223 protein-coding genes, 2 tRNA genes and 2 pseudogenes (2 of these 227 cut by a window edge) are annotated in these 225,369 nt (G+C 72.9%); 119 read left to right on the top strand and 108 right to left on the bottom strand.

Annotation, left to right across the window (positions count from 1 at the left end; all coding sequences use genetic code 11):
* Positions 1-619, bottom strand: the 5' portion of a protein-coding gene (locus tag BTM25_RS19835) for a TetR/AcrR family transcriptional regulator (protein ID WP_103564330.1). 29 nt of this gene lie to the left of the window's left edge; 619 of the gene's 648 nt are visible here — the first part of the coding sequence; it begins with the start codon at positions 617-619; its stop codon lies off the left edge, out of view.
* Between the two features lie 263 nt (positions 620-882).
* On the opposite strand from BTM25_RS19835, the gene BTM25_RS19830 reads away from it, so the two are divergent.
* Positions 883-2,463, top strand: a complete 1,581-nt coding sequence (locus tag BTM25_RS19830; protein WP_103564329.1) for a succinic semialdehyde dehydrogenase — start codon at positions 883-885, stop codon at positions 2,461-2,463.
* Positions 2,464-2,468: 5 nt separating this feature from the next.
* Positions 2,469-4,214 carry an FAD-dependent oxidoreductase gene (locus BTM25_RS19825; protein WP_103564328.1) on the top strand — a complete coding sequence of 582 codons (1,746 nt, stop codon included), beginning with the start codon at positions 2,469-2,471 and terminating at the stop codon, positions 4,212-4,214.
* A gap of 57 nt (positions 4,215-4,271) precedes the next feature.
* On the opposite strand, the gene BTM25_RS19820 is transcribed toward BTM25_RS19825, so the two are convergent.
* The gene (locus BTM25_RS19820; protein WP_235828497.1) at positions 4,272-5,171 is read right to left on the bottom strand and encodes a zinc metalloprotease; all 900 of its coding nucleotides are present in this window, start codon (positions 5,169-5,171) and stop codon (positions 4,272-4,274) included.
* 201 nt (positions 5,172-5,372) lie between these two features.
* Here BTM25_RS19820 and guaA point away from each other — a divergent pair, with 201 nt between their 5' ends.
* On the top strand, positions 5,373-6,944 hold the full coding sequence (gene guaA / locus BTM25_RS19815; RefSeq protein WP_103564327.1) for a glutamine-hydrolyzing GMP synthase: 1,572 nt from the start codon (positions 5,373-5,375) through the stop codon (positions 6,942-6,944).
* 3 nt (positions 6,945-6,947) lie between these two features.
* On the opposite strand, the gene BTM25_RS19810 is transcribed toward guaA, so the two are convergent.
* The 5 genes from BTM25_RS19810 to BTM25_RS19785 all read right to left on the bottom strand — a co-directional run bounded on the left by BTM25_RS19810 (position 6,948) and on the right by BTM25_RS19785 (position 11,292).
* Positions 6,948-8,075, bottom strand: a complete 1,128-nt coding sequence (locus tag BTM25_RS19810; RefSeq protein WP_103564326.1) for a glycosyltransferase family 4 protein — start codon at positions 8,073-8,075, stop codon at positions 6,948-6,950.
* Positions 8,072-8,575 carry a hypothetical protein gene (locus BTM25_RS19805; RefSeq protein ID WP_103564325.1) on the bottom strand — a complete coding sequence of 168 codons (504 nt, stop codon included), beginning with the start codon at positions 8,573-8,575 and terminating at the stop codon, positions 8,072-8,074. The genes BTM25_RS19810 and BTM25_RS19805 overlap by 4 nt, the downstream gene beginning before the upstream one ends.
* 129 nt (positions 8,576-8,704) lie before the next feature.
* The gene (locus tag BTM25_RS19800; RefSeq protein WP_103564324.1) at positions 8,705-9,247 is read right to left on the bottom strand and encodes a carboxymuconolactone decarboxylase family protein; all 543 of its coding nucleotides are present in this window, start codon (positions 9,245-9,247) and stop codon (positions 8,705-8,707) included.
* Between the two features lie 74 nt (positions 9,248-9,321).
* On the bottom strand, positions 9,322-9,876 hold the full coding sequence (locus BTM25_RS19795; RefSeq protein WP_103564323.1) for a peroxiredoxin: 555 nt from the start codon (positions 9,874-9,876) through the stop codon (positions 9,322-9,324).
* Positions 9,877-10,482: 606 nt separating this feature from the next.
* Positions 10,483-11,292, bottom strand: a complete 810-nt coding sequence (locus BTM25_RS19785; RefSeq protein ID WP_205648158.1) for a MerR family transcriptional regulator — start codon at positions 11,290-11,292, stop codon at positions 10,483-10,485.
* A gap of 108 nt (positions 11,293-11,400) precedes the next feature.
* Here BTM25_RS19785 and BTM25_RS19780 point away from each other — a divergent pair, with 108 nt between their 5' ends.
* Complete coding sequence (locus tag BTM25_RS19780) at positions 11,401-11,724, top strand: nuclear transport factor 2 family protein (protein WP_103564322.1); 324 nt, start codon at positions 11,401-11,403, stop codon at positions 11,722-11,724.
* Positions 11,725-11,859: 135 nt separating this feature from the next.
* Here the strand turns inward: BTM25_RS19780 and BTM25_RS19775 are convergent, their stop codons facing one another.
* Together BTM25_RS19775 and BTM25_RS19770 are read right to left on the bottom strand one after the other, a co-directional pair.
* The gene (locus BTM25_RS19775; RefSeq protein ID WP_103564321.1) at positions 11,860-12,159 is read right to left on the bottom strand and encodes a LysR substrate-binding domain-containing protein; all 300 of its coding nucleotides are present in this window, start codon (positions 12,157-12,159) and stop codon (positions 11,860-11,862) included.
* A gap of 176 nt (positions 12,160-12,335) precedes the next feature.
* On the bottom strand, positions 12,336-13,367 hold the full coding sequence (locus BTM25_RS19770) for an aldo/keto reductase (RefSeq protein ID WP_103564320.1): 1,032 nt from the start codon (positions 13,365-13,367) through the stop codon (positions 12,336-12,338).
* Between the two features lie 156 nt (positions 13,368-13,523).
* Here BTM25_RS19770 and BTM25_RS19765 point away from each other — a divergent pair, with 156 nt between their 5' ends.
* Complete coding sequence (locus tag BTM25_RS19765; RefSeq protein ID WP_103564319.1) at positions 13,524-14,393, top strand: helix-turn-helix domain-containing protein; 870 nt, start codon at positions 13,524-13,526, stop codon at positions 14,391-14,393.
* Here the strand turns inward: BTM25_RS19765 and BTM25_RS19760 are convergent.
* Complete coding sequence (locus BTM25_RS19760; protein WP_103564318.1) at positions 14,390-15,229, bottom strand: SDR family NAD(P)-dependent oxidoreductase; 840 nt, start codon at positions 15,227-15,229, stop codon at positions 14,390-14,392. The genes BTM25_RS19765 and BTM25_RS19760 overlap by 4 nt on opposite strands.
* Positions 15,230-15,584: 355 nt before the next feature.
* Between BTM25_RS19760 and BTM25_RS19755 the strand changes: the two genes are divergently transcribed.
* Positions 15,585-15,932 carry a VOC family protein gene (locus BTM25_RS19755; RefSeq protein WP_103564317.1) on the top strand — a complete coding sequence of 116 codons (348 nt, stop codon included), beginning with the start codon at positions 15,585-15,587 and terminating at the stop codon, positions 15,930-15,932.
* A 60-nt stretch (positions 15,933-15,992) separates the two neighbouring features.
* Here the strand turns inward: BTM25_RS19755 and BTM25_RS19750 are convergent, their stop codons facing one another.
* Positions 15,993-17,876, bottom strand: coding sequence for a sulfatase-like hydrolase/transferase (locus tag BTM25_RS19750; RefSeq protein ID WP_103564316.1), 1,884 nt, complete (start codon positions 17,874-17,876; stop codon positions 15,993-15,995).
* Between the two features lie 88 nt (positions 17,877-17,964).
* On the opposite strand from BTM25_RS19750, the gene BTM25_RS19745 reads away from it, so the two are divergent.
* The gene (locus BTM25_RS19745) at positions 17,965-18,882 is read left to right on the top strand and encodes a formylglycine-generating enzyme family protein (RefSeq protein WP_168212167.1); all 918 of its coding nucleotides are present in this window, start codon (positions 17,965-17,967) and stop codon (positions 18,880-18,882) included.
* 31 nt (positions 18,883-18,913) lie between these two features.
* Here the strand turns inward: BTM25_RS19745 and BTM25_RS19740 are convergent, their stop codons facing one another.
* The 3 genes from BTM25_RS19740 to BTM25_RS30030 all read right to left on the bottom strand — a co-directional run bounded on the left by BTM25_RS19740 (position 18,914) and on the right by BTM25_RS30030 (position 23,487).
* A complete protein-coding gene (locus tag BTM25_RS19740) occupies positions 18,914-20,689 on the bottom strand; it encodes a sulfatase (RefSeq protein WP_103564315.1) in 1,776 nt (591 codons plus the stop codon).
* Between the two features lie 78 nt (positions 20,690-20,767).
* Positions 20,768-21,664, bottom strand: coding sequence for a poly(ethylene terephthalate) hydrolase family protein (locus BTM25_RS19735; RefSeq protein ID WP_103564314.1), 897 nt, complete (start codon positions 21,662-21,664; stop codon positions 20,768-20,770).
* Positions 21,665-21,756: 92 nt separating this feature from the next.
* The gene (locus tag BTM25_RS30030) at positions 21,757-23,487 is read right to left on the bottom strand and encodes a dienelactone hydrolase family protein (RefSeq protein WP_205648157.1); all 1,731 of its coding nucleotides are present in this window, start codon (positions 23,485-23,487) and stop codon (positions 21,757-21,759) included.
* Positions 23,488-23,540: 53 nt separating this feature from the next.
* Between BTM25_RS30030 and BTM25_RS19725 the strand changes: the two genes are divergently transcribed.
* Positions 23,541-24,494 carry a GHMP family kinase ATP-binding protein gene (locus BTM25_RS19725; protein ID WP_168212166.1) on the top strand — a complete coding sequence of 318 codons (954 nt, stop codon included), beginning with the start codon at positions 23,541-23,543 and terminating at the stop codon, positions 24,492-24,494.
* Here the strand turns inward: BTM25_RS19725 and BTM25_RS19720 are convergent.
* The 5 genes from BTM25_RS19720 to BTM25_RS19700 are packed head-to-tail and all read right to left on the bottom strand — an operon-like array spanning position 24,455 to position 30,303.
* Positions 24,455-26,044, bottom strand: coding sequence for a hypothetical protein (locus BTM25_RS19720; RefSeq protein ID WP_103564312.1), 1,590 nt, complete (start codon positions 26,042-26,044; stop codon positions 24,455-24,457). The two genes, BTM25_RS19725 and BTM25_RS19720, sit on opposite strands and share 40 nt — an antisense overlap.
* A complete protein-coding gene (locus tag BTM25_RS19715) occupies positions 26,026-27,927 on the bottom strand; it encodes an NAD-dependent epimerase/dehydratase family protein (RefSeq protein ID WP_168212165.1) in 1,902 nt (633 codons plus the stop codon). The genes BTM25_RS19720 and BTM25_RS19715 overlap by 19 nt, the downstream gene beginning before the upstream one ends.
* Entirely contained in the window at positions 27,924-28,688 is a 765-nt protein-coding gene (locus BTM25_RS19710) for a GNAT family N-acetyltransferase (RefSeq protein ID WP_103564310.1), read from the bottom strand. The genes BTM25_RS19715 and BTM25_RS19710 overlap by 4 nt, the downstream gene beginning before the upstream one ends.
* Positions 28,685-29,476 (bottom strand): glycosyltransferase family 2 protein, encoded by a 792-nt coding sequence (locus tag BTM25_RS19705; protein ID WP_103564309.1) that lies wholly within the window; start codon positions 29,474-29,476, stop codon positions 28,685-28,687. The genes BTM25_RS19710 and BTM25_RS19705 overlap by 4 nt, the downstream gene beginning before the upstream one ends.
* Positions 29,473-30,303, bottom strand: coding sequence for a class I SAM-dependent methyltransferase (locus tag BTM25_RS19700; RefSeq protein ID WP_103564308.1), 831 nt, complete (start codon positions 30,301-30,303; stop codon positions 29,473-29,475). Before BTM25_RS19700 ends, BTM25_RS19705 begins: the two co-directional genes overlap by 4 nt.
* A 62-nt stretch (positions 30,304-30,365) precedes the next feature.
* Between BTM25_RS19700 and BTM25_RS19695 the strand changes: the two genes are divergently transcribed.
* Complete coding sequence (locus BTM25_RS19695) at positions 30,366-31,769, top strand: N,N-dimethylformamidase beta subunit family domain-containing protein (RefSeq protein WP_168212164.1); 1,404 nt, start codon at positions 30,366-30,368, stop codon at positions 31,767-31,769.
* A gap of 8 nt (positions 31,770-31,777) precedes the next feature.
* On the opposite strand, the gene BTM25_RS19690 is transcribed toward BTM25_RS19695, so the two are convergent.
* The 5 genes from BTM25_RS19690 to BTM25_RS19670 form a co-directional block, all read right to left on the bottom strand.
* Complete coding sequence (locus BTM25_RS19690; protein ID WP_103564307.1) at positions 31,778-32,500, bottom strand: HAD family hydrolase; 723 nt, start codon at positions 32,498-32,500, stop codon at positions 31,778-31,780.
* Positions 32,487-33,620: a serine/threonine protein kinase gene (locus BTM25_RS19685; RefSeq protein ID WP_103564306.1), complete on the bottom strand. Its 1,134-nt coding sequence runs from the start codon at positions 33,618-33,620 to the stop codon at positions 32,487-32,489. Before BTM25_RS19685 ends, BTM25_RS19690 begins: the two co-directional genes overlap by 14 nt.
* A 24-nt stretch (positions 33,621-33,644) precedes the next feature.
* Positions 33,645-34,730, bottom strand: coding sequence for a radical SAM protein (locus tag BTM25_RS19680; RefSeq protein ID WP_103564305.1), 1,086 nt, complete (start codon positions 34,728-34,730; stop codon positions 33,645-33,647).
* A gap of 363 nt (positions 34,731-35,093) precedes the next feature.
* The gene (locus BTM25_RS19675; protein ID WP_407923394.1) at positions 35,094-35,534 is read right to left on the bottom strand and encodes an iron chaperone; all 441 of its coding nucleotides are present in this window, start codon (positions 35,532-35,534) and stop codon (positions 35,094-35,096) included.
* A 22-nt stretch (positions 35,535-35,556) separates the two neighbouring features.
* Positions 35,557-36,000 carry a pyridoxamine 5'-phosphate oxidase family protein gene (locus BTM25_RS19670; RefSeq protein WP_103564303.1) on the bottom strand — a complete coding sequence of 148 codons (444 nt, stop codon included), beginning with the start codon at positions 35,998-36,000 and terminating at the stop codon, positions 35,557-35,559.
* Between the two features lie 113 nt (positions 36,001-36,113).
* Between BTM25_RS19670 and BTM25_RS19665 the strand changes: the two genes are divergently transcribed.
* Entirely contained in the window at positions 36,114-38,813 is a 2,700-nt protein-coding gene (locus tag BTM25_RS19665) for an ATP-binding protein (protein ID WP_103564302.1), read from the top strand.
* Here BTM25_RS19665 and BTM25_RS19660 read toward each other — a convergent pair.
* The 3 genes from BTM25_RS19660 to BTM25_RS19650 all read right to left on the bottom strand — a co-directional run bounded on the left by BTM25_RS19660 (position 38,792) and on the right by BTM25_RS19650 (position 41,743).
* On the bottom strand, positions 38,792-39,442 hold the full coding sequence (locus BTM25_RS19660) for a response regulator (RefSeq protein WP_103564301.1): 651 nt from the start codon (positions 39,440-39,442) through the stop codon (positions 38,792-38,794). The two genes, BTM25_RS19665 and BTM25_RS19660, sit on opposite strands and share 22 nt — an antisense overlap.
* Entirely contained in the window at positions 39,439-40,617 is a 1,179-nt protein-coding gene (locus BTM25_RS19655) for a sensor histidine kinase (protein WP_103564300.1), read from the bottom strand. Before BTM25_RS19655 ends, BTM25_RS19660 begins: the two co-directional genes overlap by 4 nt.
* A 94-nt stretch (positions 40,618-40,711) precedes the next feature.
* On the bottom strand, positions 40,712-41,743 hold the full coding sequence (locus BTM25_RS19650) for an alpha/beta hydrolase (protein ID WP_146059086.1): 1,032 nt from the start codon (positions 41,741-41,743) through the stop codon (positions 40,712-40,714).
* A gap of 328 nt (positions 41,744-42,071) precedes the next feature.
* On the opposite strand from BTM25_RS19650, the gene BTM25_RS19645 reads away from it, so the two are divergent.
* Both BTM25_RS19645 and BTM25_RS19640 read left to right on the top strand, forming a co-directional pair.
* Positions 42,072-42,653: an EF-hand domain-containing protein gene (locus BTM25_RS19645; protein ID WP_103564298.1), complete on the top strand. Its 582-nt coding sequence runs from the start codon at positions 42,072-42,074 to the stop codon at positions 42,651-42,653.
* 68 nt (positions 42,654-42,721) lie between these two features.
* A complete protein-coding gene (locus BTM25_RS19640) occupies positions 42,722-43,435 on the top strand; it encodes a FadR/GntR family transcriptional regulator (protein ID WP_205648156.1) in 714 nt (237 codons plus the stop codon).
* On the opposite strand, the gene BTM25_RS19635 is transcribed toward BTM25_RS19640, so the two are convergent.
* Positions 43,407-44,360 carry a hypothetical protein gene (locus tag BTM25_RS19635; RefSeq protein WP_103564297.1) on the bottom strand — a complete coding sequence of 318 codons (954 nt, stop codon included), beginning with the start codon at positions 44,358-44,360 and terminating at the stop codon, positions 43,407-43,409. The two genes, BTM25_RS19640 and BTM25_RS19635, sit on opposite strands and share 29 nt — an antisense overlap.
* A gap of 134 nt (positions 44,361-44,494) precedes the next feature.
* Here BTM25_RS19635 and BTM25_RS19630 point away from each other — a divergent pair, with 134 nt between their 5' ends.
* The 6 genes from BTM25_RS19630 to BTM25_RS19605 all read left to right on the top strand — a co-directional run bounded on the left by BTM25_RS19630 (position 44,495) and on the right by BTM25_RS19605 (position 55,114).
* Complete coding sequence (locus tag BTM25_RS19630; protein ID WP_168212163.1) at positions 44,495-45,337, top strand: SDR family NAD(P)-dependent oxidoreductase; 843 nt, start codon at positions 44,495-44,497, stop codon at positions 45,335-45,337.
* Between the two features lie 14 nt (positions 45,338-45,351).
* Complete coding sequence (locus BTM25_RS19625) at positions 45,352-45,900, top strand: TetR/AcrR family transcriptional regulator (RefSeq protein WP_146059085.1); 549 nt, start codon at positions 45,352-45,354, stop codon at positions 45,898-45,900.
* 189 nt (positions 45,901-46,089) lie between these two features.
* Entirely contained in the window at positions 46,090-46,719 is a 630-nt protein-coding gene (locus BTM25_RS19620) for a sulfotransferase family protein (protein ID WP_103564294.1), read from the top strand.
* A gap of 83 nt (positions 46,720-46,802) precedes the next feature.
* Positions 46,803-47,702, top strand: a complete 900-nt coding sequence (locus BTM25_RS19615) for a LysR substrate-binding domain-containing protein (protein ID WP_235828496.1) — start codon at positions 46,803-46,805, stop codon at positions 47,700-47,702.
* 218 nt (positions 47,703-47,920) lie between these two features.
* Positions 47,921-51,427, top strand: a complete 3,507-nt coding sequence (locus BTM25_RS19610; protein ID WP_103564292.1) for a bifunctional glycosyltransferase/CDP-glycerol:glycerophosphate glycerophosphotransferase — start codon at positions 47,921-47,923, stop codon at positions 51,425-51,427.
* Between the two features lie 192 nt (positions 51,428-51,619).
* Positions 51,620-55,114 carry a bifunctional glycosyltransferase/CDP-glycerol:glycerophosphate glycerophosphotransferase gene (locus tag BTM25_RS19605; RefSeq protein ID WP_103564291.1) on the top strand — a complete coding sequence of 1,165 codons (3,495 nt, stop codon included), beginning with the start codon at positions 51,620-51,622 and terminating at the stop codon, positions 55,112-55,114.
* Positions 55,115-55,116: 2 nt separating this feature from the next.
* On the opposite strand, the gene BTM25_RS19600 is transcribed toward BTM25_RS19605, so the two are convergent.
* The 6 genes and pseudogenes from BTM25_RS19600 to BTM25_RS29755 all read right to left on the bottom strand — a co-directional run bounded on the left by BTM25_RS19600 (position 55,117) and on the right by BTM25_RS29755 (position 58,226).
* Entirely contained in the window at positions 55,117-55,473 is a 357-nt protein-coding gene (locus BTM25_RS19600; protein WP_103564290.1) for a VOC family protein, read from the bottom strand.
* 322 nt (positions 55,474-55,795) lie between these two features.
* Complete coding sequence (locus BTM25_RS19595) at positions 55,796-56,527, bottom strand: class I SAM-dependent methyltransferase (RefSeq protein ID WP_103564289.1); 732 nt, start codon at positions 56,525-56,527, stop codon at positions 55,796-55,798.
* Positions 56,528-57,426: 899 nt separating this feature from the next.
* A pseudogene (locus tag BTM25_RS30420) lies at positions 57,427-57,606 on the bottom strand (helix-turn-helix domain-containing protein); the annotation flags it as partial.
* Positions 57,607-57,649: 43 nt separating this feature from the next.
* Positions 57,650-57,817 (bottom strand): hypothetical protein, encoded by a 168-nt coding sequence (locus tag BTM25_RS29760; protein WP_168212162.1) that lies wholly within the window; start codon positions 57,815-57,817, stop codon positions 57,650-57,652.
* A complete protein-coding gene (locus BTM25_RS19585; protein ID WP_235828495.1) occupies positions 57,817-58,083 on the bottom strand; it encodes a hypothetical protein in 267 nt (88 codons plus the stop codon). Before BTM25_RS19585 ends, BTM25_RS29760 begins: the two co-directional genes overlap by 1 nt.
* The gene (locus BTM25_RS29755; RefSeq protein ID WP_168212161.1) at positions 58,080-58,226 is read right to left on the bottom strand and encodes a hypothetical protein; all 147 of its coding nucleotides are present in this window, start codon (positions 58,224-58,226) and stop codon (positions 58,080-58,082) included. The genes BTM25_RS19585 and BTM25_RS29755 overlap by 4 nt, the downstream gene beginning before the upstream one ends.
* Positions 58,227-58,471: 245 nt before the next feature.
* Between BTM25_RS29755 and BTM25_RS19580 the strand changes: the two genes are divergently transcribed.
* Positions 58,472-59,311 carry a GntR family transcriptional regulator gene (locus BTM25_RS19580; RefSeq protein WP_103564287.1) on the top strand — a complete coding sequence of 280 codons (840 nt, stop codon included), beginning with the start codon at positions 58,472-58,474 and terminating at the stop codon, positions 59,309-59,311.
* Between the two features lie 131 nt (positions 59,312-59,442).
* Here BTM25_RS19580 and BTM25_RS19575 read toward each other — a convergent pair whose 3' ends face one another.
* The gene (locus tag BTM25_RS19575; RefSeq protein ID WP_103564286.1) at positions 59,443-60,135 is read right to left on the bottom strand and encodes a class I SAM-dependent methyltransferase; all 693 of its coding nucleotides are present in this window, start codon (positions 60,133-60,135) and stop codon (positions 59,443-59,445) included.
* Between the two features lie 118 nt (positions 60,136-60,253).
* Here BTM25_RS19575 and BTM25_RS19570 point away from each other — a divergent pair, with 118 nt between their 5' ends.
* Both BTM25_RS19570 and BTM25_RS19565 read left to right on the top strand, forming a co-directional pair.
* Positions 60,254-60,586: a PadR family transcriptional regulator gene (locus BTM25_RS19570; protein WP_205648155.1), complete on the top strand. Its 333-nt coding sequence runs from the start codon at positions 60,254-60,256 to the stop codon at positions 60,584-60,586.
* Entirely contained in the window at positions 60,583-61,446 is an 864-nt protein-coding gene (locus BTM25_RS19565; protein ID WP_103564284.1) for a hypothetical protein, read from the top strand. Before BTM25_RS19570 ends, BTM25_RS19565 begins: the two co-directional genes overlap by 4 nt.
* A gap of 1 nt (position 61,447) precedes the next feature.
* Here BTM25_RS19565 and BTM25_RS19560 read toward each other — a convergent pair whose 3' ends face one another.
* On the bottom strand, positions 61,448-62,170 hold the full coding sequence (locus tag BTM25_RS19560; protein WP_103564283.1) for an SRPBCC family protein: 723 nt from the start codon (positions 62,168-62,170) through the stop codon (positions 61,448-61,450).
* Between the two features lie 282 nt (positions 62,171-62,452).
* On the opposite strand from BTM25_RS19560, the gene BTM25_RS19555 reads away from it, so the two are divergent.
* The gene (locus BTM25_RS19555) at positions 62,453-62,881 is read left to right on the top strand and encodes a cupin domain-containing protein (RefSeq protein ID WP_103564282.1); all 429 of its coding nucleotides are present in this window, start codon (positions 62,453-62,455) and stop codon (positions 62,879-62,881) included.
* Here BTM25_RS19555 and BTM25_RS19550 read toward each other — a convergent pair.
* Together BTM25_RS19550 and BTM25_RS19545 are read right to left on the bottom strand one after the other, a co-directional pair.
* Positions 62,856-63,071 carry a hypothetical protein gene (locus BTM25_RS19550; protein ID WP_103564281.1) on the bottom strand — a complete coding sequence of 72 codons (216 nt, stop codon included), beginning with the start codon at positions 63,069-63,071 and terminating at the stop codon, positions 62,856-62,858. The genes BTM25_RS19555 and BTM25_RS19550 overlap by 26 nt on opposite strands.
* Complete coding sequence (locus BTM25_RS19545; protein ID WP_168212160.1) at positions 63,064-64,242, bottom strand: PspC domain-containing protein; 1,179 nt, start codon at positions 64,240-64,242, stop codon at positions 63,064-63,066. Before BTM25_RS19545 ends, BTM25_RS19550 begins: the two co-directional genes overlap by 8 nt.
* Before the next feature lie 123 nt (positions 64,243-64,365).
* Between BTM25_RS19545 and BTM25_RS19540 the strand changes: the two genes are divergently transcribed.
* Together BTM25_RS19540 and BTM25_RS19535 are read left to right on the top strand one after the other, a co-directional pair.
* Positions 64,366-65,502, top strand: a complete 1,137-nt coding sequence (locus tag BTM25_RS19540; protein WP_205648154.1) for an ATP-binding protein — start codon at positions 64,366-64,368, stop codon at positions 65,500-65,502.
* Entirely contained in the window at positions 65,499-66,128 is a 630-nt protein-coding gene (locus tag BTM25_RS19535) for a LuxR C-terminal-related transcriptional regulator (RefSeq protein ID WP_103564279.1), read from the top strand. The genes BTM25_RS19540 and BTM25_RS19535 overlap by 4 nt, the downstream gene beginning before the upstream one ends.
* Here BTM25_RS19535 and BTM25_RS30025 read toward each other — a convergent pair.
* A complete protein-coding gene (locus tag BTM25_RS30025; RefSeq protein WP_235828494.1) occupies positions 66,125-69,958 on the bottom strand; it encodes a BTAD domain-containing putative transcriptional regulator in 3,834 nt (1,277 codons plus the stop codon). The genes BTM25_RS19535 and BTM25_RS30025 overlap by 4 nt on opposite strands.
* A 109-nt stretch (positions 69,959-70,067) precedes the next feature.
* On the opposite strand from BTM25_RS30025, the gene BTM25_RS19525 reads away from it, so the two are divergent.
* Positions 70,068-71,117 carry a DUF4267 domain-containing protein gene (locus BTM25_RS19525; RefSeq protein ID WP_235828493.1) on the top strand — a complete coding sequence of 350 codons (1,050 nt, stop codon included), beginning with the start codon at positions 70,068-70,070 and terminating at the stop codon, positions 71,115-71,117.
* 7 nt (positions 71,118-71,124) lie between these two features.
* Here BTM25_RS19525 and BTM25_RS19520 read toward each other — a convergent pair whose 3' ends face one another.
* The 3 genes from BTM25_RS19520 to BTM25_RS19510 all read right to left on the bottom strand — a co-directional run bounded on the left by BTM25_RS19520 (position 71,125) and on the right by BTM25_RS19510 (position 73,375).
* Positions 71,125-72,051 (bottom strand): TIGR03564 family F420-dependent LLM class oxidoreductase, encoded by a 927-nt coding sequence (locus tag BTM25_RS19520; RefSeq protein WP_103564278.1) that lies wholly within the window; start codon positions 72,049-72,051, stop codon positions 71,125-71,127.
* A gap of 37 nt (positions 72,052-72,088) precedes the next feature.
* On the bottom strand, positions 72,089-72,547 hold the full coding sequence (locus BTM25_RS19515) for an SRPBCC family protein (protein ID WP_103564277.1): 459 nt from the start codon (positions 72,545-72,547) through the stop codon (positions 72,089-72,091).
* Positions 72,548-72,643: 96 nt separating this feature from the next.
* Entirely contained in the window at positions 72,644-73,375 is a 732-nt protein-coding gene (locus BTM25_RS19510; protein ID WP_235828492.1) for a PIG-L deacetylase family protein, read from the bottom strand.
* A gap of 88 nt (positions 73,376-73,463) precedes the next feature.
* On the opposite strand from BTM25_RS19510, the gene pcrA reads away from it, so the two are divergent.
* Both pcrA and BTM25_RS19500 read left to right on the top strand, forming a co-directional pair.
* Positions 73,464-75,734: a DNA helicase PcrA gene (gene pcrA / locus BTM25_RS19505; RefSeq protein ID WP_205648153.1), complete on the top strand. Its 2,271-nt coding sequence runs from the start codon at positions 73,464-73,466 to the stop codon at positions 75,732-75,734.
* A gap of 69 nt (positions 75,735-75,803) precedes the next feature.
* On the top strand, positions 75,804-76,265 hold the full coding sequence (locus BTM25_RS19500; RefSeq protein ID WP_103564276.1) for a hypothetical protein: 462 nt from the start codon (positions 75,804-75,806) through the stop codon (positions 76,263-76,265).
* On the opposite strand, the gene BTM25_RS19495 is transcribed toward BTM25_RS19500, so the two are convergent.
* The 5 genes from BTM25_RS19495 to BTM25_RS19475 are packed head-to-tail and all read right to left on the bottom strand — an operon-like array spanning position 76,254 to position 80,175.
* Positions 76,254-77,579 (bottom strand): cytochrome P450, encoded by a 1,326-nt coding sequence (locus BTM25_RS19495; protein ID WP_235828491.1) that lies wholly within the window; start codon positions 77,577-77,579, stop codon positions 76,254-76,256. The genes BTM25_RS19500 and BTM25_RS19495 overlap by 12 nt on opposite strands.
* Positions 77,576-78,181, bottom strand: coding sequence for a GTP-binding protein (locus tag BTM25_RS19490; protein WP_103564275.1), 606 nt, complete (start codon positions 78,179-78,181; stop codon positions 77,576-77,578). Before BTM25_RS19490 ends, BTM25_RS19495 begins: the two co-directional genes overlap by 4 nt.
* Complete coding sequence (locus BTM25_RS19485) at positions 78,159-78,512, bottom strand: DUF742 domain-containing protein (protein ID WP_103564274.1); 354 nt, start codon at positions 78,510-78,512, stop codon at positions 78,159-78,161. The genes BTM25_RS19490 and BTM25_RS19485 overlap by 23 nt, the downstream gene beginning before the upstream one ends.
* On the bottom strand, positions 78,509-78,919 hold the full coding sequence (locus BTM25_RS19480; protein ID WP_103564273.1) for a roadblock/LC7 domain-containing protein: 411 nt from the start codon (positions 78,917-78,919) through the stop codon (positions 78,509-78,511). Before BTM25_RS19480 ends, BTM25_RS19485 begins: the two co-directional genes overlap by 4 nt.
* The gene (locus BTM25_RS19475) at positions 78,916-80,175 is read right to left on the bottom strand and encodes an ATP-binding protein (protein ID WP_103564272.1); all 1,260 of its coding nucleotides are present in this window, start codon (positions 80,173-80,175) and stop codon (positions 78,916-78,918) included. The genes BTM25_RS19480 and BTM25_RS19475 overlap by 4 nt, the downstream gene beginning before the upstream one ends.
* Positions 80,176-80,693: 518 nt before the next feature.
* Between BTM25_RS19475 and BTM25_RS19470 the strand changes: the two genes are divergently transcribed.
* Complete coding sequence (locus BTM25_RS19470) at positions 80,694-81,908, top strand: cytochrome P450 family protein (RefSeq protein WP_103564271.1); 1,215 nt, start codon at positions 80,694-80,696, stop codon at positions 81,906-81,908.
* Between the two features lie 43 nt (positions 81,909-81,951).
* On the opposite strand, the gene BTM25_RS19465 is transcribed toward BTM25_RS19470, so the two are convergent.
* The gene (locus BTM25_RS19465) at positions 81,952-84,588 is read right to left on the bottom strand and encodes an RCC1 domain-containing protein (protein WP_103564270.1); all 2,637 of its coding nucleotides are present in this window, start codon (positions 84,586-84,588) and stop codon (positions 81,952-81,954) included.
* Positions 84,589-84,697: 109 nt separating this feature from the next.
* Complete coding sequence (locus BTM25_RS19460; RefSeq protein ID WP_146059084.1) at positions 84,698-85,675, bottom strand: LysR family transcriptional regulator; 978 nt, start codon at positions 85,673-85,675, stop codon at positions 84,698-84,700.
* 494 nt (positions 85,676-86,169) lie between these two features.
* Between BTM25_RS19460 and BTM25_RS29750 the strand changes: the two genes are divergently transcribed.
* The 3 genes from BTM25_RS29750 to BTM25_RS19450 all read left to right on the top strand — a co-directional run bounded on the left by BTM25_RS29750 (position 86,170) and on the right by BTM25_RS19450 (position 87,399).
* Positions 86,170-86,319: a hypothetical protein gene (locus BTM25_RS29750; RefSeq protein ID WP_168212159.1), complete on the top strand. Its 150-nt coding sequence runs from the start codon at positions 86,170-86,172 to the stop codon at positions 86,317-86,319.
* A complete protein-coding gene (locus BTM25_RS19455) occupies positions 86,316-86,828 on the top strand; it encodes a MerR family transcriptional regulator (protein ID WP_103564268.1) in 513 nt (170 codons plus the stop codon). Before BTM25_RS29750 ends, BTM25_RS19455 begins: the two co-directional genes overlap by 4 nt.
* 280 nt (positions 86,829-87,108) lie before the next feature.
* A complete protein-coding gene (locus BTM25_RS19450; RefSeq protein ID WP_103564267.1) occupies positions 87,109-87,399 on the top strand; it encodes a MafI family immunity protein in 291 nt (96 codons plus the stop codon).
* Between the two features lie 447 nt (positions 87,400-87,846).
* On the opposite strand, the gene BTM25_RS19445 is transcribed toward BTM25_RS19450, so the two are convergent.
* A complete protein-coding gene (locus tag BTM25_RS19445) occupies positions 87,847-88,050 on the bottom strand; it encodes a hypothetical protein (protein ID WP_146059083.1) in 204 nt (67 codons plus the stop codon).
* Between the two features lie 348 nt (positions 88,051-88,398).
* On the opposite strand from BTM25_RS19445, the gene BTM25_RS19440 reads away from it, so the two are divergent.
* Genes BTM25_RS19440 through BTM25_RS30415 form a run of 3 tightly spaced genes read left to right on the top strand, consistent with a single transcriptional unit; the run spans position 88,399 to position 91,348 of the window.
* A complete protein-coding gene (locus BTM25_RS19440; RefSeq protein ID WP_205648152.1) occupies positions 88,399-89,514 on the top strand; it encodes a replication initiator in 1,116 nt (371 codons plus the stop codon).
* Positions 89,511-89,711 carry a helix-turn-helix transcriptional regulator gene (locus BTM25_RS19435; protein WP_407923392.1) on the top strand — a complete coding sequence of 67 codons (201 nt, stop codon included), beginning with the start codon at positions 89,511-89,513 and terminating at the stop codon, positions 89,709-89,711. Before BTM25_RS19440 ends, BTM25_RS19435 begins: the two co-directional genes overlap by 4 nt.
* Positions 89,708-91,348 (top strand): uroporphyrinogen-III synthase, encoded by a 1,641-nt coding sequence (locus BTM25_RS30415; RefSeq protein ID WP_235828490.1) that lies wholly within the window; start codon positions 89,708-89,710, stop codon positions 91,346-91,348. Before BTM25_RS19435 ends, BTM25_RS30415 begins: the two co-directional genes overlap by 4 nt.
* A gap of 196 nt (positions 91,349-91,544) precedes the next feature.
* On the opposite strand, the gene BTM25_RS19425 is transcribed toward BTM25_RS30415, so the two are convergent.
* Positions 91,545-91,616: transfer RNA gene (locus BTM25_RS19425), tRNA-Arg, on the bottom strand.
* A gap of 213 nt (positions 91,617-91,829) precedes the next feature.
* Here BTM25_RS19425 and BTM25_RS19420 point away from each other — a divergent pair.
* From BTM25_RS19420 to rho, 7 genes are all read left to right on the top strand, one after another.
* Positions 91,830-92,192, top strand: a complete 363-nt coding sequence (locus BTM25_RS19420; RefSeq protein WP_103564264.1) for a response regulator transcription factor — start codon at positions 91,830-91,832, stop codon at positions 92,190-92,192.
* Positions 92,193-92,213: 21 nt separating this feature from the next.
* Positions 92,214-92,903 (top strand): DALR anticodon-binding domain-containing protein, encoded by a 690-nt coding sequence (locus tag BTM25_RS19415; protein ID WP_103564263.1) that lies wholly within the window; start codon positions 92,214-92,216, stop codon positions 92,901-92,903.
* Positions 92,904-92,922: 19 nt separating this feature from the next.
* Positions 92,923-94,314 (top strand): diaminopimelate decarboxylase, encoded by a 1,392-nt coding sequence (lysA, locus tag BTM25_RS19410; RefSeq protein ID WP_103564262.1) that lies wholly within the window; start codon positions 92,923-92,925, stop codon positions 94,312-94,314.
* Positions 94,311-95,609 (top strand): homoserine dehydrogenase, encoded by a 1,299-nt coding sequence (locus BTM25_RS19405; RefSeq protein ID WP_235828489.1) that lies wholly within the window; start codon positions 94,311-94,313, stop codon positions 95,607-95,609. The genes lysA and BTM25_RS19405 overlap by 4 nt, the downstream gene beginning before the upstream one ends.
* Before the next feature lie 58 nt (positions 95,610-95,667).
* Entirely contained in the window at positions 95,668-96,735 is a 1,068-nt protein-coding gene (gene thrC / locus BTM25_RS19400) for a threonine synthase (RefSeq protein ID WP_103564260.1), read from the top strand.
* A complete protein-coding gene (thrB, locus tag BTM25_RS19395; RefSeq protein WP_103564259.1) occupies positions 96,732-97,688 on the top strand; it encodes a homoserine kinase in 957 nt (318 codons plus the stop codon). Before thrC ends, thrB begins: the two co-directional genes overlap by 4 nt.
* A gap of 444 nt (positions 97,689-98,132) precedes the next feature.
* Positions 98,133-100,082 (top strand): transcription termination factor Rho, encoded by a 1,950-nt coding sequence (gene rho / locus BTM25_RS19390; RefSeq protein ID WP_103564258.1) that lies wholly within the window; start codon positions 98,133-98,135, stop codon positions 100,080-100,082.
* A 54-nt stretch (positions 100,083-100,136) separates the two neighbouring features.
* Here the strand turns inward: rho and BTM25_RS19385 are convergent, their stop codons facing one another.
* Positions 100,137-101,738 (bottom strand): alpha/beta hydrolase, encoded by a 1,602-nt coding sequence (locus BTM25_RS19385; protein WP_103564257.1) that lies wholly within the window; start codon positions 101,736-101,738, stop codon positions 100,137-100,139.
* A 186-nt stretch (positions 101,739-101,924) separates the two neighbouring features.
* On the opposite strand from BTM25_RS19385, the gene BTM25_RS19380 reads away from it, so the two are divergent.
* The 6 genes from BTM25_RS19380 (at position 101,925) to BTM25_RS19355 (ending at position 107,173) form a co-directional block, all read left to right on the top strand.
* On the top strand, positions 101,925-103,241 hold the full coding sequence (locus BTM25_RS19380; protein WP_235828488.1) for a sensor histidine kinase: 1,317 nt from the start codon (positions 101,925-101,927) through the stop codon (positions 103,239-103,241).
* A 14-nt stretch (positions 103,242-103,255) separates the two neighbouring features.
* Complete coding sequence (locus BTM25_RS19375; RefSeq protein ID WP_103564256.1) at positions 103,256-103,909, top strand: response regulator transcription factor; 654 nt, start codon at positions 103,256-103,258, stop codon at positions 103,907-103,909.
* Positions 103,910-104,056: 147 nt separating this feature from the next.
* Positions 104,057-104,266 (top strand): 50S ribosomal protein L31, encoded by a 210-nt coding sequence (gene rpmE / locus BTM25_RS19370; RefSeq protein ID WP_103564255.1) that lies wholly within the window; start codon positions 104,057-104,059, stop codon positions 104,264-104,266.
* Positions 104,267-104,359: 93 nt separating this feature from the next.
* Complete coding sequence (prfA, locus tag BTM25_RS19365; RefSeq protein WP_103564254.1) at positions 104,360-105,424, top strand: peptide chain release factor 1; 1,065 nt, start codon at positions 104,360-104,362, stop codon at positions 105,422-105,424.
* Positions 105,421-106,281: a peptide chain release factor N(5)-glutamine methyltransferase gene (gene prmC, locus BTM25_RS19360; RefSeq protein WP_103564253.1), complete on the top strand. Its 861-nt coding sequence runs from the start codon at positions 105,421-105,423 to the stop codon at positions 106,279-106,281. The genes prfA and prmC overlap by 4 nt, the downstream gene beginning before the upstream one ends.
* Positions 106,282-106,312: 31 nt before the next feature.
* Positions 106,313-107,173: an L-threonylcarbamoyladenylate synthase gene (locus tag BTM25_RS19355; RefSeq protein WP_103564252.1), complete on the top strand. Its 861-nt coding sequence runs from the start codon at positions 106,313-106,315 to the stop codon at positions 107,171-107,173.
* A 67-nt stretch (positions 107,174-107,240) separates the two neighbouring features.
* Here BTM25_RS19355 and BTM25_RS19350 read toward each other — a convergent pair whose 3' ends face one another.
* Together BTM25_RS19350 and BTM25_RS19345 are read right to left on the bottom strand one after the other, a co-directional pair.
* Positions 107,241-107,675, bottom strand: a complete 435-nt coding sequence (locus BTM25_RS19350) for a hypothetical protein (RefSeq protein WP_103564251.1) — start codon at positions 107,673-107,675, stop codon at positions 107,241-107,243.
* 72 nt (positions 107,676-107,747) lie between these two features.
* Positions 107,748-109,673, bottom strand: a complete 1,926-nt coding sequence (locus tag BTM25_RS19345) for a sensor histidine kinase (protein ID WP_103564250.1) — start codon at positions 109,671-109,673, stop codon at positions 107,748-107,750.
* A gap of 71 nt (positions 109,674-109,744) precedes the next feature.
* Here BTM25_RS19345 and BTM25_RS19340 point away from each other — a divergent pair, with 71 nt between their 5' ends.
* The 14 genes from BTM25_RS19340 to BTM25_RS19275 all read left to right on the top strand — a co-directional run bounded on the left by BTM25_RS19340 (position 109,745) and on the right by BTM25_RS19275 (position 122,036).
* Entirely contained in the window at positions 109,745-110,740 is a 996-nt protein-coding gene (locus BTM25_RS19340; protein WP_103564249.1) for a DUF2207 domain-containing protein, read from the top strand.
* A 14-nt stretch (positions 110,741-110,754) separates the two neighbouring features.
* Positions 110,755-111,912, top strand: coding sequence for a glycosyltransferase family 4 protein (locus BTM25_RS19335; protein WP_103564248.1), 1,158 nt, complete (start codon positions 110,755-110,757; stop codon positions 111,910-111,912).
* A 264-nt stretch (positions 111,913-112,176) separates the two neighbouring features.
* Complete coding sequence (locus tag BTM25_RS19330; RefSeq protein WP_103564247.1) at positions 112,177-112,602, top strand: hypothetical protein; 426 nt, start codon at positions 112,177-112,179, stop codon at positions 112,600-112,602.
* 105 nt (positions 112,603-112,707) lie between these two features.
* Positions 112,708-112,941 (top strand): AtpZ/AtpI family protein, encoded by a 234-nt coding sequence (locus BTM25_RS19325; RefSeq protein ID WP_103564246.1) that lies wholly within the window; start codon positions 112,708-112,710, stop codon positions 112,939-112,941.
* A 103-nt stretch (positions 112,942-113,044) separates the two neighbouring features.
* The gene (gene atpB, locus BTM25_RS19320) at positions 113,045-113,851 is read left to right on the top strand and encodes a F0F1 ATP synthase subunit A (RefSeq protein WP_103564245.1); all 807 of its coding nucleotides are present in this window, start codon (positions 113,045-113,047) and stop codon (positions 113,849-113,851) included.
* Between the two features lie 72 nt (positions 113,852-113,923).
* Entirely contained in the window at positions 113,924-114,160 is a 237-nt protein-coding gene (gene atpE / locus BTM25_RS19315) for an ATP synthase F0 subunit C (RefSeq protein ID WP_103564244.1), read from the top strand.
* A 62-nt stretch (positions 114,161-114,222) separates the two neighbouring features.
* Positions 114,223-114,765: a F0F1 ATP synthase subunit B gene (locus BTM25_RS19310; RefSeq protein ID WP_407923401.1), complete on the top strand. Its 543-nt coding sequence runs from the start codon at positions 114,223-114,225 to the stop codon at positions 114,763-114,765.
* Positions 114,762-115,580 carry a F0F1 ATP synthase subunit delta gene (locus BTM25_RS19305; protein WP_103564242.1) on the top strand — a complete coding sequence of 273 codons (819 nt, stop codon included), beginning with the start codon at positions 114,762-114,764 and terminating at the stop codon, positions 115,578-115,580. The genes BTM25_RS19310 and BTM25_RS19305 overlap by 4 nt, the downstream gene beginning before the upstream one ends.
* Before the next feature lie 35 nt (positions 115,581-115,615).
* Positions 115,616-117,250, top strand: a complete 1,635-nt coding sequence (gene atpA / locus BTM25_RS19300; protein WP_103564241.1) for a F0F1 ATP synthase subunit alpha — start codon at positions 115,616-115,618, stop codon at positions 117,248-117,250.
* Between the two features lie 3 nt (positions 117,251-117,253).
* Complete coding sequence (locus BTM25_RS19295; RefSeq protein ID WP_103564240.1) at positions 117,254-118,159, top strand: F0F1 ATP synthase subunit gamma; 906 nt, start codon at positions 117,254-117,256, stop codon at positions 118,157-118,159.
* A gap of 2 nt (positions 118,160-118,161) precedes the next feature.
* Positions 118,162-119,592 carry a F0F1 ATP synthase subunit beta gene (atpD, locus tag BTM25_RS19290; protein ID WP_103564239.1) on the top strand — a complete coding sequence of 477 codons (1,431 nt, stop codon included), beginning with the start codon at positions 118,162-118,164 and terminating at the stop codon, positions 119,590-119,592.
* A gap of 65 nt (positions 119,593-119,657) precedes the next feature.
* Complete coding sequence (locus BTM25_RS19285) at positions 119,658-120,044, top strand: F0F1 ATP synthase subunit epsilon (protein ID WP_103564238.1); 387 nt, start codon at positions 119,658-119,660, stop codon at positions 120,042-120,044.
* Between the two features lie 17 nt (positions 120,045-120,061).
* Entirely contained in the window at positions 120,062-120,523 is a 462-nt protein-coding gene (locus BTM25_RS19280; RefSeq protein WP_103564237.1) for a DUF2550 domain-containing protein, read from the top strand.
* 106 nt (positions 120,524-120,629) lie between these two features.
* Positions 120,630-122,036 (top strand): M20/M25/M40 family metallo-hydrolase, encoded by a 1,407-nt coding sequence (locus tag BTM25_RS19275; protein ID WP_235828487.1) that lies wholly within the window; start codon positions 120,630-120,632, stop codon positions 122,034-122,036.
* A gap of 7 nt (positions 122,037-122,043) precedes the next feature.
* Here the strand turns inward: BTM25_RS19275 and BTM25_RS19270 are convergent, their stop codons facing one another.
* The 3 genes from BTM25_RS19270 to BTM25_RS19260 form a co-directional block, all read right to left on the bottom strand.
* Positions 122,044-123,456, bottom strand: coding sequence for a protein kinase (locus tag BTM25_RS19270; protein WP_103564235.1), 1,413 nt, complete (start codon positions 123,454-123,456; stop codon positions 122,044-122,046).
* Positions 123,457-123,524: 68 nt separating this feature from the next.
* Positions 123,525-124,451, bottom strand: a complete 927-nt coding sequence (locus tag BTM25_RS19265) for a DUF4097 family beta strand repeat-containing protein (protein ID WP_168212158.1) — start codon at positions 124,449-124,451, stop codon at positions 123,525-123,527.
* A gap of 99 nt (positions 124,452-124,550) precedes the next feature.
* Positions 124,551-125,156, bottom strand: a complete 606-nt coding sequence (locus BTM25_RS19260) for a cob(I)yrinic acid a,c-diamide adenosyltransferase (protein ID WP_103564233.1) — start codon at positions 125,154-125,156, stop codon at positions 124,551-124,553.
* A 104-nt stretch (positions 125,157-125,260) separates the two neighbouring features.
* Here BTM25_RS19260 and BTM25_RS19255 point away from each other — a divergent pair, with 104 nt between their 5' ends.
* Positions 125,261-126,832 carry a GMC family oxidoreductase gene (locus tag BTM25_RS19255; RefSeq protein WP_103564232.1) on the top strand — a complete coding sequence of 524 codons (1,572 nt, stop codon included), beginning with the start codon at positions 125,261-125,263 and terminating at the stop codon, positions 126,830-126,832.
* A 337-nt stretch (positions 126,833-127,169) separates the two neighbouring features.
* Here BTM25_RS19255 and BTM25_RS19250 read toward each other — a convergent pair whose 3' ends face one another.
* The gene (locus tag BTM25_RS19250) at positions 127,170-129,434 is read right to left on the bottom strand and encodes an ATP-binding cassette domain-containing protein (protein ID WP_103564231.1); all 2,265 of its coding nucleotides are present in this window, start codon (positions 129,432-129,434) and stop codon (positions 127,170-127,172) included.
* Between the two features lie 115 nt (positions 129,435-129,549).
* Here BTM25_RS19250 and BTM25_RS19245 point away from each other — a divergent pair, with 115 nt between their 5' ends.
* On the top strand, positions 129,550-130,413 hold the full coding sequence (locus tag BTM25_RS19245) for a helix-turn-helix domain-containing protein (RefSeq protein WP_103564230.1): 864 nt from the start codon (positions 129,550-129,552) through the stop codon (positions 130,411-130,413).
* Between the two features lie 57 nt (positions 130,414-130,470).
* On the opposite strand, the gene BTM25_RS19240 is transcribed toward BTM25_RS19245, so the two are convergent.
* The 3 genes from BTM25_RS19240 to BTM25_RS19230 all read right to left on the bottom strand — a co-directional run bounded on the left by BTM25_RS19240 (position 130,471) and on the right by BTM25_RS19230 (position 133,989).
* Positions 130,471-130,980: a hypothetical protein gene (locus BTM25_RS19240; protein WP_103564229.1), complete on the bottom strand. Its 510-nt coding sequence runs from the start codon at positions 130,978-130,980 to the stop codon at positions 130,471-130,473.
* A 104-nt stretch (positions 130,981-131,084) separates the two neighbouring features.
* Positions 131,085-132,584: an aldehyde dehydrogenase family protein gene (locus tag BTM25_RS19235; protein ID WP_103564228.1), complete on the bottom strand. Its 1,500-nt coding sequence runs from the start codon at positions 132,582-132,584 to the stop codon at positions 131,085-131,087.
* A gap of 79 nt (positions 132,585-132,663) precedes the next feature.
* Complete coding sequence (locus BTM25_RS19230; RefSeq protein WP_205648151.1) at positions 132,664-133,989, bottom strand: carotenoid oxygenase family protein; 1,326 nt, start codon at positions 133,987-133,989, stop codon at positions 132,664-132,666.
* 97 nt (positions 133,990-134,086) lie between these two features.
* On the opposite strand from BTM25_RS19230, the gene BTM25_RS19225 reads away from it, so the two are divergent.
* Positions 134,087-134,620 (top strand): PadR family transcriptional regulator, encoded by a 534-nt coding sequence (locus BTM25_RS19225; RefSeq protein ID WP_103564226.1) that lies wholly within the window; start codon positions 134,087-134,089, stop codon positions 134,618-134,620.
* 30 nt (positions 134,621-134,650) lie between these two features.
* On the opposite strand, the gene BTM25_RS19220 is transcribed toward BTM25_RS19225, so the two are convergent.
* Positions 134,651-135,466, bottom strand: coding sequence for an SDR family oxidoreductase (locus tag BTM25_RS19220; RefSeq protein WP_103564225.1), 816 nt, complete (start codon positions 135,464-135,466; stop codon positions 134,651-134,653).
* Between the two features lie 73 nt (positions 135,467-135,539).
* Here BTM25_RS19220 and BTM25_RS19215 point away from each other — a divergent pair, with 73 nt between their 5' ends.
* Positions 135,540-136,142 (top strand): TetR/AcrR family transcriptional regulator, encoded by a 603-nt coding sequence (locus BTM25_RS19215; protein WP_235828486.1) that lies wholly within the window; start codon positions 135,540-135,542, stop codon positions 136,140-136,142.
* Positions 136,143-136,149: 7 nt separating this feature from the next.
* Here BTM25_RS19215 and BTM25_RS19210 read toward each other — a convergent pair whose 3' ends face one another.
* The 3 genes from BTM25_RS19210 to BTM25_RS19200 form a co-directional block, all read right to left on the bottom strand.
* A complete protein-coding gene (locus BTM25_RS19210) occupies positions 136,150-136,938 on the bottom strand; it encodes a site-2 protease family protein (protein WP_103564739.1) in 789 nt (262 codons plus the stop codon).
* A gap of 85 nt (positions 136,939-137,023) precedes the next feature.
* A complete protein-coding gene (locus BTM25_RS19205; RefSeq protein ID WP_205648150.1) occupies positions 137,024-137,842 on the bottom strand; it encodes an SAM-dependent methyltransferase in 819 nt (272 codons plus the stop codon).
* A 61-nt stretch (positions 137,843-137,903) separates the two neighbouring features.
* Positions 137,904-139,088 carry a DUF5753 domain-containing protein gene (locus BTM25_RS19200; RefSeq protein ID WP_103564223.1) on the bottom strand — a complete coding sequence of 395 codons (1,185 nt, stop codon included), beginning with the start codon at positions 139,086-139,088 and terminating at the stop codon, positions 137,904-137,906.
* A 293-nt stretch (positions 139,089-139,381) separates the two neighbouring features.
* Here BTM25_RS19200 and BTM25_RS19195 point away from each other — a divergent pair, with 293 nt between their 5' ends.
* Positions 139,382-139,609, top strand: coding sequence for a hypothetical protein (locus BTM25_RS19195; RefSeq protein WP_103564222.1), 228 nt, complete (start codon positions 139,382-139,384; stop codon positions 139,607-139,609).
* Positions 139,610-139,652: 43 nt separating this feature from the next.
* A complete protein-coding gene (locus tag BTM25_RS19190; RefSeq protein WP_103564221.1) occupies positions 139,653-140,213 on the top strand; it encodes a nucleotidyl cyclase domain-containing protein in 561 nt (186 codons plus the stop codon).
* Here BTM25_RS19190 and nucS read toward each other — a convergent pair.
* Entirely contained in the window at positions 140,210-140,890 is a 681-nt protein-coding gene (nucS, locus tag BTM25_RS19185; protein ID WP_103564220.1) for an endonuclease NucS, read from the bottom strand. The genes BTM25_RS19190 and nucS overlap by 4 nt on opposite strands.
* A gap of 139 nt (positions 140,891-141,029) precedes the next feature.
* Here nucS and BTM25_RS19180 point away from each other — a divergent pair, with 139 nt between their 5' ends.
* Positions 141,030-141,764: an AMP-binding enzyme gene (locus tag BTM25_RS19180; protein WP_103564219.1), complete on the top strand. Its 735-nt coding sequence runs from the start codon at positions 141,030-141,032 to the stop codon at positions 141,762-141,764.
* On the opposite strand, the gene BTM25_RS19175 is transcribed toward BTM25_RS19180, so the two are convergent.
* Both BTM25_RS19175 and BTM25_RS19170 read right to left on the bottom strand, forming a co-directional pair.
* A complete protein-coding gene (locus BTM25_RS19175) occupies positions 141,706-143,346 on the bottom strand; it encodes a GNAT family N-acetyltransferase (protein WP_103564218.1) in 1,641 nt (546 codons plus the stop codon). The genes BTM25_RS19180 and BTM25_RS19175 overlap by 59 nt on opposite strands.
* A gap of 10 nt (positions 143,347-143,356) precedes the next feature.
* Positions 143,357-144,331, bottom strand: coding sequence for an LLM class flavin-dependent oxidoreductase (locus BTM25_RS19170; RefSeq protein WP_103564217.1), 975 nt, complete (start codon positions 144,329-144,331; stop codon positions 143,357-143,359).
* A gap of 43 nt (positions 144,332-144,374) precedes the next feature.
* On the opposite strand from BTM25_RS19170, the gene BTM25_RS19165 reads away from it, so the two are divergent.
* The 3 genes from BTM25_RS19165 to BTM25_RS19155 all read left to right on the top strand — a co-directional run bounded on the left by BTM25_RS19165 (position 144,375) and on the right by BTM25_RS19155 (position 146,986).
* Positions 144,375-145,868, top strand: a complete 1,494-nt coding sequence (locus BTM25_RS19165; RefSeq protein WP_103564216.1) for a 3-hydroxybutyryl-CoA dehydrogenase — start codon at positions 144,375-144,377, stop codon at positions 145,866-145,868.
* A gap of 19 nt (positions 145,869-145,887) precedes the next feature.
* A complete protein-coding gene (locus tag BTM25_RS19160; protein WP_103564215.1) occupies positions 145,888-146,199 on the top strand; it encodes an ATP/GTP-binding protein in 312 nt (103 codons plus the stop codon).
* Positions 146,200-146,263: 64 nt separating this feature from the next.
* Entirely contained in the window at positions 146,264-146,986 is a 723-nt protein-coding gene (locus tag BTM25_RS19155; protein WP_103564214.1) for an alpha/beta hydrolase, read from the top strand.
* A gap of 1 nt (position 146,987) precedes the next feature.
* Here BTM25_RS19155 and BTM25_RS19150 read toward each other — a convergent pair whose 3' ends face one another.
* From BTM25_RS19150 to mce, 3 genes are all read right to left on the bottom strand, one after another.
* Positions 146,988-148,346, bottom strand: coding sequence for an AI-2E family transporter (locus BTM25_RS19150; RefSeq protein ID WP_235828485.1), 1,359 nt, complete (start codon positions 148,344-148,346; stop codon positions 146,988-146,990).
* Positions 148,347-148,522: 176 nt separating this feature from the next.
* Positions 148,523-149,818, bottom strand: a complete 1,296-nt coding sequence (locus BTM25_RS19145; protein ID WP_103564213.1) for a DivIVA domain-containing protein — start codon at positions 149,816-149,818, stop codon at positions 148,523-148,525.
* 346 nt (positions 149,819-150,164) lie between these two features.
* Positions 150,165-150,593, bottom strand: a complete 429-nt coding sequence (gene mce, locus BTM25_RS19140) for a methylmalonyl-CoA epimerase (RefSeq protein ID WP_103564212.1) — start codon at positions 150,591-150,593, stop codon at positions 150,165-150,167.
* A gap of 116 nt (positions 150,594-150,709) precedes the next feature.
* Between mce and BTM25_RS19135 the strand changes: the two genes are divergently transcribed.
* Positions 150,710-151,894, top strand: coding sequence for an acetyl-CoA C-acetyltransferase (locus tag BTM25_RS19135; RefSeq protein ID WP_103564211.1), 1,185 nt, complete (start codon positions 150,710-150,712; stop codon positions 151,892-151,894).
* Between the two features lie 3 nt (positions 151,895-151,897).
* Here BTM25_RS19135 and BTM25_RS19130 read toward each other — a convergent pair whose 3' ends face one another.
* The gene (locus BTM25_RS19130; protein WP_103564210.1) at positions 151,898-152,557 is read right to left on the bottom strand and encodes a DUF4230 domain-containing protein; all 660 of its coding nucleotides are present in this window, start codon (positions 152,555-152,557) and stop codon (positions 151,898-151,900) included.
* Between the two features lie 101 nt (positions 152,558-152,658).
* Between BTM25_RS19130 and BTM25_RS19125 the strand changes: the two genes are divergently transcribed.
* Entirely contained in the window at positions 152,659-152,982 is a 324-nt protein-coding gene (locus BTM25_RS19125) for a DUF3817 domain-containing protein (RefSeq protein WP_103564209.1), read from the top strand.
* Here the strand turns inward: BTM25_RS19125 and BTM25_RS19120 are convergent.
* Both BTM25_RS19120 and BTM25_RS19115 read right to left on the bottom strand, forming a co-directional pair.
* Positions 152,922-154,427, bottom strand: coding sequence for a hypothetical protein (locus tag BTM25_RS19120; RefSeq protein WP_205648149.1), 1,506 nt, complete (start codon positions 154,425-154,427; stop codon positions 152,922-152,924). The genes BTM25_RS19125 and BTM25_RS19120 overlap by 61 nt on opposite strands.
* Positions 154,420-155,265, bottom strand: coding sequence for an ATP-binding cassette domain-containing protein (locus BTM25_RS19115; protein WP_235828484.1), 846 nt, complete (start codon positions 155,263-155,265; stop codon positions 154,420-154,422). The genes BTM25_RS19120 and BTM25_RS19115 overlap by 8 nt, the downstream gene beginning before the upstream one ends.
* A gap of 470 nt (positions 155,266-155,735) precedes the next feature.
* Between BTM25_RS19115 and BTM25_RS19110 the strand changes: the two genes are divergently transcribed.
* Positions 155,736-156,701, top strand: coding sequence for a tetratricopeptide repeat protein (locus BTM25_RS19110; protein ID WP_168212156.1), 966 nt, complete (start codon positions 155,736-155,738; stop codon positions 156,699-156,701).
* Positions 156,702-156,937: 236 nt separating this feature from the next.
* Positions 156,938-158,341, top strand: coding sequence for an NAD-dependent malic enzyme (locus BTM25_RS19105; RefSeq protein WP_103564206.1), 1,404 nt, complete (start codon positions 156,938-156,940; stop codon positions 158,339-158,341).
* 16 nt (positions 158,342-158,357) lie between these two features.
* Here BTM25_RS19105 and BTM25_RS30020 read toward each other — a convergent pair whose 3' ends face one another.
* On the bottom strand, positions 158,358-158,999 hold the full coding sequence (locus BTM25_RS30020) for a hypothetical protein (RefSeq protein ID WP_205648148.1): 642 nt from the start codon (positions 158,997-158,999) through the stop codon (positions 158,358-158,360).
* Between the two features lie 170 nt (positions 159,000-159,169).
* Here BTM25_RS30020 and BTM25_RS19095 point away from each other — a divergent pair, with 170 nt between their 5' ends.
* The 3 genes from BTM25_RS19095 to BTM25_RS19085 all read left to right on the top strand — a co-directional run bounded on the left by BTM25_RS19095 (position 159,170) and on the right by BTM25_RS19085 (position 161,902).
* Positions 159,170-159,742, top strand: coding sequence for a YqgE/AlgH family protein (locus BTM25_RS19095; protein ID WP_103564736.1), 573 nt, complete (start codon positions 159,170-159,172; stop codon positions 159,740-159,742).
* Between the two features lie 10 nt (positions 159,743-159,752).
* Complete coding sequence (locus BTM25_RS19090) at positions 159,753-160,004, top strand: DUF3039 domain-containing protein (protein ID WP_205648147.1); 252 nt, start codon at positions 159,753-159,755, stop codon at positions 160,002-160,004.
* Between the two features lie 152 nt (positions 160,005-160,156).
* Positions 160,157-161,902 carry a DEAD/DEAH box helicase gene (locus BTM25_RS19085; protein ID WP_103564735.1) on the top strand — a complete coding sequence of 582 codons (1,746 nt, stop codon included), beginning with the start codon at positions 160,157-160,159 and terminating at the stop codon, positions 161,900-161,902.
* Between the two features lie 2 nt (positions 161,903-161,904).
* On the opposite strand, the gene BTM25_RS19080 is transcribed toward BTM25_RS19085, so the two are convergent.
* The 6 genes from BTM25_RS19080 to BTM25_RS19055 form a co-directional block, all read right to left on the bottom strand.
* Positions 161,905-162,519, bottom strand: a complete 615-nt coding sequence (locus BTM25_RS19080; RefSeq protein ID WP_103564204.1) for a hypothetical protein — start codon at positions 162,517-162,519, stop codon at positions 161,905-161,907.
* A gap of 81 nt (positions 162,520-162,600) precedes the next feature.
* Positions 162,601-163,356 (bottom strand): hypothetical protein, encoded by a 756-nt coding sequence (locus BTM25_RS19075; protein ID WP_103564203.1) that lies wholly within the window; start codon positions 163,354-163,356, stop codon positions 162,601-162,603.
* A 533-nt stretch (positions 163,357-163,889) separates the two neighbouring features.
* Complete coding sequence (locus BTM25_RS19070) at positions 163,890-164,408, bottom strand: hypothetical protein (protein WP_103564202.1); 519 nt, start codon at positions 164,406-164,408, stop codon at positions 163,890-163,892.
* Between the two features lie 178 nt (positions 164,409-164,586).
* The gene (locus tag BTM25_RS19065) at positions 164,587-165,315 is read right to left on the bottom strand and encodes a dienelactone hydrolase family protein (RefSeq protein ID WP_103564201.1); all 729 of its coding nucleotides are present in this window, start codon (positions 165,313-165,315) and stop codon (positions 164,587-164,589) included.
* Positions 165,316-165,557: 242 nt separating this feature from the next.
* Entirely contained in the window at positions 165,558-165,755 is a 198-nt protein-coding gene (locus BTM25_RS19060; RefSeq protein WP_103564200.1) for a DUF397 domain-containing protein, read from the bottom strand.
* Positions 165,752-166,561: a helix-turn-helix domain-containing protein gene (locus BTM25_RS19055; RefSeq protein ID WP_103564199.1), complete on the bottom strand. Its 810-nt coding sequence runs from the start codon at positions 166,559-166,561 to the stop codon at positions 165,752-165,754. The genes BTM25_RS19060 and BTM25_RS19055 overlap by 4 nt, the downstream gene beginning before the upstream one ends.
* Before the next feature lie 217 nt (positions 166,562-166,778).
* On the opposite strand from BTM25_RS19055, the gene BTM25_RS19050 reads away from it, so the two are divergent.
* A complete protein-coding gene (locus BTM25_RS19050; protein WP_235828483.1) occupies positions 166,779-167,204 on the top strand; it encodes a hypothetical protein in 426 nt (141 codons plus the stop codon).
* 51 nt (positions 167,205-167,255) lie between these two features.
* A pseudogene (locus BTM25_RS30965) lies at positions 167,256-167,459 on the top strand (helix-turn-helix domain-containing protein); the annotation flags it as partial.
* A 162-nt stretch (positions 167,460-167,621) separates the two neighbouring features.
* Here BTM25_RS30965 and BTM25_RS19040 read toward each other — a convergent pair.
* A complete protein-coding gene (locus BTM25_RS19040) occupies positions 167,622-168,509 on the bottom strand; it encodes a LysR family transcriptional regulator (protein WP_103564197.1) in 888 nt (295 codons plus the stop codon).
* 133 nt (positions 168,510-168,642) lie between these two features.
* Here BTM25_RS19040 and BTM25_RS19035 point away from each other — a divergent pair, with 133 nt between their 5' ends.
* Both BTM25_RS19035 and BTM25_RS19030 read left to right on the top strand, forming a co-directional pair.
* Positions 168,643-169,680: a YncE family protein gene (locus BTM25_RS19035; protein ID WP_103564196.1), complete on the top strand. Its 1,038-nt coding sequence runs from the start codon at positions 168,643-168,645 to the stop codon at positions 169,678-169,680.
* Entirely contained in the window at positions 169,680-170,546 is an 867-nt protein-coding gene (locus BTM25_RS19030; protein WP_103564195.1) for an NAD(P)H-binding protein, read from the top strand. The genes BTM25_RS19035 and BTM25_RS19030 overlap by 1 nt, the downstream gene beginning before the upstream one ends.
* A gap of 3 nt (positions 170,547-170,549) precedes the next feature.
* Here the strand turns inward: BTM25_RS19030 and BTM25_RS19025 are convergent, their stop codons facing one another.
* The 3 genes from BTM25_RS19025 to BTM25_RS19015 are packed head-to-tail and all read right to left on the bottom strand — an operon-like array spanning position 170,550 to position 173,028.
* Positions 170,550-171,083, bottom strand: coding sequence for a gluconokinase (locus BTM25_RS19025; RefSeq protein ID WP_235828482.1), 534 nt, complete (start codon positions 171,081-171,083; stop codon positions 170,550-170,552).
* A gap of 2 nt (positions 171,084-171,085) precedes the next feature.
* The gene (locus tag BTM25_RS19020; protein WP_103564194.1) at positions 171,086-171,664 is read right to left on the bottom strand and encodes an isochorismatase family protein; all 579 of its coding nucleotides are present in this window, start codon (positions 171,662-171,664) and stop codon (positions 171,086-171,088) included.
* A gap of 47 nt (positions 171,665-171,711) precedes the next feature.
* A complete protein-coding gene (locus BTM25_RS19015) occupies positions 171,712-173,028 on the bottom strand; it encodes a nicotinate phosphoribosyltransferase (protein WP_268877671.1) in 1,317 nt (438 codons plus the stop codon).
* A 147-nt stretch (positions 173,029-173,175) separates the two neighbouring features.
* Here BTM25_RS19015 and clpS point away from each other — a divergent pair, with 147 nt between their 5' ends.
* The 11 genes from clpS to rdgB all read left to right on the top strand — a co-directional run bounded on the left by clpS (position 173,176) and on the right by rdgB (position 180,130).
* Complete coding sequence (gene clpS / locus BTM25_RS19010; protein ID WP_103564192.1) at positions 173,176-173,472, top strand: ATP-dependent Clp protease adapter ClpS; 297 nt, start codon at positions 173,176-173,178, stop codon at positions 173,470-173,472.
* The gene (locus BTM25_RS19005) at positions 173,465-173,995 is read left to right on the top strand and encodes a DUF2017 domain-containing protein (RefSeq protein ID WP_103564191.1); all 531 of its coding nucleotides are present in this window, start codon (positions 173,465-173,467) and stop codon (positions 173,993-173,995) included. The genes clpS and BTM25_RS19005 overlap by 8 nt, the downstream gene beginning before the upstream one ends.
* Positions 173,996-174,025: 30 nt before the next feature.
* A complete protein-coding gene (locus BTM25_RS19000) occupies positions 174,026-174,475 on the top strand; it encodes a Mov34/MPN/PAD-1 family protein (protein ID WP_103564190.1) in 450 nt (149 codons plus the stop codon).
* A 27-nt stretch (positions 174,476-174,502) separates the two neighbouring features.
* Complete coding sequence (locus BTM25_RS30730) at positions 174,503-174,634, top strand: hypothetical protein (RefSeq protein WP_268877670.1); 132 nt, start codon at positions 174,503-174,505, stop codon at positions 174,632-174,634.
* Between the two features lie 84 nt (positions 174,635-174,718).
* Positions 174,719-174,991, top strand: a complete 273-nt coding sequence (locus BTM25_RS18995; protein ID WP_103564189.1) for a MoaD family protein — start codon at positions 174,719-174,721, stop codon at positions 174,989-174,991.
* An 18-nt stretch (positions 174,992-175,009) separates the two neighbouring features.
* Entirely contained in the window at positions 175,010-175,957 is a 948-nt protein-coding gene (locus tag BTM25_RS18990) for a PLP-dependent cysteine synthase family protein (RefSeq protein WP_103564188.1), read from the top strand.
* A 279-nt stretch (positions 175,958-176,236) separates the two neighbouring features.
* The gene (locus tag BTM25_RS18985; protein ID WP_103564187.1) at positions 176,237-177,031 is read left to right on the top strand and encodes a thioesterase family protein; all 795 of its coding nucleotides are present in this window, start codon (positions 176,237-176,239) and stop codon (positions 177,029-177,031) included.
* A 133-nt stretch (positions 177,032-177,164) separates the two neighbouring features.
* On the top strand, positions 177,165-177,977 hold the full coding sequence (murI, locus tag BTM25_RS18980) for a glutamate racemase (protein ID WP_103564732.1): 813 nt from the start codon (positions 177,165-177,167) through the stop codon (positions 177,975-177,977).
* Between the two features lie 32 nt (positions 177,978-178,009).
* Positions 178,010-178,756 carry an MBL fold metallo-hydrolase gene (locus tag BTM25_RS18975; protein ID WP_103564186.1) on the top strand — a complete coding sequence of 249 codons (747 nt, stop codon included), beginning with the start codon at positions 178,010-178,012 and terminating at the stop codon, positions 178,754-178,756.
* Positions 178,757-178,799: 43 nt separating this feature from the next.
* Positions 178,800-179,519, top strand: a complete 720-nt coding sequence (gene rph / locus BTM25_RS18970) for a ribonuclease PH (protein WP_103564731.1) — start codon at positions 178,800-178,802, stop codon at positions 179,517-179,519.
* Positions 179,516-180,130, top strand: coding sequence for an RdgB/HAM1 family non-canonical purine NTP pyrophosphatase (rdgB, locus tag BTM25_RS18965; protein ID WP_103564185.1), 615 nt, complete (start codon positions 179,516-179,518; stop codon positions 180,128-180,130). Before rph ends, rdgB begins: the two co-directional genes overlap by 4 nt.
* Position 180,131: 1 nt before the next feature.
* On the opposite strand, the gene BTM25_RS18960 is transcribed toward rdgB, so the two are convergent.
* The 6 genes from BTM25_RS18960 to bcp all read right to left on the bottom strand — a co-directional run bounded on the left by BTM25_RS18960 (position 180,132) and on the right by bcp (position 184,579).
* Positions 180,132-180,995, bottom strand: a complete 864-nt coding sequence (locus BTM25_RS18960; protein ID WP_235828481.1) for an MEDS domain-containing protein — start codon at positions 180,993-180,995, stop codon at positions 180,132-180,134.
* Positions 180,996-181,035: 40 nt separating this feature from the next.
* Entirely contained in the window at positions 181,036-181,953 is a 918-nt protein-coding gene (locus tag BTM25_RS18955) for a sensor histidine kinase (RefSeq protein ID WP_103564183.1), read from the bottom strand.
* Positions 181,944-182,846: an MEDS domain-containing protein gene (locus tag BTM25_RS18950; RefSeq protein WP_103564182.1), complete on the bottom strand. Its 903-nt coding sequence runs from the start codon at positions 182,844-182,846 to the stop codon at positions 181,944-181,946. The genes BTM25_RS18955 and BTM25_RS18950 overlap by 10 nt, the downstream gene beginning before the upstream one ends.
* Before the next feature lie 80 nt (positions 182,847-182,926).
* Positions 182,927-183,886 carry a sensor histidine kinase gene (locus tag BTM25_RS18945; RefSeq protein WP_103564181.1) on the bottom strand — a complete coding sequence of 320 codons (960 nt, stop codon included), beginning with the start codon at positions 183,884-183,886 and terminating at the stop codon, positions 182,927-182,929.
* A gap of 129 nt (positions 183,887-184,015) precedes the next feature.
* A tRNA-Leu gene (locus BTM25_RS18940) sits at positions 184,016-184,098 on the bottom strand.
* A gap of 13 nt (positions 184,099-184,111) precedes the next feature.
* The gene (gene bcp, locus BTM25_RS18935) at positions 184,112-184,579 is read right to left on the bottom strand and encodes a thioredoxin-dependent thiol peroxidase (RefSeq protein ID WP_103564180.1); all 468 of its coding nucleotides are present in this window, start codon (positions 184,577-184,579) and stop codon (positions 184,112-184,114) included.
* Positions 184,580-184,710: 131 nt separating this feature from the next.
* On the opposite strand from bcp, the gene BTM25_RS18930 reads away from it, so the two are divergent.
* Complete coding sequence (locus BTM25_RS18930; RefSeq protein WP_103564179.1) at positions 184,711-185,004, top strand: DUF3618 domain-containing protein; 294 nt, start codon at positions 184,711-184,713, stop codon at positions 185,002-185,004.
* Between the two features lie 40 nt (positions 185,005-185,044).
* Here BTM25_RS18930 and BTM25_RS18925 read toward each other — a convergent pair whose 3' ends face one another.
* From BTM25_RS18925 to BTM25_RS18905, 5 genes are read right to left on the bottom strand one after another with little or no spacing between them, the layout of a single operon-like run.
* The gene (locus BTM25_RS18925; protein ID WP_103564178.1) at positions 185,045-186,325 is read right to left on the bottom strand and encodes a family 4 glycosyl hydrolase; all 1,281 of its coding nucleotides are present in this window, start codon (positions 186,323-186,325) and stop codon (positions 185,045-185,047) included.
* Positions 186,326-186,336: 11 nt separating this feature from the next.
* A complete protein-coding gene (locus BTM25_RS18920) occupies positions 186,337-187,389 on the bottom strand; it encodes a carbohydrate kinase family protein (protein ID WP_235828480.1) in 1,053 nt (350 codons plus the stop codon).
* The gene (locus BTM25_RS18915; protein WP_103564177.1) at positions 187,386-188,036 is read right to left on the bottom strand and encodes an SIMPL domain-containing protein; all 651 of its coding nucleotides are present in this window, start codon (positions 188,034-188,036) and stop codon (positions 187,386-187,388) included. The genes BTM25_RS18920 and BTM25_RS18915 overlap by 4 nt, the downstream gene beginning before the upstream one ends.
* A 38-nt stretch (positions 188,037-188,074) precedes the next feature.
* A complete protein-coding gene (locus BTM25_RS18910; protein WP_103564176.1) occupies positions 188,075-189,259 on the bottom strand; it encodes an amino acid deaminase/aldolase in 1,185 nt (394 codons plus the stop codon).
* Positions 189,260-189,312: 53 nt separating this feature from the next.
* Positions 189,313-190,257, bottom strand: coding sequence for an alpha/beta hydrolase family esterase (locus BTM25_RS18905; protein ID WP_103564175.1), 945 nt, complete (start codon positions 190,255-190,257; stop codon positions 189,313-189,315).
* Between the two features lie 65 nt (positions 190,258-190,322).
* Here BTM25_RS18905 and purU point away from each other — a divergent pair, with 65 nt between their 5' ends.
* The 12 genes from purU (at position 190,323) to BTM25_RS18845 (ending at position 197,630) form a co-directional block, all read left to right on the top strand.
* Complete coding sequence (purU, locus tag BTM25_RS18900; RefSeq protein ID WP_103564174.1) at positions 190,323-191,168, top strand: formyltetrahydrofolate deformylase; 846 nt, start codon at positions 190,323-190,325, stop codon at positions 191,166-191,168.
* Between the two features lie 34 nt (positions 191,169-191,202).
* The gene (locus BTM25_RS18895; RefSeq protein WP_103564173.1) at positions 191,203-191,790 is read left to right on the top strand and encodes a DUF6286 domain-containing protein; all 588 of its coding nucleotides are present in this window, start codon (positions 191,203-191,205) and stop codon (positions 191,788-191,790) included.
* Positions 191,791-192,357 (top strand): hypothetical protein, encoded by a 567-nt coding sequence (locus BTM25_RS18890; protein ID WP_103564172.1) that lies wholly within the window; start codon positions 191,791-191,793, stop codon positions 192,355-192,357.
* Between the two features lie 38 nt (positions 192,358-192,395).
* Positions 192,396-192,599: a CsbD family protein gene (locus tag BTM25_RS18885; RefSeq protein WP_103564171.1), complete on the top strand. Its 204-nt coding sequence runs from the start codon at positions 192,396-192,398 to the stop codon at positions 192,597-192,599.
* A 151-nt stretch (positions 192,600-192,750) separates the two neighbouring features.
* A complete protein-coding gene (locus BTM25_RS18880; RefSeq protein ID WP_205648146.1) occupies positions 192,751-193,281 on the top strand; it encodes an Asp23/Gls24 family envelope stress response protein in 531 nt (176 codons plus the stop codon).
* A complete protein-coding gene (locus BTM25_RS18875) occupies positions 193,278-193,562 on the top strand; it encodes a hypothetical protein (RefSeq protein ID WP_103564170.1) in 285 nt (94 codons plus the stop codon). Before BTM25_RS18880 ends, BTM25_RS18875 begins: the two co-directional genes overlap by 4 nt.
* Positions 193,559-193,750, top strand: a complete 192-nt coding sequence (locus BTM25_RS18870) for a hypothetical protein (protein ID WP_103564169.1) — start codon at positions 193,559-193,561, stop codon at positions 193,748-193,750. The genes BTM25_RS18875 and BTM25_RS18870 overlap by 4 nt, the downstream gene beginning before the upstream one ends.
* Entirely contained in the window at positions 193,747-194,103 is a 357-nt protein-coding gene (locus tag BTM25_RS18865; RefSeq protein WP_103564168.1) for an Asp23/Gls24 family envelope stress response protein, read from the top strand. Before BTM25_RS18870 ends, BTM25_RS18865 begins: the two co-directional genes overlap by 4 nt.
* The gene (locus BTM25_RS18860; protein WP_103564167.1) at positions 194,104-194,700 is read left to right on the top strand and encodes a DUF6286 domain-containing protein; all 597 of its coding nucleotides are present in this window, start codon (positions 194,104-194,106) and stop codon (positions 194,698-194,700) included.
* Between the two features lie 2 nt (positions 194,701-194,702).
* Positions 194,703-195,281 carry an alkaline shock response membrane anchor protein AmaP gene (locus BTM25_RS18855; protein ID WP_103564166.1) on the top strand — a complete coding sequence of 193 codons (579 nt, stop codon included), beginning with the start codon at positions 194,703-194,705 and terminating at the stop codon, positions 195,279-195,281.
* Between the two features lie 259 nt (positions 195,282-195,540).
* Positions 195,541-197,178: a phosphoglucomutase (alpha-D-glucose-1,6-bisphosphate-dependent) gene (gene pgm / locus BTM25_RS18850; protein WP_103564165.1), complete on the top strand. Its 1,638-nt coding sequence runs from the start codon at positions 195,541-195,543 to the stop codon at positions 197,176-197,178.
* Positions 197,179-197,288: 110 nt separating this feature from the next.
* On the top strand, positions 197,289-197,630 hold the full coding sequence (locus tag BTM25_RS18845; RefSeq protein WP_103564164.1) for a hypothetical protein: 342 nt from the start codon (positions 197,289-197,291) through the stop codon (positions 197,628-197,630).
* A 171-nt stretch (positions 197,631-197,801) separates the two neighbouring features.
* Here BTM25_RS18845 and BTM25_RS18840 read toward each other — a convergent pair whose 3' ends face one another.
* From BTM25_RS18840 to gcvT, 4 genes are read right to left on the bottom strand one after another with little or no spacing between them, the layout of a single operon-like run.
* Positions 197,802-199,175 carry an L-serine ammonia-lyase gene (locus BTM25_RS18840; protein ID WP_103564163.1) on the bottom strand — a complete coding sequence of 458 codons (1,374 nt, stop codon included), beginning with the start codon at positions 199,173-199,175 and terminating at the stop codon, positions 197,802-197,804.
* 57 nt (positions 199,176-199,232) lie between these two features.
* Positions 199,233-200,489 carry a serine hydroxymethyltransferase gene (locus BTM25_RS18835; protein ID WP_103564162.1) on the bottom strand — a complete coding sequence of 419 codons (1,257 nt, stop codon included), beginning with the start codon at positions 200,487-200,489 and terminating at the stop codon, positions 199,233-199,235.
* Positions 200,489-200,878 carry a glycine cleavage system protein GcvH gene (gcvH, locus tag BTM25_RS18830; protein ID WP_103564161.1) on the bottom strand — a complete coding sequence of 130 codons (390 nt, stop codon included), beginning with the start codon at positions 200,876-200,878 and terminating at the stop codon, positions 200,489-200,491. The genes BTM25_RS18835 and gcvH overlap by 1 nt, the downstream gene beginning before the upstream one ends.
* 21 nt (positions 200,879-200,899) lie before the next feature.
* Positions 200,900-201,988 (bottom strand): glycine cleavage system aminomethyltransferase GcvT, encoded by a 1,089-nt coding sequence (gene gcvT / locus BTM25_RS18825; RefSeq protein ID WP_103564160.1) that lies wholly within the window; start codon positions 201,986-201,988, stop codon positions 200,900-200,902.
* Between the two features lie 105 nt (positions 201,989-202,093).
* On the opposite strand from gcvT, the gene BTM25_RS18820 reads away from it, so the two are divergent.
* From BTM25_RS18820 to BTM25_RS30405, 9 genes are all read left to right on the top strand, one after another.
* Entirely contained in the window at positions 202,094-203,023 is a 930-nt protein-coding gene (locus BTM25_RS18820; protein WP_235828479.1) for a ribonuclease Z, read from the top strand.
* A 24-nt stretch (positions 203,024-203,047) separates the two neighbouring features.
* Positions 203,048-204,406 carry a dihydrolipoyl dehydrogenase family protein gene (locus BTM25_RS18815; RefSeq protein WP_103564158.1) on the top strand — a complete coding sequence of 453 codons (1,359 nt, stop codon included), beginning with the start codon at positions 203,048-203,050 and terminating at the stop codon, positions 204,404-204,406.
* A complete protein-coding gene (locus tag BTM25_RS18810; RefSeq protein ID WP_103564157.1) occupies positions 204,403-206,379 on the top strand; it encodes a thioredoxin domain-containing protein in 1,977 nt (658 codons plus the stop codon). The genes BTM25_RS18815 and BTM25_RS18810 overlap by 4 nt, the downstream gene beginning before the upstream one ends.
* Positions 206,380-206,567: 188 nt before the next feature.
* A complete protein-coding gene (locus BTM25_RS18805) occupies positions 206,568-207,746 on the top strand; it encodes a C40 family peptidase (RefSeq protein ID WP_103564156.1) in 1,179 nt (392 codons plus the stop codon).
* Positions 207,747-207,783: 37 nt separating this feature from the next.
* Positions 207,784-208,305, top strand: a complete 522-nt coding sequence (locus BTM25_RS18800) for a hypothetical protein (protein ID WP_103564155.1) — start codon at positions 207,784-207,786, stop codon at positions 208,303-208,305.
* 92 nt (positions 208,306-208,397) lie between these two features.
* A complete protein-coding gene (locus BTM25_RS18795) occupies positions 208,398-208,940 on the top strand; it encodes a hypothetical protein (RefSeq protein WP_103564154.1) in 543 nt (180 codons plus the stop codon).
* Positions 208,941-208,989: 49 nt separating this feature from the next.
* Positions 208,990-209,808 (top strand): isoprenyl transferase, encoded by an 819-nt coding sequence (locus BTM25_RS18790; RefSeq protein ID WP_103564153.1) that lies wholly within the window; start codon positions 208,990-208,992, stop codon positions 209,806-209,808.
* A 168-nt stretch (positions 209,809-209,976) separates the two neighbouring features.
* Positions 209,977-211,293: a PhoH family protein gene (locus tag BTM25_RS18785; protein ID WP_103564728.1), complete on the top strand. Its 1,317-nt coding sequence runs from the start codon at positions 209,977-209,979 to the stop codon at positions 211,291-211,293.
* Between the two features lie 408 nt (positions 211,294-211,701).
* Positions 211,702-212,604 (top strand): aggregation-promoting factor C-terminal-like domain-containing protein, encoded by a 903-nt coding sequence (locus BTM25_RS30405; RefSeq protein ID WP_235828478.1) that lies wholly within the window; start codon positions 211,702-211,704, stop codon positions 212,602-212,604.
* A 3-nt stretch (positions 212,605-212,607) separates the two neighbouring features.
* Here the strand turns inward: BTM25_RS30405 and BTM25_RS18775 are convergent, their stop codons facing one another.
* The 4 genes from BTM25_RS18775 to BTM25_RS18760 form a co-directional block, all read right to left on the bottom strand.
* Positions 212,608-213,996 carry a class II fumarate hydratase gene (locus tag BTM25_RS18775; RefSeq protein ID WP_103564152.1) on the bottom strand — a complete coding sequence of 463 codons (1,389 nt, stop codon included), beginning with the start codon at positions 213,994-213,996 and terminating at the stop codon, positions 212,608-212,610.
* Positions 213,997-214,085: 89 nt separating this feature from the next.
* The gene (locus BTM25_RS18770; protein WP_168212155.1) at positions 214,086-215,342 is read right to left on the bottom strand and encodes a serine/threonine-protein kinase; all 1,257 of its coding nucleotides are present in this window, start codon (positions 215,340-215,342) and stop codon (positions 214,086-214,088) included.
* A gap of 350 nt (positions 215,343-215,692) precedes the next feature.
* A complete protein-coding gene (locus BTM25_RS18765; RefSeq protein ID WP_103564150.1) occupies positions 215,693-217,333 on the bottom strand; it encodes a fumarate hydratase in 1,641 nt (546 codons plus the stop codon).
* The gene (locus BTM25_RS18760; protein WP_103564727.1) at positions 217,326-218,261 is read right to left on the bottom strand and encodes a DMT family transporter; all 936 of its coding nucleotides are present in this window, start codon (positions 218,259-218,261) and stop codon (positions 217,326-217,328) included. Before BTM25_RS18760 ends, BTM25_RS18765 begins: the two co-directional genes overlap by 8 nt.
* Before the next feature lie 69 nt (positions 218,262-218,330).
* Here BTM25_RS18760 and pdxR point away from each other — a divergent pair, with 69 nt between their 5' ends.
* Positions 218,331-219,722 carry a MocR-like pyridoxine biosynthesis transcription factor PdxR gene (pdxR, locus tag BTM25_RS18755; RefSeq protein WP_235828477.1) on the top strand — a complete coding sequence of 464 codons (1,392 nt, stop codon included), beginning with the start codon at positions 218,331-218,333 and terminating at the stop codon, positions 219,720-219,722.
* Between the two features lie 27 nt (positions 219,723-219,749).
* Positions 219,750-219,983 (top strand): hypothetical protein, encoded by a 234-nt coding sequence (locus BTM25_RS18750; RefSeq protein WP_103564149.1) that lies wholly within the window; start codon positions 219,750-219,752, stop codon positions 219,981-219,983.
* Between the two features lie 7 nt (positions 219,984-219,990).
* On the opposite strand, the gene BTM25_RS18745 is transcribed toward BTM25_RS18750, so the two are convergent.
* The 3 genes from BTM25_RS18745 to BTM25_RS18735 form a co-directional block, all read right to left on the bottom strand.
* On the bottom strand, positions 219,991-221,214 hold the full coding sequence (locus BTM25_RS18745) for an MFS transporter (RefSeq protein WP_103564148.1): 1,224 nt from the start codon (positions 221,212-221,214) through the stop codon (positions 219,991-219,993).
* Between the two features lie 69 nt (positions 221,215-221,283).
* Positions 221,284-222,018: an ABC transporter permease gene (locus BTM25_RS18740; protein ID WP_235828476.1), complete on the bottom strand. Its 735-nt coding sequence runs from the start codon at positions 222,016-222,018 to the stop codon at positions 221,284-221,286.
* Positions 222,019-222,235: 217 nt separating this feature from the next.
* Complete coding sequence (locus tag BTM25_RS18735; protein WP_103564147.1) at positions 222,236-223,153, bottom strand: ABC transporter ATP-binding protein; 918 nt, start codon at positions 223,151-223,153, stop codon at positions 222,236-222,238.
* A 101-nt stretch (positions 223,154-223,254) separates the two neighbouring features.
* Here BTM25_RS18735 and BTM25_RS18730 point away from each other — a divergent pair, with 101 nt between their 5' ends.
* Positions 223,255-223,869 (top strand): DUF1707 SHOCT-like domain-containing protein, encoded by a 615-nt coding sequence (locus tag BTM25_RS18730; protein ID WP_103564146.1) that lies wholly within the window; start codon positions 223,255-223,257, stop codon positions 223,867-223,869.
* 260 nt (positions 223,870-224,129) lie between these two features.
* Here the strand turns inward: BTM25_RS18730 and glpX are convergent, their stop codons facing one another.
* A complete protein-coding gene (gene glpX, locus BTM25_RS18725; protein ID WP_103564145.1) occupies positions 224,130-225,164 on the bottom strand; it encodes a class II fructose-bisphosphatase in 1,035 nt (344 codons plus the stop codon).
* 171 nt (positions 225,165-225,335) lie between these two features.
* Between glpX and BTM25_RS18720 the strand changes: the two genes are divergently transcribed.
* Positions 225,336-225,369, top strand: the beginning of a protein-coding gene (locus BTM25_RS18720; protein WP_103564144.1) for a TetR/AcrR family transcriptional regulator. 608 nt of this gene lie beyond the right edge of the window; the window shows 34 of its 642 coding nt (coding positions 1-34); it begins with the start codon at positions 225,336-225,338; the stop codon falls past the right edge of the window.

Here is a 225,369-nt window from a genome sequence, read left to right as displayed (position 1 = left end):
GGTCGGCGGGGACGCGGTCGGGGTCCATGAGGTGCTGGAACGCCAGGCCGATGTCCAGCGCGACGGCGAGCGCGGCGCGGGCGGCGGCGTCGCCCGCCGGGCCGTCGCCGGGCAGGCCCTCGGCGAGGCGGGTGCGGTGCTCGGCCCACCAGTCGGCCACGCGCCAGCCCGCCGCGTAGTCGCGCATCCCGTACAGCCAGAACTCCACGAGCAGCAGCGCGAGCAGGCGTCCGTCGGCGCAGCCGTCGTCGCAGTGGTGCGCGTCCTCGGCGAGCCGCGCGCACAGCGGCAGGGCGTCCCGCAGGACGGTCGCGGACGCGTCGGTACACCGTTCCATCAGCGCGAGCACGAGATCGGTCTTGCCGGTGAAGTTGGAGTACACCGCGCCCTTGGTCAGGCCCGCCGCCGCCGCGATGTCGTCCAGGGACGCGCCGTGGATGCCGCGCTCGGCCCACAGCCGTCCGGCCGCCGCGAGCAGCGCCGTGCGGGTCTCCTCGCGGCGGTCGCGGCGGGCGGCGCCGGGACGGCCGGCCGCGCGGGGCGCCCGGCCCCGTCCGCGGGCGCTCGGCGCGGCGGCGCGCGAGCGGCCGTTCGGACGGCCGTTCGGGGCGTCGATCATGCTGGGGTCCCTCCCTGTCGGCCGCCGGTGCTCCGGCCGGACGGGCGGGCGGGGGACGTCCGGCGGCGCGGCGCGGCGGCGGCGCCTGGCTCTGCTCCGTCCCCGGCTTACACCCTGACCGGTGAGTCAAGCGGAGGGTTGCCCAACTCGGTCATGCTGGAACGTTCCGCAACTGTCGGCACGGAAAGAATCCGATAACTGACGGAAAGTAACTCGTTACCTGTGGGTAGCGTCCTATGGTCACCTGGTCATACTCTGCCTTCATGGCATCTTCGACGGGCCTCGCCAAAGGCGTGACAGAGCACAGGCTCCCCCAGAGCGTCGTCGAGCGGCTGGCCTCGCACGTCGCCTCCGGCGGTGCCGAGACCGTGACGATCCCCACCCCCTTCACCGGCGAGCCGCTGGCCACGGTGCCGGTCTCCAGCGCGGACGACGTCCGCCTCGCCTACGAGCGCGCCCGCAAGGCGCAGCGCGCCTGGGCGGAGCTGACGCCCGCGCAGCGCGCCAAGCCCTTCCTGCGCCTCGCCGACGCCATCGTGGACCGCCGCGAGGAGATCCTGGACGTCCTCCAGCTCGAAACGGGCAAGGCGCGCCGCCACGCCCTCGAAGAGTTCCTCGACGTCGCCCTCTGCTCGCTCTACTACGCCCGCCGCGCGCCGAAGCTGCTGAAGCCGCACCGCCGCCAGGGCATGGTCCCGGGTCTCACGCGCGTCCGGGAGCTGCGCCACCCGAAGGGCGTCGTCGGCCTGATCTCGCCGTGGAACTACCCGCTCGTGCTCGGCACCAGCGACATCGCGCCCGCGCTCATGGCGGGCAACGCGGTGATCCACAAGCCCGACACCCAGACGTGCCTGACGAGCCTGTGGGTCCTGGACCTGCTCGTCGAGCTGGGCCTGCCGCGCGACCTGTGGCAGATCGTCATCGGCGACCCCGCCGAGATCGGCGACCCGCTCATCGACAACGCCGACTACGTGTCGTTCACCGGCTCCACCCGGGGCGGCAAGGCGATCGCGGCCAAGGTCGCGCCGCGCCTGGTGAACTACTCGCTCGAACTCGGCGGCAAGAACCCGATGATCGTCCTCGCGGACGCCGACGTCGAGCGCACCGCCCGCGGAGCCCTGCGCGCCTGCTTCACCAACGCGGGCCAGCTCTGCATCTCGATCGAGCGGCTGTACGTCCACGAGGACATCTACGACCGGTTCGTCCCGCGCTTCGCCGAACTGGCCGGGAACATGAAGCTCGGCAGCGCGCTGGACTACTCCGCCGAGATGGGCTCGCTCACCTACCCGCGCCAGCTCGAAGCGGTCACCGCGCACGTCGCGCAGGCCGTCGAGGAGGGCGCGACCGTGCTGGCGGGCGGCAAGGCCCGGCCGGACATCGGGCCGCTGTTCTACGAGCCGACCGTCCTCGCCGACGTCACCGGCGCGATGGACCTGTGCGCGAACGAGACGTTCGGGCCGGTCGTCGCGGTCTACAAGTTCCGGGACGAGGACGAGGTCGTCGCCCGCGCCAACGACACCGAGTACGGCCTCAACGCGTCGGTCTGGACGAAGGACGTCGCGCACGGCCGCCGGCTCGCCGCGCGCCTCCAGGCCGGGACGGTCAACGTCAACGACGGCTACGGCGCCGCCTACGCGTCCTACGACGCGCCGATGGGCGGGTTCAAGCAGTCCGGCGTCGGACGGCGGCACGGGACGGAGGGCCTGCTGAAGTTCACCGAGGTCCAGACCGTCGCGAGCCAGCACTACATGGACCTGGAACCGCCGGGCTCGATGAGCTACGCGACGTTCGCCGGGCTGATGGCGCGCGGCGTGAAGCTCATGAAGACGCTGAGGATCAAGTAGGGCGCATGGATTTCGACGTTCTGGTCGTCGGCTCGGGGTTCGGCGGCAGCGTGACCGCGCTGCGGCTGACCGAGAAGGGCTACAAGGTCGGCGTGATCGAGGCGGGCCGCCGCTTCGACGCCGGCCCGGACGCGGCGCCCGGCGCCCGCCATCCCGGGCTGCCCGAGACCAACTGGCGGGTGGCCCGCTACATCTGGGCGCCCGCGCTCGGCCTCACCGGGATGCAGCGCATCCACCTGATCCGGGGGGCCAAGTCCAGCCGGGTCATGGTGCTGGCGGGGGCGGGCGTCGGCGGCGGGTCGCTGAACTACGCCAACACGCTGTACGTCCCGCCGGACCCGTTCTTCAAGGACCGGCAGTGGGCCCACATCACGGACTGGAAGGCCGAGCTGGCGCCGTACTACGACCAGGCGCGGCGGATGCTCGGGGTCGTCCAGAACCCGACGATCACGGCGGCGGACGAGGCCATGCGGAACGTCGCCGAGCGGATGGGCAAGGGCGACACATTCGTCCGGACCCCGGTCGGCGTCCACTTCGGCGCCGGGCCGGGCGTCGAGAGCGAGGACCCCTACTTCGGCGGCGCCGGGCCGCGCCGCCGCGGCTGCACCGAGTGCGGCGAGTGCATGGTCGGCTGCCGGCACGGCGCCAAGAACATGCTCACCGAGAACTACCTGTACCTGGCGGAACGGGCGGGCGCACGGATCATGCCGCTGAGCCGCGTCACGGCCGTCACGCCCCTGGACGGCGGCGGCTACCGGGTCGACATCGTCCGGACCGGCTCGTTCGGGCGCAACCGCAAGAGCTTCACCGCGCGGCACGTCGTGTTCGCGGCGGGCACCTACGGGACGCAGAAGCTCCTGCACAAGCTGCGCTCCACCGGGCTGCTGCCCCGGCTGTCGCCCCGGCTCGGCGAGCTGACCCGCACGAACTCCGAGGCCGTCCTCGGCGCGGGCCGCCGCAACGGCGTCCCCGGCCCGGACTACTCGCGCGGCGTCGCGATCACGTCGTCGTTCCACCCGACCGAGGACACGCACATCGAGCCCGTCCGGTACGGCAAGGGTTCCAACCTCATGGCGATGCTCCAGACGCTGCTGGTGGACGGCGATCGGCCCGGCGAGAAGCACCGGCCGCGCTGGGCGAAGTTCCTCGGGCAGGTCGCGCGCCGGCCCGGCGACCTGATCCAGCTCGTGGACGTCCGGACGTGGTCGGAGCGGACCGTCATCGCGCTCGTCATGCAGTCCCGCGACAACTCGATCACGCTGAAGCCCAAGCGCGGGCCGTTCGGCTGGGACGTCCGCTCGACGGCGGGCCACGGTGAGCCCAACCCGACCTGGATCCCGGCCGGCCACGACGCCGCGCGGCTGCTCGCCGAGGAGACCGGCGGCATGGCGGGCGGCGGCTGGGGCGACCTGTTCGACGTCCCGCTGACCGCGCACTTCCTCGGCGGCTGCCCGATCGGGGACTCGTCCGAGCGCGGCGTCATCGACCCCTACCACCGCGTCTACGGGCACGAGGGGCTGCACGTCGTGGACGGGTCGGCGGTGTCGGCGAACCTCGGCGTGAACCCGTCGCTGACGATCACCGCGCAGGCCGAGCGGGCGATGTCGCTGTGGCCGAACAAGGGCGAGGAGGACCCGCGTCCCGCGCTCGGTTCTCCGTACCGGCGGGTCGCGGCGGTCGCGCCGAAGAACCCGGCCGTCCCCGAGCAGGCGCCGGCCGCGCTGCGTCTGCCGATCGTCGAAATCTCCTGACGGCCGGAGGGCCCGGGACCCCCGGGCCGTCCGGTGCCCGTCAGCCGAACCGCACGGCTAACCCGCGCGGTAGGCGGCCCACACCTTGCGGATCCGCGCGCCCTGGCCCGCCGTGAACTCGTGCATGCACCCGTCGTAGGCGTAGTCCATGAAGTTGTGGATCGGGTCCGCGCCGTCGCCCGCGCACGTGTCCTTGCCGGACGGGCACCCGTTCGTCGCCTCGGCCTCCGGCGGCGTGTCGGCCACCCGGTCGCCCTGGGAACTGCACCCGTCCTGGAACGTGTGGTACAGCCCCAGCCAGTGCCCGGTCTCATGGACGGCGCTGTAACCCAGGTTGTAATGAGCCAGCGAGCCGCCCGGCAGCGTGCCCGGATGCACCAGGACGCCGTCCAGCTTGGGCTGGGACGCGTACTTCCACGGGAACGTGGAGAAGCCGAGCAGGTCCGTCCCGGTGTCGGCGGTGTAGAGGTTCAGCGTCCGCGCGCCGCCGACGTGCAGCTTCGGCTTGTACGCCTCCTCGTACTCCTGCGGGTCGGCGTACCACCGGGCGTTGTCGGACCGGGTGATCTTCTTCAGCGTGAACCGGACGCCGGTGTCCGCGCCGCCCTTGGCGCCCCCGTACGCGGCGTTCATCGCGGCGATCTGCCGCCGGACCGCCGCGTCCGACACGTTCCCGCGGCTCCCGGCGTGCAGGACGTGGAAGTAGACCGGGATCGTCGGCGCCGCGCGCCGCTCGCCGAGGCCGCGCGTGAGCCGTGTCAGCGCGCTCTCGACCGCCGCCGCCTGCGCCGCCGTCAACTCGTTGCGCTCCACGCCCGGTGGCGTCCCCGACCGCACGCGTAGTGCCGCGCCCGCGCAGCGCGACTCCGCCGCGGGTTCCTGGGCGCGGGGCGGGGCCGCGCCGGACGCGGCGAACGCGGCGGACAGGACGGCGGCGGCGACGGCGACGAGCTTCACGGGGCTCCTCTATTCAGGCAGGAGGGAAGACGGGACGGACACGCACTGTTGTCAACAGGTATCAGAGCGGAACCCCCGAGCGCTCGCATTCGGCGCGTCCCGTCGCGGCGCGTCAGGCTTGGGCGTCCGGGCGCGTTACCGCAGGCAGCGCCCTCTACACTGGGGTTTCCGCCGGATCCCGACCTGTTCCCGAAAGGCGTCTTGGTGGCCGTAGACCAGACCTTTGACACCGTTCTCGTCGTCGACTTCGGCGCGCAGTACGCCCAGCTCATCGCCCGGCGCGTCCGGGAATGCCAGGTGTTCAGCGAGATCGTCCCGTCCACGATGCCCGCCGCCGAGATGCTGGCGAAGCGGCCGAAGGCGATCATCCTGTCCGGCGGGCCCGCGTCGGTCTACGAGCCGGGCGCCCCGGCCGCCCCGGCGGGGCTGTTCGACCTCGGCGTCCCGACGCTCGGCATCTGCTACGGCCACCAGGTGATGGCGCAGGCGCTCGGCGGGACGGTCGCCGACTCCGACGTCGCCGAGTACGGCGGCGCGACCATCGCCGTCACCGACCCCGGCCTGCTGTTCGCGGGGACGCCCGGCGAGCAGGCCGTCTGGATGTCCCACCGCGACTTCGTCAGCGCCGCGCCGGCCGGGTTCACGGTCACCGCCCGCACCGACGTGACGCCGGTCGCGGGCATGGAGGACCGGGAGCGCGGGCTGTTCGGCGTCCAGTTCCACCCCGAGGTGCTGCACACCGAGCACGGCATGGAGGTGCTGCGCCGGTTCCTGTACGAAGGCGCGGGCTGCCGTCCGAACTGGACGATGGTAAACATCGTGGACGAGTCGGTCGCGGCCGTCCAGCAGCAGATCGGCACCAAGCGGGCGATCTGCGGCCTGTCGGGCGGCGTGGACTCGGCGGTCGCGGCGGCGCTCGTCCAGCGCGCCATCGGCGACCAGCTCACCTGCGTCTTCGTGGACCACGGGCTGCTGCGCAAGGGCGAGGCCGAGCAGGTCGAGAAGGACTTCGTCGCCGCGACGGGCGTGAACCTGCACGTCGTGGACGCGCAGGAACGCTTCCTCGGCGCCCTCGACGGCGTCACCGACCCCGAGACCAAGCGGAAGATCATCGGCCGCGAGTTCATCCGCGTGTTCGAGGAGGCCGCCCGCGAGATCGTGGGGGAGAACGCCGCCGAACCCGTCGAGTTCCTCGTCCAGGGAACGCTCTACCCCGACGTCGTGGAGTCCGGCGGCGGCACCGGCGCGGCCAACATCAAGTCGCACCACAACGTCGGCGGCCTGCCCGAGGACCTGCAGTTCCAGCTCGTCGAGCCGCTGCGGACCCTGTTCAAGGACGAGGTCCGAGCCGTCGGCGAGCAGCTCGGCCTGCCCGCCGAGATCGTCTGGCGGCAGCCGTTCCCCGGCCCCGGCCTCGGCATCCGCATCATCGGCGCGGTGACCCGCGAGCGGCTGGAGATCCTGCGCGACGCCGACGCCATCGCCCGCGAGGAACTGACCCGCGCCGGGCTCGACCGCGACGTCTGGCAGTTCCCGGTCGTCCTCCTCGCCGACGTCCGCTCGGTCGGCGTGCAGGGCGACGGACGCACCTACGGGCACCCCGTCGTCCTGCGCCCCGTGACCAGCGAGGACGCCATGACGGCCGACTGGGCCCGGCTGCCCTTCGACCTCCTGCAGCGCATCTCGACCCGCATCACCAACGAGGTCCGCGAGATCAACCGCGTCACCCTCGACGTCACCAGCAAGCCGCCGGGCACCATCGAGTGGGAGTGACGGTCAGCCCCCGGTGAGATCGGCGAACAGCCGCTCCCACTGGGGGAGGACCGAGTCCGGCCCGTAGGCCCGCGCGGTCTTCAACCCGGCCTCGCCGAGATCGCGGCGCAGGCCGTCGTCCTCGATGACGCGGTTCAGCCCGGCGGCGAGCGCGTCGACGTCCCGCGGCGGGACGAGCAGACCGTCGTGCTCGTCCGTCAGGATCTCGGCGGGACCCTCCGGGCAGTCGAACGACACGGTCGCGAGGCCGTGGCTCAGCGCCTCGATGAGCACCATGCCGAAGCCCTCGAAGCGAGAACTGAGCGCGAACACCGAGCCTTTCGCGAACCCCTTGTCCATCGCGTCGGTCTTGCCCATGAGGAAGACGTGGTTATAGAGGTGCCGCTTCTGGATCGCGCGCTTGAGCTTGTCCTTGTCGGGGCCGCCGCCGTAGATGCGCAGCCGCCAGTCCGGATGCTTCTCGGCCACCTGCTCGAACGCCGGGATCAGGAAGTCGAACCCCTTCTGGCGGCTGAGGCGTCCGGCGGCGACGACGGTCTTGGTGTCCGGGTCGGCGCGGGCGACGTCGAGCGTGTGCAGCGCGTTCGGGATGCGCTCGACGCGAAGCGCGGCGCCGAACGCCTCGCGGTAGGCGTTCTGGTCGCGTTCGGTCAGCGTGACGACGACGTCGAGCGCGCCGTACGCATCGAGGATCGCCTCCCGCACCGGCGGCCGGTGGATGCCGAGATTGAGGTGCTCCTGCGCGACGCGCACCGTGCTCTTCGGTGTGAACCGCGCGGACAGCAGGTTCAGCGCCGGACGCGTGGTGACGAGGATGCGGTCGCGGACCTGCGCGAACGCGGCGGCGACGGTGTCCTCCACCTCGGCGGTGAAGGCGGACGCCGCGGGCTCGGCCTCGGGGACGTACCGCCCCGGCGGGGCGTCGGGCGGATCGCCGGTGCCGCGCCGGTCCAGGAGGGTCACCATCCGCACGCGCGGATCGACGGGGAACTTCGGCTCGTCGCTGCCCTGGAGCACGCTGACGATCTCCACGTCGTGGCCCTCGCGGGCCATCGCGTTCGCCTGGCTGATGACCGTGCGGATCGTGCCGCCCATCCCGTACGCCCAGGTCAGCACATAGGTGATCTTCATCGGCCCGTCCTGGTGACGCGGACGGCCAGCGCGTCCCCGTCGGTGAAGTAGGGGCGGACCTTCGTGCCGCGGCCGGCCTGCTGGGTGGGGAACGCAACGATGCGCTTCTTGCCGGGCATGTCGTCCAGCCAGCGTCCGGCGCGCAGCCGCCGCCCGTCGGCGTGGACGAAGGACAGGTCCCAGTGCTCGACGGCGCCGCGGCGCGGTGGGACCAGCGCGCCGACGGGAATCTCGGCGGTGAACCGTCCGTCCTCCAGATGGGCCGGATGGGCGAGTACGCGCGGGGCGGCGCGCAATCTGTTGCGCAGGCGGCTGCGGACGCGCCCGGCGAGCGACGGCGCCCGGCGGCGTTCGCGGGCGCGGCTCTCCAGCGTCCAGCCGTCGTCCGGCGCGTCCGCGAGCCCGGCGACGTGCCCGACGAGGCGGATCACCCCGTCGCGCGGCCAGACCTCGACGACCTCGGCGTGCGGTTCGTCCGTGGTGGCGGGTGTGGTGTGCACGATCCCCCCGATCGCATGATTTCCCGAAAAATCCAACGCTTCGTTGCGTCGGCTTGTTTCCAGGGTCACAGTCGAAGACGTGCGAAGGCCCGGCCGGGGTTACCCCAGCCGGGCCTTTTGACCGTTTCGTCAGACAGTGGCGGGGGCCAGCGCGGCCTCGCCCTCCAGTGTGACGGCGGTGGCGTGGACGACCGCGGCGACCCGCAGCGCCTCCTGGATCCGCTCGCGCGACAGCCCGCCGTCGCGCAGCACCTTCTCGTGCGACTCCAGGCACCGGCCGCAGCCGTTCACGGCCGACACCGCCAGGCACCACAGCTCGAAGTCGATCTTGTCCACCCCGGGCTTGCCGATGATCGACATGCGCAGCTTCGCGGGCAGCGTCGCGTACGTCTCGTCGCCGATCAGGTGCGTCGACCGGTAGTAGATGTTGTTCATCGCCATGATCGACGCGGCGCCCTTGGCCGCCTCGAACGCCTCGGCGGACAGGTAGTCGCCCGCCTCCTCGGCCAGCTCGCGGATGACCTGGGCGTTGCGGCTGGCGAGGGCGGTCGCGAGGACCGTGCCCCAGAGCTGCTGGTCCGACAGGGCGGACGTGGAGGTCACCGAGCCGAGGTTCAGCTTGGTGTCCTTCGCGTAGCCGGGAAGGGCCGACTTCAGCGCGTCGACGCTCACTCTCTCGTCCTTTCGGCGGGACGGCCGGCCGCGCTCTCGCCACGGCCGGCCGCCGTCGGGTTGCTACGGGCGGATCAGACGCCGGCCATGAGCTTGGCGGCGTCGAGGGTGTCCTCGCCCTTGTTCCAGTTGCAGGGGCACAGCTCGTCGGACTGGAGCGCGTCGAGGACCCGCAGGACCTCGGTGACGTTCCGGCCGACGGACCCGGCCGTCACCATGACGAACTGGATCTCGTTGTCGGGGTCCACGATGAACGTGGCGCGCTGCGCGACGCCGTCCGGGGTGAGGATGCCGAGCGCGGACGCCAGCTCGCGGTTGAGGTCCGACAGCATCGGGAACGGCAGCTCGCGCAGGTCCGGGTGGTCCTTGCGCCACGCGAAGTGGACGAACTCGTTGTCCACCGACGCGCCGAGCACCTGGGCGTCGCGGTCGGCGAACTCCTCGTTGAGCCGGCCGAACTCCGCGATCTCCGTCGGACAGACGAACGTGAAGTCCTTGGGCCAGAAGAACACGACCCGCCACTTGCCCTGGTGGGACTTGTGGTTGAGGGTCTCGAACGCGTTGTCCGGGTCCAGCGAGACGCAGGCGGTCAGCTCGTACTCGGGGAACTGGTCACCGATCGTAAGCACGCAGACTCCTTTGGTTGCGAGTTGGACGTCGGCCCTGCGGCGCACGAGGCCGCGCGGGACACGGGATACCGCCGGTACCGGTGTGACGGACGGCGGCCGATGTCGCCAGAGTGCCGCACGGGCGTTGAAAAGAGAAATCAATCCACCCCATGCCGCCGATAGGCTTTCCCTATCAAGCGCCCGGATCCCCAGCCCGGCGCGGCCTCCGGGCGGACACCTACCCTCGACGCCCGGACAGTATGACCAACCTCACCCAGACGGCGGGCAGACACAGCGACCCCGGAGTGTAGCCGCAAACCGCCCCAAATAGCGCGCTCGGGCATGATCGACATTGACCGGGGATCACGGGTCGGTAAGGGCGAGAAGACCTTCGAGAGTGCGGGCGCGGTCGATCATGTCCTGGATCGCTTTGAGTGTTTCGTCGGACAAGCCACGGTCACAACCCGCGCCCGCAACCCTCGCGCGACCGGCGGCGGGCATATTCGCCCGGTGTTCGCTCGGCGTCACCGACACCGACCGGCACCCGGAACGGGACCGACCCGGACGGAACGGCATGCTCCGGCAGCGGACACGGGTGCCCGGGCTCGGCCGGCCTCGCCGTGTCGTCTACGCGGACGCGGGCAGCGGGCGGACGGGCCAGCCGATCTCGGTGCGCCACCGGGTGCTGTCGGCGGTGTCGCGGGGGCCGACGAGGTAGGTCTCGTGGACCGGGCCTGCGATTGCCAGGCCGTGCTCGACGACCCAGCGGCCGAGGCGGCCGTAGGTGATGTCGATTCCGGCGTGGGACCCACTGTGCGCGGTGACCGCGAGCGTGGTCTCGGGGAGGTGCAGGGGCGTGACCCGGCCGTGCGCGGGCGGGTCGCTGACGGGTAGGTACACGGTCAGTTCGCCGGTCTCGTCGGCGAACAGGGCGTTGTCGTAGAGCGCGCCGGGCGCCGCGTCGGCGCGCAGGCCCGAGGCGGCGAGCGCGCGGTCGAGTTCGGCCATCGCGGGCCCGTACCAGTCGAGGACCTCGGCCAGGGAGAGGCGGGCCGTGACGGCGGCGGCGGTGCGGGCGGCGACCGTGCGCCGCTCGACGGAGACCATGTCCGCGCGCTCGGTGAGCAGGCCGCGCAGCGCGGCGACCGACTCGCGCGTCTGCTCCAGCCGTTCCTCGAGTCGCGACAGATGCGTCGACAGCAGCGCGGTGCGGTGTTCCTCATCGCGGTCGGCGAGCAGGCCGGTGATCTCGCGGACCGGCATGTCCAGCTCGCGTAGTCGCCGGATCGTCTGGGCTATCGGTATCTGGCTCGGATGGTAGTAGCGGTATCCGGTCCACTCGTCGACGCGGAACGGCTCGAGCAGCCCGCCCTCGTGGTAGCGGCGCAGGGTCTTGACCGACAGGTGGGTCATGGCGGCGAACTCACCGATCGTCACCAACGTCGGCGTCGGGCGTTCTGGCTGCTCAGACGGTTCTTCGGCGGTGCGGTGATCCATAGGACGAGTCTTGACCTTCCCGCGGCGGGAGACTCCAGTGTGGCGTGCATGGACACACCCACCGAACTGATCGACGACTACTTCCACCGTGCCACGGACCCCGACCTCGAGCGGTACTTCGCGCAGTTCGCCGCCGGCGCGCTCGTCGAGGACGAGGGCGTGGAGCACCGGGGCATCGACGCGATACGCGGCTGGCGGCGCGGCGTGCCGCCGGTTCGCTACGAGGTGCTCGACGTCGTCACCGGCGAGGACGGGATCACCACCGCCCGCGCCGACATCAGCGGCGAGTTCCCGGGCAGCCCGGTCACGTTGACCTTCCGCTTCGCCTTCGACGTCGATCGGCGGATCGAGTCGCTCACCATCCGTTCCTGAGCGCGAAGTTCACGTCGGGATTCGCACCGGGTGCGGCTCGACGATGTGCCGAGATGTGCCGAGTGAACTGCCGGGCGAACGGATGCGGCTGCTCGCGACGGCGGACCGCGCGCAGCGTGGTGATCGGCGCGTCGGTCACGGACAGTGCTCGCACCGCCGGCCCCACCCGGGTGGTCGTGCGCTGAACGCGACGCGGTCGGCGAGTTCGTCGAGCGGCAGGTCCGGGCATCGCGCCTGGAACTCGGTGAGCGCACCGACCTCGGACAGCGTGACGGTCCGTGCGCGGGTCAGCGGGTGTTCGCGTCGGACCAGGGCCACGGTCGGCTCTTCGGCGATGGCGTCGGCCCGCAGGCCGGACAGGTCGTCGCTCATGCACCCGATGCCGATGTCGGCCAGGCCGGCACGAACGGTCGGCATCGGGTCGCGGCAGACCACGACCCGTACGGGATGACCCGCCCAGGAGTCCAGCGCCCGGGTGAGCAGGCCGCTGCGTCGGCGAACTCGGTGGTCAGCCGATGCCGGAGTGTCCGGTCCTCGGTGGCGAAAGCCCGGACGCGTCCGCGACCGCTCGACTGGTGGTGGTGACGACGCGGTCGCGAGGTCGGATCGCGCTATGCCGGGGCGGCGGAGGGCTGAGCGCGGCGGCGCAGCCGCTTGTCGGTGACGGCGGGGCTGTCGGCGGCGTAGTTGTCGGCGGCGTTCAACTCGCCACCGGCCGGGACGATCTCGTCGATCCGGTCCAGGACGTCGTCGGTCAGTCGCACGTCGGCGCCGACGAGCAGCCCGTCGAGCTGGTCGAGCGTGCGCGGACCGATCAGCACCGTGCTCACCGCCGGGTGGGCGCGGACGAACGCCAATGCCAGATGCGGCAGGGGCATGCCGATCTCGTCGGCGAGTGAACGCAGGTCGGTGAGCGCCTGGAGCTTTGCCCGGTTGCCGGGCGAATTCAGGTCGAAGACACGCGCTTCCAGCCCGGCGCGCGTGCCCTCGGTCGGGGTCGCGCGTCCCGACAGCCACCCGCTGGCCAGCGGGCCATAGGTGAGCACGCCCATGCCGTGCCGCTGGACGGTGGGGAACACGTGCGCCTCAGGGGTGCGGTTGAAGATCGAGTAGCGAGGTTGCTCGGTGCGCAACGGCCGCAACCCTGCGCGTTGCGCGGCCCACTGCGCCTCGACGATGAGTTCGGCCGGGAAGGTCGACGCCCCGATCATCCGCACCTTCCCGGCGGTGATGAGATCGCCGAGCGCCGCCAGTGTCTCGTCCAGTCGGGTCGCCGGGTCGGGTCGGTGCAGCTGGTAGAGGTCGATGTGCTCAACGCCCATGCGCCGCAGGCTGTCCTCGACGGACCGCTTGATCCACCAGGCGGAGGCCCCGCGTCGGCGCTCGCCCATCGGGAGGCCGAACTTCGTGGCGAGCACGACCTCGTCCCGGCGGCCCCGCACCGCGCGCCCGACCATCCGCTCGGACTCGCCCAGCGAATACACGTCCGCGGTGTCGATGAGGTTGATCCCGGCGTCCAACGCGCGGTGCACTATGGCGGTGGCGTCATCCATGGTCGGGCCGCCCGGAAATCCGAAATTCATTGTCCCGAGAGAGAATTCGCTGACCTCGACGCCTGTGGCGCCCAATGTCCGGTACCGCATGCGCTGCTCCTAACTCTGCCGCGACCGGTGCGGTCGCCATTTCCACAACACCATCGAGCGGCCGACGCCGGCACAGCGCGTGTGTCCCGGGCTCGGCGAGAGGGGGGAACAACGCACCCCCCGCACACGCGCCGGGCGGGTTGTAGCCTCGAACGCATGGACAATCCCGGACCCGGGGACCTTCGCGAGTTCCTGCGCACCCGCCGGGCACGGATCAGTCCAGACGATGTCGGCCTGCCACCCCAGCTCGGCACCCGGCGTGTTCCAGGGCTGCGCCGCGAGGAGGTCGCTCTGCTCGCCGGGATCAGCGCGGAGTATTACGAACGCTTCGAGCGCGGCCGCACCAAGGGCGTGTCGAGCGCGGTGCTCGACGCGGTGTCGCGGGTGCTGGCACTCGACGCGGCCGAACGCGACCATTTGTACGCCCTCGCCGCGCCCACCCGCGGCCAACCGGTGTCGCCGCCGACACAACGCGTGCGTCCCGGCCTGCGCCGCATCGTCGACTCCATCACCGATGTTCCGGTGCTCGTCCTCGGTCACCGGTCCGACGTCCTGGCCGCCAACCCGCTGGCTCGCGCTTTCTACACCGACTTCGACGCGCTCGCGCCGAACGACCGCAATATGGTGCGCTACCTGTTCGGCGACGAGTCCCGGGAGTTGTACGACGATTGGGCCGCCACGGCCCGCACCGTCGTCGCCGGACTGCGCAAATACGCGGGCCGATACCCGCACGATCCGAAACTCGCCGCACTGGTCGGTGACCTCTCGGTGCGCGATCCCGATTTCCGCCGCTGGTGGGCGGCGCACGACGTGTACGTCCGCGACCACGGCAGCAAGCGCTACCACCACCCGGTCGTCGGCGAACTCGAACTCGGCTACGAGGCGTTCACCCCCGCCGGCGAGGTCGGGCTCACGCTCGGCATACACAGCGTCGAGCCCGACAGCCCCTCCCAGCAGGCATTGGCATTGCTGGCCGGCTGGTCGTCCCAGCGGGTCCGCGCGGTGGGACGACCTGGAACCGACTAGCCCTGGACGGGGAAGTCGGCGGCGCGGGCCTGCGTCTCGTGGGAGCGAACGTCGGCCAGCTTGCGGGAGAGGACCTCGATGACGCTGTCGTATCCCGCGCCGCCGAGCACGATGCGTCGCGGCGGCTCGGGTTCGGCCATCGCCGCGAGCACCTGCGCCACCCCGCGCCGGGGATCGCCCGGCTGCTCGCCGTCCTGCTCGACCATCGCGGCGTGCACCGACTCGAGCATCGAATCGTAGGCGGCGATGTCACCGACCGGCTCATCGGCGAAACCCGCGTAGGCGTTGGTGCGAAACGCGCCCGGCTCGACAGTGAGCACCTTGACGCCCAAGGGTGCGACCTCCTCGCGCAACACGTCCGTCAGGCCCTCGATCGCCGACTTGGCCGCCGTGTAGTAGCCGAAACCCAGCACCCCCCCGATGCCCGCGACCGACGACATCGTCACGATCCACCCTTCCCGCCGGGCCCGCATGCCCGGCAGAACCGCCCGCAGCACCGCGACGACCGCGAAGAAGTTCAATTCGAACGTCCCTCGCACCACCGTCTCGTCGGTGCCCTCGACCGAGCCGTGCCAGCCGCGACCGGCATTGTTGACCAGGACATCAATGGCCCCGAACCGCTGCTCGGTCGCCTCGACGGCCTGCCGAACCTGACCGCCGTCGGTCACATCGACCTCGAGGACCAGCACCCGGTCACCATGCGCCCTCGCCCACTCCCGCAGCGTCGCGGGCCGCCGCGTCGTGATCGCCACCCGGTCGCCCCGGGCGAGTGCCGCGTCCGCGTAAGCCAGCCCGAACCCGCCGGGAGTCCCACCCGTGATGAACCACGTCCGCACAATTCCTCCGATGACGAAACTGTCTCGGCAGCCCCCTCGGCATGCACCGTCACGTTCAGCCCTTCCCCCGGGGGAAGGTCAACCCCACGGATTGGAGGTCTTGGGGCTGCGGCCTGCCGGTTCGTGCTGGCGGAGGCGGCTGTCGGGGCATGTGGGCGCTGCGGGACGGGCCCGTCCGCCCGGCTTGATCATCAAGAGGGCTCCTGGTGATCGCCGCGTCAGCGGGAGCGGCGCGACGGTCCGTGCGTGGACACGCGTCCCCTTGTCACCACTCCGCGCGTCAGTGGCTGTTTTCGATCCTCATAAGGGCGTGCCCCATGGATCTCGATCCGGTGGTTTCGGGTAAACCACTGGTATGACGATTCGCCGTGCCGTGCCCGACATCACGACCGCCGACCCGGCGGTGAGCAGCGCCTTCTACCAACTCCTCGGGTTTCGCGAGGAGATGAACCTGGGCTGGGTCGTCAACCTGGTCTCGCCGTCCAACCCGACCGCTCAGGTCATCCTCGTCACCAAGGACGCGGCGGCCCCGGTGAACCCGGATCTCAGTATCGAGGTCGAGGACGTCGATGCGGTCTACGAGGCGGTGCGCGCGACCGACGCGGAGATCGTTCACCCCATCACCGACGAAGAGTGGGGCGTCCGGCGCTTCTTCGTCCGCGACCCGGACGGCAAGGTGGTCAACGTCGTCGGCCACCGCTGACCGGCGCGATGGCTGACTCCTCGCCGTTCCTGCCGGTCACGGCGACGACGCCGCGATGGGTTAGTCGGGGGTTCCGCCGAAGATCGGGGTCGTGGGTGTGTATTCGCCGGTCAGGACGAGGCTCAGGTAGAGGGCGGCGTCGTGGACGTTTCCGTTCTTGGATCGTGCGGCTCGCTGGATCGCGGGTAGTGCGGGTCGTGCCGTTTCTCCCAGGGATGTCAGCGCGGTGAGCGCCTGGAGGCGGATCGGGATGCTGATGCTCTCGTCGTCCAGTGTTCCGGCGAGGTGGGCTACCGCCTGTTCGGTGCGGCCGCCGAGGCGGGCCAGGGCTTCGGCGGCGATGATGCGGACGTGCGGTGACGGGTCGGCGGTGAGGATTCGGGTCAGGGCGTAGGTGGCCGGTGCGGCGGCTTTTCCTTTTTGCATGAGCAGGCCGGACGTGGCCCAGTAGCGGATTACTTCGTTGTCGTCGGCGAGGGCGCGGGTGAGTCTTGCGACGTCGTGGGGATTGCGGCGGATCGCGGTTCCGGCTACGTCCAGTACTTGGCGCAGGGGGTAGGCGTCGGGGGCGCGGCTCGCTTCGTAGCCTTCTAGTGGTGAGCCTTCGGGGATGAAGCCGTTGTCGTTGACGCTCAGGAGATGGTCGTCGAGCGCGCGGCGAAGCCGGTTGAGGTGGCCTTGGTAGCGAGGGTTCTCGGTCAGGTTGTGGATTTCGTCTGGGTCGGTGTGCAGGTCGTACAGTTCTTCGGCGGGCTTTTCGTGCCAGAAGCGTTCCTGGACGGGCGTGAGTTCGCCGTCCAGGTGGGCCTGTTCCCAGGCTTGGTAGCCCTTCTGCTGCCATGCGTACGCCTGGTGCTGCCCGTACGGGCGGTGCGGGGCGTAATTGCGGATGTAGCGGAATCGTTCGTCGCGCGCGGTGCGCACCATGTCGTACTGCTCGCCCATTCGGTTGCGCATTCCGAATGCGTACGCCGGACGGCGGCGCGCGGTGAGGGACGTGCCCGTCATGGCGGCGGGGGCGCGCATGCCGGCCAGTTCGAGGACGGTCGGGGGGAGGTCCAGGGACACGGTGATGGGCGCGGTGATGACCGAGCCGGGTCGTGCGGGGGCCAGGTGCGCCCATTTGCGCGGGTATCGGACGATGAGCGGCGTCCGCAGGCCGCTGTCGTAGCAGAAGCGTTTGCTGCGGGGGAGGATGCCGCCGTTGTCGCCGAAGTAGAACACGATGGTGTCCTCGGCGAGCCCGTCGGCTTCCAGTTCGGCCAGACGGGCGGCGAGTTGCCCGTCCATCTTCTCCATCAGGTCGTAGTAACGGGCGCGGTCTTCGCGGATCGCGGGCACGTCGGGCACGTAGGCGGGGACGCGGACGTCTTCGGGGCGTGTGCGTCCTGGTTCGGCGGTGAAGATCTGCGACTCGTGGGTCGTCATGTAGGTGAAGACCGAGTAGAACGGGGCACCGGCGGGGCGGTTCCGCCAATGCGCGGTCGCGCTCGTCTGGTCCCACACTTCTTTCGGCTTGATCGTTGAGTTGTAGTCGGTCTTGGAGTTGTTCGTGGTGTAGTAGCCCGCCGCTCGCAGGTATTCGGGAACTGTTCTCGTGTCGGGCGGGAGTTCGCCGGTGGCGCGCATGTGCTCGGCGGGGCCGTAGCTTTCGGCGGGCAGGCCGGTGACGAGCGCGAACCGCGACGGCGCGCAGACGGGTGCGGCGGAGAAGGCGTTCTCGTAGCGGACGCCGTCCCGCGCGAGCCGGTCGATGGTGGGTGTGCGCGCGACCGGGTCGCCGTAGGCGCCGATGTAGGGGTTGTTGTCCTCGCTGATCAGCCACAGGATGTTCGGCCCGCGTGCCGGGGCGGCTGCTGCGGGACGGGCGGCGAGGGCCGCTGCCAGTGCGCCGCCGGCACCGGCGGCCAGCACGTTGCGACGGGACGGCTCGAAACCGCTCAAAGGAGACTCCAGGGGGCCGAAGGGGACAGCAGTCGTGATCGTGGAGTAGGTTTCGGACTGTTGTCAACCATTCTGGTAGGAATAGAACATGACCGCCGAGTCTCCGTGCTGCGCGGCGGCGCGCCCCGCCGCATCCGACGCGCTGCCAGTGCCGATCGTCCCGCCGCGCCGCGCCGCGGACGGTCCCGCGCCCCGCCCGCCCGGGCTCAACAGCATGCTCCGGCTGCCCGGCGGCACATTCCGGATGGGCAACGAGGACGAAACGGCCAACCCCGGCGACGGCGAAGGTCCCGTCCGCGACGTCGCCGTGGTGCCGTTCCGCATCGACGCCCACGCGGTGTCCAATGCCCGGTTCGCCGCCTTCGTCAAGGCCACCGGGCACGTCACCGACGCCGAGAAGTTCGGCTGGTCCTATGTGTTCGCCGGTCTGCTGCCGCCCGGGACGGCCGACGCGTTCCCGACGCCGGCCGGCACGCCGTGGTGGCGCGGCGTCCCCGGCGCGACCTGGCGCTCGCCGGAAGGCCCGGAGAGCACGCTCCAGGGACGCGAACGGCACCCGGTCGTCCACGTCTCCTGGAACGACGCCGCCGCCTACGCCGCCTGGGCCGGGCGCCGCCTCCCGACCGAAGCCGAATGGGAGTACGCCGCACGCGGCGGGCTCGACCAGGCCCGCTATCCGTGGGGGAACGAGCTGACGCCGCGCGGCCATTGGCCCTGCAATATCTGGCAGGGCGAATTCCCGCACGTCAACACGGCCGAGGACGGCTATGTGGGAACCGCGCCCGTGGACGCCTACCGTCCCAATGCCTACGGGCTCTATAACGCCGTCGGCAACGTATGGGAATGGAACGCCGACTGGTGGGCCGAAGGCGAGACGTGCGTCATGCGCGGCGGCTCGTACCTTTGCCACGACTCCTACTGCAACCGCTACCGGGTCTCGGCGCGCACCAAGAACACGCCGGACTCGTCCAGCGGCAACACCGGCTTCCGCTGCGCCGCCGACTGACGACCGCCGCTGCTCATCTAGGCCGGGCCGGTCATCGCACGTCCTCGGTCTCCGCCGCGAGGTCGTCCGCGAGCGCACGCAGGTCCCGCGTGCTCAGATGGCCCGACCGGGCGAGGTCGTAGAGGGACAACTGCGGCATCGCCGCCACCAGCTCGCTGTCCAGGACGAACGGGACGTGCTTCTCCAGGACGGGCCGCAGTGCCGTCCGGGCCAGGTGCAGCAGCGGCCGGGTCAGCAGCCCGGACGCGGGCAGCAGCGCGACGGCGGGCAGCGGCTCGGCGATGGCCGCGGCCCGGTCGCGCTGGGCCGCGACGAGCAGATGCGCGCGTGTGACCGGCGCGTCGCGCGGAAGGCCCAGCCGCCGGTACTGCGACAACGGCGCGTCGCTCTCGCGCAGCAGGCGCTGCAACAACCGCAGCATCCGCAGCTCGACCTCGTCGTCCAGCAGCGGGCGCTCCTGCTTCGGGTCGGTCTCCAGGTCGAACAGCAGCGTCCCGTGCAGCCACGGGTTGGACAGCCGGGCGGATCCGCCGGCCGGGACGCGCATCGTCCGCAGCCCCTTGGTGAACGCCAGCGGCTCGGCGGGCTCCCACTCGGCGAGTTCGGCGACCGCGAACCGGGACCGCATGTGCGTCGGCATCAGGGTGTACTCCTCCAGCGGCCCGTTCGCGCGGTCGGCGGCGGCGCGCATGTAGACGTACCGTCCGTCGGTGACGTTCACGTGGCCGCCGTGGATGCCGAACAGCGCGCCGTCGCGGATCGTCCGGTCCCGTTCCAGGACGTCGGCGAGGTCCCGGCCCTGCATGTCCGGGGTCGGCGCCAGGCCGAAGAAGCCCAGCACGGTCGGCGCGATGTCGATGGTCTGGGCGAGCGCGGCGCGCCGGACGTCGCGGCCCGCGGTGCGCGGGTCGCAGACGAACATCGGCAGGTGGACGAGTTCGTTGAACCACGGCATCACCGACTTGGCCCACCAGCCGTGCTCGCCGAGCAGGAAGCCGTGGTCGGTGTTGACGATCAGCAGGGTGTCGTCCCACAGGCCGTGCCGGTCCATGGCGTCCAGGACCCGTCCGAGCGAGCGGTCGCACATCGACACCAGCGCCGCGTACTCGTCGCGCGCCCGCCGGACGGTCTCGGCGGGCTCGACGGTCTTGGCGTACGGCGGCCAGTCGAACCGGGGACCCGGCCGGTCGCCGCCGTACTTCCCCAAATATTCGGGGTTGTTGGTGAAGAACGGCTCGTGCGGATCGAACATCTCGATCTGCACCAGCCACCGGTCGGCGCCGGCGTTGGTGTCGATGAAGTGCACGCCCGCGTCGACGGTGAGCGTCTGGGAGTGCTCGGCCTCGGTGGGCATGTAGCGGCGGTTGACCTCGTCCTGGGCCAGCATCCCCGCGCGCATGTCGGCGGGCGGGTGTTCCGGGACGACGCCCTTCCACGGGTCGCCTTCTTGGCCGCGGAAGAACTCCCAGGTCGAGTAGCGGGTGTGGTAGGTCGCGCCGCCGTCCTCCCAGTAGTGCGGATGGTCGGACGCCAGATGGGTGTGCACTCCCGCGTCTCGCAGCAACTGCGGCATCGAGTCGTCGAACGGCTCCAGCGGCCCCCAGCTCCGGTGCAGGAAGTTGTACCGGCCGGTGTGCAGCTCGCGCCGGGCCGGCATGCACGGCATCGACCCGGCGTAGAAGTGGTCGAACGTCACCGCCCGCCGCGCGAGCCGGGCGAAGTTGGGCGCGTCGACGAACGTGTCCCGCGCGTACGGCGACAGCATGTGCCGGTTCAGGCTGTCGAACATGACGATGATCGCCTTCACGGCCGGACTCCTTCGGTCGGGCGCGGCCGCCGGGGTGCGGATGTCGGTGGAACCGATCCGCACCGGGGCTCTCGCGGGTCAGGAAGAGGGGCAGGAGTCCCGGTACTCGGTGAGTTCCGAGTCGGCGGGGGCGGGGCAGAGGAACTGCTCGTAGCGGCCGTCGTCGTCCACGAACCGCTTGAGCCAGGCGACTTCGAGCGCGCCGATGAGCGGGTTCTCGCGGACGAACGTCCCGTGGGCGGCGTCGGCGATCTCGGCGTAGGCGCGTTCGCGGGCGCCGGTGAGGCTCTGGTAGATCGGCTCGGCGAACGTGCCGACCTGGGCGGTGGTGTCCTGCGTTCCGCCCTGGACCAGGGTCGGGACGGTGATGCCCGACCAGTTCTTGATCGTGTGCCAGGGGGCGAGCGGGACGGCGGCCTTGAGGCTCGGCCGCGTCCAGGCGGCGTAGAGGGTGCCGCCGCCGCCCATCGAGTGGCCGGTGACGGCGAGGCGGTTCGGGTCCAGGCGCTGACGGACGGCGGCCGGGGACTGAGCGGTCAGGTAGTCCAGTGCCCCGAGCAACTGCTTGCCGCGCGCGGTGGGCTGGTCGGTGAGGCCGTTGGTCGCGATGGTGATGACGACGAACCCCTGCGACGCCAGGCGCGGCCCCAGCCAGGCGACGGCCTTCTCCGCGCTCTGGTAGCCGGGGACGGCCGCGACGCCGCCGAACGTGCCCTGGCTCGTGTCGTCGGGGTAGTAGATCGTGCCGCCGCCGAACGCGCCTCCCGCCTGGGCGGCGGTGACCGTGACGGTGGAGTAGGCGAACGGGCCGAGCGCGGCGCGGATGCCCGCAAGCGTCGGCGCGGGTCCGCGCGCGTACGACCCGGCGGCCTGCCGGGTGACCTGCGCCGACGCGTGCGCCGGTGCGACGGCCGGCGCGGCGCCCAGCGCGAGCAGGGCGGAGACGGCCGCCAGCCGGCGCGCAACGGACCTCATGTGAACTCCCAATTTCCGTCTTTACGAGTAGGAAAGATTGGGAACTGATCTTGTTGCACCCGTGCACGGTCGTCAATGCCGCGCGAGGTGATCTAAGCCGCACCCCCGGCTTCCAGGCGGGGGCAGTGCCGGTCGATCAGGTGCGCGGGGCGGATCTTCGCCCACGCCGCGTCGAAGTCGGCCAGCCAGCGGCGCTCTCCCCGGGGTTCGGGGGCGGCGGACGTGCGTCCGATCTCGCTCCCGGCCTGGGCGTCGCGGGCCATGACCGCGGTGATCCGGGCGGTGGTCTCGGGGGACAGGTCCGGGGTGCCGAGGAGCTGGGCCACGACGTGCTCCGGGGCGGCCACGAGATCTTCGTAGTGGACGACGTGGCTTTCCACATCGGCGGAGCGCATCAAGGCCAGGCTGCGGACGCCGTCGAGGAGTTCGCGCGCGGCTTCGTCGCTGTCCGTGCCCGGGAAGGCGCGGTGGACCGAACGGCCCCAGGCCCGGCGCTCGCGCAGCAGGTAGATGAAGCGGGCGGACGGGAACGCGTCGAGGACGTCCGGCATCGCCCGCGCGGCCTGGGAGCGGAACTTGACGGCGCACCCGCCGCCGGACGGGAGCAGGGCCGAAAGCGCGTGCCAGGCCAGGTTCCGGTGGGTCGCCGTGCCCAGCGCGGCGAATTCGGGACGGCGCAAGGCCAGTTGCGTCACCGCGTCGGGCTCGGAGTAGGCGCGCGACGTCGCGCACCCGAGGAGCGCGTTCAGCAGCGTCGAGCCCGTCCGGCCGATGGAGAAGATCAGGATGGGCGCGGCGGCGGGGTCGGGCGGCCCGAAGGCGCGGTCCAGGTGCTCGAACGGCACCCGCACGACGTAGCGGGCGTTCGTCCGCTGTTCGACGTAGAGGAACGGTTCGCGGGCCGCCGCCCCGACGTCCGCGTGGAAGGTGAGCACAAGTTCGCGGGCGTCGAGGTCGAACGCGTACGGCAGGAGCTTGTCCGCCGGGACGCGGCGCAGCGGCAGCGGTTCGGCGAGCGTGAAGTCGTCGGCCTCGGCCCAGTCGAACGGCAGCCGGGGGCGGCGCGCGACGACCCGGCTCGCCGTCGCGAGCGTCCGGTCGCCGGGCGCGGTGCGCAGCTCGCGCGGGGGCGCGGTGCGAAGGTGGGCGCGCAGGAACGTCAGCGTGGCCGCCCACGCCTGCCGTGCCGCGTCGGCGTCGTAGGCGCCCATCGGGTTCTCGTCGTTGAAGAACGCGTGGTCGGCCGGGTAGAAGCGGACGTCCGGCCGCCGTCCGGACGCGGCGGCGAGGCGGTCGGCCAGGCGCCGCGCCCCGGCCGGGGACGGCGTCGTGTCGAGCCTGCCGAAGTGGCCGAGGACGGGCGCGGTGAGCCCGGTGAAGTCCGGACGTCCGTCGAGCACGCCGTAGAACGTGACGACGGCCCCGACGCGCGGGCCCTGCTGCGCGGCGAGCGTCAGCACGAACCCGCCGCCCATGCAGAAGCCGACCGCGCCGACCGCGTCGCCCGTGACGGCGTCCAGGCCGAGCAGGTGGTCGACCGCGCCGCCGAGGTCGGCCGCCGCCCGTTCCACGGGGAGTGCGCGCATCAGCCGGTCGGCCTCGGCGACGTCGTGCGTGGTCGTCCCGCCGTACAGGTCGGGGGCGAGCGCGACGAACCCGGCGGCGGCGAGGCGGTGCGCGACGTCCACGATGTGGCTGGTCAGCCCCCACCACTCCTGGATCACGACCACGCCGGGCCCGGACCCGGACGGCGGCAGGGCGAGATACCCGTGGGCGGTGCCGCCGTTGCTCGGATAGGCGATTTTGGACGTTCGTGATTCCACCGTCATTTCTAGCTGTTCTCCTGGTTCGGGTGTTCACGCCGCTGGGAGGTCACGTGGGTCGCGCGTCCGCTCAACCCGTCCGGGCGTGCCTGGCGGGCGAGGACCTGGACTGGCTCGGCGGCCGTTCGGTGTGCGTGGCCCTCGACCTGTGCACGGTCGTCCGGATCGGCGCCCCGGACCCGGACGCGCCGGGCCGGATCCCCGTCCAGCCGTGGGCGGGCCAGATCTGGGACTTCCTGCGCACGCGCCTTCCCGGCCTGGACGCCGCGCCGCCCGCGACGTGGGCGTGCGGCCGGGCGCCCCTGGCGGGCGGGCTCTCGTCGTCCACCGCGCTGATCCTCGGCCTGTTCGAGGCGTTCGCGGCCCAGTGGGTGGACGCCGCGACGCTGGTCCGCTGGGCGTACGAGTTCGAGTTCGCGATCTTCAACGGCGGCGGGATGGACCATCTGGCCATCGCGCTCGGCGGCGTCACGCTGCTTCGAGGGCGCGCGGAGGGCTTGCCCGCGCAGGCCGGGCATGTCGCGTTCCCGGCGGAATGGGTGGTCCTGGTCGTGGACTCGGGCACCAGCAAGGACACCCGGGACCACATCCGGTTCGTCCGGGACCAGGTCGCCGCGCGGGATCCGGGGCTCGCGCGGTACGTCCGCACCGCCGACGCGGCAGGCGACGCGGTGTGGCGGGCGATCGGACGGCGCGACCTCGCCGCGCTCGCCGACGGCATCGAGACCGCGCACACGGTCATGCGCGACTGCCAGCGGATGTCGACGCCGCGGCTGGAGCGGATCCGCGCGCTGGCCTGGGAGATGGCGCGCGTCCGGCTGAAGGTGACCGGCGCGGGCGGCGGCGGGGCACTGGTCGGCGTGTGCGCGCGGGCGGACGCCGGGCCGGTGGCGCGCGTCCTGGACGAGCGGTTCGCCGCCGAGGTGCCGGGCGCGCGGACGCTGGTGGTCGAGGCGGCGGCGCCCCGTCACGGCGTGGCGTCCGGGAAGGCCGGGGAGTACTCGTAGGCGAGCCACTGCGCGTACGTGCGCAGCCCGAACGACAGGCCGTCCGGCGGCGTCCCGGCGTCGGACGCGCCGGACGCGAACGTCACCGGGACCGGCCGCACCGCCTCCCGGACGGCCCGGACGACCGTGTCCAGCCGGAGCGCCGGCGGGTCCGGGACGGCCGGATCGCCGCCGAGGATCCGGTTCAGCGCCGTGACCAGGTCCTCGGTGTGCAGCGGCCGGACGAGCGCGCCCGGATCGGCGGTGACCGTGTGCGGGACGCCCATCGCGGCGGCGAACACGACCGCGCCGAACGGCGACGCCGGCGGGCAGCCCGGACCGTAGAGGTCGCCGACGCCGATCACCTCGGGCGCGCGGCCGGGACGGGTCAGCGTGATCGTGCCGGACGGCGCCGAGGTCAGGTCGACGACCGCCGGTCCGCCCGGGCCCCGGCCGTGGTCGCGCAGCCCGCGCGCGACGAACTCCCGCAGCGGCGCGTCGCCGACGACCGTTACGCCGGTGCGCGCGGGAGCGCGCCGGGGCCGGTGCTCGGCGCCCGCGTCCAGGCCCCGCCGGGCGATCGCGGCCAGCGGTGCGCGCAGCTCGGCGATGTCCTCGGCCGAGCGGTGGTGGCAGAGCCCGCCGGGGCCGATGCTCGCGAGAGCGGCGGCGACGACGCCGGAGTCGGGGACGGCCCGGCCCGTCACCACGGCGGACCGGTCCGCGCGGGCCGCCGCGCCGAGCGCGAAGCCGGTCAGCCACACCTCCCGCTCGATCCCCGGCGGGCCGGCGGGCACCGCGACGCCCAGCCCGGCGAGGTACCGCTCGGTCGGGACGTCGTGCCACCGCGTGGCGTCGACCCGCACCGAGCACAGCGCCTTGCCGTACTTGATGAACGGCAGCGCGGACATGCCCTCGATCCGCGACTCCTCCGACTTCGCCGCCGGGTCGGCCGGGAGCCAGCACGCCGAGCGGCGCGGCCCGCGCCAGCGGTTGCCCGCGAGGCTGGCCGGATCGGCGTGCTCGACGGCGTTCGGGACGGCGACGAACCGGGCCGTCCCGGCGCGGCGCAGGTACTGGTGCAGCAGGATGTCGTCGGGCCAGGCGCCGGCGCGTCCGGCGGCGAACGCGGTGAACCCGGCGGCGACCCGACGCGGCAGCAGCACCGCCGCGCTCGGGGCGTACTCGCCCGCGGCGGCGGCCCAGCGCACCCCGGCGAGCGCGCCGAGCCGCACCGCGCCCGCGTTGCGCGAGTCCCACAGGGTGAAGAACGACAGCGCCGCGTCCGGGAGCGCCGCCGCCGCCCGCACGGCCCGGTCGAGGAAGCCGTCCGCGAGGATCATGTCGTCCTGGACGACGAGGTGGTGCGTCGCCTCCGGGGGCACGGACGACCAGGCGGCGAGCGCGGTGCGCAGCGCGGTCGGCGAGCCGTCCGGGTCCGGGTCCGGGGTCAGCGTGAACACCGCGTCGTGGTCGGCGAGGCGCCGGGCGAGCGCGGCCCGGCGCGGATGGGTCAGCACGGACGCGGTCAGCGCGACGCCGTCCCGCCGGATCACCGCAGCCCCGCCCACGCCGCCCAGTCCGCCACCTGCGCCATGCCCGCCGCGAGGTCCGTGCGGGGAGTGAAGCCCGCCGCGCGCAGCCGGGCGGTGTCGATGACGGTCGGGTCGGCGTAGAAGCGGCGCAGCCGGTCCGGCCACGCGGGGTCGTCGGCGGCGCCGTGCGCGGGACGGCCCAGCATCGCGCGGTAGCGGTCGTAGAACCGTCCCCATGTCGGGGCGTCGGGGCCGCGCAGCAGATAGGACGCGGCGGGGGCGTCCAAAGCGCTCAGGAACACCGTCGCCGCCGCGACGTCGTGGACGTGGACGGCGTTGCAGATCCCGCCGCCCTCGCCGCTCGGCAGGCCGCGATCGTCGGCGCGCAGCTTCGCGAGCGCCTTGACCGTCCAATTCGGCCCCCACGGGCCGTAGACCACGCCGGGGTGCAGGCAGACGACCTCCATGCCGTCCGCGCCGTCGAACGCGGCGCGCTCGGCGGCCAGTTTCTGCGCCGCGTAGCTCCGGTCGTCCGGGCCGGGGTCGATGCGGGGGCACGTCTCGTCCAGCACGGCCGCCGACCGGTACACGGCCATGCTGCCGATCAGGACCAGCCGCCGCACCCCGGCGGCCCGCGCCGCCGCGACGACGGCCGCCGTGCCGTCCACGGTGACCGACCACCGTTCGTCCTCGGAGCCCGCGTTGCCGTACGCGGCGTGGACGACGACGTCGCAGCCGTCGAACGCCCCGCCGGGGTCGCGGACGTCCCGCACGGCGCGGACGACGTCCAGATGCGCGAGCCGCGCGAACGCCGGGAGACTGCGGCCGACGGCGGTGACGGGGCGGCCCGCGTCCGCGAACGCCTCCACGACGGCCGCGCCGATGAACCCGTACGCGCCGGTCACGGCGACGCGCGCGGGCGCGGGCGCCCACGGCCGGGGCAGCCGCGCCGCCGGGACGCGGTGGCACCGCTCGATCAGCTCGGTGACGGGCCGCAGCTCGTCCGGGCGGGGCAGCCGGGTCGGGCGCCCGCCGATCGCCCGCGCGAACTCGGCGAACTGCTCCCGGAACAGGCCGGCGCGGGTGCGGGTGTCCGGCGGGTCGGCCGGGACGTCGCCCTCCGCCACGACGGTGCCGTCGGCGTCCCGGTGGACGTACCGCGCGGCCCGCTGCGCGTCGACCCGCAGCGTGCCGCGCGTGCCCTCGAAGCGGACGGCCCCGGCGAGCGTCCGCAGCCGGCTCAGCGCGACCGACACGGGCGTGCCCGCGACGTCGAGGACGAGTTCGGCCTCGGTCTCGACGCCGCCGGACGCGTTGTGCGCGACCGACACGAGCGTGGGCGGGGCGCCGAACCACAGGTCGAGCAGGTCGAGCACGTGCGGGCCGAGGTCGTGCAGCACGCCGCCGCCGGACGCGGCAGGACCGAGGGTGAACGCGCTGGTCACGGGCCAGGCGAACGGCATCCCCTCGTCCCAGCGGACGCGCCGGATCCGTCCGAGCGCGCCGCCCGCCAGCGTCGCCCGCACCCAGGACGCCGCCGGGAACAGCCGGCGCACCTGCGCGACGACCACGACCGGGCCGTCGAGGCCGCGCAGCCGGTCCAGCTCGGCGACCGAGCACGCCACGGGCTTCTCCACCAGGACGTGCTTGCCCGCCTCGGCCAGGCGGAGCGCGAGGTCGACGTGGCTCGCGGGCGGCGTCGCGACGAGTGCCGCGTCGAACGCGTCCGCGACCGCGCCGAGGTCGTCGGCGACGAGCGGCGGCGGCCCCGGGCAGGCGTCCGCCGCCGCGCGGGCGTGCCCGAGATCGGTGTCCACGAGTGCCGTCACGCGGAACGGGCCGGGCGGCGCGAGCGCCGGCAGATGGCACTCCCGCGTCACCGCGCCGCATCCGACGACGGCCAACCGGATCGCTGTCACGGCGCGTTCCCTTCGTCCAGCGGGTGCACGACCCACACGTTCGGCTCCCAGTACTCCCCGGCGTCGCGGGCGTGGTCGACGCGGAGCGGCGCGAGCCCGTGCGGGAAGACGTACGGGCCGTCGTCGGGGAACGCCAGGCCGGTCCACGCCCGCCACTCGGCGACCGTCCCGGTGATCCGCGACGAGCGCGGCAGCGCCGGCCCGATCCGCCCGCCGGCGCGCACGTGCGCGCGGATCCACGGGTCGAACGGCGTGCCGTCGTCGCGGCGCCAGCGCGCGTACCGCTCGATCGGCGTCAGCGGATAGCGCTCCTTCCAGGTCGGACGAACCGGGACGACCACGGCGCCGAACCCGTGCTGCCGGGCGAGGTCGCGCAGCTCGCCGAGCATCCGGCCGGCCAGGCCGCGGCGCCGGTGCCGGGGCGGGACCTCGATGCCGATCGCGCACAGGGCCGTCGGCGGCGTCCCGGCGTCGCGGGCGGCGAAGCTCGCGACGATCGCGGCGTCCAGGCCGGTGCCGAGGGTCGCGTCGGCGCCGTCCCACGCGATCGGCACCGCGCGGGCGGCGGCGAGGACGTCGTCGGCCGCCGCGTCGTGCAGGACGAGCTGGAACCGGCCGAAGTCGTCGTGCATCCGCTTCCACCGGCCGCCGGACATGACGTCGCCGTGCAGGTTGTACTCCGGCCACACGCCGTCGAACAGCTCCGGCAGGCGCGTCCACAGGTCCGGACGGTCGTCGTACGTCACCACGCGCGCGGTCACCGCGCCGCCTTGGCCGTGAACACGAACCCCTCGGCGCCGTGGACGTCCACGGGCGGGGCCACCGGGAACCGCGCCAGCGCGGCGCGCAGCTCGCCGGCGTGCGCGGCGACGACGCTCGACGGGCGGCTGAACCGGCGCCACATCCGCTCGTGGTGGTCGCGGGAGAACGTGTTGCCCCCGTGGAACGTGTAGAGGTACAGCAGGGCGAGGTCGTCGGCGATGTGGACGCGTCCGCGCTCGCGCAGGTCCAGCATGAGCGCCCAGTCCTCGCCGTGGTGCTCGTGCCGTCCGGTCTCGCGGTAGCGGAACCGCGCGTCGCGGCGCATGAGCATCGTCCCGGGCAGCAGCGGGTGCTCCGGCGGATCTTGGACGTTCCGGTGGTCGAGCCAGCGCAGCACCCGGTCCGGCTCGGACAGGTGCAGGTAGGACGACAGGAACACCGCGTCGAACCCGCCCGCGTCCAGCCGCTCCACCTGGCGTTGCAGGCGGTCGGGACGGCTGCAGTCGTCGTCGTCCCACACGCACACCAGCGCGCCGCGCGCCGCGTCCAGGGCCAGGTTGCGCAGCGCGCCGAGGCGCAGCGCGGGGTCGGCGGGGACGATCCGGGCGTCCGGGACGTCGGCCTCGGCGAGGCACCGCGCCAGCGCCGCCCGGTAGCGGGCCGTCCCCTGGGACACGATCACCAGCTCGCGGTGCGGGTACGTCTGGCGCCGGTAGCAGCCGATCGCGCGCCGGGCCGGGCCGAGCCGGTCGCGGCTGAGCATCAGGCAGCTCGCGACGGGGCTCACCCGCGTACCCGCAACCGCCAGGCGAGCACGAACGGCAGGCCGGCCCACGCGGCGCGGGCGGCGTCGGGGTACCGCCGCTCGTACCCGTGCGGCGGCAGCGTGCCGTTGGACTCGGGCTCGGCGCACTGCTCGACGTCCAGCCCGGCCGCCGCGAACGCCGCGAGATACGAGCTCACCGGATGGGCATGGTTCCGTATCCGTCCGAGCCGGTCGTCATGGCGGAACAGAAAGGTGCCGCGCAGCGCCGTCATCGTCGGGTGCACGTCCGTGATGATCACGCGTCCGCCGGGGCGGGTGACGCGGGCGAGTTCGCGGATCGCCGGGACGATGTCGGGCAGATGCGACAGCGCCAGGCCGCACACCGCCAGGTCGACGGTGTCGCCCGGCAGCGGCAGCGCGGTCAGGTCGCCCTGGAGCAGCCGCGCCTTCGGGGCCTTCGCACGCGCCCGGTCGAGCATCTCCGCCGACTGGTCGACGCCGGTCACGTCGTGGCCCCGCGCCAGCAGGGCGGCGGCGTGGCGGCCGGTGCCGCAGGCGGCGTCCAGGGCCGTCCCTGTGGGCAGCCCGTCGGTGAACGCGCGGACGACCGGTTCCTCGACCTGGATGAATGCGTCCGGTTCGGAGTCATAGGCCGCCGCAAGGGAGGCGTATCCCATGCTCACGTCGAGATCGGCGACGGGTTTGCCGGGCGGTTCCGGTTCGGCGAGCACTTCGCGCATCTCGTGCGTTCTCGCCGCGATGAACCCGTCGGTTCCGTCGATGGCGCCGCGCAGCAGCGCGAGCCCTTGGAGGCCGAGCAGCAGCGCCTGGTCGCGGTATTCCGGCATGTCTCTCCGATCTCTGGCACGGTAGGATTTCCCGACACTTTCGGCGATTCCGGAGGGCGAACGTGATCGAGGGTTATCCGGGCCGGGAGAGCGTGCGATCCGGGGACGTTCTCACGCTCCACGTCTCCACGACGGCCGAACGATTCCGCGCCGATTTCTACCGCGTCGCCGAACGGCTGGAGTTCGCCGGGAACACGCCCTGGTTCCCGGGAGGCGTCGCGCCCGTGCCGCCGCACCCGGACGTTCCCGGCGAGCCCGCGTCGCCCGCCGCCGACTGGAACTGGCCCGCGTTCACGTGTGCGGCGCCGGAGCGTCCCGGCCTCTACCTGGCGGTCTTCGTCACCGAGCCCGGCGGCGCCCCGCCCGAGGGCGTGCGGGGGTTCGGCCGGGAGTTCTTCGTCGTCCGGCCCCGGCCGGGCGCGGAGTCCGGGCCGATCCTCTACAAGAAGTCGACGTTCACCCGCCACGCCTACAACCGCGCCGACAATGGCACGGGCGCGCGGAACAGCAGCCTGTACGAGAATCCGGTCTATGTCCGTCCGGGCGGGCACAAGGTGAGCATGCGCCGTCCGGGCGGCGTGGACGACCTTTCCTACTGGGACGCCCCGTTCGTGAAGTGGCTCGCCGAAGAAGGCTACGCGATCGATTTCTGCACAGATCTGGATCTGCACGAGGATCCGGAACTCCTGGACCGCTACCGCCTGCTTCTTTCGGTCGGGCACGACGAATACTGGACCGAGGCGATGCGAACGCACGCCGAACAATTCGTCGCCTCCGGCGGCAACATCGCCTTTTTCAGCGCCAACACCTGCTGGTGGCGGACCCACGTCACCGACGACGGGACCGCGATCGTCGCGGACACCGACCACCACGTCGACGGCGTCTTCCCGCACCTGCCCGCGACCGACCAGTGGTGGCCGCCGGACGGCGCCGGACGCCCCGAGAACGCCCTCACCGGCGTCAGCTTCCGCAACGGCGGCATGTGGCCGGGGGAGTGGCCGGGCGACCGGCCGCGCGGGGGGTTCGCCGTCCAGCACGCCGGCCACTGGGCGTTCGCCGGGACGGGCCTGCGCGACGGCGCGGACGGCGGCCCGCAGGACTTCCTCGGCGCCGGGACGCCGCTCATCGGCTACGAGTGCGACGGCGCGGCGTTCGCGTTCGACGCCGCCGGTGTCGCCCGCGCCACCGGGGCCGACGGCACGCCGCCCTCCTTCCTGATCCTGGGCCTGCACGTCCTGGAACCCGTGGCCGACTACTACGCGATGCGCTTCCACCACTGGAACTGCCCGCCGCGCGAACCGGAGATCACCAGCCCGCCCGCCGCGACGATGGGCGTCCACACCGTCCCGGGCGGCGGCACGGTGTTCACCGCCGCCACGACCGACTGGCCGACGATCGTCGGACGACGGATGGATCCGCAGGTCGAGCGGGTGACGCGGAACGTGCTCGACCGGCTGGGCGGCTAGCCGCCGGGTCACGCGCGCGTCCGTTCGCCGACCAGGTCCAGCACGTCCGACAGGGACGACGCCCGGGGAACGTCCGGCCGCCCCTCGTGCGGACGTTCCCCGGGGCGGCACAGGTGGATCGCCGCGATGCCGACCGCGAGCGGGCCCTCCACGTCGGCGTGCCAACTGTCGCCGACGAACACCGTCTCGTCCGGTCGCAGCCCGCAGGCGGCGAGCGTGCGGTGGAAGATCAGCGGATGCGGTTTGCGCGCGCCCGCCCGCGCCGACGTGACCGCCACGTCGACCAGGCCGGTGAGGCCGGTCTGGTCGAGCGCGGCGGGCAGGTCCCAGAACCAGTTCGAGCAGACCGCGACCAGCAGGCCGCGCCGGCGCAGCTCGCCGAGCACGTCGGCCGCGTCCGGGTAGGGCTCCATGACCAGCGCCTTGTTGACGCGGTCCAGCTCGACGACGACGTCCTCGACCCGGTCGGCGGGCACGCCGCACCGCCGCGCGCGATTGCGCAGCCGGTCCAGCTCCCAGCGGTGGTAGCTGACCGGATCGACCGAATGCTCCCGGTGGTCCTCGCCGTCGAGCGGGCCGTTCCGCCAGCGGTCCCCCCACCGGCGGCCCGCCTCGGGTAGGCCCAGCCGGTCGAACACCGCCTGGTGGGTGCCGCCCCAGCGCACGAGCCGCGCGAGGGTGAGGTTGAAGTCGAACACCACTCCCTCGACCGCGCGCTCAGAACCGGCCATGCCGCCGGGGGAAGTAGTCCTGGAGCGTCCCCTCGCGCTCGATGTCCCAGGTCGCGCAGTGCAGGCCGCCGCCGAACGGGGCCGCCGCGCGGAACGGGACGGGGATCATCTCGAACCCGTACGCGGTCAGCTGGTCGGCCAGCCGCACCTCCCGCTCCTCGATGCACAGCGTGTTCTCGTCCAGGCTGAGCATGTTCACCGACAGCCACGGGCTGCAGAACGACAGCCGGGCCTCGTGGTGCCAGCTCTCCGGCTGCACCGCCTCCAGGACCTCCCAGTCGTTGACCTTGAAGTACTCGGTCAGCTCCGGCTCGGCGGGCCGCTCGCCGTTGTGCAGGACGAGCCCCGGACGCAGCGGCACCCACGTGGCGTCGATGTGCAGCGGGTGCGTGTTGGTGAACGAGACCGGGTGGACGCGGTGGTCGGGGAAGTGGCGGCGCAGCCAGTCGGCCCCGCTGCGGTTGGTGACCAGCGAGAGCTGGACGAACAGGTCCTTGCCGCAGCGCGCGATGTCGGCGGCGTCGAACAGCGGTTCGGCCTCGGTGAGGGCGAGGTCGTTGCGGCGGACGCGGTCCAGCTTCTCCTCCAGCGGAAGCTGGTTGTAGGTGTCCCAGAAGCCCGTGTTGTAGGACGCGTCGGTGAGGCGGGGCTTGGGCGCGGCCTCCCAGCGCGCGTCCGGGTCGGCCTCGAACAGCTTCTGCAGGACGGGCCGGTAGCACAGGTACTCGAACCACCGGCTGCGGTAGGACATGGTGGCTTCGAGCATCTCGTTGCCGACGGTGATGAGGACGTCCCGGGGCGGCATGCAGCCGAACATCGAGTTGTGCGTCCATTCCGGCGTGCCGACCCGCTGGCTGAAGTCGATCGGCTCCGGCCGTTCCACCCGGATCCCGCGGCCTTCCAGCAAGGCGGCGAAACCGTCCAGTTGCTCGTTCGCCGCCGCCGTCATCTCGTCGGGGATCCGGCCGTAGGCGCCGAGCGGGAAACCGTCGTCGGGAAAGTCGCGCCGGACGGCCGGTTCCGGGGCCTGGACCATTGTTCCGTCGGCCCGTCCGACCATGACGTGCCGCAGCGGGTCCCAGCCGTTCCACGAGTTGACCTTGACCGATCGAGGGCTCACGTCGCGTCTCCTTGCTCGGGGCTGCTAAAGGAAGAGGTCGTCGTCGGCGGCGAGCAGTTCGCGGCCTTTTCCGGCCTCGATCCGGTCCAGTTCCAGGTTGGAATCGTGCCGGGCGCAGTGGAAGGTGCAGTCGGTGCGCGGGTCGATGACGGCGCGGTCGGCGTCCCGCCAGATCACCGGCAGGGAATCGGTGACCGCGTCGCCGAGCCGGGCTTTCGGATTTCCCCGGTGATAAGGGCAGATGTAGACGCCGGACGGAGTGATCAGCGTCCGCAGATTCGCGACCTTGCAGGTGGCGTAGTCCTTCGGCTGGTCGCGTCCGGCGCCGGCGCGCAGGGCGGCGAGCGTGGACGAGTCGATGATGCTGAAATCGTCGCCTTCGAGTTTGCGCGCCATCGCGAGCTGGCTCTCGACCGACTCCAGGATCGCGTCCGCGACGCCGACGATGTGGTGCTCGTCGTCGAACATCGCCTTGACCTCGAAGTAGTCGCAGCCGATGTCCTTGGCCAGTTCGGCGGCGGCGAGCACCTCGTGGTGGTTGCTCGTGCCGTCCTCGCGCGTCATCACGAGGAACGAGTAGCCGAGCGCGCCTTTCTTTCTCGCGGCGAATGCGCGCATGTTCCCGATGACCCGGTCGAAGACGCTGCGGCCTTGCCGGTCGGGACGGAAGCGGCCGTAGGTGTCGGTGGACGCGGCGTCCACCGAGACCCGCACGTAGTAGGCGTAGCGGCTGAGTTCGTCCAGGTTCTGGCCGATCAGCGTCCCGTTGGTGACCACGCCGATCGCGACGCCGCCCGCGCCGAGCGTCGCCAGCGCGCGGCGGGTGCCCCGGTGCGCGAGCGGTTCGCCGCCGCCGATGAGGATGACGGCGTCGACGCCCATCGCGACGATCTCGTCGGCCAGTTCCGCCAGCCGGGCGGGGGTGAGCCGGCCCTGGTTCAGCAGTTTTCCGCTGATGCATTCGGGACAGGCCAGGTCGCAGAAGGTCGTCGGGTCCAGGTCGACGACGACGGGGGCGTCCGGTGTCGCGCCCCGGGCGGCGGTCGCGACCTTCGGCCATACCGCGGGCTGGTAGAGCTTGCCGACGAGATCGAGTCTTCCTAACCCCACAGGGCCTCCTTCGGCGTGCGTTCACCCTTTTCACGCGCAGCGCAAAGCGCACGGCCCGTTGGATTCGGGCCGCGGACGAAAAAGGCATGGATGATCGCGGCGGTCGATATTCCTCATGGCGTGGGCGGCGCGAGAAAGAGGCCGGCACGCGTCGGTTGCGAAGAATAGTCGTCGGGGTGTGTTCGGCCGATTACGGAACACGAGGAACGATATGTGCGCGAGTTGACCATGGATACTTACTCGTCGGCAACATCTGGCTTACCCGAACAGACGGCAGTGTCCATTGGATGTGGCGTCCGCGCACGTCAGAACGTGTCCGGCCCGGCTCGGATGTTCCCGAGCCGGGCCGGACATGGACGCGGTTCAGCCGATCGCGCGCGTCACCAGCCGTGCGATCTGTTCCTCGACCTCGGGCGTCACCTCGGTCAGGGCGAAGGCCGTCGCCCACATCGCGCCGTCGTCCAGCTTCGCCGGGTCGCTGAACCCGAGCGTCGCGTAGCGCGCCTTGAACTTGGCCGCGCTCTGGAAGAAGCAGAGGACCTTGCCGTCCAGCGCGTAGGCGGGCATTCCGTACCAGAGCCTCGGTTCGAGAATCGGCGCGGCGGCGGTGACCACGGCGTGGACGCGTTCGGCCATGACGCGGTCGGTGCCGTCCATTTCGGCGATCTTCGCGAGCACGTCCTGCGCCGCCTGCTCGGCCTTGTCCGCGCGGGTGCCCCGGCGCGCCGCCTGCTTCTGCTCGCGGGCGTGGTCCTTCATCGCGGCCCGCTCTTCGGCGGTGAATCCCTCGTACTTCGTGCTCATCATCGTCTCCTCAGTTGTTTTTTCAGATCAGCCAGCGGCCGTCGCGCATCAGGTCCCGGCCGGGCAGTTCGTTCGCCTCGCGCCATGCCTGGACGCGGTGCGGGGTGACGCGGAACCAGCGGTACGGCGTGCCGGGACGACGCGGGTCGAAGCCGGTGCGCGCCGCGAACCGGTCGGCCCGCCCGGACGGCAGCGCGTCCAGGTCCAGGGTCTCGACGGTCCCGTCGATCATCGTGACGTCCCGGGTGGGGCCGAGGCCGAGCCGGACCGTCCCGCCCGCCAGGTTGCGGCCGGTCGGGCTCGCGGCGGGCGTGGCCAGCAGCAGCGTCCGGCCGTCCCACTCGAAGGACAGCGGCACCAGGTACGGCGCGCCGTCCGCCGTCGCCGCCCACAGATCGGCGTCGTGGACGAGCCGGTGCTCGGTGTCGTCGCGGCGCCGGGCGCGCGAGCGCGGGACGGGGTTCACGGTCGCTCCTGGAGGTCGGGGGTCCGGCGTGTTCGCCGTGGTCACAGCCTTTCTTGAACCGGGCAAAAGCCGCATCCGTGCTGACCACGGAACACACCACGGATAATGAATGGGTGACCGTTCCGGTGATCTCGGCCCGTGAGGCCGAAGTCCTGGCGCTGCTCGGCGAGCACCGGAGCAACGCCGAGATCGCCGCGCGGCTGACGATCTCCGTCCGGACGGTCGAGTCGCACGTCTCGTCCCTGCTGCGCAAGCTGGACGTGCCCGACCGCCGCGCGCTGTCCCGCCGCGCCGCCGAGCGGACCCGGCCCGCGCCCGCGCTGCCGGTGCCGCTCACGTCGTTCGTGGGCCGGGCGCGCGAGCGCGCGGAGCTGGCCGAGGCCGTCGGGGCGCACCGGCAGGTGACGATGCTCGGGCCCGGCGGCGTCGGCAAGACGCGGCTCGCGCTCGCGGTGGCGGCGGACGTGGCCGCCGACTTCCCCGACGGCGTGTGGTTCGCCGACCTCGTCCCCGTCACCGATCCGGGCCGCGTCCCGGCGGCAGTCGCGGCGGCCGTGGGCGTCGGCGAACAACTCGGGCACGACGTCGCCGACGCCGTCCCGGCCGCGCTGGCGGACCGCCAGGCCCTGCTCGTCCTGGACAACTGCGAGCAGGTCCGCGACGGGGTGGCGCCCTTCCTGGAACGGCTGCTGACGTCCTGCCCGGGGCTGCGGGTGATCGTGACGAGCCGGGCCCGGCTGATGGTGCCGTTCGAGCGCGTCTACGCCGTCCCGCCGCTGTCGCGGGCCGGCGACGCGTCGGACGCGGCGGCGCTGTTCGTGGACCGGGCGACGGCCGTCGGCTGGACGCCGGACCCGCTCGTCCGCGACCGGATCACGGCCCTGTGCGAACGGCTCGGCGGCATGGCGCTGGCGATCGAGCTGGCCGCCGCGCGGTGGCCCACGCTTGGACTGGACGGCCTCACCGACGGCCTCGGCGACCCATTGCGGATCCTCACCGGCGGATCCCGCGCCAACGACCGTCACCGTTCGGTGCGCGCGGTCCTGGACTGGAGCCACGACCTCCTGGAACCGGAGGACCGCGCACTGCTCCGCCGCGTCGCGGTGTTCGTCGCGCCGTTCACCCCCGGCGCCGCCGCGCAGGTCGCCGGGTTCGCGCCGCTGGACGCGGCGGCCGTTGCCGACGGGCTCGGCCGGCTCGCCGAACAGAGCCTGCTCGCCGTGACGCCGTCCGCGACGGGCACGCGGTACCACGCGCTGGAGACCGTCCGTCAGTACGGGACGGAACGGCTCGCGGACGCCGGGGAACTCACCGGCGTCCATGCCCGGCACCTGCGCTGGTGCTCGGCCGCGCCGCCGGACGCCGGGCTCGACGACCTGCGCGCCGCCCTCGCCTGGGCCGCCGACCAGCCCGAACACCGAGCCGACGCGCACGCCCTCGCCCTGTCGCTGGCCGAGCTGACCTTCGAGCGCAACCTGCTCGGCGAGGCGCAGCAGCGGTTCGAGCAGGCCGGCGTCCTGGCCGACGACGCCGGAGCGCTGCGCCGGGCCGCAGCCGTCGCGGGATGCCGCAGGATCGGCGACGACCTGTACCGGCTGCACCGCGCCGCCGCAGACGCCGCCCGCCGAGCCGGGGACACCGCCGCCGCCGGACGCGACCTGGCCGCCGCCGCGACCGCCGCGTACCGCTTCTCCACATCCTTCACGAACCTGCCCGCCGAGGACGAGGCGGCGGCGCTGCTCGCCGAGGCCCGCGCCCTGTCCGGCGGCGACGCGGCCGTAGCGCTCGCCGAGGCGGCCGTGCTCGCGGACGCGTTCGGAGCGCTCCAAGGCGACACCGGCCACACCGCGGCGGAGACCGTCGCGTCCGCCGAACGGGCCGTCGAGCTGGCCCGGCGCACCGGGGACCCGGTGGCCGAGTCCGCCGCCCTGGACGCGCTGTCGGGCGCCCGGAGCTGGACCGGCGACGCGTTCGCCGTCGCGGACGCGGCCCGGCGGCGCATCGACGTCCTCGCCGGGGCGCCGCCCACGCCCGCCGCGACGCACGAGCTGATCGACGCCCTCACCGTCGCCGCCGGGACCGCCCTCGGCGTCGGCGCGCTGGACCGGTCCCGCCGGTGGGGGACGCGGCTGGCCGCCCACCCGCTGCTGGCCGAGGCGAGCCACCACGCCACGTCCTGGCTGCTCGTCGCGGACGCGTTCGCGGGCGACGCCGGGGCGGTGCTCACCGGCGCCGCGCGGTTCCGGGACGCGTGGGAGCACAGCGGCCGTCCGCGCTCGCTGTCGCTCGGCGCCGCCGCCGCGTCGGTCGCGATGATCCACGGCCTGCGCGGCGACGACGACGCCCGGACGGACTGGCTCGCGGTCGTCCGCCGGGCCGACACCGCGCCGCAGCACGACCTGGGTTACGGCGCGATCTGCGACGCCGTCGTCCTGCTCGACCGGGGCGACGCGGACGCCGCGCTGGACCGTGTCGCGCCCGAGCCGGACCAGGTGTGGAAGTGGGTCTGCTGGGTGTGGCTGCACTGGTACGTCGCGGTGCGCGCGGAGGCGTCGGTCCTCGCCGGCCACCCGGACGCCGCGGAGCGCGTCGCGGCGGCCCGCGCCACCGTCGCCGGGAACCCCGTCGCGTCGGCGCAGGTGGACCGGGCGGCGGCGCTGCTCGACGGGGACGTCCCGCGCCTGCTGGCCACCGCGCCGGCGTTCACGGCGGCCGGCTGCCGGTACCAGGCGGCGCGCACGCTCGCCCTCGGCGGGCGGGGCCGGGACGCGCTCGCCGGCCTCGGCTTCGCTCAGTGCTCCACGATGCGATGACGATGGGCGTAGACGACGGCCTGGAGCCGGTCGCGCAGCCCCAGCTTGGTCAGGACGCGCGACACGTGCGTCTTCACGGTCTCCTCGCCGACGCCGAGCGACGCGGCGATCTCCCCGTTGCTGAGCCCGTCGGCGATCAGCATCAGCACCTCGCTCTCGCGGGCCGTCAGCCGCGCCAGCTCGCGCGGAGGGGCGGCGGGCGCGATCCCGGCGGCGAGCCGCTCGGCCAGCCGCCGCGTCACGGACGGGTCGATCAGCGCGTCCCCGCGCGCCACGACCCGGACGGCCTGCACGAGTTCCTCCGGCGGCAGGCTCTTGAGCACGAAGCCGACGCCCGCCTGGAGCGCCTGGCGGACGTAGTCGTCGAGGTCGTACGTCGTCAGAACGAGCACGCGCGTGGCATTCCCCGGCGCGGACAGGATCGCGCGGGCGGCGGCGAGACCGTCCAGCTTCGGCATCCGGATGTCGAGGACGGCCACGTCGGGCCGTAGCTCGGCCGTCTGCCCGACGGCCGCGCGCCCGTCGGCGACCTCGGCGACGCATTCCAGGTCCGGCTGGGTCTCCAGCGCGGCCCGCATGCCGGAGCGGAACATCGCGTGGTCGTCGGCGAGCAGGATCCGCAGCGTCATGACTCGTCCCCCACGGGCAGCCGCACGGCGAGCCGCCAGACGCGTCCGTCCCCGGACGGCCCGCACCGGAACTCGCCGCCGTGCAGGGCGACGCGCTGCCGCACCCCGGCCAGCCCCCGGCCGGGGGACGCCGGGTCCCGGCGGGGCGGTGCGCCGAGCGTGTTGCCGACCTCCAGGGCGAGGCGGCCGTCCGCGCGGCCGATCCAGGCGGTGACCTGCCCGCCGTCGCCGTGCCTGAGCGCGTTGGTCAGCGCCTCCTGGAGGATGCGGTACGCCGCGAGGTCCAGCGCCGCGGGCAGCCGGCCGACGTCGCCCTCGACCGTCAGGTGGACGGTCGGCCCGGCGGCGCGCACCCGGTCCAGCAGCTCGTCGATGTCGCCGAGTCCGGGCTGGCGCCGGTCGGGCGACGGGTCCTGGCCGTGCAGGACGTCCAGCATCCGGCGCAGGTCGGCCATCGCGGACCGGCTCGCGTCCTCCACCTCCGACATCGAGCGGTGCGCGGCCGAGGCCGGGCCGGCGGGCGCGGCCCCGGCCAGCTCCATCCGCGCGACGCCCGCGTGCATGCTGATCGCGCTGACGTGGTGGGAGATGACGTCGTGCAGGTCACGGGCGATGGCGCTGCGCTCCTCGGCGACCGCGCGCGACACGGCCGCGGCGCGGCGCTCGGCCAGCAGCTCCAGCCGCGACAGGTGCGCCAGATGGGACGTGATGGACCGTCCGACCATCCACGGGACGAACGCGATGCCGACCGCGATGAATCCGGCCGCCCAGAGATGGTCGAGCCACCATCCGCCGCGGACCAGGGCGTAGCCGAGGATCGCCAGGGCCAGCGCCGCGAGCGCCCGCAGCGCCGCCGGGAACCGCAGCCAGGCGCCGGCGCGGTAACCGGCGACCATCTGCCCCGGGCTGATCGGAATCTCGAAAAGGTACGGCTGCCGCAGTAACAGGGGGACGAGCACGACCACCGCGGCCCGCAGGACCGCGACGAGTTCGGCGGACTTCGGCGGTCCCGCGAGCGCCAGGTCCGTGGCCGCGGTGATCACGACGAGCACCGCCACCCACCGGCCGTCGGCCCCGGCGGAGTTGATGAAGACGAGCATGAACAGGTCCACGACCACGCAGGCTCCGGCCATCGACCATGCCTGCCACATGAGGGATCTGCCGTTCTCGTCCACGACGCCAATGTGGCAGAACGGCGGCGGGAAACCTCCGCCGGGCAGTGACAAAGCGGCCTCGATCGCTGCTCACCGGCCGTGGAAGTGGTGCACGTCAGCCGCCGATCGCGTTCATCATCAGCGGCCACGCCTTCTTGTACTCGCGGATCCAGTAGTCCCACTGGTGGAATCCGGGTCCGTAGAGATCGGTCGTGACGGGGATTCCGAGCCGGCCGAGCCTGCCGACGAGGTCCCGCGTCGTGGCGCCGACGATCGCTTCGCCCGACGCGCCGAAGAAGTAGAGCTGGAAGCCGTTCAGCAGCCCGTCGCGCGCGATGTCGGTGGCGAGGTCGTCGTCGAACGGCCCCTGCGTCCCGTCGCCCGCCGAGAGGAAAAGGCCGGTCCCGCGCAGCCCTTCGGCCCGGACGTACGGGTCGTGGTCGATCCAGTTCTGCCGGTCGAAGACCGGGTTCCCCCATTTGGCGAGCGGGTCGGGGACGGTCGGATCGGGCGAGCCGTAGTCGGTGAGCGTCAGCGCCAGCGGGACCCCCGGCCCGGTGAGGTGCAGGACCCCGCTGAAACAGGAGACGTAGGTGAACAGCCCCGGATGCCGCGCCGCGTACGTGACCGCCCCTTGGCCGCCGGACGAGATGCCCATCGCGGCCCGCTTCCGCGACGCCCGGAAATTCCGTTCCAGCAATTGCAGGACCTCCGTGGTGTGGAAGGTCTCCCAGCGCGGGTTGCCGCCTTTCCCGCCGTTGTACCAGTCGGTGAAGCCCTGCCTTTTCCCGCCGTCCACGAGAGCGACGAGCGCGTCGCTGCGCTTGGCCGTCTCGGGGAAGCCCTCCGCGCCGGCCCATTCGGTGTAGGTCCCGGGCCCGCCGCCGTAGGCGTAGACGATCGGCCACGTCCGGTTCGCGTCCCGGCTCCATCCGGCGGGCGTGTAGAGCCTGATCCGGGGCTTGTACGAGTCCACGAGCGGCGTGTCGATCGTGAGGTCGATGGTCTGCTCGTCCACCCGCTGCACGTCGATGATGCGCCCGCCGTCGTCGGCGGGAACATAAGTATCGGCGTGCGCGGCCGGAGCCACGGCGGAGCCGAAGGCGAGTGACGCCGCCACGGCGAGCGTGGAAAGGACGCGAGACATGGTGGCTCCACTGAATTCGGTCGGGGACTCGAAAGGTAGAGAAGCCGCGTCGTCAAGTCGTCCCAAGCCGGGGGGAGGCCCGGTCCCCCGCGCGGGGGACCTGGTCAACGTCCGATCCCGACGCCACCCGACCACAGGCTGAACGCCGTACGGCCGGGTGGGCGCCGGGCGAAGCGTTCCGTCCTGTCACAGACCGGTGGCATGGGTTGCTGGGTGAAGTGGCCGAAGGGTGAGTTTCTGGACGGGTTCGTGCGGCACTGTCCGCGCGCATGTCGTACCTGTCCGTACTGTCGGGCCGTTCAGTGGGGTCAAGAGGACGGAGTCGACGATGCAGGACGGCACTGAGGTTCACCCGTTCGTTCTCGCCAAGTTCCAGGCGAGCTTCCGGTGGCTGGACGACGACGGCGACGGCGCGTTCACCGAGGCCGACCACGTCGAGATGGGGCGCCGCGCCGCGAGCGCCCTGGGCTATCCGGCGGGCAGCGAGGCGGAGCAGGAGATGATCGACGCGTATCTCAACATCTGGCGGCGGCTGCACGCGCCGCTGGACGCCGACGGCGACGGGCGGCTGACCAGGGACGAGTTCGTCACGGCCTGCACCGCGCTCGTCCACGATCCCGAGCTGGCGCGGCGCACGCTGGGCGAGCTGGCCGACGCGGTGCTGGCCGTGGCCGATCGCGACGGCTCGGGCACGATCGACCTGACGGAGTACACCGCCTTCATCCACGGGCACGCGCCGGGCCTGCCGGACGACCAGATCGCGGCGGCGTTCGCGCGCCTGGACCTGGACGGCGACGGGGCGATCGACCACGGCGAGCTGACCAGGTGCGTCCTGGACTACTACACCGGCACGGACCCGGACGCCCCCGGCAACTGGCTGTTCGGCCCGCCTCCGGCCTACGCCGGGTAGGGGGACGCGTTGAGCCGGTCGCCTTGAGATGGGATGCTATTCGTCATATTCATTTCAAGGAGGCGCCCGTGAGGTACGACGACGCGGCCGACGCGCCCGCGCTGCGGTCGGGTTCGGCCGGGCGTGCGCAGCAGGCGGCCGAGCGGGTCGCGGACCTCGTGGCGGCGGCCCGTCCGGGCGAGCGGCTCGGCACCAAGGAGGAGTTGCGGACGCGGCTCGGCGTCTCGGTCGGGACGTTCAACGAGACGCTGCGGCTGCTTCAGGCGCGCGGGCTGGTGGCGGTGCGTCCGGGGCCGGGCGGGGGGCTGTTCGCGGCGGAGCAGTCCCCGATGGTGCGGCTCGGCAACTCCGTCCTCGCGCTGGACGCGGGCACCGCCGACGTCGCCGAGGCCATCCGCATCCGGGACGCCCTGGATCCGCTGCTCATCGAGGACGCCCTGTGGCACGCCTCGCCCGCCGACATCGCGGGCCTGCGCGAGCACCTGGACGTCATGGCGGACGCGGCGAAGGCGAGCGACCCGGTCGCGTTCGTCCACGCCAACTGGCGGCTGCACGCCCGGATCGCCGCGATCAGCCCGAACCGGCTGCTGGCGTCGCTCTACCACGGGCTGCTGGAGGTCATCGAGACGCACACGCTGTCGGTGCTGCCGTCCGCCGACCGTCCGCTGCCCGACTACATCGCCGAGCGGCACCGCCTGCACGCCGACCTGGTGGACGCCCTGGACGCCCGCGACCGGGACCGCGCACTCGCCCTCATCGCGGCGCATAACACCGGGAACTGACCCGCGCGGCGACCCACAGCAGCGCCACCGCGCCGGCGGCGAACACGATATGCCCGATCAGGTTGACCGTCCCGGACGAGCCGGAGTCGGGCGGCTGGGTGAAGCCGACGCCCGCGTAGGTGAGCGTCGCGCCCGCCGCGACCGCGAACGTGTGCCGCCGGTCCCAGCCGTGCGCGCGGGACCAGTGGACGCCGAGCGCGGCGGCCGTCGCGGCGAGGGACAGCGCGGCGGCGACGCCCCACCAGCTCGGCTGCAGGACGGCCATGAACGCGGCGGTCAGTGCGAGCGAGGCCGTCCCGGCGAGCAGCGGACGCGGCGCCGTGCGCCCGGCATGCGGCGGAGCGGGCCGGACGCGGAACGCGGCGACGATGAGCGCGACGATGGCCAGCGACGTACCGATCAGCCGCGAACCGGACGCCATGAAGTGTTGCTCTTCGTAGGTGCCCCACCCGACCACCACGGTGCCCAATACGAACAGCGCGATGACCACTGGTAGGCCGAGACTCCCGAGCCACGGCTCCCGTGCGCGGCTCGGTACCAGGGCCTCAACGAGCACGATCGGTACCGTGATGCTCCAGACGGCATGCACCGCCAATGTCGACAGCAGTCCGTACGCCCCGGTTCCCAGGAACGGCACGTAGGTCACCGACACCATGTCGTAGTGGTCGGAGTAGTGCGTGTTGAACAGCATCTGGTCGAGCAGGCCCTCCTCGACCAGCGCGTACGCCGCGCCCAGCAGCAGGATCGACCACCACCCGCGTCCGGTCCTGCGGACGCTCTCGCGGATGAGCAGCGCCCCGCCCCCGTAGAGCAGCGCCATGACGGGCAGCAGGGCGATCGCGTCGAGCGACGTCGCGCCGAGCAGCAGTTCGCCGACGGCGGGCGCGAGGAAGAACAGCCCGATCGCGGGCAGCGCACGTCTCATGCCGAGGACGCTACGGACCGCGCCCGTCCGTCCGCCTCGGCCATTGGTCGACCGTCCGCCGACCAAAGTTCTCTTGTCGCAGTGACAAGACTTGGGTTACGGTGAGTCTTGTCGCTATGACAAGAGGAGAGGCCATGGAGATCAAGGGACGACGCGTGCTCGTGACGGGCGCGTCGAGCGGCATCGGCTGGGAGACCGCGCGGGCGTTCGCGGCGGCGGGCGCCGAGGTCGTGGCCGTCGCGCGGCGCCGCGAACGGCTGGCCGTGCTGGAACGGCTGCTGGACGGCGCCGCGACCGTCCTCGTCGCCGACCTCGCCGAACCCGGCGCGGTGGAACGGGTCGCCGCCGAGGCCGGGACGGTCGACGTCCTGGTCAACAACGCCGGGAGCGAGGCCGGGGGAGCGGTGTGGGCGGTCGGCGACCGTGCGGAGGCGCGGCAGATGTTCGAGGTCGATCTGTGGGCGCCGCTCGCGCTGATCGCCCGGCTCGTCCCGGGCATGGTCGCGCGCGGCACCGGCGCGGTCGTCAACATGACGTCGATCCGGCAGCTCGTCGCGTGGCCGGGACTCGGGCACAGCGCCGCCGCGAAGGCCGCGCTGGCGCAGGCGACCGAGACGCTGCGGATGGAGCTGGACGGCACCGGCGTCGGCGTCGTCGAGGTCATCCCGGGCCCGGTCGACACGGCCGCGCTCGGCGCGAGCCGGTTGCTGCCCGGCTTCGTGGACCTGCTGGACGGCCTGTTCGGCACGGGCACCCCGGAGGGGTTGGCGGCGGAGATCGTCGCGGCGGTGCGGGACGGGCACGACCGCGTCCTCTACCCGCCCGCCGTCAGAAGCGCCTACGACGACCCGGCGGGCACGCGGGCGACGCTGGCGACGGCCGCGCGGGAGCGGGCCGGGACGACGGGCGACCTGGTCGTCGGCCACGACCACCCGCTCGTCCGGGACGCCAAGGAGGCGTGGGAGCGCACCCGCTGAGATACCGTCCGGGCATGCCGCGCAACAGACAGGACGTCGACCGGGACGCCAAGATCGCCGAGATCCGGGAGGCCGCCGTCGGCCTGCTGCGCGCGGGCGGCTACCCGGCGCTGTCGCACAGCGCGGTCGCCAAGGAACTGGGTCTCGCCCGGACCGCCGTCGCGTGGTATTTCGCGTCCAAGGACGATCTGTTCGCCGCCGCCCTCGCCGACATCTACGCCGCCGACCTCGGCACGCCGCCCGCCGACGGCGACGTCATGGTCCGGCTGCGGTGGGCCGTCGAACGGCTCACCGCGCTGCAACCCCTCACCCACGCCCTGCACGAGCGCGCCCGGCACTCGCCGGCCGCCGCGGAACTGGAGGCGGCGCTGCAGAACAGCCTGTGCACACGGTTGCGCGCACTGCTCGCGCCGCACGTCGCGGCGGACCGGCTCGACCGCGTCACGACGACCGTCGTCGTGTTCGTGGAGGGCCTGCTCGTCCAGCCGAGGACGACGCCGGACCGCCTCGGCCTGCTGGAATTCCTCGTCACCGAACTGATCGGAACGCCCGGACGCTCTTGAACCCCCGAAAGAGCGATGGCGTGCCGGCGCGGCGTCGAAATGATTCCCTATTTTGCCGACTTGGCCGGTATTGCCGACCGGCTTCCGGCGATTAGTAACTGTGGCTGACTGGTGATGTCGGAAGACTTTTCGCGGGTGATTACGTGGGGCCGTCCGTGATGGAACGCAATTCCGGAATCGGGAGCTCCCATGCTCAACGTGATCGGCGCAGGCTTCGGCAGGACGGGCACGACCTCGCTCAAGGCCGCACTGGAGACCCTCGGGCTCGGCCCGTGCCACCACATGACCGAGGTGCTGGACCAGCCCGGCCAGATCGAGGCCTGGGCCCGCGTGGCGCACGGCGGCCCCGCCGACTGGGACGGCCTGCTGCGCGGCTACCGCTCCACCCTCGACTGGCCCGCCGCCCGGTTCTGGCGCGAGCTGGCGGCGCGCCACCCCGAGGCGAAGATCATCCTCACCGAGCGCGACCCGGACGCCTGGTACGAGAGCACGCTCGCCACGATCTACCGCATCGCGCAGGAGAAGCCGGCCGGCGCGGTCGGCGAGGACATGTACGCGATGCTGAACGCGCTCGTCTGGGACGGCGTCTTCGGCGGCCGTTTCGAAGACCGTGAATACGCCATCGAAGTGTTCCTGCGCAGCAACGAGACGGTGAAGAGGGAGGTCCCGGAAGACCGTCTGCTCGTCTACCGCGCCGGGGACGGGTGGGAGCCGCTGTGTTCGTTCCTCGGCCTGCCCATCCCCGAGGAGTCGTATCCGCACCTCAACGACCGCGCCGCCATGCTCGCGCGGGTCGCCGGGATGGCCGAGGGCTCCTGAGGACGGACGCCGGGTACCGTGAAAACGATCGGTACCCCGGCGTCCCATAGGAGACGGTTATCAGCAGGCCCACGATCGCCCAGTTGCGCGCGTTCCTCGCCCTCGCCGAGCATCTGCACTTCCGCGACGCCGCCGCCGCGCTGCGGATGAGCCAGCCCGCCCTGTCGGGAGCCGTCGCCGCGCTGGAGGAGACGCTGGACACCCGGCTCGTGGAACGCACCACGCGGCGCGTCCTGCTGACCCCGGCGGGGGAGCGCGCCGCCCGCCGCGCCGAGGTGATCATGGCGGAGCTGGACCGGCTGGAGGAGGAGGTCAACGCCGTCCGGGGCCCGCTCGTCGGCCCGCTGCGCGTCGGCGTCATCCCGACCGTCGCGCCCTACCTGCTGCCGATCGTCCTGCCGCGCCTGGCCGCCGACTACCCCGACCTGGAACTGTCGGTCCACGAGGAGCAGACCGAGCAGATCGTCGCCGAACTGCTCGCCGGACGCCTGGACGTCGTGCTCCTCGCCCTGCCCGTCCCCGCGTCCGGCGTGACGGAACTCACGCTCTACGACGAGGACTTCGTGCTCGTCGCGTCCGCCGCCGCCGCGCTGCCCGCCGGTCCGCTGCCCCGGTCCGCGCTCGCCGACCTGGACGTCATCCTGCTCAACGAGGGCCACTGCCTGCGCGACCAGGCCCTGGACGTGTGCCGGGAGGCGGGCGCCCGCGCCGCCGCCTCGACCTACGCGACGAGCCTCGCGACGCTCGTGCAGCTCGTGTCCGGCGGGTTCGGCGTCACGCTCGTCCCGGAGACGGCGCTCGCCGTGGAGACCCGCGCGGCGCCCGGCCTGGTCCCGCACCGCTTCGCCGCCCCGGCCCCCTACCGCCGCGTCGGCCTGGCGTTCCGCGCGACGTCACCGCGCGCGGACGAGTTCGCCGTGCTCGCCGCGGCGGTGCGAACGGCGGTCGCCGCGGAGATCACCGCGGTACGTGTTCCCGGGTGAATCACGGCACGTCACAGCCGTTTGCTGTGTATTTCCCGAGTGTTGGCAAAGGTGCCGTCTGCTCGCTGTTGTAGCCAAAGGTCGGGTAATCTCCTGTCATTCGCGTCGCGTCGTCCCCGTGTCGTCGCGTCCCGCGTGCCCACCGGTGCCCGGCACGGACCCCCGCACGGCCCGGTCGCGTGGCCATCCCCCCGCCGAGGACCTTCTGGAGGGTACGAATGTCCGCCAAGCTCAGCGTGGTCGTCCCTACGTGCAACGTCGAGGACTACCTCGACGCGTGCCTGGAGTCGCTCGCGGAGCAGACCCTGCGCGACCTGGAGATCGTCATCGTCGATGACGGCTCGCTGGACGGTTCGGCGGTCATCGCCAAGCAGTACGCCTCCCGGGACCCCCGGTTCCGGATCATCGAGCAGAAGAACCAGGGACCGGGCGCCGCGCGCAACAACGGCATCCGCCACGCGACCGGCGAGTACCTGGCGTTCGCGGACTCCGACGACGTCGTCCCGCTCAACGCCTACAGCCTGCTGGTCGGCTCGCTGGAGCGCAGCGGCTCCGACCTCGCGTGCGGGAACGTCTACCGGCTGGACGGCGACCGTGCCTGGCAGTCGTGGCTGCACGCGGGCGTGTTCGGCAAGACCACGCGCGGGACGCACATCACCGAGCGGCCCCGGCTCGTCCGCGACCGCACCGTGTGGAACAAGGTGTACCGCCGCTCGTTCTGGGACGCGCACGGCTTCACCTTCCCCGACGGCCTGTACGAGGACGCGCCCGTCGCCATCCCCGCCCACCTCGCCGCCGGGAAGATCGACGTCGTGGACGAGGTGGTCTACCACTGGCGCAAGCGCTCGGGTTCCATCACCGACGAGCGCTACGACCTGGAGAACTTCTCCCAGCGCGTGCGGACGGCGCTGCACGTCCGCGACCACGTCGCCGCGAAGGCTCCCGACCTCGTCCCCGACTACGACGAGCACGGGCTCGTGGACGTCGACCTGCGCATCCTGATGGAGGGCCTGCCGCGCACCGCCGACGAGGACCGTCCCGGCCTGATGGAGGTCGGCGGCGCCGTCCTGGACCGGATCGGCGACGACGTCCTGCGCCGCACGCCCGCCCTGACGCGCCTTCAGCTCCACCTGATGAAGCGGCGGATGCTGCCGGAGCTGCTCGAAGTGCTGCGGTTCGTCCGCGTCGGCGAGAACAAGTCCACCGGGGTCGTGAAGCGCGGCGGGCTGCGTCCGCGCTGGTACGCCGAGTACCCGTACTTCGAGGACGCCGAGCGGCGCATTCCGGACTCGGTCTACGACGTCACCGACGAACTCGACGCGGTGGCCGCGCTGGACGACGTCCGCTGGTCCGGCGACCGGCTGCGCATCGAGGGCCACGCCTACATCCGCTGGGCCGGTGCCGCGACGCGCGACGACGCCAAGATCCGGCTCTGGCTGCTCGCCGACGACAAGATCGGGCTGAAGCGGATCCCGATCCAGCGCGTGGCGCGGCCGGACGTCACCGCCGACTCGGGCCAGTCCGCGATCTCCTACGAGTGGTCCGGGTTCGTCGGCGAGATCGACCCGGCCGACCTCAAGGTCTTCGGCCGCCGCCGCCAGGTGGACTGGCGGGTGATCGCCGAGGTGTCGGCGCACGGCGTCAAGCACCGCCGCGCGCTCGCCCAGTCCCGGCAGGCGCGGCAGAAGTGGCCGTTGCAGTGGGCGCTTCCGGACGGCCTTCGCGTGCAGGTGATCCCGTCCGGGGGGCTGCGGCTGCGCGTCCGGCAGCCGGGCGCGCTGGTCACCGGGCACCGCCGCGTCGGCGACGACGTGCAGTTCGAGGGCGTCCTCGCGCAGCCGCTCCCGGGCGGGACGAAGCTGACCGCGTCGATCACCCGGATGGGCGTCAAGCTGTCGGCGCCGCTGGAGACCGAGACCCGTCCGGACGGCACGCTCGCCTTCCGCGCCCGCCTCCCGCTGGCCCGGCTCGGCGACGAGCGGTCGTTCGCGTGGACGCCGAGCGTCGGCGCGGCCGGCGAGATCTGGACGCTCGGGCTCAGCGACGGCACGAAGCTCCTGCTGGACGGCACCGAGGGCAGCGCGGACGCCCGGTACGCCGTGCCCGGACGGACGCCCGCCGTCCATTTCGCGGTGACCCGTACCCGGTTCGACCATCTGTGCGGGATCGTTCGGGCGGCCGTCCCGGTCGTGACGCGCGTCGCGTGGGCCGACGGCGACCGGCTCGTCCTCGCCGGCGACTGGTCCGGCGGCGCCGAGCGGCCGGCCGAGCTGGTGCTGCGCCGCCGCCGGTCGAGCCAGGAGCAGCGCGTGCCGATCACCTGGGACGGCGACGCGTTCACCGCCGAGCTCACGCCGTCGCGGATGCCGCGCTTCGGCGCCGACATCCCGCTCGGGCGCGGGAACTGGCACGTCCTCGCCGCCACCGGCGACCACGAGGTCCCGGTGGTCGTGGCGCGCGGGTCGATCCGCGAGCTGCCCGCGCCGCGCACCGTCCGCTGGCACGACATCGAGATCCACAGCGGCAAGGACGACATCCTCCAACTGCGGATCCGCGTCGCGCTCGCGCCCGACGAACGCGGCGGATACGCGCAGAAGCGTCTCCAGGTCGTCGACTACCCGCGCTACCGGGAGCAGCCGCTGCTCGACCTCGCGGTGTTCGACGCGTTCAGCGGACGGCAGGCGTCGGACAATCCGCGCGGCGTCTTCGACGAACTGCGCCGCCGCAACACCGGAATGGACTGCGTCTGGGTCACCGTGGACGGCCAGTTCCCGCCGCCCGACGGCGCCCGCACCATTCTGCAAGGCAGCCGCGAGCACTATGAGGCGTTGGCGCGTGCCAAGCTCATCGTCGGGAACTGGCGGCAGCCCGACTGGTTCCGCAAGCGCGAGGGCCAGACGTATGTGCAGTGCTGGCACGGGTCGCCGCTGAAGAAGGTCGGCTACGACCTCAAGGAGATGTCGTACAAGCGGACCGAGGGAGCCGACTGGATGGAGACGGACGTCCCCCAGTGGGACCTCCTCGTCTCCCAGTCGCCGTTCGTCGTGCCGTTCCTGCGCAGCGCGTTCCGCTACGACGGGCCGATCATCGACACCGGCTATCCGCGCAACGACCTGCTGAACCGTCCGGAGCGGCACCAGCTCGCGCTGGACGTCCGGGAACGGCTCGGGATTCCGGCCGGCAAGAAGGTCGTGATGTACGCGCCGACGTGGCGCGACGACTTCCACTTCGCGGTCGGCAAGCGCGCTTTCCAGCTCGAATTCGACATCGACGCCGCCACGGCCGCGCTCGGCGACGACCACGTGCTGCTGCTCCGGACGCATTACCTGGTGACCGACAAGCCGAAGACGGGCGAGAACCCGTTCGTCATCGACGTCTCCGATTATCCGGACATCGCCGAGCTGTACCTCGTCACGGACATCTTCATCACCGACTATTCGTCGTCGATGTTCGACTTCGCGGTGACGGGCAAGCCCGTCCTGTTCTACACCTACGACCTGGACCGCTACCGCGACCATGTGCGCGGTTTCTACTTCGACTTCGACGAGGTGGCGCCGTCGCCGCTCTTCCGGACGTCGGAGGAGGTCATCGCCGCCGTCCGGGACATCGACGCGCTCGTCGCCCGCAACGCCGACCGGTACCGGGCCTTCCAGGAGAAGTTCTGCCCGCATGACGACGGACGCTCGGGAGCGCGGATCCTCGACCGGGTGCTCGGGAGCGAGTGAACCGGTCTTAAACGCAGGTCAGTGCAGGTCAGGTGGGGCGCGTCCGCGATCGGCGGGCGCGCCCCCGGCGTCTGCGGGGACGAAGTTATCCACAAGTTCGTCGCAACTTGCGCTCGGCTCGTCACGGGCCGTTAGCATCGTCAGCGCCGTCGGGAGACCCCCGACCCGGCGGTCTGACGGGAGGTTGGCGAAGTGTCCCCGAAACTCAGCGTCGTCGTGCCGGTGCACAATGTCGAGGAGCACGTCCGCGCGTGCCTGGGCTCGCTCGCGGGGCAGACCCTGCGCGACCTGGAGGTCATCGTCGTGGACGACGGCTCGTCCGACGGCTCGGCCGCCATCGCGCGCCGGTTCGCGGCGGGCGACGACCGGTTCCGCGTCGTCCACGAGCGCCACCAGGGCCCCGGCCCCGCGCGCAACGCCGGGATCCGTCGCGCCACCGGCCGCTACCTCGCCTTCGCCGACGCCGACGACGTCGTCCCGCCGCACGCCTACCGGCGCATGGTCGGCTCCCTGGAGCGCAGCGGCTCCGACCTCGCGACCGGCGGGGTCGAGCGGATCGACGGCGAGCGCGCCTGGCGGTCCTGGATGCACGACGGCGTGTTCTCCCGTCCGGGCGCCGGGGTCCGGTTCGGCGAGCGTCCGCTGCTCGTACGGGACCGCTGCGTCTGGAACAAGGTCTTCCGGCGCGGCTTCTGGGACGACCAGGGCCTCACCTTCCCCGACGGGCTCTACGAGGACGTGCCGGTCGCGCTCGGCGCGCACCTGGCCGCGTCCGGCATCGACGTGCTGGACGACGTCGTCTACCGGTGGCGCAAACGGTCCGGCTCGATCACCGAGGGCCGGTTCGACCGCGACAACTTCGCCCAGCGCGTCGGCATGGCCCTCGCGCTGCGGGAGCGCATCGAGCGCGGCGCGCCCGACCTGCTGCCCGCCTTCGACGAGCACTCGCTGATCGACGTGGACGTCCGGGTGCTGCTGGAGGGGCTGCCGCGCGTCCCCGACGACGACCGCGCGGCCCTGGTGGACCTCGGCGCCGACGCCGTCCGGCGCACCGGGGCGGCCGTCCGGGAGAAACTGCCCGCGCTGCTGCGCCTCCAACTCCACCTGCTCGAACACCGCCGCCTGGACGACCTGCTGGAAGTCCTGGCGTTCATCCGAGACGGCGGGCCGAAGAGCGCGCCCGTCGTCAAGCGCGGCGGGCTGCGGCCCCGCTGGTACGCGGGCTACCCGTTCTTCGACGACGCCGATCGCGACCTGCCCGCCGGGCTCTACGACGTCACCGACGAACTGCGCGCCGTCGCCCGCGTCGACACCGTCACCTGGACGGACGGGCGGCTGCGCGTCGAGGGCCACGCCTACGTCGACCGGATCGGCGCGGCGGCCCCCGGCGACATGCGGCTGCGGCTGTGGCTCGTCGCGCAGGACAAGCTCGGGCTGCGGCGCGTCCCGATCACCCGCGTGACCCGGCCCGACGTCACGGCCGCGTCGGCGCAGGCGGCGGTCTCCTGCGACGGGACGGGCTTCGTCGCCGAGATCGACCCGGCCGACCTCAAGGTCCTCGGCCGCCGCCGCCAGGTGGACTGGCGGCTCGCCGCCGAGGTGTCCGCGCGGGGCGTGCGGCGGCGCGCGGGCGTCCAGGCGCCGCGCTCGGCCCGGCACCGCTGGCCCGTCCCGGTCGCCCTGCCGGACGGCTCGCGGGTGTGGGCGCTCGGCACCGGCGGGTTCCGGCTGCGCGTCCGCCGTCCGGACGCGCTGGTCACCGCGCACCGCCGCGCCGGCGACGCGCTGGAGATCGAGGGCCTGCTCGCCCGCGAGCCCGCCGAGGGCCTGCGGCTGGTCGCCCGCGCCGGGGCCGGGACGTCGGTGAAGGTCCCGGCGGAGGTCGCCGCGCAGCCCGGCGGCGGCTGGTCGTTCTGGGCGCGGGTGCCGCTGGCCGACCTCGCGCCCGCCGACGCCGCACCCGTCCTGACCTGGACGTTCACCCTGAGCGGCGGCCTGGCGCTGCATCTGGACGACGTGGCCGCGACCGCCGACGCCTGCCACCGGATCTCCGCCCGCGACCGCGCCGAGGCCGTCGTCACCCGCACCCGGGGCGGCGAGCTGTGCGCGGTGGTCCGGCAGGCCGCGCCCGTGGTCACGCGCGTGGCCTGGGAGGAGGACGACCGGCTCGTCCTGTCCGGGACGTACGCGGGCGCCGAACGTCCGGCCGCGTTCGTCGTGCGGCGCGAACGGTCCGGGCAGCAGCACAGCGTGCCGGTGGAATGGCACGGGGATCGGTTCACGGCGGTGCTGCGTCCGTCGCGGATGCCGCGCTTCGGGGTCGAACTCCCGCTCGGCAAGGGGCGCTGGAACGTCCTGTGCGCGCTCGGCACGGACGAGACGGCGGTCGTGGTGGCGCGCGGTGCGTCGAGCGGGCTGCCCGTGCCGCGCATCGTCGGGTTCCACGAGATCGAACCGCACGCCGCCAAGGACGACGGGCTCCAGCTCCGCGTCAAGGTCGGCCTGCCGGTCGCCGAGCGCGGCGGCCACGCGCAGGCCCGGCTCCGGACGGCCGACTACCCGCGCTACCGCACCCGTCCGCTGCTCGACCTCGCGGTGTTCGACAGCTTCAACGGACGGCAGTACTCCGACAACCCGCGCGCGATCTTCGAGGAGCTGCGCCGGAGCGATCTCGGCTTCGACAGCGTCTGGGTGACGGCGGACGGGCAGTTCCCGCCGCCCGACGGCGCACGGACCGTCCTGTCGGGGAGCCGCGAGCACTACGAGGCGCTGGCGCGGGCCCGGCTCGTCGTCGGCAACTGGCGCCAGCCGGACTGGTTCGACAAGCGCGAGGGCCAGACGTACGTGCAGTGCTGGCACGGGACGCCGCTGAAGAAGGTCGGCTACGACCTGCGCGCGATGCCCTACAAGCGGACCGAGGGCGCGGACTGGATGCGCCACGACGTCCCCCAGTGGGACCTGCTGCTCGCGCAGACCCCGTACGTCGTGCCGTTCCTGCGCAGCGCGTTCCGGTACGACGGCCCGGTTCTCGACACGGGCCATCCCCGCAACGACCTGCTGAACCGTCCGGAGCGGCACGCGGTCGCGCTGCGCGTGCGGGAACGCCTCGGGATCCCGGCCGGCAAGAAGGTGGTGATGTACGCGCCGACGTGGCGCGACGACTTCCACTTCGCGATCGGCAAGCGCGCGTTCCAGCTCGAACTGGACCTCGACCGGGCGTCCGCGGCGCTCGGCGACGACCATGTGCTCCTGCTGCGGACGCACTACCTCGTCACCGACAAGCCGAAGCCGGGCGAGAACCCGTTCGTCATCGACGTGTCGGACTATCCGGACATCGCGGAGCTGTACCTGGTCGCGGACGTGCTCGTGACGGACTACTCGTCCTCGATGTTCGACTTCGCGGTGACGGGCAAGCCGATGCTGTTCTACACCTACGACCTGGAGCGCTACCGGGACCATGTGCGCGGCTTCTACTTCGACTTCGCGGAGACCGCGCCGGGGCCGCTGCTCGGCACGTCCGACGAGGTGATCGACGCGCTCCGGGACCTGGACGCGGTGACCCGCCGCTCCGCCCCGGCCTACAAGGCGTTCCGCCGCCGCTTCTGCCCGTCCGACGACGGCCAGGCCGCCGCCCGCGTCCTCGCCCGCGTCCTTCCCGACCGCAAGGAGGTGGAGATCCCCGCCTGACCTCAGCGCTCCGCGCCCGCACGGTCCTGGACGATCGTGATCAGGTTGCCGTCGGGATCGGTGACCGAGGCGAACAGGACGAAGGCGGACGTGGTGTCGTCCAGCTCGCCCACGGGCCCGCCGCGTTCGGCCAGCTCGGTCAGCGCCCGCCGGGCGTCGGGAACCCGGACGGTGACCAGCGATCCGCCGGCGCGCCGCCGGTCGGCCACGACCTGGACGACGCCTCCGGGGGTGTGCCACTCCGCCAGCCCGGGCATCGGCTCGGCGTCGGCGGGACGGTCGAAGACCGTCTCGTACCAGCGCCGGGACCGCGAGAGATCGGATACCGCGAGACCTGCCAGCACGCCGTCGATCCGCATGACGATTCCTCCTCCGCTCGTTTTGTTCTTCACCGATGCGGACCGTCGGACCCGTCGAAACTCATCGGGCCGAGCCGAATCGCCGCCGCAGCCGACGGAGGTCGCCGGTTCGCCGACGCGTCCCCGGACTTCAGTGGCTTGCGGAGCCGACGAAAATTCGTCTCCGCGTCCGCGCACTGGAGCGGCTTGCGGAGCCGACGAGATTCGCCCGCGCGTCTGCGGACTTCAGCGGCTCGCGGAACCGACGAGAATTCGTCCGCGTGTCTGCGGACTGGCGTGGCTTGCCGAGGCGGACGAGAAATTCGTCTGCGCGTCCGGCGGACTACATCGGCTTGCGGAGGCGGACCAGGAAGGAGTCGCCGCGCAGGGCGCCCAGCGGCAGGCGTCGCTCGACCCGCGACACGGTGCGCAGCGTGCGGTTGGTGCGCGGAGACAGGTCCGGCGTGGTGCCGTCCAGCAGACGTGCACGGTGGCGGCGCAGCGCGGGCCGGAGCAGGACGTTCCAGCACCGCACGCGGTCGATCGTGAAGCCCGCGCCCTCGGCCAGCTCGGCGAGCGACGCGCGGCGGTAGCGGCGCGGCAGCGGGTTGGCCGGGTCCAGCGGAGCCCAGCGGCCGTCCGCGCGCGTCGCCACGCGCGGCCCCGGCCGGCGCGGCCCGACATCGTTGGGGACGGTGATGAACGCGACGCCGCCCGGCCGCAGGACGCGGGCCAGCTCGGCGACGACCGCGCGGTCGTCCACGGCGGTCGGCAGAACGTCCAGCGCGGAGGCGAAGCCGAACTCGCCGTCCTCCAGGGGCAGTGCCTCGGGGTCGCCGAGCCGGGCGTCGACGCCGTCGCACCGAGCAGCGTCCACGTCCGCGCCGGACGTACCGATGACGACAGTCTCCCACCCTTGGTCGATGAGGACGCGGGCGTCACGCGCCGCGCCGATGTGCAGGGCGCGACCGGCGACGAGCCGTCCCGCCTCCCGCATGAGGAGCGCCCGGCGCTCCCGGTACCACCAGTGGTCGTCGTCGGCGGCGGCGACGCGCTGAATCTCGACAGTGCTCATGCGCCCCTACCCAAGTGACCGAGCTGGAACGAACCAACGCCTTCGGCGCAACACAGTCCGACAAAGAACACCAGCTTGATCGTGATTTGGCGTTGACGGCCACGGCATGACTATCCGGTCAGACGCCCTGACCAGGGCGGATAACCGTTCCCCAGCCCCACGGACCCCGTCCAACGACCCCAGCCACGACCACTCCCACCCCACCCATAAGGCCGAAACAACCTCAAACCGCACCCCGAACGCACCACGCCCCCGCCACCGCGCCACGCCGCCCGGCTGCGCCCATGCACCACCGCCGCGCTGCACGCCGCCCCGCACGGCCGCGTCGTCCGACCGCTGCCGCTGCGTTCCCGGGCTGCGTCGCCACCGTGCGCGCTGCCGACCTGTGCCAGCGCGCTATGCCATCCCGCTGCGCCGCTGCGCCGCTGCGCCGCTGCGCCGTCGTGCCGCGCTGCACCGCGACGCCGTACGGGCGCGTCGTCCGGCCGCTGGCGCTGCGTTCCGCGTTGCGGCGGCACCGTGCGCGCAGTCGGCCCGTGCCAGCGCGCCATGCCATCCCGCCGTGCCGTGCTGCGCTGCCGCGCCGAGGCGCCGCGCGGTTGTGCCGCTGACCTTTGGGTGCGGGGGTTGCCTGGCTTGCCTTGCGGCGGGCCGCAGGGCGGGGGGTGTCGGGAACGTGTGGAGCCCGGCATCCCCCCTCGGGATGCCGGGCTCTTCACGCTGGGTGTTGGTCAGTGGAGTCCGTCGCGGACGGCTTTGATGAGGGCGACGGGGTCGCCGTCGAAGTAGTCGCGGATGACGGCGTTGAGGATGGCGTTGGCGCGCGGGTTCGAGGGGGGCGGGATGGCGGCGCCGTCGGCGGCGGGCCTGGTGTCGGGGTCGGGGGTGTTGCCGACCTGGAGGAGGCGGTGGATTTCGGAGGCGTGGTAGCGGCGGTGGCCGGAGGGCAGGGTGACGGGGTTGAGGGTTCCGGTCCTGGCCCAGCGGGTGACGGTCTTGGGGTCGACGCGGAAGAAGTTCGCGACTTCGGCCGGGGTGTAGAGGGTCGGCTGCTGGGGCTCTTCGGGCTTCTTCGTCATGGTGGGGTTCCGGTTTCGGGATCTCGGTTTCTGGTTGGCGGTCTTACGGGACGGTCGCGTCGGGCGAACCGTCCTCCCCGGCCGGTTCGCCGTCGGCTGGCTCGGTTTCGGCCGCCGTCGCTGCGGCTGCCGTCTGGGGCGCCGCGTCGGGGCAGCTCCAGGGCCAGTAGAAGCACGACACCGTGCAGAGGTGGCCGGTGTCGGTGAGCATCAGCCGGGCTCCCCGGCCAGTCGCGCGGCCTTGGCGTCCTCGTGCTTCATCAGGGCTTTGAGGCCGTCCAGGTCGAGTGCGGCGATGACGAAGAGCAGGCCCGCCCGCTCCTGCTGGTGGGTCAGCGGACGCCGCAGGCGGCACATCCACGTCCCGTTCAGCGTGATGTAGGGCTGCATCCACCGGCCCTCGGGCTCGCGGTAGCCCGGGAGCGGTTCGCGGTGGTCGATCCGGACGATCTCCGGACGCTTCTCCGGCCCGCTCACCGCGCACCCCGATGGCCGCGCGCCCAGCGCCGGACGCGCGGCATGGACAGATAGGTCACCAGACCTGTGATCACTCCGATGCCCGCCGCGGACATGGCAATGGCGATCTCGATCGCCGTGACGACGCCTTTCGATTGGCCCACGTTGGCCCCTTCCCGGAAGCCGCGCCCGGATCGTCCCGGGCACGCTTCCTTCTCCGTCGGCTGCGCGCGGAGTGCAGTCACCGGCGAGCAACCGACCTCATCGTGTGGTTGGCTCGTGGCGGGTAGATCACCGGCGGCTGCACCGACGCCAGGTTTTGCTTCAACAAATCCTGGACTCATGCTGCCGGTAGGCTCCTGGCTACGTCAATATGTTTCAACAAATCAGTCTGTGAGAGGTTGGGTACGTGGGGTCATCGCGGTATCAGGCGATCGCCGACGATCTCTCCCAGCGCATCGACGCCGGCGAGTGGGGCCAAGGCGAGACGCTGCCGCCGATGGAGAAGCTCGCCACTGCGTACGGCGTGAGCCGCAACGTCGTCGCCCGTGCGATAGGCAAGCTCGCCCAAGACGGCCGCGTCGTGTCGGTGCCGCGCCGGGGGACGGTCGTGCGGCCCAAGCAGCGCCGGGTCGTGATGCGCACGGATGTGGTGCGGCGCAATACCCGCCACGTCCGCGACGGTGAGGAGTTCGCCGCCGGGTACTCGTTCCCGGCCGCGATGGGCAATGAGCGGTGGGTCCATCACGTCGAGCCGCAGGCCGGTGAAGAGCCGATCGAGGACGCGCGGCTGGCGCACATGCTGAACGTCCCGGTGGGGCAGCCGACGGTCCGTCGGCTGCGCGTGACCGGGCCTGAGGGCGAGCCGGCGTTCCAGATCTCGGTGACGTGGATCCATCCGCGCGTGTCCGCGCAGGTGCCCGAGGTGCGGGACCCGCACGGGACCGGGCCGGGGGCGTGGATCGACGCCGTGGAGGCCGCCGGGCACGGGCCGCTGGAGTGGCTGGAGCGCCGTCGCGTCCGCATGCCCACCGCGCAGGAGTCCAAGCTGCTGTTGATCCCGGCCGACCTGCCGGTCTGGGAGATCGTCCGCACCAGTTACAGCGCGCTGGACGAGAAGGCCGTCGAGGTCACCCAGGTCGTCATCCCCGGTGACCGCGTCGAAGAGGTCTCCCGGCTGCGCCGCGACGAGACCGCCGCCTGGCCGCCGACCGGCACCAGCCCCGACGGCCCGCCCCTCGCCCCATGAGGCCGTGGCCGCGACGGCCGGTGGACGTGCCGGGCGTCGCCCGCGTGCGCGGCGCTCTGGCGTCAGGTGGCCGTGTGCCGGGCGTCGCTTGCGAGAGCGTCGCTCGGGTGTTGGGCGGGGTCGTGGGGGTGTTAGGTGGGGCGGTGGGCTCGGAGTAAGAGGGTTGTGCCGGGGAGGGTTTGCAGGTGGCGGTCGGTGGATTGGGTCAGGGTCAGTAGGCGGTTCGTTGTGCGGTGGCGTGCGGTGTGCTCGAAGCCTGGGGTGCGGTGGCGGGTCAGGCGGATCAAGGGGCGTAGCAGGGTGTTCAGGTTGATTAGGGCGTCCACTGTCAGGCCGGCTTCGGTGAGGAGGAGGGTCGCGGCGTCGCGGGAGTAGCGGCGGACGCGGCCGAGCGTCAGGTCGTGGGCGGACCAGAGGGCCATGTCGTGGGGGACGGTGATCAGCGCTGTGCCGCCTGGGCGCAGGACGCGTGTCAGTTCGTGTGCGGCCTGGTCGTCCTCTTCGATGCGGGACAGGGTCTCGAAGCAGGTGACCAGGTCGAAGGCGTCGGACGGCAGGGGGAGCCAGCGGGCGTCCGCTTCGTAGGCGTCCACTCCGATGGCGCGGCAGTGGGCCACGGCGGACGGGGAGGTGTCCACTGCCGTGACGTCCCAGGACTGGGACATGAGGGCGCGGGAGACGGCACCGCCGCCCGCGCCGATGTCCAGGGCGATTCCGGGCGGGGTGAGGTGGCGTACTTCGCGTAGGAGGGCGTTTCGGTGGGCTCGGGTCCACCAGTGGTCGTCCGCCGCGTCCGCGATCCGGCGGGTTCCGATCGTCTGCACGGAGAACAGCGGACCGTGTGCGGCGGCGGACGGGCCGGGCGGCGGCGCCGGTGCTGGCGGGATCGTTGACCGGACTTGGCCAGGCCGATACTTCGCGACGTGATATATCGTCAGCCGTATGGTTGACGCTGCGATGAGCGAGCCCGCCTACTTCGTGTTGGCGGCACTCCTCGATGGACCCCTGCACGGGTACGGGATCATCAAACGGGCCGGTGAACAGTCCGGCGGACGGGTCAGGCTCGCCGTGGGCACCCTCTACGGCGCGCTCGACCGCATGGCGCGCGGCGGGCTGGTCGCGGTGGACCGGGAGGAGACGGTCCAGGGCCGTCCCCGCCGCTACTACCGGCTCACCGACGACGGGCGCAACGCCGTGACTGCCGAGGCCGCGCGGATGGAACAGGCCGCCAAGGTCGTCACCCGCCGCACGAGCTTCCGGACGGTGCAGGCATGAGCGCCGCGCAGACCTGGTACCGGCTCCTGCTCCGCGTCTACCCGGCCGCGCACCGGGCCGCGTACGGCGCGGAGATCCTGAACGCGCTCGGCGAGGCCGCGCCGTCCGGACGGCCCTCGGCGCGCGAGTCGTTCGCACTGGTGCGGGAGGGCGCGGCCGAGCGGGTCCGCCGCCGCACCGCGCCGTGGTGGGCGGACGGCACGCACCTCGGCCTCACGGTGATCGCCGCCGTGAACCTCGCCTACGCGCTGGCCGACGGGGCGACCATCGTGTGGACGGCCGTGTCGGCGGCGCTGCTGCTCGTCCTCCTGCGCGGCTGGACGCTCGCCGCCGTCCCGCTCGCGCTCGCCGTCGCGCTCTCCACCGCGCGCGGCATGACCGGCCTGGGCGACTCCGGCGACGGCAGACTCCACGCGGCCCAGGGCATCGTCGGGTACCTCGGTCCGGAGTACGGGAACTGGGTGTCGCTGATCCCATACGGGCTGCTGGCGGCGGGCGCGGTCGTCCTCGCCGTGCTGCACCGCAGGAACCTGCCCGCGCGGTCGTGGTGGTGGACGGCGATCCCGGTCGTCGAGATGGCGGCGAGCTTCGCGGCCCACCACTGGGACGTCACGTTCCCGTTCCTGCGGGTCGGCATGGAAGGCGGCCTGATGCTCGCCGGCATCTGGGCGACGCTGGCGACGCGCAGCCCGCGCTTCGCCATCGCCGGGGCGTTCTACGTCATCCCGGGGGAGATCACCGCGATCGCCTACCCGCCGCAGAGCACGGGCGACGTGGCGTACCGGCTCGTCCTCGCGGGCCTGCTCGTCGTGACGGCGGCGCTCCTCACGCGGGCGCGGCGGCCCGAGACCGCCGGGTAGTTCAGGCGCGGCGGCGCCGGACGAGACGGATCGTCACCAGCGCGGCGAGCAGCGCGGCCACGGCGGCCGGCGCGGCGCGGCGGGCGATCGACGGCGCCGCCACGGGGGCCGCGACGGGCTCGGGCAACGCGCGCAGCGAGAGCGGCGGCGCGTCGTCCGGGCCCGCCGTGCGCTGCCGGGGGACGAGCGGACGGGCCAGGACGCCCGGCTCGGGCAGCGTCTCGCTGATCGTCTTCGGCGTGATCTCCTCGACCGGCACCCGGACGGCCTCCGGGCCGGGACGGGCGGCCAGGTCGTCGGCGAGGGCCCGCGCGAACCGGGCGACGAGCCGTTCGCCCACCCCCGTCAGCGTGTCGAAGCCCAGCTCGGTGATGCGGCCCGTGACGTTCAGCGTCGTGTGCAGCGCGACGAGCGTCCCGCCGTCCGCGTCGTGCAGGCGCGCGGTGAGGGTCGCGGTGACGGTTCCGGGGCCGCGCGCCTCGCGTCCGTCCGCCTCGACGGTGATGGTGCGCTCGACGGCGTCCGCGGAGGTCACGCGGGCCGTGCCGCGATAGGTCACGGTGATGCTCCCGGCCTTGACGCGGAGCCGTCCGGTGAGGGTGTCGCCGTCGACCGCGTCGAGGGTCGCGCCGGGGACGAACGGCACGACGCCCTTGACGTCCCGCAGCACCGACCACGCCCGATCCACCGGTACCGGCACGGTGAATTCGTGGTCGAGCTTCATCTTTCGGTCCTTATCGTCGGGGGTCTTGCCTCGCGACCCTACGACCGTCCCCGGTTCGCCGCCAGACCGCGATCAATGACTTACGGCGTGAACTGGGACGATACGGACGCTCCGGTTTGACAGCGGCCCGTCCCGGCGTGTCTCCTAGAGCCCGTGACAGCGCGCCTGCCGTTCCGCAGCCCCGTGGCCCTCCGCCGCGTGGCCAGCGCGCTGTGTCCTTCGTGTCGCCGCTGACCTGAGTCAGCCACGCCCCTCTTCCGGCGCCCTCACGAAGGACCACCGATGGTTCCCGATCTGACCATGCGCGGCCAGGACGACCCCCACGGCCGCCTGCTCGCCCCCCGTCCCGCCACCGCCGGGCAACTCGCCGCGCGCGTGCTCGACCTCGCGTCCCGGCCCGCCGACTGGTGGGGACGGGTCCGGTTCGACGCCGCCGCGCCCGTCCGCATTCCGCTGGACGAGCGGGACGGCGTCCGCACGTGGATCACCGTCCGTCCGCCCGGTCACCGCTCCGGCCCGCACGCCGCCCACGGAACCCAGGTCTGCGTGCTCGTCGCGGGCGAGCTGACCGAGGTGTTCATCAGCGGCGACGGCGTCACCGAGCGTCCGCTGCGGCCGAGCCGCGTCCGCGTCCACGGCGGGCCGGGCACCCGCGCCGTCGTCAACCCGTCCCCGGCCTACGCCGTCACCCTGCACGCGGCGGCCGTCTGACCGTCCGCCGGACGCGTCCGACCGCCCGCACCACGCCGATCACGCCGAGCCCGCAGAACACGGCCGCGACGAGCGTCCGGATCCCGAGGACGGCGTCCCCGGTGATCCCCTGGACCAGGAAGCACGCGGCGGCACCGCCGAACAACAGCCCGGCGACGACCGCGCCCGCGTCGAAGCGCCGGTCAGCCACGGTGCACCTCCACGTCGCCGAGGCCCGTCCGGACGCGCAGGTCGATCACCGGCGGGTTCCGCACGGCCGCGTCCGGTTCGAGGACCTGCCGGACGTCCACGCGCGGCCCGTTGACCGTGCGGCTCTCCACCGTCAGGTCCCCGACCAGCAGATACGCCGACAGGTTCACCCGCGCGCCGCGCGGGACGGTCAGTTTCAGCTCGCCCATCAGCACCTCGGCCTTGATCTGGACGTGCTCGCCCGCGCGGACGGGCAGCGACGTGAGGTCCAGCCGTCCCGAACCGACGGCCATGCGATAACCCTGCTGCGTGCTCGCCACGGTGGCGGGCCTCCAATCGACGTCGCCGAACCGCATCCCCTTAGGTGCCTGCATGATCACCGCGTCCGTCAGAAGGGTGAGGGTGAGGAGCGCGCCGACCAGGACGAGCCCGCGTGCGCGGAACCAGCCGCCGAGCAGCAGGCCGGCGGCGACGACGGCCAGCGCGACGCCGCCCGCGACGAGCACGACCCGCGTCGCGGCGAGGTCCCCGGTGAACGGGAGGGTCGCGGCGCCCGCGGCGAGCGCCGTCCAGACCGTGGCCGGGGTGAGCGGGGACCGGGGCTTGGCGGGCTTCGGCTCGTCCGGCAGCGGCTCGCGTCCGGACGAGTACGCGGCCAGGTCGATCATCCCCGGGGGCAGCCCGCCGTCCGCCGGAGGCCGCTTGTCCAGCTCGACGGGCGCGGCGGCGGCCGGGACGATCGGGTGGCCGCGCAGCCGCTCCGGCATCGTCCGCGCCAGCTCCGCCAGGTCCACGCCCCGGGAGTGCGCGACGAGCAGCGCCAGCCCGAACAGCGTCACGACCGAGATCGCGCTGGTGGAGAACTGCGTCCCGAACACCCCGGTCACGACGATCGCGCCCCACAGCGCGCCGAGGATCGCAAGGACGGTCGTCGCGTCGAACCGGCGCCGCAGCAGCCGCTCGGCGGGCGCCGTCACGTCCGGCGCGGACGGCATGAGCAGCGCCGCCGCGATGTAGAGCAGCACGCCCTCGCCGTGCGCGACGGTCAGCAGCCCGAACCCGACTCGGTACACGACGGGGTCCAGGCCCGTCCGGGTGCCGAGCCCCGAGCACACGCCGGCCAGCACGCGGCCCTCGCCCGTCCGCACCAGCCGTGGGATCGCTTCGTCCATGCGTCCATCGTGACGGGCGGCCCGCCCGCGCGGTATCGGGTACACCCCTGAGCGGACCCTGGGGACAACATCAGGGACGCCCCCTGATGCGCCCGCGCGGCCCCGCGTGTGACGATCGACGGCATGGGGGAGCTGAAGCGGCGGTCCGAGGGCCGACTGCTGGCCGGGGCGGCGCGCGGCCTCGCCGACCATCTCGGCGTGGACGTGGCGATCGTCCGCGTCGCGTTCGTGCTGCTCACCATCGGCGGCGGGCTCGGCGTCGCGGCCTACGGGGCGTTCTGGCTGCTCGTCCCGCGCGACACGGACGAGCCCGCGCGGATCGCCGGACGCGACTGGGGGCAGCTCCTCGCCTACGCGGCCGTCACCGTCGGGCTGTCCACGCTGACCTTCGGGACGAACCTGGCGCAGGCCGCGCTGTGGCCGTTCCTGGCGGGCGGCGTCGGCGCGGCGATCCTCTGGCAGCAGGCGGACCGGGACCAGCGCAAACGGTGGGTGATGCCGCTGCGCCGGATGTGGCTGCGCAGCATCGTCGGCCTGCTGCTCGTCGTCGGCGGTGTCGCCGGGTTCGTCGCGCGGCAGGTGGACGCGGGGCAGGCCCGGTACGTCGTCATCGCCACACTGATCATCCTGGCCGGGGTGTCGGTGATCGCGACGCCGTGGGTCGTGCGGCTCTGGCAGGACTTGGACGCCGAACGGCAGGAACGCGTCCGGTCCCAGGAGCGCGCCGAACTGGCCGCCCACATCCACGACTCGGTGCTGCATACGCTGACGCTGATCCAGCGCAACGCGTCCGACCCGCGCGAGGTGCAGCGCCTCGCGCGCTCCCAGGAGCGGACGCTGCGGACCTGGCTCTACCAGCCGCGCTCGGACGCCGGCCGGATGTTCGCCGCCGCGATCCGCGAGACGGCCGGGGAGGTCGAGGACCTGCACGGCGTCCCGATCGAGATCGTCGTCGTCGGGGACGCGGCGCTGGACGAACGGCTCGGCGCGACGCTCCAGGCGGCGCGGGAGGCGATGGTGAACGCGGCCAAGTACTCGGGCGCGGCGCCGGTGTCGGTGTTCGCCGAGGTCGAGGGCGACGCGGTCAGCATCTTCGTCCGGGACCGGGGCAAGGGCTTCGACCTGGACGCCATCCCCGGCGACCGGATGGGCGTGCGAGGGTCCATCATCGGACGTATGGAACGGAACGGCGGGACGGCCGCCGTCCGCACCGCGCCGGGCGAGGGCACCGAGGTCAGGCTGGAGATCAAGAGATCATGAACCGGGTCGTGCTGGTCGATGACCACCAGATGTTCCGGACGGGCGTGAAGGCCGAACTCGGGCCGTCCGTCGAGATCGTCGGCGAGGCGGGCGACGTGGACGAGGCCGTCGCCGTGATCAAGGCGGCGGCGCCGGACGTCGTGCTGCTGGACGTCCACCTGCCCGGCGGCGGGGGCATCGAGGTGCTGCGGCGGCTGCACGGCGCGGTGCCGTCGCGGTTCCTCGCGCTGTCGGTGTCGGACGCCGCCGAGGACGTCATCGGCGTCGTGCGCGGCGGCGCCCGCGGCTACGTCACCAAGACGATCTCCGGTCCGGAGCTGACCGACGCGATCGCCCGGGTGGCGGACGGCGACGCGGTCTTCTCGCCCCGGCTCGCCGGGTTCGTCCTGGACGCGTTCGCCGCGTCCGACGCCCCGCCCGCCGACCCCGAACTCGACCAGATCACCCAGCGCGAGCGCGAGGTGCTGCGGCTGATCGCGCGCGGCTACGCCTACAAGGAGATCGCGCGCGAGCTGTTCATCTCGGTGAAGACGGTCGAGACGCACGTGTCGAGCGTCCTGCGCAAGCTCCAGCTCTCCAACCGGCACGAACTCTCCCGCTGGGCCGCCGCCCGCCGCCTCGTCTAGTGCCAGTGCGGGGCGTTCCAGCGCTCCGCGACGGCGCGGGCCTCGCGGAAGTGGGCCTCGTCGGGACGGCCGAGGAGCCGGGCCAGTTCGCCGAGCGTCTGCGGGACGGGCCTCAGCGCCACCGACATGCTCTCCAGGCCTGCGGGCGCTGAATCGTGGAAGGGGAGCAGTGCTTTGTAGAGGGCTTTCGCTTCGTCCCGGTCGTTCAGCGTGATCACGGCCAGCGCGCGGAAGGTCGTGAAGAAGGTGAAGAGGTAGTCGGGGGCGATCGGCGGGGCGGCGGCGAGCATCGTCCGGGCCTCGGCGGGGCGGTCGGCGGCGGCCAGCGCGGCGGCCAGCATGTTCGCTGACAGCGGGCCTATGGCGGCGAAGATCTCGTCTTTGTCGTCGGCCAGTTCGTGGAGCGTGCCGCGGGCGACGGCGAGCGATGCGCGGGCCAGGAGTTCGAAGCCCGCGTGCAGGGAGCCCTGGCGGCGCATCTCGTCCGCGACGCGGGCGTAGCGGCGTTCGGCGGCGTCGAACCGGCCCGCCGCCACGTCCAGCGCGGCCAGCGCGGTGCCGGTCGCGGTGGTCGCCTCCGGCATCGCGTACCGGGCGGCCAGGTCGGCGGCCTCGGCGGTGCGGCGGGACGTTCCGTCCGGGTCGCCGGCCAGGGCGGCGGCGCGTGCGAGGCTGAACGTCCCGAACCAGCGGACGGCCGGCAGGTCGTGTTCAACGCCGAGATCGGCCAGTTCGCTCGCGATCGCGTCCAGGCCGGAGCGCGGGCGGACGATCTCGCTCGCCAGCGTCGTCAGCGACAACGCCCGCAGCGCGGGGTCGCCGAGGCGGCGGGCGAGCACGACGGCCTCCTCGGCGGCGGCCCGCGCGGACGCGTCGCCCGTCCCGGCCAGCTCCGCCGCGTAGGCCGTGAGCAGGCGAGCACGCGTCACAACGTCCGCACCGCTCGCGCCGCCCGTGCCGCTCGCACCGCCCGTGCCGCTCGCACCGCCCGTGCCGCTCGCACGGCCCGTGCCGCTCGTGCCGCTCGTGCCGCCTGCACTGTTCGTGCCGCCCGCACCTCCCGGGCGGCCCGCGTTGTCCGTGCCGCCCGTGCCGCCCGTGCCGCCCGAACCGCCTGTGTCGTCCGCGTTGTCCGTGCCGTCCGCACTTCCGGGTCGGCCCGCACCCCCCGGGCGGCCCGCGGTGTCCGCGCTGCTCGTGCCGCCCGTGCCGTCCGGGCGGCCTGCGCTGGTCGTGTCGCCGAAGTTCGTGCCGGGAGTGCCGTTCGGGGTGGGCGTGGCGAGCAGACGTCGCAGGGTTGCGACGGACTGTTCGTCCACCGTTCCGTACGGGCGGCGCTGCCACGGGGTCGGCTCGGTCCAGGCGGTGAAGGCGGCGATGAGCAGGTCGTCGCGGTCTCCGGCGAGCGCGACGGCCCGGTCTCGGGTTGCGCGTGCGGCCGTCAGGTCGCCCGCGCGGGTTTGCGCGCGCAGCAGGCGGCACAGCAGCGCGACGTGCTCGGCCGGGTCGTCGTCGGAAAGAGAATCCAGGGCGCCGGTGAGCAGGTCCACCGCTGTTTCGTGGGCGTACCGGTCCTCCGCCAGTTCCGCCGCCCGCACCGCGTACCGGACGGCGCGGTCGGCGGTCGCGGCCGTCCCCGCCGCGCGGAAGTGCCGGGCTAGCGCCGGGACGTCGCCCGGCTCGATCCGCTCCAGCGCCGCGCCGAGCCGCGCGTGCATCCGGCCGCGCCGCAACGCGCTGAGGTCGGCGGTCATCGTGTCGCGGACGAGCGCGTGCGCGAACCCGACCCGTCCCGGCGCGGGCTCGGTGAGCAGGCCCGCGAGGATGCCGGCGTCGAGGGCGTCCAGGACCGCGTCCTCCCCGGCGTCCGCCGCCTCGATCAGCACGTCGGCGCGGACGTCGTCGCCCGCCACCGCCGCGAGCCGCAGTACCGCGACCGCCGGTTCCGGCAGCCGTGCCAGCCGCCGCCGCAGGACGTCCCGGACGCCCTCGGGCACCTCCGACAGCGCGACGAGCGCGCCCTCGGAGTTGCGCAGCCGGACGCTCTCGCGCACGTAGAACGGATTGCCGCCGGTGCGCTCGGCGAGCGCGGCGACGGTGGCGTCGTCCGCGCCGCCCTCGCCGGCGACGAGTTCGGCGACCGCGTCGGCGGACAATCCGGACAGCGGCAGCCGCAGCGGGGACCGCCGGGCCAGCGCGGCGAGCGTCCCGGTGAGGCGCTCGGACTCGTCCGCGCGGAACGCCCCGACCACCAGCAGCGGCGCGTCGGGCGCGGTCGCGGCGCCGTCCAGGAGGGCGAGCGTGGCGGGATCGGCCCAGTGCAGGTCGTCCAGGAAGACCGCGAGCGGACGGTCACCCGCCGCCGCGCCCAGCCACGCCCAGACCGCCCGGTGCAGCCGGAAACGGGCCGTCGCGGCGTCGCTCCGGTCGGGGCGCGGCGTGTCGGACAGCAGCGGGTCGAGCGCGTCGCCCGGCGGCGGAACGTCCGCCGCGACCTGGCGCAACGCCTCCGCCCACGCCCACGCGGGCGGCGCCCCGGCGTCCTCCGGGCAGCGGCCGGTCGCCGTCCGCCAGCCCGCCGCCGCGAGACGCCGCGCCAACTCGCCGAGCAACGCCGACTTGCCGATGCCCGCCTCACCCATAACGAGTGCGATCCGCAGCCCGCCGCCCCGCGCGTCCCCGGCCGCGCCCAGCAGCGCACCGAGTTCGACGTCCCGCCCGACGACCCCCGACCCCGCCACGCCCACACCGACGGCGCCGCCGTACGCACCATCGCGGTCAGACGCACTACCGCCGTACGCGGCGGCCAGCGCAGGCGGCGCGCCGCTGCCGCTCTGCGCGCTGCCGCTCTGCGCGCTGCCGCTCTGCGCGCTGCCGCTCTGCGCGCTGCCGCTCTGCGCGCTGCCGCTCTGCGCGCTGCCGCTCTGCGCGCTGCCGCTCTGCGCGCTGCCGCTCTGCGCGCCGCCGGGCGTGGTGGCCGGGGCCGTCGACTCGACGCTGTCCGCGCCGCCGCCGACGGCGCCGCCGCAGTGTGCGTTACCGCTGCGCGCGGCATTGCCTTGCGCGGCGTTGCCGGGGGTGGCCGGGTCGGGGGTTGTGCCCGTGAGGATGGCTTGTTCTAGGTGGGTCAGGGCGGGGCCGGGGTCGAGGCCCAGTTCGTCGGCGAGGACGCGGCGGGCCGAGCGCAGGACGGCGAGGGCGTCGGCGCGGCGGCCGGACGCGTCCAGGGCCAGGGCGCGCAGGCGCCAGCCTTCTTCGCGCAGGGGTTCGTCTTCGGTGAGGCGGGCGGCTTCGGCGACGGCGTCCGTCGTGTCGCCGGCGCGCAGGGCGGCGGCGACCCGCAGTTCGCGTGCCGCCGACCGCAGGTCCGCCAGGCGCGCGACCTCCGGGGCGGCCCACGGCTCGTCGGCCGCCTCGGCGAAGGCCGGGCCGTGCCAGAGCGACAGGGCTTCGTCCAGGAGGCGGCGCGGGTCTTCGGCGTCTCGGGCGGCGCGGACGAGGGCGGCGAAGCGCCAGGCGTCCACGGCGTCGTCCGGCAGGCGCAGCGCGTAGCCGGGGGGCGCGCTGACCAGGAGGCGGGCCGGGGCGCGCGGCGGACGGTCCGGTTCCAGCAACCGCCGCAGGTTCGACACGTACGCCTGGAGCGACGCGAGGGCCTTGGCCGGGGGCTCGCCGCGCCACAGGTCGTCCACCAGCCGGTCCACCGGGACGACCGCGCCGCGCGCGGCGACGAGCAGCGCCAGCACGGCGCGCTGGCGCGGGCCGCCGAGCGGCACCGGCGTGCCGCCGACCGCCGCCTCGAACGTCCCGAGCACCGTGAGCACGACCATCGCCGGTCATCGTAGGCGGCTCCCAGTGGATTCCAAGCGCCCGGTCCAAGCCGGTTCCAAGCGGCCCGGACGAGTCTTCTCACCAAGCCGCCGAAACAAGGAGAACCCGATGACCGTCACCGCACCGACCCTGCACCCCGGCAGCCGCGCCATGATCATCGTCCACCGGGCGTTCCGCCGCGAGACCCGCGTCCTCGGCGAGCTGATCGCCGCCGTCGCGCCGGGCGACGTCCGCCGCGCACGCGTGCTCGCCGACTTCCTCGACCAGTACCGGGCGGGCCTGCACGTCCACCACACGGGCGAGGACGAGCTGTTCTGGCCGCCGCTGCTCGCCCGCGTGGACCTGGACGCCGACATCGTCCTGCGCATGGAGGAGCAGCACCGGCACGTCGCCGCGACGCTGGAGGAGGTCGCCGCGCGCACCGCCGCCTGGCGCGACGGCGCGTCCGCCGCCGCCCGGGACGCCCTGGTCACCGCCCTCGCCCGCCACCGCGCCGCTCTCGTGGAGCACCTGGACGACGAGGAGCGCCACCTCCTCCCGCTCGCCGAACGCCACCTCACCGACGAGGAGTGGGCGTCGACGGGCGAGCACTTCATCGAGCACACGCCGAAGCTCCAGGCACTGCTGTTCCTCGGCCTGGTCCTGGAGGACGCCGACGACGACGAACGCGCCCTCATGCTCGGCGGAATGCCCGCCCCCGCCCGGTTCCTGTGGAAGGCGATCGGACGCCGCCGGTACGCGAACCACGTCCGGCGCATCCGCCACGACGACGCGCCGTCCCGCCTCGGCACCGCGCTCGCCGTCGTCCTCGGCGGGTTCATCACCTACATCGGCCTCGCCTACCTGGTCGCGCCGGGCGCGAACGCGCCGTCGTTCGGGCTCCCCGCCTGGCCGCACGGCGACGCGGCGGCGTTCCTGACGGTGAAGGGCGTCCGCGACCTCGCGTCCGGGCTCATCACGTTCACGCTGCTGGCCCGCCGCGAGCACCGCGCGCTCGGCTGGACGTTCCTGGCGATGGCGGCCGTCCCGCTCGGCGACATGCTCACCGTCCTCGGCAACCACGGATCGACGGGCGCCGCGCTCGGCATCCACGGGCTGACGGCGCTGGCCGTCGCGGCGACGGGCGCGCTGCTCGTCCGCTCCACCCGCCGCCGCTGAGACGGTGTCAGCCGGCCAGCTCGCCGAGCAGCGCGAAGGTGCGGCGGCGGGCCGCGTCGCCCGCCAGGTCGCTCTGGGACACGACGACCTCGGTGGCGCCCGCGTCGAAGTAGCGGCGGATCTCGGCGGCGAGCGCGTCCTCGTCGCCGAGCGCGACCAGCTCGGCCGCCCGCTCCCGTCCCTCCAGCGCGACGACCCGCTGGTAGGACGGGATGCGGTCGTAGAACGCGAAGTGCTCCTCGGCCGTGGCGCGGGCGGCGTCCAGCTCCGCCGCCGGGACGACCGCGCCCGGCAGGAAGGCGACGACGCGCGGCGCGGGACGTCCGGCCGCCTCCGCCGCCGCCGTGATCGCCGGGACGATGTGCTCGCCGAGCGTGCGCGGGCCCGCGAGGAACGGGAGCGTCCCGTCGGCCAGCTCCCCGGCGACGCGCAGCGCGTGCGGGCCGAGCGCCGCGACCAGCAGCGGCGCCGGGTCCGCCCCCGCCAGCGGGACCGGCCGGACGGCCCGCGCGGTGATCGTCTCGCCCGCGAAGTCGACCGTCCCGGTGTCGGCCAGCGACCGCAGGACGGTCAGGAACTCGCGCAGCCGCAGCGCCGGCCGCTCGTGCTTCAGGCCGAACGCGGGCTCCACGATCGCGGGCGCGCCGAGCGCGAGCCCGAGCTGGAACCGTCCGCCGGTCGCGGCCTGGGCGGTCTGGGCCTGGGCGTTCACCAGGATCGGATGCCGCTCGAAGATCGGGACGGCGGACGTTCCGACGCGCACGTCCGGGACCTCGCGGCCGACGACGGCGGCCAGGCCGATCCCGTCGTAGTCGAACCGCTGGCCCCACCAGACGGAGCGCAGACCGGCGTCCCGGGCCTCGCGGGCATGGGCGACGACGCCGTCCACGGCATTGCCGGACTCGGGCGGATAAAGCACGACACCAAGGCTCATGGTCGCGCCAACACCGACGCTTAGTCGACTATTCCTATCAAATTGCTTCGGGATCGCGCGCCGGGCAGTTCGCCGGGCAGTGCTCCACGTGCCGCGCGAGCCGCCGGACGAACGACGTCAGCATCCGGTCCACCACGAGCTGCGCGACCGGGCCCGTCCCCGGCACCTTCGGCTCGAACTCCGCCGTCCAGCGGATCCGCGTGTTGCCCGCGCGCGGCTCCAGGTACACGTCCGACCGGTAGTTGCGCAGCGGAAGCCCCGCCAGCGCCACATATCCGTAGTGGGACGGCGGGTCGAACGTCACCACCCGCTCGCGCACCAGCAGCACCTTGCGCACCGCGCCGACGCCGTTGCCGGTCCCGTCGCCCGCGCGCGTCCGGTGCACCTTCGTCGGGAACCGCCCCCAGGAGTTCCACGCCGCCGCGACGGCCAGGTGCTTGAAGATCTCGGCGGCGGGCGCGGTGGACATGGCGGAGGTCTCGAACGTCAACGTCATGGCGGCTCCCCGGGTACGGACCAAGCCGACGTAACCATGTCCGGGGACGGCCCACAAGCGAGTCCGCGGTTTGTGGGCCCCGATACAGCGCCGGGGTCAGGCCGTCGGCACCACGAGGAACGCTTCGGCGAGCCGTCCGGCGGGCAGCCCGGCCCGCTGCGCGTTCGCGGTGAGCCATTCGCGTACCATCTCCGGCAGCCGGTCGCCCATGTGCTCGGTCTGGCTCGCGTGCGCCCGCAGCGCCTTGATCTTGGTGTCGAACTCGTCGGTCACGTCCACGTGGTGGTCGGCGGACGGGCCGGCGCTCAGCCACACCTCACGGGCCGTCCACGCCTCCAGCTTCTCTTCGGCCAGCAGCTCGGGGAACGCGTACGGGTTGCGCGCGTCGGGGTAGACGGCGTCGAGCGTCGCCGAGCCGACCGCCCGGTGGTCGGGATGGCTGGGCGAAATGCGCGTGTAGTCCCGGTCGGGGCTGGACGTCAGCACCCGGTCCGGCCGCACCTGGCGGATGACGCGGGCGATGTCGCGGCGCAGCGCGAGCGTCGCCTCGACCCGTCCGTCGGGGTAGCCGAGCCAGCGGACGTCGCGCACGCCCGCCACCGCCGCCGCGGCCTCCTGCTCGGCCCGCCGCATCGGGGCCATCCGCTCGCGCGGCACGTCGTCGTCGAAGCCGCCCGCGTCGCCGTCGGTCACGAGCAGGTACACGACCTCGATGCCGCGCGCGGTCCACCGCGCGACCGTCCCGGCCGCGCCGAAGTCCACGTCGTCGGGGTGGGCCATCACCACGAGGGCCCGGCTGATCTCGGAGTCGTCCAGTACGTTCGCCACCCGGCCAGCCTAGAAGGCGCCCCCGACAGAAGCGCGGGACGGGCGGACGGACGGAAACCGTCGGTCCCGGCCCGTAGACTCGACGGCGATGTCGAAGACCGAAGTTCATCCCCTGCTGGACGGCCTCAACCCGCAGCAGCGCGCCGCCGTCGAGCACGCCGGATCACCGCTGCTCATCGTCGCGGGCGCCGGGTCGGGCAAGACGCGCGTGCTCACCCACCGCATCGCCTACCTGCTCGCCGAGCGCGACGTCCACCCCGGCGAGATCCTCGCGATCACCTTCACCAACAAGGCCGCGGCCGAGATGAAGGAGCGGGTGGACGCCCTGATCGGCCCCCGCTCGCGGGCGATGTGGGTCATGACGTTCCACTCGGCGTGCGTGCGGATCCTGCGCCGCGAGGCCAAGCGTCTCGGGTTCCCGACGAGCTTCTCGATCTACGACCAGGCGGACGCGACCCGGCTCATGGCCCTGGTCTGCCGCGAGCTGGACCTGGACCCCAAGCGGTACCCGCCGAAGTCGTTCAGCGCCCAGGTCTCGAACCTGAAGAACGAGCTGATCGACTACGAGACGTTCAAGTCCCGCGCGTCCACCCACATGGAGCAGACGCTCGCCGAGGCGTACGAGATGTACCAGGCGCGCCTCCAGCAGGCGGGCGCGATGGACTTCGACGACCTGATCATGATGACGGTCAACCTGCTCCAGGTGTTCCCCGAGGCCGCCGAGTACTACCGGCGCCGGTTCCGGCACGTCATGGTGGACGAGTACCAGGACACCAACCACGCGCAGTACGAACTCGTCCGCGAGCTGACCGCGCCGGTCGAGGGCCTCGGCGCGGCCGAACTGTGCGTCGTCGGCGACGCGGACCAGTCGATCTACGCGTTCCGGGGCGCGACGATCCGCAACATCCTGGAGTTCGAGCGCGACTACCCCGACGCGAAGACGATCCTGCTGGAGCAGAACTACCGCTCCACCCAGACGATCCTGTCGGCGGCGAACGCGGTCATCGAGCGCAACGCCGACCGCAAGCCCAAGCGGCTCTGGTCCGACCAGGGGGAAGGCGCCCGGATCGTCGGTTATGTCGCCGACAACGAGCACGACGAGGCCGCGCACGTCGCGCAGGAGGTCGACCGGCTGACCGACTCGGGCGCGGCGCGTCCGGGCGACGTCGCGGTGTTCTACCGGACGAACGCGCAGTCCCGTGTGTTCGAGGAGATCTTCATCCGGGTCGGGATGCCGTACAAGGTCGTCGGCGGCGTCCGGTTCTACGAGCGCAAGGAGGTCCGCGACCTGCTGGCCTACCTGCGCGTCCTCGCCAACCCCGAGGACACCGTCAGCCTGCGCCGCATCCTCAACGTCCCCAAGCGCGGCATCGGCGACCGCGCCGAGGCGTGCGTCGAGGCGCACGCGTCGCGCGAGCGGATCTCGTTCTGGCAGGCGCTGCGGCTCCCCGAGGACGTCCCCGGCATGGCGACGCGGTCGATCAACGCGGTGCGCGGGTTCGTCACGCTGATCGACGGGCTGCGCGAGCTGGTGCCCGCCCGGACGCCCGCCGAGATCGTGGACGCGGTGCTCACCCGGTCCGGCTACCTGGAAGAACTGGCGAACTCCAAGGACCCGCAGGACGAGACGCGCATCGAGAACCTGCGCGAACTCGAGTCGGTGGCCCGCGAGTTCGAGGATCGAAACGAGGAGCGCGTCGAGGACGGCGACGCGACCGGCCGGCTGGTCGAGTTCCTGGAGCAGGTCGCGCTGGTCGCCGACGCGGACTCGATCCCGGGCGGCGCGAAGACCGCGCCCGTCCCGCCGGGGGAGCGGCCCGCCGAGAGCGACCAGGGCGTCGTCACGCTGATGACGCTGCACACCGCGAAGGGCCTGGAGTTCCCGGTCGTCTTCCTCACGGGCATGGAGGACTGCGTCTTCCCGCACCTGCGCGCGATGAGCAACCCGAAGGAACTGGAAGAGGAACGCCGCCTCGCCTACGTCGGCATCACGCGCGCCCGCCAGCGCCTGTACGTGAGCCGGGCGTCGATGCGCAGCTCGTGGGGCACGCCGCAGGTGAACCCGCCGTCGCGGTTCCTCGCCGAGATCCCGACGGCGCTGGTGGACTGGGTGCGCAAGGAGCCGTCCCGCCCCTCGGCCCTGACGGCCGCCGCCGCGCGCGGCTTCGCCTCCGGCCCGGGCAACCGCGCCGTCCCGTCCCTGACCCCCGGCGACAAGGTCACCCACGACGCCTTCGGCCTCGGCACGGTCGTCGCGGTGGACGGCGAGGGCGACAAGGCCGCGGCCAGCGTCGACTTCGGCGGCGAGTACGGCGTGAAACGCCTGGTCCTGCGCTTCGCCCCGGTCGAGAAGCTCTGACCTCATCCGGCCAGGTGCGGCGCCCCGGACGCGACTAGCGTTCGGGGCACCGCACCTCCAGGAGGAGGCATGGCCGGACGACCGTTAGGCCCGTACATCGGCCTGAGCTACGGGCATCTCATCTCGACGACCCCCGGCGTCGTCGTCACCCGCGACCGGTGGGCGGTGCATCCGCTCGCCTTGGAGCGGCCCGACCACGGCCGCCGGGACGAGCCCGTGCGCTGCGCGACGTGCGGCAGGACGTTCACCGTCCGCGTCCTGTCCCTGGACCGGACGCTGCGCCTCCGCCGGACCCTGCGCGCGTCGGCGATCACCGGCCTGGCGCTCTCCGTGCTCTGCGCCGCGCTGCTCGCCGTCGCCGGCGAGGGCGCGGTGCCGGTCCTGGCGTTCCTCGCGTCCGTCGGGGCGGTGACCGCGCTCCTCACCGCGATGCGCCTGCGCCTGGAGGTCGGCGCGACCCCGCGCCGGCCCACGCTCACCCGGCTGCGCGGCCACCGCGTGCTGCCCGGAGCCGGCGAGCTACCCGCGTGACTCGCCGCGCCACCAGCGGGTGAGGGACTGCCACCAGGAGCGGCGGGGCTCGGGGGTCCACGTCGGAGTGGGGGCCGGGGCGGGCGTGGGGGTCGCGTACTGCCGGGGCGCGGGGGCGTGGACCGGGGGGAAGCGGACGGGGAGGGACGCCAGGGCGCGGTGGAAGGGGCCGGGGCGCCACGTCAGCTCGTCCACGGGGACTGCGAGTTCCAGGTCGGGCAGGCGGTCCAGCAGGCGTTCGAGGGCCACGGACGCGATGAGCCGGGCGTGGCCGCGCGCCGGGCAGGTGTGGGGGCCGGCGCTCCAGGCCAGGTGGGCGCGGTTGCCGGTGCGCGGGCCCGACTCCTTGGCCGGGTCGGTGTTGGCGGCGGCGAAGCTGATCACGACGGGCCGGCCGGCGGGCAGGTGGACCCCGCCGATCTCGACGTCCTGGACGGGGTAGGTGACGCCGTAGTTGGCCATCGGCGGGTCCGTCCAGAGGATTTCGTCGAGCGCGTCCTCGACGGGCAGGCTCCCGCCGGACAGGTCGCCCGCGAACCGGTCGTCCGACAGCAGCAGCCGCAGCCCGTTGGCGATGAGGTTCTGCTCCGGCTCCGTCCCGGCGCCCTGGAGCACGATGAGCTGGTGCATCAGCTCCTCGTCGGTGAGCCGCGCGGGGTGGTGGATGAGCCAGGACGTCACGTCCGCGCCCGGATGCTCCTTCTTCAGCGCGACGAGGTCCGCGACGGCCCGGGTCAGCTCGGCGTTGGCCTTCTCGGCGTCGATGCCGTCGAAGATGCCGCTCATGCCGTAGACGAGCCGGTCGCCGATGTCGGGCGGGCAGCCGAACATCTCGTTGAACACCAGCAGCGGCAGCGTCTTGGCGTACTGACCGAGCAGGTCGGCCTCGCCGTCCGCGCAGAACCGGTCGATGAGACGGTCCGCGTTGCGCTCCACGTAGCCGCGCAGCGCGCCGGTGTCGACCCGGTCCAGGCTGTCGGTGACGGCGCGCCGCAGTCGCGCGTGGACCTCGCCGTCGGTGAACAGGCAGTTCGGCCGGTACATCATCATCGGCAGCACCGGGCAGTCCTCGGGCACCGTCCGCTGCCACTCGCGGGCGTCCTTCGGGAACGTCGCGGGGTCGCGCAGGACGTCGAGCGCGGCCTGGTAGCCGATGACGAGCGTCGCCGGGACGCCGGGCGCCAGCTCGACGGGCGCGGCGGGGCCGTACCGGCGCAGTCCGGCGTAGACGGCGCCGGGATCGGCGGCGAACTCCGGCCCGTACAGGGCGGCGCGGTGGTCGACGGGGCAGCCGGACGGCTCGGCGGGGGTCACGCGTGCTCCTGGGGGGCGTCGGCGGCGAGCAGGTGGTGGACGAGCGTGATCAGCGCCCGGACCGACGACGCGTGGTCGCGCGCGTCGCAGGTGACGAGCGGTGTGGACGGAAGCAGGTCGAGGGCCTCGCGGACCTCGTCGTCGGGGAAGACCGGCGCGCCGTCGAACCGGTTGACCGCGACGGCGTACGGCAGGCCCTGCCGTTCCACGAGGTCGATGACGTCGAACGACGCCTCCAGCCGGCTCGTGTCCACGAGGATCAGCGCGCCGTACGCGCCGCGCGCCAGGTCCTTCCACAGCGGGGTGAAGCGCTGCTGGCCGGGGACGCCGAAGAGGTAGAGGACGATCCGCTCGCCGATCGTGATGCGGCCGAAGTCCATCGCGACGGTCGTGGTCGTCTTGTCGCGGGCGCCGGTCAGGTCGTCGACGGGCGCGCCCGCCTGCGTCATCGTCTCCTCGGTGCGCAGCGGGCGGATCTCCGACAGCGTCCCGACGTAGGTCGTCTTGCCGACCGCGAACGGCCCCGCGACCAGCAGTTTCACGGCCGTCCGGACCGTGTCGGGGAGGTGGAGCGCGTGCTCAGAGGCGAGCGCGGAGTCCATCGAGCACCTCCTGCAAGATCTCGATCTTGGACGGTTCGTCGGCGGGGCCGGGGACGCGCGGCGAGAGGTGCCCGCTGTCGACCAGGTCGGACACGAGCACCTTGGTGACGCTGATCGGCAGCGCCAGGTGCGCGGCGATCTCGGCGACCGACAGCGCGCCGTCCCGGCACAGCGCGGCGATCCGGCGCTTCTCGGGGGTGAGCCCGGCGGCGGCGCGTCCGGTTCCGGCCACCAGCGTGACGAGGTCGAAGATGTTGCGGCTCGGATGGGCCCGTCCACCCGTCACGACGTGCGGCCGGACGAGCGCCCGACGGCTGCGGCGCGCCGTCACGCCGCGCCGCCGACGTGGCGGGGCGGGCTCGTCAGCTCCCCGCCGAGCCGCTGGACGAGTTCCTGGAGCCGGAACGAGACGGCCTCCATGTCCACGTGCAGGCTCGCCGACACCGCCAGGTACGCGCCCGGACCTGCGGCGACGAGGAAGACGTACCCGTCGTCGAACTCGCTGACGGTCTGCTGCCACACGGTGTCGGGCGTGCCGCAGAACTCGGCGGTGGCGCGGGCGAGGGACTGGAGCCCGGCCATCCCGGCGGCCTGGCGCTCGGCCTCGTCCCGGTCGATCCGCGCGGAGTGCGCGACGAGCAACCCGTCGGCGGAGAGCAGGATCGCGTACCGCGTCTCCGGCATCCGGAGGGCGTCGTCCAGCATCCAGCCCAGCTTGTTGTCGAAGACGTCGTTCATGGCCGGAGGTTCTCCCCTTCGCTTGCGGGCGGGTCGCTGTCGGGCGGGGCCGTGGCGCGGCCGGACCGGGTGCCGCGCTGCCAGGCGCCCATGCCCGCCGCGACGTCCCGCGCCGGACGTCCCGGCCGGGCCGGCGCCGGTCCGCTCAGGCCGCTCGTCTCGGCGGGCGCGGCGCTCACGCGGCGGCGCTTCACCAGGCCGCCCGGGGTCGTCCGCGTCCGGTCGGCGGGCTCGGGGGCGGTATGGACGGGTGCGATCTCGTCCGGGACGCGCGTGAGCAGGGCCGTCGGCAGGAACACCACGGCGCGGACGCCGCCGTAGGGCGACCGCGTGTCGACCGACACCGAGAACCCGTACCGCGCGGCGAGCAGGCCCGTCACGGCGAAGCCGACCTGCGGGGGGTCGCCGAGGGCGTGGACGTCGATGCGGCGCCGTCCGCCGAGGGTGCGGGTCGCGCGTTCCAGGTCCTCGCCGTCCATCGCGACCCCGGCGTCGTCGATCATGATCGCGACGCCGTTGTGCGCCTGCTGGAAGTTCACCTCGACCGGCGTGCTCGGCTGCGAGTGCCGGGCGGCGTTGTCCAGCAGCTCCGCGAGCGCGAGCACCACCGGCTCGACCGCGCGGCTCACCACCGCGACGCCCACCTCGGACGTCACGCGGACGCGCAGGTAGTCGCGGATCCGGGACGTCGCGCCGCGCACCACGTCGGTGAGCGACGACGCCGACCGCTGCTGCCCCGGCCAGGACCCGCACAGCACCGCCGTGGCCTGCGCGCGGCGGCCGAGCTGGGCGTTCATGTGGTCGATGCGGAGCAGGTCCTCCAGGACGGCCGGGTCGTCGTGCCGCTCCTGCATGGCCGAGATCGCGACCTGCTGCTCGTTCGCCAGGCTCTGGACGGCGCGCATCATCGCCCGCAGCGTCGCCGTCGCCGACTGCTCCGCCTGCGTCCGCGCCCGCGCCACGAGGTCGGCGGCCAGGTGGAGGACCGCCTCCAGCTCGTCGGCGCGGCCCGGCCGCCGGTGCAGCGGGCCGGGGACGGGCACGGGATGGTCGCGCGGGACCTCGGCCAGCGCGGGGAGGCGCGTGGTGACCAGGTGGCGCAGCTCGTCCTCGCGCAGGCGCATCTCGTAGGCGAGCACGTCGTTGCGCTGCCGCAGGCGCGCGGTGATCTGCCGCTGGCGCAGGAGCAGGACCGCGACGGCGGCGAGCCCGGCGGCCAGGCACGCGAGCGCCGCCGTCAACAGGGTTTGGTCCATCGGTTCCTCGTGAGCGAAGGCGGTCCGCGCCGGGGACTATGCCCGCGGCCGCGGGACGCCCGGACGCGGGATTTCCGCAATGCCGGCCGGAGAACGCCGTGCGCGGCGTGGCCATTTCGCGTCGACGGGCGGGCGGACGGGTGGGGTGGTCATCAAGCTGTCCGTTTTGTATCGGGTTGGGAGTGTTTGGCCGGTGTGCAGTGGCCAATGCGGGGGTGGGAACTCCACGGGGTCCCGAGAGCAGGACGGCAGCATACGGCACTCGCGTGATTACGCAAGGGCCTTCCATGGCGCGGCGGCGTCGGTTATTCTGGACCGCTCAATCGCGGGATTCCGCCGTTAGCCACGGCGGTCGGCGGCCAATTCGTGCCGTCTTGGCATTTACTCGCCGGTTCCTGATGCATTGCCGGGATGGGGCACCTACACTGCCCTATTCGAGAGCGCCGCTTTCGGTGCGCCCGAGCAAGTCGGGGACGGCTTCCCGGTATTGCCGGGCGTCCCCCGTCAAGGAGGCCCGCATGAGCCAGGATCAGATCCTCGTCCTCGGCGCCGACGGCGGCGACCGCCACGCCGAGGACGCCGAACTCCGCGCCCGCGGCCCGGCGGCGCGAGTGGACGTCCTCGGCGTCGAGGCGTGGGCGGTCAGCGACCCCGACGTCCTCAAGAGGCTGCTGACCGATCCCCGCGTCTCCAAGAGCGCCCACCGCCACTGGCCGAAGTTCCCCGACGAGATCGTCGGCATCTGGCCGCTGGACCTGTGGGTGGCCGTCCAGAACATGTTCACCGCGTACGGCGACGACCACCGGCGGCTGCGCCGCCTGATCGCGCCCGCGTTCACGGCCCGGCGCACGGCCGCGCTCGTCCCGCGCATCGAGCAGATCACCGCCGCGCTCCTGGACGACCTCGCCGCCTCGTCCGGGCCCGTCGACCTGCGCGAACGCTTCGCCTATCCGCTGCCGATCCGCGTCATCAGCGAATTGATGGGCCTGCCCGCCAGTTCCGGGCCGGACTTCCGCCGCATGGTCGACGGCGTCTTCGACACGACGCTCACCGTCGAGCAGCAGACGGCGAACACGCACGCCCTGTACGCGCTGCTGGCCGACCTGGTCGCCGCGAAACGCGCCGCGCCCGGCGACGACATGACATCCGTGCTCATCGACGCGCGGGACGAAGAGGGATCCGTCCTCGCCGAGCAGGAACTGCTGGACACGCTGCTGCTGGTCATTTCGGCGGGCCACGAAACGACGGTCAACCTTCTGGACCAGGCGATCGCGGCCCTGCTGACCCACCCCGACCAGTTGGCGCACATTCGCGCAGGCCGGGCGACGTGGAACGACGCCATTGAGGAAGCCCTGCGCTACGAAGCGCCGGTCGCGCATCTTCCGCTGCGTTATGCCGTCGAGGACGTCGAAATCCCCGGCGGCCCGACGATCCGCCAGGGAGAGGCGATTCTCGCGTCCTATTCGGCGGCCGGTCGTCATCCGGAACTGAACGGCGGCGACGCGGACGCTTTCGATGTCACGCGTCCCACCAAGGACCACCTGGCGTTCGGCCACGGCGTCCACTTCTGCTTGGGCGCGCCGTTGGCCCGGGCGGAGGCCGCGATCGCCCTTCCGGCCCTCTTCGAGCGCTTCCCGGACTTGTCCCTGGCCGTGCCGGCCGAGGAACTGAAGCCCAGTCCGAGCTTCATTTCCAATGGCCATGTGACATTGCCCGTCCACCTGAACCCGTGAAACGGGCCGCCGCACCGGTCGGCCGGTGCGGCGGCGCTCACGGTCAGAGGGAATTGATGGCGGCCTGCAGGTTGGGCAGCGGGCCGATGTGCCGGGTGTCGCCCGTGGGCTGCGCGGTGCCGGTCTGCTTGAGGATCTGGCGGACCTGCGCGGGCGTCAGGACGGCGCCCCGCTGCTTGGCGACGCCCTGGAGCGCGGCGACGGCCCCGGCGACGATGGGGCTGGCGCTCGACGTCCCGTTGAACGTGCTGCGGTACATCTTGTTGGGGTCGGTCTGGGTCGCCGACAGGTCCTGGAAGCCGGGCGTTCCGGCGGACGCGACGCACGCGCCGTACGCCTGGACGTCCACGCGCGTGCCGTAGGTGGTGTAGGCCATGGCCGTGCGCGCGGCGGGACGGTTGGAGCCCTCGCAATTGACGCCGCCGAGGCTCGGCGGCTCGCCCCCGCCGACCATGATCGCGCCGGAGTCGGGCCGTCCCATGATCGTCACGGCGTCCGGATCGCTCGGGTTGTCCAGGTTGTGGTCACCGTTGCCGGCCGCCTCGACGACCGTGACCCCGGCGGCGACGGCCAGCTTGATCTGGTCGTACACCAGCGGGTCGATCTCGACCGGGTAGCCGTTGACCTGCAGCTCCAGAAGGATCACGTCACCGGACTGGGAGTGGGACGTGGCGTAGGAGATAGGCCCGCCGGGCGTGGCGTAGTGGGTGAGCTGGAGCTTGGAGTGCGGCGCGATGCCCGCCATGCCGAGGTTGTTGTCGTCCTGCGCGCCGATGATGCCGATGACCGGCGTCCCGTGCGAGCCCGGGTAGCAGGGGCTGCCGCCGAGCTGCGGCACCTGGACGGGCGCGCCCGCGGGCGCCGGACGGTTCGCCAGGTCCTCGTGGCAACTGTTCCACTGCGTGTTGGCGAGATCGTTCGGGTGGACGGGGACGTTGCTGTTCGCGGTCGAGAGCGTCCCGAGCTGCCCGTTGGCGTTGTCGCCCCAGACGTCGAGGTCCGCGACGAGGAAGTTGGCGACGACGTGCCGGCTGCCCGCGGCGATCGTCCCGGCGGATCCGGTGCCGGAGATCTGGACGGGGACGGTGCTGTCGGTGTTGTTGCCGTTGCCGAGCTGCCCCTTGTCGTTGTCGCCCCAGCCGACGACGGAGTAGTCGTTGCGGATCGCGGCGCTGAACAGGTCGCCCGCGGTGACCGCGGTGGCGTTCGTCAGCCCGGACACCGAGACGGGGGAGTGCCGGTCGGTCGTGGAGCCGTCGCCGAGCTGACCTTGGGCGTTGTAGCCCCAAGCCTTGACGACCCCACTGGACAACAGGGCCAGCGTATGGAACGCGCCCGCACTGACCGCGCTCACACCGGTGAGGCCGGAGACGGCGGTCGGCGTGGGGTTGTTGGTCGTGGTGTTGTCGCCGAGCTGCCCGTTGGCGTTGAGCCCCCAGGTCTTGACGGTGCCGTTGGCGAGCACGGCGGCCGAATGCCCCCACCCGGACGCGACGGCGCCGAAAGCGGTGGAGACGCCGGTCAATCCCGTGACGGTAACCGGGACGTTCGAGTTGCCGGTGACACTGCTGTTACCGAGCTGCCCGTAGGCGTTGCTGCCCCAGGACTTGACGGTGCCGTCCGCCAGAGCCACCAGCACGTTCCCGGTGGACCCGGCGCTGATGCTGACGGCGTTCGTGATCCCGCCGACCTGCGCCGGGACGGTGCTCTTGGGGGCGGAGCTGCCGGTGCCGAGCTGCCCGTGGTCGTTGGCGCCCCACGTCCAGACGGTGCCGTCGGTCTTCAGCGCGACGGAGAACGATCCGGCGGCCGCGACGGCCTTCACCGACGTCAGCCCGGACACCTTCGTCAGCGAGGCCGGACGGTTGGTCGTCGTCCCGTCCCCGAGCTGGCCCAGGGTGTTGTCGCCCCACGCCCACACTTCGTGCGCGGACGTGTTGTCGACCATCAGCGAGTGCTTCCCACCCGCCGCGGCCGATCCGGGAGTGGCGTTGATGCCGTTGCCGAGCCGGTCGCTGACCTCGATGTCGGTGACGGTGATCCCGTCACCCTTGCCGCCCGCCTGAGCGTTGGCGAAGTCGGCCTCGATACCGGTGCCGGCGGACGACCCGACGGCGTTGCGGTAGGCCTGGTACGAGCGGAGCGGCTCGGTGGGGGAGCTGATCGCCGGCTTGGCGACGGCGATCTCGACGAACGGGAGCTTGTTGAGTTCGTCGCGCAGGGACTGGAGGCCCTTCGGCACGAAGACGGTGAACCAGGAGTTCAGGTCCGGCAGCTTCTGGCCGGACCGTTTCTCCAGCTTGACCCGCTCGTCCGTGACGTCCTTCTCGGGACGGCTCGACAGCGGCTTGATCCAGGCGCCGGGGTACTTGGCGAGCAGAGCCGTGATCTTGTCGGCGTCCGCGCCGTCGGCCGCCTCGAACCGGTGCCCGCGGATCCGGATCCCGCGATCGGTCTTGAACTTCACCGAAAGCTCGGTGGTGGAGAACGCCTTGGTCAGGGCGCCGTGCGCACCGGGCGCGGTGCCCTTCTCCTTGCTGTGGTCGTACACCTGCGATGACGGGGACGGCTCGGCGAGCGCCGGCCCGCCGTCCGCGACCGCGCCCGACACGGCCAGGACCACCGCGAGGACGGTGGCGCGGGCCTGCCAGGGGATGCTGCGATGACTGAAGATGGACATGACCGCCTCAGTAATGTTTCACGATTTCGGCGACAAACGGTGATCGACACCGTCGATCATCTTTTCAAGACCGATGGCCGTTCATCAACGCCGATCCGCTTACACATCATTAAGCGCGGCTTATGAATGATTCGTGAGACTTTTTCGCGACCCGCTGCCCGTGCTCGCCGACGAGCGCGGCGAAAGAACGGATCGTAGCGTTCTCCGCCGCAGCGGACCAGATCGGCACACCGCCTCGGGGCGGAACCCCGTGGACGGGCACCAACGCGAGATCTGGAAAGTTGAACCGCTTCTGCACGGCGTTGACCGTCAGGTACAGCCCACGCCCGCGCGCGACGAGCAGCAAGAGGTCCTCGGCCGTGAGGTCGTCCTTGCCGGCCATGGCCGCCAGGTCGTCATCCGTGTAGCGGAGGGGCAGCCCCGAGGGCGTGCCCTGCGCCGTCCACAGATTCCGCAATGCCGGTGGAACGCTGTTGCTCGGGTTGAGGAATTCATACTGGCTGAGCACGTCCACATGGACGGTCTCGCACCGCGCGAGCGGATGCCCCTCGGGAACGAGCACCGCGCGCTCATAACGGCCGAGCGCCGCCCCGGCGGCCAGCCCCGCCGCGGCCAGAGCCCGGCCGTCCCCGCACGGCGCCCACGACAGGACGACGTCCCAGGCGCCGTCGACGAGCAGGTCGTGCGGCAGCAGCGCAGCGGGAAATCCGAGCGCTCCGACAACGACCTCGCACCCCGGATGCCGGGCCTCCATCTGACCGGCGAGCCGAACGGCACAGTCGCCGAGCCCGGGCAGATATCCGACCCGCAGCACCCCGGCGACCTCCCGGGCGGCACTCTGCGAGTCCCGCAACGCCTCGAAGATCTGCCGGTACCCGGCCCCCGCGGACTCCCGGAACCTCATCCCGAGCGCCGTGAGCCGGACGCGCCGCGTCGTCCGCTCGAACAGCGGAGCCCCCACCTCCCGCTCCAACTCCCGCACAAGCTGACTGACCCGGGCCTGCGTGACACCCATCCGCCCAGCGGCCCGCCCGAAGTGCAACTCCTCCGCCAGCACCAGAAACGCCTCGACATGCCGCAACTCCACGACGTCCTCCCCGAGGGCCGAAGCCCAACCCCGCGCCACCACAAAGAAGACGCCGCAACGCCCGCGAAATGACCGTCGCGAACGGTGAGATATGCCTCACGACGTGCAGGAATAAAGCGCGTGAGCCGCCCGTTGGATCTAACGATGAGCCCCGCCCCTACCGCAGATGATTTGCGCACTAGATGACAAACTGAATTCGTCAGGCAGTCACCAACGCACCGGGCCAGGGCCACTCGACTCCAGCACAACGCGCTCCCGCCCCAACGCCCCTGACGGTCACATGCGGAAGGCGAGACCGGTGCCCTGTTCGGCCCCCGTCGCCCCATCCGGAAGAACCCCCGGCAAGACCGGCGCCCCACGCAGCCGCCGAAGACTGATGCGTGGCAACGTCCTGACCTGAGCGAACGTCCCGGCAAGCCGGAGGGGCGGGCGCGTATGGCGCGGAAGGTGCGCGATCGAGCCTGCGGGACACTTGCCTCATCTACGATGACGATGTGACCGAACTTCCGGTCGGCGACGACCACGAGGCGATCCCGCCCGGCGGTGAGACCGCGGCCGTGGCCCCGACCGCGAAGCGTCACCAGGCCGACGACGGCCCCGGCTACGCCCCGCTCATGGACGCCACGAAATGGATCACCAGATGACCACCGATCGTCCGTCCGCCCCGCAGGACTTCTCCGCCTTGTGGTGGCTCACCCTGCCCGAACTCTGCACCCTGCTGAGCATCAGCCCGCAGGTCTGGGACACCTGGCAGGACGAGGGCACCGCCCCGACCGCCACGACGGGCCCCGACGGCGTCACCCGAGTCCACCGCGCCGACCTGGCCGCCTGGCAGGACCGGATGCGCTCCCTCAGCGACTCCCCCTGGCTCAACCCCGCCGAAGCCCGCGACGCCCTCAGAACGGGAGTCCTCCCGAGGCCGGCCGACAAGACCCAGCCGAGCCGCTGGCTCACCGTCCCGCAGATCTGCGTAGAACTCGACATCACCCCCGAGGAATGGCAGCAGTGGCGAGCCGAGGGCAACACCCCGGCCCACACCGTCATCGACGGAACCGCCCGAGTCCTCCGCACCGACCTGGACGACTGGATGAAAACCCTCGCCACAACAGGCCCCGAAACCCCCACCGACCCAGACGAAGAATCCCCCCTATAACCAACCCACCGCCCCCTCGCCCGCGCCCGACGCATCAGGCGAGTCTCCGTCAGCCCGTCCAACTACCGCCCGTCACACGCCTTGACGGGGAGTTACTCGACGTGACGTGCCCGGCGGCGGACGGGTTCTGCCGAGGGACGTAGAGCCATCAAGGAGTGACGGCCGAAGGGTGCCGCCATCCTCAACACATCGGGTCGACGGATCCCCGCCCCTTCCAACCCAGCCGACAGCACGCCTTAATCCATTTGGCGATGTGGCGGAAGGCCGATAGAGATGCCTCATGGGCTTGTACCGCGATGAGGGCTACCTCGCCCTTGGTGAATGGGAGGCGCGCATGGCGGCGCTCCTGCGTCTGCTGGCGGACCGCTTGACGGTTGAACAAGTTCGCTGGGGCACGGAGTTCCTCGCGCATGCTGAGCATGGCCTGGCGATCGAATCGGTTGCGGACTGGCTCGTCGAGCAAGACCGGCCGGTCACTCGGGCTGAGCTGGCAGAGATGACAGATCTTGCGAGCGAGCTGGGGGCCGACGTACTCGCCCGCGTCGAGCAGCGCCGCGACCACTGCCAATAGCACTAGGGCGCCAGGCCCGAGACCGGAGCGGACGGCGGATGCGTCACGATGCGCGACTTCGCGTGGCTGCCCGGCGCCCCGGCCGCACGACGTTCTGGCGGGAGTCGGCGCGGCGCCACGCGGCGTCGAATGAAAAGTCCTAGTGTGCGCTGGGCGCGCCCAATTACTCGAGATGATCTTGCGTGATTAACGGCAGAAGTTCCGCGACGGCTGGTGGTCGGCGATTCTGGTGCCCTGTGAGAGAAACCCCGGTGACCGGCGTTTCGCCTGGTCGACCGGAGATCCTGCTGTTCCGGGAAAGTGCCCCCTGCAGGATTCGAACCTGCGCACACGGCTCCGGAGGGCGCTTCCCAGATCACCGGCCACAGGACCGCTGGCCTGTGCTGGGGCTGTCCGTCCCGAACCTCCTACGCCCGCCCGTTCCGCGCATGTTCCGGATCTTGAACGTCAGCTGTAGAAGTGCCTGCCGTACTCCTCGGGGCCGACCGTGAAGTCATCCGGCCGGGTCTCGCGAAGGAACCAGTACCGGGCGTCGAAGGCATCGATTGCCTCGCGGATGTCGTAGCCAAACACCTCTCGCAAGATCATCATGGCCGGGATGATGCGGTGGCTCACGATGTTCTCATCGATCTCGGGCCACCGGTCGGTCATGAGTTGAGTCTGCCACGCGGGCATCGGGCGGCACCGGTTCCACAGCCTGCTTGTCTCCCTCGCCAGCCGCCGACCGCAACAGACGAACGGACCTGTCCGGTGGGTGCTCCCGCGCGAACGGTGCTCGACCCTTGACAGGCCGATTCGCGCGGGAGTGCCCTCCGGGTCCAGGAGGGGTTCTGGGGAACCACGGGGTTCCCCAGTAGCGCACGCGCAACCGACTCCCCTAACCGACCGTGACAGGAACGATGCCCGACCACGTTCACGGCCTGCTCCTCGTCGCCGGAACGGCTTCCTCGCTCCGGCGTCGACTCGTCCTGGGCGGCGCGACCCCAGCGGACCGGGCCGGTGACCGATAAGCGCGGCCACGCAGCGATGCGCGGCCGGCCGCGCGGGCGGCAGGCCGCGCCAACGGCGCGAGCGCCGCCGCCCCTCGACTCCTACGGGCGGGTCCGCTCGGACGGCACTCCGGTCGATCCGGCGACCTACGACTACACGCGGGCGGCGCGGGACGCACTGCACTTCTCCAAGCTGGTCGACCGGTTCGTGCAGAACCTGCGCCGCTTCGTCGGCTACGACGTCCAGTACTTCGCCGCCGTCGAACCCCAACGCCGCCTCGCCCCACACCTGCACATGGCCATTCGCGGCACCATTTCCCGTGCCGACCTGCGCCGCGTCGTCGCGGCCACGTACCACCAAGTGTGGTGGCCGCCTACCGATCGCGTCGTGTACTCCGGGGAGCGGTTGCCGGTGTGGGATGCGGCGGCGGGAGAGAGCGGCGGCTACCTCGACCCTGAGACCGGCGAAGTGCTGACCACCTGGGACGACGCCCTTGACCGCATCGGCCTGGACCAGACCGCCGAACCTCTGCATGTGGCTCGGTTGGGACGCCAGATCGACGCACAAGGCGTCGTGGCCGACAGTCCCCAGTCCCGCAAGCTCATTGGCTACCTGACCAAGTACCTGGTCAAGAACACCGCCGAATGCCACGAACCCACCACCGGCAGGCAGCGCGAGCACGTTAACCGGATGGTCGAAGCCCTGAGGTACGAACCATGCTCGCCCACGTGCGCGAACTGGCTGCGCTACGGCGTCCAGCCCAAGAACCCGCGCAAGGGGCTGGTCCCCGGCTTCTGCAAGGGCAAAGCCCACCGGCCCGAACACCTCGGCTACGGCGGACGCCGCGTCCTGGTCTCCCGCAAATGGTCCGGAAAAACCCTCACCGACCACAAGAACGACCGCACGGCTTGGGTGCTGGCGCGGCTGGCCGAAGCGGGCATTCACGTCGCCACGCCCGACCCGACTAGACCGTTCGTGTGGGAACGCGCCGGACCTGCCGACCCGGACGTGAAGTCGCCTGACCGGCGGCTCCTGCACCTGATCAACGAACGCATCCGACGACGCGAACAACTGGAACGGGCGACGGCGCCCGAACTTTCGGCAACTGCTCGGGAGGCAGCGTGAGCAACGGTGACGACCTCGAACTGATGACAGTTCCGCAGGTTCTCGCGGAGCTTGGCGGGCTCTCACGGCGGACGTTCTACCGCTGGCGCGAACTCGGCCTTGCCCCGGCCTGCCTCAAGCTCCCCAATGGGGAACTCCGGATCCGGCGCTGCGACTTCCGTGAATGGCTCGACGGACTCAGCGAGGAAGCGGCGTGAAGTCGAACAAGGTCCGGGTGTGGGAGATCCGGCCGAACTACACCACCAGGAACGGCAAGCGTTCGGTGCGCTCGTACACGGTGCGCTGGGCCGTAGCCGGCCGCGAGCACTCCGAGACGTTCCAGCGGAAGACGCAAGCTGATCGCTACAAGTCGCGGTTGGTGTCGGCTGCTGAGCGTGAGGCGTTCGATGTCGAAGCGGGCTTGCCCGACTCGATGGCCTGGGAGAAGGCGGCCACGACCTGGTATGCGCTGGCCTGCGACTTCATTGACGACCGGTGGCCGAAGATCGCCGGTAAGGGCCGTGTGTCGGTTGTCGAGGGCTTGATGGCCGTGACGCCGGTCCTGGTGAAGAGCCGGCGGGGCGCTCCCGACCCGAAGACGCTCCGGCTGGCGCTCCGGAACTACGCGTTCAACCCGCCGCGCAGGGACGCGGACAAGCCGGACGAGATCGCTGCGGCTCTGCAATGGGTGGCGAAGGCGTCGGTCCCGGTGTCGGCCTTGGAGGACGCCAAGACGGTCGCGAAAGCGCTGGACGCGTGCGCGACGAACCTGAACGGCAAGCCCTCGAAGCCCCAGTACTACCGGCGTCGGCGTCGGGTCTTTTACGGGGCGCTCAAGTACGCCGTGCGGGAGAAACAGCTTTCGGCAAATCCGCTCGCCAACCCCGACGACGTGGATTGGAAGCCGCCGGAAGTCGTGCACGAGATCGACCAGCGGCGGGTGCCCAATCCGAACCAGGTGGCCGCGCTCCTGGACGCGATCGGGGACGTCGGCAAGACGCAGGGGCCTCGCCTCGTCGCGCTGTTCGGCTGCATGTACTACGGCATGATGCGGCCGTCGGAGGCCGTCTACCTGCGCCGGGACAACTGCGTGTCCCTTCCGGCCACAGGCTGGGGCACGCTGGAGCTGGAGCGGGTCATGTCGGCGGCGGGCAAGCAGTGGACCGACGACGGCGAGGTTCACGAAGAGCGGGGGCTCAAGGGACGCGCCGAGGGCACGCGGCGGCCGGTTCCGATCCCGCCCGAGTTGGTCACGCTGCTCATGGCGCACTTGGACGCCTACGGGACCGCTGCGGACGGACGGCTGTTCCGGCCGGTGGGGGGTCTGTCGTGGTTCGAGACCAAGCCGCTGTTCGGGTGGCGCGTGCTCGTCCCGCGCACCAAGGAGCAGGCCGAGTCGCTGTCCACGCGGCTGCGCGGCTACGGCGCGGTGCCCGACGAGGTCCCGACCATCTCCGTGGAGCCGCCGCGCACGCCGCAGCAGATGGAACGGGCCGTCAAGGGCCTGGTCACCGGACGCTACGAGTGGGTCGTGTTCACCTCGACCAACGCGGTCCGGGCCGTCCGGGAGACCACGCGGGGGAGCGTCTATCAGCCTTCGACGCTGTGGCAGGTGCTCGACAAGGCCAGACCGAAGGCGCTGGCGGCGGCCCAGGTGAAGAGTCCGCTTGCCCGAAAGCCGTACGACTTCCGGCACGCGGGGGTGTCCTGGAGGCTCAACGCGGGAGTCCCGGCCGTCTACGTCGCCGAGTGGGCCGGCCACAGTGTCGAGGTGCTGCAACGGACGTACGCGCACTGTCTGGACGGCGACGACGGCCACTGGTTCGCGCGGATGGACGCGGCACTTGGCCGCTAGTGTGAAGAGTCCCGGTGTTCCGTGCCGGGGCTCTTTTGCTGGGCGCGACCTGGGACAATGCCACCGACGCCGTTCCGTGAATATTCCGTGGATGGTGACGCACGGCGGCTTTCGGTGGCATTCGGCTGCACGGACACAAAACCCCGGTGACTGGCATAGCGCCTGGTCAACCGGGGTTTTGGCTGTTCTCGGAAGGTGCCCCCTGCAGGATTCGAACCTGCGCACACGGCTCCGGAGGCCGTTGCTCTATCCCCTGAGCTAAGGGGGCGTGGCCGCTGGTTTGCGGCGCGAGGAAAGGTTACCAGGGTTGGTCGGTGGTCGTGCACCTCGTTTGTTCGGGGGCGGGGGTGCGTCGTCAGCGGGGGGCTTGGGCGTGCGTGAGTGGTGTCCTGGCTGCGGGGGTGGTGTTGGGTGTTGGTTCGCTGTGCGGGGGAGCGGGGAGTCGGCTACTTTCGTTGGCGTGAGCGAGCCACTGGGACGCGTGCTGGTCGTCGATGACGACGAGGTCATCCGGCAGCTCATCGCGGTGAACCTGCAGTTGGAGGGGTTCGCGGTCGAGACGGCCGTGGACGGGCAGGACTGCCTGGAGCGGGTCGGTGAGGTTCGGCCGGACGTGATCACGCTCGATGTGATGATGCCTCGGCTGGACGGGTGGGTCACGGCGCTGCGGCTCAAGGAGGACGAGGGGACGCGGCACATCCGGGTCGTCATGATCACTGCGCGGGCGCAGGAGCATGATGTTCGGCGGGGGCATGAGATCGGCGTCGACGCCTACGTGACCAAGCCGTTCGATCCGAATCAGCTCATCCAGACGGTCCGGAAACTCGCTGTGGTGTCCAGATAGTGGTCAGATAGTCTCACCAGGGTGACCCCCGCGGAGTTGGGCGCCGCCCTCGCCTGCGCAGCCGGACGCCCTCTCGCGCCCGGTGACTTGGTGTTGAGCGTCCGTGGAGCCGGTCGGTACGCCACCGCGGTCGCGCTCAAGGCGGGCCTGGACGCCGAACAGATCGCGCGGCGGCTCCGTGAGATCGACGGGGTTCTGGACGTTCAGGGTGACGGGATGCTCGTCATCACCGTCGATCCCGCGCGTGTCGTCACCGGGGCGATCGGTGAAGGGGCCGCGTTTGGGCGTGCCGACGTTCCCCGCATGGGTTGGGACGACCGGCCCCGCACCTGGCAGAACCCCGGGTTCGTCGTGCGGTACGCGTATGCGCGTGCAGTTTGGACTGAGCGGTGGGCCGCGGAGGCGGGCGTGCGGGCGGGGGAGCCGAGGGTGGAGGCGGAAGCGGAACAGTGTTTCGCCGAGCACCTCGCCGATCTTCCCGGCCGGGCCGCGCAGGCCGAGCGGGAACAGGATCCCCGGCCGTTCGCCTTCTGTTTGGAGCGGCTCGCCGCCGCGTACCACGACGTCCACGAACGTTGTCCCGCGCTCCCCATGGGCGACTCCAAACCCGGGGCGGCGCACGCGAGCCGCGTCACACTGGCGCGGGCGGCGCGCGTCGCCCTCGGCAACGGACTGACGATGTTGGGCGAGACACCGCGGGAGCGGATATGACGAGCGGGGGAACGAACGAATGAGCAGGGTCCATCCTGCGGGCGGCCGGCACGCGGACGTGCTTCCGGAGGACCACCCGCTGCCGCCGCCGGACGACCTGAACGGCCTGGCCGAGCACGTCTGGCCCAAGAACGCGCGACGCAACGAAGGCGTCCTCACGATCGCGGGCGTCGACGTCCGGGATCTGGCGCAGCAGTACGGTACGCCGCTGTACGTATACGACGAGGACGACGTCAGGACGCGGGCGAGGGAGTACGCGCAGGCGTTCCATGACGGCCACGTCCACTATGCGGGCAAGGCGTTCCTCTGCACGGCCGTCGCGCGGTGGGTCCACGAGGAGGGCCTCGGCCTGGACGTGTGCAGCGGCGGCGAACTGGCCGTCGCGCTCCGCGCCGGGTTCCCGCCGGAGAAGATCACGCTGCACGGCAACAACAAGTCGGTCGAGGAACTGGACGCGGCGCTGGCGGCCGGCGTCGGGCACATCGTGGTCGACTCGTTCGAGGAGATCGCCAGGCTCGGGCACCTCGCGAGGCGGCACGGGACCAGGCCCAAGGTCATGGTCCGCGTCACGACGGGCGTCGAGGCGCACACGCACGAGTTCATCGCGACCGCGCACGACGACCAGAAGTTCGGGTTCTCGCGCGGTTCGGGCGCGGCGCTGGAGGCGGTCCGCCGCGTCCTCGCGCTGAAGGAGCTGGAACTCGTCGGCCTGCACTCGCACATCGGGTCGCAGATCTTCGACCCGGACGGGTTCGAGGTCGCCGCGCACCGCCTGGCCGAGCTGCTGGTCGCGATCCGCGACGAGCACGGCGTCGAGCTGCCCGAACTCGACCTCGGCGGCGGCTACGGCATCGCCTATACGACCGGCGACGAACCGATCGACCCGAAGACGATGGCCGACAGCCTGCGCGACATCGTCGCCCGCGAGTGCCGCGCCTACGGGCTCGCGATGCCGACGCTGACGGTCGAGCCCGGACGCGCGGTCATCGGCCCCGGCGGCGTCACGGTCTACGAGGTCGGGACGGTCAAGGACGTCGAGGGCATCCGCACGTACGTCTCGGTGGACGGCGGCATGAGCGACAACCTGCGCACCGCCCTGTACGGCGCCGAGTACTCCTGCGCCCTCGCGAGCCGCACGTCCGACGAGGGGCCGATGCTGGCCAGGCTTGTCGGCAAGCACTGCGAGAGCGGGGATATCGTCGTGCGTGACCTGTGGTTGCCCGAAGATCTTACGGCGGGCGACCTGGTCGCGGTCGCGGCCACCGGTGCGTACTGTCGCTCGATGGCCAGTAACTACAACCACGTCCCGAAGCCCGCCGTGGTGGCGGTGCGGAACGGCACGTCGCGGGTCATCGTCCGCCGGGAGACCCCGGACGACCTGCTGCGGCTCGATGCGGAGGTCGAAGCGTGAAACCGTTGCGGGTGGCGCTGCTCGGGTGCGGCGTGGTCGGCACCCAGGTCGTGCGGCTGCTGGAGGAGCAGGCCGACGATCTCGCGGCGCGGGTCGGCGTCCCGCTGGAGCTGGCGGGCGTCGCGGTGCGGCGCCGCGACCGCGTCCGGGAGGGCGTGGCCCCGGCGCTGCTGACGACCGACGCCGAGAACCTCGTCACCCGCGACGACGTGGACATCGTCATCGAGGTGATCGGGGGCATCGAGCCCGCGCGATCGCTGATGCTGGCCGCGATGAAGTCCGGCAAGTCGGTCATCACGGCGAACAAGGCGCTGCTCGCCGAGGACGGCGCGACGTTGTTCGCCGCCGCCCGCGAGTACGGCGCCGACCTGTACTACGAGGCGTCGGTGGCGGGCGCGATCCCGCTGCTGCGCCCGCTGCGCGAGTCCCTGGTCGGGGACCGGGTGCAGCGCGTGCTGGGCATCGTGAACGGCACGACGAACTACATCCTCGACCAGATGGACACCCACGGCGCCGGCTTCCAGGAGGCCCTGGAGGAGGCGCAGGAGCTCGGGTACGCCGAGGCCGACCCGACGGCGGACGTCGAGGGCTTCGACGCCGCCGCCAAGGCCGCGATCCTCGCCCAGCTCGCGTTCCACACGCCCGTGACGGCGGCGGACGTCCACCGCGAGGGCATCACCGAGGTGTCGGCGGCGGACGTCGCGGGCGCCAAGGAGATGGACAGCGTCGTCAAGCTGCTGGCCATCTGCGAGCGCGTCCCCGGCCCGGACGGCGCGGACCGGGGCGTGTCCGTCCGCGTCTACCCGGCGATGATCCCGCGCGGCCACCCGCTGGCCAGCGTCCGCGAGGCGTACAACGCGGTGTTCGTGGAGGCGCAGTCGGCGGGCTCGCTCATGTTCTACGGCGCGGGCGCGGGCGGCGCCCCGACCGCGTCGGCGATCCTCGGGGACCTCGTCGCGGTCGCGCGCAACCTCGTCGGCGGCAGCCCCGGCCCGGTCGAGGTGACGTACGCGTCGCTGCCGGTCCTGCCGATGGGCGACACCGTGACCCGGTACTACGTGCAGCTCGACGTGGACGACCGGTCCGGCGTGCTCGCGACCGTCGCGACGGAGTTCGCGCGGCACGGCGTGTCCATCCAGGCCGTCCGGCAGGAGGGGCTCGGGGACGACGCGCAGCTCGTCATCGTGACCCACCGCGCGCCCGACGCGGCGCTGTCGGCGACCGTGGAGAAACTGCGGGAGTTTGACAGCGTGCGCGAGGTGGCGAGCGTGATGCGCGTTGAAGGTGACGAGTAGCGCGTCGCCGCGGCTTTACACTTGCCGGAGAAACCGCAGGTCGTCCTAGGAGATCGACGTGAACGCGACCGCTCGCGCCTGGCGCGGCCTCATCGAGGAGTACCGTGACCGGCTGCCGGTGACGGCGAAGACGCCGGTCATCACCCTGCTGGAGGGCGGCACGCCGCTCGTCCCGGCGCACCGGGTGTCGCAGCTCACCGGCTGCGAGGTCTACCTGAAGGTCGAGGGCGCCAACCCGACGGGGTCGTTCAAGGACCGCGGGATGACGATGGCCATCAGCAAGGCCGCCGAGAACGGCGCGAAGGCCGTGATCTGCGCGTCCACCGGGAACACGTCGGCGTCGGCCGCCGCGTACGCGGTGCGCGCGGGCATGACGTGCGCGGTGCTCGTCCCGCAGGGCAAGATCGCGATGGGCAAGCTCGCGCAGGCGCTCGTGCACGGCGCGCGGCTGCTCCAGGTGGACGGCAACTTCGACGACTGCCTGGAACTGGCCCGCAAGCTGTCGGTGGACTACCCGGTCGCCCTCGTGAACTCGGTGAACAAGTACCGGCTCCAGGGGCAGAAGACCGCCGCGTTCGAGATCGTGGACGCGCTCGGCGACGCCCCGGACGTCCACTGCCTGCCCGTCGGCAACGCCGGCAACATCTCGGCGTACTGGATGGGGTACCGGGAGTACGCGGCGGACTCCGTCGCGTCCCGGACGCCCCGGATGCTGGGTTTCCAGGCGTCCGGCGCGGCCCCGTTCGTCAAGGGCGAGCCGGTGCTGAAGCCGCAGACGATCGCGACCGCGATCCGCATCGGCAACCCCGCCTCGTGGGACCTCGCGATCGCCGCGCGGGACGAGTCCGGCGGCGCGATCGACTCCGTCACCGACCGGCAGATCCTCGCCGCGTACCGGCTGCTGGCCGCCGAGGAGGGCGTGTTCGTGGAGCCGGCGTCCGCGGCGAGCGTGGCCGGGCTGCTCCAGGCGCACGCCGCCGGGGACGTGGAGCGCGGCTCCAAGGTCGTCTGCACGGTGACCGGAAACGGCCTCAAGGACCCGGACTGGGCGATCTCCGGCGCGCCCGCGCCGATGACCGTCAAGGTCGACGCGCACTCGGCGGCGTCGGCGCTGGGCCTCACGTGACGGCGCGGCCGGAGCCGGTCACCGTACGGGTTCCGGCGACGAGCGCGAACCTCGGCCCCGGCTTCGACTCCCTCGGCCTCGCGCTCGCGCTGTACGACGACGTCACCGTCGAGATCGACCCGGCGGGCGCCGCGTTCACCGGCGTCGCGCTGGACGTGACGGGCGAGGGCGCCGAGGTCGCCGACCGGGGCGAGCAGCACCTGATCGTGAAGGTGCTGCGCCAGGCGCTCGCGGAACTGGACGCGGTCGCGCCGCAGCCCCTCGGGGACGTCGCCGGGATCCGTCTGACCTGCGTGAACCGCATCCCGCACAGCCGCGGGCTCGGCTCGTCGTCGGCCGCGATCGTCGCCGGGATCCTCGCCGCGCGGGCGCTGCACCCGCACGGCGCGCTGCTGGACGACGCGTTCGCGCTGCGCCTCGCCACCGAGATCGAGGGCCATCCCGACAACGTCGCGCCGTGCCTGGCGGGCGGCCTGACGATCGCCTGGACGACCCCGCACGGCCCCCGGCTCGTCCGGCTCGAACCGAAGGACGCGCAGGTCGTGGTGTTCGTCCCGGACACCCGGCTGGCGACCGAGCGGGCGCGCGGACTCCTGCCCGCGACCGTCCCGCACGCCGACGCCGCCGCCAACGCGGGCCGCGCGGCGCTGCTCGTCGCGGCGCTCACCGGCGGGCTGGACGACGCCGTCCTCCTCGACGCCACCGAGGACCGGCTGCACCAGGATTACCGGGCGCCCGCGATGCCGGAATCGGCCGCCCTCGTCGCGGCGTTGCGGGAAGAAGGGGTCCCGGCGGTCATTTCCGGGGCAGGACCTACTGTCCTGGCCTTCACAACCGCATCACGACTTGATTCGATAGATGCGCGGACGGGTAAAAGCTGGCACGTACACCCGTTGGACGTCGCCCCCCGAGGCGCGGGCGTCCGACCGGGGACGACCGGCGCGGGGGCCTGACCCGCGACCGCACGGGTCCCGTGCCGCGCCGGTCCGGCGGGGCGTGGAGATCCGGCAGGTAAAATGCGAACACAACGACCTCTGGGGAATAGCAGTGCGCCCTGGTGATGTTAGGCTGAATGCCGCACCAGATGCCCCGTTCGGGGCCGTGTGCTCGTCAGCCGTGCGTCACCCGTCCGACCTCCGGGATCGGCGGGTCCCGCGTACTAGGCTTCCCGAGACCGTGACAATCCGTTGTCCGGCATCCCACCGAATCTGCGGACGTGGCGGTACTGGGGACACCCGCGAGCAAACCGTCCCGTCCATCATCTGGCTGTGCCCAGAATCCGCGGGTCGCGGTCCCACCGCGACCGGCGAAGCCCGACTCGGCGCCCCCGCCGGGCCGCATAACCGGGTTGACTGGCCGATCGCCGGCCAACGCCCGCTCCCTGGGAAGGACCCTTAGTGAGCGAATCCAGCGAACTCCTGACGGACGCCACCGCGACGGCTCCGGGCGCCGAGGGCGGCGCCGAGCCCGCCGCCCCCCGGCGCCGCCGGACCGGCACCGGCCTGTCGGGCATGGTGTTGCCCGAGCTGCGGAAGCTCGCGTCCGACCTCGGCATCACCGGGACGACCGGGATGCGCAAGAGCCAGCTCATCGCCGCCATCCAGGACAAGCAGGGCGGCGGCGCGCAGGGCTCCGGGGGCGGCGAGCAGGGAGCCGCTGAGAACGCCCCGGCCGAGCGTCCGCGCCGCACCCGGGTCGCCGCCAAGCGCGACGCCGAGCCGGCCGTCGCGACCGGCCAGGCCGCGGTGAACGGCCAGGCGGCCGTCCAGACGAGCATCGAGGCCGAGCAGCCCGCCAAGAGCGAGCGCGCCGAGCGGACGGCCGACAAGACCGCGCGCGGTGAGCGTCAGCCGCAGGGCGAGCGGGAGCAGCGCCGGGGCCGCGCCGAGGGGCGCGCCGACGGCCAGGGCCAGGGTCAGGGCGAGGACGGCGACGGCCAGCAGGGTCAGGGTGGCGGACGCGAGGGCGGCCGGCAGCGCACCCGTGGCGGCCGGGACCGGGACCGGGACCGCGGCGAGCGCGGCGACCGTGGCGAGCGCGGCGGCGACCAGCAGAACCGCCAGCGCGGCGGCCAGAACGCCGGGGGCGGCGGCCAGACGGGTCCCGACGACGACGAGGGCAACCGCGGGCGGCGCGGGCGCCGGTTCCGCGAGCGCAACCGGGGCGGGCGCGGCGGGCGCGAGCGCTTCGAGGAGCCGGTGGTCACCGAGGACGACGTCCTCATCCCGGTCGCCGGAATCCTGGACATCCTGGACAACTACGCGTTCGTCCGGACGACCGGCTACCTGCCCGGCCCGAACGACGTGTACGTCTCGCTGGCGCAGGTCCGCAAGAACGGGCTGCGCAAGGGCGACGTCGTCACCGGCGCCGTCCGGCAGGCCCGCGAGGGCGAGCGGCGCGAGAAGTTCAACGCGCTGGTGCGGCTCGACACCGTCAACGGGATGGAGCCCGACCAGGCCAAGGGCCGGGTCGAGTTCAGCAAGCTGACCCCGCTGTACCCGCAGGAGCGGCTGCGGCTGGAGTCGGACCCGGGCATCCTGACGACGCGGATCATCGACCTGGTGTCGCCGATCGGCAAGGGCCAGCGCGGCCTGATCGTGTCGCCGCCCAAGGCCGGCAAGACGATGGTGCTCCAGTCGATCGCCAACGCGATCGCCGAGAACAACCCCGAGTGCCACCTGATGGTCGTGCTGGTGGACGAGCGGCCCGAAGAGGTCACCGACATGCAGCGGTCGGTGAAGGGCGAGGTCATCCACTCGACCTTCGACCGTCCCGCCGAGGACCACACGACGGTCGCCGAGCTGGCGATCGAGCGGGCCAAGCGGCTGGTCGAGCTGGGCCACGACGTCGTCGTGCTGCTGGACTCGATCACGCGCCTCGGCCGGGCCTACAACCTGGCGGCGCCCGCGTCCGGCCGCATCCTGTCCGGCGGTGTCGACTCGACGGCGCTGTACCCGCCCAAGCGGTTCTTCGGCGCGGCGCGCAACATCGAGAACGGCGGCTCGCTGACGATCCTCGCCACCGCGCTGGTCGAGACCGGCTCGCGGATGGACGAGGTCATCTTCGAGGAGTTCAAGGGCACCGGCAACATGGAGCTGAAGCTCAACCGGTCCCTGGCCGACAAGCGGATCTTCCCGGCGGTGGACGTCGACCAGTCCAGCACCCGTAAGGAAGAGATCCTCATGGCGCCGGAGGAGCTGCGGATCGTGTGGCAGCTCCGCCGCGTCCTGCACGCGCTGGACACCCAGCAGGCGCTGGAGCTCCTCATCGAGAAGATGAAGGAGACCAAGTCCAACGCGGAGTTCATGCTCCAGGTGCAGAAGACGACGATCAGCGACGACCGCTGACCCTCGGCGCGTGACCGCCCCCGTCCGGACCTCCGGGCGGGGGCGGTCGCATCGTCAGGGCTCGAAGGGCTGGTCGTCGCCGTGGCAGCGGGTCGTCCTCGGCCGCGGGGCCTGCGGGTCGGTCAGGTAGCCGTAGATCGCGTCGGTGGCGCACGCGGACGTCAGCAGGGCGCCGTGGCCCCAGCTGTCGCTGGCGACCAGGCGGCTGTTGGGCAGCAGCCTCGCCACGTTGACCGCATTGTCGTAGCTGGTGGCCGGGTCCCACTTGCTCCCGACGACGAGCACGGGCGCGGCCGTGCGGCGGTCGAACGGGCCTCGGTAGACGTCCTCGTCGTGGGCCGTCCAGGTGTTGTGGGCGCACTGGACCGTCGCCCACGCCCAGTACGCGCCGAAGTAGGCGGTCCGGCGGTCGGCTGCTGCGGCGGCCGCGGGCCACGACGCGGTCGACGCGGCGTGCAGGCTGTCAGTGCAGAGCACCCCGGACTGGGCTTCGGGGTGGTTGTCGTAGGCCGCCTTCGCGCGGAGGCGCCGCGCGGCGGCGGAGCGGACCCGGTCTGTCGTGCCGGGCTCGGTGAGCTGCGCCAGGTCGGTCAGCTCGGCGATCAGGCCCGTGAACCCGTCCGGCTCGCGCAACCGGTCGGCGGTGTCGCCGATCAGGTCGGCGTAGGTGAAGGGCGCCGGCTCGCCGGTGAGCTGGAGCGGACGGTCGCGGAGCCGGGCGGCAAGCCGGTCGAACCGGGCTCGCGGGTCGGCGTCGGCGAACGAGCACCGGGACGGGCCGACGCGCCGGCAGCGCTCCAGCAGCTCGCGCAGCGCCCGGGAGGTGGCGTGCGCCGAGCCCAGCCGGTCGAAGACGGGCACGTTCGCGGTGGCGGGCGTCCCGACCCAGGCGCGCGGGTCGGCGATGCCGTCGATGGCCACCGCCCGGACGCGGTCGGGGAACATGTTGGCGTAGACCTGCCCGAGGTAGGACCCGTAGGACTCGCCGAGGTAGGTCAGCTTGCGGTCGCCGAGGGCGCGGCGCAGGACGTCCATGTCGCGGGCGGTCTCGGCGGTCGACATCGCCGACGCGATCCGCCGTCCCGTCGTGGAGCAGGCCCGTCCGAGCGTCCGGGCGGCGGACGTCCAGGCGCGCTGGTCGGCGCGGGCGGCCGGGAACGGGACGGTCGTGAACGGGGCCAGGGCGCGCTGCTGCTCCGCCTCGGTGGCGAAGCACCGCACGCGGCTGCCGCCGACTCCGCGCGGGTCCACGCCGACGGTGTCGAACCGGTCGAGCAGCGTGCGGCTGAGGAACCGGGGCGCCAGGGCGGCCAGGTCCCGGGACGAGTCGCCGGGGCCGCCCGGGTTGACGAACAGGGTGCCCAGCCGGTGCGCGGGATCCTTCGCCCGCACCCGCAGCAGCGCCACCTCGATCGTCGGGCCGTGCGGATCGTCGTAGTCCAGCGGGAGCCGCGCGGTGGCGCACTCGGCGGTCGTCCGGCAGGCCGTCCAGCGCAGGACGGGCGCGGGCACGCGGTCCACCCGCCTGGCCTCGGCCGGGCTCGTCCGGTCGGTCGCCGCAGCGTGCGCCGGCACGGACGTGAGACCGGCCGCCGCGAGGGGAAGGAGGACCGCCGCGATGCGGCGGATTCCGGGGGGATGCGACGCTCTTGTCATGGCGACCACGGTCGCGGACCGGCACGGGCGAGAGCACTGGGCCAGGCCCGACAGCCGAAAGCGGGCCAGCCCGCGGGCCGGGTGGGGTTAACCCCACCGGCGGCTCGGCGGGACGCTCCATGGCCGGACACGGCCGGGGTCGGCGAGGCTGGAGCACGTCAGGGCGGGACGGCACGGAGGGACATTGTGAGCGCACTCAGCATCACCCGGCGCGGGACGGTCGCGACCGGGGCGTGGCGGCCGGCGCGGATGCTCGGCTCGTCGCTGACCTGGACGTCCGCCGTGTACCTCGGCCTCAGCTTCTTCTTCGGGCTCGCCTACTTCATCGGGCTGGTCGTCGGGATCGCCGTGTCGGGCGCGCTGACGATCATCTGGATCGGCTTCCCGCTGCTCGTGCTGATGATGCTCGCCTGGCGGGCCGCGGCGATGATGGAACGGCGGCTCGTGGGGCTGGCGTTCGGCGTGCGGATCCGGGATCCGTACCGTCCGCTGCCGAAGGGCGCGAACCCGTTCCCCAAGCTCAAGGCGATGGTCTTCGACCCGGCGACCTGGAAGGACCTCATCTACCTGGCGCTGCGCTTCCCGATCGGGCTGGTGGAGTTCCTCGCCTCGGTCCTCATGTGGGCGCTGACCGGGACGCTGCTGTTCCTGCCGCTCATCGTCGCGATCGGCGGCGGCACCGAGGTGAACGTCGGGGTCGTCTCGTACTGGGCGGGGAACCCGCTTCAAGCGCTGCCGATGAGCGTCATCGGCGCCGCGCTGCTCGTCGGCGCCGTGTACGTCACGCGGACGATGGCCATCGCGCACGCCCTCTACGCCACGTTCCTGCTCGGGCCGAACGCGTCGCAGGCCGAGAACCGTGAGCTGCGCGCCAAGACCGAGCACCTGCGGGCGAGCCGGGCGCGCGGCGTGGACGCCGTCGAGTTCGAGCGCCGCCGCATCGAGCGGGACCTGCACGACGGCGCCCAGCAGCGGCTCCTCGCCGTCGCGATGGACATCGGCCGCGCCCGCGCCAAGCTCGACAACGACCCCGAGGGCGCCCGCGACCTCATCGAGCAGGCGCACGCCGGCACCCGCGAGGCGATCCAGGAACTGCGCGACCTCGCGCGCGGCATCTACCCGGCGATCCTCACCGACCGGGGCCTGGACCCGGCGCTGTCGGGCCTCGCCGGACGCGCCCCGGTGCCGGTCGAGGTCACCGTCGACCTGCCCGAACGTCCCCCGGCGGCCGTGGAGAGCATCGCGTACTTCATCGTCGCCGAGTCACTGGCGAACATCGCCAAGTACGCGGAGGCCACCCGCGCGACGGTCCGGGTCGCGCGGGAGGACTCCTGGGTCGTCGTGGAGATCATCGACGACGGGGTGGGCGGCGCGGTCGTCCGTCCCGACGGCGGTCTCGCGGGCCTCGCCGACCGCGCCGCCACCATCGACGGGATGGTCATCGTGGACAGCCCGCCCGGCGGCCCCACGATCGTCCGCGCCGACCTGCCCTGCTCCTGGTAGGCAGAATGGGGGCCATGCGGGTAGTGATCGCCGAGGACTCGGTGCTGTTGCGGGAAGGGCTCGTCCGGCTGCTGGACGACGCGGGCATCGAGACGGTCGCGACCGTCGGGGACGGCCCCGGCCTGCCCCCCGTCGTCGCGGAGCACCGGCCGGACCTCGCGATCGTGGACGTCCGGATGCCGCCGTCGTTCACCGACGAGGGCCTGCGCGCGGCGCTGGCGGCCCGGGAGCGGGTGCCGGGGACGCCGATCCTCGTCCTGTCCCAGTACGTCGAGGAGCGGTACGCGACCGACCTGATCGGCGGCGGCGCGGAGGGCGTCGGCTACCTGCTGAAAGAGCGGGTGTCGGAGGTCGGGGAGTTCATCGACGCGGTGCGCCGGATCGCGGCGGGCGGCACCGTCATCGACCCGGAGGTGATCGGGCAGTTGCTCGGCCGCAGACGGACCGGCGACCCGCTGGAGGCGCTGACGCCGCGCGAGCGCGAGGTGCTGGCGCTGATGGCGGAGGGACGCTCCAACGGGGCCATCGCCGCGCACCTCGTCGTCACCGAGGGCGCGGTGGAGAAGCACATCTCGAACATCTTCGCCAAGCTCGGCCTCCAGCCCGCGCAGGGCGGCCACCGGCGGGTCATGGCCGTCCTCACGTATCTGGGTCACCGCGACCGGTGAACGGAATGCCCGGTGACCTCGGCACGTTCCGGTATCTGGCACACTTGGAGTGCAACCGCTGCGGTACCGGTTCGCGCCTCCCCTCCCGACACGGCCCGCGTCGTGCGAGCGGGGCCGCCCGGCGACCGCTCTAGGCGAGGAGAACCCATGAAGCCCGAGATCCACCCGAACTATGTCGTCACGACCGTGACGTGCACGTGCGGGAGCACCTTCGAGACCCGCAGCACCGCCGAGAGCGGCGAGATCCGCGCCGACGTGTGCTCGGCCTGCCACCCGTTCTACACGGGCAAGCAGAAGATCCTGGACACGGGCGGCCGGGTGGCGCGCTTCGAGCAGCGGTTCGGCAAGCGCAAGTAGGCCGGTCCGCCGCACCGCGAGGACCAGGAGCCTCCGAGGGCCCGCCCTCGGAGGCTCGCCGCCGGCCGCCAGGCCAAGCCCAGGACGCGCACCGTGAATCTCGACGATCTGCTCAGCGAACACGCCGACATCGAGGCCCGCCTCGCCGACCCGGCCGTCCACGCCGACCAGGCGGAGGCGCGGCGGCTCGGCAAGCGCTACGCGCGGCTGCGGCCCATCGTCGAGACGTACCGGGAGCTGCGCGGCGCCGAGGACGACCTGACCGCCGCCCGCGAGCTGGCCGGCGAGGACGCGACGTTCGCCGCCGAGGCCGCCGATCTGGAGAAGCGGACCGTCGAGCTGGAGGACCGGCTCCGGCACCTGCTGATCCCGCGCGACCCGAGCGACGACAAGGACACCATCCTTGAGATCAAGGCGGGCGAAGGCGGCGAGGAGTCCGCGCTGTTCGCGGGCGACCTGCTGCGGATGTACCTGCGCTACGCCGAGCGCGTCGGGTGGAAGACCGAGATCATCGACTCCCACCCGTCCGACCTCGGCGGGTACAAGGACGTGACGGTCGGGATCAAGGCCGCGGGCGCCCAGGAAGAGGGCGTCTGGACGCGGCTGAAGTTCGAGGGCGGCGTCCACCGGGTGCAGCGCGTCCCGGCGACCGAGTCGCAGGGACGCATCCACACCAGCGCGGTCGGCGTGCTGGTGACGCCCGAGGCCGAGGACGTGGACGTCCAGATCGACCCGAACGAGCTGCGCATCGACGTGTACCGCTCGTCGGGGCCGGGCGGGCAGAGCGTCAACACGACCGACTCGGCCGTCCGGATCACGCACCTGCCGACGGGCACGGTCGTGTCGTGCCAGAACGAGAAGAGCCAGCTCCAGAACAAGGAGCAGGCCCTGCGCATCCTGCGGTCGCGGCTGCTCGCCATGGCGCAGGAGCAGGCGGACGCGGCGGCGTCGGCGGAGCGCAAGAGCCAGGTCCGTACGGTGGACCGGTCGGAGCGCGTCCGCACCTACAACTATCCGGAGAACCGCATCTCCGACCACCGCGTGGGCTACAAGGCGTACAACCTCGACCAGGTCCTCGACGGCGACCTCCACAACGTGACGCAGGCGCTGGTGGACGCCGAACTCCAGCGCCGTCTGGACGAAGCCCAGGGATCATGAACCTGCTGCTGGACGAGATCGCGCGGGCGACCGCCCGGCTGGCCGACGCGGGCGCCGCGTCGCCGCGCGCGGACGCCGAGGAGCTGGCCGCCGCCGTCCACGGGGTGAACCGGGGCGAACTGCACAAGGTGCCGGACAGTGCGTTCGACGCGCGGTTCTGGGAGTTCGTCGCGCGGCGCGAGGCGGGCGAGCCGTTGCAGCACATCACGGGCCGCGCGTTCTTCCGGTACCTGGAGCTGAAGGTCGGTCCCGGGGTGTTCGTGCCGCGTCCCGAGACCGAGGTGATGGTCGGCTGGGCGCTGGAGACGTTGCGGGACATGGACGTCCGGGACCCGCTCGTCGTCGACCTCGGCACGGGCTCGGCGGCGATCGCGCTGTCGATCGCGCTGGAGGCGCCGACCGCGCGCGTCCACGCCGTCGAGAAGGACCCGGCGGCGTTCGTCCACGCGTCCCGCAACGTCGAGGAGCTGGACGAGCGCGGCCAGGTGCGGCTGCACCACGGCGACTTCGCGACCGCGCTCGGCGAGCTGGACGGCACCGTGGACCTCGTCGTCAGCAACCCGCCCTACATCCCGATGAGCGAGTGGGAGTACGTCCCGCGCGACGTCCGCGACCACGACCCGGCGGACGCGCTGTGGGGCGGCGGCGACGACGGCCTGGACGCGATCCGCGCCGTGGAGCGCACGGCGCGGCGGCTGCTGCGGCCCGGCGGCCGTGTCGCGGTCGAGCACAGCGACCGGCAGGGCAACCCCGTCTACTGGGTCTTCGCCGAGGAGAACGGCTGGCGGGACGTGCGCAACCGGCGCGACCTCACCGAGCGGGACCGTTTCGTGACCGCGCGCCTGGTCGCCGACTGACGGCCCGCGCGGACCAGGGAGGAAGACGATCGTGAGCCGACGTTATGACTGCTCCGACGCGGTGGAGCGCAGCCGGGGGATCGGCGAGGCGGCCTCGGCGGTGCGGCGGGGCGAGCTGGTCGTCCTGCCGACCGACACGGTGTACGGGGTCGGCGCGGACGCGTTCACGCCGAGCGCCGTGCAGGCGCTCCTGGACGCCAAGGGCCGGGGCCGGGACATGCCGCCGCCGGTGCTGGTCGGATCGGTGCGGGCGGCGTCCGCGCTGGTCGAGGACCTCGGCACCTACGGGCAGGACCTCATCGACGAGTTCTGGCCGGGCGCGCTGACGATCGTGTGCCGCGCGAACCAGAACCTGCTGTGGGACCTCGGCGAGACCAAGGGCACCGTCGCGGTGCGGATGCCGATGCACGAGCTGGCGATCGAGCTGCTGAAGGAGACCGGGCCGCTCGCGGTGAGCAGCGCGAACCTGAGCGGCAGCCCGGCCGCGCGGACGGCGGCCGAGGCCGAGGAGATGCTCGGCGAGACGGTCGCGGTGTACCTGGACGGCGGCGCGTCCGGCGAGGGCGAGGCGTCCACGATCGTGGACCTGACGGGCGTGGTGCCGCGCCTGCTCCGGCGCGGGGCGATCCCCGAGCACAAGATCCGCGCGGTGGTCGGCGTCCTCCTGGACACCGACGACGAAGCCGGCGACGAGCCGGACGAGCCGGTGGACCTGACCAAGGCCGACCCGGCCCCCGAGCCCGCCGCGCCCGTGGGCCTGGGCAAGCCCGCCGCGGCGACGGACGCGACCGATCACGACCCGGCGACACCGGCCGAGCCGGCGTCCGGCACGACGGCGGACGAGCCCGCCGCCGCACCGCCGCGTCCGGAGCGGCCCGGCGACGCGGGCTGAGCCGAACGGGAAGACCCCGCCGCGCCTGGGGCGCGACGGGGTCCTCGGGAGCCGGGAGCCGGAAGTCTCAGTAGAGCTTCTTCCAGGGACCGGAGGTGAGGTGCTTGTCCGACACGCGGACGCCGACCTCACGCACGTACAGGTGGCTGTTGTAGCCCTTGGTGTACGCGCCGCGGTACTGGCTGAACTTGCCGTCGGCCGGACGGCCCGTGCGGTTGTCCACGAAGTAGTAGACGACCGAGTCGGTCTTCTTGGCGTAGCCGGAGTTGTAGGTCCGGAACTGCACGCCCGGGGACCAGCCGTTCGACCGGGAGTCCTGCAAGTACAGCTTGACGCTGTGGCCCGAGGACGTGTGGGTCCAGGTGCCGTACCCGCGCAGCGTGCCCCACCCGTCCGCGGTCTGCCAGCTATGGGCGGTGGCCGCGTCGGCCGGGCCCGCGACGGCCACCGTGGCGGCCAGGACGGCACCGGCGGCGAGAGCAGCGGCAGCAATACGCCGCATTCGTACCTCCATGCTCAAAGATCTCGGAAATAAGCTCAGATAACGTAGCAGGGGGCACCGACGTTTCACTCGTCAGTTTTCCAGCGAAGCAAGCAACTGGCGCATCTCGGTCAGCGCGGCGCGGGCGTGCCCGGCGACGGCGGTGAGGGCCCGCGGCATGTCGGCGCCGTCCGTCAGACCGGACTCGGCGGTGCTGACCAGGCGTGACGTGTGGTCCAGGACCGTTCCGTGCAGGCCGATCGCCACCCGGTGCCGCTCGGCGAGCGCGGCCTCCCCGGCGCGGGCGGCCATCAGCTCCAGGGCGCGGGACTCGAAGCGGTGGACGCGGAGCGCGACCGTCCGTCCCCACGCCCAGAACGGCAGCAGGAGCAGCAGCGCGCCGCCGCCGCCCGCCAGCACGCCGAACGCCAGGTCGCCGGTGTGGTGGCGCGGGTCGACCGCGATCGCGGTCGTCAGCCCGGCCGCCCACGGGACGGCGCCGAGGAAGGGCGCGGGCCAGGTGCGTCCGGCGGCGTACCGGGCGACGGCGTAGACGGCGACGAGCGACGCGGGCGAGCCGACGACGAGCACGGCGAACGCGGTCTGCGAGGCGACCCCGGCCGTCGCCGTCCACAGCAGGTCCAGGACGGCGAGCGCCGCGAAGGCCCGCCACGGCGCGCGGCGCCGCCACCACAGCGGCAGCGCCCGCGCGACGAGCGCGACGACCATCGCGGCCCGCGCGGCGACCGGCCAGCCGCCGACCATCGGCTCGGGCGGGACGAACGACAGCAGCACGGGCAGGACGGCGCAGAACACGACGGCCGTCCCGTCGACGACCTCGGGCCAGCCCGGTCCCCGGCGGGGCGCGGCGAGCGGGAGGTCGGCGCGGACGGCCCAGCCGCCGCCGGGCTCGGGCCCGGCGGCGAGCGTCCCGGCGACGCCCTCGGCGCGCTCGCGCATCCCGGCGATGCCGCGTCCGCCGCCGAGCCCGCCGCCGGCGCCCGCGCCGGTGGGCGCGGTGTTGGCCACGGCGATCCGGACCGCGCCTGACGCGTACCGGACGTCGACCGCCACGGACGCGCCCGGCGCGTACCGCAGCGCGTTCGTCAGCGCCTCCTGGACGATCCGGTACGCGGCCGTCACGACCTCGGGCCGCATCCGCCGCGCCCGTCCTTCCAACGTGAGCGTGACGGGCACGCCGAGCCGCGTCAGCCCGTGGCACAGCGGCGGCAGCAGCCGGTCCAGCCGGCCCTCGGCGGTGTCGGCGGCGACCAGGTCGACCAGGTGGGCGAGGGCGTCCTGGACGTCGCGGCCGGTGTCGGCGGCGGCGGTCAGCGCGGCGCGGGCGACGCCGGGGTCGGGCACGCGCGCGGCGGCGGCGCTGTGGACGGCGATGGCGCTCAGATGGTGCCCGGCGACGTCGTGCAGGTCCTGCGCGAGGCGCCGTCGTTCGGCCGCCGCCGCAGAGCGCCGCTCGGCGTCCCCGGCCGCGAGCCGTTCGGCGAGCGTGCGGCGGTGCGCGTGCCGCTGCCGCCGGAGCTGGCCGAGCGCGAGGACGACGAAGAACTGGCTGCCGTTGAAGAACTCGGTGACGAGCGCGTCGCCCGGCCCGGTCCGGACGGGAAGGAACTCCAGGAACACGACCGCCCACAACGCGAACGTGCCGACGACGGCGACGCGTCCGGACCGCCGGACGGCGACCGAGAACAGGGCGATCACCTCGGCGACCCCGCCGACCAGCACCTCGGCGTCGTGGATCGCGAGCGCGCAGGCCGCGCCGACCGCCGTCGTCGCGGCGAGGACCGGCAGCGGCGCGACCCGCCGCCACACCAGCGCCGCCGCGCCCGCGAGCACGCCCGCCCAGACGAGGACCCACTGCCGGCGGTCCAGCGGGTCGCCGAGGACGCCGTTGAACAGCAGCGTCCCGCCGAGCTGGCCGAGCGCGAGGACGGCGGGCACCGCGATGTCGGCGAGCCCGGGCCAGCGCGCCGCCCCGCCGGCGTCGGTCCCCGAGAGCACGTCCCGACTTTACGCGGGCGCCCGCACCGGTTCGGCGGCACGGACGGCCCGCCGGATGGAACCATGCGGTCATGCGCGCGCTCGCGGGGAGCCTGGCCGCCGCGGCGGTCCTCGCGACCGCCCTCGCGCTGCTGCCCGCCGCGCCGGACGGCGCCCCGGGGGACCGGATCCCCGCCTACGACGTGGTGCTGACCGTGCGGTCCGACGGCGTCGTCCACGTCCACGAGACGATCACCTACGACTTCGGCGCGGACGACCACGGCATCGTCCGGCGCGTCCGGTACCGGGAGGGACGCCGCGTCTACGGGGTCCGGGACGTCCGGACCAGTTCCTCCACGGGCGCGCCCGCCCGCGCGCGTGTGCGGGCGCTGCCGCACGACGTCCGGATCACCGTCGGCGGGGACGGGCCGGCCGTGCGCGGCCGTCAGGCGTACGTGATCGAGTACGACCTGACGGGCCTGCTCACGCCCCGCGCCGACCGCGACGAACTCGTCTGGGACGCGCTCGGCGCCTCCTGGGACGTCCCGGTGGACGAGGCGGCGGTGCGGATCGCCGCCCCCGCGCGGTTCCGGGCGGGCTGCCGCGCCGGGGCCCCGCCCGTCACGCGGTGCGTGCGCCACCGCGACGGCCCGTTCGCCGTCGTCTTCAGCCAGCGGGACCTCGCGCCGCACGAAGGGATGCTGATCAGGGCGCGGCTGCCGAAGGGCGTGGTCGCGGCGCCGCCGCCCCGGTTCGCGCGACCACGCTGGCGCGGGGGCTGGACGGGCGCCGCCGCGCTCGTCCTGGCCCTCGCGATGCTGCCGTGGACGCTGCGCAACCCGCCCCCCGGACGGCGCGCGGCGCCCGTCCTGGCCGGGCTCGGGCTGGCGCTGATCGCCGCGGACCTCGGGACCGCCGCCGTCCGCGACGGGCTCTGGGCCGTCTCGGCGGGGGACGCCACCCCGACCGGAGCGGGGCTCCTCGCCGTCGCCGCCGGGGCCGCCGTGGCGAGCGCGTCCCGACGGCCGGGCGAGAGGCATAGAGTTGTCCGGGTGCGCCCGATCGGGCGCCGTGGACCGCGCGGCTGAGGAAGGGAGGGGCGGTGCGCGAGTACCTGCTCACGATCCTCGTGGCCGCGCTCGTCGCCTACCTGCTCACCCCCGCCGTGCGCCGGTTCGCGGTCTGGTTCGGCGCGCAGGCCGCCCCGCGCGACCGCGACGTCCACGTCATCCCGACGCCCCGGCTCGGCGGCCTCGCGATGTTCGGCGGCATGGCGGCGGCGCTGGTCGTCGCGACCGGCCTGCCGGAGATGCGCAAGGTGCTCGCGGGCGGGGACGTCAACGTCGGCAAGGCGCTGCTGCTGTCGGGCGGGCTGATCGTCCTCGTGGGCATCGCCGACGACCGCTGGGGCGTGGACCCGCTGACGAAGTTCGCGGGGCAGGTCGCCGCCGCCGGGATCTTCATCATGCAGGGCATCCAGCTCTACGTGATCCCGCTGCCGAACGGTGAGTCGCTGTCGCTGCCGCCGACCTACGGCGTCCCGCTGACGGTCCTGATCGTCGTCGCGACGATCAACGCGGTGAACTTCATCGACGGCCTGGACGGACTCGCCGCGGGCACGGTCGGCATCGCTGCGACGGCCCTGTTCTTCTACGCGTACCTGCTCACCAAGACCAACGGGCTGACGACCCTGACCGGCGCGACGCTCACCGCCGCCGTCCTCGTCGGAATGTGCGCCGGATTCCTTCCGCACAACTTCAACCCGGCGCGCATCTTCATGGGCGACACGGGCTCGATGCTGATCGGGCTGCTGCTGAGCGCGTCCACGATCCTGCTCACCGGGCAGTTCGATCCGGCGATCCTCGGCTCCTACCCGCTTTTCCCGCTCTGGGTCCCTTTGCTGCTGGTCCCGGCGGTCGCGGCCGTTCCGTTCCTGGACATGCTGCTCGCCGTGTGGCGCCGCACCAATGACGGCCGCTCGCCTTTCTCACCCGATAAGCGGCACCTGCACCACCGCCTTCTCGAACTCGGCCATTCGCACCGCCGCGCCGTTCTCATCATGTATTTCTGGGTCGGCCTGCTGGCCGCCGGACTGGTCGCGCTCGCCCTCACCAACCAGCAGGCGATCGTGATCTCGATCACCGCCGTGGTGGCCGTCGCGGGCGTCGTGCTCATGCTCGGGATGCCGCGCCGCGCCGCCCGCCGGGCCGCCGCGCGGGAGGCGGCGGGGCCGTCCGAGCGTCCGCGCGAGTCCGTCTGATCCGCCGGGGCACCCCGGGATCCCGCTCGTACCTACCGCCGGGTAACATGAACTCGGGTTGTCAAGCGCCCGTTCGGCCCTGCGCTCCGTTCCCGGTCTTCCGGGGCCTGACCTGGGCTAGAGTCCCTTTGTGCACAGGTGAACGATCGCAACGTTAGCGAGTCGTTAACCCGTTACATCTAGGGTAATTGTGGACGTTCCGGACGCTTGTGATACCTTTCACGAACAAGAGACGACCACTGACCGTGACCAGCCGGAGCCCTCATGCAATCTTCCGACGCCCGGATTCTCCGCGGCGCCGCGATTCCCTCCGCGCTCGCCGGGGTGGCCGCCGTCGCGGCGGGCCTGCTCCTCGGCGGGACGAAGGGAGCGCTGGGTGCCGTCGTCGGCGCGATCGTCGTGCTCGTCTTCTTCTCGGTCAGCGTGGTCGCGGTGAGCTACGCGTCCAAGATCTCCCCGCAGGCGATCTTCGCCGCCGCCGTCTTCAGCTACATCGTCAAGATCTTCGCGATGTTCGCCGTCGTCGCCCTGCTCCAGGACGTCACCGTCTGGGACACCGAGGCGTTCGGCTGGTCGGTCATCGCGCTCACGCTCGTCTGGATCGGCGCGGAACTGCGCGCGACCGGACGCGCCAAGACGCTCTACGTGGAGCCCGTCGCGACCGCCGACGCCGGTGACCGGAGCCCGTGATGAAGCCCGCGGGACACCGCCCCCACGGTGGCCGGAAAGCGCCTCCGGCCGCGGACCGCACCGATATGACCACCAGGGAGTTGGGCTGCTATGGTCCGTCCTGCGATGAGCGAGGAGGAGCGCACGCCAGGTCCGGAGTCCGACCCGGACTCGGAACACCGGAGCTTCGCCAACGCCGCCTGGTCCGTGCCCAGCTACACGCTGAGCGGCATGGCCGTCTACGGCGGGATCGGCTGGCTCCTGGACCGCTGGCTGGGCACCTCGGCACTGTTCCCCATCGGAATCCTGGTGGGCCTCGCTCTAGCGCTCTACCTGGTCTACCTCCGCTACGGCCGCTGACGGCGCCCGCGGGACGGCGGGCCGCCTCCGGACCCAAGTCGCGCCCCGGCGCGCACCCGAAGTACCGACCGACCTGCAGTGTCACTGACGAAGGGACTGCCGCGTGAGCGCGCCGCACCTCCTCGCCCAGAGCGGAGATGAGTTCGAGGCCCCCGGCCTCCACATCTTCGAATGGGGGCCGCTTTTCCCCGGCGGGCCGTCCTGGCTGGACTGGCTGACCAAGCCCGTCCTGATCGTCGCCCTCGCCGGACTCCTCCTCGTCGTCTTCGCCTGGCGGGCGTTCGGCAACGCGCAGCTCGTCCCGCGCGGCGTGCAGAACGTCGGCGAGGTCGCCTACCTGTTCGTCCGCGACCAGGTCGCCCGGCCGATGATCGGCAAGGACGGCGACCGGTGGATGGGCTTCCTGTTCACCACGTTCTTCTTCGTCCTCTTCCTGAACCTGGCGGGCGTCGTACCGGTCCTGCAGCTTCCGGTGCCGTCCCACATCGCGTTCCCGATCGTGCTCGCCGCGTTCGTGTACGTGCTGATGCTCTTCCTGAGCATCAAGAACCAGGGCTTCATCGGCTACTTCAAGAACATGATGTTCCCGCCGGGGCTGCCCAAGCCGCTGTACATCATCCTCGCGCCGATCGAGTTCCTCTCGAACATCATCCTCCGGCCGTTCACCCACTCGGTCCGACTTTTCGCGAACATGTTCGCGGGGCACCTTCTCCTGGCCTTCTTCTCCACCGTCGCCTGGTGGTTCCTGGTCGAGAAGCTCACCCCGCTCGGAGCCGGCGTCGGCGTCGTCGGCTTCCTGATGACGATCGTCATGACCGGCTTCGAGATCTTCGTGCAGAGCCTGCAGGCGTTCATCTTCGTCCTGCTGGCGGCGTCCTACATCGGCGGCGCCCTGCACCCCGAGCACTGACCCGGACCATCCTGTAACCGCAAACCTCCGGTGGACCCAACCCCCACCGGTCGAATGAGAAGGAAAGCTGACATGAGCGCTGTTCTCGCCGCGACCGACCACATCGGCGGCAACCTCGGCTCCATCGCGTACGGTCTCGCCGCCATCGGCCCCGGCATCGGCGTCGGCATCATCTTCGGCCAGGGCGTCCAGGCGATGGCCCGCCAGCCCGAGATGGTGAACGTCATCCGCCAGAACATGCTGCTGGGCTTCGCCCTGACCGAGGCGCTCGCGCTCATCGGTTTCGTCGTGCCGTTCGTCCACAAGTGATCGACGGCCCTCACTTCTGAGAGGAAGGCGGAACCGCCATGAGCAGTGCGCTCGTCGCAAGGGTGCTCGCCGAGGGAGGGGACACCAACCCGGTCCTCCCCGACACCGCCGAACTCGTCGTCGGCTCCATCGCCTTCGCCATCGTGCTGATCCTCGTGGGCAAGCTGTTCGTCCCGAAGATCCAGGCGACGCTCGCCGAGCGGACCAAGGCGATCGAGGGCGGGCTGGCCAAGGCCGAGGAGGCGCAGAAGGAAGCGCAGCAGACCCTCGACCAGTACCAGGCCAAGCTCAAGGAGGCCCAGCGCGACGCCACCCGGCAGGCCGAGGAGGCGCGTGAGCAGGGCAACCAGATCATCGCGCAGATGAAGGAGCAGGCCCAGGCCGAGGCCCGGCGCATCGTCGAGGCCGCGCACGCCCAGATCGAGGCGGACAAGCAGCAGGCCGTGGCCGCGCTGCGCGCCGAGATCGGCGCGCTCTCGGTCGAGCTGGCCGGCCGTGTCGTGGGCGAGTCCCTGGAGGACACCGCCCGCCAGAGCCGCGTGGTCGACCGGTTCCTGGAGGAACTCGAAGGCCGCGCGGGACACCGGGAGCAGATCACATCATGACCATCACGGGAGCGGTGGGCAGGGCCTCCCTGGCCGCGGCGCGGGAGCGGCTGGACGCGGTCATCCCGTCCGCCGACCTCGGCCGGCTGGGCGCGGACCTGTTCGCGGTGCTGAACCTGATCGACCGGGAGCACGGCGTGCGCCGCGCGGTGTCCGACCCGTCGGCCGCCGCCGACGCCAAGGACGCGCTCGTGCGGGCGCTGCTGGAGAACCAGATCTCCCCGGCCGCTCTCGGACTGGTCGCCGACGTGGTCCGGCTGCGCTGGTCCAGGCCGGCGGAGTTGTCGGACGCCCTGGAGAACCTCGCGGTCACCGCCGAGGCCGCCCGCGCCGAGGCCGAGGGCCGCGTGGACGACCTGGAGGACGAGCTGTTCCGGTTCTCCCGGGTCATCGAGCGCGAGCACGCCCTGCGCGCCGCGCTCGTCGCCCGCAACCTGCCGGACGACCGCAAGGCCGCCGTGCTGAACGACCTGCTCGACGGCAAGGTCACGGCGGCGGCGCTGACCCTCGTCACGGAGCTGGTGCTCCGGCCGCGAGGACGTAGCCTGGAAGGCGGACTCGCCGAGTACGGCAGGCTCGTCGCCCAGCGGCGGCAGCGGCTCGTGGCGGTCGTGCGCACTCCCGTGGACCTGTCCGCCGACCAGCGCACCCGGCTCGCCGGCGTGCTCGCCTCGGCGTACGGCCACCAAGTCCACCTGAACATCGAGATCGACCCGAGCACGCTGGGCGGCCTGTCCGTCCAGATCGGGGACGAGATCATCGACGGCACGATCGCCGGCCGGCTGGACGATGTCCGGCGGCGGCTCGCGGGCTAGCAGAGCTGACCCCTTTAGGGAGCAAGAGAGGAATCATGGCGGAGCTGACGATCCGTCCGGACGAGATCCGGAACGCGCTGGAGCGCTTCGTCCAGTCGTACGAGCCCGAGGCCGCCGCGCGTGATGAGGTCGGCACCGTCGTCGATTCCGGCGACGGTATCGCCCACGTCGAGGGACTGCCCTCCGCGATGGCGAACGAACTCCTGGAGTTCGAGGACGGCACGCGCGGACTGGCGCTGAACCTTGACGTGCGCGAGATCGGCGCCGTCATCCTGGGCGACTTCAGCAACATCGAAGAGGGCCAGCGGGTCCGGCGCACCGGGGAGGTGCTGTCGGCCCCCGTCGGCGACGGCTTCCTCGGCCGCGTCGTGGACGCGCTGGGCAACCCGCTGGACGGCAAGGGCCCGATCGAGTCCACCGAGCGCCGCGCCCTGGAACTGCAGGCCCCCACGGTCGTGCAGCGCCAGTCGGTGAAGGAGCCGCTGCAGACCGGCATCAAGGCCATCGACGCGATGACGCCGATCGGCCGGGGCCAGCGGCAGCTCATCATCGGCGACCGGCAGACCGGCAAGACGACGGTCGCCATCGACACGATCATCAACCAGAAGATCAACTGGGAGACCGGCGACCCGAAGCAGCAGGTCCGCTGCATCTACGTCGCGGTCGGCCAGAAGGGCTCCACGATCGCCAACGTCCGGCGCCAGCTCGAGGAGTCGGGCGCGCTGGAGTACACGACGATCGTCGCGGCCCCCGCGTCCGAGCCCGCCGGCTACAAGTACATCGCCCCCTACACCGGGTCGGCGATCGGCCAGCACTGGATGTACCAGGGCAAGCACGTCCTGATCGTCTTCGACGACCTGTCGAAGCAGGCCGACGCGTACCGCGCGGTGTCGCTGCTGCTGCGCCGTCCGCCGGGCCGCGAGGCCTACCCCGGTGACGTCTTCTACCTGCACTCGCGTCTGCTGGAGCGCTGCGCGAAGCTGTCGGACGACATGGGCGCCGGCTCGATGACGGGTCTCCCGATCATCGAGACCAAGGGCAACGACGTGTCGGCGTTCATCCCGACCAACGTCATCTCCATCACCGACGGTCAGTGCTTCCTGGAGACCGACCTGTTCAACCAGGGCGTCCGGCCGGCGATCAACGTCGGTGTGTCGGTGTCCCGCGTCGGCGGGTCGGCGCAGATCAAGGCCATGCGGAAGGTGTCGGGCACGCTGCGGCTGGCCCTGTCGCAGTTCCGCGACCTGGAGGCGTTCGCGGCGTTCGCGTCCGACCTGGACGCCGCCTCGCGCGCCCAGCTCGACCGCGGCGCCCGCCTGGTCGAGCTGCTCAAGCAGCCGCAGGGCTCGCCGTTCCCGGTGGAGCAGGAGGTCGTCGCGGTCTGGGCGGGCACGTCCGGCGAGCTGGACGACGTCCCGGTCGAGGACATCCGCCGCTTCGAGCGCGGGTTCCTGGACCACCTGGAGCGCACGCACCCCGGCCTGCTGTCGGGCATCCGCGAGTCCGGGCAGCTCACCGACGACAACCTCACCACGCTGAAGGACTCGATCACCGAGTTCAAGCGGGGCTTCGAGACGAGCGGCGGCGACCTGCTCGGCGACGAGTCGGTCGAGGCCATCGACGAGGAGTCCGTCGGTCAGGAGACGATCACCCGCGTCAAGAAGGGCTGACCGATGCCCGCACAGGTACGCGAGCTGCGCCAGCGGATCAGGTCGGTCAAGTCGACCGCGAAGATCACGCGTGCGCAGGAGATGATCGCCACCTCGCGCATCGTCAAGGCCCAGCACGCGGTGGCGGCGTCCAAGCCCTACGCCGACCAGATCGTCGCGGCCCTCACCGCGCTGGTCAGCCACAACGTCGGCATCGACCACCCCCTGCTGCACGAGCAGCCGGAGGACTCGCGGTCGGCCGTCGTGGTCATCACCAGCGACCGCGGGTTCTGCGGCGGCTACAACGCCAACGTCCTGCGGGAGGCCGAGGCGCTCGCGCAGCGGCTGCGCGACCGGGGCCGCGAGCCGGTGATGTACCTGGTGGGCAACAAGGGCCTCACCTGGTACCGGTTCCGGGACCGCGACTACGCCGAGGCGTGGACGGGGTTCAGCGACCGTCCGACGTTCGACTCCGCCGAGCGGATCGGCCGCCGGGTCGCCGAGGACTTCCTGAAGACCGACGCCGAGGGCGGGGTCGGTGAGATCCACGTGATCTACACCGAGTTCCACTCGATGCTGACGCAGGAGGTCCAGGTCCGCCGGCTGATCCCGCTGGAGATCAGCGAGCGCGAGGACGACGGGACCGGGCCGGTGCTCCCGGCGTACGAGTTCGAGCCGTCCGCCAAGGACGCGCTGGACCTGATGCTGCCGAACTACATCGAGAGCCGCATCTTCCACATGCTGCTCCAGTCGGCCGCGTCCGAGCACGCCGCGCGCCGCCGGGCGATGAAGTCGGCGACCGACAATGCCAACGAACTGATCGACGTCTACACGCGGCTGATGAACCAGGCGCGGCAGGCGGCCATCACCCAGGAAATCAGCGAGATCGTCGGTGGCGCTGACGCGCTCGCCGATTCTGGCGGGGAGTGAGAATGACTGCTCAGGTAGAGACGGCGGCGGCCACCGGGCGCGTCGCCCGGGTCATCGGCCCGGTCGTCGACGTGGAGTTCCCCGCCGACGCCATTCCGGAGATCTACAACGCGCTGCACATCGACGTCGAGCTCGGCGACGAGGTCAAGACGCTGACGCTCGAGGTCGCGCAGCACCTCGGCGACAACATGATCCGCGCGATCTCGATGCAGCCGACCGACGGCATGGTGCGCGGCGCGTCCGTCAGCGACACCGGCAAGCCGATCTCGGTGCCGGTCGGCGACATCACCAAGGGCCACGTGTGGAACGCCCTCGGTGACGCGCTGGACGTCCCGACGGCGTCGCTGGAGATCAACGAGCGCTGGGGCATCCACCGCCAGGCGCCGAAGTTCGACCAGCTCGAGTCGAAGACCGAGATGCTGGAGACCGGCATCAAGGTCATCGACCTGCTGTCCCCGTACGTCCGGGGCGGCAAGATCGGCCTGTTCGGCGGCGCGGGCGTGGGCAAGACCGTCCTCATCCAGGAGATGATCCGGCGCGTCGCCAAGAACTTCGGCGGCACCTCGGTGTTCGCCGGCGTCGGCGAGCGCACGCGTGAGGGCAACGACCTCTGGGTCGAGATGGACGAGTCCGGCGTCCTCGCCGACACCGCCCTGGTGTTCGGCCAGATGGACGAGCCCCCGGGCACGCGTCTTCGGGTGGCGCTGTCGGGCCTGACGATGGCGGAGTACTTCCGCGACGTCCAGGGCCAGGACGTGATGCTGTTCATCGACAACATCTTCCGGTTCACCCAGGCCGGTTCGGAGGTGTCCACGCTGCTCGGGCGCATGCCGTCCGCGGTGGGCTACCAGCCGACGCTGGCCGACGAGATGGGCGTGCTGCAGGAGCGGATCACCTCGACCCGCGGCCACTCGATCACCTCGATGCAGGCGATCTACGTGCCCGCGGACGACATCACCGACCCGGCCCCGCACACCACGTTCGCCCACCTGGACGCCACCACCGAGCTGTCGCGCGACATCTCGTCCAAGGGCATCTTCCCGGCGGTGGACCCGCTGACGTCCACCTCGCGGATCATGGACCCGCAGGTGCTCGGCAACGAGCACTACTCGGTGGCGCAGGAGGTGAAGCGGATCCTGCAGAAGTACAAGGAACTGCAGGACATCATCGCGATCCTCGGCATCGACGAGCTGTCGGAGGAGGACAAGGTCACCGTCCAGCGGGCGCGGCGCATCGAGCGCTTCCTGTCGCACCCGATGTACGTGGCCGAGCAGTTCACCGGCCAGGAGGGCGTGACGGTGCCGAAGGACGAGACCGTCGCGTCCTTCAAGGCGATCGCCGAGGGCAAGTACGACCACATTCCGGAGCAGGCGTTCTTCATGTGCGGCGGGATCGAGGACGTCGAGAAGAAGGCCAAGGAGCTGGAGAAGTAGTCGTTCCGGCGGGCCGTCCCTTCCGGCGGCCCGCCGGTCCGCTCCGCTTGAGTTCGGAGGACGTAGTGGCAACCCTGAAGGTCGGTCTGGTCTCGCCCGAGCGCGAGGTCTGGGCCGGCGAGGCCAAACTGGTGGTCGCGCAGACCATCGAGGGCCAGCTCGGCATCCTGCCGGGCCACGCCCCGGTGCTCGGCGTGCTGCTGGACGGCAGCGTCGTGACGATCGAACCGGCCGACGGCTCGGAGAAGATCCGCGCGATGGTCGGCAGCGGGTTCTTCTCGATCGCGGGCGACGAGGTGTCGGTGCTCGCCGAGCAGGCCGAGCTGGCGCACGAGATCGACGTCGCGGACGCGCGCCGGTCTTTGGAGGAGGCGCTCTCCGCCGGGGACGCCGACACGACCGCGGAGCGGCGGGCGCGTGCGCGCCTGCTCGCGGCGGGCGCCGACGCGTAACACGGCGGGACGGTTCGATGGGCGGGCACCTGGCAGCGGACGCGGGCTCGGTGCTCGCCGTCGTCGTTCTCGTGGCGGCCGTGCTGTTCGCGGTCATGGCGGTACGGCGGCGGTGGTTCGTCCGCAAGGGCGGCACCGTCGAGTGCAGTCTGCGCGTGTGCCCGGAGACGGGTGAGCCGGGGCCGTGGCGCCTCGGCATCGCCCGTTACCAGGGCGACACGCTGCATTGGCACCGTGTGTTCGGTTTCCGCGCCAGGCCCCGGCAGGTGATCCACCGCCGGGGCCTCGTCGTGTCCGGCCGCCGCGCGCCGGGGGACCGGGAGGCCGAGGGCCTGCTGCCAGGGGTCGAGGTCATCGCGGTGCGCGACGGCGGGACGCGGCTCGAACTGGCGATGGGCGCGTCCGCCCTGACCGGCTTCCTGTCCTGGCTGGAGGCCGCCCCGCCCGGCTTCCCCGTCGACATCCCGCAACCGGAGTAGCTCTCCGTCGGCGCCGCGCCGGTCATCGTGCGCGTGCGCCGGGGACAGGTTTTTCGGGCGCGTCGGTAAGTGGCTCCGGGTGTCCGGACGGGCACTCTTGGTGATCGTGAAACTCACTGTTCTGTGCGCCGCGCTGCTCGTCCCGGTCGCGGCCGTTCCCCTCGCGTCGTTGCCCGCGTCCGCCGCCCACCCGTCGCGCGGGCTGATGGAGGACGTGCGGCGGGACCTCGACGCGTTCGCGCGGATCGCCCGGGAGCACGGCGGGAACCGCGCGGCGGGGACGCGCGGGTTCGACGGGTCGGTCTCCTACGTCGTGGCGGAGCTGAGGCGGGCGGGGTACGCGCCGGCCGTCCAGCCGTTCACCTATCCGGACTGGGCGGAGCGGGACACGCCGGAGTTCGCGCGGACGGCGCCCAGGGCCCGTCCGTACGTCCACGGGACGGACTTCGTGACGATGGAGTACTCCGGGTCGGGCGACGTGACGGCGCGCGCGGTGCCGGTGGACGTGCCCGCGGCCGGGCAGGCGGGGACGGCGGCGTGCGAGGCCGCCGACTTCGCCCGGTTCCCGCGCGGCGCGATCGCGCTGGTGCAGCGCGGGGCGTGCGAGTTCTCGGTGAAGGTGACGCGGGCGCGTGCGGCGGGGGCGTCGGCCGTCGTGGTCTACAACCGTTCGGACGCGCGGAGCGTCGCGGGCGGGACGCTGCAGCGGCAGCGGAAGCTCCCGGTGGTCTCGACGTCGTACTCGATCGGGTCCGCGCTGGTGCGGGCGGCGCGCAAGGGGACGCTGCGGCTGCACGTCCGGACGAAGGCGGGGACGGTCCGCAAGCACGGCGCGAACGTCCTCGCGGACACGTCCGGCGGCGCGTCCGGCCGCGTCGTGGTCGTCGGCGCCCATCTCGACAGCATCCCGGAGGGGCCGGGCATCAACGACAACGCGACGGGCGTCGCGGCGGTGCTCGCGGCCGCGCGGCGGATGTCCCGGACGCCGCTGCGCAACCGCGTCCGGTTCGCGTTCTGGGGTGCCGAGGAGGACGGGCTGCGCGGCTCGGAGCACTACGTCACCGCGCTGCCCAAGGCCGAGCGGGCGAAGATCGCGCTGGCGCTCAACTTCGACATGCTGGGCTCGGTGAACGGCGTCCGGGGCGTCTACGACGGGGACGCGTCGCTCGGCGCGGAGAAGGACCCGCCGGCGGGGTCGGGCGCGATCGAGGCGGTGTTCCGCGACTACTACGCGTCCCGGGACCTGCCGGTGACCGACAGCCCGTACACCGGGCGCTCCGACTACGGCCCGTTCGTGAAGGCGGGCATCCCGGCGGGCGGCATGGAGTCCGGCGCGGACGGCAACAAGACCACCGCCGAGGCCCGCACCTACGGCGGCAAGGCGGGCGACCCGTACGACCCCTGCTACCACACCATGTGCGACACGGTGAAGAACGTCGACTTCGCGCTGCTGGAGACGATGGCGGACGGCGTCCTGCACGCCGTCCGCCATTTCAGCGCCGAGCTGCCGTAGGACGCCGCTAGAACGTGACGGCGGGGCTCTCTGGGCCGGTGGCGCGGCGCGTGCCGCCGAGCGAGTAGGCGGGGAGCGCCCGGTAGGCGCGGCGGGGCGGGACGGCCGACGTCTCGAACGTGCAGACGGTCGTCGCGCAGGGCGGCGAGGTGAAGGACTGGACGTCGCGTCCGGCCGCCGTCCGCAGCACGAGCGTCACCCGGACGTCGTCGCCCGGGGCGACGGGCGTGACCGTCCCGCGCAGGTAGAGGCGGTGGCCGTCGGTGCGGACGCAGGCGCGCAGCTCGCGTCCGCCGGCGGACGAGCGCGGCCCGCAGCGCCAGTCCGCCGCGCGCGCGGCGTCCGTGAGGCGGCGCCGGTCGTGCGGCGGGTTGGCGCGGGCGTCGCGCGCGCTCGCCGTGGTGAGCGTCAGCGTCACCCCGGCGGCCAGCGCGACGGCCGCCACGGCGGCGCCGACGCAGAGCAGCAGCGGTGTCCGGCGGGGGAGGACCGCGTCCGGCCCGCACGGGAACCCCGCCCCCGACACTCCCGCGAACGCCGCCGACAGCAGCGACGCGGGCGACGGCCTCCGCGGCGCCAGCACGAACGGCTTCACCTGGTGCACGCGGGCATAGTCCGCCAGCTCCCGGGCCACGTCGGCGGCCTCAGGACGGTCGCCGGGCCGCTCGGTACGACACCGCTCGACCAACGCCCCCAGCGGGCCGTCCAGAACGAACGCGGGACCGACCCGAGCACGCGTGTCGCCGCCCGGGGCGAGCGCAGCGCCGCCCGGCGCGGGCGAGCGCGTGCCCGGTGTGCCCGAGCCTCCCGCGCTGGTCGCGGGGCTGTCCGCGGCGAGCGTGGCGCCTGTCGGTGCGGGCAGCCAGTCGTCCGGCGCGGGCGAGTCTCCGTCCGGTGTGCGCGAGCTTTCCGCGTTGGTCGCGGGGCTGGGCGGGGTCAGGAGGGTGTGCAGGAGGAGGCCGATGGCGTGCACGTCGTCGGCGGGTGTCGGGTCGGCGGTGCGCGGCGTGGTGACGCGGACGGGTGCGCTCCGGTCGGTGTGGTCGAGCAGGACGGCGTCGGGTTCGAGGGCGCCGTGGGCCCGGCCCGTCGCGTGGAGGGCGGCGAGGGCTTCGGCGACCTGGGACGTCAGCCAGGCGGCCTCGGCGGGCGGCAGCGGGCCGCGCCGGGCCGCGTAGGCCGTCAGGTTCTCGCCCGTGATCAGGTCCGTGACGAGCGCCACCCGGTCGCCGTCGGTCACCCGGTCGTGGACGGCCACCAGGTGGCGGTGGCGTGGAACGTCCTCCGGCGCCTCGGCGCGCGGCAGGAAGCGGACGGCGCGCGTGGCGCCCGTCGTGCGGTCCACGCAGCGCCAGACCGTCCCGGCGAGCCGTTCCCCCAGTAGATAGCGATCCCCCAGCGGTGCCCCGCGCTCGGTCATCGGTCGACCCCCGTCCCCGTAACGATCGAGACATTATGGTCCGATCGGGGGGCGCGGGGCTCGGGGTTTCAGGCCGCCCGGACGGTGATCGAGCCGTCGCCGGTGCGAAGGTCCAGGTGCCGGGGCGCGGCGCTGTCGACGCGCAGCGCGTCGTCGATCCGCCGGCCGCCGGTGTTCGTCTCGGCGTCGATCGCGTAGGAGGCGGTGGCGGGCAGCGTGAGGTAGATCGAGCCGGTGCTGGTGCGGGCGTCGACCTTCGCCGGCGGGACGGTGAACGCCAGCCGGACGCTCCCGTCGCCCGTCCGGACGGTCAGCCGGTCGCTGCGCAGGCCCGCCGAGTGGATCGACCCGGTGCTGGTGCGCAGTTCGGCCTGGTCGGCGCGGCCGGCGACGCGCACCGCCCCGTCCCCGGTGGACGCCTTCAGCGACGTGCTCTCCAGCCGCTCGACGTCGATCGCTCCGGTGCCGGTGCGCAGGTCGGCGGTCCCGGCCTTGCCCGAGACGCGGATCCGTCCGGCCCCCGACCGGGCCGTCAGCGCCGCGGTGGTCACGTTCTCCGCGTTGATCGAGCCGGTGCTGGTGGTGAAGTTCAGCGTGCCGGTCGCATCGCGGACGGTTATTGCGCCGTCCTTGTCGTTCACCGTCACGGCCAGGGCGCGGGGCACGGTGATCCGGTACCGCACGGCGCACGCCCCGCCGATCACGGCGTGCTTGCAGTGCGACGACAACGTCAGCACCCCGTCGCGGACCGCGTGCGCCGGCCGGGGCTTGTTGCGGTCGTTCGACCAGCGCTCCCGCTCCCGGACCGTCACCTTGTCGGTGTCGGCGCCGACGATCTCGACCGCGCCGTTCGCGCGCACGTCCAGCCCCCGCGACGTCCCCGCGACGTCGTAGGTGCGCTCGGCGTGCCGCGTCCCGCCGGTGCTGACCAGGCCGCAGCCGCCCAGCGTCAGCACCGCGGCCCCCGCCAGCACCGTCCCCGTGACCGTCTTCACCCGTGTCTCCCTCTCCCTGTGGACGACTCCAGCCTGCCGGGGGGAGGGCGGCCGGGCCAGGTGGCGGACCGGCGTTCCGGGGGTGGGGTTAACCCGACCTCAGCGCTCGCCGCCGGGCTTCCACAGGACGTCCCCGTGCCCGGCGTTCGCGACCCGGCCGAGGATGAACAGCAGGTCCGACAGGCGGTTGAGGTACTGCGCGGTCAGCGGGTTGACGTCGCCCTCGGGCGCCGCGCCGTGCGCCTCGACGGCCGTCCACGCGCTGCGCTCGGCGCGCCGCGTCACCGTCCGGGCGACGTGCAGCAGCGCCGCGCCGGGCGTCCCGCCCGGGAGGATGAAGCTGCGCAGCGGGGGCAGGTCGGCGTTGAACTCGTCGCAGGCCGCCTCCAGCCGCTCGACGTAGGCGTCCTCGACGCGCAGCGGCGGGAACGGCGGATCCGGGACGACCGGAGCGCACAGGTCCGCGCCGACGTCGAACAGGTCGTTCTGGACGCGCACCAGCAGCGCCGCGACGCCCTCGTCCAGCCCCCCGAGCGCGACCGCCGCCCCGATCGCGGCGTTGGCCTCCTCCACGTCGGCGTACGCGGCCAGCCGGGGGTCGGTCTTGCGCGTCCGCGACGCGTCGCCGAGCGCGGTCGTCCCGTCGTCCCCGGTCCGCGTGTAGATCCGCGACAACACGACGGGCTGATCCCTGTCCTTCGCCATACCGCCACCCTAAGCCGCGCCGTCCGAGGGGTGGGACGGGTGAACGGCGTTCGGTAGGGTTCCAGGTACTTGTCCGGTCTGTGGAGCCACCCCCGGAGGCGGCCGTGTACGACTACATCATCGTCGGGGCGGGAAGCGCGGGGTGCGTGCTCGCCGCGCGGCTCAGCGAGGACCCCGGCGTGTCGGTGCTGCTGCTGGAGGCGGGGCCGCCGGACGACGCGGCCGAGATCCACGTGCCGGCGGCCGTCGCGTCGCTGATCAAGGGGCCGTACGACTGGGACTACTCGACCGTCGCGCAGGAGCACGCGGACGGGCGCAGCGTCTACTGGCCGCGCGGGCGGACGCTCGGCGGCAGCTCGTCCACCAACGCGATGATCTACATCCGGGGCGCGCGGTACGACTACGACTCCTGGCGCGACGACTTCGGCTGCCGGGGCTGGGGCTATGACGACCTGCTCCCGTACTTCAAGCGCGCCGAGGACCAGCAGCACGGCGCCTCGGAGTACCACGGGACGGGCGGGCCGCTCCGCGTCGAGGATCTGCGGCACCGGCACGCGCTGACCCGCGCGTGGGTGGCGTCGGCGAAGGCGCACGGGCTGGCGGCGAACGACGACTTCAACGGCGCGGAGCAGGACGGCGTCGGCTTCTACCAGGTCACGCACAAACGCGGGAAGCGGTGGTCGACGGCCGCGGGCTACCTGCGTCCGGCGCTGGAGCGGCCGAACCTGACGGTCGAGACCGACGCGCTCGCCACCGGGGTGATCATCGAGGACGGGCGGGCCGTCGGCGTCCGCTACGAGCAGCGCGGCGAGAACCGCGAGGAGCGCGTCAACGCCGAGGTGATCCTGTCCGGCGGCGCGGTGAACAGCCCGCAGCTCCTCATGCTGTCGGGCGTCGGCCCGGCCGACCATCTGCGCGAGCACGGCATCGACGTCGTCGTGGACGCCCCCGTCGGGCAGGGCCTCCAGGACCACCCGTACGTCGGCGTCATGTTCGCGACGCCGCGCACCAAGAACCTGTGGGAGCAGGCCACGACCCGCAACCTCGTCGCGTACCTGGCGGCCGGACGGGGCCCGATGGCGTCGAACGTGGCCGAGGCGGGCGGGTTCGTCCGGACGGCCCCGGACCTGCCCGCGCCCGACCTCCAGTACCACGTGCTGCCCACGCCGTTCGTCCGGCAGGGGCTCGTGGACCCGACGCAGCGGGCGGTGTCGGTGCTGGTCACGGCCATCGCGATCGAGAGCCGGGGCGCGCTGACGCTGCGGAGCGCGAGCCCGCACGCCAAGCCGCTGCTCGACCCCGCCTACCTGGCCGAGAAGTCCGACCTGGAGATCCTGCTGGCGGGCGTCCGGCAGACCCGGGAGATCGCGGCGACCGGCCCGCTGGCCGAGATCACCGGCGGCGAGCTGGCCCCCGGCGAGCAGGCCGACGACGACGCGGCGCTCACCGCGTTCGTCCGGCGCGAGCTGGGCACGCTGTTCCACCCGACGTCGACGTGCGCGATGGGCCCGGACGGCGCCGTCTGCGACACCGAACTGCGCGTCCGGGGCGTGGCCGGCCTGCGGGTGGTGGACGCCTCCGTCATGCCCGCCGTCCCGCGCGGCAACACCAACGCCCCGACCATCGCGATCGCCGAGCGCGCCGCCGACCTCATCCGGGGCAAGACCCCCGCCTGACAGCGAAGCGCCCCCGTCCGCGATGGACGGGGGCGCCGGCAGCCGCACGGCCGCGCGACGGGCCTGCGGCGCCTCACCGCTTGCGGGCCTTCGCCGCCTTGGCGGCCTGCCGCGCCGCCTTGGCCTCGGCGATGAGCCGCCGGGTACGGTCCTTGGTGATCTGCTCGGTGAACTCCGGGTGCAGCATCTGGGGTCTCCTCCTGCTGTGGGCGTCCGGCCCGGTTCGGCCTGACATCAGCAAGATTCGCCCTAAGACGGGGGTCCCGGCATCGGGACGACGCCTTATCTCCGCGTCCTAGGCGCGGCTTAGGGGCGTCCCCGGCGGCCTAAGACCGCCTCACCCGCCGAGGTAGGCCGCCAGGTGCTCCCCGGTGAGGGTGGACGGCGCGGCGGCGAGCCGCGCGGGGGTGCCGGTGTAGACGACCCGTCCGCCGTCGTGGCCGCCGCCCGGCCCGATGTCGACGAGCCAGTCCGCGTGCGCGATGACGGCGAGGTGGTGCTCGATGACGACGACCGTGTTGCCGTCGTCCACCAGCCGGTCGAGCAGGGCGAGGAGCTGGTCCACGTCGGCGAGGTGGAGGCCGGTCGTGGGTTCGTCCAGGACGTACGTCCGCGCCTTCTCGGCCATGTGGATGGCGAGCTTGAGCCGCTGCCGCTCGCCGCCCGACAGCGTGGTCAGCGGCTGGCCGAGCCGGACGTACCCGAGCCCGACGTCCAGCAGCCGGGACAGGATCGCGTGCGCCTGACCGGTGCCGAAGAACGCGTGCGCCTCCCGCACCGGCATGTCCAGGACCTCGCCGATGTTCTTGCCGTCCAGCGTGTAGGTGAGGACCTTGGCGGTGAAGCGCCGTCCCTCGCACGTCTCGCAGACGGTCGCGACGCCCGCCATCATCGCCAGGTCGGTGTAGATGAGCCCGATCCCGTTGCACTCCGGGCACGCGCCCTCGGAGTTCGCGCTGAACAGAGCGGGCTTGACCCCGTTGGCCTTGGCGAACGCGTTCCGGACGGGCCCGAGCAGCCCGGTGTAGGTGGCGGGGTTGCTGCGCCGCGACCCGCGGACGGGGGACTGGTCGGCGACGACGACGTCCTCCCGGTCGGCCAGGTAGCCGTGGACGAGGCTGCTCTTGCCCGACCCGGCCACCCCGGTCACGACCGTCAGGACGCCCTCGGGCACGTCCACGTCCACCTTCTGGAGGTTGTGCCGGTCCGCGCCCCGGATCGGGATCCAGCCGCGCGGCTCCCGGACGGCGGCGCGCAGCCCGGCGCGGTGGCCGAGGTGGCGCCCGGTGAGCGTCCCGGACGCGCGCAGCCCCGCGACGTCGCCGGTGAAGCAGATCTCGCCGCCGTCGGTCCCGGCGCCGGGACCGAGGTCCACGACGTGGTCGGCGATCTCGATGACCTCGGGCTTGTGCTCCACGACCAGCACGGTGTTGCCCTTGTCGCGCAGCCGCAGCAGCAGGTCGTTCATGCGGCGGATGTCGTGCGGGTGCAGGCCGACGGTCGGCTCGTCGAACACGTACGTCACGTCGGTCAGGCTGGACCCGAGGTGGCGGACCATCTTCACCCGCTGGGACTCGCCGCCCGACAGGGTGAGCGTCGGACGGTCGAGGCTGAGATAACCGAGGCCGATCTCCACCAGCGCGCCCAGCAACTCGCGCAGGCCGGCGAGCAGGGGCGCGACGGACGCGTCCTCGATCGACGCGACGAACCCCGCGAGGTCGCTGATCTGCATCCGGGCGCAGTCGGCGATGCTCACGCCGCCGATCACGGCCGACCGCGCCGCCGCGTTGAGCCGCGACCCGCCGCACTCGGAGCACGTCGCGAACACCACCGCGTGGTCCACGAACGCGCGCAGGTGCGGCTTCATCGTGTCGCGGTCCTTGCCGAGATAGGTGCGGCGGACCTTCGGGATCAGCCCCTCGTAGGTCAGGGTGTGGCCGTCGACCTTGCGCTTCTCGGCCGGACGGTGCAGCAGCGCGTCCCATTCCCCGTCGGTGTAGTCGGCGAGGGGCTTGTCGGCGTCGAACAGCCCGGACTCGGCGATGACCCGCCAGTACCAGGACCCGACCGCGAACCCCGGCACGGTGATCGCGCCGCCGTTCAGCGACAGGGTCCGGTCCAGCAGCCGGTCCACGGCGATGTCGGACACCTCGCCGAGGCCCTCGCAGCGCGGGCACATGCCGTCGGGGGTGTTGAAGCTGAACGCGCTGGACGTCCCGACGTGCGGCTCGCCGAGACGGCTGTAGACGATCCGCAGCATCGTGAACGCGTCCGTGGCGGTGCCGACCGTGGACCGCGCGTTCGCCCCCATGCGCTCCTGGTCCAGGACAATCGCGGCGCTCAGGTTGCGCAGCTCGTCCACGTCTGGACGGGCCGTGCTCGGCATGAACGACTGGAGGAACGCGGTGTAGGTCTCGTCGATCAGCCGCCGCGATTCGGCCGCGATCGTGCCGAAGACCAGCGACGACTTCCCCGACCCCGACACGCCGGTGAACACGGTCAGCCGCCGCTTGGGCAGGTCGAGCGAGACGTTCCTGAGGTTGTTCTGCCGCGCGCCGCGGACCTGGATCGTCGCGTGGGCGTCGGCGGGATGGACGGGCATGGGCGCTCCTCGGCTCGGGGGACGACCGAGAACTCTATACGACGTACGGACTTTCCGGAGCGTAGTAGTGAGAGGGCCACGATCCGGGCACCGGCCGCCGGGTAGCCTCCCGGGGGTGAGCGACAACGAGCTGGGCGACTTCCTGCGGGCGCGGCGCGAGGCCGTCCGGCCCGCCGACGTGGGGCTGCCCGAGGGCTCGCGCCGCCGGACGCCGGGCCTGCGCCGCGCCGAGCTGGCCACCGTCGCCGGGATCAGCGTCGAGTACCTGACCCGGCTGGAGCAGGGCCGCGACCGCAACCCGTCCGCGCAGGTCATGGCCGCGCTCGCGGACGCGCTGCGGATGACGCCCGACCAGCGGGTCCAGTTCCGCTACGTCGCCAAGGCGTCCGCGGGCGGGTTCGGGATGCTCTGCCCGAACGCCGGGAGCCCGCCGGGGCGCACGGTCCGGGCGGGGGTGCGCGCGGTGCTCGACCGGCTGGAGCCCGCGCCGGCGGTCGTCCTCAACGCGCTCGACGACGTCCTCGCCTGGACGGACGGGTTCGCGGCGCTCGCCGGCCCGCTCGGCGTCCTGGACGGCGACGAGCCCAACCTGCACCGCTACCTCTTCACCGACCCGCGCGCCCGGACGGCCTTCCCCGACTGGGACGAGGCCGCCGACACGGCCGTCGCGCACCTGCGGATGGTCGCCGTCCACGGGGACCCGCACGTCGACCGGTTCCTGGACGACCTGACCGTCCTCGCCGGAGCGCCGTTCACCGCCCGCATGGCGGCGCTGCCGGGCCCGCCGCGCCCGGCCGCGGAGCGGCGCGTCGCGCATCCCGAGGCAGGGGTGCTGCGCCTGGCCTACGAGACGCTGGACGTCCCGGCCGGCGACACGCAGCGGATCGTCCTCTACCTGCCCGGCGACGAGCACGCCGCCCGCGCGCTGGACCGGCTGGCGGGCCGCCGCCCCGGCGTGCTGCGCGCCGTCGGCGACTGACCCCGGACGCGCGGACGCCGCCGCCCGGCGAGCGGACGGCGGCGTGCGGCGCGGTGATTACTTGGTGTGCTTCGGGACGATGCGGGTCTTGACGGTCGACCGCCCCGGGTTCTTGCCGCCCCAGCGGACGGTGTTGTAGATCCAGCCGACCTTGCCCGTCCGGACGGTGAACGTGACGTCCGCGTCGCGGTAGGGCTGAAGGATCCCGTGCCACACGAACTTCGTGCGGCCCAGGGTGATGTGGCCCGTGGTGGCGCCGGTGCTGAGGATGCGCGCGTGGAGGCGGATGCTGTCCAGCTCGTCGGTGACCTCGGCGTGCGTGATGAAGCGGCTGCGGTTGTGAATGTGGATCCTGTAGTGCAGGCGCTCGCCCACGGTCACGAGGTCCTTGTCCACGTACTTGCGGACGCCGATGTTCTGCGGCACCGCCAGCTTGGCCTCGGGCGCCGGCGCGACGGCCGGGTCGTCGCCCCGCGGCGACGCGTGCGCGGCGCCGGTGACAAGGGTCCCCATCAAAGCCGAGGCCAGCGCGATGGTCGCGGGGCCTCGCATGTGCTTGATCGTCATGTCTTTAGAGTGACCACATAAGCACACAGAGTAGACTCCGCGAATGATCAAGGAGTCGTCAATCCTGGCCGCGCCCCGGGCGGCGCCGGGGCGCGGCCGGCGGACTACTTGTAGCGCCTGCCGTGCATCATGTTGACGAGCTGGACGAGCCGGGCCATCTCCTTCTCAGTCCGGCCGAACGAGCTGGGGTTCAGCGGGAGCGCGAACCGCTGCCGCGTGACGGCCTTGGCGCGGGCGAACTCGCGCAGCCCGTCCGCGCCGTGGATGCGCCCGAACCCGGACTCGCCGACGCCGCCGAACGGCAGCGCCGCCACCGACGCGAACGTGCCGAACGCGTTGATCGACGTCATGCCCGACCGGATCCGGCGGGCCGCGTCCAGCGCGCGGGCCTTGTTGCCGGAGAACACCGCGCCGGCGAGGCCGTAGGTGGTCGCGTTGGTCTTCTCGACGGCCTCGTCCATGTCGCGGACGCGGTGGACGGTGATCGTCGGCCCGAACGTCTCCTCGCAGACGGCCGCCGACGTCTCCGGGACGTCCACCAGCACGACCGGCTCGACGTAGGGCTTGCGCACCGACTCGGGGCCGCCGACGACGGCCCGTCCGCCGTGCTCCAGCGCGTCGGCGATGTGCCGCTCGATGATGTCGAGCTGCTTCGGCATCGTGATCGGGCCGTAGGCGGCCTCGCGGTCGAAACCGGGGCGCAGCTTCTCGGCGCGGGCGGTGAGCGTGGCGAGGAACGCGTCGTAGACGTCCTCCACGACGTAGATGCGCTCCACGCCGATGCAGGTCTGCCCGGCGTTGGCCATCGCGCCCCACAGCGCGGCGTCGGCGGCGGCCTCCAGGTCGGCGTCGGAGTCGATGATCGCGACGTCCTTGCCGCCGCACTCGGCGACGAGCGGCGTGAGGTTCTGCGCGCAGGCGGCCATGACGCGCTTGGCCGTCGGGCCCGAGCCGGTGAAGGCGATCTTGTCGATGTCGGGCGAGGACGCCAGCGCCGCGCCCGTCTCGCCGAGCCCGGTGACGACCTGGAACACCGGGTGCTCGGGGACGACCGCGTCGATGATCTCGGCGAGCAGCACGCCGACGCCCGGGGTGAACTCCGACGGCTTGAACACGACCGCGTTCCCGGCGGCGAGCGCGTAGGCGATCGAGCCCATCGGCGTGAAGATCGGGTAGTTCCACGGGCCGATGACGCCGACGACGCCGAGCGGCTGGTACTCCAGTTCGCACTTCTGGTTGAGCGCCATGAGGCCCGGGAAGACCGTCCGGCGGCCGAGGACCTTGGCGGCGTTGCGCGCCGCCCAGTCGAGGTGCGTGATCGCGAGGATCGTTTCGAGCTGGGCGTCGGCGAGCGGCTTGCCCGTCTCCTGGTGGATGGTCTCGGCCATCCGGTTCAGGTTGCGGGTGAGCGAGCCCTTGACGTTGAGCAGCCGCAGGCGCCGTTCCTTCGCGCCGAGCCCCCGCCACCAGCGGCCCGCCTCGCGCGCCCGGGCGACGGCCGCGGCCACCGCCTCCGCGTCGTGGACGGGGTGCTCGGCGACGACCTCGCCGGTGGCGGGGTTCAGCGACGCGAAACGCGTGGGGCGTTCGGTGGCGACGGTCATGGGGGATCCTCCCCGGGATAAGCGTTCACTTGCCATTACTCACTGGTAGCCCACCCTAGCCCCGGGCGTACCGTGCAAATCAAGCGTCAGGGATCCAATTCCCATGAAAACCGGCGGGGACACGGCGCGGCAGCGCGACCGACGCGACCCGCCGGAGGTCGGTGGCGTCGAGCACGGCCAGTTCCGTCCCGCCGACGAGCGCGAGCAGCCAGCCCTCGTCCTCGGCGCGGGCGCCCGGCGCCGGGACGAACACCGCCTCGCCCGGCGTCTGCGCCGCGACCGCGATCGCCCCGCCCGTGGCCAGGTCGTACTTCACGATCGAACCGGGCGTCCCGTTCCGGTCGACCGCGCCGCCGACCGTGTAGAGGTAGCGGTGCTCGCGGCCGGTGCGGGCGTCGTCGTGGGTGGGGAACTCGATCGTGCGGTCGTCCAGGGACTCCTCGGTCGTCTTGCCGGTGGCCGGGTCGAACGTCCAGCGGTGCAGCGTGGCCCCGCCCGCGCCCCCGATGTGCCGGGCGGGGTCCGCCGTACCGCCGATGGTCGCCCAGACGTCGGCGAACGCGCCGGGGAGGTAGCGGGCGCCGTCCAGGACGATCCGCCCGTCGCGCTCGTGCGCGTTGCCGACGTGGAAGACGTAGCAAGGGTCGACGTCGAACCACTGGACGTCGCCGCCCGCGCGCGGCATGACGCCGATCCGCGCGCCGTACCCGTCGTCCCAGCGGAACGGCATCGCGGCCCCGTTCAGCGCGAGGTCCAGGTCGAACACGACCGGCAGGTCCAGCCAGACGACGTGGTGCTCGGTGATCGCGAAGTCGTGCATCATCGTCGGGCCGGGGACGGCGATCTCGCGGCTCTCGACCAGCTCGCCGTCCGCCGACAGCCGGTGGTAGGTGAGGTACGGCGGGAGGAACCCGTACCCGAAGAACAGCAGCTCGCCGGTGACCGGGTCCTGCTTGGGGTGCGCGGTCATGGCGGTGGTGAGCCGTCCGCCGAAGTCGCACGGCCCGACGGTGTCCAGCTCGGGCGTGACCTCGTAGGGGAGCCCGGCCTCGACCAGCGCGTAGATCTTGTCGCCGTGCGGGACGACGTGGGTGTTCGCCGGGACGGCCGTCAGGTCGAACGTGAAGTCCGGGCGGACGAACGGCGCGCCGGCGAGCGCGGCCGTCTTCACCCAGCGGTTGCGGTACCACTCGGCGCGTCCGTCCCGCAGCCGGATCCCGTGGATCATCCCGGGGCCGGTGAACCAGTGGCCGGTGTTCTGGCCGGGCGCGGGGTTCGGGCCGTTGCGGAAGAAACGCCCGGTCAGCTCGGGCGGCAGCGTGCCGGTGACGGCGAGGTCCACGGCGTCGATCTCGTCGGGGACGGGCGCCAGATGGCCGTCGAGCCAGGCGGGCTGTGCGTTCACGGGCTGCTCCTCCGGACGAGCCGACATTCCACTTTCGACAGGTCAGAACGATGACATTCCACTTCTGACATGTCAACACTGGGATATGATTTCGGCCATGAGCCTTCGCCACGCCGTGCTGGGACTGATCGCCGAACTGGAGGGCGCCAGCGGCTACGACCTGCTGAAGGTGTTCGACGTGTCGCTGGCGAACGTCTGGACGGCCACGCAGAGCCAGATCTACGGCGAGCTGGGCCGGCTCGCGGACGACGGCCTGATCCGCGTCGCCGCCGAGGGGCCGCGCGGGCGCAAGGAGTACGCGATCACCGACGCGGGCCGCGCGGAGATGCGCCGCTGGCTCACCGAGACCCGGCCGCGCTACCTGCGGCGGGACGAGCCGATGCTGCGCGTGTTCTTCTTCGGTCAGGCGGGTGCCGCCACGGCCGCCGCGCTGCTGGACGCCGAGTCCGACGCGCTCGCCGGGATGCTGGACGAACTCGTCGAGCTGGACGAGCGGATCCCGTGGAAAGAGGACGACCTGTCCTTCTACGGCGGGCTCGCCATCGAGTACGGCAAGCGGTTCATGGAGATGCGCCGCGACTGGGCGCGCTGGGCGCGCGACGAGGTCGCGGCGCGCGACGCCGGGGACTGACGGCCGCGCGCGGGCGCGGCCGTCAGGAGATCAGGCGAAGTCGGCGGCGTGCTCGACGGCCCAGTCGGCGAACGTCCGGCCCGGACGCCCGAGGATCCGCTCGGTCTCGGGGGAGACCTCGGCGCCCTCGGCGACCGTCCTCGCCTGGGCGGACAGCATCCAGTCGGCCATCTCCCCGGTGACGAAGCCGCCGACCATCGCGTCGCGGGCGACCTTCACGTCGATGCGCTCGGTCGTCAGGTCGCGGCCGATCGCGTCTCCGATGAGCCGCACCTGATCGGCCATCCGGAGCGACTCCGGGCCGGACAGGACGGGCCGCGTGCCGACCAGGTCGTCGGTCAGGAAGGCGCGGACGGCGACGTCGGCGATGTCGCGCTCGTGGATCGCGCTGATCTGCGCGTCGGGGTAGGGGAGGCGGACGACGCCGTCGCCGCGGATCTGCCCGGCCCACGCGAGCGTGTTCACCGCGAACGCGCCCGGACGCAGGTGGACCCACTCCAGCCCGGACTCCTCGATCCGCTCCTCCAGGTACAGGTGCAGGTCGCCGATCGGGTTGCCGGGCGTCGTGGACGCCTGCGACGACAGCGTGACGACGCGCCGCACGCCGTGCTCCCCGGCGGCGGCGAGGAACCCGGGCAGGTCGTGGAAGACGACCGCGTGGACGAAGACGGCCGTGACGCCGTCCAGGGCGGTGGCGGCGTCGGCGGTCGCGACGGCCGCCGCGCCCGCCGGGAGGTCGGCCGTCGCGGGGTCGCGGGTGAGGGCGCGGACCGGCTCGCCCGCGTCGAGCAGGCCGGTCACCACATGGCGGCCGACGTTTCCGGTCGCACCGGCGATGAGATACATGGGAGCCCCTTTTCATCTGGTTGGTTGAAGTTATCAAACATCCGGATGGATGACGATTCGGTATGCTGCGCCCGTGACCCCACCGACCGCCCCGCGACGCACTCCCGCGCCGGAAGACCGCAGGCAGGACCCCGAACGGACCCGCCGCGCGCTCCTGGACGCGGCGCACGACGTCTTCTCCGAGAAGGGCTACGCGGGGGCGCGCGTCCAGGACATCGCCGACCGCGCCGGGGTCAACAAGCAGCTCATCAGCTACCACTTCGGCGGCAAGGAGGGCCTGTACCGCGCGCTGCGCGAACGCTGGCTGATCCGCGAGGCGGAGTTCGCGGACCCGTCCCTCCCGCTGGACGAGCTGATCCTGCGCTACCTCGACAACGCCATGGACGACCCGCGCGGCGTCCGGCTCTCCCTCTGGCGCGCGCTCACCGAGCGGCTGGAGGAGATCGCCCCCGAGTACGACGACCTCGCGGCGCTGCGGCGGCGGCAGGACGAGGGCGACCTCGCCCCCGAGTTCGACCCTGCCTACGTGATGGTCATGATGCACGCGCTCGTCAGCGCGCCCGTCGCGGTGGGCCCGACGATCCGCGCCGTCACCGGCCTGGACCCCGCGTCGCCGGAGTTCCGCGCCCGCTACACCGCCCAGCTCCGCGCGCTGCTGCGCCGCCTCGGCCGCTGACGCGGCGTCAGTCGCGCCAGAACTCGAAGAGGGCGCGGCCGATCTGGATGTCGGCGCCGTTCAGGCCGATCGCGTCGCACAGGCGGTAGGTCGCGTCGAAGAACGCCTCGTTCGCGGCCGGGACGAGCCACAGCACCGCGAGCAGCCCGAGGAAGACGAACCCGCCGTACTGGTCCGCCCACGCCTTCACCGTCGGGGGCAGGTAGGGCTCGGCGATCCCGAAGCCGTCCAGGCCGGGGATCGGCAGGAGGTTCAGCAGCGCGGCCGTCACCTGGAGGAACCCGAGGAACGCGATGGCCGTCCAGAACACGCCGTGCTCGCGCGTCGCGAAGTTCTTGAACACGACCGAGAGCATGATCGCGAACAGGGCGTTGGACAACGGGCCCGCCGCCGACACCAGGCTCTGCCGCGCGCGGCCGCGGATCGCGTGCCGGTCCAGCCAGACCGCGCCGCCCGGCAGCCCGATCCCGCCGAGCAGGATGAACACGACCGGGATCGCGAAGCTGAGCACGCGGTCGGCGTAGTGCAGCGGGTTCAGCGTCAGGTAGCCGCGCGTCGCGACCGAGTGGTCGCCGGACCGGTAGGCGAAGTAGGCGTGCGCGAACTCGTGGACGCACAGCGTCAGCACCCAGCCCGCGACCACGAACCCGAACACCGCGATCCGCGCGGGCCGCTCGATGATCAGCTCGTAGCGCCAGCAGATCAGCCCGCTCAGGACGGTGACCGCCGCGATGGCGAGGAACAGCGGGCTCGGCCGCACCTCCGGCCGTCCGGCCGTCCGTCCGTGCGCGAACATCGCCACCCCCCGTGCTCCCCGTGCCGTCCCCGACGCTACCGGGACCCGCGTCGGGTCCCCGTCAAGACCGGCACGATAGCGCCGGTCAGGGCTTGCGGCCCACTCCGCCGTAGGCGTCGACGTCGGCGGCCGCCCGGCCGGGCGCGGGCCGCCAGCGGGCGATCGGCACGATGCCGGGCGCGACGGGCTCCAGGCCGGCGAAGAACGCGGTGACCTGCGCGGGGCTGCGCAGCCGGTACGGGACGGCGCCGGTGTCGTCGTAGCCCTGCTGCGCCGCGAGGAACGCCTCGTCGGTCGCGGTGCCGTCGTAGAGGGCGAGGTAGCCGCCGGACGGCAGCCGGTCGAGGAGCCGCGCGACGATGCCGGCGGCCTCCGCGTCGTCGCCGATGTGGCCGAGGACGCCCATCAGCAGCAGCGCGACCGGACGGCCGAAGTCCAGGTGCCCGCGCGCCCGGTCGATGATCGCGTCGGGGTCGCGGACGTCGGCGTCGATGTAGTGCGTGGACCCGCCGGGCCGTCCGGTGAGCAGCGCGCGGGCGTGCGCGAGGACCATCGGGTCGTTGTCGACGTAGACGATCCGGGCGTCCGGCGCGATCCGCTGCGCGACCTGGTGGGTGCTGTCCTCGGTGGGCAGGCCCGTCCCGACGTCGAGGAACTGCCGGACGCCCCGCTCGCCCGCCAGGTGCGCGACGGCCCGGCCGAGGAATTCCCGCGACGCGCGGGCCAGGTCGATGATCCCCGGGTAGACGCGCGTGTACTCGTCGCCCGCCTGCCGGTCGACGGGGAAGTTGTCGTTGCCGCCGAGCCAGTAGTTCCAGATGCGCGCCGAATGCGGGACGCTCGTGTCGATCCCCGCCAGCAGGTCCTGTTCGGCGGCGGCGAAGAAGTCGTCGTCGGTGCTCAATCCCGGCCTCCCGCGTGCGACGTCCCTCCATCAAAACAAACGCGGCGGGACGGCGCACGCGCTAATGATCTTCTGGCTGGAGTCGGCCAAGAAGCGCGTGGAGCCTGCGCACGCTCGCGTCGGGAGTGGACGCCTGGGTCGCGAGGGAGTTGAACAGCCCGGCATAGTAGCGCTCGTCGCCGGGGCCGTGCGGATAAAGCCCGTGGTTGGCCTGCTCCAGGAAAATCAGATCCGGGAATCCCTGTTCGGGAAGGCGCAGGAGCGTCAATGGGCCGTCGCTCGCGCCGTCGCTGTCGGACGGCATGAGCTGAATGCACACATGGGGGAGCAGCGCGACGTCGAGAAGGTGGCGGATCTGCTCGCGGCGGACGTCGTCCGGCCAGTCGGTGGGCGGCAGCGCCTTCTCCTCGACCACGCACCACAGCCGGGGCGGATCGGGGCGGTGCAGGATGTGCTGGCGGGCGAGGCGCATCTCGACGCGGCGGGCCAGCTCGGCGGCGGGCAGGCCGGGCCGGTCGCGGGCGATGGCGCGCTCGGCGTAGGCGGGCGTCTGGAGCAGGCCGGGGACGCGGCGCGGCGCGTAGGTGCGGATCGACGCCAGCTCGGGCTCCAGCGTGAGGTAGACCTCGAACCACGGCGGGACGACGTCCCGGAAGCCGTACCACCACACGCGCGGCGAGCGGCGGTGCGTGTCGCGGAGCCTGGCGCAGCGCTGGACGGCGCGGATCCGGTCCCGGCCGACCTCGGTGCGCACGCCCCCGCCGGGATCGTCCGCGCGCGGCGGGACCAGGCTGCAGCAGCCGTGCGTGCCGTTCGCCAGCGCCTCCGCCGCCGCCTCGGCCGACGTCCCGGCCGCGACGCCGTGCGTCCGCGCGAGGTCGGCGCCGGACGGGGTCGGGACCGCGTCGATCGCGGCCATCCGGGCGCGCAGTTCCGCGAGCGTGTGCATCTTCGCCACGTCCTTGCCGCGTTCGGCGCCGTAGACGGCCAGCGTCGCCCACAGCGATTCCACGAGGTCCTGGCGCGGCATCCGGCGGCGGCGCTCGCGGTTGCGGGTGAGCAGGTCGTAGACGGTCGAGTGCGGGAGTTCGCCGACCTCCACCTCCAGCACGGGCTGCGGGCGCGCGGCGAGTTCCTTGGCGAAGTTCTCGATCGTCCCGAAGGAAGGCGTGCCCGAAATGTGACGATTCTCCTGAAGCAGGGAGATAACGTCAGCGATCTTGTTCTGACGCTCCTCGTTGGGCATCGGTGCCACCTCGGTCGATCGACGGACGGTCCTGTCCGGTCATGATCCCATCGCTTGTTCCGATGACTGCGTCAGATGCCACATTCACGGTCATCCGGATTCTTGCCACACGAGACACCCGGGTTACATCCCCTATTCGGATATTTCGGCGGATAGAAACCCGGATAGCCAGGATGACGGCCGCATTTATCCGGCCTCATCCGATGTCGTCCGGCATAGCGCATTTGGCGGCGGGAAGTCGCGCCGCCCGGCCAGAGTGGTGCCCCGTCAATGTCCGAGCGAAGGGAGCCCACATGCGCTCTGCCGAGCGTTCGCTGACGACCGTCCAGCGGTTCGACCAGCCCGGCGACCGCCACCGCGCCGACGACCCGGCGCGCACCGCCCATCTCGCGCTGTCGCTGATCACGGTCTGGTCGATCCGGACCGGCCGGCGGCTGCGCGCCGCGCCGATCAGCGACCTCACCGCCGCCGAGCTGGAGACGTTCTGGGCCGACCCGCTCATGGACGACGAGCCGCCGTGACGGACCGGCGCCCCTCCCGACGACCCCCCATTGAGAAGAGACCATGAACCGGACCATCATCGGCACCGACATCGTCGGCTTCGGCCACGACCGGCGGCGCGACGCGGGCACCCAGGCCTACCTGCGCGACCGGATGTACGGCGTCCTCACCGACGCGTTCAAGATCACGGGACTGCCGTGGGCGGACTGCCGCTTCGAGGACCGGGGCGACGGCGTCCTCATCATCACCCCGCCCGACGTGGACCCGGCCGAGGCGATGGACCCGCTCGCCCACCACCTCGCCGCGCTCCTGCGCCACCCGAACCGGCTCGCCAACCCGATCAGCCGCCTCCGGCTACGGGTCGCCGTGCACAGCGGACGGGTCCACGAGGACGCGTTCGGCGTCCACGGCGACGCGGTGGTCCACCTGGCGCGGCTGCTGGACGCCGCCGCGTTCAAGGACGCGATCGAGGACGCGGGCGCCGACCTCGGCCTGCTCGTCTCCGCCGCCCTGTTCCGCGAGGCGACGGCCGCCAGCATCATGGTCAACCCGGCCGCCTACCGGGAGATCGCGGTGACGAACAAGGAGACCCGGACCGTCGCCCACCTCTGGCTGCCCGGCTAGAACAACGTCCCTTCGTGCTCGATGCCGCGCAGGGCGTCGTAGTCGAGCGTGACGCAGTCGATGCCCCGGTCGGCGGCGAGCACGCGCGCCTGCGGCTTGATCTCCTGCGCGGCGAACACCCCGCGCACGGGCGCGATCAGCGGGTCGCGGTTCAGCAGTTCGAGGTAGCGGGTCAACTGCTCAACGCCGTCGATTTCGCCGCGCCGCTTCAACTCGACGGCGACGGTGCGGCCCGCCGCGTCCCGGCACAGGATGTCGACCGGCCCGATCGCGGTCGGGAACTCGCGGCGGATGAGCGAGTAGCCGGCGCCGAGCGTCGTGATGTGCTCGGCGAGGAGTTCCTGGAGGTGGGCCTCGACGCCGTCCTTCTGGAGACCGGGGTCCAGGCCCAGCTCGTGGCTGGTGTCGTGCAGGACCTCGTGGATCGTGAGGATGAGCCGTTCGCCGGACTTGCCGTGCGTGACCGTCCAGCGGGCGGTCGCGCCGCCCTCGTCGAACGGCTCCTCCTTGAGGGAGCACGGCGGGTTCATCCAGTTCAGCGGCTTGTAGGCGCGGTCGTCGGCATGGACGCTCACGCTGCCGTCCGCCTTGATGAGGACGAGGCGCAGAGCCAGGGGGAGATGGGCCGTGAGCTTGCCGGCGTAGTCGACGCTGCACCGGGCGATAACGAGACGCACGGCGCCCGAGCTTAGTTCGCCCGCGCGCCCGCCGCGTTCCGGACGCCTGTTTGCGGCCGTCCGGCGGGGTGATTGTGGCTTTGCCGGTTATCGTGCCGTCCGGGTCGTTCGTGGCATCATCCCCGTCCGGGAGGTGGGGATGGCCTACGACGACGTCGAGGCGGAGCTGGACCGGCACCCGGACGTCCGCGAGTGCGCGGTCACGACCATTCGTGCCAGTGGCGGCCGGAAAGTCCTGGTCGCCTACGTCGTCAGCGCGGACCCGGCCCTCGACGCGCAGAAGGTCCGGTCGTTCCTGCGCGGCCCCAAGGTGCGCTCCGCCCGGATCCCGCGCGCGGTGATTCTTGTGGACGAGCTGCCGCGCCGGCCGTCCGGCAAGGTGGCCCACGACGATCTGCCGCTGCCGGTGCTGCCCGGCGAGGCGCGCGGCGGCAAGGGCGCCGCGATGGGCGACGGGGAGCGCGTCGGCGTCCTGCTCGGCGTGGCCGCCGCCGTGGCGCTGTTGTCGCTCCTGCTGACGGACGCGATCTGGCCCGGTTCGACGGACGTGTCGGCCGTGCCCGGCCCGTGGTCCGGGTTCTTCCGGGGACTCTATCTGGCGGAGTCGCTGGCGTTCGGGCTCGGCGTCGCGTTCCTGATGTTCGGGTATCCGATGCTCGACCGGTTCGACCGGCCCCGGTGGCTGACCGTCCTCGCGCACCTGGCGGTCGGGTGGCTGCTCGCGTCGTGGTGGCCGCAGGACAACTCCTACCGGCTCACCGGCAAGACGGACTGGGGGTCGCAGGCCGCGCTGGTCTACGGGTTCAACGTCACGCTCATGCTCGCGGCGGGCGTGCTCGTCGCGTTCGCGTTCGCCCGGCACCGCGACGACTGACGTCCAGGTCCCGGAACATCGCGCCGAGGGCGCGGTTCGCGTCCCGGACGGCCTGCGTCGCTTGGTCGAGGGCTTCGGGCGTGCGGGCGGCGAGCGCGACGCCGAGGTAGGGGACGGGGTCGAACGCGGCCGTCGGGATCGTCACGACGAGCACGGCGCCCGCGTCCGCGCACGTCCGGGTGAGGCGTTCGACGTGGCGGCGCAGCGCGGGCGGGGGCAGGCGGGCGCCGAGCGGCACGCGGTCCAGCGTCCGGACGAGGTGGTCGCCGCCGCGCAGCCGGTCGAACGTCGCCTTGAGGTGGAACGCGACGGCAGGGCCGGTGAGGCGCAGATTGATCTCGGTGGGGGCGAGGCGGCCCGTCCGGGCGGTGACGAAGTCGACGTCGTACCAGCCGCGATAGCCGTCCTCGGCGAGCACGCGGCCGACGTGGACGCCGAACGTCTCGGCCGTCGTCGCGACGCCGCCCGGGACGCGGCCGACGGTGACGCCCCGGTACGCGGTTCCGGCGACGTCCATCAGCCCGGTCCCGACGGGGTGGACCGTCCCGGCGCCGTCGATGAACGCGTCGAACGTCGGGTCGGGGAAGCGGTCGTCCTTCGCGACGTGGTCCTCCACCAGCAGGCCCGCGACGCGGCGGGGGAGACGCCCGCCGGGGGTCACGACGCGCGTCCCGGACCCGCCGACGCCGTACTCCGCCTTCAGGACGAGCGGCCCTCCGGCCAGCTCCCGCGCCAGCGCACGCCGCGAGCGCACCGGCCGGCGCGCGGGGACGACGATGCCGGGGTGCTCGGGCGCCAGCGCCGTGAACAGCGCGTGCGCGTGGCGCTTGGACTCGTAGTGGCGGATGGCGGCCATGACCTCGGGGGTTCCCGACGTGCGGCCCCACGGGACGACGCGCCCGCCCGCGACATGGGTGAGCGCCGGGACGTCGTCCCAGCCGAGCGCGGCGGCCGTCGCGCGGAGCCACCAGTCGTCCACGCGCTCGGGCAGCACCAGCCCGGCTGGCATCGGCCCGCAGAACATCACCATGCACGAGTAGTGGTCCGGACGCTGCGGGACGCGGCAGAACTGGCCGTTGAACGCCGCGACGTTCCCGACCCGGACGTCCGGGCCGCCCGCCGCCCACGCCCGCGCCCACGCGGGCTCCGGCGGGACCGGCCACGCCGTGAAGACCGGCAGGCCCGCGTCCGGCGCGGCGGGCTCGGCGCCCATCGCGCGGTAGAAGCCCGCCGCGTGCGGGTCCGACCGGACGGTCACGCGGGCGAACCCCTGCCGTCCGGCCTCCGCCAGGACGTGCCGGTACAGCAGCCGTCCGACGCCGGTCCGCAGGGCGCGCGGTTCCACGAACAGCAGGCCGAGTTCGCCGTCCGGGGGGTCGCCGTCCAGGGTGGCGACGCCGGCGACGGTGCCGTCCCGCTCGGCGACGACCGCGCGCCGCGCCGCGACGTCCCCGGGACGCAGCCTCAGCTCGTCCCGGCACGCCGCCAGGAACGCCGCGTCATAGCCCCAGTGGGCCTTGGACCGCAGGACGAGCGCGCTCAGCGCCTCCGCCTCGTCCGGCCGCGCCGCCCGCACCCGCATGCCGCCCAGGCTAGGACCTGAGCCGGGGGAGCACCTCGGTGCCGAGACGTTCGAGGTTCTCCAGCGTCGCCGCGGCCGAGCCCGCGCCCTCGACCAGGAACATCAGCCGGTCGATGCCGGTCGCGTCGATCGTGGCGCGGATCGCGGCGGCGCACTCGTCCGGGCCGCCCACCGGATGCGTCGCGCAGAGCCGCCGCACGTACGCCTCCGGGTCGCGGGACGGGCGCGGACGGCCGTCCACCGGGACATAGCCGTCCAGACCGGGGCCGAGCCAGCGCGGCATCTCGCGCAGCAGCAGCTCCGTCGCCGCCGCCCGCGACGCGCCGACCTGCGCGAGATGCGCCGACACGTGCGGCGCCGGGACGCCGTGCCGCGCGACCGCGCGAGCCTTCTCGGCGTCGTCCACGTGCATCCCGAGCAGCATCGGCAGGCCGCGCGCGGCGGCGACGGCCTCGGTCTCCGGCGACGTGCACGCCACCACGACCGGCGGCGGCGTCGCGGCGCGCGGCACGACCGGAACGTCGCGGAACGCGAAGTGCTCGCCCGTCCAGCCGACGCGCTCGGACCGCAGCCACGCCAGCAGCAGGTCCAGCGCCTCGGGGAAGCCCGTCTCGTAGCGGGCGAGGCCCGTCCCGAAGACCTCCAGGTCCTGCCAGGGACCGCCGCGCCCGACGCCGAGCGCGAGCCGTCCGCCCGAGACGAGCGAGAGCAGCGCCGCCTCCTCGGCGACCGCGACCGGATGGCGGGCCGGGAGCACCGTGACGGCCGTGCCGACGGTGATCCGCCGGGTTCGTCCGAGCAGGTGCCCGGCCAGCGTCAGCGCCGACGGGATCACCCCGTAGGACATGAAGTGGTGCTCGGCGAGCCACACGTCGTCGAACCCGGCACGCTCGGCGGCCACGGCCGCGCGGACGGTCCGGTCGAGCGACGCGGCGTCGTCCTCGCCGGGGAAGCGGGCGGCCAGCAGGAAGACTCCGAAGCGCACCTCCGGGTCATACCCCGCGCGACCCCTCTGGGAGACTGCGGGCATGAGCACGGTTTCCTTCAGCAAGGTCGGTGTGGTCGGACTCGGGACGATGGGCGCGGGCATCGCGGAGGTCGTCGCGCGGGGCGCCCTGCCCGTCGTCGGGATCGAGATCAACGCGGACGCGCTGGAGCGCGGACGCGGCCACCTGGAGAAGTCCACCGGACGGGCCGTCAAGCGCGGCAAGCTCACCCCCGACGGGCAGCGCGAGATCCTGGACCGGATCGAGCTGTCCACCGACTTCGCGGCGCTGGCGGACTGCGATCTCGTGATCGAGGCCGTCCCGGAGCGGATCGACCTCAAGCGCCAGGTGTTCGCGCGGCTGGACGAGGTGTGCCGGGCGGACGCCGTGCTCGCGACCAACACCTCCTCGCTCTCGGTCACCGAGATCGCGGTCGCCACGAACCGGCCGACCAAGATCGTCGGCGTCCACTTCTTCAACCCCGCGCCGGTGATGAAGCTGGTCGAGGTCATCACGACCGTGCTCGCCGAGCCGGCCGCCGTCGCGGGCGTCGCCGATCTCGTCACCAAGCTCGGCAAGACGCCGGTGACGGTCGGGGACCGCGCCGGTTTCGTCGCCAACCGCCTTCTGTTCGGGTACCTGAACCAGGCGACGGCGATGCTGGAGAACGGGCACGCGACCCGCGACGACATCGACGTCGCGATGAAGGCCGGCGGCGGGCTGCCGATGGGACCGTTCACGCTCATGGACCTGATCGGGCTCGACACGTGCCTCGGCGTCCTCGACGCGGTGTACGCCGAGTCGCGCGACCGCCGCCACGCGCCGTCGCCGCTGCTGCGCGAACTGGTCGCGGCCGGGCTGCTGGGCCGCAAGACCGGACGCGGCTTCCACGCCTACGACGGCGCGCCCGCCGAGACGGTCGAGACCTCGGCCGCCGCGCCCGCCGTCGCGGTCCTCGGCGCCGTGCCCGGCATCGAGGGCACCGCCGACCCGTCCGCCGCCGAGCTGGTGATCGTCGCCGAGGACGCCGCCGTACCCGACGCCGTCAAGCCCGGCACGGTCATCGCGTTCCTCTCGGCCGGGCCCGTCGCCGACCGCGCCGTCGCCACCGGACGCCCCGGCGACGTCGTCGGCCTCTGGTTCCCCGAAGCGGGCACGCCGCTCGCCGAGATCGCCGTCACCGCGCTCACCGACCCGGCCGCCGCCGACCGCGCCGCCGCCCTCCTCGCCGCGCTCGGCCGGACGCCCGTCCGCTGCCGCGACCGCGCCGGCCGCATCGTGGACGCGCTGCGCTTCCCTTACCTCAACGACGCCGCCCACATGCTCGGCGCGGGCTACGCCGACGCCGCCAGCATCGACGCCGCGATGACGCTCGGCTGCGGCTACCCGACCGGCCCGGTCGCCGACCTGGACCGTCTCGGCACCGCCCGCGCCGTGACCGTCCTCGACGCCCTCTACGACGAGTCCCGCGAACCCGCCCTCGCCCCCGCCCCGATCCTCCGCGAACACGCCACGGCCGCCCGCCCCCTCCGCTGACCGGAATATCCTGGTCCGCATGAGCCCCCGCAAGAACCGGCGTGACGTTCCGGGGCGCCGGGCGTCCGGCGCGGCGTGGAACACCGGTGTCGAGGACGGGCCCGACGGTACCTGGAACGTTGTTCCGGTTCCGGGTGCCCGTGCCGTGAAGCCGTACCGGTGTCCGGGGTGCGACCAGGAGATCGCGGCGGGCGTCCCGCACGTCGTGGCGTGGCCGGCCGACGGGCCGGGCGGGACGGACGAGCGGCGGCACTGGCACACGCCGTGCTGGAAGGCGCGGACGCGGCGCGGGCCGCGCGTCCAGCGGTCGCGCAACGCCCCGCGGTACTGAGAGCGGCTCTGGGCGGGTTCCGGGTCGGTGTCGAGCCGGTTGTCAGCGGTACTGAGAGGACGTCATGGCGGAGATCCGGGCCGGTTCGGTGCTGCCCGCGCGGCGGGAGGACATCGTCCTGGAGACGGCCGACGGGCTGAGGCTCGTCGGGGAGATCGCCCTGCCGCCGGAGCGGGAGCCCGTCGCCACGCTGCTGTGCCTGCACCCGCTGCCGACGGCCGAGGGCATGATGGACAGCCACCTGCTGCGGAAGGCGTCCTACCGGCTGCCCGCGCTGGCGGACGTGGCCGTCCTGCGGTTCAACACGCGCGGCACGTCGTCGCCGCGCGGGACGAGCGAGGGCGTCTTCGGCGACGGCGAGACCGAGCGGTACGACGTCGCCGCCGCGCTGGAGTACGCCGAGTTCCACGACCTGCCGCACCCGTGGCTGCTCGGCTGGTCGTTCGGCACCGAACTGGCGCTGAAGTGGGGGCGGGACCCGGTGACGGAGGGACTGATCCTGCTGTCACCGCCGCTGCACCGCGCCGCCGACGCGGACCTGGACGCCTGGGGCGCGGACGGCCGTCCGGTCGTCGCGCTGATCCCCGAGTTCGACGACTACCTGCGCCCCGCCGAGGCCGCGAAGCGGTTCGCACGCGTTCCGCAAGCCGACATCGTTCCTGTGGACGGCGCCAAGCACCTGTGGGTGGGCGAGAACTACGTCCGGATCGTCCTGAACGAGATCGTCCGCCGCGTTGCGCCCGCCGCCTTCCCGCTCCCCACCGAGTGGGCCGACCCCGAGGCCTGACCTACTGCTGCTCCTGCCGGGGCAGCACGACCTCGCGGATCAGCAGCGCGATGGCCGCCGCCGTCGGGATCGCGATCAGCGCGCCGACCACGCCGAGCAGCGTGCCGCCGACCAGGGCCGCCACGATCGTCACGGCGGGCGCGACGTCGACCGTCCGCTTCATGACGCGCGGGTACACCAGGTAGTTCTCGACCTGCTGGTAGATCACGTAGAAGACCACGGCCGCGATGCCCTCGTACGTCGACCCGGTGAGGAACACGACGAGGCACACGATCACCGCGCCGATCGTCGCGCCGACCAGCGGGATCAGGTCCGTCACCGCGACGATCAGCGCGAGCGCCAGCGCGTACGGCACCCCCATGATCTCCAGGAAGACGTAGGACGTGAGCCCGGCGATGAACGCGATCGTGAACTGGCCCGCGACGTAACCGCCGATGCGCTCCAGGATCTCGTCCCCGAGCAGCGCCACCCGCGCCCGCCGCGAGCGCGGCGCGAGCTGGTAGGCGAACGTCTTGATCTGCGGCAGCGACGACAGGAAGTACAGCGTCAGGATCAGCACGGTGAGCGTCTGGAACGTCCCGCTCAGCGCGACCTTGCCCGCGTCGTACAGCCGGTTCAGCAGGTCCGTCTGGAACCCGGGCTCGCTGATCTTCTTCTGCGCCTGCTCCAGCAGGTGGTACCGCCGGTCCCAGTCCGCGATGCGGCGGTTGTTCTGAAGCTGGGTGATGTAGTCCGGGATGTTCTGGACGAGCTTGGTCACCTGCTCGGTCAGCGGCGGAATCAGCGACGCCACGAACCCCGCGAAGAACAGCAGCACGCCGAGGAACACGACCGCGACGGCCCACCCCCGCGACAGCCCGAGCCGCTTCAGCCGCTCCACCGCCGGGTTCAGCCCGACCGCGAGGAACAACGCCACGACGATCATGATGAGCACCGACTTGGCGCTGGTGATCGACCGGACGAGCATCCACGCCGTGATCACGCCGAGCGCGGCGGTGAACCCGAACCGGAACGGATGCGCGGCGAGCGGCGCGCCCGGCCGCCCGAACGGGAACCGCTGGTCCACCCCCGCCTCGCGCTTGCGCTGCTCGACGTCATGCGCGGGATCGGGCACGACCTCGTCCCCGACCACCGCGACCGCCTTGGGCGACGCCAACGGCACGGCGGCCGGCGCGGGCTCACCCGGATCCGACGCATCGGCCCCGTCCCCGGCCCGCACACCACCCCCGGCCCCCACAGCCACGCGCTCACCCTCCGCGCCCGCCTCAGCAGCGGATGTGGCGTCGTCCGCTTGGGGGGTTGGTGCGGGCACGCCGGACTCGTCGTTCGGCGTGTGCTTCGGCAGCGGCTCGTCGGCCACGGGTTCTCCTCTTCCCCACCCGCCGCCCGGGAGGCGGCCGGTCCCACCACGCCAACTTAGGCGCTTCCCGGCTGAGATGGCGAAAAGCCCGGAGGCGTTCCACCTCCGGGCTTCGCGTTTCACTCGGCTGCCCGCGTTCGACGGCTCGCGCTCGGCACGCGGTCAGCGGGCGAGGGTCACTCCTGCCACCAGTCCTCGTCGTCCTCGTCCTTCTTCGCCTGGGGCTTGGCGGGTCCGGGCTTGGGGGCGGGCTTGGCCGGGGCCTGCTTGGGCTCGGGCTTGTCCGCCGGGGCCGGCGGGGCCTCCTCGACGCCGCCGAGCGCGGGCATCGCGGGGGCGACGCCGCCGATGAGCTGGCGGAGCTGGCTGAGGTGGCTGTTGATGTTGTCGCGCTGACGGGTCAGCTCGTCCACCTGGCGCTGCGCGGCCGTCCGGACGCGGTCGGCCTCGGCCTTGGTCTCGGCGAGCAACTGCTCGGCCTGCGACTTGGCCTCGGCGATGACCTGGTCGGAGTTCTTGCGGGCGTTCGCCATGAGCTGCTTGGCGTGCGCGTCGGCCTCGCGGCGGGTCTGGTCGGCCTGCTGGGTGGCCTTGGCCGCCCGCTGCTCGGCGGACGCGGCCCGCTGCTCGGCCTCGGCGACGAGCTTCTGCGTGGCGGCCTGGGCGTTGGCGTGCCGCTCGGCGTCCTGCCGGTCGGCCTCCTCGCGCCGGGCGGCGAGCTGGATCTCGAACTCGGCCTCGGCCTGCGCCCGCTGCGCCTCGCTCTCCTCCAGGATGCGCTGCGCCTGGGCGCGCATCTCGTCGGCCTGGCGCTTGGCGGTCGTGAGGACCTCGTCGCGCTCGCGCTTGGTGGACGCGCGGAGCTGGGCGACCTCGCGCTCGGTCGTGGTGCGCAGCTTGGCGATCTCGCGCTCGGCGGACGCGCGCTTCTCGGCGACCTCGTGGTCGGCGGTGGCGCGCAGCTTGGCGACCTCGCGCTCGGTGGTCGAGGTCAGCTCGTCGGCCTCGCGCCGGGCGGACGTGCGGACCTCCTCGGCCTCGCGCTCGGCGGCGTTGCGCAGGTCGTCGCCCTCGCGCTGGGCCGTGGCGCGCAGCTCGGCGGCCTCGTTCTCGGCGGTGGCGCGCAACTCGGCGGCGTCGACCTTGGCGGCGGCCTTGATCTCGTTGGCCTCGCTGCGGGCGGCCTGGACGAGCTCGGTCGCCTGCTCCTCGGCGAGCCGCAGGAGCTGCTCGATGCGCGCTCCGAGTCCGGAGTACGTCGGCCGCTCCTGCTCCTGGAGCTGACGGTGGGCGTCCGACAGCTCTCGCTGCAGTGCCCCCGTCTGTTCACGGTTCTTCCGCACCTCGTCGTCGAGCTGTTTGATGTGCTCGTCGACCTGGTGCCGGTCGTAGCCGCGGAGCACCACGTCGAACTCGCGTGGGGGCGTGTCTTCGAAGAAGTTGCTGAGCTGGGCGTCGATGTCGGACTGCATGTGGCTCAATCCTGATGTGACGGGGCAACGGTGGTTCCGGGGACCGCCGGTTGATCGCCTGGCTGAACGGGCGGATGCCCCAGACCTCTTCCGGCGAAAGAAGCGTACTCCGAGCACTGCCGTGTTGGGGGCTCATCTGAACGCACTGCGCGTTTTGTCGTCTTTGCCCGTGCGGCGGTGCTCGTTACAGCTCGTGTACCCCCGGCCCCCCAAAAGCACCAGAGGTGTCCGAAGAGTTACAGAGGGGTACGCCGCGAGCGCGTGATCAACGTTGTGATATCGAACACATCACGAAATCGACGCGTCCGTCCGGACGCTCCGATCACGCGCCCACGGCCCCGCCGCGTCAGTCCCCGGCCTTCTCCACCAACTCGGTCAGAACGCCGTGCGCGTCCTTCGGGTGCAGGAACGTGATCCGCGACCCGAGCGAGCCCCGGCGCGGCTTGTCGTACAGCACCCGGACGCCCTTGGCCGCGATCCCGTCGGCCTCCTCCTGGACGTCCCCGTCGGTGCCGAACGCGATGTGGTGGACGCCCTCGCCGTTCTTCGCCAGCCACTTGGCGACGGTCGAGTCGTCCCGGATCGGCTGGATGAGCTGGAGGTAGCTCGCCGCGCCGTCCCCGGTCTCGTTGATCTTCAGCATGGCCTCCTTGACGCCCTGCTCCTCGTTCACCTCGTAGTGGACGTCGTCGAACCCGTAGGTCTCCCGGTAGAAGGCGACGGTCGCTTCGAGGTCGTTGCACGCGATGCCGATGTGGTCGATGCGGGTGAGCATGGGGGCTCTCCTCCGGAAGGCCGCGGAACGGTCCGCGGCAGGGCGGTGGGCAGGGCAAAAGGTGCTCGTGGGTATGGTGGCAAACGTCGCCGCCGAACCTCGCTGGAGGCCCCCTGATGTCTGCGAACTCCGTGATCGTCGCCGGAGCGCGAACCCCGATCGGCCGGCTGCTCGGCTCGCTCAAGGACTTCTCCGCCGCCGACCTCGGCGCGCACGCGATCAGGGCGGCGCTGGAGCGGGCGGGGATCACCGGCGAGCAGGTCCAGTACGTGATCCTCGGGCAGGTGCTCCAGGCGGGCGCGGGGCAGATCCCGTCGCGGCAGGCGGCGGTGAAGGCGGGCATCCCGATGACGGTCCCGTCCGTCACGATCAACAAGGTGTGCCTGTCGGGCCTGGACGCCATCGCGCTCGCCGACCAGCTCATCCGCGCCGGGGAGTTCGACATCGTCGTCGCGGGCGGCATGGAGTCGATGACGCAGGCGCCGCACCTGCTGCCGAAGTCGCGCGGCGGGTACAAGTACGGCTCGGTCGAGGTGCTGGACCACATGGCCTACGACGCGCTGACCGACGCGTTCGACGGCGTCTCGATGGGCGAGTCCACCGAGAGCCACAACGGACGGCTCGGCCTGACCCGCGAGGACCAGGACGCGTTCTCCGCCCGGTCCCACCAGCGCGCCGCCGCCGCGCAGAAGAACGGCCTGTTCGACGCCGAGATCGCCCCGGTGGAGATCCCGCAGCGGCGCGGCGAGCCGGTCGTGTTCGCCGCCGACGAGGGCATCCGGCCGGACACGACCGCCGACTCGCTGGCGAAGCTGCGGCCCTCGTTCAGCAAGGACGGCACGATCACCGCGGGCTCGTCCTCGCAGATCTCCGACGGCGCCGCCGCGGTCGTCGTGATGTCCAAGGCCAAGGCGGAAGAGCTGGGGCTGACCTGGCTGGCGGAGATCGGCGCGCACGGCAACGTCGCGGGGCCGGACAACTCGCTGCACTCCCAGCCGTCCAACGCGATCCGGCAGGCGCTGGCCAAGGACGGCCTGGACGTCGCCGACCTCGACCTGGTGGAGATCAACGAGGCGTTCGCGGCGGTCGGCGTCCAGTCGACCCGCGACCTCGGCGTCGACCCGGACAAGGTGAACGTCAACGGCGGCGCGATCGCGCTCGGGCACCCGGTCGGGATGTCGGGGGCGCGGATCGTCCTGCACCTGGCGCACGAGCTGAAGCGGCGCGGCGGCGGCGTCGGCGCGGCCGGGCTGTGCGGGGGCGGCGGCCAGGGCGACGCGCTGATCATCCGCGTCCCCTGACGGTCACCGCACCGCGCCGACCTGGACGGTCACGCTCGTGAACCCCAGTGCTCCCAGCATGTTCACGAGCATCGACCGGGTGTTCCGGTCGGCGTGGGCCTGGAGCCCGCTGCGCGCGGCGGCGTCCTGGATCTTCTGCGCCGCCAGCACGTAGAGCTGCTGCTGGTTGTTCGGATTGCCGCTCAGGGCGTCACCGAGGCGGTTCGTCAGGCCGCGCGAGGTGGAAACGGCGTAACTGGCCTTCGGGTCCAGGCTGGCGCGGTCCAGTTGCGCGTGCGGCAGGACGATCGTCGCGGTCTTGCGGTCCTCGCTGACCCGGACGGCCCCGGAATTCAGTTTCGAGAAATCCACGTACGCGTTCACCGACCCGGAGCCGACGAACAGCGTGCGCGTGCCGCGAATCGCGCTCGGCAGGTATTTGCTGTCCTTCTCCAGGTCCACGATGACCTGGAAATCACCGCCCGCCGCCTCGTACCGGCTGAGGTCGCGGATCGACTCCAGCAGGGCGGGGCCGCTGCGGTCCTTGGTGGTCTCGGCGAACGGGTTCAGCCAGCCGGGCAGGTGCAGCGTCCGCTGCGCGACGAGCACGACCGCGACGGTCACGACGATGAGCGCGAGCACGGCACCGTACCGCTGGACGGAACCACGGGGGGATGGGTCCATGCCCCGGTGCATTCCCCTACGGATGCGGGCGAACCGCGCGGTGTGACGGGCGGCATAGCCGTCCCGGAAACCCGGGTGCGCGCCCGCGCGTTGGGCCGGGCGTGGACAACGTGCGCGCGTTCCGGATCGTCTCGATCGCCGAGGCGGTCTCCTTCCTGGTGCTCCTGCTGATCGCCATGCCGCTGAAGTACGCGGCGGACGCGCCGGCGGCGGTGTCGATCGTCGGACCGATCCACGGGGTGCTGTTCCTCGGTTATGTCGGGATGGTCTTCCTCGTCCGTCCGGTGCTGGGCTGGAACGGCACCCGGACGGTGCTGGCGCTGCTCGCCGCCGTCCTGCCCGTCGCGCCGTTCCTCGTCGAGCGCTACTGGACCTCGTCCTCCCAGGAGGCCGAGGCGGCGGGCGTCGGCGGCGCGGGGGCCTGAGAACGCCGCGCGGGCACGGTGGGCCGGGGGGTCCCGCCGTGTCCGCGCGGGTGCGCCGTCCGGCGGATGCGCGACGGCGTTCCGTCCGCCGGCGGGGCCGCGGGCCGGGGGGCCGGGCGGTTCACGACCGCCGATACCGGCACGCGCGGCACCTCGATCCGCACCGGCTTGCGCACCCCGAGGACGTGGTCGAGCGAGGGCTCGCGCGCGGGGAACGACGACGCGTCCAGCGCGCACGTCCGGTAGTCGGCGTAGTGGCCGCGCAGCCAGTCGCGGCGCCGCTCCTCGCTCCACGACGCGAACCGGCGGGCCGTGGCCGCGTCCGGGACGGGCGGCGGGACGGCCCCGGCCAGCCAGGCGTCCACGAGCGCGCGGTACTGCCCGGCGCCCGGCGCCGTGCAGGGCCTGGCGGCCAGGCCGTCCAGGATCTGCCGGACGGCGCGGTCGGCGTAGCCGAAGGTCAGCGCGTCCTCCAGCCGGACGGCCGCGACGCCGCCCGCGACCCCGGCGGGCTCGCGCGCCGGCCGCTGCTCGACGCGGGTGAACGCGCCGGGCGTCCCGTTGAGGCGGCTGGCGAGCGGGGTGAACGCGGCCGTCAGCGCGGGCAGCGCCTCCCGCAGCGCCGGGTGCACGCAGACCTCCAGCGGCCAGACCTGGCAGGTCAGCTCGGTCGGCGCGGGGTCGACGACGCGGTCGCCGGACGTGTGCAGCCGCACCGTCGCGACGCCCACGGTGAGCAGTGCGAGGGCCAGCGGCGGGACGAGCGCCCGCCGCCGGTCCAGCCACGCCGCGTAGCCGAGGACGAGCGCGGCCGTCAGCCCGAGCGACCACACCGTCTGGTCGGCGAGGACTTCGGAGCGCAGCCCGGTGAACAGCCCGACCCGGTCGTAGACGCCGGGCGGGAGCATGCTCCACCAGGACCGTCCGGGCTGGCGCAGCAGCGCCCACGGCGCGGCGGCGGCGAGCACGAGGAACGGCGTCGCGCGGCGCGGCAGGACGCGTCCGGCCAGGTACCCGGCCACGACGTGCAGGACCAGCGCGGACGCCCCGGCGAGCGGCCCGAGCGGACTGGCCCGGCCCGCCTCCTGGCGCGTCAGCGTCTCGGCCGCGACGACCAGCGCGACCGCAGTGAACGCGACGACCGCCGCCGACGCGAGCAGCAGCAGGTCCAGCAGCCCGGCCGTCGCGGGCGAGCGCGTCGTGAGGTCGCGCAGGAAGTCCAGGCTCCGCTCGCGGACGGCCGCCCACGCGGCCAGCGCCGCCGCCGCCGGGCCGACGAGCCGCGCGGCGGTCAGCATCGCGACGATCGAGTCGTCCCAGTAGGCGACGCCGGGCGTGAGCGCCGGCCAGGCGGCCAGGCAGCCCACGACGGCCAGCACGGGGACCGCGACGAGCAGCGCCGTGCGGCGGGCGTCCTGGCGGAGCACCCGTCCGAGTTCAGACACCGGCCGTGCTTCCCGCGGGCGTCCGGCCCGCGCGGACCCGCGCCGGACGGCCGTCGGCCGCCGTGCCCCGCGCCGCGTCGCCCCGCGCGTCGCTCGCGCCGCGCGCGGTGGCCCGCGCCGTGGCGCGCGTCGTGCGGCGGACCGCGCCGCGGAGCGCACGCGTCATCGAACCGCCGAAGGAACGTGCCAATGGGCCGCCGGCGGTCGGATCGGCGTCGCCGGAGTCGCCGGGCCGGGTGCCGACCGGGACGGACGTCCCGTCGGTCAGCCGCCCGCGCGCGAGCGTGAGGACGCGGTCGCACCAGCCGCCGAGGTCGTCCTCGGCCTCGGCGGTGACGATGACCGTCGGGGCCAGCGACCGCAGCAGCGGGATCAGCTCCCGCGCCGCCGCCGCGTCCCCGGGACGCCCGGTGGACAGGCCCGCGAGCGGTTCGTCCAGCAGGACGAGGTCCGGTTCGTGGACGCACGTGGCCGCGAGCCCGGCGCGCAGCCGGACGTCCGGCGGCAGGTGCGCCAGTTCGGTCCCGGCCGCGTCGGCGAGGTCGAGGCGTTTCAGCGCCGCCCGCGCGGCGGGTGCGCGCATTCCTTTGTAATAGGCGGCGTAACCGACGAATTCGCCCGCCGTCATGTTCGCGGCGAAGGAGATGCGGGCGGGCAGATATCCGACCCGTGCGCGTATGGCGCGCAGCCCGGCGGAATTCCCCGCGTCGTGCCCGAGAATCCGCAGCGCGCCCGTGCTCGGTCGGCGCAGCGTCGCGAACGTGGCCAGCAGAGTGGTTTTCCCCGAACCGGGTTGACCGGCCAGGCCGACCACGCCTTCGGCGACGCCGAAGGCCACCGGGCGCAGGAGCCACCGCCCCCCGCGGCGGACTCCCATCCCTGCGGCCACGATCGCGGAGAAGTCCGCGACCATGTGTCTTTTACCCCCCGTTGCATCGCCCGGCGCCGCGACGGCCGTGTGCGGGCGGTGCCCGCGGCCGTTCCCCCCTGCCGCCGGCGGCCGTATAAGGCCGCTCGGTTCCGGCGGCACGCGCCGCCGGTCACGCCGGGCATCGACATTGCGACTATAACCAGCCTTGGTTATCGCTGTCAGCCCGCTTTTGGTGTTGGCCGCAGGGTACGGGATTCTTTGCCTAACCGGAAAGGCATTGTTTCGCGATGATGTCCCGCTCTGTCCGCACGGCCCTTTCCGGTCCGTGTTTCCTCCGGGATGGACGGCCCGTCCGGTTGATCGGCGGCCGGGCCCGGCCGGGCGCGGGTCGGGCGACGGACGCACCGGCGGGCGCGGTCATGAGGCAGGATGGACCCATGCCTTCTCGGGACTTTTCGTTGTACGGGGCCGTGGATCTCGGCGCCCGGCAGGCCGCCGTCAAGAAGCGGCAGGAACGGCAGCAGGCCCCGGCCTCCGCGCAGGCCGCCCCGCAGGCCGCCGGCGACCCCGGCTCCGCCGCGTACGTCGTGGACGTCACCGATCAGACGTTCAACACCGAGGTCGTGGAGCGGTCGCAGGCCGTCCCGGTCCTCGTGGACTTCTGGGCCGAGTGGTGCGAGCCCTGCAAGCAGCTCGGCCCGATCCTGGAGAAGCTGGCGGCCGAGGCGGCGGGCCGGTGGGTCCTCGCCAAGGTCGACATCGACGCGAACCCGCAGCTCGGCGCGTACATGCAGCAGATGGGCGTGCGGGGCATCCCGTTCGTCGCGGCGGTCGTCGGCGGGCAGCTCCTGCCGTTCCTCAACGGCGCGGCGCCCGAGCCGCAGGTCCGGCAGGCGATCGACCAGCTCTTCGAGGCGCTGCGCAAGGAGGGGCTGCTCGCGGACGAGCCCGAGGGCGAGGCCGCGCCCGGCGCCCCCGCCGGCCCCGCGCTGGACCCGGTGCTCATCGAGGCCGAGGAGGCGCTGCAGACCGGCGACCTCGCCACGGCCCGCGACCGGTTCGCGGCGCTGCTGGCCGCGAACCCGCGCGACGAGCAGGCCCGCAGCGGCCTCGGCCTGGTCGATCTCAGCGAGCGCATCCAGGACGTGGACGCGACGCGCGCCGTGGCCGACGCCGACGCCGAGCCCGCGAACGTGGCCCTGCAGCTCGCCGCCGCCGACGTGGAGATGGTGGGCGGGCAGGTCGAGGCCGCGTTCGACCGGCTCGTCGCGACCGTCCGGCGCACCGCGGGCGACGACCGGGACGAGGCCCGCAAGCGCCTGCTGTCGCTGTTCGACATCATGCCCGGCGATGACCCGCGCGTGACCAAGGCCCGTCGCGCCCTCCAGTCCGCCCTGTTCTGACCCGTCGCCCGGTTACGGGCGGGGCCTGGGGTTTTGGGGGTCGGTCGCACCGGGTGAGCGTATGCTCGGGAACAAGGACCGCGCCCGCGCCGGCCGTCCCGGACGTCGTCCGGATCGGCCGGCAGCGCCCGATCCGCGGCTCTGACGTCCCCGTGTGACCGGCCGGGGCGAGCCCGGCGCACGCAGGCGGCCGACGCCGGGGGCGGTCGTGTCCGAGGATCGACGGGAGCAGTGTCGTGGCCAGCGTGCCCAGCGTTTCGTACTCCATCACCGTCCGGCTGGAGGTCCCGGCGGGCGGCAAGGCCGTCAGCCAGATCACGCACGTGGTCGAGAGCGCGGGCGGGATCGTCACCGCCCTCGACGTGAACACCGCGGGCCACGAGACGCTCCGGATCGACGTGACGATCGCGACCCGCGACACCGCGCACGCCGAGGAGATCGCGGCGGCGCTGGAGCGCATCGCCGACATCAAGATCCACAAGGTCAGCGACCGGACGTTCCTCATGCACCTCGGCGGCAAGATCGAGATGCAGTCCAAGGTGCCGCTGCGCACCCGCGACGAGCTGTCGATGGCGTACACGCCGGGCGTCGCGCGGGTGTCGCTGGCCATCGCGCGCAACCCCGAGGACGTCCGCCGCCTGACGATCAAGCGCAACAGCGTCGCGGTCGTCACCGACGGGTCGGCGGTGCTCGGGCTCGGCAACATCGGGCCGGAGGCGGCGCTGCCGGTCATGGAGGGCAAGGCGGCGCTGTTCAAGCGGTTCGCCGGGATCGACGCGTGGCCGATCTGCCTGGACACCCAGGACACCGACGAGATCGTCCGGACCGTCCAGATCCTGGCGCCCGCGTTCGGCGGCATCAACCTGGAGGACATCTCGGCGCCGCGCTGCTTCGAGGTGGAGGCCCGCCTGCGGGACCTGCTGGACATCCCGGTCTTCCACGACGACCAGCACGGCACCGCGATCTGCGTGCTGGCGGCGCTGACGAACGCGTTGCGCGTCGTCGGCAAGGGCATCGGCGAGGTGCGCATCGCGATGGCGGGCGCGGGCGCGGCGGGCAGCGCGATCCTGAAGCTGCTGCTGCACGCGGGCGCGAAGGACGTCGTCGTGTGCGACTTCAAGGGCGCCGTCCACCTCGGCCGCGACGACCTGGACGACTCGCTGCGCTGGATCGCCGAGCACACCAACACGAGCGGCTACGCGGGGGACCTGCGCGGCGCCGTCCGGGACGCGGACGTGTTCGTCGGCGTCTCGGCGCCCGGCATCCTGTCCGGCGCGGACATCGCGACGATGCGCGACGACGCGATCGTGTTCGCGCTGGCCAACCCCGAGCCGGAGGTCGCGCCGGACGAGGCCCGCGAGCACGCCGCCGTCGTCGCGACGGGCCGCAGCGACTACCCGAACCAGATCAACAACGTGCTGGCGTTCCCCGGGGTGTTCCGGGGGCTGCTGGACGCGCAGGCCGACGGCGTCACGCTGGAGATGCTGGCCGCCGCCGCCAAGGCGCTCGCCGAGGTCGTCGCGCCGGACGAGCTGGGCCCGAACTACATCGTCCCGAGCGTGTTCCACCCGGACGTGAGCGCGCGCGTCGCGGGCGCGGTGCGCGAGGCGGCGGGCGGCCGTCCCCGCAGCGAGGTCTGAGGCCGGGGCCGCGCCGCTAGTCCTTGGCGAAGATCTTCTCGCGGCGGCGCGGCCACACCCCGCCGTACCAGAGGATGATCGCGCCGGTGATCAGGGCGGCGCCGCCGGTCGCGCCGCGCGCCCACAGGACGCCGTCGTCGGGGCCGGTGTGCGGGAGCCGGTCGGGCTTCTTGGCGGGCGGGGCGGCGTGGGCGTGCTTGCAGTTGGCCTTCAGCGTCCGCCCCTTGACGACCAGGTCGTGCGACGTCACCCGCAGGTTGGTCGTCTTGTCCTCGCGCAGGGTCAGGGTCGTGCTGCGGCTGGCGCCGGGCTGGAGGGAGCCGTCCAGCGTGCCGGGGCCGTCGTCGCGCTTGATGACGTAGTCGGCCTTGGCGGCGGCGTTGTTGTGGATCTCGATCTTCACCTCGCGCGACGGGCAGGACACCCCGCCGATCGTCACCGCGAGCGGGGCCGTCGGCACCGGGACGGGCTTCTTGCCCGCCTTCGGGGACTTCGTCCCGGTCGGGGAGCCGGACGGCGAACCCGACGGCGAGGGCGACGGTGAGGCGGACGGCGACGCGGCGTCGGACCGGGTCGCCCACTTCACCAGCGGTGGAACCGCGATCAACAGTCCGATCACGAAGAACACCGCGGCGATCACGACCCTGGGCAACTGCATCTCGCGTCCTCCCCGGCCCGCCACCGCACCGTCCGGCGGGCGTCTGATGATCGTAATGATTCTTCCCGGACCCTCTCAGTCTGCCGATATCCGTGGCGATAGGAAGCCCTTACAGCGCAACGTCCGGGGTGCCGTTCCGCGCGGCCCCGCGCTCCCGCATCATGGACGTCATGGATGACGGCATCAGGGTCGGACTGCTGCTGGTTGCCACGCCGCAGCTCGAGGACCCGAACTTCAAGCGGACGGTCGTCCTGGTCGTGGAGCACGACGCCGACGGAGGTACGCTCGGGGTCGTCCTCAACCGGCCGACGGAGGTCCCGGTGGACCGCATCCTCCCGCCCTGGGCCGAGTTGGTGACCGGGCCGCCGTTCGTCTTCCAGGGCGGACCGGTCGCGCTGGACAACGCGCTCGCGCTGGCCCGGCTGCCCGGCGACGGGGAGCCGCTCGGGTGGCGCGGGCTGGACGCCGCGGAGGTGGCGCGGGTCGGGCTCGTGGACCTGGACGCCCCGCCGTCGCTGCTGGCCGCCGAACTGCTCCAGCTCCGCGTCTTCGCCGGCTACGCGGGGTGGTCGGCGGGGCAGTTGCGCAAAGAGGTGGAGGAGGGCGCCTGGTACCTGGTGCCCGCCGAGTCCGGGGACGTCTTCGCGGGCGACCCGTCCCGGCTCTGGCAGGAGGTCCTGCGCCGGCAGGGCGGCGACCTGGCCTTCGTCTCGACTTTTCCGGACGACCCCACGCTGAACTAAGGTGGCGAACGTGAGCACGAAGATCCTTCCCGAGAGCGACACCCGGCCCGACCTCTCCCATGGCGACGGCGACCACGAGCGGTTCGCCCACTATGTGAAGAAGGCCAAGATCACCGAGAGTGCGGTGAGCGGGACGCCCGTGATCGCCCTCTGCGGCAAGGTCTGGGTGCCGAACCGCGACCCGAAGAAGTTCCCGGTGTGCCCGGAGTGCAAGGAGATCTACGAGTCGATGCAGTCCGGCGGCGGCCAGGGCGACGACTGACCTGCGGTTTCGCGGCCCCGGTCCGGTGTTGTCCGGGCCGGGGCCGCGCCGCGTCGCGGGGGAGACTCGCCACATTCGGGCGGCGGGGCGCGCGTTCTGTCGGTGGTCCTCGGTAGCCTTCAGGGACCGTGAGCACCTTCGCCGCACCCGACATGCCCCCGGCGTTCCCCGAACGCGCCGCCTGGGGGACCGCGTCGTCCCTGCGCGCCTGGCAGCAGCAGGCGCTGGAGGCCTACTTCGGCCCGGACGGTTCCGCGCAAGGCCCGCGCGACTTCCTGACCGTCGCGACGCCGGGCGCGGGCAAGACGACGTTCGCGCTCCGGCTGGCGCGGGAGCTGCTGGAGCGGCGCATCGTCGTGGCGATCACGATCATCTGCCCGACCGAGCACCTGAAGCGGCAGTGGGCCGAGGCCGCCGCCCGCGTCGGCATCAAGATCGACCCGGAGTACCAGAACGGGCAGGGCGCGGTCGGCCGGGAGTTCCACGGGATCGCGGTGACGTACGCGACGGTCGCGGCCCGTCCGCCGCTGCACCGCAACCGCACCGAGGCGCGCAAGACGCTGGTGATCTTCGACGAGGTGCACCACGCGGGCGATGGGCTGTCCTGGGGCGACGCGGTGCGCGAGGCGTTCGAGCCCGCCGCGCGGCGCCTGGCCCTGTCCGGAACGCCGTTCCGGACGGACGTGAACCCGATCCCGTTCGTCCAGTACGAAGAGGGGCCGGACGGCATCCGCCGCAGCCGCGCCGACTACACCTACGGCTACGGTCCCGCGCTCGCCGACGGCGTCGTCCGGCCGGTGATCTTCCTGGCGTACGCGGGGGAGATGCGCTGGCGGACGCGCGCCGGCGACGAGATCACCGCGACGCTCGGCGAGCCGCTCACCCAGGACCAGACCGCGCAGGCGTGGCGGGCCGCGCTCGACCCCAAGGGCGACTGGATCGGCCAGGTGCTCGCCGCCGCCGACCGGCGGCTGACCGAGCTGCGCCGCGCCATCCCGGACGCGGGCGGGCTCGTCATCGCCACCGACCACGAGACCGCGCGGGCGTACGCGAAGATGCTGCGGGCCGTGTCCGGGCAGGGCGCGACGATCGTGCTGTCGGACGATCCGGGCGCGTCCAAGAAGATCAAGCAGTTCGCCGACTCCGACGACCGGTGGATGGTCGCGGTGCGGATGGTGTCCGAAGGGGTCGACATTCCCCGGCTGGCCGTCGGGGTCTACGCGACGTCCACCAGCACGCCGCTGTTCTTCGCGCAGGCCATCGGGCGTTTCGTGCGTGCGCGGCGGCGGGGTGAGACGGCGTCGGTGTTCCTGCCGTCGGTGCCCACGCTGATGGGGCACGCGGCCGAGATGGAGACCGAGCGCGACCACGTCCTGGACCGTCCGGTCCGCGAGGACGGCCTGGACGACGACCTGCTCGCCGAGGCCAACCGGCAGCGCGACACCCCCGACGCGGTCGGGGAGGAACTGGCGTTCGAGACCGTCGAGGCGTCGGCGACGTTCGACCGCATTCTGTACGACGGCGGCGAGTTCGGGATGCAGGCCGCGCCCGGGTCGGCCGAGGAGGAGGAGTTCCTCGGCATCCCGGGGCTGCTGGAGCCCGAGCAGGTGGGGCAGTTGCTGCGCAAGCGGCAGGCCGACCAGATCGCCCGGGAGCGCAAGACCAAGACCGGCGACCCGCGGCAGGACCGGACGGCCGCCGAGGACCTGCACGCCCTGCGCAAAGAGCTGAACGGGCTCGTCGGGGCGTGGAGCCACCGGACGGGCCAGCCGCACGGCGTGATCCACACCGAGCTGCGGCGCTCCTGCGGCGGCCCGCCGCTGGCGCAGGCGTCCGGCCCCGAGGTGCGGCGGCGGATCGAGAAGATCCGCGAGTGGGCGGCCCGCCGCCGGACCTGAGGTCAGGCGAGGACGGCCGGGTCCACGAACTCGGGGTTCCGCGCGGACGGGTAGCTGCCGTCGCCCTGCTCCTCGGCGTGGAGGCGTCCGATCAGGGCGAAGAAGGCGCTCTCGGCGGGGCGCAGGGCCTCGATCACCTCGGTCAGGTCGTGGCGGGGCCGGAAGCGCGCGGTGGTGCGGCCGATCGCGAGGCAGGCGAGGCGGCCGTCCCACTCGGGCGGGCAGAGGGAGCCGGACGTCTCGGCCCAGAACAGCGCTTCGGCGTCGCCGGTGGCGTTCCGGCCCGCGGCGGCGAGCGCGAGCAGCGCCATGTGGACGGACCAGCGGTCGAAGCCGAAGTGGAACAGGTACGCCTCCAGGGCGTCGTCGCGGTGCCGCAGGACCACCGCGCCGTGGCCCTTGACGATCTGCTCGGCGAACAGCGAGCGCGGGGTGCGGCCGTCGCGGTCGAGGTCCCAGTCGTCCTCGGGGCTCTTGCCGTCCCAGAACCAGCCCGTGTACATCGCGCCGGGGTCGTCGATCGCGTCGGCGGCGGCCGGGATCTCGACGTCGAGCCAGTGATCGAACCCGTCCCGCGTCATCGGGATCCGGGCGGCCACCATGAAGCTGTCGGACACGTCGCCTCCTTTTCCGGGAAGCCTGCCACGTGCCTCTGACAAAGCGCGCCGCGCGGTCGGGGCCGCGCGGCGCGCTCGCGGTCAGGCTTTCGGGAGGGCGTCGAGGAGGGTGCGGAACTCGTCCGGCGGGAAGATCCGTTCGAGGCGGCCGTCCTTGACCTCGGCGTTGAACGGGTGCAGCCGGCCCTTGTGGAGCCAGAAGACGTCCAGGCTGACGCGGTCCTGCGCGCGGGCGCCGACGTCGCGGACGAGGTTCAGCATCGCCTCGATGGTGGAGATGTCGCGGGCCGTCCGGATCGGGACGGCGAGGAGCTGGTGCTCGCGCGGGATCCCGACGATCGCCCCGTTCGGCAGGTCGACGCCGAGCGCCTGCTCCAGCCGGACGAGGTGCGCGGCGCCCGAGACGCCCTGGTCGATGACGGTGTAGAGCGGCGACGTCTCGCCCTGCTCGTGCGCGGCGACCTCGACGTCGTCGCCGCGCATGTTCTCCAGCGCCCGGCGGAGCAGGTCGGGCGGCGTGGTGCCCCACCGCTCCGCGAGGTGGCCGGGGACGGCGTAGGCGCGCTGGACGGCGCCGGACTCGCCCGGCCCCATCACGACGAGCCGCGCGGACAACTCGTCGTTGAGGTAGACGCTGATCGCGTCCGCGCCGAGGTCCCGCGTCCTGCCGAGGATGAGGCGGAGCAGGGAGTCGCGCTGCGCGGTGGGGATGGCGAGAAGCTCGCGGCACGGGCTGTGCGCGGTGCAGTCCTCGGACGAGGACGCCGGGGCCTGCGCGGTGCCGGGCTGCTGCGGGGGCGGGGGGCTGGCGGGCTTATTGCGCCGGAAGAGGGGCATTGCGGCATTATGGCGCCGCCCGCCGACCGAAGTAAAACACTTCGCGCCCGCCACGCGCGTCGCCGCAGATGAAATGCACTACGCCCATCGAAGCGAAAGCAGCACCCGTCCTACGACCCGGTGCCGCTCCCGTCGGCCGCCGCCGTGGTCGCGTGACCGGCACCCCGTCCGGCGGCGGGCGGGGCGCCCGGCCCGGCGCGCGGCCGACCACGGGTGCGCGGGACGCCCACGCTCGCCACCTGCTGCTTTATCGGTGGCCGAATAAATAAACAATAATGTCTTTTCATCGGCCGCGTGTGGCCGTAGGGGCGCTGTCGGCCGAGCCGCGCCGTCGGTCGGATCGGGCCACCGCCGATCGCCTCGGATGGGCGGTCGAATGGGCGCGGACCCGGATATTCGTCCGCCGCAAAGGACCGAACGATCCCGGGCTGAGCTGCGCAGTGTCGCACAAGAATTGCTCGGCCGTGCGACGTGAATTCACCCGGGCGGCGACGGCGGTCAATCGGAAAACGGGGCCGGCCGCGACGCGCTTGTTATTTGAGAATGCTCGTGGCGTTCCAGAGGTTGCAGCCCTTGTGGTCGCCCTCGTCGTCATCGTCGGTCCCGGCGAGGACGTTGCCGAGCTGGGACGTCGGGAGCGTGCAGACGTAGCCCTTGATCCCGGTCGTCGGCACGGCGACTTCGGCGATGATCTGTTCGCCGTAGTCGGTGCCCGCGGGGCGGGCGCGTGCGCCGGTGCCGGTGGCCTGGCGGGCGGTGCCGCCGAGGGCGGGCACCGGGACGATCAGGCAGTTGGTCTTGGACGGCTGTTCGCCGTTCTCCAGCGCCTGGGCCGTGACCGTGAAGCTGGTCGCGTCGCCGGTGTTCTTGGTGGCGCAGATCGCCACTTTCAGCGTGGCGATCTCCTGGGCGGTGCCCTGGTACAGGCGGACCTCGCGGGCCGCCCGGGAGTCGGCGGCTGCGGACGGCGCGCCGAGGACGGGGCCGGTCAGGGCACCGGCCAGCAGGACGACGGCCGCCGCGCGGCTACGCGTCGTGGTGCCGGATGGCATCGGATCTCCCATGCATGGATGCGGTCGCGGCTCTGCGTCCGGCCGGACCGTAGTGACAGTAGGTATTCGTTGAACTACCCACCGTGATGGTGCTTATGTCTGGAGTATGCGGAGATCCGCCGACAGCAGGGCGGGGGAGAGCCGCGCCCGGTCGGGTGGGCCGGGCGCGGCGTTGGGGTTACTTCAGGTGGCGGGTGAAGAAGGCGTTTGAGGCGGGTGCCTCGAAGGCGGGGACGCCCGTGTGGCCGCCCATGTTGGCGTGGAGGGTCTTGTCCTTGGTGTTGAGGGCGTCGAAGAGGTCCAGGGCCGCCTGGCGGTCGTTGCCTTCGTCGTCCCACTGGAGGAGGACGTGGACGGGGATCGTCAGGGCGCGGGCCTCTTCGAACGTGGTGCTGGGGAGGTAGCTGCCGGCGAAGAGAACGGCGGCTTTGATGCGCGGGTCGATCGTTGCCAGGCGGATTGCCAGGGCGGTGATGCCGCCTGCGTAGCCCGCCTGGGGGGCGATCTCGGGGAGGGACTGGAGGGCGTCCAGGGCTTCTCGGGATTCGGGGGCCGCTTGGTCGATCAGCGGGAGGATCAGGCGGTCGATGATGTCTTCGGTGACCTTGGCGCCTGATTTCAGGGCGGTGCGGAGGTCCGCTCGGGCCTGGTCGAAGGCGGGGATGCGCGGGCGGGTGCCGTTTCCCGGGAGTTCGATGGTGGCCGCCGCGAAGCCTTGGGCGACCGTGGCCTCGGCGCGGGCCGTCAGGCGGGGGCGCATTCGGGTCAGGTCGCTGGAGTGGCCCATCAGGATCAGCGGGACGGGCTCGGACGGGGCGTCCGGGGTCCAGAGGATGCCGGGGATCTCGCCCAGGGTGAACTCGCGTTCACGGACGCCGTCGTGGCGCTGTTCAGCGGTGAAGTGCATGGTCGTGCCTTTCGGGAGTGCTCTTTTCGGCGCTCCCGGACGACCTATCGCCCGACCGTGACCCCAGAGGGGAGCACCCATGTCGTTGCTCGGTTCACGGGTACCACCTCCTCGGTCTCTTGCACGGCCTCCGGCAAGGTAGCAGCGCCCGCCGGAGGGCGCCAACGGGTTTTTTTGGAGGGGGCGGGCAAAAGACGAACCCCGGCCGTGGCCGGGGTTCGGGGGGTGTTGCTCGGGGGTGGTCAGAGGTTGAGGTCGTTGCGCTTCGCTTCGGTGAGCAGGGCGGCGAACGTGGCGGGGGTCAGCGTCAGGTGACCGGCGGCCGGGGCCTTGCTGTCACGCAGGCCTACCGTGTGGGGGAGCTTCGCCACCTCGACGCACTCGGTCATCCCGCCGTTGTTGCCACCGCTTCGGGTGCTTTTGCGCCACTGTGGGGTCACTGGAACTTCTCCATCGATTCTCGGATGAGCCGCAGGGAGGCGTCCACGGGAAGAGCGTGGTCCCCGATGCGCGCGAACTTCACTCGCAACGAGCTTACATCCGTGCTGTCGTCGGTGAGGCGTCCTCCGGCGCTGGCCTCGGTGAATGCCTGTTCTTCCTTGGCCGTCGCCATGAGCATGAACGCGCCGTCACGGCCGACGGTCGCGCCGACCGAACGGGGCAGGACGCGGATTGTGATGTTCGGGCGTTCGGCCAGCTCCAGGAGACGGGCGAGCTGTGCGCGCATGACCTCCGGGCCGCCGACGGGGGACTCGATCACGTCCTCATAGACGTAGGCCCAGATGAGCGGGCGCGGCAGGCGGTCGAGCAGGCCCTGCCGCTTGAGGCGAGCGGTGAGCGGCTTGTCGATGTCCTCCAGGCCGTAGCACTCGAAGACGGCGCGGGCGTATTCGGGCGTCTGGAACAGGCCGGGCACCCAGGACGTTTCCCAGATCCGCAGCTCGGTGGACTTCGCCTGGAACTGCTGGTGGGCCTTGAACCATTGGGCATTGTGCCCAGACTTCGCGAAACGGACCATTGACGAAAGCAGCCCATCGGTGTTCCACGCCTCGTCGAGCTTCTGTGCGTGCTCGATCCGGAGCCTCGTGTCTCCCGATTCAACATAGGACACGAGCGACCGGTCCCGTTCGATCACGTCGCCGACTGCGGCGAGTGACCAGCCGTGAGTGAGCCGCAGTTGCCGCAGGCAGACGGCTGTGAGATCCCACAGCGAACTGTCGGGGTCGAACCCGGAGCGCATGCGCATGTTCCCTCCTTCGGTGTTGAATTTCGCCGCCTCGCCTAGTCAGGGGGCGGCCTGAACGGCACTCTTGGAGCACCGAACCGAGAGAATCGGGAAGGTCCGTCGTGTAGGCACGATGACCTTGAACGTTACGTCGGTTCGCGTCTCGGGTTAAGACGATGCATGGTTCACGACGGAAGCGCAAGAAGTCTTTCGGAAGTTTGGGAAAGAATTCTGGATCATGCTCGCGTCGCGCCCGTCAGATGCCACGAGACCACCAGACAGGACAGAGAGAAAACAACAGACGATCGTCGTACCGATCGCGAAAGGAGGACCGGTGATGCTGTCCGCACCACCCGGTCCGGCCGACCCGGGAATGCCGGCCAATCAGCGCGTCGTCTTCCTCGAAGCGCTCAGCCTGACGCTGCGCGAGCACTACCCCGGCGTCCTGTGCGAAATCCGTCGCTTTCGTGCCGGACTTCCCCCGGTCATGCGCGTGACCTGGGGAAACGAGGCGAGCGAGATCGGCTGCGACCTTTCCGGCGACGGCTGGAATTTCGTCCACGGCCTCGATCCGCGCCGCGTCATCGGCCCCGCGGGAAGCCTTTCCGCGTCCGCGCGGGCGGTCGCGTGCGCGCTCGGCCTCGGCCGGCACCCCGACCACTGACCGTCGTATGCCCGTCGTACGGCCGCCGAGCCGTCCAGCACTGGGAGAGCCATGAGCGCACCGAAAGAAGAACCGAAGCAGCCGACCCTCTACACGCCGTCGGAGGTGGCGCAGTTCTTCCGCGTCGATCCGAAGACCGTCACGCGGTGGGCCAGGACCGGGACCCTCAACCCGATCACCCTGCCGTCGGGTCACCGGCGGTACCACGCCACCGAGATCCACGAACTGCTCAAGATCGGCAACGCCAAGGAGCCGTCCATGCCGCGCGAGGAGGCCGAGTTCGTGCCGGGCCTGCGGGCGCTGGCGGTGCTCCAGAGCGTCGTCCGGGACTACTTCGACGGCGACCCGTCCGCCGTCGTGAAGGCGCTCGGGCAGGCGTGAGCGCGGGAGGCATGGCCGGGCGTCCGGCCATGCCTCTCACGTCGTGCGGACGGCTTCGGCTAGGCGGGTGCGGAACCAGCGGTGGCTCGGGTCGGCGGCGTTGCGGGGGTGCCAGGCCATGCCGAGGTCGAAGGGCGGCAGGTCCAGCGGGATCCGGAACGTGCGCAGGCCCAGCGCGTTCACCGTGTCCTCCAGCCACTCCGCCGCCGTCAGGGCGATGAGGTCGGTTTCGCGGGCCAGGAGCATCGCGCTGGTGTGGCTCGGAACGACCACCGCGACCCTGCGGTGCAGGCCGAGATCTGCGAGCGCGGTGTCGATCGGGCCGCGCCGTTTGCCGGTCCGGGAGATGCCGATGTGGTCGGCGGCGGCGAAGCTGCGCGCGTCGATCCTTCGGTCGAACAGGGGGTGGTTATCGCGGGCCACTCCTACCAGGGTGACCTTGGTCAACTGCTCGGTCTGTATTTCGGGGTCCAGGTTGCCGAGGACGCCCAGCTCCACGTCCACCGAGCCTTGGCGCAGGGCCGGGCCGCCTTCCAGGGCCTCGGGGAGGAACACCACGTCCACGCGCGGCGCCTCGGTGCGGAGGCGTTCGGTCAGCGCCCCGGCGACCTTCACGAGCAGCAGCCCGGTCGTCTGCACGGTGAACGTGCGGTGCAGGTGCGCGGCGTCGAATCCGGCGCCGGGGCGCAGGACGTCGTCGCACGCGCGCAGGAGAGTGCTCACCTCGTCCCGCAACTCCAGCGCACGCGGCGTCGGGACCATGCCCTGGCCCGCGCGGACGAGCAGCGGGTCCCCGACGGCGCGGCGCAGGCGGGCCAGCGTCCGGCTGACCGCCGCCGGGGACGTGCCCAGGCGCTCGGCCGCGAGCGTCACGCTGTTGTCCTGGAGCAGAGCGTCTAGGACGCGGAGGAGGTTGAGGTCCATCGGTGTCCTCTGAGCTGCTGTTTTGCGTACGGGGTAACTATTGCGTGCTGATTGTTGCATTGTCGCGGACGGGTGCGGACGGCGAGAGTCGAAGGGCCGGTGAGACCACCGGCCCTGTTCTAAGGAACCCGCCATGACCGTGACACCGCGCGACGATCGGGAAGGGGACGTGCTGGCCGTGGTCGGCCAGAGCGGACCGTCCGTCTCGTTCTTCGACGCCGCCACCGACCGGCACCTCGGCTCGGTGGCCACCCTCGCCGAACCCCACGAGCTGGCCTTCGACCCCGTCGAACGCCTGCTGTGGGTGACGATGACGTACTACTCGGGCTTCTACCACGCCAACACCGGCCGCCGGACCGAGCTGACCGTCATCGACCCCGACGCCCGCCGCGTCGTGGACGTCGTGGACCTCGCGCCCGAGCACGCCCCGCACGGCATCGCCCTCGACGTCGCGCGGCGCCGCGTCTACGTGAGCGTCGAAGGCTCGGACGAGCGGCCCGGCGGGGTCGTCGTCCTGGACGCGGGGACGCGCCGTCCGATCGGCCGCATCGACTCCGGCGCGCCCGGCGCGCACTGGATCGCCCTGGACGCGGCCGGACGGGTCGGCTGCGTCGCCAACAAGGAGGCGCCGTTCGTCTCCGTCCTCGACCTGGAGCGCGGGACGCTCACCGGACGGGCCCCGGTGCCGAGCAGCGAGGGCGTCGCGGTCTCCGCCGACGGCGCCCGCGCGTACGCGGCGTCGCCGTTCCGGGGGTCGTTCTTCGACGGGGACGAACCGGAGTCGGCGATCAACGTCATCGACACCGTGTCGGCGACCGTGATCGACGCGCTGCCCACGGAGAACTCCGTCCTGCCCGTCCATCTGACCTCGACCGGGCTGCTGCTCGTCGGCGAGGTCCGCACGCGGGGCCGCGCGATGGCGCCCGGACGGCTGACGGTGTTCTCCGCCGATACCCACAAGGAGATCGGGGGGCTTGACATCGGGACGGTGCCCCTGACCGTCCACTCGTCGCCGGACGGCCGCCTCGGCTACGTCGCCTGCTTCGCGTCCGCGACCGTCGAGGTCGTGGACCTTGCGTCGCTGCGGCGCGTGTCCCGGCTCGACCTCGGCGCGTTCGGCGAGTCCGGCGCGCACGGCCTCGCCTACATCCCTTCCGAAGGAGCTTCCTGATGATCGTCGTCACCGCGCCCACCAGCACCATCGGCCGCGTCCTGGTGGACGTCCTGCTCGAAGAGGGGGCCGAGCTGCGGCTCGTCGCGCGCGACCCGTCCCGGCTCGCCCCGGAGATCCGCGCGCGGACCGAGGTCGTCGAAGGCTCGCACGGCGACCGCGACGTCATCGACCGGGCGTGCAAGGGCGCCGAGGCCGTGTTCTGGCTCGCGCCCGACATCGACGTCCCCTACACCGACTTCACCCGGCCGGGGATCGCGGCGTTCGTCCGGCACGGCGTCGAGCGCGTCGTCGCGATCACGGCGCTCGGCAAGGGGACGCGGTTCGCCGAGCACGCCGGGCCGGTGACGGCCTCGCTGGCGATGTGCGACCTGATCGCCGAATCGGGCGTCGCGTTCCGGGCCGTGGCGTGCCCGTCCTTCATGCACAACCTGCTCAACCAGGTGACGTCCATCCGCGAGCGCGGCGAGTTCTCCATGATGATCGACCCGGACCTCGCCGCGCCGCTCGTCGCCGCCCGCGACATCGCCGTCGCGTCCGCGCGGCTGCTGCTGGACGACGGGTGGGACGGGACGGGCCAGGTCGCCGTGCTCGGGCCGGAAGACCTGACGCCGCTGGACATGGCGCGGATCATGTCGGACGTCCTCGGCACTGAGATCGCCTACCGGCAGTCCACTCCCGGGGCGTTCAAAGCGAGTCTCACCGGGTTCGGAATGCCGGACGAAGCGGCGCAGGGAATGGTCGACATGTTCGACGCCAAGAACCGGGGGATCGACAACGCCGAGCCGCGCACGGCCGCCTCGACCACGCCGACGACGTTCCGCTCTTGGTGCGAGGACGTGCTCAGGCCCGCCGTTCTCGGCTGACGCTCAACCGGCGGGCGGGTACCTCCGCGCCATCCCCTCGGTGATCTCCGCGACGATCTCCGGAAGCGGGTTCCCGGCATCGACCCAGAGGGCTTCGTCCCTGGTCGGGGGTTCCAGGTCGGCGAACTGCCCGGCCAGCATGTTCGCGCGGAAGAAATGGCCCGGACGTTGGTGGAGGCGCGCTTCCAGCGTCGTGCGATCGGCGTTCAGATAGACCAGGGCGACGCCCGGACGCCCCAGGCCGAGCATTTCGCGGTAGGCGCGTTTCAGGGCCGAGCACGCCACCACCGCCGGGCGTCCCGATTCCAGCCGGCCGGTGATCCAGGATTCGATGGCCTTCAGCCAGGGGCGGCGGTCGGCGTCGGTGAGGGGCGTCCCGTCCGCCATTTTCCGCACGTTCGCGGGCGTGTGGAAATCGTCGCCCTCGGCGTAGTCGACGCCGAGCCGGGACGCCAGCAGACGTCCCACGGTCGTCTTGCCGCAGCCCGCCACGCCCATGACGACGATCACGCGGACCGGCAGGTCGCCGCCGCCCACGGTCAGGAGCGCACGACGGGGGCGCCGGACAGCTCCACGCCCGCGTCGCGCAGCTCGGCGAGCGCCCGGTCCGTCGTGTCGGCGGCGACCCCGGCCGTCAGGTCCAGCAGCACGCGGGTGCGGAAGCCCTCGCGGGCCGCGTCGGCCGCGGTCGCGCGGACGCAGTGGTCGGTGGCGATGCCGACGACGTCCACCTCGGTGACGTCGCGGTCGCGCAGCCAGCCGGCGAGCCGCGTCCCGGCGTCGTCGGCGCCCTCGAAGCCGCTGTAGGCGGCGGCCGTCCGGCCCTTGCTGAACACCGCCTCGACCGGGTCCAGGTCGAGCGCGGGGTGGAAGTCCGCGCCGGGCGTGCCGATGACGCAGTGCGGGGGCCAGGTGTCCACGAAGTCCGGATGGTCGGAGAAGTGCGGGCCGGGGTCGAGGTGGAAGTCGCGGGTGGCGACGACGTGGTCATAAACGGAACGTTGTTCCGCGAGGTGCCGGGTCACGGCGGCGGCCGTGTCCGCGCCGCCCGCGACCGCCAGCGAGCCGCCCTCGCAGAAGTCGTTCTGCACGTCCACGATGATCAGAGCCTTGGCCATGACACCCCTTCCTGGTTCGCGAGGTATGTCCCCCGGCGGGCGGGCCGCTACGCGCCCTGCGGACCGTCCGCGACGATCTCCGTCGGCAGCGCGGGCTCACCGCGCGACAACTGCCTGGCCTGCGGCGGCAGCTCCGCGACCACCGCGCGGTGCCGTGCGCGGGCGGCGGTCAGCGGCTCCCGGCCGACGATCTCGCCGCCCCGGACCAGCGGCACCTGGAGCAGCCGGTCCCGGACGCCCGGCGCCGGCTCGCCGACCGTCACGACCTCCGCGCACGCGACGCCGTGCACGTCCAGCCGCCGCAGCGCCCGCTTGCGCCCGCCGATCGTCGGCTTGCCCGTGGAGCGCTTGGCGACCGGACGCAGCGGCGCGTCCGGCCCCGGCCGGTCCGCGCGGGCCACCAGCTTGTAGACGAGCGAAGCGGTCGGCGCCCCCGAGCCCGTGACCAGGGACGTCCCGACGCCGTAGCCGTCGACCGGGGCGGCGGCGAGGGCCGCGATGCCGTGCTCGTCCAGGTCGCCGGTGACGATGATCCGCGTCTCGCGGGCGCCGAGCGCGTCGAGCTGCGCCCGGACGCGGCGCGCCAGATCGCCGAGGTCGCCGCTGTCGATGCGGACGGCGCCGAGCGCGGGACCGGCCAGCTCCACGGCCGTCTTCACCGCGCGTTCCACGTCGTAGGTGTCGACCAGCAGCGTCGTCGCGTCGCCCAGCGAGGCCAACTGCGCCTCGAACGCGTGGCGCTCGCTGTCGTGCAGCATCGTGAACGCGTGCGCGGCGGTCCCGCCCGTCGGGACGCCGTACGCCCGGCCCGCCGCGAGATTGGACGTCGTCGCGAACCCCGCGATGTGCGCGGCGCGGGCGGCGGACACGGCCGCGCGCTCGTGCGTGCGGCGCGAACCCATCTCGATGAGCGGACGGTTCCCCGCCGCCACCGCCATGCGCGACGCCGCCGAAGCGATCGCGCTGTCGTAATTCAGGATCGACAGTGCGACCGTCTCCAGCAGGACCGCTTCGGCGAACGTGCCCTCCACGGACAGGATGGGGGAGTTGGGGAAGTAGCACTCGCCCTCGGGGTATCCGTAGACGTCACCCGTGAAGCGGTACGACGACAACCACTTCGCAGTGGGCTCGTCCACGATGCCGTTGCCCGTCAGGAAGTCCAGCTCGTCGGTGCCGAACCGGAAGTCCGCGATGGCGTCCAGGAGCCGTCCCGTGCCCGCCACCACCCCGTACCGGCGGCCCGCCGGAAGGCTGCGCGCGAACACCTCGAACACGGCACGGCGCTCGGCCGTCCCGGCGCGCAGTGCGGCCTGCAGCATCGTCAGCTCGTACTGGTCGGTCAGCAGGGCGGTGCTCGTCTCCACGCAACGAACATTACGGGCAGCGTCTTTCGCGGAGCCGTCCAGGTCGCCCGCAGCGGCGGGGATAGGACGCATAGCATCGGGAAGGACGGCGCCCATCACGCACGCACATCACGCACGCACGGCCACGAGGAAGGCGACACAGCGGTCATGACCAGCGCACCCGCACCGGTCGAACTGGAACGTCCGGACATCGGGGAGGACCTGCGTTCCGACCGTCCCTGGATCACCATCGTCTGGAACGACCCCATCAACACGATGACGTACGTCACGTACGTGTTCCAGAAGGTGTTCGGTTACGGCAAGCCCAAAGCCGAGAAGCTGATGCTGGACGTCCACCACAAGGGACGCGCGGTCGTCGCCAACGGGGGCCGCGAGGAGATGGAGCGCCACGTCGAAGTGCTGCACTCCTACGGACTCTGGGCGACGGTGAAACGTGATGACTGAGGGCGTGGTCCTGCGGCTGGAACCGCAGGAGGCGCACCTGCTGCGGCTGCTCATGGAGCAGATGCTCGAACTGCTCGGCGACGGCGCCCCGGCGGACGACGACCTCGCCGCGTTCGGCATCGCGTCGTCGGCGAAGACGCCGTCCGACCCGGTCCTGCTGCGGTTGTTCCCCGACGGTTATTCCGGCGACGACGAAGCGTCCGGCGAGTTCCGCCGCTACACCGAACTCGGACTCCGCGAGGGCAAGCGGGAGGCCGCGCGCACGATCCTCGAAACCCTGGACGAGGCGCACGAGCACGAGGACGGCCCCCTGCTCGCCCTGGCCCTGGACGGCGACCGCGCCGAGGCGTGGCTGCGGGCGCTCAACGACGTCCGGCTCGTCCTCGGCACCCGGCTCGACATCGACGAGGACTGGTACCGGCAGGCCGGCAAGCTCACCCCCGACGACCCCCGCACCCCGCTGTTCGCCGCCTACGAGCTGCTCACGATGATGCTGGAGGAACTGGTCGACGCGCTCGGCTGACCGCGACACGCCACAGGTACGCTTCGGACCATGCTGACGATCGAACGCGCCCTGGTAGACCAGATCGTCGCGCATGCGCGCGCTGACCACCCCGACGAGGCGTGCGGAGTGGTCACCGGACCGGCCGGGGAGGACCGGCCCGTCCGGTTCATCCCCATGACGAACGCGGAACGGTCCCCGACGTTCTACAAGTTCGACGCGGCGGAGCTGTTCAAGCTGGACCGCGAGGTGGACGACCGGGACGAGGAGATCGTCATCGTCTACCACTCGCACACCGCCACCGAGGCGTACCCGTCGCGCACCGACGTGTCGTACTCGTCCTACGCGCCCGACGCCCACTACGTCCTCGTGTCCACGCGGGACGAGACGGAAGTGGAGTTCCGGTCGTACCGGATCGTCGGCGGCGACTACGACGGGAACGGCCGCGTCGGCGCCGAGGTCGTCGAGGAAGAGGTCGTCGTCGTGGAGCCGGAGAGCTGACGGGCGCGAATCGGTAAAATGGCCTACATGGTGATGAGCGGGCACGCGGCGGGCATGGCCGCGCCCGTGCAGAGCTTCCTGTTCGCGCACTCGCGCGGCCAGCTCGTCTACGACTGTCGCCGGTCGTGCCGAGCGGCCGTCCCGCGCCGTCTCGGCTGAGCTTTCGACCCCGGAATTTCCCGTGCGCCCCGTCCCGTTGTCCACTGGGCGGGGTACACCTGCGACTTGAAGGAGAGCTTCGCGATGGCGATCGAGGTCCGGATCCCGACGATCCTGCGCAACCTCACCGGCGGCGAGAAGGCCGTCGAAGGCAAGGGCGACACCCTGGACGAGCTGTTCGGCGACCTGGACGCCCGGCACCCCGGCCTCCGCGACCGGCTGGTGGACGACAAGGGGCTCCGCAAGTTCGTCAACGTCTACCTGAACGACGAGGACGTGCGGTTCCTCGGCGGGCTGACCGCCGAGATCTCCGACGGCGACAGCGTCACCATCCTGCCGGCCGTCGCCGGCGGCTGAGCCAAGCGATTCCGTGCCATGCGCTTCGACTCACTGCTCGACTCCCTCGGCCGCACCCCGCTCGTCGGGCTGCCCCGCCTCTCCCCGGGCGGCGACGTCCGGCTCTGGGCCAAGCTGGAAGACCGCAACCCCACCGGGTCGGTGAAGGACCGTCCCGCCTTCTACATGATCGAGAAGGCGGAGAAGGACGGGCTGCTGACCCCCGGATGCACCATCCTCGAACCCACGTCCGGCAACACCGGCATCTCGCTGGCGATGGTCGCGAAGCTGCGCGGCTACCGGATGGTGTGCGTCATGCCGGAGAACACCTCGGCCGAACGCCGCCAGCTCCTGGAGATGTGGGGGGCGGAGATCGTCTCCTCGCCCGCGGCGGGCGGCTCCAATGAGGCCGTCCGGGTGGCGAAGCGCCTCGCCGCCGAGAACCCGTCGTGGGTGATGCTGTACCAGTACGGCAACGACGCCAACGCGCTCGCCCACTACGAGACGACCGGGCCGGAGATCCTCGCCGACCTCCCGACGGTGACGCACTTCGTCGCCGGGCTCGGCACCACCGGGACGCTCATGGGCGTCGGGCGCTACCTGCGCGAGCAGGTGCCCGGCGTGAAGATCGTCGCGGCGGAGCCCCGGTACGGCGAACTCGTCTACGGGCTGCGCAACATCGACGAGGGCTTCATCCCCGAGCTGTACGACGACTCGGTGCTGACGACCCGCTTCTCCGTCGGGTCCAAGGACGCGCTGCGCCGCACCCGCGACCTCCTCGAACAGGAGGGGATCTTCGCGGGCATCTCGACCGGCGGGGCGCTGCACGCCGCGCTCGGGATGGCGCGCAAGGCCGTGGACGCCGGGGAGCGCGCCGACATCGTGTTCGTCGTGGCGGACGGGGGCTGGAAGTACCTGTCCACGGGCGCCTACGGCGGAACGCTGGAAGAGGCGGAAGCACATCTGGAAGGCCAGCTCTGGGCCTGATCTGACGCGACGGCCGCGCCGGTCGCCCGCTGGCGCGGGCGACCGGCGCGGCCGTCGCTTTCGCGCTCCCGCCCGTTTCGCGTGGCGCGCGTTGCCGGTGGGCCGGCCGTCGCTTTCGCGCTCCCGCCCGTTTTCACGCGGCGCGCGTGCGCGCGTTGCCGGTGGGCCGGCCGTCGCTTTCGGGCCGGTGGGTTGTGTCACATGGGGGGTGTGGGCGGGGGCGGACCGGTAGAGTTCGACCAGAACGTCGTTCTAGAAGCGGTACGGGGTGGATCGGGCATGAGCAGGTTCGGGGACGCGACGGAGCTGCGGCGGCTCGGCGACGGGCGCTACACGGTCGACCTCGACGGGGACTTCGGGTTCGCCAAGGCGCTCAACGGCGGATACGTCATGGCGGTGCTGGGGCGGGCGGCCGTGGACGCGTCCGAGCACGCGCACCCCGTCTCGACCGCCGCCACGTTCCTGCGGACCGTGCAGGCCGGTCCCGCCGAGGTGATCGTGGACGTCCGCAAGACCGGCGCGACCACGACGAGCGCGCGGGTCACGCTCGTCCAGGACGACCGGCCCGTCACCGAGGCGCTGATCACCACCGCGACGCTCGACGCCGCCGCCGAACCGACGTTCAGCGGCGCGCGGCCCGTCCCGGACCTGCCGCCGCCCGGCGACTGCCTGGACTTCGCCGACGGCCCCGGCGACGAGCTGAAGGGCTTCGCGTCCTGCGTCGACCTGCGGTTCGACCCCGCCGCGATGGGCTGGCTCAGCGGCGCCCCGAGCGGACGGCCCGAGATGCGCGCCTGGTTCCGGCTGCGCGACCCGCACGAGCCCGACCCGTTCGTCCTCGCGTTCGCCGTGGACGCGCTGCCGCCCGTCGCGTTCAACGCGGGCGCCGACGGCTGGTGCCCGACCGTCGAGCTGACCTGGTACCTGCGCGCACTGCCCGCGCCCGGAACGCTCCAGGTCCACAGCGGCGGACGGCTCGTCGCCGACGGCTGGTTCGACGAGGAGACCGAGATCTGGGACTCCGCCGGACGGCTCGTCGCGCAGAGCAGGCAGATCGCCCGCCTGGGCCGTTGAACCGGTCCACGCACGCGATACGGACGCAGTGTCGCGGACAGGTCACCCGTCAGAACGGTTTCTCCCATGTGACCGTGTGATGTCGGACGCATGACGCACCCCCCGGCCGTCCCGTCGCCTAGCCTTGGGCACCATGTCAGACGCGCCGATCGGGATCTTCGACAGCGGATTCGGCGGGCTCACCGTCGCCCGCACGATATTGGATCAGCTTCCGAACGAGCCGATCCACTATCTCGGTGACACGGCGCGTCAGCCGTACGGACCCCGCCCGATCGCGGAGGTCCGCGCGTTCGCTCTGGAGATGCTCGACCGGCTCGTCGCCGAGGGCGTCAAAATGCTGGTGATCGCCTGCAACAGCGCGAGCGCGGCGATGCTGCGCGACGCCCGGGAACGTTACTCCGTCCCGGTCGTCGAAGTGATCCATCCGGCGGCCCGGCGCGCGGCCCGCGCCACCGCCAACGGCCGGGTCGGGCTGATCGCCACCCGGGCGACCGTGAACAGCCGCGCCTACGAGGACGCGTTCGCCGCCGCACCCCAGATCACGCTGACCAGTGCGGCCTGCCCGCGCTTCGTGGAGTTCGTGGAGAGGGGGATCGCGGCGGGCGACGAACTGCTCGACGCGGCCCGCGCGTATCTGCGTCCGATTCTGGACGCCGAATGCGACACCCTCATTCTCGGCTGCACGCATTACCCCTTGCTCACCGGCGTCATCTCGTATGTGGTCGGGGACGGGGTCACACTGGTCTCAAGTGCCGATGAGACCGCAAAGGACGTGTACCGGGTGCTGCACGACAGGGGACTGGACCGCCGCGAGGCGCCGGTTCCGCCTGTCCACCGGTTCCGGACCACCGGTGATCCCGCCATTTTCGCCGCGCTCGGCCGCCGGTTCCTCGGCCCGGAGATCGGCGCGGTGGAGTCCGCCGTGAGCAAGGCTCTGACGACCTGATTCCACGGGGACAGCGACAGGAGGACGTGAGCGTGCGGGTCACTGTGATCGGCTGCTCGGGCAGCTTTCCGGGGCCGGAGAGCCCCGCGTCGAGTTATCTCGTCCAGGCCGAGGGTTTCAACCTCGTCCTGGACATGGGCAACGGCGCGCTCGGGACGCTCCAGCGGTTCCATCCGCTGTACGACGTGGACGCGGTGTGCATTTCTCATCTGCACGCCGACCATTGTCTGGATTTGTGCGGCTACTGGGTGGCGCGGACCTACTGTCCGGACGGCCCGGTGCCGAAGATCCCGGTCTGGGGACCGGCGGGCACGGCCGTGCGGATGGCGAAGGCCTACGACCTGGACCCCGATCCGGGAATGACGGAGACCTTTGATTTCCACACCCTGGAACGCCGTTTCGAGGTCGGGCCGTTCGCCATCACGACACGGCTCACGCCGCATCCCGTCGAGGCGTACGCGTTCCGCATCGAGCACGCCGGAAAGGTGCTCGCCTACTCCGGCGACACCGGCCGGACGGAAATGCTCGTGGAGCACGCCCGCGACGCCGACCTGTTCCTGTGCGAGGCGTCGTTCCTCGAACAGGAGAACCTCCCCGAGGACCTGCACCTCACCGCGCGCGAGGCCGGCGACTACGCCGCCCGCGCAGGGGTGGGCAAGCTCGTCCTGACGCATCTCGTCCCGTGGAACGACGACAACTGCACGCTCGCCGAGGCCAAGGAGAGCGACTACGCCGGGGAGATCGAACTGGCGTCGGTCGGGGCCGTCTACGAGCTGTAGCCGGGTGACGGCGCGGGGCGCGCGGGCCGTTAGGGTGGTCGCCATGCCACGTCCTGACGACCGCGCGTCCGACCAGCTCCGGCCCGTCACGATCCAGCGCGGCTGGCTCGACCACGCCGAGGGATCGGTGCTCATCGAGTTCGGCGGCACCCGGGTGCTGTGCGCCGCGTCCGTGCAGGAGTCGGTGCCGCGCTGGCGGCGCGACAGCGGGCTCGGCTGGGTCACCGCCGAGTACGCGATGCTGCCGCGCGCCACCAACACCCGCAACGACCGCGAGTCGGTGCGCGGGAAGATCGGCGGACGGACGCACGAGATCTCCCGGCTCATCGGACGCTCCCTGCGGGCGTGCATCGACCCGAAGAAGCTCGGCGAGAACACCGTCCAGATCGACTGCGACGTGCTCCAGGCCGACGGCGGCACCCGCACCGCCGCGATCACCGGCGCGTACATCGCGCTGGCGGATGCGGTGACGTGGCTGCGCGAGCGCGGCGTCGTCCGCCGCGACCCGTTCCGGTCGTCGGTGTCGGCGGTCAGCGTCGGCATCGTGGACGGCGAGCCGCGCCTGGACCTCTGCTACCTGGAGGACTCGCACGCCGAGACGGACATGAACGTCGTCTGTACCGGCGACGGCCGCTTCGTGGAGGTCCAGGGGACGGCCGAGGGCGCCCCCTTCGACCGCGCCGAGCTGGACGCGCTGCTCGACCTCGCCGCCGGCGGCTGCGCCGAGCTGACCCAGCTCCAGAAGGAGGCGCTGGGCCGGTGACCGCGCTCGTCCTCGCCACCCGCAACCAGGGCAAGATCGTCGAAATGCAGCGGCTCCTGTCCGGCGTCGAAGTCACCGGGCTCGGCCCGGACGCGCCCGAGGTCCCCGAGACCGAGCCGACGTTCGAGGGCAACGCGCTGCTCAAGGCCCGCGCGATCGCCGCGCACACCGGGCTGCCCGCCGTCGCCGACGACTCCGGCCTGTGCGTGGACGCCCTCAACGGCATGCCCGGCATCCTGTCGGCGCGCTGGTCGGGACGGTTCGGCGACGCGACGCCGAACAAAGACCGCGCCAACCTCGACCTGCTGCTCGACCAGCTCGCCGACGTCGCGGAGCCGCGCCGGGGCGCCTACTTCATCTGCGCGGCGGCGCTCGTCGTCCCGGGCGGCGCCGAGCACGTGGTCGAGGGCCGCATGTACGGCCGGATCATCGACGCGCCGCGCGGCACGGGTGGATTCGGCTACGACCCGGTGTTCGTTCCGGACGGCGACGACCGCACCACGTCCGAGCTGAGCCCGGACGAGAAGGACGCGATCAGCCACCGCGGCGTCGCCTTCCGCGCCCTCGCCGAGATCATCCCCGCCCTGCTGGCCCCGACCGACCGGCCCTGACCTAGGGCCGCGGGACCGGCGCCAGGACGGCGGCGCAGCCGACCTTCAGGCCCGGCAGCATGTTCCAGCCGACCGTCGCGATCACCTCGTGGAGCTGCGACGGCATCCGGTCCAGCACGAGCGGCGCCCGGCCGACGCGGCGCGACGCCACCTCGGCCAGCATGTTCAGCGCGCCGAGGTCGATGAACCGCAGCTCCGCCAGATCCAGGTGGACCGGCCCGTCGTCGCCGTGCGCCAGCACCGTCGCGAGCGCCTGGTCCAGCACCGTGTGCCGCGACGCGTCCAGCTCGCCGCTCAGCTCCAGCCCGCGCGGATCGAACGTCCGGACGATCCGCAGCACCGCGTCCTCGAAGTCCGGGTCGGGCGCGGCGTGCACCGTGTGCGCCGCGCGCAGCAGGTCCACCGCGTCGGGCGGGACGCGCCGCCGGTCCACCCGGCAGATCACGCTGAGCGCCGTGCTCGGCCGCACCAGCCGGTCCAGCGCGGCGTCGCACTCCATCAGCTCCCGCGTCGCCTCCGGATCGCGGGCGGCGCACGTCAGGTCCAGCGTGACCCGCACCCCGGCGAACCCGGCGCGCTCGGCCGCCTCCACCTCGGCGGTCACCGCGTCCAGCACCGGCCGCGCCCCGGTGTGCCCCGCGTGCACGACGGTCAGCAGCTCCGGCGACGGCGTCCCCACCACGCCCGGGATCTGCGGATCCGGCTCGGCCGCCACATAGACGACCTTCTCGCGCGCCAGCAGCCCGTCCCGGACGAACGCGCCGACCACGTGCTCGTGCTCCTCGGCGCCCGAGCACGCCAGCCACGCGTGGTCGCCCGCGTGCAGCGCGCCGACCGGACGCCGCACCGACCAGAAGGCTTCCATCGTCACCACCGCCGCACCGGCCCGCCGCCTCGCGCCATGCTCAGCGGCGGACCCGGAGCCGGACGAACGTCCCGTCCCAGCCGCCGCGCAGCTCGACCAGATCGACCAGCAGCCGCACCGACCACAACCCGAACCCGGTGTCCAGCGCCGACTTCGGCGGGACGAACCCGGTCAGCGGATGGGGCCGCCAGTGCCCGTGGTCGCCGATCTCGCAGACGATCTCGTCGCCGCTCGTCCACACCCACGCTCCCATCGGCGGCGCCCCGTGCGCGAGGGCGTTGGCCGCGACCTCGTTGGCGGCCGTGACGAGGTTCTGCGCCGCCGCGGGCGTCAGCTCGTGCGCGTTCGCGCGCGTCGCGACGAACAACCGCAGCGGCTGGAGGTCGGCGGACTCGATCGGCAGGTACTCCGCGTCAGCCGGACGGTCGTGGCGACGGTTGCGGTCCCGCGCGGCGCTGTAGCACGCCGGGTCCAGATAGGCGTCGCTCGTGCTCTCGTCCGCGCCGTCCACGACGACCGGATGCGTCAGCCGCACCTGGTCCAGGACGTCGCCGGGCAGCGTCGACCGGTCGTAGGGGCACAGCGACGACGCGTCCGACCCCGCGAACACCACGTTGATCAGCGACTCGTAGCGCTGCCACTCCAGCCGCTGCCGCGCGTCGTGACCGTCCCACACCGGCTCGGCCACCGCGTGGACGCGCAGCGGCGACACCCGGTCGACCAGCTCCAGGTACGCCTTCAGCGTCCGCACCGGGTGGCGGTAGAACTCGGCCGAGTCGTAGAACTCGATCGCGTCCCGGTAGCCCGCCATCTCCTCGCGGAGCGGGCCGAGGTTGTCGGGCCGGACGACGGCGACCGCCGCGCCGCCCACCTCGACCGCCTGGCGCAGGAACGCCCCCGTCGCGGCGAGGAAGTCGCTCCGCTCGTCGTACAGCAGCGCCCGGTGCGTCAGGCCCATGCGGTCGCGCCCCCGTCCCGTGCGCCGCGCGCTCGTCCGGGGACGAGGCCGGGCAACCGGTTCCAGCCCACCATGTCGATCACGTTCTCCACGTTCGCCGGGAGGTCGTCCAGGATCAGTGCCTCGCCGCGCGGCAGCGCCAGCGCGTGCCGCACGAGGAGGTTCAGGCCGCCGAGGTCGAGGAAGCCGAGGCCGGCGCAGTCCAGATGGACGCCGCGCCGTCCGGCCAGCAGCCGGCCGAGGTGCTCGGCGAACACCGCGTGCCGGGCGCCGTCCAGCTCACCTTCGATCCGCAGGCCGCGCGGCGCGAAACTGCGCGCCAGGCGGAGCGTGCCGTCGTCGAACAGCGGATTGCCCTCGACCCGCACCTCGTGCGTCGCGCCCAGTTCGGCGAGCCGGTCGGGCGGGCAGCGGCGCCGGTCGATCTGGCACACCGCCATCGCGACCGTGCTCGGCGACACCGCGTGCGCCAGCCGGTCCTCGCAGCCGAGCAGGCCGGTCAGCCCCGTGCCGGAGGTGAGCGCCCAGGTGAAGTCGGTGGTGAACCTGACGGCCCGGTACCCCGCGTCGTAGCCGCGCTCCACCTCGCGGTCGATCGTCCGGGCGAGCCGGTCGGGGTCGAAGCCGCCCGCCGCGTCCAGGCAGGACTCGGCGCGGGTCAGGACGCGGAGCTGGCCCGTCGCGGTGAACGCCGCCGGGTCGAGCCCGGTCATCCCGGGCAGCCGCGCGGGCGGCGCGTCCGTGACGTACACGATCTTCTCGTTGGTGGCGAGGGCGCCCGCGACGAACGGCGCGACCACATGGTCGCGCTCCTCGGCGCCGGAGTAGGGCAGCCAGGCGTGGTCGCCCGGACGGACGTCGTCCACGTATCTGGTGTCGTACCAGGTCCCCATGCCCTGCCCATCGAGGTGAGTGCGGGTGGGTTCAGCGTACGCCGCCGAGCCGCTTCCGGAAGCCCAATGCATGGAACCCCTCACAGAGCGTCCGCACGGACGCCGGGAGTGTCGACCGCGAGCCGCACCGTCGTCCCGCCGTCGCCGGTGCGGATGTCCACCCGCGAGCACAGCAGCCGGACGGCCCACAGGCCGAGCTGTCCTGGCACGCCCGGGGGCGGCGGGACGAACCCGTACCAGGACCGCTCGGGCCACCGGCCCCGGTCGGCGACCTCGCAGACGAACGCGTCCCGCGCCGTCCACATGCGGAGGGTGATCGGCGGGGCGCCGTGCGCCTGCGCGTTGGTCATGATCTCGGTGATCGCGACGAGGAGCCGCTGCAACGGCTCCTCGGGGAGCCGCGCGGTCTGCCGCGCCCAGTCGGCGATGTACGCGCGGATCCAGTACAGGTCGGGCCGCGCGATCTGCAGGGTCTCCGCGGACGCGGGCGGCGGGGGGAGCGGGTCGCGGTCGCACGCCGCGTTGTAGACGCGCGGCTCGACATAGCCCGGATTGGCGACGGCCCGGTCGCCCCGGACGGTCTCGGGATGCGTCCGGCGCGCGTCGGCGATGACCCCGGCGGGCGTGCTGCGCACCGGGTACGGGCACATGATCGCCGCGCCCGTCCGGTCGAACGCCGCGTTGACGATCGCCTCGGTGCGCTGCCATTCGCGGACCTCGGCGGCGCCGCGCCGCGTCCACGCGGGCTCGGCGAGCAGCCGGAGCCGTCCGCCGCGCTGGGCCGCGACGTCGGCGTCGGCGAGCGTGGCGGCGAGGGTCCGCGCGGGATGGGCGTACCACTCGGCCGGGTCCAGGAACTCGACGGCGCCGGTGTCCAGTTCGTCGCCCAGCAGCACGCGCGTCGCGAGCGAGGTCACGGCGAGGACGCGGTCACCGTCGGCCAGGCCCGCGCGCAGGAACGGGACGGCGCCGGCGAGCAGGCCGTCCGCGCCCTCGTAGGGCAACAGCCGGTGGGCGAAGGGTCTCGGGGCATCGGTCACCAATGGCCTGCCATGCGTCGGTCGGCGGCTCGGATCCGCTCACCCTAGGCGCGTCCGCGTCGCGCCGCGACCCCCGGTTTTTCAGATACCGGCAAGTCTCGTGAACGGCGGCGCGCCGCCGCCGGAAAGTGCGGGCGGGGGGACTCGAACCCCCACGATGTCTCCATCAACAGGACCTAAACCTGCCGCGTATGCCATTTCGCCACGCCCGCGCGGTCGCCCGCCTCAGATCTCCAGGTCGCGGCGCAGACGCTCCACGTGACCCGTCGCCTTCACGTTGTAGTACGGCTTCTCGATCCGTCCGTCGGCGTCGATGAGGAACGTCGAGCGGATCACGCCGACGACCGCCCGGCCGTACAGCTTCTTCTCGCCGTACGCGGCGTAGGCCTGGAGCACCTTGGTGTCCGGGTCGGACAGCAGCGGGAACGTCAGGCCCTCCTTGGCGCGGAACTTCGCCAGCTTGGCGGGAGCGTCGGGGGAGACGCCGACGACCGTCACGCCGGCCGCCTCCAGTTCGGCGAGGCTGCTCTGGAAGTCGACCGACTCCTTGGTGCAGCCCGGCGTCATCGCCGCCGGGTAGAAGTAGAGGACGACCCGCTTCCCGCGCAGCGAGGCGAGGGAGACCGGGACGCCGTCCGCGTCCGGCAGCTCGAATTCGGGGGCGGGATCGCCCGCCTGAAGTCGGTCGGTCACCTGGTCCGCCTTTCACGTCCTGCTTCGGGAGTCCACCGTACCGGCTGGGGCGGAGCGGGCGCCGCCGCCGTGGACCTGCAACACTGGACCGATCATGCGTCGCGCAGGCTGGAACGAGTGAGGAACACCGAATGGCTGACAGGTCCCGCGACCCGGAGGCGCTGGAAAAGGAGATCGAACGCGCCCGCGCGGAACTGGCGCGGACGATCGACGTCCTGGCGGACCGGGTCAACCCGCGCAACGTCGCGCAGCGCGGCGCCGAGCGCCTGAAGGAAGAGGCCGGGCTCGTCGCGCGCACCGTGAAGACCCTGGTCGCCCCGGGTGAGGGCGGCGTCCCCGCCGTCGACCGGCGCGTGCTCGCCGGCGCGGTCGGGTTCGCGGTGACGGTCACCGTCCTCATCGCGTGGCGGCGTTCGCGCCGCTGAATTCCGTCGTGAAAGCCCCCGGCCGCGGCCGGGGGCTTTCTCATTCGCCGGAGAAGAACTGCGGCAGGTGGCGGCGGTGGGCGGCCAGGCCCTCGTCCAGGATGCTCTCGGCCGTGTGCTTGCTGCGGACGAACGGGTGCGCGAGCAGCGCTTGCAGGGCCAGCCGCCGGGAGCCGGTGACGGCGGCGTCGGCGGCCAGCCGCTCGTAGGCGTGGATCGCCTGGGTCAGGCCCCGGACGGGCGCCGGAAGCTCGCCCATCGTCAGCGGCACCGGCCCGGCGCGGCCGACGATCGCGGGGACCTCCACGACCGCGTCGCCGGGCAGTGACGCCACCGCCCCGCCGTTGCGGGTGTTGACGATCACGCGGCGGCCCTCGTCGCGGTGCAGCGCGCAGATCACGTCCACCGCGAACTCCCCGTGCTCGCCGCCGCCGCGCTCGCGGCTCGGGTCGGGGTCGGCGCGCTCGGCCTCGGCGGCGACGCCCGCGTAGTAGGCGGGCAGCATCGCGCGGACGTCCTGCGCCCGCGTCGTGCCCTTCTCCCGCAGCTCGGCGACCACCTCGTCGTGGAAGAAGTAGTACTTGGCGTAGGAGTTCGGCAGGAAGCCGAGCGCCTTCGCCAGCTCGGCCATCCGGGACGGGTCGCGCCACGGCGTCGCGCCGCCGCCGGGGACGGCCAGGTCGTCCAGCAGGGCGGGCAGGTCCAGCGGCGTCCCGTCGAGGCGGACGCGCGTCGCCCAGGTGGCGTGGTTCAGACCCGTCCAGTCGGCCTCCAGCCGGGCGGCGGGCAGGCCGAGCAGGTCCGCCCACATCTCGGTGTCGCCGACGCTCTGGTCGCACAGGCCGATGATCCGCGCGCCGGTGTGCCGGGCGACCGCGTCGGCGACGATGTTCGTCGGGTTGGTGTAGTTGACGATCCACGCGTCCGGCGGGGCGAGCGCGGCGACCTCCAGCAGCACCGGGACGGACCGCAGCGCCATCAGCAGCCCGCCGGGACCGGCCGTCTCCTGCCCGACGACGCCGTGCCGCAGCGGGATCGACTCGTCCAGGTGCCGCGCCGCCAGCCCGCCGGGGCGGAACGTGGTGAACACGTAGGACGCGCCGTCCAGCGCGGGCTTGAGGTCGGTGTGCGCGGTGACGGTCAGGTCGGCGCCGCGCGCGGCGAACATGCGGGCGGCGAGCCGCGTCATGACGTCCAGGTGGGCGGCGTCGATGTCGTGGCAGGCGATCTCGGTGCCGGACAGGTCGGCGGCGCGGTACAGCAGGCCCCGGACGACGCCGGGCATGTAGCCGCTGCCCGCCCCGATGACGGCGATCTTCAACCGGGCTCCTCTCAGCGCAGCGTGGGTTCGGCGCGGTAGGCCGGACGGCCCGCCGCCGGGATGTGCGGGACGACGAACGCGTACTCGGCCAGCGTCGCGGCCGGGATGTCGGCGGACTCCCCGAACGCGGCGATCTCGCTCCAGCAGGGCGCCCCGAGCGAGCCGCTGTGGTGCCGCACCGACAGACCCGCGCACAGGTTGGCGAAGCGCAGCCGCCGCTCCAGCGGGAACCCCGCGAGCGTCCCGTAGACGAACCCGGCGGCGAACACGTCGCCCGCGCCGGTCGGGTCCAGGGCGCGGACGGGCAGCGCGGGCGCGGCGGCGCGTTCCCCGGTCGTCCGGTCGACCGCGACGGCGCCGCGCTCGCCGAGCTTCACGACGACGACCGGGACGCGTTCGGCGAGGGCGTCCAGAGCCTTCTCCGGCGTCGCGGTGCGGGTGTAGGCCATCGCCTCGACGGCGTTCGGGAGGAACACGTCCACGTCGGACAGGCGGTCCAGGACGTCGGTGGACCACGTCTCGGTCGGGTCCCAGCCGACGTCGGCGAACACCCGCGTGCCCGCGGCGCGCAGCGCCAGCGCCCAGGCCGGGAGCGGACGGCCGATGTCCACGAAGCACGTCGCGGCGGCGGGGGCGTCGGCGAACAGCTCGCCGCCGGCGGGCAGCGGGCGCTGGTAGGTGATCATGCTGCGGTCGGCGGCGTGCGCGAGCGACACCGTGACCGGAGTCGGCCAGCCGGGGACGCGCCGCGACCAGCCGAGGTCGACCTGCTCCTGCTCGGCGAGCGTCCGCCAGAGGTAGGAGCCGAACAGGTCGTCGCCGAACGGGGCGGCGAGGCCGGTGCGCAGGCCGAGCCGGCTCATCGCGACGGCGATGTTCGCGACGCCGCCGGGCGCCGAGCCGAGCCCGTCGGTGATCAGCTCGGTGCCGGGCAGGGGGAGGCGGGGCAGCCCGGTGAAGATCATGTCCATGAAGACGCGGCCGGTGAGGAACACGTCCAGCGCGCCGGTGTCGCCCGCCGGGCCGTCCGGCCGGGGGCCGGCGCACGGCTCGGGGGTCGTCACAGCTCGGGCGGGGTCGCGGTGAACCGGGCCAGCACGGCGGCCCGGACGGTCTGGACCTGCGGCTCGACCACGATCGGCTCCGGCTCGCCGTCCGCGCCGCCCCGCGCGGCGGCGGCCATCGGGGCGAACCCGTAGCCGGGGTCCTGCGTCGACTCGTCCGAGAGCGAGACCAGGCCGGTGAGCCGCGTCCCGAGCGCGTCGGCGTACCCGCGGGCACGCTCCACGGCCCGCAGCGCGGCCTCCCGCGCCGCGCGGGCGTGGACCTCGCTGTCCTCCCGGAGCGCCCAGTCGGGCCCGTGGACGGACGTGCGCTCCTGGTCGGCCAGCCTCGGCAGCAGTTCGGCGAGGACGGTGAAGTCCGCCACGGTCAGCTTGAGGACCGCCGTGCCCCGGTAGGCCGCGACGTCGTTGCGCTTGCCGTAGCGGATCTCCGGCGTGACCGAGAGCCCGCCGGTCTCCACCCGCTCCACGGCGTCGCCGTAGGACCGGACGAGGGCGAGGCACTGCTCGTTGCGCTCGGCGAGCCGGTCGAGCGCGTCCCGCCGCTCGCGCTCGCGGGCCTGGACGTGGACGGTCACCCGCGCGATCTCCGGCTCGGCCTCCAGGACGGCCTCACCGCGGACGCTGATGACAGGGGCGTCGCTCATACCGGCCAACCTAGCCGCTCGGTATGACGGAATTCCCGTCAGAGGAACGTCCGGCCCTCGCCCCGGTAGGTGGGCACGGTCCGGGCGACCTCTCCGCCGTCCAGCAGGTGCAGTTCGGCGAACCGTTCGCACAGCTCACCGGCCTTGGTGTGCCGGAACCAGACGCGGTCGCCGACGGCCAGCAGGTCGGCGGCGGGGCCGAGCAGCGGCGTCTGGACCTCGCCCGCGCCTTCGTTCCGGTCGTAGGACAGCCCGGTCGGCAGGTACGGCTGGGGGAGCCGCAGCGCGTCGGCGGGCCCGGACGCGAGGTAGCCGCCGCCGAGGCACGTCACGACGCCGGGGCCGGGCCGCCGGACGACCGGGAGCGCGAACAGGGCGGCGGGCCGTCCCCGGAAGTTGGAGTAGTAGTCGAACAGGTGCGGGTGGTACAGCCCGGACCCGGCGGCGACCTCGGTGACGGACCGCTCGGCGGCGGTGCTCTCCACGCTGCCGGTGCCGCCGCCGTTGACGAACTCCAGGTCGGCGACCTCGCGCACGGCGGCGACGATCGCGGCGCGGCGCCGGGCCAGCTCCAGCCGGGACCGGCGCTGCATCGCGGCGATCATCCGGCCGCGCGCGGCCCGGCCGGGCGGACGGTCCCCGACGCCCGCGATCTGCGACTCGTAGGCCATCAGCCCGACGAGCCGGAGGCCGTCGCGGCGCCCGATCTCGGCGGCCAGCGCGCGGACCTGGCCGGGGGTGTGCAGCGGGGAGCGGAGCGCGCCGACGCGCAGCCGCCCGGCGAGCGCCCGGTAGGACGCGTCGATGTCCAGGCAGACGCGGACGGTCGCGCCCTTGACCGCCTCCTCGATGAGGTCGAGGTGGTCGGTGCCGTCGACCATCACCGTGATCGTGCGGGCGGCGTGCTCGTCGGCGGCGAGCGCGGCGAGGGCCGTCCGGTCGGCGGTGGGGTAGGCGAGGAGGATGTCGTCGCTCGTGCCCTCGCGGGCGAGCCACAGCGCCTCGGGGAGCGTGAACGCCATGACGCCCGCGAAGCCGTCCAGCGCCAGGACCTCCTCCAGCAGCGCGCGGCAGCGGACGGACTTGCTCGCCACGCGGATCGGCTTGCCCGCCGCGCGCCGGACGAGGTCGGCGGCGTTCGCGCGCAGGGCGGGCAGGTCCACGACGGCGAAGGGAGCTTCGAGCGAGCCCGTGGCGGCGTCGTACCGCTCGCGGAGGTTCATGCGGCCACAGTGCCACAGAACCCCTTAACGTGAGAAGTCTTCACATCGCGACGTCAGTCACGTCCGTGCGTGGCGAAGAAGTTCCAGAGCGTGGTGCTCGCGCCGGACGGCCACTGGTGCCGGCCGCCGTCGATCTTGCAGAACGTGACCTGGACGCCGCCCGAACCCTTGTTCGTGGCCTCGCAGTCGGCGCCCGACGCCTGCGCGGTGACCTTGGTACCGGTGGCGCCGAGATGCCCGACCCGGCGCCAGAAGTCCACGGCGTCCTTGACCGGCGGGAAGCCGCGCGAGTCGTTGATGTCGCGGCGCCCGCCGCCGTTGAACGGGACGTTGCCGTCCGCCGTCCCGTGGAAGATCATCGCCGACACCGGACGGGACGGGTCGCACTTGGTCACCAGCGCGCCCTCCACGACGCCGATCGCGGCGACCTTGTCCGCTTCCTCGCAGGCCATCCGGTACGCCATGCCCGCGCCGTTGGAGAAGCCGGTGACGAAGACGCGCTTCGGATCCACCAGCCCGGTGCCGTTCAGCTTGTCGATGAGACGGCTCAGGAAGTCGACGTCGTTCACGTGGCCGATCTTGGCGGCGCCGCAGCAGTCGCCCGCGTTCCACGTCGTCGCGAAGCCGTTCGGGTAGACGGCGATGAACCCGTGCTCGTCGGCGAGGGAGTCGAAGTTCGTCAGCCGCTGCATCTGGCCCATCGTCGAGAAGCCGCCGTGCAGGGCGAGGACGACCGGCAGCCGCTTGGCGAGCCGTCCGCCCCGCCATTTGCTCTTGGCGACCTTCGGCGGCATGTGGATCAGGTACTCGCGGGGGGCGATCGTCCCCACGTCGATCTTCTCCTTGTGCGTTCCGGCGCGGGTGGAGATGCCGTCCACGCTCGCGGGCGGCGTGCCCGTCGCGTGCTTCCCGCCGCCCTCCTTCTCGGTCTCGCAGGCCGTCAGCGCTAGGGCGAGCACCGCGACCAGCGCCAGCGGGATCAGGAGGAGTCGACGCATGGTTGCGAATCTAGCCCGTCAAGACCAGGTCAAACCACCCGTCAGGCGGTCGGTACGCTGCCGGTGTGAGCGAGTACGTGGTGACCTTGTCGTGTCCGGACCGTCCCGGGATCGTGGCGGCCGTGTCCGGCCTGCTCGCCGGACGGGACTGCAACATCCTGGAGAGCCAGCAGTTCGGCGACCGGGACACCGGGATCTTCTTCCTGCGCGTCCAGTTCTCGTCCGGGTCGGCCGGGGAGGACGAACTGCGCGCCGCGTTCGCCGCCGTCGGCGCGGAGTTCGGCGGCGAGTGCCGGCTGTACCCGGCCGCCGCCCGGGAACGCGTCCTGATCATGGTGTCGCGGGACGACCACTGCCTCAACGACCTGCTCTACCGGCAGCGGTCCGGGCTGCTGGACGTGGACATCGTCGCGGTCGTGTCCAACCACCCGGACCTGCGTCCGCTGACCCAGTCCTACGGCGTGGACTACCACCACCTGCCCGTGACGAAGGGCGCGAAGGCCGCGCAGGAGGCCGAGGTACTGACGCTGGTCGAACATTACGGCGCGGATCTCGTCGTCCTCGCCCGGTATATGCAGATCCTGTCCGACGACTTCTGCGCCAAGCTCCCCGGCCGCGTCATCAACATCCACCACTCGTTCCTGCCGAGCTTTAAAGGCGCCCGCCCGTACCACCAGGCGCACACGCGCGGCGTGAAGCTCATCGGCGCGACCGCCCACTACGTCACCGCCGACCTGGACGAAGGGCCGATCATCGAGCAGGAGGTCGCGCGGGTGGACCACGCGCACGGCCCCGACGCGCTCGTCGCCGTCGGCCGGGACGTGGAACGGCTCGCGCTCGCCCGCGCCGTCCGCTGGCACGCCGAGCACCGCGTGCTGCTCAACGGAACGCGGACGGTCGTCTTCCGCTGACGCACGGCGACCGCGTGCGGCAGCATGGGCGTCGATGGACGACGCGCCGATCACCGCGTGGATCGCGGACCTGGACGGACGGCAGCGCGCACGGCGGCTCGCCCGGCGCGAGTTCCGCCCGCACCGCACGTCCCTGGTCCTCGCCCTCCTGGCGCTGCTGACGGTCGCAGCGTGGGCCGTGACGGCCGAGATCGTCGCGCGGGTCGCCGGGCGTCCGGCCGACCTGCTCCCGGTGCACGACATCGTGGCGCTGCTGCGCCGCACGTCCTGGGGCGACCGCGCGGTGGGCGTCGCCGGCTACGCGCTCCTGGCGTCCGGCGCCCTTCTCCTGCTCGCCGGGGTGCCGGGCCGGTGGCGGCTGCTGCCCGTCCGCACCGAGGACGGCCGCCTCGCCGGGGGCGTCCCCCGGCGCGACGTGCGACGCGCCCTGGCCCGCGCGGCCCGCGCCGTCCCCGGCGCCGGACGCGCCCGCGTCCGCCTGCCCGGCCGCTCGCGCCCGCACGTGGTGGTGAAGGTCCGCCCGGCGTCGGCGCGGGTGGTGGAAGAGGCGGTGCGGGCGCGGCTCGCGGGGTTCGGGCTGTCGCATGATGTGCGCGTGGACGTCCGGCGCGGGGGGCGGTGAATGCGGACGGGGGTCGCCGTCGCCGCCGGGGTCCTGCTCGCGTGCGGGGCGGTCGTGCTCGGCGCGGACGCCGTCGAGACGAGCCTGGCCGGGCTGCACGGCACCGCGCAGGCGGGGCTGGGCGCGGCCCCGGCGGCGGGACGGCCGGTGCTGGATCCGTCGGTCGTCCGGTACGCGGCGCGGCACGGGTGGTTCTGGCCCGCCGTCTCGCTCGCCGCCGAAGGCGTCGCGCTCGCCGCGACCACCGGGCTGTGGCGGGCCGGCCGGGCCGCGCTGCTGCGCCGCCGCGCCCGGCCGGACGTTCCCGCCGTCGCGGCCCTGCGGGCCGAGGCGCTGCGGTTGCCGGGCGTGCGGGACGTCAAGGTCCGGCTGACCGGGACGCGGCACGCGCCGAGGCTGGTGGTGACCGTCGCGTGCGCGGACGGGACGCCGCTCGGCGGGCTGCTCGCGGCGCTCGGGGACGGGCCGATCGCGCGGTGCCGGGACGCCGAGCTGCCCGATCTCGTCGCCGTCGTGCGGTTCCGGCTCGGCCCGGCGAGGTTTCGGCGGGGCGCGGCGGGTAGGTGATCGCTCGGACATCGACACCCGGCATCGGGAGGATCACGATGGGTGACCTCGGCAACAAGGCTGACCAGGCGCAGGGCAAGATCAAGGAGGGCGCCGGCAAGGCGACCGGCGACCGCGAGCTGGAAGGCGAGGGCAAGGGCGACCAGATGAGCGCCAAGGCCCAGGGCGCGATGGATGACGCCAAAAAGAAGGCCGGCGACGCGGCGGAGAAGATGAAGGGCATGTTCGGCTCCAAGGAGTAGCTCCGGGGCGCCAGGGCGGCGGGCCGGTGACGTGCGACGTCACCGGCCCGCCGCCCTTTTTGTCGTTGAAAGCGAATTTTGCCTGGGTCGGCGATTGTGCGACGGCGGCGGCGAGCAGGCACCAACGGGACATCGTCAGGGGGGATGAGTCGTGAACCAGGACAACGGACAGGCGGGACGCGGAACGGGGACGGGCACGCTGCCGTCCCGGCCGGACCGCGCCTCGCTCGACGGCGCCGGGCACAAGAACACCGACCGCAACGCGGACGGCGCGCTCGTCAGCGAGCACGGCCGGACGGCCATCGCGGACGGCGTCGTCGCCAAGGTGGCCGGGATGGCGGCCCGCGAGATCGGCGGCGTCCACGCGATGGGCGCGGGCATTGCCCGGACGTTCGGATCGGTGCGCGAACGGCTGCCCGGCGGCGGCTCCGACGCGTCCCAGGGCGTGTCGGTGCAGGTCGGGGAGAAGCAGGCCGCGATCGACATCGACCTCGTCGTGGAGTACGGCGCGGCGATCCCGGACCTTTCGTCGGCCGTCCGCGACAACGTCATGGACCAGGTCCAGCACATGACCGGCCTGGAGGTGGTCGAGGTGAACATCACCGTCGACGACATCCACCTGCCCGGCGAGGACGACGACGCGGGCGGGAACGACCGGTCCGGCGAGGACAAGGGCCGGTGACCGACCCGGACCTCGCCCGGCGGATCGCCGAGCGGGCGCGGACGGTCTCGGATGTCGCGGACCTCACCGCCGGACCGCGCGGACGGATCGTGACGTTCCAGGCGGGACCGCCGCTCGGGGGCGTCGCCGTCCGGCCGGACGCGGTGGAGATCGGCATCGTCGCCCGGCCCGCCCGCCGGCTGCCCGACATCGCCGCCGACGTGCGCGCCGCCGCGCTCCCGCTCGCCGGGGACCGGGCCGTGCACGTGCTGGTCGGCGACCTCGCGGAGGAGGGAACATGAACCGCAAGTTCTGGCCCGTCGCGGGCCTGGTGTGGGGGACGGCCGTCGGCTTCGCCGGAGCGTTCGGCGGATTCGGCGCGTTCCTGGTCGTGCTGCTGCTCGGCGTCCTCGGGTTCCTCGGCGGCCGGATCGCCGCCGGTGAGCTGGACGTCGGCGAGATGGTGTCGTCGCTCGGGCGGAAGCAGTGACCGCGCGGGGCGTCACGGTGATCGCCGACCGCGTCCTCGTGCGGCTCGCCGAGCACGCCGCGCGGTGCGCCGAGGCGACCGGGGAGCAGGACGTCCGGCTGCTCGGCGTCCCGCGCGGACGGCGCGCGGCGAAGGCGTCGGTGGACGTCCAGGGGCACGTCGCCGAGGTGCGCGTGGAGATCGCCGTCGTCTACCCCGAGCCCGTCCGGCTGATCGCGCGGGACGTCCGCGACCGCGTCCGGCGCGAGATCGAGGACACGACCGGCCACCGCGTGCGGCAGGTCGACGTCGTCGTGTCCGCGCTGGACCGGACGCCGCCCGCGCGGCGGCGCGAACCGGCGGGGGTGGCGTAGATGGCGGCCTCCTCGGCGGGGCGGCTGCCCCGCGTCCTCGGCCGCGCGGACCGGCGCGCCCGGCACATGTTCCGGACGCGCCGCGCGTGGTCGGCGCTGATCGCCGCGACGCTGCTGACGGCCGTCGGCGCGCTCACCGCGATCGAGACGCTGACGGCGCTCGCGGGCGCCCCGGCGAAGATCGTCCCGTATGAGGGCGTCGCGTCGTGGCTGCGGCGGACGCCGTGGTCGTCGGCGGCCGTCCTCGCGATCAGCGCGGTCGTGGCGCTCGCGGGCCTCGGCGCGCTCGCGGCGGCGCTGGTGCCCGGCCGGTGCCGGCTCGTCCCGCTGCACGGCGGCGACCCCGACCTGCTCGTCGGCGTGACGCGCGGCGGGCTGCGCGGCGCCGCGGCGTCGGCGGCGCGGTCGGTGGACGGGATCAGCGCGGTGAAGAAGGTGCGGGTGCGGCGGCGCAGGCTCGTCCTGAAGGCGCGGACGCCGCTGCGCCGGGAGCACGACCTCGCGGCGCGCGTGCACGACGCCGTCCAGTCCCGGCTGGACGAGCTGGCGCCGGTGCCGCGCCGCAAGGTCAAGGTCCGCATCGACGTGAAGGAGTGATCATGGACCGGCACGGCGCGCGTCTCAACCGGTTCGCCTTGGCGCTGCTCGGGGTCGTCCTGCTCGTGCTGGGCGGTCTCGGGCTGGCGCTCGGTTCCGGCGTGTTCGGTTCGGGGCGCTCACGCGCTCCGGTGCTGACGCAGGGGACGCGGACGTTCGCGTCCGGGCACGGCTGGTTCTGGTGGGCGGTGGCCGTCGCCGCCGTCGTCGCCGGGCTGCTCGGGCTGTGGTGGCTGCTCGTCCAGGGCCGCCGGGACCGCGTGCCGGAGCTGTCGATGGAGCCCGAGCCCGAGCGGGGGACGACGCGGCTCACGGCCAAGGCCGTCACCGACGCGCTGTCGGACGAGATCGCCGCCTATCCGGGCGTGCGGGGCGTCGGCGCGCGGATCGGCGGCTCGTCGCGGCGGCCCCGGCTGTTCCTGACCGTCGCCTACGCGCGCGACGCCGACCTCGCCGCGCTGCGCCGCCGCGTGACCGGCGAGGCGATCGTGCGGCTGCGGTCGGCGCTGGAGCGCGAGAGGCTGCCCGCCGTGGTGCGGCTGCGGCTGGTGGGCGGCGAGGAGACCCGGACGGTGCTGTGACTGCTTTGTCGGTATTTGGGATGGGTTTGATCGCCCCGATCGGGCGACCGATTTAGAGTCCGAAGAGAACGCTCTGTCCGGTTGAAGGGAGTTCCACCACGGGGCCGGGGGACGGCCCGGAAGGCGAAGGCCGTGGCTCGCACCGCCACGGCCTTCCGCCGTTTCCCGGCGCGAGATCGCTCACGCCCTGCCGTCCCGGGTGCGATCGCCCGATTCGGGGGGTAGACCGTCCGGACCGACGACCCGCACGGAGGAGAACATGGTGGACACGCGCGCCGGTCGGCCCGCGGCCCCGGCCGACCTGGTGGACGTGCCGCGCCTCGTCACGGCCTACTACACGCTGCGTCCCGACCCGTCCGAGCCGGCGCAGCGCGTCGCGTTCGGGACGTCCGGGCACCGCGGCTCGGCCCTGGACGCCGCCTTCAACGAAACTCACATCCTCGCCACCAGCCAGGCCATCTGCGAGTACCGCGCCGCGCAGGGCACCGACGGGCCGCTGTTCCTCGGCGCCGACACCCACGCCCTGTCCGCGCCCGCGCAGGCGACGGCGCTGGAGGTGTTCGCGGCCAACGACGTGACCGTCCTCATCGACGCGCGCGACGGCTACACGCCCACCCCGGCCGTCTCGCACGCCATCCTCACCCGCAACCGGGGCCGGACGTCCGGGCTCGCGGACGGCGTCGTCGTCACCCCCTCGCACAACCCGCCCCGCGACGGCGGCTTCAAGTACAACCCGCCGAACGGCGGCCCGGCCGGGACCGACGCCACGACCTGGATCCAGGACCGGGCCAACGCGATCATCGAGGGCGGACTCACCGGCGTCCGGCGCGTCCCGCACGCCGAGGCCCTGCGCCGCGCCGGCCGGTACGACTTCCTCGACGCCTATGTCGGCGACCTGCCGTCCGTCCTGGACCTCGCCGCGATCCGGGACGCGGGCGTGCGCATCGGCGCGGACCCGCTCGGCGGCGCCAGCGTCGCCTACTGGGGCGCGATCGCCGAGCGGCACGGGCTCGACCTCACCGTCGTCAACCCCGACGTGGACCCGACCTGGCGGTTCATGACGCTGGACTGGGACGGCAGGATCCGCATGGACTGCTCGTCCCCGCACGCGATGGCGTCGCTGATCGACAAGCGGTCCGCGTACACGGTCGCGACGGGCAACGACGCCGACGCCGACCGGCACGGCATCGTCACGCCCGACGCCGGGCTCATGAACCCCAACCACTTCCTCGCCGCCGCGATCTCCTACCTCTTCGCGCACCGCCCGGACTGGCCCGCGTCCGCCGGGGTCGGCAAGACGCTCGTCAGCAGCGGCATGATCGACCGCGTCGCCGCCGCGCTCGGCCGGCCGCTCACCGAGGTCCCGGTCGGGTTCAAGTGGTTCGTCCCCGGCCTGCTGGACGGCTCGCTCGGCTTCGGCGGCGAGGAGAGCGCCGGGGCGTCCTTCCTGCGCCGCGACGGCTCGGCCTGGACGACCGACAAGGACGGCCTGCTGCTCGCCCTGCTGGCCGCCGAGATCACCGCCGTCACCGGCCGCTCCCCGAGCGAGCTGTACGGCGACCTCACCGCCCGGCACGGCGAGCCCGCCTACGCCCGGCTCGACGCCCCCGCCACGCCCGACGAGAAGGCGCTGCTCAAGCGGCTGTCGCCCGAGCAGGTCCCGCTGGACACGCTCGCGGGCGACCCGATCACCGCCGTCCTCACCCGCGCCCCCGGCAACGACGCGCCGATCGGCGGGCTCAAGGTCGCGACGGAGCAGGCGTGGTTCGCGGCCCGCCCGTCCGGGACCGAGGACGTCTACAAGATCTACGCCGAGTCGTTCCGGGGCGCGGACCATCTCAAGGTCGTCCAGGAGCAGGCGCAGGAGGTGGTGACCGAGGTGCTCAACACCAACTGAGGAAGATCCGAGCCCTGGAAAAGGTAAAGCTCGGCGCGGGTCGGGGTCATGCGGCGGCGCACGCCCCTACGGTTTTGCCGTCCGTACCCCGCCCTTGACCTGGGAGAACCATGAAGCGCCTCATCGCCGCCGCCGTCCTGCCCGGATGCCTGCTGATGGCGTCCGGATGCTCCTCCGACGCATCGGCGAAGGACGCCACCGCCCACCGCGTGGCCGCGCAGGCCCCGGCCGCGCAGCCCGCCGACACCGTGATCGCCGTCCGCAAGGACGGCCACAAGATCACCCGGTCGGAGTTCCTGCGGGCCGCCGGCAAGGACAACCGGGCCCGCTCCAAGCCCAACGCCGTCCGCGCCTGCAAGGCGATCAAGGCCGCGTTCACCAAGTCCGGCGGCAAGATCGTCAACGACCGCGCCTTCACCAAGACCTGCCTCCAGGGCCTGACCCACAAGTGACCGCCCGCGCGCGGGTCGTCGCCTACCGCGCGACGACCCGTGCTCGGCGTCGGCCGGCGCGACCAGTTCGGCGTCGAGTTCGTCGGGGATGCGGGTGCTGCGCGGTGTCATGCCGCGATGATGCCTAATCGCGTCGCCCGTGACACATGGTTTTCTGGCGGATGCGGATCGTCAGCACTCGATGACGTTGACGGCTAGGCCGCCTCGGCTCGTCTCCTTGTACTTGTCGAGCATGTCGCGGCCGGTGTCGCGGAGCGTCTTGATGGCGCGGTCGAGGGAGACGAAGTGGCGGCCGTCGCCGCGCAGGGCCAGGCGCGTCGCGCTGATCGCCTTGATCGCGCCGATCGCGTTGCGCTCGATGCACGGGACCTGGACCAGGCCGCCCACCGGGTCGCAGGTGAGGCCCAGGTTGTGCTCGATGGCGATCTCCGCCGCGTTCTCCACCTGCGCGGGCGTGCCGCCGAACGCCTCGGTCAGGCCCGCCGCCGCCATCGAGCACGCCGAGCCGACCTCGCCCTGGCAGCCGACCTCCGCGCCCGAGATGCTCGCGTTCTGCTTGAACAGCGAGCCGATCGCGCCCGCCGTCAGCAGGAACCGGACCACCGCGTCGTCGCTCGCGCCCGGGACGAACCGCTCGTGGTAGTGCAGGACGGCCGGGACGATCCCCGCCGCGCCGTTCGTCGGCGCCGTCACGATCCGGCCGCCGCCCGCGTTCTCCTCGTTCACCGCGAGCGCGAACAGCGTCACCCAGTCCATCGCGCGCAGCGGGTCGGTGCCGTCCTCGGCCAGCAGCGTCCGGTGCAGGCGCGGCGCGCGGCGCTGCACCTTCAGGCCGCCGGGCAGGATGCCCTCGCGGGCGCAGCCGCGTTCGACGGACGCCCGCATCACACCCCACAGCTCCAGCAGGCCCGCGCGGATCTGCTCGTCCGTCCGGCCGAACGCCCGCTCGTTCGCCAGCATCAGGCCGGAGATCGACAGGCCCGTGTCCGCGCAGTGCGCGAGCATTTCGGCGGCCGTGGTGAACGGGTAGGGCAGCGGGGTCTCGTCGGGGCGGATCCGCGCCGCGCCCGTCGCGTCCTCGTCCACGACGAACCCGCCGCCGACCGAGTAGTAGACGCGCGACCGCAGTTCCTCGCCGGACGCCCCGAACGCGGTGAACCGCATCCCGTTCGGGTGGCCGGGCAGGGACTCGTTCCGCTCGAACACCAGGTGGTCGCCGACGACGAACGGGACGTCCACCGCGCCGAGCAGAGCGAGCCGGCCGCTTTCGCGGATCTCGGCCATCCGGTCGTCCACGCGGTCGACGTCCACGGTCGCGGGCAGTTCCCCGGACAGGCCGAGCGCGACGGCCTTGTCGCTGCCGTGGCCCTTGCCCGTCAGGCCGAGCGAGCCGTAGAGGACGGCCCGGACGCTCGCCGTCCGGTCCAGCAGCCCGTCGTCGCGCAGCCCGGTCGCGAACCGGCACGCCGCCGCCATCGGGCCTCCGGTATGGGACGACGACGGCCCGATACCGATCTTGAAGAGGTCGAAAACACTGATCGCCATGCCGCCACTCCTTTGTGGCGGCGCCCCCCGCGCGCGAGCACGGGGGGCGCCCCGTTCCTACAGGTCCGGATACAGGGGGTGCTTGTCCGCCAGCGCGCGTACCCGCGCCGCCAGCGCATCGGTGTCGGGGGACGGCTGGAGCGCGAGCGCGATCACGTCGGCGACCTCGGCGAAGTCCTCGGCGGTGAAGCCGCGCGTCGCGAGGGCGGGGGTGCCGATGCGCAGCCCGGACGTCACCATCGGCGGCCGGGGGTCATTCGGAACGGCGTTCCGGTTCACCGTGATGCCGATGCCGTGCAGCAGGTCCTCGGCGTCGCGGCCGGTGAGGTCGGAGTCCACGAGGTCGACCAGGACGAGGTGGACGTCCGTCCCGCCGGTCAGCACCTTCACGCCCGCCTTGGCCGTGTCGGCGGCCGACAGCCGCTCGGCCAGCAGCCGCGCGCCCTCGACCGTCCGGCGCTGCCGCTCCCGGAACTCCTCCGACGCCGCGAACTTCAGCGCCACAGCCTTCGCCGCGATGACGTGCTCCAGCGGACCGCCCTGCATCCCCGGGAACACGGCCGAGTTGATCTTCTTGCCGTACTCCTCCTTCGCGAGGATCAGGCCGCCGCGCGGGCCGCCCAGCGTCTTGTGCGTCGTCGTCGTGACGATGTCGGCGTGCGGGACGGGCGAAGGGTGCAGCCCGGCCGCGACCAGCCCCGCGAAGTGCGCCATGTCGACCATGAGCAGCGCGCCCACCGAGTCGGCGATCTCGCGGAACCGCGCGAAGTCGAGCTGCCGGGGGTAGGCCGACCAGCCCGCGACGATCATCTTCGGCCGGTGCTCGGCGGCGAGCGCCGCGACCTCGTCCATGTCGACCAGGCCGTCCTCGGCCCGGACGTGGTACGGCACCACGTTCAGGATCTTGCCCGAGTAGTTCAGCCGCATCCCGTGCGTCAGGTGCCCGCCGTGCGCGAGGTCCAGCCCGAGGATCGTGTCGCCCGGCGACAGCAGCGCGAAGTACACCGCCGTGTTCGCCTGCGCGCCCGAGTGCGGCTGGACGTTCGCGTGCTCGGCCCCGAACAGCGCCTTCGCCCGGTCGATCGCGAGCTGCTCGGCGACGTCCACGAACTCGCAGCCGCCGTAGTACCGCTTGCCCGGGTACCCCTCGGCGTACTTGTTCGTCAGGACCGAACCCTGCGCCTCCAGCACGGCCGACGGCGCGAAGTTCTCCGACGCGATCATCTCCAGCGTGCTCTGCTGCCGGTTCAGCTCCGCCGCGACGGCCGCCGCGATCTCCGGATCGGCGTCGGCCAAGGAGTCGTAGAGGTGCATCAGTCCTCCTCGATGAGCTTGCCGTAGGCCGTGGCGTCGAGGAGGTCGCCCGGCTCGTCGGCGATCCGCACCTTGAAGATCCAGCCCTCGCCGTACGGGTCGTCGTTGATGACCTTCGGCTCGTCGATCACCGCCGCGTTGACCGCCGTGACCTCGCCGGTGACCGGCGAGTACAGCTCGCTGACGGACTTGGTGGACTCGACCTCGCCGCAGCTCTCCCCGGCCTCCACCGTGTCGCCCTCGGCGGGCTGCAGTTCGAGGAAGACGATCTCGCCGAGGGCGTCGGCGGCGTGGGCGGTGATGCCGACGGTCACGATGCCGCTCTCACCGTCGAGCCCCGCGACCCACTCGTGTTCTTCGCTGTAGCGAAGCTCTTCCGGAACGCTCACGATCGTTGTCTCTCTCCCGTGTCAGGAACGCTTGTAGAAGGGCAGGGCGACCACGTCGACCGCCTCGGGACGGCCCCGGACGTCCACCGCGAGGCCCTCCTCGGCGACGCCCCCGTCAAGGTAGGCCATCGCGACCGGACGGCCGAGGGTGGGCGACGGGGCGCCGCTGGTCACGACGCCGCACGGCGTGCCGTCGGCGGTGACGACCGCGTACCCCTGGCGGGGCGCGCGGCGCCCGCGGGCGACCAGTCCCACGAGCCTACGGCCTGGCGGGGTCGCGGCCTGCGCCGCCAGCGCCGCCTTCCCGACGAAGTCGCCGGGCTTGTCGAGCTTGACGACGCGGCCGAGGTTGGCGTCGAACGGGCTGGTCTCGGCGGTGAGTTCGTGGCCGTAGAGCGGCATGCCCGCTTCGAGGCGGAGCGAGTCGCGCGCCGCGAGGCCGGCCGGAGTGGCCTTGTCCTCGAACGTCTTCCAGACGGCCACGGCGTCCCGCGCGGAGACGAACAGCTCGAAGCCGTCCTCGCCGGTGTAGCCCGTCCGGGCGATCAGGGCGTCCACGCCGCCGACGCGCCCGGCGAGGATCGCGTAGTAGCGCAGGCCGTCCAACGGGACGTCGGTGACGGCGGCCAGGAGCACGGCGGCGTCCGGGCCCTGGAGCGCGACCAGCGCGTAGGCGTCCGAGCGGTCCTCGACGGCCGCGTCGAACCCGGCGGCGCGCTCGGTCAGCGCGGCCCCGACGACGGCCCGGTTCGCGGCGTTGGCGACGACGAGGAACGTCTCGTCCGCCAGCCGGTAGACGATCAGGTCGTCCAGGACGCCGCCGTCGTGCGCGCACAGCATCGTGTACCGCGCCCGTCCGACGGCCAGCGCCGACAGGTTCCCGACCAGCGCGTAGTCCAGCGCGGCGGCGGCCTCGGCGCCGGTGACGAAGATCTCGCCCATGTGGGACAGGTCGAACAGGCCCGCCGCCGTCCGGACCGCGCGGTGCTCGGCCGTCTCCGACGCGTACCGCAGCGGCATCAGATGACCGGCGAAGTCCACGAGCTGGGCGGAAAGGCCCAGGTGGACGTCGTACAGCGGCGTCTTCACCGCGGAGGGTTCGGCGGGCATGGGAGGCGGCTCCTTCGTCGCAAACGGTCCGTCCCATCGTCTCATCCGCGCGGCGGGGCCGCCCCGGCGGTCCGGGCGGGGCGCGCGGCCCAGAATGATGGAACCGTGCGTGATCTCTTGGTGCTCGGGTCGGCCAGCGCCGTCCCGACGAAGCGGCGCAACCACAACGGCTACCTCCTGCGGTGGGACGGGCACGGCCTGCTGTTCGACCCGGGGGAGGGGACGCAGCGCCAGATGACCCGCGCCGGGGCGTCCGCGACCGAGCTGAACTGGCTGTGCCTGACCCATTTCCACGGCGACCACTGCCTCGGCGTGCCCGGGATCGTCCAGCGGATCGCGCGCGACCAGGTCCCGCACCCCGTCCGGGCGGTCTTCCCGGGCAGCGGCGCCGAGTACTGGTCGCGGCTGCGGCACGCGAGCCTCTTCCGCGACACCGACGTGATCACCGAGCACCCGCTCACCGGGGACCGCGTCGACCTGGACACCGGCGCCGCGCCGTTCACCCTCACCGCGCGGCGCCTCTCCCACCCCGTGGAGGCCTACGGCTACCGCCTCGCCGAACCCGACGGCCGGCGGATGCTCCCCGCCGAGCTGGCCCGCTCCGGCGTGACCGGCCCGCTCGTCCGGACGCTCCTGGAGACCGGCGCGGTCGTCGCGCCGAGCGGACGCACCGTCGCGCTGGACGAGGTCAGCGCCCGCCGCCCCGGCCAGGTCTTCGCGTTCGTCATGGACACCCGGCTCTGCGCGGGCGTCACCGACCTAGCGGCGGGCGCGGACATGCTCGTCATCGAGTCCACCTTCCTGAACCGCGACGCCGCCCTGGCCGCCGAGTACGGCCACCTGACCGCCGGGCAGGCGGGCCGCGTCGCGGCCGACGGCGGCGTCCGCCACCTCGTCCTGACCCACTTCTCCGAGCGCTACCCCGCCGACGAGGAGGACCGCTTCGCCGAGGAGGCCGCCGCCGCGTTCGGCGGCGAGATCACGGTCGTTCACGACCTCGACCGCATCCCCCTCCCCAAAAGGCGCGATAAGTGACCGCGAGACGGGCAGGGTGAGGGCATGGCTGAAGATGTTGACGTCGTCGTGCTGGGACTCGGGCCGGGCGGCGAGAACGCGGCGGGGCTGCTGGCGGACGCGGGGCTGAGGGTCGTCGCGGTCGAGGCGCGGCTGGTGGGCGGCGAGTGCCCGTACTTCGCGTGCGTGCCGACGAAGATGATGGCGCGGGCCGCCGATCTGGTCGCCGACACCGGACGGGCGCGCAAGCTCGCGGGGGACGCCGAGGTCCGGCCGGACTGGACGCGCGTCGCGGACCGCATCCGCGACGACGCCACCCACGACTGGAACGACCAGGCCGCCGTGGACCGGCTCACCGGACGCGGCGTGCGGCTGGTGCGCGGCGAGGGCGTGATCACCGGGGAGCGGGAGGTGCGGGTCGGGGACGAGGTGTTCCGGGCCGCGCGCGGGATCCTGCTCAACACGGGCACGGCGCCGCTCGTCCCGCCGATCGAGGGCCTGGCGGGCACGCCGTTCTGGACGAACCGGGACGTCGTCCGCGTCGCGACGGCCCCCGAGTCCCTGCTCGTGCTCGGCGGCGGCGTCGTCGGCGTCGAGACGGCGCAGGTGTTCGCGCGGTTCGGCACCCGCGTGACGATCATCGAGGGCGGCCCCCGGCTCGTCGCGCGCGAGGAGCCCGAGGCGGGCGACCTGCTGAAGACGGTGTTCGAGCGCGAGGGCATCGACGTCCGGACCGGCACGCGCGTCGAGGCCGTCGAGCACGACGGCGCGTTCACGCTGCGCACCACGCACGGCGAAGTGAGCGGGGAACGGCTGCTCGTCGCGACCGGGCGCCGCCCGAACCTCAAGGGCATCGGCCTCCCGGCCGTCGGCCTGGACGAGGACGCCCGCGCGCTGGAGGTGGACGGCGCGCTGCGCGCCGGCGACGGCCTCTGGGCGATCGGCGACATCACCGGCAAGGGCGCGTTCACGCACGTGTCGATGTACCAGTCCACGATCGCGGTGCGCGACATCCTCGGGGAGAAGGGGCCGCTGGCGTCCTACCGGGCCGTCCCGCGCGTCACGTTCACCGACCCCGAGATCGGCGTCGTCGGGCTGACCGAGGCCGAGGCCCGCGACCAGGAGCTGCCGGTGCGGATCGGGACGACCGACCTCGCCCAGTCCACGCGCGGCTGGATCCACGGGCCGGGCGGGGACGGGTTCATCAAGCTCGTCCAGCACGCCGAGTGGGGCACGCTCGTCGGCGCGACCGTCATGGGCCCGATGGGCGGCGAGGTGCTGGGGGCGCTCGCCGTCGCCGTCCACGCCGAGGTGCCGGTGGACACCCTCCGCACGATGATCTACGCCTACCCGACGCTGCACCGCGCCATCGAGACCGCCCTCGCCGACCTGGAGAGCACGTGAACCGCTTGAAGGACGCCACCAGCCCCTACCTGCTCCAGCACGCCGGGAACCCGGTGGAGTGGTTCGAGTGGGGGCCGGAGGCGATGGCGGAGGCGCGGCGGCGGGACGTCCCGATCCTGCTGTCCGTCGGGTACGCGGCGTGCCACTGGTGCCATGTGATGGCGCACGAGTCGTTCGAGGACGCCGCCACCGCCGGGCTCATGAACCGGTACTTCGTGAACGTCAAGGTGGACCGGGAGGAGCGGCCGGACATCGACGCGGTCTACATGGAGGCCACGCAGGCGATGACCGGGCAGGGCGGCTGGCCCATGACGGTGTTCGCCACGCCGGACGGGCATCCGTTCTACTGCGGCACGTACTTCCCGCGTCCAAGGTTCCAGGCGCTGCTGGAGGCCGTCCACACCGCCTGGACGGACCAGCGCGCCGAGGTGACCGACCAGGGCCGCAAGGTCGTGGACGCGCTCACCGGGCCGCCGCCCGCGCTCGACGGCGTCCCGGCGCCCGACGAGGACGCGCTCGCGCTGGCCGTCCGGTCCCTGGCCGAGGGGTACGACGCGGCGCGCGGCGGGTTCGGCGGCGCGCCCAAGTTCCCGCCGTCGATGGCGCTGGAGTTCCTGCTGCGCCACCACGCCCGCACGGGCGACGGCGACGCGCTCGCGATGGCCGCCCACACGCTGGAGGCGATGGCGCGCGGCGGCCTGTACGACCAGCTCGGCGGCGGGTTCGCGCGGTACTCGGTGGACGCGGAGTGGGTCGTCCCGCACTTCGAGAAGATGCTGTACGACAACGCGCTGCTGGCCCGCGTCTACGCGCACTGGTGGCGGCTGACCGGTTCCCCGCTCGGGAAGCGGATCGCCCTGGAGACCTGCGACTGGATGCTCCGCGACCTGCGCACGCCGCAGGGCGGGCTGGCGTCGGCGCTGGACGCCGACAGCGAGGGCGAGGAGGGCCGCTTCTACGTCTGGACGCCCGATCAGCTCGCCGACGTCCTCGGCCCGGACGACGGCGCGTACGCGACGCGCCTCTTCGCGGTGACCGGCACGTTCGAGCACGGGACGTCCGTCCTGCAACTGCCGCGCGACGCCGACGACCCGGGCCGGTACGCCCGGATCCGCGCCGCGCTGCTGGCCGCGCGGGACCGCCGGGTGCCGCCCGCCCGCGACGACAAGGTGGTCGCCGCCTGGAACGGCCTCGCGGTCGCGGCGCTCGCCGAGTGCGGCGCGCTGTTCGACCGGCCGGACCTGGTGGCCGCCGCGCGGGAGATCGCGGGGCTGCTGCTGGACGTCCACGGGTCGGGCGGACGGCTCGTCCGGACGTCACGGGACGGCGCCCCGGGCGCCCACGCGGGCGTCCTGGAGGACTACGCCGACGTCGCCGAGGGCCTGCTCGCGCTGCACGCCGTCACCGGCGAGCCGGCGCACGCGACGGCGGCGGGGGCGCTGCTGGAGACCGTCCGGACGCGCTTCGGCGACGGCGCGGGCGGCCTCTACGACACCGCCGACGACGCCGAGCGCCTGTTCCGCCGTCCGCAGGACCCGACCGACAACGCGACGCCGTCCGGACGGTTCGCGGCGGCGGGCGCGCTGCTGTCCTACGCGGCGCTGACGGGCTCGGCCGAGCACCGGGAGGCCGCCGCGGCGGCGCTGGCCCCGGCCCGGCCGCTGGCGACCGAGCACGCGCGGTTCGCGGGCTGGGGGCTCGCGGTCGCCGAGGCGCTCGTGGCCGGCCCGCTGGAGATCGCGGTCGTCGGGGACCCGGCGGACGAGCGGACACGCGCCCTCCACCGCGCGGCGCTCCTCGCGACGTCCCCCGGGGCCGTGACGACGGTCGGCCCGCCCGGTCCCTCCGGTGTCCCGCTGCTGGCCGGAAGGCCCCTGGTGGACGGCGCTCCCGCCGCCTACGTGTGCCGGGACTTCGCCTGCCGGACGCCCGTCACGACCCCCGACGACCTGGCCCGCGAACTTCGCCGTTAATTGGATCCTCGATCCACTTTGTGGCAACGTGACCTTGATCTCGTATCCTCATGGGTGTTACTTCTGGGTATCGGACGCGGGTCGGCGTAACAGGGCCGACGCTTTCGGGGGATCCGAGCGGTGCGCCGGGTATCGGGTGCACTGAGGGCGGGGGCCGCGTCCCGCCGACGCGACGAGGGAGTGTTGCCGTGCGCAAGCCGGGCCGCCGGGTGCTACCGACGATCATCGGCGTGGCGGTGCTGGCCACCCTCGGGACCGGGACGGCCGTGGTCACGGTCCGGCCGCCCGCCGCCGAGCTGGCGATCCCGCAGACCGACAAGCAGGCGCAGTTCGTCGCCGCGTCCGGCACGACCCGCGTCACGTCCGGCGTGGTCGCGCCGCTCGGCAAGCGGATGACGCCGCACGTCCTGGTCGCGGCGCAGTCGTCGCTGCCCGCCGAGGTGATCGAGAAGATCCGCAAGAACAAGAAGGTCAAGGGCGTCGAGGTCGTGGACGCGGCCCAGGCCAAGGTCAACGGCAAGTCGGTCGGGCTGCTCGGCGTGGACCCGTCCACGTTCCGCAACTACACCCCGAAGCCGACCGCCAAGTCCGACGCCCTGTGGCGCAACATCGCCGGGGGCGACGCGGCGATCTCGTTCACGATGGGCAGCGACGGCGGCGTCAAGCTCGGCACGCAGGTCCCGATCGCGGGCCAGGGCGGGCAGGCGGCGTCCAACGTCCGCGTCGGCGCCTACGCGACGATGGGCATCGGCGACGTGGACGTCGTCATCTCCCACGCCACCGCGCAGGCCCTCGGGATGCCGACGTCGAACGCGCTGCTCGTCAGCGCCCCGAAGACCGACACCCGCGCGTTCATCAAGAGCCTGAAGAAGATGCTCCCCAAGGGCACCAAGGCCGTCGAGGTGAACCCGCCGGTCGACTACCCGTCGACGAACGTCCCGAAGTCCAACGGCGAGGTCATGAACTCCGCCCAGGTCCGGACGGTCATCAAGGCGGCGTACTCGCGGCTCGGCTGGCCCTACGTGTGGGGCGGCGAGTCCGAGTCCGAGGGCGGCTACGACTGCTCGGGCCTCATGCAGTACGCGTTCGCGGCGGCGGGCATCCGGCTGCCGCGCGTGGCCGCCGACCAGGCGCGGGCCGGCTGGATCGTGCCGTTCGACAAGGCGCAGCCCGGCGACATGCTCATCTGGGCCAACGACCCGACCGCGCCCGGCTACATCTCGCACATCGCGCTCTACATCGGCGGCGGCAAGATGGTCGCGGCGCCGCACACCGGGACGGTCGTGCAGGTCCAGAACGTCTACATGAACAACTTCAAGGGTGCCGTCCGGGTCAACCCCCGCGTCGCGAACTCCATCGCGGGCTGAGCGCCTCCCCGGGGCGCCGGGGTGTAATCATGATTACATGATGACGCACACGACGGTGGAGCAGCTCCGGGGCTGGTTCTCCGGACGGCTGCCCGAGGGCTGGTTCACCGGCGCGCCCGAGATCGTCCTGGACCGCGAGGAGGTCACGGTCGTCGGGCGGCTGCCCGAACCGCCCCGCGCCGAGGGCGTCCCGGACGCCGAGCACGCCGCCGCCGTCGAGGGCCACGTCGGACGGTTCCGCGAGACGACCCGCGACCACCGCGTCGCCATCGCCCGCGAGGCCGAGCACCGCTTCGGGCACAAGGTGTCCTGGGGCGTCGCGTGCGGCGGCCGCGAGGAGATGTTCACGTCCCTGTCGGTGCCGGTGATGACCCGGCTGCGCCAGCCCGAGCGGCGCGTCCTCGACACGCTCGTGGACGCCGGGGTCGCCCGCAGCCGCAGCGACGCGCTCGCCTGGTGCGTCCGGCTCGTCGGCAAGAACACCGACGCCTGGCTCGCCGAGCTGCGCGCCGCGCTGGAGCATGTGGAGCGCGCCCGCTCGGCCGGCCCGACGGCCTGACCGTTCCTTACCCGATCGCGGTCCGTGTCGGGTGTGATCATGGACCTGACCTCGCCTAATGTGCGAAACAGGAGCGAGATCGGAGGGACGGGATGCGCGGTGGGCTGCGGTGCCTGGACGGGTCGTCGCTCGCGGTCGTGCCCGTCCCGGCGCGCGACCGGGGCGGCGCCCGCTACGAGGTCACGCTCGAACTCCGCCGCGACGGCGCCGCGTTCGGCGCCGTGGGGGAGCGCTGCGGGCACCTGCTGGCCGGGGCCGCCGCGCGCGTCGCCGCCGCCCGCGCCGACGGATCGCCGCAGGCCCGGCGCTGGCCGGACGCCGACGACCGCTTCCCCGGCCCCGACGGCGTCCCCGGTCGCGACGCCGAGCTGTTCGCGCTGCGCTGCCGCGAGCGCGCCGACGTCGGCCACACGGACGCGCCGCCGGGGGAGCTGCGCTGCACGCTGCGGACGTCCGCGCACTGGATCCCGATGCCCGGCGGGACGGGCGCCGTGCGCGGCCGGTGGCGGCTGACACGCCGCGCGGTGCTCGAAGCCTGGGGGACGGACGGGCACGGTGTGCGGGCGGTTCTGACTTCGTCCGAACTTCTCCGCTTCCTAACCGATCTCACCAGAGAAATCCGTTCGCTACCCTGAAGCCCGACAACGCCCCCGCACTCGCCCGGGGTGGTGAGAGGGGACGACCATGGGCCAACGACGCGCCGCGCGCCTCGGCGCCGCCGTCCGCCGCAGCCGCCCGTACGGCGCGGTCCGCGACGCCGCGTACCGCATGTACGAGCGCCGCGTGGAGTCGTCCCTGCCCACCGACGTCACCCCGCGCCACGTCGGCGTCATCCTGGACGGCAACCGCCGCTGGGCGCGCTCGATGGGCCACACCGACGTCAACCACGGCCACCAGCGCGGCGCCGACAAGATCTCCGAGCTGCTGAGCTGGTGCGACGAGGCCGAGGTCGAGGTCGTCACGCTCTGGCTGCTGTCCACCGACAACCTCACGCGTCCCGCCGCCGAGCTGGACCCGCTGCTGGAGATCATCGAGAACACCGTCGAGCGCCTGGCCGCCGACGGACGGCACGTCAAGCCCGTCGGCGCCCTCGACCTGCTGCCCGACAAGACCGCGCGCGTGCTGAAAACCGCGCGCGAGGCGACATCCGATGCCCCCGGCCTGATTGTGAACGTCGCCGTTGGGTATGGGGGAAGACGTGAGATCGCTGATGCGGTTCGCTCTCTCCTCATCGAGCAGGCGTCCCGGGGCACCAGCATCGAGGAGCTTGCCGAGGTCCTCGAAGTGGAGCACATCGCCGAGCATCTCTACACGCGCGGCCAGCCGGACCCCGACCTGGTCATCCGCACGTCGGGTGAGCAGCGACTGTCCGGCTTCATGCTCTGGCAGAGCGCGCACTCGGAGTTCTACTTCTGCGAAGTCCACTGGCCGGACTTCCGCAAGGTCGACTTCCTGCGCGCCCTCCGGTCCTATGCCGCGCGTCACCGGCGCTACGGTTCCTGAGGCCGCTCCTTCGGGACGCGTCCCGACCACCGCTCGCACCACCGGCACCGAACGCCCCCGCCTTCGGGACCGCCGCTGCCATCGAGCGGACCGCCGCGCCACCGGTAATCCCCCACCAGCCAGGGAGATCGAGTGGCCACAACCCTCCCGCGCCGTCCCGGTTCCGGGATCCCCACCGGAGCAGGCGCCCCGGTCCGGCGCACGTACGTCCTCGACACCAGCGTCCTGCTCGCCGACCCGGGGGCGATGACCCGGTTCGCCGAGCACGAGGTCGTACTACCGATCGTCGTCATCTCCGAGCTGGAGGCCAAGCGCAACCATCCCGAACTCGGCTACTTCGCCCGCCAGGCCCTGCGCACGCTGGACGACCTCCGGCTCGCGCACGGCCGGCTGGACGAGGCGCTCCCCGTCGGCGACATGGGCGGAACCGTGCGCGTCGAGCTGAACCACGCGGACCCGAGCGTGCTCCCCGACGGGTTCCGGCTCGGCGACAACGACACCCGCATCCTCTCGGTGGCCGCCTGGCTCGCCAAGGAGGGCAAGGACGTCGTCCTGGTCTCCAAGGACCTCCCGATGCGCGTCAAGGCGTCCGCCGTCGGCCTCACCGCCGAGGAGTACCGGGCGGAGCTGGCGGTCGTGGAGTCCGGCTGGACGGGCATGCGCGAACTCGACCTGCCGGCCGGCGCGGTGGAGGACCTGTACGAGCACGGCACCGCCGACCTGGAGCAGGCCCGCGACCTGCCCTGCCACACGGGCCTGCGGATCCTGTCCGAGCGCGGGTCGGCGCTCGGCCGCGTCCTGCCCGACAAGTCGGTGCGGCTCGTCCGGGGCGACCGCGAGGTCTTCGGGCTGCGCGGCCGGTCCGCCGAGCAGCGCGTCGCCCTCGACCTGCTCACCGACGAGGACGTCGGCATCGTCTCGCTCGGCGGGCGCGCGGGCACCGGCAAGTCGGCGCTGGCGCTGTGCGCGGGCCTGGACGCGGTCATGGAGCGGCGGCGGCACCGCAAGGTCGTCGTCTTCCGGCCGCTGTACGCGGTCGGCGGGCAGGACCTCGGCTACCTGCCGGGGTCGGAGAACGAGAAGATGTCGCCGTGGGCGCAGGCCGTCTACGACACGCTCTCGGCCGTCACGACGCCCGAGGTCATCGACGAGGTCCTGGACCGGGGGATGCTGGAGGTCCTGCCGCTCACCCACATCCGGGGCCGGTCCCTGCACGACGCGTTCGTGATCGTGGACGAGGCGCAGTCGCTGGAGCGCGGCGTGCTGCTGACCGTCCTGTCCCGGGTCGGGGCGGGGTCGCGGGTCGTCCTGACCCATGACGTGGCGCAGCGCGACAATCTCCGCGTCGGCCGGCACGACGGAGTCGCGGCCGTCGTGGAACGGTTGAAGGGGCATCCGCTGTTCGCGCACGTCACGCTGACGCGCTCGGAGCGGTCGCCGATCGCCGCGCTCGTCACCGATCTGCTGGAGGACGTCGGCGCCTAGCACGCACCGCCCGTCCGCGCGCCTGTCCGGGCGCGCGGACGGGCCGTGCAATTTTCGGTTACGTCCCGGGGTGGGACGGTCTCGGCCCGTATACGTGTGAAGAAGGTCACAGTGTGCGGGCGAGTGACAAAGAACCCCAGCTCTGCGCGGCGATCCCCGGGGTTCCTCGGCAGGTTGACAAAGTGCCGGGCCGTGCTTTCCATCTCGATTCGGTTGCGAAGCGGGTCGGCGGGTCGGGCATTGTGTGTCCCCGTAAGCACCCCTGGAACGGTGCCCCGGCCGCGTCTCCCCCCGGAAGCGCGGGCAGGCCGGGACCGTCCGCCGCCCGGCACCCCGCACGTCCGCCCGGGCCGGGGGTGACGCAGCTCGCACGCGCGCCCATGCCGTGCGACCGTCGGAAGGACCGCCTTGTCCGGAGACTCGAACGGGTCACCCTGGCGAGACGATCACCAGCGCTCCCCCCTCTTCCCCCCGGCGCGCGGCGCCGACGACGTCCGCGTCGCGGGTCCGCCGCCCGGCTTCGGCGGCGACGCCGCCCGCGCGGGCGACACGGCGGGCCTGCCCGCCGCGGCCGCACTGGCCACGCTGCCGCGTCCCGAGGAGCCCCGCGACGAACTCGGCGCCCCGGCGGCGCCCCGCCGCGCCGGGGGCCGCCGAGCGGCCCGCTCCGGCCGCCGCACGGGCCTGGCCGTGGCCGCCGTCGTCGGCGGCGCGGCCCTCGCGGTCGGCGGCGGCTCGGTCGCCGCGCTCGCGTTCACCGGCGACGACACGCCCGACCACGGCACCGTGAAGTCCGCGCCCGTCGCCGACGCGGCCGTGCCGGAGATCGACACCACGGCCCTCGCCGCCGAGCGGCGCAAGAAGGCCCTGGCGCGCGCCGGACGCGAGGCGGGCGACCTGCGGGCGCCGACGCTGCGCGTGAAGGGCAGCCCGATCCCGTCCAAGACCCCGACGCCGTCCGGCGGCGTCGGCGGCGCGGGCGGCGGCGCGGGCGCCGACCCGGTCCCGGCGGGCGAGGCCCAGCAGATCGCCAAGGGGATGCTCGCGGGCTACGGCTTCGGCGGCGACGGCCAGTTCGCGTGCCTGGTGAAGCTCTGGAACAAGGAGAGCGGCTGGCGGACGACGGCGGCCAACCCGTCCGGCGCCTACGGCATCCCGCAGGCGCTGCCCGGCTCCAAGATGGCCAGCGCCGGCTCGGACTGGCGCACCAGCGCCCGCACCCAGATCAAGTGGGGCCTCGGCTACATCAAGAGCCGCCACGGCACCCCCTGCGGCGCCTGGAACCACTCCGAGCAGAACGGCTGGTACTAGGGACTAGGACGGCGCGGTCATCGACAGGACGTCGAGGACCGCGTCGAGTTCCTCCGCGCTGATCGCGCCGCTCGCGACGTGGCCGCGTTCCACGACGACCTCGCGGATCGTCTTGCGCTCGGCGAGGGCCTGCTTGGCGATCCTGGCGGCCTCTTCGTAGCCGACGTAGCGGTTCAGCGGCGTCACGATCGACGGCGAGGACTCGGCGTACTCGCGCAGGCGCGGCTCGTCGGCCTCGATGCCGTCCACGCAGCGGTCGGCGAGCAGGCGGGTCACGGCGGCCAGCAGCGCGATGGACTCCAGCACGTTGCGGGCCATCATCGGCAGCATCACGTTCAGCTCGAAGTTGCCCGCCGCGCCGCCCGCCGTGACGGCCGCGTCGTTGCCGATGACCTGCGCCGCGACCTGGACGGCGGCCTCCGGCAGCACGGGGTTCACCTTGCCCGGCATGATCGACGAGCCGGGCTGGAGGTCGGGCAGGCGGATCTCGCCGAGCCCGGCGCGCGGCCCCGACCCCATCCAGCGCAGGTCGTTGGCGATCTTGGTGAGGCTCACCGCGATCGTCTTGAGGGCGCCGGACGTCTCGACCAGCCCGTCCCGCGCGCCCTGCGCCTCGAAGTGGTCGCGCGCCTCGGTGAACGGCAGATCGGTCAGCGCGACCAGTTCGGCGATGACGCGGGCGCCGAAGCCGTGCGGGGTGTTGATGCCGGTGCCGACGGCCGTCCCGCCGAGCGGCAGCTCCGCCAGCCGGGGCAGGACGGCCTCCAGCCGCTCCACGCCGTGCCGCATCTGCGCCGCGTAGCCGCCGAACTCCTGGCCGAGCGTGACGGGCGTCGCGTCCATGAGGTGCGTGCGGCCCGCCTTGACGACGCGCGCGAAGTCCACGGACTTGCGGTCGAACGCCGTCGCCAGGTGCCGCAGCGCGGGGATCAGGTCGTTGACGACGGCGTCGGTCGCGGCGACGTGGATCGAGGACGGGAACACGTCGTTGGACGACTGGGACGCGTTGACGTCGTCGTTCGGGTGGACGGGCCGTCCCAGCCGCTCCTGCGCGAGCGTCGCGACGACCTCGTTGGCGTTCATGTTGGACGACGTCCCCGAGCCCGTCTGGAACACGTCCACGGGGAACTGGTCGTTCCACCGCCCGTCGGCGACCTCCAGGGCGGCCGCGCGGATCGCGGCGGCGACGTCGGCGTCCAGCACGCCGAGCTCGGCGTTCACGGTCGCGGCGGCGGCCTTGATGCGGGCGAGCGCGGCGATGTGGGCGGCTTCCAGGCCGCGTCCGGAGATCGGGAAGTTCGCCACCGCGCGCTGGGTCTGCGCCCGCCACTTCGCCGTGGCCGGGACTTGGACCTCGCCCATCGAATCGTGCTCGACCCGGTACTCGGTCATGACTCCGCCCCCTGATCCGTAGTCCTCACCTTCAGTGCAGCGAGGCCGCGTCCCCAGCCATTCCCCGGCCGGGACGCTTCATGGATCGGTCACTGCCCGGCGGACGCCCGGACGGTGTAGTTGCGGCGCTCGCCGGGGCCGCCGAGCGGCTTCTTGCGGCCGTTGACCCACACTTCGCAGGCCGACGAGTCGTACACGACGGCGTTCAGCCGCGGCTGGTCGAACCGGCGGGCGCTGCCCACCGGGACGGTCTCGTTGTTGGCGAGGACGGTCAGGGTGTCGCCGGGGATCGCGACGAAGATGCGGCAGCCGGCCGTCCGCGCCTTGACCAGCAGCGACCCCGACGCGTTCGGGCCGGGCGCGACGGTCGGCGGCGGCGCGGTGCTGGGCTTCGGGTCGGGCTGCTCGCGCATCATCCCGACGGTGAGGGCGGTCGCGCCGATCGCGCAGGACGCGACGACGCCGCCCGCGAGCGCGATCACCGCCATCACGCGCAGCCGGGGCGCCCCGGCGCGGCGGGCCGAGCGGGGGCCGGTGAGGGCGCGCTCCAGCCGGTCCACGGCGCGGGCGTGGGTGAGGCGGCGGGTCGGGTGCTTCTCCAGCAGCCCGGTGACGACGGACGCGAGCGGCCCGGCGTTGCGCGGGGTCGGCGGCTGCTCGTTGGCGAGGGCGCTGAGCGTCGCCATGACGTTGTCGCGTTCGAAGGGCGGCTTGCCCTCCAGCGCCGCGTACAGGGTCGCGCCGAGGGACCACAGGTCCGAGCGGGGGGTGGCCTTCTCCCCGGCCGCGACCTCGGGCGCGACGTAGGCGGGGGAGCCCATGAAGTGGCCGGTCTTGGTGAGGCTGGCCGAGCCGGAGGAGAACGCGAGCCCGAAGTCGGTGAGGACGACGCGGTCGCCGTCGAGCAGGACGTTGCTGGGCTTGAGGTCCCGGTGGACGATCCCGGACCGGTGCGCGACGGCCAGCGCGTCCAGCAGGCGGCGGCCGATGTAGCCGACCTGGTCGGGCGGGAGCGGGCCGGAGCGCTCGATGAGCTGTTCCAGGCTCGGGGCCTCGATCAGCTCCATGATGATCCACGGCCGGCCCTGCTCGATGACGACGTCGTACACCTCGATGATCGAGGTGGAGCGGAGCTGTGCCGGCGCCCGTGCCTCGCGGAGCGTGCGGCGGTAGAAGACGACCCGGTCGTTCTCGGTGAGGTCGGCGGGCAGCCGCAGTTCCTTGATCGCCACCGCGCGATCGAGGAGGTCGTCATGCCCGCGCCAGACGGTGCCGTTGGCACCCTGGCCGATTTCCGAGACCAGCCGGTAGCGCGTCGCGAGCACGAGGCGCTCAGACTGAGACATGGGGGAAAGATACCGGAGTGGCCGCGCGGTCATTGAGGAGTCGGCACGACCAACATGATTTTCGGGACGATACCGTGACGTCTCGCCGGGCCGTCGCGTGCGCCCGCGTTCCGGTTCCGTTCATCGGGCGCCTTCCTGACGCGGCGGCGTTTGTCATCCGGCCGCGAGGTCGCAGCGCTGCAGGCCGGATTCGGACGGGTTGTCCGTATCCAGTGTGCCGGGGGACGGCCCGGAACGCACGGGGTCACCGCCCGCCGTCCGACAAGTGTAAAAGATGATCTTCCGGGGCATTGGAACGAATTTCCCGAAATGATCTTGGGGCGCGTCCCGCGCGGACGCGCCCCGTCCCGTCAGCGGCGCCCGATGGACAGCAGCGGACCGGTCGTGTCGGCGAAGAAGTCGTTGCCCTTGTCGTCCACGACGACGAACGCCGGGAAGTCCTCCACCTCGATCTTCCAGACGGCCTCCATGCCGAGTTCGGCGTATTCGAGGACGTCCACCTTCTTGATGCAGTCCTGCGCCAGCCGCGCGGCCGGGCCGCCGATCGAGCCGAGGTAGAACCCGCCGTGCGCCTTGCACGCGTCGGTCACCTGCTGCGACCGGTTGCCCTTGGCCAGCATGACGAGCGAGCCGCCCGCCGCCTGGAACTGCTCGACGTAGGAGTCCATGCGCCCGGCCGTCGTCGGGCCGAACGACCCGGACGCGTAGCCCTCGGGCGTCTTGGCGGGCCCCGCGTAGTAGACGGCGTGGTCGCGCAGGTAGGACGGCATGGGCTCGCCCGCGTCCAGCCGCTCCTTGATCTTGGCGTGCGCGATGTCGCGGGCCACCACGAGCGGGCCCGTCAGCGACAGCCGCGTCTTCACCGGGTAGCGGGTCAGCTCGGCGCGGATCTCGTCCATCGGCCGGTTGAGGTCGACGCGGACGACGTCGCCGTCGAGGTGCTCGTCGGTCGTCTCGGGCAGGAAGCGGGCCGGGTCGGTCTCCAGCTTCTCCAGGAAAACGCCCTCGGCGGTGATCTTGGCGACGGCCTGCCGGTCGGCGCTGCACGACACCGCGATCGCGACCGGGCAGGACGCGCCGTGCCGGGGCAGCCGGATCACCCGGACGTCGTGGCAGAAGTACTTGCCGCCGAACTGCGCGCCGATGCCGAGCCGCTGCGTCAGCTCGAACACCTGCTGCTCCAGCTCGACGTCCCGGAACCCGTGGCCGAGCGGCGAGCCCGCGTCCGGCATCGTGTCGAGGTAGTGCGCGGACGCGTACTTGGCCGTCTTCAGCGCGAACTCGGCGGACGTCCCGCCCACCACGATCGCCAGGTGGTACGGCGGGCACGCGGCCGTGCCGAGCGAGCGGATCTTCTCCTCCAGGAAGCCCAGCATCCGCGTCGGGTTCAGGACGGCCTTCGTCTCCTGGTACAGGAACGACTTGTTCGCGCTGCCGCCGCCCTTGGCCATGAACAGGAACTTGTAGGCGTCGCCCGGCGTCGCGTACAGCTCGATCTGCGCGGGGAGGTTGGTGCCGGTGTTCTTCTCGTCCCACATCGTGACCGGCGCCATCTGCGAGTACCGCAGGTTCAGCCGGGTGTAGGCGTCGAACACCCCGCGCGCGATGTGCTCCTCGTCGCGGCCGTCGGTGAGGACGTGCTGGCCGCGCTTGCCCATGACGATCGCCGTGCCGGTGTCCTGGCACATCGGCAGGACGCCGCCGGACGCGATGCCCGCGTTCTTCAGCAGGTCCAGCGCGACGAACCGGTCGTTCGGGCTGGCCTCGGGGTCGTCGAGGATCCTGCGGAGCTGCGTCAGGTGCGCCGGGCGCAGCAGGTGCGCGATGTCGCGCATCGCGGTCTCGGTGAGCAGCCGCAGGGCTTCCGGCTCGACCTGGAGGAACGTCCGGCCGTTCGCCTCGAACGTGGAGACGCCGTCGCTGGTCAGCAGCCGGTACTCGGTGTCGTCCGGGCCGAGGGGCAGCAGGTCGGTGTAGGAGAACTCAGGCATTCGGGATCCTCGCGCGTTCGGGTGGGGCCGCCTTTAGGTTACGACTTGCCGGTGGCGCGGCCGTCCGCCGCATGCCGAGCAGGACGCCGGCGGTGACGAGCGCGGATCCGGCCAGTTCGGCGGCGCTCGGGGCGCCGAGGCCGAGCGCCGCCGTCGTCGCGACCGCGCTGACGGGGATCATGCCGGTGAACAGGCCCGCGCGGTCCGCGCCGAGGCGGCCGAGCGCGTCGTACCAGAGCAGGAACGCGACCGTCGTGATCACGACGGCGAGGAACGCCAGGGCCGCCGCCTCCTTCGGGGTCGGGACGCGGCCGACGTGCGTTCCGTCCACGACGAGCCCGGCGGCCAGCAGCATCGGCGCCGCGAGCCCGGCCGTGTACGCCGAGACGCGCAGCGGGCCGAGGCGCGGCAGCAGCGGCAGCGCGAGCAGCGAGAAGCAGACCTCGCCCGCCAGCGCGCCGAACGCGAACGCCAGCCCGCGCGGGGACGCGCCGCCGAGCCCGGTCGCGACGGCCGTGCCCGCCGCGACGACGGCCGCGCCCGCGACGACCGCGCCGGCGGGACGGGCGCGGCGGGCCAGGTACGGCCCGGCGACGGCGAGCACGACGGGGGAGATCGCGATGACCGTCCCGGTCGTGGCGGGGCTCGTGTCGCGGACGGCGGCGAGCACGCACAGGTTGAACCCGGCGAGCCCGGTCAGCGCGAGCGCGGCGAGCAGCACCACGTCCCGGGGCCTCAGCTTCGGCGGCGGGCCGCCCGTCACGCGGACGAGCACGCCGAGGATCGCCGCCGCGATCCCGTACCGGACGGCCTGGCCGCCGAGGGCCGGGAACGCCGCGAGCAGCGCGGACACGGCGGGCAGCGCGCCGACGAGCGCCATGCCGGACGCGGCGCCGACCATGCCGCGCGTGGTGCTGGTGAGAGGCATACGTGGGACGCTAGAAGCGCCCTGGACCACCCGACAGGGCCAATTCGACCCCCGAATTCTGGACCAATCATGGATCTGCACCTTCCGCTGGACCGGTCGTCCGGGCTGGCCGCGCAGATCGCGGCCGGGCTGCGCGCCGGGATCCGCGCGGGGCGGCTGACGGCAGGGACGCGGCTGCCGTCCAGCCGCGCGCTCGCGCAGGACCTCGGGGTGTCGCGCGGCGTGGTCGTCACGGCCTACGAGCAGTTGCTCGCCGAAGGCTTCCTGGTGGCGCGGCCGGGGGACGGGACGCGGGTCGCGCCGCTGGCCCGTCCGTCCGCCGCCGACGCGGGCGCGGCCGGGCCGGACGAGCCGCGCGCCGCCGTCGCCGACCTGCGGCCCGGCCAGCCGGACCTGGCGGCGTTCCCGCGCGCCCGGTGGCTGGCGGCGCTGCGGGCCGCGCTGCGCGACAGCCCGCACGACGCGCTGCTCGGCTACCCCGACCCGGCCGGGGACCTCGCGCTGCGGACCGAGCTGGCCGGGTACCTCGGGCGCGTGCGGGCCGCCGACGCGTCCGCCGACCGGATCACGATCGTCAGCGGCGTCGCGCACGGGCTGTCGGCGCTGGCGGGGCTGCTCGCGCGGGACGGGCGCGTCCTGGCCGTCGAGGACCCGACGAGCGACCGCCAGCTCCCGCTGCTGCGCGCCGCCGGGGCGCGGATCGTCCGGGTGCCGGTGGACGCCGAGGGCCTGGACGTCGCCGCGCTCGCCGCGTCGCCCGCGCGGGCCGTGCTCGTCACGCCCGCGCACCAGTACCCGACCGGCGTCGTCCTGTCGCCCGCGCGGCGGGCCGCGCTGATCGCCTGGGCGCGCGAGACGGGCGGCGTCGTCGTCGAGGACGACTACGACGCCGAGTTCCGCTACGACCGCGACCCCGTCGGCTGCCTCCAGGGCGTCGATCCCGAGCGCGTCGTGCTGCTCGGCTCGGTGAGCAAGGCGCTCGCGCCCGCGCTGCGGCTCGGCTGGACCGTCGCGCCGCCCGCGCTGACCGACGGGCTGCGCGAGCACCGCGCGCTGACCGATCTCGGCAACCCGTCGCTGGAGCAGCGCGCCCTGGCCCGCTTCCTCGCCGACGGCGGCCACGACCGGCACCTGCGCGTCATGCGCCGCCGCTACCGGGCGCGCCGCGACGCCCTCGCCGCCGCGCTGCGCGCGCATCTGCCGGTCGCGGTCGTCCGGGGCGTGGCGGCGGGCCTGCACCTCTACGTCGAGCTGCCACCGGGATGCGACGAGGACGCCGTGGTCGCGGCGGCGGCGGACGGCGGCGTGCTCGTCACCGGGGCGCGCGGCTCATGGTCGCCCGACCGCGCCGGCGCGGCGCCGCCCGCGCTCGTCCTCGGTTACGGACGGGCCGGAACCGCGCGCCTGGAGCGGTCCGTCGAAGTTCTCGCCCGCGCGGTTACCCCGCGTGCTCACGGGTAGAGCCCCGGTCTGAGCGAAGGAGGACGGATGAGTCTGGACGAGGCCGCGAGGCAGCTCAAGATGGCGGCGCACGATGCCCAGGTGTCGTTCGACTGCGTCGGGCTCGGGGATCTCGCCCGCGCCCAGGAGCACGCGGTGACCCTGCGGGCTTCGGCGGACGCCGCACTGACCGCCCTGGCGCGGGCCCTGGAGGACCTGTCCCCCCAGCAGGCGCGCTCGGCGGGGGAGGACGCGGTGACCGCCCTGGCCGAGGACGCCTGACCGCGCGTCAGCGGACCGGCGCGGGGGTTTCGGACGCGTCGTGGACGGGGGCGGGCTCGAACCCGCGGGCCAGCGCGATGATCGCCAGCGTCAGGACCGCCGGGACGATGTAGGACGTCTGGTAGCTGGACAGCGGCTGGAGGATCAGCACGACCACCGCCCCCGCCACGAAGCCCACGTAGTTGAAGATGTTGACCCGCGCCACCGCGACGCCCAGCCCGGACGGGTCGACGCGGCCCGCCGCCGAGAACGACAGCGGCGGGATGACGCAGAGGCCGAGGCCCGTCACGGCGAAGCCCGCGATGGCCATCGGCGCGTTCTGCGCGGCGACGACGAGCAGCAGCCCCGCCATGCCCGCGACCGTCCCGGCGCGGACGACGCGGGCCGCGCCGAACCGGCGGACGCCGAAGTCGGCGACGGCCCGGCTCGCGACCATCGCGACCTGGTAGGCGGCCAGGCCGAGCGGCGCGACGTCCTTGCTGTGCAGGTCGTTGTCGAAGTACAGGGCGCCGAAGTTGGACAGCATCGAGTCGGCGACGTAGAAGCAGCCCATCGCCAGCCCGATGATCAGTACCGGGCGCCACGGGACGAGCTTGGCCGCCGCCTTCAGCTCCGCCCCGGCGGGCACGGCGACCTCGTCCTCCTTGGCGGCGAGGCGGGGGCCGGCCACGAGCGTCACCGCCGTCCCGAGGACGGCCGGGATCGCGAACCCCACCGCGAGCGACGTCGTCAGGTGGTCGGGGTACACGTAGGTGTTGGCGACCCACGCCCACAGCGCGCCGATCCCGGCCGCCGCCGCCCAGACCGCGTGGAAGCCGGTGAGGATGCTGATCCCGTACGCCCGCTCGGACGTGACGGCCTGCGCGTTCATCGACGCGTCCACCGCCCCGACGAAGAAGCCGAACACCGCGACCGCGATGTAGACCGGGATGTCGGCGCTGCCGGACAGGCCGATCGCGAGGACGGTCAGGCACACGAACGGCTGGGAGACGCGGAGCACGATGCGGCTGCCGAACCGTCCCATCAGCGGCGCGGCGACCGCGCTGCCGACGCCCGCGACGATCGGGACGCACAGGACGACCAGGTTGATCTGGTCGTCGGTCATGTGGTGGGCGTCCCGGACCTGGTTGACCCGGCTGACCAGCGCCGCGAAGCACAGGCCCTGGACGGCGAAGACGGCGTACCCGGCCGCCCGCGCGCGCCGGACGCGCGTGGTGACGCTGCCCGTCATGGGCCCGCTCCCTCGGTCAACGTGAAGAATGTTCAGGTGAGGGTAGGGTCCCGCGCCCGGACCGGTCAATCACACGATCAGCTTGCGCCGGAGCGCCCGCAGCGCGAGCGTCCACGCGACGGCGGCGAACGCCGCGATGCCCGCCAGGTGCCCGAGGTCGGCGAGCGGACGGAACCCGAACACCGCGTGCCGCACCAGCTCGACGCAGTGGAACACCGGGTTCGCGTGCGCCGCCGCCTGCGCCCAGCCGGGCAGCGACGACATCGGGAAGTATGTCCCGGCGACGAGCATCAGCGGCGTCACCACGCCGGTGATCACGTAGTCGAGCGAGTTGATGGACGCGACGCGCGCCGCCGTCCACGCCCCGAACAGCGACAGCCCGAACGCCGTCGCGAACACGATGAACGGCACCAGCAGCATCCCCGGCGCCGGGTCCAGCCCGAACGCCATCCCGACCAGCAGCGGCGCCGAACCGAACACGCCCGCGCGCGCCGCCGTCCAGACCGTCTCGCCCGCCAGCAGCTCGTGCAGGTCCACCGGCGCCGCCAGCACCGCGTCGTAGGTGTGCTGGAAGACGCGCCGCGTGTAGCCGTTGAACATCGCCGGGAACACCGACAGGAACAGCGCGGCCGTCCCGACGACGCCCGTCGCGACGAAGTCCCGGTAGGTGATCCCCGCGACCGCCGCGACCAGCGACCCGACGCCGTAGCCGAACGCGAGCAGCATGAACGCGGGCTCGAACAGCGCCCCGAACGTCTGCGGCTTCCAGTACCGCGTGAACTGCGCGGCCTCATACCGCCACACCCCGCGCAGAGCGGCCCCCTCGAACCGCCGCAGCCGTGTTTCCCCGCGCGCGGGCGGTGTCTCCCCGCGCGCGGGCGGCGCGCTCTGAGCCGCGCGCTTCCCTCGTCGTTCTGGTCGCAAGCTCCCGCCACTCCTCAGTCCAGCGCGCGGCGCGCGCCGCCCGCGCGCTCGTGTCGCGTCTCCCCGCGCGCGTGCGCCGCGCGCTTCCAGTCCGCGTTCACTCGACGCGCTCGCCGGTCAGGATCACGAAGACGTCCTCCAGGGTGGGGTGGCGGACGATGCCGTCCGCGCCGAGCGCTTCGAGTGCCGACGGCGGCAGTTCCTCGGCGCGCAGGACGGCGACTGAGGGGCCCGTGCGACGGGTCGGGAGGCCCGCGGTGCGCGCGATGCGCTCCACTTCGGCCAGGCGCGCCGGCGGGCCGTGGTACTCGACCGCCTGCTTGCCCGCGTGCCGGGCGACCAGGTCGGACGGGGCGCCGCGCGCGATCACCCGGCCGCGCGCCATCACCGCGCAGTCGTCGGCCAGCCGCTCGGCCTCCTCGATGTAGTGGGTGGACATCAGGACGGTCGTCCCGGCCGTGCGCAGCCCGTCGATCAGTCCCCACAGCTCGGCCCTGACCTGCGGGTCGAGGCCGACGGTCGGCTCGTCCAGCAGCACCAGCGCCGGGTCGTGGACGAGCCCGCGCGCGATCAGCAGCCGCCGCCGCATCCCGCCGGACAGGTCGCCGACGCGGGTCCGCTCGCGTCCGGTGAGCCGCGCCCGCGCCACCGCCCGCGCGACCGCCGCCGCCCGGCCGCCGCGCGGCACGCGGTACAGGTGTGCGAAGACCTCCAGGTTCTCCCGGACGGTCAGCTCCTCGTCCAGGTTGTCCTGCTGCGGGACCACGCCCATGGCCGCCCGCGCCCGCTTGGACTCGCGCGGCACCGGGAATCCCAGCACCTCGATCGCGCCCTCGTCCGCGACGGCCTGCCCGGTCAGCAGCCGCATGGTCGTCGACTTCCCGGCGCCGTTCGGGCCGAGCAGCCCGAGGCAGACGCCGCGCGCGACCGTGAGGTCGAGGCCGTCCACCGCCGCGCGGTTCCCGAACCGCTTCACGACGCCGCGCAGCGCGAGCGCGTTCGTCTGTTGTGTCACCCGTGTCACGTTATGTCCCGTACGGGACCGCGCCTACTGATTTTCCGGCGAAGTCGCGCCGGACGTTCGTCCCGGAGAGCGGGGCGCTTTAGTGTGGACGCGTGGATTCGTCCCGTCCGCGCAGGCCCGGGGAACCGGTGCGGCGCGTCACCGAACTGCGCGCCTCCGACGCCGACCGGGAGCGGGTCGTCGCGCTGCTCGGCGACGCCCTCGCGGACGGCCGCCTCACCCTGGACGAGCACTCCGACCGCACCACCCGCGCCTACGCCGCCCGCACGCTCGGCGAGCTGACCGGGCTGACCGGCGACCTGGCGCCGCGCGAGACCCAGCCGATCATCGCCGACGACCGGCCCGTCTCGGTGCTGTTCGGCCGCGTCCGCCGCGAGGGACGCTGGGTCGTGCCGGTGAAGCTCCCGCTGTTCGCCCTGTTCGGGACGGTCGAACTCGACCTGCGCGACGCCGTCCTCCAGCGCCGGCACACCGTGGTGGACGCCCTCGTCCTCGGCGGGCGGATCCGCCTGATCGTCCCCGACGGCGTCCGCGTCCAGGTCACCGGACGCACCGTCGTCGGCACCCGCGAACTGCGGCACCGCCCGGCCGACGGCGGGCCGACCGTCGAGATCGCCGGGACGCTGCTGCTGGCGTCCGTCCGCGCGCAGGCGCCGAAGCGGTCACTGCGCGAACGCGTGCGCGGCCGCCTAGGCCGCAGACGCTGAGCTGTGTTCCCCAGCGCGGTGGTGGTGCGCTGTAAGCCGTGCGCTTCCCTCGTCGCTCCGGTCGCAAGCTCCCGCCGCTCCTCAGTCCAGCGCACGGCGCGCACCACCACCGCGCTGTGTTGTCTAGCGCGGTGGCGGTGCGCTGTTAGCCGTGCGCTTCCCTCGTCGCTCCGGTCGCAAGCTCCCGCTGCTCCTCAGTCCAGCGCACGGCGCGCACCACCACCGCGCTGTGTTACCCCGCGCGGTGGTGGCGGCGCGCGTTAGACCGCCGCGTCGAAGTTGATCGCGCTGTAGGCGCGCAGCTTCTCCAACTGGTGCTCGCTCGTCACCTGCCTGATCGTCCCGCTGCGCGAGCGCATGACGAGCGAGTGCGTCGTCGCGACGCCCTTGCCGTACCGGACGCCCTCCACCAGCTCGCCGTCGGTGATCCCGGTCGCGGCGAAGAACGCGTCCTCGGACGTGACGAGATCGTCGGTGGTCAGCACCCGGCCGAGGTCGTGCCCGGCCTCGACGGCCTTGCGGCGCTCGGCGTCGTCCTGCGGCCACAACCGGCCCTGGATCACGCCGCCGAGCGCCTTGATCGCGCACGCCGCGATGATGCCCTCGGGGGTGCCGCCGATGCCGAGCAGCAGGTCCACGCCGGTCCCGGCGCGGGCCGCCATGATCGCGCCGGCGACGTCGCCGTCCAGGATGAACTTGATCCGCGCGCCCGCCTCGCGGACCTCCTTGACGATGCCCTCGTGCCGGGGCCGGTCCAGGATGACGACGGTCACGTCCTCGACCGACGACCCCTTGGCCCGCGCGACGGCCCGGATGTTGTCGCCGATCGGACGCTCGATGTCCACCGCGTCGCGGGCCTCGGCGCCGGTGACCAGCTTCTCCATGTAGAACACGGCCGACGGGTCGTACATCGACCCGCGCGGCGCCACCGCGAGGACGGCGATCGCGTTGTTCATCCCGAGCGCGGTGAGCCGGGTGCCGTCCACCGGGTCGACCGCGACGTCGCACTCGGCGCCGGTGCCGTCGCCGACGTGCTCGCCGTTGAACAGCATCGGGGCGTTGTCCTTCTCGCCCTCGCCGATCACGACCACGCCCTGCATCGACACCGTGTTGATCAGTTGCCGCATGGCGTTCACGGCCGCGCCGTCGGCGCCGTTCTTGTCACCGCGTCCCACCCAGCGGGCGGCGGCCATGGCCGCCGCCTCGGTCACCCGGACGAGTTCGAGCGCCAGGTTGCGGTCCGGTGCGGCGGGCTCGGTGGTGAGCGGGGAGGAGACGGTCGTTTCGTCGGACATGACGTCGCAGCCCTTTCGGTTGTTGTATCCGGAATTCTCCGCAATGTCCGGCCCAGGTCACCAATTGGTCCAGACCAGGGACACGGCGTGACCGCCGCCGGGCGGGCGCAGAACTCCGGCGACGGGTACAGGGATCGTTTCCCTCCGGGCAAGGGCGTAATCTCAGCACTCATGAGCAGCGACATCGACGTGCCGCCCGCCGGAG

Source organism: Actinomadura rubteroloni, from assembly GCF_002911665.1.
Classification (GTDB): Bacteria; Actinomycetota; Actinomycetes; order Streptosporangiales; family Streptosporangiaceae; genus Spirillospora; species Spirillospora rubteroloni.
This window is presented reverse-complemented; position numbering and strand designations above follow the sequence as displayed.

Excerpts from the sequence above, each read along its gene's own strand:
- BTM25_RS19830 (WP_103564329.1), top strand. The coding sequence starts at position 883 with ATGGCATCTTCGACGGGCCTCGCCAAAGGCGTGACAGAGCACAGGCTC.
- BTM25_RS19825 (WP_103564328.1), top strand. The coding sequence starts at position 2,469 with ATGGATTTCGACGTTCTGGTCGTCGGCTCGGGGTTCGGCGGCAGCGTG.
- BTM25_RS19810 (WP_103564326.1), bottom strand. The coding sequence starts at position 8,075 with ATGAAGATCACCTATGTGCTGACCTGGGCGTACGGGATGGGCGGCACG.
- BTM25_RS19780 (WP_103564322.1), top strand. The coding sequence starts at position 11,401 with ATGGACACACCCACCGAACTGATCGACGACTACTTCCACCGTGCCACG.
- BTM25_RS19770 (WP_103564320.1), bottom strand. The coding sequence starts at position 13,367 with ATGCGGTACCGGACATTGGGCGCCACAGGCGTCGAGGTCAGCGAATTC.
- BTM25_RS19765 (WP_103564319.1), top strand. The coding sequence starts at position 13,524 with ATGGACAATCCCGGACCCGGGGACCTTCGCGAGTTCCTGCGCACCCGC.
- BTM25_RS19755 (WP_103564317.1), top strand. The coding sequence starts at position 15,585 with ATGACGATTCGCCGTGCCGTGCCCGACATCACGACCGCCGACCCGGCG.
- BTM25_RS19745 (WP_168212167.1), top strand. The coding sequence starts at position 17,965 with ATGACCGCCGAGTCTCCGTGCTGCGCGGCGGCGCGCCCCGCCGCATCC.
- BTM25_RS19735 (WP_103564314.1), bottom strand. The coding sequence starts at position 21,664 with ATGAGGTCCGTTGCGCGCCGGCTGGCGGCCGTCTCCGCCCTGCTCGCG.
- BTM25_RS19700 (WP_103564308.1), bottom strand. The coding sequence starts at position 30,303 with ATGCCGGAATACCGCGACCAGGCGCTGCTGCTCGGCCTCCAAGGGCTC.
- BTM25_RS19690 (WP_103564307.1), bottom strand. The coding sequence starts at position 32,500 with ATGGCCGGTTCTGAGCGCGCGGTCGAGGGAGTGGTGTTCGACTTCAAC.
- BTM25_RS19675 (WP_407923394.1), bottom strand. The coding sequence starts at position 35,534 with ATGAGCACGAAGTACGAGGGATTCACCGCCGAAGAGCGGGCCGCGATG.
- BTM25_RS19660 (WP_103564301.1), bottom strand. The coding sequence starts at position 39,442 with ATGACGCTGCGGATCCTGCTCGCCGACGACCACGCGATGTTCCGCTCC.
- BTM25_RS19650 (WP_146059086.1), bottom strand. The coding sequence starts at position 41,743 with ATGTCTCGCGTCCTTTCCACGCTCGCCGTGGCGGCGTCACTCGCCTTC.
- BTM25_RS19645 (WP_103564298.1), top strand. The coding sequence starts at position 42,072 with ATGCAGGACGGCACTGAGGTTCACCCGTTCGTTCTCGCCAAGTTCCAG.
- BTM25_RS19635 (WP_103564297.1), bottom strand. The coding sequence starts at position 44,360 with ATGAGACGTGCGCTGCCCGCGATCGGGCTGTTCTTCCTCGCGCCCGCC.
- BTM25_RS19630 (WP_168212163.1), top strand. The coding sequence starts at position 44,495 with ATGGAGATCAAGGGACGACGCGTGCTCGTGACGGGCGCGTCGAGCGGC.
- BTM25_RS19625 (WP_146059085.1), top strand. The coding sequence starts at position 45,352 with ATGCCGCGCAACAGACAGGACGTCGACCGGGACGCCAAGATCGCCGAG.
- BTM25_RS19620 (WP_103564294.1), top strand. The coding sequence starts at position 46,090 with ATGCTCAACGTGATCGGCGCAGGCTTCGGCAGGACGGGCACGACCTCG.
- BTM25_RS19610 (WP_103564292.1), top strand. The coding sequence starts at position 47,921 with ATGTCCGCCAAGCTCAGCGTGGTCGTCCCTACGTGCAACGTCGAGGAC.
- BTM25_RS19600 (WP_103564290.1), bottom strand. The coding sequence starts at position 55,473 with ATGCGGATCGACGGCGTGCTGGCAGGTCTCGCGGTATCCGATCTCTCG.
- BTM25_RS19595 (WP_103564289.1), bottom strand. The coding sequence starts at position 56,527 with ATGAGCACTGTCGAGATTCAGCGCGTCGCCGCCGCCGACGACGACCAC.
- BTM25_RS29760 (WP_168212162.1), bottom strand. The coding sequence starts at position 57,817 with ATGCTCACCGACACCGGCCACCTCTGCACGGTGTCGTGCTTCTACTGG.
- BTM25_RS19570 (WP_205648155.1), top strand. The coding sequence starts at position 60,254 with ATGGTTGACGCTGCGATGAGCGAGCCCGCCTACTTCGTGTTGGCGGCA.
- BTM25_RS19565 (WP_103564284.1), top strand. The coding sequence starts at position 60,583 with ATGAGCGCCGCGCAGACCTGGTACCGGCTCCTGCTCCGCGTCTACCCG.
- BTM25_RS19560 (WP_103564283.1), bottom strand. The coding sequence starts at position 62,170 with ATGAAGCTCGACCACGAATTCACCGTGCCGGTACCGGTGGATCGGGCG.
- BTM25_RS19555 (WP_103564282.1), top strand. The coding sequence starts at position 62,453 with ATGGTTCCCGATCTGACCATGCGCGGCCAGGACGACCCCCACGGCCGC.
- BTM25_RS19545 (WP_168212160.1), bottom strand. The coding sequence starts at position 64,242 with ATGGACGAAGCGATCCCACGGCTGGTGCGGACGGGCGAGGGCCGCGTG.
- BTM25_RS19540 (WP_205648154.1), top strand. The coding sequence starts at position 64,366 with ATGGGGGAGCTGAAGCGGCGGTCCGAGGGCCGACTGCTGGCCGGGGCG.
- BTM25_RS19535 (WP_103564279.1), top strand. The coding sequence starts at position 65,499 with ATGAACCGGGTCGTGCTGGTCGATGACCACCAGATGTTCCGGACGGGC.
- BTM25_RS30025 (WP_235828494.1), bottom strand. The coding sequence starts at position 69,958 with ATGGTCGTGCTCACGGTGCTCGGGACGTTCGAGGCGGCGGTCGGCGGC.
- BTM25_RS19525 (WP_235828493.1), top strand. The coding sequence starts at position 70,068 with ATGACCGTCACCGCACCGACCCTGCACCCCGGCAGCCGCGCCATGATC.
- BTM25_RS19520 (WP_103564278.1), bottom strand. The coding sequence starts at position 72,051 with ATGAGCCTTGGTGTCGTGCTTTATCCGCCCGAGTCCGGCAATGCCGTG.
- BTM25_RS19515 (WP_103564277.1), bottom strand. The coding sequence starts at position 72,547 with ATGACGTTGACGTTCGAGACCTCCGCCATGTCCACCGCGCCCGCCGCC.
- pcrA (WP_205648153.1), top strand. The coding sequence starts at position 73,464 with ATGTCGAAGACCGAAGTTCATCCCCTGCTGGACGGCCTCAACCCGCAG.
- BTM25_RS19500 (WP_103564276.1), top strand. The coding sequence starts at position 75,804 with ATGGCCGGACGACCGTTAGGCCCGTACATCGGCCTGAGCTACGGGCAT.
- BTM25_RS19490 (WP_103564275.1), bottom strand. The coding sequence starts at position 78,181 with ATGGACTCCGCGCTCGCCTCTGAGCACGCGCTCCACCTCCCCGACACG.
- BTM25_RS19480 (WP_103564273.1), bottom strand. The coding sequence starts at position 78,919 with ATGAACGACGTCTTCGACAACAAGCTGGGCTGGATGCTGGACGACGCC.
- BTM25_RS19475 (WP_103564272.1), bottom strand. The coding sequence starts at position 80,175 with ATGGACCAAACCCTGTTGACGGCGGCGCTCGCGTGCCTGGCCGCCGGG.
- BTM25_RS19470 (WP_103564271.1), top strand. The coding sequence starts at position 80,694 with ATGAGCCAGGATCAGATCCTCGTCCTCGGCGCCGACGGCGGCGACCGC.
- BTM25_RS19465 (WP_103564270.1), bottom strand. The coding sequence starts at position 84,588 with ATGTCCATCTTCAGTCATCGCAGCATCCCCTGGCAGGCCCGCGCCACC.
- BTM25_RS19455 (WP_103564268.1), top strand. The coding sequence starts at position 86,316 with ATGACCACCGATCGTCCGTCCGCCCCGCAGGACTTCTCCGCCTTGTGG.
- BTM25_RS19450 (WP_103564267.1), top strand. The coding sequence starts at position 87,109 with ATGGGCTTGTACCGCGATGAGGGCTACCTCGCCCTTGGTGAATGGGAG.
- BTM25_RS19445 (WP_146059083.1), bottom strand. The coding sequence starts at position 88,050 with ATGACCGACCGGTGGCCCGAGATCGATGAGAACATCGTGAGCCACCGC.
- lysA (WP_103564262.1), top strand. The coding sequence starts at position 92,923 with ATGAGCAGGGTCCATCCTGCGGGCGGCCGGCACGCGGACGTGCTTCCG.
- BTM25_RS19385 (WP_103564257.1), bottom strand. The coding sequence starts at position 101,738 with ATGACAAGAGCGTCGCATCCCCCCGGAATCCGCCGCATCGCGGCGGTC.
- BTM25_RS19375 (WP_103564256.1), top strand. The coding sequence starts at position 103,256 with ATGCGGGTAGTGATCGCCGAGGACTCGGTGCTGTTGCGGGAAGGGCTC.
- rpmE (WP_103564255.1), top strand. The coding sequence starts at position 104,057 with ATGAAGCCCGAGATCCACCCGAACTATGTCGTCACGACCGTGACGTGC.
- prmC (WP_103564253.1), top strand. The coding sequence starts at position 105,421 with ATGAACCTGCTGCTGGACGAGATCGCGCGGGCGACCGCCCGGCTGGCC.
- BTM25_RS19350 (WP_103564251.1), bottom strand. The coding sequence starts at position 107,675 with ATGCGGCGTATTGCTGCCGCTGCTCTCGCCGCCGGTGCCGTCCTGGCC.
- BTM25_RS19340 (WP_103564249.1), top strand. The coding sequence starts at position 109,745 with ATGCGCGCGCTCGCGGGGAGCCTGGCCGCCGCGGCGGTCCTCGCGACC.
- BTM25_RS19330 (WP_103564247.1), top strand. The coding sequence starts at position 112,177 with ATGCAATCTTCCGACGCCCGGATTCTCCGCGGCGCCGCGATTCCCTCC.
- BTM25_RS19325 (WP_103564246.1), top strand. The coding sequence starts at position 112,708 with ATGAGCGAGGAGGAGCGCACGCCAGGTCCGGAGTCCGACCCGGACTCG.
- atpE (WP_103564244.1), top strand. The coding sequence starts at position 113,924 with ATGAGCGCTGTTCTCGCCGCGACCGACCACATCGGCGGCAACCTCGGC.
- BTM25_RS19305 (WP_103564242.1), top strand. The coding sequence starts at position 114,762 with ATGACCATCACGGGAGCGGTGGGCAGGGCCTCCCTGGCCGCGGCGCGG.
- atpA (WP_103564241.1), top strand. The coding sequence starts at position 115,616 with ATGGCGGAGCTGACGATCCGTCCGGACGAGATCCGGAACGCGCTGGAG.
- BTM25_RS19295 (WP_103564240.1), top strand. The coding sequence starts at position 117,254 with ATGCCCGCACAGGTACGCGAGCTGCGCCAGCGGATCAGGTCGGTCAAG.
- atpD (WP_103564239.1), top strand. The coding sequence starts at position 118,162 with ATGACTGCTCAGGTAGAGACGGCGGCGGCCACCGGGCGCGTCGCCCGG.
- BTM25_RS19280 (WP_103564237.1), top strand. The coding sequence starts at position 120,062 with ATGGGCGGGCACCTGGCAGCGGACGCGGGCTCGGTGCTCGCCGTCGTC.
- BTM25_RS19270 (WP_103564235.1), bottom strand. The coding sequence starts at position 123,456 with ATGACCGAGCGCGGGGCACCGCTGGGGGATCGCTATCTACTGGGGGAA.
- BTM25_RS19260 (WP_103564233.1), bottom strand. The coding sequence starts at position 125,156 with ATGGCGAAGGACAGGGATCAGCCCGTCGTGTTGTCGCGGATCTACACG.
- BTM25_RS19250 (WP_103564231.1), bottom strand. The coding sequence starts at position 129,434 with ATGCCCGTCCATCCCGCCGACGCCCACGCGACGATCCAGGTCCGCGGC.
- BTM25_RS19240 (WP_103564229.1), bottom strand. The coding sequence starts at position 130,980 with ATGACGATCAAGCACATGCGAGGCCCCGCGACCATCGCGCTGGCCTCG.
- BTM25_RS19235 (WP_103564228.1), bottom strand. The coding sequence starts at position 132,584 with ATGACCGTCGCCACCGAACGCCCCACGCGTTTCGCGTCGCTGAACCCC.
- BTM25_RS19225 (WP_103564226.1), top strand. The coding sequence starts at position 134,087 with ATGAGCCTTCGCCACGCCGTGCTGGGACTGATCGCCGAACTGGAGGGC.
- BTM25_RS19220 (WP_103564225.1), bottom strand. The coding sequence starts at position 135,466 with ATGTATCTCATCGCCGGTGCGACCGGAAACGTCGGCCGCCATGTGGTG.
- BTM25_RS19210 (WP_103564739.1), bottom strand. The coding sequence starts at position 136,938 with ATGTTCGCGCACGGACGGACGGCCGGACGGCCGGAGGTGCGGCCGAGC.
- BTM25_RS19200 (WP_103564223.1), bottom strand. The coding sequence starts at position 139,088 with ATGCCCAACGAGGAGCGTCAGAACAAGATCGCTGACGTTATCTCCCTG.
- BTM25_RS19195 (WP_103564222.1), top strand. The coding sequence starts at position 139,382 with ATGCGCTCTGCCGAGCGTTCGCTGACGACCGTCCAGCGGTTCGACCAG.
- BTM25_RS19190 (WP_103564221.1), top strand. The coding sequence starts at position 139,653 with ATGAACCGGACCATCATCGGCACCGACATCGTCGGCTTCGGCCACGAC.
- BTM25_RS19180 (WP_103564219.1), top strand. The coding sequence starts at position 141,030 with ATGGCCTACGACGACGTCGAGGCGGAGCTGGACCGGCACCCGGACGTC.
- BTM25_RS19175 (WP_103564218.1), bottom strand. The coding sequence starts at position 143,346 with ATGCGGGTGCGGGCGGCGCGGCCGGACGAGGCGGAGGCGCTGAGCGCG.
- BTM25_RS19165 (WP_103564216.1), top strand. The coding sequence starts at position 144,375 with ATGAGCACGGTTTCCTTCAGCAAGGTCGGTGTGGTCGGACTCGGGACG.
- BTM25_RS19160 (WP_103564215.1), top strand. The coding sequence starts at position 145,888 with ATGAGCCCCCGCAAGAACCGGCGTGACGTTCCGGGGCGCCGGGCGTCC.
- BTM25_RS19155 (WP_103564214.1), top strand. The coding sequence starts at position 146,264 with ATGGCGGAGATCCGGGCCGGTTCGGTGCTGCCCGCGCGGCGGGAGGAC.
- BTM25_RS19145 (WP_103564213.1), bottom strand. The coding sequence starts at position 149,818 with ATGCAGTCCGACATCGACGCCCAGCTCAGCAACTTCTTCGAAGACACG.
- mce (WP_103564212.1), bottom strand. The coding sequence starts at position 150,593 with ATGCTCACCCGCATCGACCACATCGGCATCGCGTGCAACGACCTCGAA.
- BTM25_RS19135 (WP_103564211.1), top strand. The coding sequence starts at position 150,710 with ATGTCTGCGAACTCCGTGATCGTCGCCGGAGCGCGAACCCCGATCGGC.
- BTM25_RS19130 (WP_103564210.1), bottom strand. The coding sequence starts at position 152,557 with ATGGACCCATCCCCCCGTGGTTCCGTCCAGCGGTACGGTGCCGTGCTC.
- BTM25_RS19110 (WP_168212156.1), top strand. The coding sequence starts at position 155,736 with ATGCCTTCTCGGGACTTTTCGTTGTACGGGGCCGTGGATCTCGGCGCC.
- BTM25_RS30020 (WP_205648148.1), bottom strand. The coding sequence starts at position 158,999 with ATGCAGTTGCCCAGGGTCGTGATCGCCGCGGTGTTCTTCGTGATCGGA.
- BTM25_RS19095 (WP_103564736.1), top strand. The coding sequence starts at position 159,170 with ATGGATGACGGCATCAGGGTCGGACTGCTGCTGGTTGCCACGCCGCAG.
- BTM25_RS19085 (WP_103564735.1), top strand. The coding sequence starts at position 160,157 with ATGCCCCCGGCGTTCCCCGAACGCGCCGCCTGGGGGACCGCGTCGTCC.
- BTM25_RS19075 (WP_103564203.1), bottom strand. The coding sequence starts at position 163,356 with ATGCCCCTCTTCCGGCGCAATAAGCCCGCCAGCCCCCCGCCCCCGCAG.
- BTM25_RS19070 (WP_103564202.1), bottom strand. The coding sequence starts at position 164,408 with ATGCCATCCGGCACCACGACGCGTAGCCGCGCGGCGGCCGTCGTCCTG.
- BTM25_RS19065 (WP_103564201.1), bottom strand. The coding sequence starts at position 165,315 with ATGCACTTCACCGCTGAACAGCGCCACGACGGCGTCCGTGAACGCGAG.
- BTM25_RS19055 (WP_103564199.1), bottom strand. The coding sequence starts at position 166,561 with ATGCGCATGCGCTCCGGGTTCGACCCCGACAGTTCGCTGTGGGATCTC.
- BTM25_RS19050 (WP_235828483.1), top strand. The coding sequence starts at position 166,779 with ATGCTCGCGTCGCGCCCGTCAGATGCCACGAGACCACCAGACAGGACA.
- BTM25_RS19040 (WP_103564197.1), bottom strand. The coding sequence starts at position 168,509 with ATGGACCTCAACCTCCTCCGCGTCCTAGACGCTCTGCTCCAGGACAAC.
- BTM25_RS19035 (WP_103564196.1), top strand. The coding sequence starts at position 168,643 with ATGACCGTGACACCGCGCGACGATCGGGAAGGGGACGTGCTGGCCGTG.
- BTM25_RS19030 (WP_103564195.1), top strand. The coding sequence starts at position 169,680 with ATGATCGTCGTCACCGCGCCCACCAGCACCATCGGCCGCGTCCTGGTG.
- BTM25_RS19020 (WP_103564194.1), bottom strand. The coding sequence starts at position 171,664 with ATGGCCAAGGCTCTGATCATCGTGGACGTGCAGAACGACTTCTGCGAG.
- clpS (WP_103564192.1), top strand. The coding sequence starts at position 173,176 with ATGACCAGCGCACCCGCACCGGTCGAACTGGAACGTCCGGACATCGGG.
- BTM25_RS19005 (WP_103564191.1), top strand. The coding sequence starts at position 173,465 with ATGACTGAGGGCGTGGTCCTGCGGCTGGAACCGCAGGAGGCGCACCTG.
- BTM25_RS19000 (WP_103564190.1), top strand. The coding sequence starts at position 174,026 with ATGCTGACGATCGAACGCGCCCTGGTAGACCAGATCGTCGCGCATGCG.
- BTM25_RS30730 (WP_268877670.1), top strand. The coding sequence starts at position 174,503 with ATGGTGATGAGCGGGCACGCGGCGGGCATGGCCGCGCCCGTGCAGAGC.
- BTM25_RS18995 (WP_103564189.1), top strand. The coding sequence starts at position 174,719 with ATGGCGATCGAGGTCCGGATCCCGACGATCCTGCGCAACCTCACCGGC.
- BTM25_RS18990 (WP_103564188.1), top strand. The coding sequence starts at position 175,010 with ATGCGCTTCGACTCACTGCTCGACTCCCTCGGCCGCACCCCGCTCGTC.
- BTM25_RS18985 (WP_103564187.1), top strand. The coding sequence starts at position 176,237 with ATGAGCAGGTTCGGGGACGCGACGGAGCTGCGGCGGCTCGGCGACGGG.
- murI (WP_103564732.1), top strand. The coding sequence starts at position 177,165 with ATGTCAGACGCGCCGATCGGGATCTTCGACAGCGGATTCGGCGGGCTC.
- rph (WP_103564731.1), top strand. The coding sequence starts at position 178,800 with ATGCCACGTCCTGACGACCGCGCGTCCGACCAGCTCCGGCCCGTCACG.
- BTM25_RS18960 (WP_235828481.1), bottom strand. The coding sequence starts at position 180,995 with ATGGAAGCCTTCTGGTCGGTGCGGCGTCCGGTCGGCGCGCTGCACGCG.
- BTM25_RS18955 (WP_103564183.1), bottom strand. The coding sequence starts at position 181,953 with ATGGGCCTGACGCACCGGGCGCTGCTGTACGACGAGCGGAGCGACTTC.
- BTM25_RS18950 (WP_103564182.1), bottom strand. The coding sequence starts at position 182,846 with ATGGGGACCTGGTACGACACCAGATACGTGGACGACGTCCGTCCGGGC.
- BTM25_RS18930 (WP_103564179.1), top strand. The coding sequence starts at position 184,711 with ATGGCTGACAGGTCCCGCGACCCGGAGGCGCTGGAAAAGGAGATCGAA.
- BTM25_RS18915 (WP_103564177.1), bottom strand. The coding sequence starts at position 188,036 with ATGAGCGACGCCCCTGTCATCAGCGTCCGCGGTGAGGCCGTCCTGGAG.
- BTM25_RS18910 (WP_103564176.1), bottom strand. The coding sequence starts at position 189,259 with ATGAACCTCCGCGAGCGGTACGACGCCGCCACGGGCTCGCTCGAAGCT.
- BTM25_RS18905 (WP_103564175.1), bottom strand. The coding sequence starts at position 190,257 with ATGCGTCGACTCCTCCTGATCCCGCTGGCGCTGGTCGCGGTGCTCGCC.
- BTM25_RS18895 (WP_103564173.1), top strand. The coding sequence starts at position 191,203 with ATGGACGACGCGCCGATCACCGCGTGGATCGCGGACCTGGACGGACGG.
- BTM25_RS18890 (WP_103564172.1), top strand. The coding sequence starts at position 191,791 with ATGCGGACGGGGGTCGCCGTCGCCGCCGGGGTCCTGCTCGCGTGCGGG.
- BTM25_RS18885 (WP_103564171.1), top strand. The coding sequence starts at position 192,396 with ATGGGTGACCTCGGCAACAAGGCTGACCAGGCGCAGGGCAAGATCAAG.
- BTM25_RS18870 (WP_103564169.1), top strand. The coding sequence starts at position 193,559 with ATGAACCGCAAGTTCTGGCCCGTCGCGGGCCTGGTGTGGGGGACGGCC.
- BTM25_RS18860 (WP_103564167.1), top strand. The coding sequence starts at position 194,104 with ATGGCGGCCTCCTCGGCGGGGCGGCTGCCCCGCGTCCTCGGCCGCGCG.
- BTM25_RS18855 (WP_103564166.1), top strand. The coding sequence starts at position 194,703 with ATGGACCGGCACGGCGCGCGTCTCAACCGGTTCGCCTTGGCGCTGCTC.
- pgm (WP_103564165.1), top strand. The coding sequence starts at position 195,541 with ATGGTGGACACGCGCGCCGGTCGGCCCGCGGCCCCGGCCGACCTGGTG.
- BTM25_RS18845 (WP_103564164.1), top strand. The coding sequence starts at position 197,289 with ATGAAGCGCCTCATCGCCGCCGCCGTCCTGCCCGGATGCCTGCTGATG.
- BTM25_RS18840 (WP_103564163.1), bottom strand. The coding sequence starts at position 199,175 with ATGGCGATCAGTGTTTTCGACCTCTTCAAGATCGGTATCGGGCCGTCG.
- BTM25_RS18835 (WP_103564162.1), bottom strand. The coding sequence starts at position 200,489 with ATGCACCTCTACGACTCCTTGGCCGACGCCGATCCGGAGATCGCGGCG.
- gcvT (WP_103564160.1), bottom strand. The coding sequence starts at position 201,988 with ATGCCCGCCGAACCCTCCGCGGTGAAGACGCCGCTGTACGACGTCCAC.
- BTM25_RS18815 (WP_103564158.1), top strand. The coding sequence starts at position 203,048 with ATGGCTGAAGATGTTGACGTCGTCGTGCTGGGACTCGGGCCGGGCGGC.
- BTM25_RS18800 (WP_103564155.1), top strand. The coding sequence starts at position 207,784 with ATGATGACGCACACGACGGTGGAGCAGCTCCGGGGCTGGTTCTCCGGA.
- BTM25_RS18795 (WP_103564154.1), top strand. The coding sequence starts at position 208,398 with ATGCGCGGTGGGCTGCGGTGCCTGGACGGGTCGTCGCTCGCGGTCGTG.
- BTM25_RS18790 (WP_103564153.1), top strand. The coding sequence starts at position 208,990 with ATGGGCCAACGACGCGCCGCGCGCCTCGGCGCCGCCGTCCGCCGCAGC.
- BTM25_RS18775 (WP_103564152.1), bottom strand. The coding sequence starts at position 213,996 with ATGACCGAGTACCGGGTCGAGCACGATTCGATGGGCGAGGTCCAAGTC.
- BTM25_RS18770 (WP_168212155.1), bottom strand. The coding sequence starts at position 215,342 with ATGTCTCAGTCTGAGCGCCTCGTGCTCGCGACGCGCTACCGGCTGGTC.
- BTM25_RS18765 (WP_103564150.1), bottom strand. The coding sequence starts at position 217,333 with ATGCCTGAGTTCTCCTACACCGACCTGCTGCCCCTCGGCCCGGACGAC.
- BTM25_RS18760 (WP_103564727.1), bottom strand. The coding sequence starts at position 218,261 with ATGCCTCTCACCAGCACCACGCGCGGCATGGTCGGCGCCGCGTCCGGC.
- pdxR (WP_235828477.1), top strand. The coding sequence starts at position 218,331 with ATGGATCTGCACCTTCCGCTGGACCGGTCGTCCGGGCTGGCCGCGCAG.
- BTM25_RS18750 (WP_103564149.1), top strand. The coding sequence starts at position 219,750 with ATGAGTCTGGACGAGGCCGCGAGGCAGCTCAAGATGGCGGCGCACGAT.
- BTM25_RS18745 (WP_103564148.1), bottom strand. The coding sequence starts at position 221,214 with ATGACGGGCAGCGTCACCACGCGCGTCCGGCGCGCGCGGGCGGCCGGG.
- glpX (WP_103564145.1), bottom strand. The coding sequence starts at position 225,164 with ATGTCCGACGAAACGACCGTCTCCTCCCCGCTCACCACCGAGCCCGCC.